This window comes from Aerococcus christensenii, from assembly GCF_001543105.1.
Lineage (GTDB): Bacteria > Bacillota > Bacilli > Lactobacillales > Aerococcaceae > Aerococcus > Aerococcus christensenii.
In genome coordinates, this window is sequence record NZ_CP014159.1 from 691,553 (window position 1) to 922,238 (window position 230,686).

The 230,686-nt window shown below is 38.0% G+C and carries 193 protein-coding genes, 15 tRNA genes, 4 rRNA genes, 1 other RNA gene, 11 pseudogenes, 2 riboswitches and 2 other annotated features (2 of these 228 cut by a window edge); of the genes and pseudogenes, 186 read left to right on the forward strand and 38 right to left on the reverse strand.

The genetic code is table 11. From position 1 onward, the window contains the following. The 8 genes and pseudogenes from AWM71_RS03245 to AWM71_RS03285 all read left to right on the forward strand — a co-directional run. Positions 1–287, forward strand: the 3' portion of a protein-coding gene (locus AWM71_RS03245; RefSeq protein WP_060776641.1) for a G5 domain-containing protein. 40 nt of this gene lie to the left of the window's left edge; only the last 287 of its 327 coding nucleotides appear in the window; its start codon lies off the left edge, out of view; its stop codon occupies positions 285–287. Between the two features lies 1 nt (position 288). Beyond that, positions 289–996 (forward strand): G5 domain-containing protein, encoded by a 708-nt coding sequence (locus tag AWM71_RS03250; protein WP_060776642.1) that lies wholly within the window; start codon positions 289–291, stop codon positions 994–996. A gap of 143 nt (positions 997–1,139) precedes the next feature. Then, positions 1,140–1,403: an LPXTG cell wall anchor domain-containing protein gene (locus AWM71_RS03255; RefSeq protein ID WP_060776643.1), complete on the forward strand. Its 264-nt coding sequence runs from the start codon at positions 1,140–1,142 to the stop codon at positions 1,401–1,403. A 290-nt stretch (positions 1,404–1,693) separates the two neighbouring features. Beyond that, complete coding sequence (yaaA, locus tag AWM71_RS03260) at positions 1,694–1,948, forward strand: S4 domain-containing protein YaaA (protein WP_060776644.1); 255 nt, start codon at positions 1,694–1,696, stop codon at positions 1,946–1,948. Beyond that, positions 1,938–3,056, forward strand: a complete 1,119-nt coding sequence (gene recF, locus AWM71_RS03265) for a DNA replication/repair protein RecF (RefSeq protein WP_060776645.1) — start codon at positions 1,938–1,940, stop codon at positions 3,054–3,056. The genes yaaA and recF overlap by 11 nt, the downstream gene beginning before the upstream one ends. Before the next feature lie 10 nt (positions 3,057–3,066). After that, the gene (gene gyrB, locus AWM71_RS03270; protein ID WP_082632793.1) at positions 3,067–5,052 is read left to right on the forward strand and encodes a DNA topoisomerase (ATP-hydrolyzing) subunit B; all 1,986 of its coding nucleotides are present in this window, start codon (positions 3,067–3,069) and stop codon (positions 5,050–5,052) included. Between the two features lie 17 nt (positions 5,053–5,069). Further along, positions 5,070–7,637, forward strand: coding sequence for a DNA gyrase subunit A (gyrA, locus tag AWM71_RS03275; protein ID WP_060776646.1), 2,568 nt, complete (start codon positions 5,070–5,072; stop codon positions 7,635–7,637). 85 nt (positions 7,638–7,722) lie between these two features. After that, positions 7,723–8,932 (forward strand): annotated as a pseudogene (locus AWM71_RS03285) (IS3 family transposase). Positions 8,933–9,014: 82 nt separating this feature from the next. Here AWM71_RS03285 and AWM71_RS03290 read toward each other — a convergent pair. Further along, positions 9,015–9,095, reverse strand: a tRNA-Leu gene (locus tag AWM71_RS03290). Between the two features lie 269 nt (positions 9,096–9,364). Here AWM71_RS03290 and rpsF point away from each other — a divergent pair. The 7 genes from rpsF to AWM71_RS03325 all read left to right on the forward strand — a co-directional run bounded on the left by rpsF (position 9,365) and on the right by AWM71_RS03325 (position 16,054). Next, the gene (rpsF, locus tag AWM71_RS03295) at positions 9,365–9,670 is read left to right on the forward strand and encodes a 30S ribosomal protein S6 (RefSeq protein WP_060777451.1); all 306 of its coding nucleotides are present in this window, start codon (positions 9,365–9,367) and stop codon (positions 9,668–9,670) included. 36 nt (positions 9,671–9,706) lie between these two features. Then, positions 9,707–10,273, forward strand: coding sequence for a single-stranded DNA-binding protein (ssb, locus tag AWM71_RS03300; RefSeq protein ID WP_060776648.1), 567 nt, complete (start codon positions 9,707–9,709; stop codon positions 10,271–10,273). A gap of 25 nt (positions 10,274–10,298) precedes the next feature. After that, complete coding sequence (rpsR, locus tag AWM71_RS03305; RefSeq protein WP_060776649.1) at positions 10,299–10,538, forward strand: 30S ribosomal protein S18; 240 nt, start codon at positions 10,299–10,301, stop codon at positions 10,536–10,538. 1,298 nt (positions 10,539–11,836) lie between these two features. Beyond that, complete coding sequence (locus tag AWM71_RS03310) at positions 11,837–13,879, forward strand: DHH family phosphoesterase (RefSeq protein ID WP_060776650.1); 2,043 nt, start codon at positions 11,837–11,839, stop codon at positions 13,877–13,879. 81 nt (positions 13,880–13,960) lie between these two features. After that, complete coding sequence (rplI, locus tag AWM71_RS03315; RefSeq protein ID WP_060776651.1) at positions 13,961–14,410, forward strand: 50S ribosomal protein L9; 450 nt, start codon at positions 13,961–13,963, stop codon at positions 14,408–14,410. Positions 14,411–14,506: 96 nt separating this feature from the next. After that, positions 14,507–15,877 (forward strand): replicative DNA helicase, encoded by a 1,371-nt coding sequence (gene dnaB, locus AWM71_RS03320; RefSeq protein ID WP_060776652.1) that lies wholly within the window; start codon positions 14,507–14,509, stop codon positions 15,875–15,877. 104 nt (positions 15,878–15,981) lie between these two features. After that, positions 15,982–16,054: transfer RNA gene (locus AWM71_RS03325), tRNA-Lys, on the forward strand. A 430-nt stretch (positions 16,055–16,484) separates the two neighbouring features. Here the strand turns inward: AWM71_RS03325 and AWM71_RS03330 are convergent. Next, complete coding sequence (locus AWM71_RS03330; protein WP_428839118.1) at positions 16,485–17,711, reverse strand: argininosuccinate synthase; 1,227 nt, start codon at positions 17,709–17,711, stop codon at positions 16,485–16,487. Between the two features lie 431 nt (positions 17,712–18,142). On the opposite strand from AWM71_RS03330, the gene AWM71_RS03335 reads away from it, so the two are divergent. Then, positions 18,143–19,096, forward strand: a complete 954-nt coding sequence (locus AWM71_RS03335) for a DNA/RNA non-specific endonuclease (protein WP_060776653.1) — start codon at positions 18,143–18,145, stop codon at positions 19,094–19,096. Between the two features lie 7 nt (positions 19,097–19,103). Here the strand turns inward: AWM71_RS03335 and AWM71_RS03340 are convergent, their stop codons facing one another. Beyond that, the gene (locus AWM71_RS03340) at positions 19,104–19,793 is read right to left on the reverse strand and encodes a YoaK family protein (RefSeq protein WP_060776654.1); all 690 of its coding nucleotides are present in this window, start codon (positions 19,791–19,793) and stop codon (positions 19,104–19,106) included. A 143-nt stretch (positions 19,794–19,936) separates the two neighbouring features. Here AWM71_RS03340 and AWM71_RS03345 point away from each other — a divergent pair, with 143 nt between their 5' ends. The 3 genes from AWM71_RS03345 (at position 19,937) to AWM71_RS03355 (ending at position 23,076) form a co-directional block, all read left to right on the forward strand. Then, on the forward strand, positions 19,937–20,773 hold the full coding sequence (locus AWM71_RS03345; protein WP_236701146.1) for a threonine/serine exporter family protein: 837 nt from the start codon (positions 19,937–19,939) through the stop codon (positions 20,771–20,773). Further along, positions 20,773–21,249 (forward strand): threonine/serine exporter family protein, encoded by a 477-nt coding sequence (locus AWM71_RS03350; RefSeq protein WP_060776655.1) that lies wholly within the window; start codon positions 20,773–20,775, stop codon positions 21,247–21,249. The genes AWM71_RS03345 and AWM71_RS03350 overlap by 1 nt, the downstream gene beginning before the upstream one ends. A 213-nt stretch (positions 21,250–21,462) precedes the next feature. Next, entirely contained in the window at positions 21,463–23,076 is a 1,614-nt protein-coding gene (locus tag AWM71_RS03355; RefSeq protein WP_060776656.1) for a CTP synthase, read from the forward strand. 190 nt (positions 23,077–23,266) lie between these two features. Here AWM71_RS03355 and AWM71_RS03360 read toward each other — a convergent pair whose 3' ends face one another. Beyond that, positions 23,267–24,475 carry an amidohydrolase gene (locus tag AWM71_RS03360; protein WP_060776657.1) on the reverse strand — a complete coding sequence of 403 codons (1,209 nt, stop codon included), beginning with the start codon at positions 24,473–24,475 and terminating at the stop codon, positions 23,267–23,269. A 140-nt stretch (positions 24,476–24,615) separates the two neighbouring features. Between AWM71_RS03360 and AWM71_RS03365 the strand changes: the two genes are divergently transcribed. The 11 genes from AWM71_RS03365 (at position 24,616) to yidD (ending at position 33,118) form a co-directional block, all read left to right on the forward strand. Further along, on the forward strand, positions 24,616–25,452 hold the full coding sequence (locus AWM71_RS03365) for an immunity protein Imm33 domain-containing protein (protein WP_060776658.1): 837 nt from the start codon (positions 24,616–24,618) through the stop codon (positions 25,450–25,452). Positions 25,453–25,836: 384 nt separating this feature from the next. Beyond that, positions 25,837–27,385, forward strand: a 16S ribosomal RNA gene (locus AWM71_RS03370). A 79-nt stretch (positions 27,386–27,464) separates the two neighbouring features. Then, positions 27,465–27,538 (forward strand) — tRNA-Ile (locus AWM71_RS03375). 26 nt (positions 27,539–27,564) lie between these two features. Continuing rightward, positions 27,565–27,637, forward strand: a tRNA-Ala gene (locus AWM71_RS03380). Between the two features lie 166 nt (positions 27,638–27,803). Next, positions 27,804–30,710, forward strand: a 23S ribosomal RNA gene (locus tag AWM71_RS03385). A 67-nt stretch (positions 30,711–30,777) separates the two neighbouring features. After that, positions 30,778–30,893, forward strand: a 5S ribosomal RNA gene (gene rrf, locus AWM71_RS03390). Together the 16S, 23S and 5S rRNA genes with 4 tRNA genes alongside form the textbook arrangement of a ribosomal RNA operon. A 12-nt stretch (positions 30,894–30,905) precedes the next feature. Then, a tRNA-Asn gene (locus tag AWM71_RS03395) sits at positions 30,906–30,979 on the forward strand. A 12-nt stretch (positions 30,980–30,991) separates the two neighbouring features. Then, positions 30,992–31,064 (forward strand) — tRNA-Thr (locus AWM71_RS03400). Between the two features lie 205 nt (positions 31,065–31,269). After that, positions 31,270–32,178, forward strand: a complete 909-nt coding sequence (locus tag AWM71_RS03405; protein WP_060776659.1) for a LysR family transcriptional regulator — start codon at positions 31,270–31,272, stop codon at positions 32,176–32,178. A gap of 95 nt (positions 32,179–32,273) precedes the next feature. Further along, positions 32,274–32,852, forward strand: coding sequence for a DJ-1 family glyoxalase III (locus tag AWM71_RS03410; RefSeq protein WP_060776660.1), 579 nt, complete (start codon positions 32,274–32,276; stop codon positions 32,850–32,852). Next, positions 32,852–33,118, forward strand: a complete 267-nt coding sequence (gene yidD, locus AWM71_RS03415) for a membrane protein insertion efficiency factor YidD (protein WP_060776661.1) — start codon at positions 32,852–32,854, stop codon at positions 33,116–33,118. The genes AWM71_RS03410 and yidD overlap by 1 nt, the downstream gene beginning before the upstream one ends. Positions 33,119–33,374: 256 nt before the next feature. On the opposite strand, the gene glmM is transcribed toward yidD, so the two are convergent. The 3 genes from glmM to cdaA all read right to left on the reverse strand — a co-directional run bounded on the left by glmM (position 33,375) and on the right by cdaA (position 36,680). Beyond that, positions 33,375–34,742: a phosphoglucosamine mutase gene (glmM, locus tag AWM71_RS03420; protein WP_060776662.1), complete on the reverse strand. Its 1,368-nt coding sequence runs from the start codon at positions 34,740–34,742 to the stop codon at positions 33,375–33,377. Positions 34,743–34,813: 71 nt separating this feature from the next. Continuing rightward, positions 34,814–35,833, reverse strand: a complete 1,020-nt coding sequence (locus AWM71_RS03425) for a CdaR family protein (protein ID WP_060776663.1) — start codon at positions 35,831–35,833, stop codon at positions 34,814–34,816. Then, positions 35,826–36,680: a diadenylate cyclase CdaA gene (gene cdaA / locus AWM71_RS03430; RefSeq protein ID WP_060776664.1), complete on the reverse strand. Its 855-nt coding sequence runs from the start codon at positions 36,678–36,680 to the stop codon at positions 35,826–35,828. The genes AWM71_RS03425 and cdaA overlap by 8 nt, the downstream gene beginning before the upstream one ends. A gap of 192 nt (positions 36,681–36,872) precedes the next feature. Between cdaA and AWM71_RS03435 the strand changes: the two genes are divergently transcribed. The 5 genes from AWM71_RS03435 to carB all read left to right on the forward strand — a co-directional run bounded on the left by AWM71_RS03435 (position 36,873) and on the right by carB (position 42,634). Next, a tRNA-Tyr gene (locus tag AWM71_RS03435) sits at positions 36,873–36,953 on the forward strand. Between the two features lie 8 nt (positions 36,954–36,961). Then, positions 36,962–37,033, forward strand: a tRNA-Gln gene (locus AWM71_RS03440). A 304-nt stretch (positions 37,034–37,337) separates the two neighbouring features. After that, entirely contained in the window at positions 37,338–37,991 is a 654-nt protein-coding gene (gene apf, locus AWM71_RS03445) for an aggregation-promoting factor (RefSeq protein ID WP_060776665.1), read from the forward strand. Positions 37,992–38,337: 346 nt separating this feature from the next. Further along, positions 38,338–39,411, forward strand: a complete 1,074-nt coding sequence (locus AWM71_RS03450) for a carbamoyl phosphate synthase small subunit (protein WP_060776666.1) — start codon at positions 38,338–38,340, stop codon at positions 39,409–39,411. Between the two features lie 43 nt (positions 39,412–39,454). Beyond that, positions 39,455–42,634: a carbamoyl-phosphate synthase large subunit gene (carB, locus tag AWM71_RS03455; protein WP_060776667.1), complete on the forward strand. Its 3,180-nt coding sequence runs from the start codon at positions 39,455–39,457 to the stop codon at positions 42,632–42,634. 48 nt (positions 42,635–42,682) lie between these two features. Beyond that, a riboswitch (TPP riboswitch) is annotated at positions 42,683–42,779 on the forward strand. A 236-nt stretch (positions 42,780–43,015) separates the two neighbouring features. Here carB and AWM71_RS03460 read toward each other — a convergent pair. Together AWM71_RS03460 and pgeF are read right to left on the reverse strand one after the other, a co-directional pair. Continuing rightward, positions 43,016–44,203, reverse strand: a complete 1,188-nt coding sequence (locus AWM71_RS03460) for a cation:dicarboxylate symporter family transporter (RefSeq protein ID WP_060776668.1) — start codon at positions 44,201–44,203, stop codon at positions 43,016–43,018. 328 nt (positions 44,204–44,531) lie between these two features. Further along, positions 44,532–45,290, reverse strand: a complete 759-nt coding sequence (pgeF, locus tag AWM71_RS03465) for a peptidoglycan editing factor PgeF (RefSeq protein ID WP_060776669.1) — start codon at positions 45,288–45,290, stop codon at positions 44,532–44,534. Between the two features lie 102 nt (positions 45,291–45,392). Here pgeF and AWM71_RS03470 point away from each other — a divergent pair, with 102 nt between their 5' ends. Then, complete coding sequence (locus AWM71_RS03470; RefSeq protein WP_060776670.1) at positions 45,393–48,314, forward strand: insulinase family protein; 2,922 nt, start codon at positions 45,393–45,395, stop codon at positions 48,312–48,314. Between the two features lie 235 nt (positions 48,315–48,549). Here AWM71_RS03470 and AWM71_RS03475 read toward each other — a convergent pair whose 3' ends face one another. The 6 genes from AWM71_RS03475 to AWM71_RS03500 form a co-directional block, all read right to left on the reverse strand. Continuing rightward, a complete protein-coding gene (locus AWM71_RS03475; protein ID WP_060776671.1) occupies positions 48,550–49,278 on the reverse strand; it encodes a hypothetical protein in 729 nt (242 codons plus the stop codon). Between the two features lie 170 nt (positions 49,279–49,448). Next, positions 49,449–50,288, reverse strand: a complete 840-nt coding sequence (locus AWM71_RS03480) for a pyruvate, water dikinase regulatory protein (RefSeq protein WP_060776672.1) — start codon at positions 50,286–50,288, stop codon at positions 49,449–49,451. Next, positions 50,285–50,917 carry a CBS domain-containing protein gene (locus AWM71_RS03485; protein ID WP_060776673.1) on the reverse strand — a complete coding sequence of 211 codons (633 nt, stop codon included), beginning with the start codon at positions 50,915–50,917 and terminating at the stop codon, positions 50,285–50,287. Before AWM71_RS03485 ends, AWM71_RS03480 begins: the two co-directional genes overlap by 4 nt. 54 nt (positions 50,918–50,971) lie before the next feature. Beyond that, positions 50,972–53,611 (reverse strand): pyruvate, phosphate dikinase, encoded by a 2,640-nt coding sequence (gene ppdK, locus AWM71_RS03490; protein ID WP_060776674.1) that lies wholly within the window; start codon positions 53,609–53,611, stop codon positions 50,972–50,974. Positions 53,612–53,775: 164 nt separating this feature from the next. Further along, positions 53,776–54,663 (reverse strand): hypothetical protein, encoded by an 888-nt coding sequence (locus AWM71_RS03495; protein WP_060776675.1) that lies wholly within the window; start codon positions 54,661–54,663, stop codon positions 53,776–53,778. Positions 54,664–54,812: 149 nt separating this feature from the next. Next, positions 54,813–55,718: a LysR family transcriptional regulator gene (locus tag AWM71_RS03500; protein WP_060776676.1), complete on the reverse strand. Its 906-nt coding sequence runs from the start codon at positions 55,716–55,718 to the stop codon at positions 54,813–54,815. 185 nt (positions 55,719–55,903) lie between these two features. Between AWM71_RS03500 and AWM71_RS03505 the strand changes: the two genes are divergently transcribed. The 4 genes from AWM71_RS03505 to AWM71_RS03520 all read left to right on the forward strand — a co-directional run bounded on the left by AWM71_RS03505 (position 55,904) and on the right by AWM71_RS03520 (position 59,921). After that, positions 55,904–56,851: an NAD(P)/FAD-dependent oxidoreductase gene (locus AWM71_RS03505; protein WP_060776677.1), complete on the forward strand. Its 948-nt coding sequence runs from the start codon at positions 55,904–55,906 to the stop codon at positions 56,849–56,851. A gap of 29 nt (positions 56,852–56,880) precedes the next feature. Then, the gene (locus AWM71_RS03510) at positions 56,881–57,189 is read left to right on the forward strand and encodes a thioredoxin family protein (protein WP_060776678.1); all 309 of its coding nucleotides are present in this window, start codon (positions 56,881–56,883) and stop codon (positions 57,187–57,189) included. A gap of 2 nt (positions 57,190–57,191) precedes the next feature. Next, entirely contained in the window at positions 57,192–59,063 is a 1,872-nt protein-coding gene (locus AWM71_RS03515) for an aryl-sulfate sulfotransferase (RefSeq protein ID WP_060776679.1), read from the forward strand. A 66-nt stretch (positions 59,064–59,129) separates the two neighbouring features. After that, positions 59,130–59,921 (forward strand): inositol monophosphatase family protein, encoded by a 792-nt coding sequence (locus tag AWM71_RS03520; RefSeq protein ID WP_060776680.1) that lies wholly within the window; start codon positions 59,130–59,132, stop codon positions 59,919–59,921. Between the two features lie 80 nt (positions 59,922–60,001). Here the strand turns inward: AWM71_RS03520 and AWM71_RS03525 are convergent, their stop codons facing one another. Together AWM71_RS03525 and AWM71_RS03530 are read right to left on the reverse strand one after the other, a co-directional pair. Next, on the reverse strand, positions 60,002–60,934 hold the full coding sequence (locus tag AWM71_RS03525) for a sugar-binding transcriptional regulator (RefSeq protein WP_060776681.1): 933 nt from the start codon (positions 60,932–60,934) through the stop codon (positions 60,002–60,004). A 67-nt stretch (positions 60,935–61,001) separates the two neighbouring features. Continuing rightward, positions 61,002–61,850, reverse strand: a complete 849-nt coding sequence (locus AWM71_RS03530) for a DeoR/GlpR family DNA-binding transcription regulator (RefSeq protein ID WP_060776682.1) — start codon at positions 61,848–61,850, stop codon at positions 61,002–61,004. Between the two features lie 214 nt (positions 61,851–62,064). On the opposite strand from AWM71_RS03530, the gene ulaG (AWM71_RS03535) reads away from it, so the two are divergent. The 10 genes and pseudogenes from ulaG (AWM71_RS03535) to uxuA all read left to right on the forward strand — a co-directional run bounded on the left by ulaG (AWM71_RS03535) (position 62,065) and on the right by uxuA (position 70,089). Further along, positions 62,065–63,141, forward strand: a complete 1,077-nt coding sequence (gene ulaG, locus AWM71_RS03535; RefSeq protein ID WP_060776683.1) for an L-ascorbate 6-phosphate lactonase — start codon at positions 62,065–62,067, stop codon at positions 63,139–63,141. A 24-nt stretch (positions 63,142–63,165) separates the two neighbouring features. After that, entirely contained in the window at positions 63,166–63,630 is a 465-nt protein-coding gene (locus AWM71_RS03540; RefSeq protein WP_060776684.1) for a PTS sugar transporter subunit IIA, read from the forward strand. 16 nt (positions 63,631–63,646) lie between these two features. Continuing rightward, complete coding sequence (locus AWM71_RS03545) at positions 63,647–65,125, forward strand: PTS ascorbate transporter subunit IIC (protein WP_060776685.1); 1,479 nt, start codon at positions 63,647–63,649, stop codon at positions 65,123–65,125. Between the two features lie 61 nt (positions 65,126–65,186). Next, positions 65,187–65,483: a PTS sugar transporter subunit IIB gene (locus AWM71_RS03550; protein ID WP_060776686.1), complete on the forward strand. Its 297-nt coding sequence runs from the start codon at positions 65,187–65,189 to the stop codon at positions 65,481–65,483. 47 nt (positions 65,484–65,530) lie between these two features. Then, the gene (locus AWM71_RS03555; protein ID WP_060776160.1) at positions 65,531–66,169 is read left to right on the forward strand and encodes a 3-keto-L-gulonate-6-phosphate decarboxylase UlaD; all 639 of its coding nucleotides are present in this window, start codon (positions 65,531–65,533) and stop codon (positions 66,167–66,169) included. Between the two features lie 97 nt (positions 66,170–66,266). After that, on the forward strand, positions 66,267–67,124 hold the full coding sequence (locus AWM71_RS03560; RefSeq protein WP_060776159.1) for an L-ribulose-5-phosphate 3-epimerase: 858 nt from the start codon (positions 66,267–66,269) through the stop codon (positions 67,122–67,124). Beyond that, complete coding sequence (gene araD / locus AWM71_RS03565) at positions 67,117–67,833, forward strand: L-ribulose-5-phosphate 4-epimerase AraD (RefSeq protein ID WP_060776158.1); 717 nt, start codon at positions 67,117–67,119, stop codon at positions 67,831–67,833. Before AWM71_RS03560 ends, araD (AWM71_RS03565) begins: the two co-directional genes overlap by 8 nt. Positions 67,834–68,125: 292 nt before the next feature. Beyond that, positions 68,126–68,512: pseudogene (locus AWM71_RS03570) on the forward strand (PTS sugar transporter subunit IIB); the annotation flags it as partial. A 43-nt stretch (positions 68,513–68,555) separates the two neighbouring features. Then, positions 68,556–68,897 (forward strand): PTS sugar transporter subunit IIA, encoded by a 342-nt coding sequence (locus AWM71_RS03575; RefSeq protein WP_060776687.1) that lies wholly within the window; start codon positions 68,556–68,558, stop codon positions 68,895–68,897. Between the two features lie 118 nt (positions 68,898–69,015). Further along, positions 69,016–70,089, forward strand: a pseudogene (uxuA, locus tag AWM71_RS03580) (mannonate dehydratase). Positions 70,090–70,491: 402 nt separating this feature from the next. Here the strand turns inward: uxuA and AWM71_RS03585 are convergent. Together AWM71_RS03585 and AWM71_RS03590 are read right to left on the reverse strand one after the other, a co-directional pair. Next, a complete protein-coding gene (locus AWM71_RS03585) occupies positions 70,492–71,211 on the reverse strand; it encodes a sugar-binding transcriptional regulator (protein WP_082632673.1) in 720 nt (239 codons plus the stop codon). Continuing rightward, positions 71,211–71,408, reverse strand: coding sequence for a sigma factor-like helix-turn-helix DNA-binding protein (locus AWM71_RS03590; protein ID WP_060776689.1), 198 nt, complete (start codon positions 71,406–71,408; stop codon positions 71,211–71,213). The genes AWM71_RS03585 and AWM71_RS03590 overlap by 1 nt, the downstream gene beginning before the upstream one ends. 152 nt (positions 71,409–71,560) lie before the next feature. Here AWM71_RS03590 and AWM71_RS03595 point away from each other — a divergent pair, with 152 nt between their 5' ends. From AWM71_RS03595 to AWM71_RS03620, 6 genes are read left to right on the forward strand one after another with little or no spacing between them, the layout of a single operon-like run. Beyond that, on the forward strand, positions 71,561–71,992 hold the full coding sequence (locus AWM71_RS03595) for a PTS sugar transporter subunit IIA (protein ID WP_060776690.1): 432 nt from the start codon (positions 71,561–71,563) through the stop codon (positions 71,990–71,992). Continuing rightward, positions 71,993–72,493, forward strand: coding sequence for a PTS sugar transporter subunit IIB (locus AWM71_RS03600; protein WP_060776691.1), 501 nt, complete (start codon positions 71,993–71,995; stop codon positions 72,491–72,493). A 2-nt stretch (positions 72,494–72,495) separates the two neighbouring features. Then, positions 72,496–73,293: a PTS mannose/fructose/sorbose transporter subunit IIC gene (locus tag AWM71_RS03605; protein ID WP_060776692.1), complete on the forward strand. Its 798-nt coding sequence runs from the start codon at positions 72,496–72,498 to the stop codon at positions 73,291–73,293. Between the two features lie 16 nt (positions 73,294–73,309). Beyond that, positions 73,310–74,158: a mannose/fructose/sorbose PTS transporter subunit IID gene (locus AWM71_RS03610; RefSeq protein ID WP_060776693.1), complete on the forward strand. Its 849-nt coding sequence runs from the start codon at positions 73,310–73,312 to the stop codon at positions 74,156–74,158. A gap of 12 nt (positions 74,159–74,170) precedes the next feature. After that, entirely contained in the window at positions 74,171–75,397 is a 1,227-nt protein-coding gene (locus tag AWM71_RS03615; protein WP_060776694.1) for an alcohol dehydrogenase catalytic domain-containing protein, read from the forward strand. A gap of 16 nt (positions 75,398–75,413) precedes the next feature. Further along, on the forward strand, positions 75,414–76,214 hold the full coding sequence (locus AWM71_RS03620; RefSeq protein ID WP_060776695.1) for an SDR family oxidoreductase: 801 nt from the start codon (positions 75,414–75,416) through the stop codon (positions 76,212–76,214). A 235-nt stretch (positions 76,215–76,449) separates the two neighbouring features. Here the strand turns inward: AWM71_RS03620 and AWM71_RS03625 are convergent, their stop codons facing one another. Continuing rightward, positions 76,450–78,420, reverse strand: coding sequence for a fructose-bisphosphatase class III (locus AWM71_RS03625; RefSeq protein ID WP_060776696.1), 1,971 nt, complete (start codon positions 78,418–78,420; stop codon positions 76,450–76,452). Positions 78,421–78,725: 305 nt separating this feature from the next. Between AWM71_RS03625 and AWM71_RS03630 the strand changes: the two genes are divergently transcribed. From AWM71_RS03630 to adhP, 8 genes and pseudogenes are all read left to right on the forward strand, one after another. Next, positions 78,726–79,544: a hypothetical protein gene (locus AWM71_RS03630; RefSeq protein ID WP_060776697.1), complete on the forward strand. Its 819-nt coding sequence runs from the start codon at positions 78,726–78,728 to the stop codon at positions 79,542–79,544. 29 nt (positions 79,545–79,573) lie between these two features. Next, the gene (locus AWM71_RS03635; RefSeq protein WP_060776698.1) at positions 79,574–80,497 is read left to right on the forward strand and encodes an FAD:protein FMN transferase; all 924 of its coding nucleotides are present in this window, start codon (positions 79,574–79,576) and stop codon (positions 80,495–80,497) included. 36 nt (positions 80,498–80,533) lie between these two features. Next, positions 80,534–81,844 (forward strand): alpha-amylase family glycosyl hydrolase, encoded by a 1,311-nt coding sequence (locus tag AWM71_RS03640; protein WP_060776699.1) that lies wholly within the window; start codon positions 80,534–80,536, stop codon positions 81,842–81,844. Between the two features lie 25 nt (positions 81,845–81,869). Continuing rightward, on the forward strand, positions 81,870–82,685 hold the full coding sequence (locus AWM71_RS03645) for a Cof-type HAD-IIB family hydrolase (protein WP_060776700.1): 816 nt from the start codon (positions 81,870–81,872) through the stop codon (positions 82,683–82,685). Next, positions 82,685–83,254 carry an ECF transporter S component gene (locus AWM71_RS03650; RefSeq protein WP_060776701.1) on the forward strand — a complete coding sequence of 190 codons (570 nt, stop codon included), beginning with the start codon at positions 82,685–82,687 and terminating at the stop codon, positions 83,252–83,254. Before AWM71_RS03645 ends, AWM71_RS03650 begins: the two co-directional genes overlap by 1 nt. 28 nt (positions 83,255–83,282) lie before the next feature. Continuing rightward, entirely contained in the window at positions 83,283–84,011 is a 729-nt protein-coding gene (locus AWM71_RS03655; protein WP_060776702.1) for a pseudouridine synthase, read from the forward strand. 195 nt (positions 84,012–84,206) lie between these two features. Then, positions 84,207–85,535, forward strand: coding sequence for a uracil-xanthine permease family protein (locus AWM71_RS03660; protein ID WP_060776703.1), 1,329 nt, complete (start codon positions 84,207–84,209; stop codon positions 85,533–85,535). A 444-nt stretch (positions 85,536–85,979) separates the two neighbouring features. After that, a pseudogene (gene adhP / locus AWM71_RS03665) lies at positions 85,980–86,790 on the forward strand (alcohol dehydrogenase AdhP); the annotation flags it as partial. 137 nt (positions 86,791–86,927) lie between these two features. Here the strand turns inward: adhP and AWM71_RS03670 are convergent. Together AWM71_RS03670 and AWM71_RS03675 are read right to left on the reverse strand one after the other, a co-directional pair. Then, positions 86,928–87,449: an acyl-CoA thioesterase gene (locus AWM71_RS03670; protein ID WP_060776704.1), complete on the reverse strand. Its 522-nt coding sequence runs from the start codon at positions 87,447–87,449 to the stop codon at positions 86,928–86,930. Between the two features lie 95 nt (positions 87,450–87,544). Next, complete coding sequence (locus AWM71_RS03675; protein ID WP_060776705.1) at positions 87,545–88,537, reverse strand: substrate-binding domain-containing protein; 993 nt, start codon at positions 88,535–88,537, stop codon at positions 87,545–87,547. 519 nt (positions 88,538–89,056) lie between these two features. Between AWM71_RS03675 and proS the strand changes: the two genes are divergently transcribed. From proS to AWM71_RS03700, 5 genes are all read left to right on the forward strand, one after another. Next, positions 89,057–90,502, forward strand: a complete 1,446-nt coding sequence (proS, locus tag AWM71_RS03680) for a proline--tRNA ligase (RefSeq protein ID WP_060776706.1) — start codon at positions 89,057–89,059, stop codon at positions 90,500–90,502. A 76-nt stretch (positions 90,503–90,578) separates the two neighbouring features. Further along, positions 90,579–90,746 carry a 2-hydroxymuconate tautomerase gene (locus AWM71_RS03685; protein WP_060776707.1) on the forward strand — a complete coding sequence of 56 codons (168 nt, stop codon included), beginning with the start codon at positions 90,579–90,581 and terminating at the stop codon, positions 90,744–90,746. 100 nt (positions 90,747–90,846) lie between these two features. After that, positions 90,847–92,247 carry a 23S rRNA (uracil(1939)-C(5))-methyltransferase RlmD gene (rlmD, locus tag AWM71_RS03690; protein WP_060776708.1) on the forward strand — a complete coding sequence of 467 codons (1,401 nt, stop codon included), beginning with the start codon at positions 90,847–90,849 and terminating at the stop codon, positions 92,245–92,247. A gap of 274 nt (positions 92,248–92,521) precedes the next feature. Next, positions 92,522–93,115 (forward strand): DUF4097 family beta strand repeat-containing protein, encoded by a 594-nt coding sequence (locus tag AWM71_RS03695; protein WP_060776709.1) that lies wholly within the window; start codon positions 92,522–92,524, stop codon positions 93,113–93,115. A 91-nt stretch (positions 93,116–93,206) separates the two neighbouring features. Beyond that, positions 93,207–93,491: a hypothetical protein gene (locus AWM71_RS03700; RefSeq protein ID WP_060776710.1), complete on the forward strand. Its 285-nt coding sequence runs from the start codon at positions 93,207–93,209 to the stop codon at positions 93,489–93,491. Between the two features lie 146 nt (positions 93,492–93,637). Here AWM71_RS03700 and AWM71_RS03705 read toward each other — a convergent pair whose 3' ends face one another. After that, on the reverse strand, positions 93,638–96,355 hold the full coding sequence (locus AWM71_RS03705) for a type I restriction endonuclease subunit R (protein WP_082632746.1): 2,718 nt from the start codon (positions 96,353–96,355) through the stop codon (positions 93,638–93,640). 310 nt (positions 96,356–96,665) lie between these two features. Between AWM71_RS03705 and AWM71_RS03710 the strand changes: the two genes are divergently transcribed. The 3 genes from AWM71_RS03710 to AWM71_RS03720 all read left to right on the forward strand — a co-directional run bounded on the left by AWM71_RS03710 (position 96,666) and on the right by AWM71_RS03720 (position 98,543). Further along, the gene (locus tag AWM71_RS03710) at positions 96,666–96,923 is read left to right on the forward strand and encodes a DUF4177 domain-containing protein (RefSeq protein ID WP_060776712.1); all 258 of its coding nucleotides are present in this window, start codon (positions 96,666–96,668) and stop codon (positions 96,921–96,923) included. 88 nt (positions 96,924–97,011) lie between these two features. Then, positions 97,012–98,274 carry a phage tail tape measure protein gene (locus AWM71_RS03715; RefSeq protein WP_060776713.1) on the forward strand — a complete coding sequence of 421 codons (1,263 nt, stop codon included), beginning with the start codon at positions 97,012–97,014 and terminating at the stop codon, positions 98,272–98,274. A gap of 74 nt (positions 98,275–98,348) precedes the next feature. Next, on the forward strand, positions 98,349–98,543 hold the full coding sequence (locus AWM71_RS03720; RefSeq protein WP_060776714.1) for a hypothetical protein: 195 nt from the start codon (positions 98,349–98,351) through the stop codon (positions 98,541–98,543). A gap of 56 nt (positions 98,544–98,599) precedes the next feature. Here the strand turns inward: AWM71_RS03720 and AWM71_RS03725 are convergent, their stop codons facing one another. Next, positions 98,600–100,255: an exonuclease domain-containing protein gene (locus tag AWM71_RS03725; protein WP_060776715.1), complete on the reverse strand. Its 1,656-nt coding sequence runs from the start codon at positions 100,253–100,255 to the stop codon at positions 98,600–98,602. Positions 100,256–100,490: 235 nt separating this feature from the next. Here AWM71_RS03725 and AWM71_RS03730 point away from each other — a divergent pair. From AWM71_RS03730 to AWM71_RS07875, 8 genes and pseudogenes are all read left to right on the forward strand, one after another. Next, positions 100,491–101,093: pseudogene (locus AWM71_RS03730) on the forward strand (N-6 DNA methylase); the annotation flags it as partial. After that, positions 101,086–102,216, forward strand: a complete 1,131-nt coding sequence (locus tag AWM71_RS03735) for a restriction endonuclease subunit S (protein WP_060776717.1) — start codon at positions 101,086–101,088, stop codon at positions 102,214–102,216. The pseudogene AWM71_RS03730 and the gene AWM71_RS03735, both read left to right, overlap by 8 nt. Before the next feature lie 759 nt (positions 102,217–102,975). Next, positions 102,976–103,443, forward strand: a complete 468-nt coding sequence (locus AWM71_RS08335) for an ATP-binding cassette domain-containing protein (RefSeq protein ID WP_256379444.1) — start codon at positions 102,976–102,978, stop codon at positions 103,441–103,443. A gap of 189 nt (positions 103,444–103,632) precedes the next feature. Next, positions 103,633–103,806: a hypothetical protein gene (locus AWM71_RS08435; protein WP_236701148.1), complete on the forward strand. Its 174-nt coding sequence runs from the start codon at positions 103,633–103,635 to the stop codon at positions 103,804–103,806. Further along, a complete protein-coding gene (locus AWM71_RS08545) occupies positions 103,793–103,996 on the forward strand; it encodes a phosphorylase family protein (protein WP_060776718.1) in 204 nt (67 codons plus the stop codon). Before AWM71_RS08435 ends, AWM71_RS08545 begins: the two co-directional genes overlap by 14 nt. After that, complete coding sequence (locus AWM71_RS08440) at positions 103,957–104,256, forward strand: phosphorylase family protein (RefSeq protein WP_250636678.1); 300 nt, start codon at positions 103,957–103,959, stop codon at positions 104,254–104,256. The genes AWM71_RS08545 and AWM71_RS08440 overlap by 40 nt, the downstream gene beginning before the upstream one ends. 17 nt (positions 104,257–104,273) lie before the next feature. Next, entirely contained in the window at positions 104,274–106,439 is a 2,166-nt protein-coding gene (cas3, locus tag AWM71_RS03755) for a CRISPR-associated helicase Cas3' (RefSeq protein WP_236701163.1), read from the forward strand. Next, a pseudogene (locus tag AWM71_RS07875) lies at positions 106,426–106,644 on the forward strand (type I-E CRISPR-associated protein Cse1/CasA); the annotation flags it as partial. The gene cas3 and the pseudogene AWM71_RS07875, both read left to right, overlap by 14 nt. Here AWM71_RS07875 and AWM71_RS03760 read toward each other — a convergent pair. Beyond that, complete coding sequence (locus tag AWM71_RS03760) at positions 106,577–107,044, reverse strand: DeoR family transcriptional regulator (protein ID WP_060776720.1); 468 nt, start codon at positions 107,042–107,044, stop codon at positions 106,577–106,579. The pseudogene AWM71_RS07875 and the gene AWM71_RS03760 overlap by 68 nt on opposite strands. Before the next feature lie 198 nt (positions 107,045–107,242). Between AWM71_RS03760 and ulaG (AWM71_RS03765) the strand changes: the two genes are divergently transcribed. From ulaG (AWM71_RS03765) to thiM, 21 genes and pseudogenes are all read left to right on the forward strand, one after another. Further along, positions 107,243–108,319 (forward strand): L-ascorbate 6-phosphate lactonase, encoded by a 1,077-nt coding sequence (ulaG, locus tag AWM71_RS03765; RefSeq protein ID WP_060776721.1) that lies wholly within the window; start codon positions 107,243–107,245, stop codon positions 108,317–108,319. Between the two features lie 23 nt (positions 108,320–108,342). Then, positions 108,343–108,807: a PTS sugar transporter subunit IIA gene (locus AWM71_RS03770; protein WP_060776722.1), complete on the forward strand. Its 465-nt coding sequence runs from the start codon at positions 108,343–108,345 to the stop codon at positions 108,805–108,807. Between the two features lie 68 nt (positions 108,808–108,875). Continuing rightward, positions 108,876–110,300: pseudogene (locus AWM71_RS03775) on the forward strand (PTS ascorbate transporter subunit IIC). A 42-nt stretch (positions 110,301–110,342) separates the two neighbouring features. Beyond that, on the forward strand, positions 110,343–110,639 hold the full coding sequence (locus AWM71_RS03780) for a PTS sugar transporter subunit IIB (protein WP_060776723.1): 297 nt from the start codon (positions 110,343–110,345) through the stop codon (positions 110,637–110,639). 51 nt (positions 110,640–110,690) lie between these two features. Continuing rightward, positions 110,691–110,837, forward strand: a complete 147-nt coding sequence (locus AWM71_RS08340; RefSeq protein WP_201783969.1) for a hypothetical protein — start codon at positions 110,691–110,693, stop codon at positions 110,835–110,837. Beyond that, positions 110,789–111,031 (forward strand): annotated as a pseudogene (locus tag AWM71_RS03785) (orotidine 5'-phosphate decarboxylase / HUMPS family protein); the annotation flags it as partial. The gene AWM71_RS08340 and the pseudogene AWM71_RS03785, both read left to right, overlap by 49 nt. A 91-nt stretch (positions 111,032–111,122) precedes the next feature. Next, positions 111,123–111,980 carry an L-ribulose-5-phosphate 3-epimerase gene (locus AWM71_RS03790; RefSeq protein WP_060776724.1) on the forward strand — a complete coding sequence of 286 codons (858 nt, stop codon included), beginning with the start codon at positions 111,123–111,125 and terminating at the stop codon, positions 111,978–111,980. After that, complete coding sequence (araD, locus tag AWM71_RS03795; RefSeq protein WP_060776725.1) at positions 111,973–112,689, forward strand: L-ribulose-5-phosphate 4-epimerase AraD; 717 nt, start codon at positions 111,973–111,975, stop codon at positions 112,687–112,689. Before AWM71_RS03790 ends, araD (AWM71_RS03795) begins: the two co-directional genes overlap by 8 nt. A gap of 139 nt (positions 112,690–112,828) precedes the next feature. After that, a complete protein-coding gene (locus tag AWM71_RS03800; protein ID WP_060776726.1) occupies positions 112,829–114,358 on the forward strand; it encodes an FGGY-family carbohydrate kinase in 1,530 nt (509 codons plus the stop codon). Positions 114,359–114,584: 226 nt separating this feature from the next. Beyond that, complete coding sequence (locus AWM71_RS03805) at positions 114,585–115,517, forward strand: phosphotriesterase family protein (protein ID WP_060776727.1); 933 nt, start codon at positions 114,585–114,587, stop codon at positions 115,515–115,517. An 11-nt stretch (positions 115,518–115,528) separates the two neighbouring features. Further along, entirely contained in the window at positions 115,529–116,182 is a 654-nt protein-coding gene (locus AWM71_RS03810) for an orotidine 5'-phosphate decarboxylase / HUMPS family protein (RefSeq protein ID WP_060776728.1), read from the forward strand. 3 nt (positions 116,183–116,185) lie between these two features. Continuing rightward, positions 116,186–116,992, forward strand: a complete 807-nt coding sequence (locus tag AWM71_RS03815) for an L-ribulose-5-phosphate 3-epimerase (protein ID WP_060776729.1) — start codon at positions 116,186–116,188, stop codon at positions 116,990–116,992. Positions 116,993–117,033: 41 nt separating this feature from the next. Beyond that, a complete protein-coding gene (locus tag AWM71_RS03820) occupies positions 117,034–117,711 on the forward strand; it encodes an L-ribulose-5-phosphate 4-epimerase (protein ID WP_236701150.1) in 678 nt (225 codons plus the stop codon). 29 nt (positions 117,712–117,740) lie between these two features. Continuing rightward, on the forward strand, positions 117,741–119,099 hold the full coding sequence (locus AWM71_RS03825) for a PTS sugar transporter subunit IIC (protein ID WP_061096471.1): 1,359 nt from the start codon (positions 117,741–117,743) through the stop codon (positions 119,097–119,099). Between the two features lie 19 nt (positions 119,100–119,118). Further along, positions 119,119–119,400 carry a PTS sugar transporter subunit IIB gene (locus tag AWM71_RS03830; RefSeq protein WP_060776730.1) on the forward strand — a complete coding sequence of 94 codons (282 nt, stop codon included), beginning with the start codon at positions 119,119–119,121 and terminating at the stop codon, positions 119,398–119,400. A gap of 60 nt (positions 119,401–119,460) precedes the next feature. After that, positions 119,461–120,402 (forward strand): sugar-binding transcriptional regulator, encoded by a 942-nt coding sequence (locus tag AWM71_RS03835; protein ID WP_060776731.1) that lies wholly within the window; start codon positions 119,461–119,463, stop codon positions 120,400–120,402. Positions 120,403–120,444: 42 nt separating this feature from the next. Further along, positions 120,445–122,811, forward strand: coding sequence for a phosphoketolase family protein (locus AWM71_RS03840; RefSeq protein WP_060776732.1), 2,367 nt, complete (start codon positions 120,445–120,447; stop codon positions 122,809–122,811). 176 nt (positions 122,812–122,987) lie between these two features. Then, a complete protein-coding gene (hemW, locus tag AWM71_RS03845; RefSeq protein WP_236701151.1) occupies positions 122,988–123,752 on the forward strand; it encodes a radical SAM family heme chaperone HemW in 765 nt (254 codons plus the stop codon). A gap of 9 nt (positions 123,753–123,761) precedes the next feature. Further along, positions 123,762–124,103, forward strand: a complete 342-nt coding sequence (locus AWM71_RS08445) for a hypothetical protein (protein ID WP_236701152.1) — start codon at positions 123,762–123,764, stop codon at positions 124,101–124,103. A 230-nt stretch (positions 124,104–124,333) separates the two neighbouring features. Continuing rightward, a riboswitch (TPP riboswitch) is annotated at positions 124,334–124,440 on the forward strand. A gap of 66 nt (positions 124,441–124,506) precedes the next feature. Continuing rightward, positions 124,507–125,025 carry an energy coupling factor transporter S component ThiW gene (thiW, locus tag AWM71_RS03850; RefSeq protein WP_060776733.1) on the forward strand — a complete coding sequence of 173 codons (519 nt, stop codon included), beginning with the start codon at positions 124,507–124,509 and terminating at the stop codon, positions 125,023–125,025. Between the two features lies 1 nt (position 125,026). Continuing rightward, entirely contained in the window at positions 125,027–125,863 is an 837-nt protein-coding gene (gene thiM, locus AWM71_RS03855) for a hydroxyethylthiazole kinase (protein WP_060776734.1), read from the forward strand. A 167-nt stretch (positions 125,864–126,030) separates the two neighbouring features. Here the strand turns inward: thiM and AWM71_RS03860 are convergent, their stop codons facing one another. After that, on the reverse strand, positions 126,031–126,249 hold the full coding sequence (locus AWM71_RS03860; RefSeq protein ID WP_060776735.1) for a DUF896 domain-containing protein: 219 nt from the start codon (positions 126,247–126,249) through the stop codon (positions 126,031–126,033). A 167-nt stretch (positions 126,250–126,416) separates the two neighbouring features. Here AWM71_RS03860 and tsaB point away from each other — a divergent pair, with 167 nt between their 5' ends. From tsaB to tsaD, 3 genes are read left to right on the forward strand one after another with little or no spacing between them, the layout of a single operon-like run. Then, on the forward strand, positions 126,417–127,145 hold the full coding sequence (gene tsaB / locus AWM71_RS03865) for a tRNA (adenosine(37)-N6)-threonylcarbamoyltransferase complex dimerization subunit type 1 TsaB (protein WP_060776736.1): 729 nt from the start codon (positions 126,417–126,419) through the stop codon (positions 127,143–127,145). After that, entirely contained in the window at positions 127,117–128,205 is a 1,089-nt protein-coding gene (gene rimI / locus AWM71_RS03870; RefSeq protein WP_060776737.1) for a ribosomal protein S18-alanine N-acetyltransferase, read from the forward strand. Before tsaB ends, rimI begins: the two co-directional genes overlap by 29 nt. Further along, on the forward strand, positions 128,184–129,215 hold the full coding sequence (gene tsaD, locus AWM71_RS03875) for a tRNA (adenosine(37)-N6)-threonylcarbamoyltransferase complex transferase subunit TsaD (protein WP_060776738.1): 1,032 nt from the start codon (positions 128,184–128,186) through the stop codon (positions 129,213–129,215). The genes rimI and tsaD overlap by 22 nt, the downstream gene beginning before the upstream one ends. 39 nt (positions 129,216–129,254) lie before the next feature. Here the strand turns inward: tsaD and AWM71_RS03880 are convergent, their stop codons facing one another. Continuing rightward, the gene (locus tag AWM71_RS03880; RefSeq protein WP_060776739.1) at positions 129,255–131,210 is read right to left on the reverse strand and encodes an ABC-F family ATP-binding cassette domain-containing protein; all 1,956 of its coding nucleotides are present in this window, start codon (positions 131,208–131,210) and stop codon (positions 129,255–129,257) included. A 253-nt stretch (positions 131,211–131,463) separates the two neighbouring features. Between AWM71_RS03880 and AWM71_RS03885 the strand changes: the two genes are divergently transcribed. From AWM71_RS03885 to groL, 3 genes are all read left to right on the forward strand, one after another. Beyond that, positions 131,464–132,099 carry a redox-sensing transcriptional repressor Rex gene (locus AWM71_RS03885; RefSeq protein WP_060776740.1) on the forward strand — a complete coding sequence of 212 codons (636 nt, stop codon included), beginning with the start codon at positions 131,464–131,466 and terminating at the stop codon, positions 132,097–132,099. Positions 132,100–132,623: 524 nt separating this feature from the next. Further along, complete coding sequence (locus tag AWM71_RS03895; protein WP_060776742.1) at positions 132,624–132,893, forward strand: co-chaperone GroES; 270 nt, start codon at positions 132,624–132,626, stop codon at positions 132,891–132,893. Between the two features lie 50 nt (positions 132,894–132,943). Next, the gene (gene groL, locus AWM71_RS03900; RefSeq protein ID WP_060776743.1) at positions 132,944–134,569 is read left to right on the forward strand and encodes a chaperonin GroEL; all 1,626 of its coding nucleotides are present in this window, start codon (positions 132,944–132,946) and stop codon (positions 134,567–134,569) included. A 142-nt stretch (positions 134,570–134,711) separates the two neighbouring features. On the opposite strand, the gene AWM71_RS03905 is transcribed toward groL, so the two are convergent. Next, entirely contained in the window at positions 134,712–135,998 is a 1,287-nt protein-coding gene (locus tag AWM71_RS03905; RefSeq protein ID WP_060776744.1) for an adenylosuccinate synthase, read from the reverse strand. A gap of 240 nt (positions 135,999–136,238) precedes the next feature. On the opposite strand from AWM71_RS03905, the gene purB reads away from it, so the two are divergent. The 10 genes from purB to AWM71_RS03950 all read left to right on the forward strand — a co-directional run bounded on the left by purB (position 136,239) and on the right by AWM71_RS03950 (position 152,113). Next, complete coding sequence (gene purB, locus AWM71_RS03910; RefSeq protein WP_060776745.1) at positions 136,239–137,534, forward strand: adenylosuccinate lyase; 1,296 nt, start codon at positions 136,239–136,241, stop codon at positions 137,532–137,534. Positions 137,535–137,797: 263 nt separating this feature from the next. Continuing rightward, positions 137,798–138,205 carry a recombinase family protein gene (locus AWM71_RS03915; protein WP_060776746.1) on the forward strand — a complete coding sequence of 136 codons (408 nt, stop codon included), beginning with the start codon at positions 137,798–137,800 and terminating at the stop codon, positions 138,203–138,205. A 176-nt stretch (positions 138,206–138,381) separates the two neighbouring features. Further along, positions 138,382–138,816 (forward strand): hypothetical protein, encoded by a 435-nt coding sequence (locus tag AWM71_RS03920; protein WP_060776747.1) that lies wholly within the window; start codon positions 138,382–138,384, stop codon positions 138,814–138,816. 260 nt (positions 138,817–139,076) lie between these two features. Further along, positions 139,077–139,457 (forward strand): TetR/AcrR family transcriptional regulator, encoded by a 381-nt coding sequence (locus AWM71_RS03925; RefSeq protein ID WP_158320032.1) that lies wholly within the window; start codon positions 139,077–139,079, stop codon positions 139,455–139,457. 182 nt (positions 139,458–139,639) lie between these two features. Beyond that, the gene (locus tag AWM71_RS03930) at positions 139,640–140,305 is read left to right on the forward strand and encodes a hypothetical protein (RefSeq protein ID WP_060776749.1); all 666 of its coding nucleotides are present in this window, start codon (positions 139,640–139,642) and stop codon (positions 140,303–140,305) included. A 142-nt stretch (positions 140,306–140,447) separates the two neighbouring features. Further along, positions 140,448–140,690: a DUF2871 family protein gene (locus AWM71_RS08655; RefSeq protein WP_082632748.1), complete on the forward strand. Its 243-nt coding sequence runs from the start codon at positions 140,448–140,450 to the stop codon at positions 140,688–140,690. 368 nt (positions 140,691–141,058) lie between these two features. After that, on the forward strand, positions 141,059–142,243 hold the full coding sequence (locus AWM71_RS03935) for a metal-dependent hydrolase family protein (RefSeq protein WP_060776750.1): 1,185 nt from the start codon (positions 141,059–141,061) through the stop codon (positions 142,241–142,243). A gap of 38 nt (positions 142,244–142,281) precedes the next feature. After that, a complete protein-coding gene (locus AWM71_RS03940; protein ID WP_060776751.1) occupies positions 142,282–143,475 on the forward strand; it encodes a hypothetical protein in 1,194 nt (397 codons plus the stop codon). Between the two features lie 348 nt (positions 143,476–143,823). After that, positions 143,824–151,092 carry an InlB B-repeat-containing protein gene (locus AWM71_RS08345; protein WP_144428627.1) on the forward strand — a complete coding sequence of 2,423 codons (7,269 nt, stop codon included), beginning with the start codon at positions 143,824–143,826 and terminating at the stop codon, positions 151,090–151,092. Between the two features lie 562 nt (positions 151,093–151,654). Beyond that, on the forward strand, positions 151,655–152,113 hold the full coding sequence (locus AWM71_RS03950) for a hypothetical protein (RefSeq protein WP_060776752.1): 459 nt from the start codon (positions 151,655–151,657) through the stop codon (positions 152,111–152,113). Positions 152,114–152,192: 79 nt separating this feature from the next. Here AWM71_RS03950 and iadA read toward each other — a convergent pair whose 3' ends face one another. Beyond that, a complete protein-coding gene (gene iadA, locus AWM71_RS03955) occupies positions 152,193–153,374 on the reverse strand; it encodes a beta-aspartyl-peptidase (RefSeq protein WP_060776753.1) in 1,182 nt (393 codons plus the stop codon). A 41-nt stretch (positions 153,375–153,415) separates the two neighbouring features. Then, positions 153,416–155,149, reverse strand: a complete 1,734-nt coding sequence (yfcC, locus tag AWM71_RS03960) for a putative basic amino acid antiporter YfcC (protein ID WP_060776754.1) — start codon at positions 155,147–155,149, stop codon at positions 153,416–153,418. A gap of 205 nt (positions 155,150–155,354) precedes the next feature. Further along, positions 155,355–155,570: a binding site (T-box leader), on the forward strand. Between the two features lie 67 nt (positions 155,571–155,637). Between yfcC and AWM71_RS03965 the strand changes: the two genes are divergently transcribed. The 5 genes from AWM71_RS03965 to AWM71_RS03985 all read left to right on the forward strand — a co-directional run bounded on the left by AWM71_RS03965 (position 155,638) and on the right by AWM71_RS03985 (position 164,634). After that, positions 155,638–157,134, forward strand: a complete 1,497-nt coding sequence (locus tag AWM71_RS03965) for an ABC transporter substrate-binding protein/permease (RefSeq protein ID WP_060776755.1) — start codon at positions 155,638–155,640, stop codon at positions 157,132–157,134. 38 nt (positions 157,135–157,172) lie between these two features. Continuing rightward, positions 157,173–158,564: an argininosuccinate lyase gene (gene argH / locus AWM71_RS03970; RefSeq protein ID WP_060776756.1), complete on the forward strand. Its 1,392-nt coding sequence runs from the start codon at positions 157,173–157,175 to the stop codon at positions 158,562–158,564. A 15-nt stretch (positions 158,565–158,579) separates the two neighbouring features. Then, positions 158,580–160,085, forward strand: coding sequence for an ABC transporter substrate-binding protein/permease (locus AWM71_RS03975; protein WP_060776757.1), 1,506 nt, complete (start codon positions 158,580–158,582; stop codon positions 160,083–160,085). 287 nt (positions 160,086–160,372) lie between these two features. After that, a complete protein-coding gene (locus AWM71_RS03980) occupies positions 160,373–160,807 on the forward strand; it encodes an IS30 family transposase (protein WP_236701164.1) in 435 nt (144 codons plus the stop codon). A gap of 266 nt (positions 160,808–161,073) precedes the next feature. Further along, entirely contained in the window at positions 161,074–164,634 is a 3,561-nt protein-coding gene (locus AWM71_RS03985; protein WP_060776759.1) for a hypothetical protein, read from the forward strand. A gap of 238 nt (positions 164,635–164,872) precedes the next feature. On the opposite strand, the gene AWM71_RS08660 is transcribed toward AWM71_RS03985, so the two are convergent. Then, on the reverse strand, positions 164,873–165,013 hold the full coding sequence (locus AWM71_RS08660; RefSeq protein WP_082632745.1) for a YSIRK-type signal peptide-containing protein: 141 nt from the start codon (positions 165,011–165,013) through the stop codon (positions 164,873–164,875). 248 nt (positions 165,014–165,261) lie between these two features. Between AWM71_RS08660 and AWM71_RS03990 the strand changes: the two genes are divergently transcribed. The 24 genes and pseudogenes from AWM71_RS03990 (at position 165,262) to AWM71_RS04105 (ending at position 192,763) form a co-directional block, all read left to right on the forward strand. After that, positions 165,262–166,524: a hypothetical protein gene (locus AWM71_RS03990; protein WP_060776760.1), complete on the forward strand. Its 1,263-nt coding sequence runs from the start codon at positions 165,262–165,264 to the stop codon at positions 166,522–166,524. A 157-nt stretch (positions 166,525–166,681) separates the two neighbouring features. Next, on the forward strand, positions 166,682–168,154 hold the full coding sequence (locus tag AWM71_RS03995) for a nicotinate phosphoribosyltransferase (RefSeq protein WP_060776761.1): 1,473 nt from the start codon (positions 166,682–166,684) through the stop codon (positions 168,152–168,154). A 17-nt stretch (positions 168,155–168,171) separates the two neighbouring features. Further along, a complete protein-coding gene (gene nadE, locus AWM71_RS04000) occupies positions 168,172–169,002 on the forward strand; it encodes an ammonia-dependent NAD(+) synthetase (RefSeq protein ID WP_060776762.1) in 831 nt (276 codons plus the stop codon). A gap of 93 nt (positions 169,003–169,095) precedes the next feature. Continuing rightward, a complete protein-coding gene (locus AWM71_RS08115) occupies positions 169,096–169,302 on the forward strand; it encodes a helix-turn-helix domain-containing protein (protein ID WP_060776763.1) in 207 nt (68 codons plus the stop codon). A gap of 74 nt (positions 169,303–169,376) precedes the next feature. Beyond that, a pseudogene (locus AWM71_RS08120) lies at positions 169,377–170,027 on the forward strand (IS3 family transposase); the annotation flags it as partial. A 612-nt stretch (positions 170,028–170,639) separates the two neighbouring features. Further along, the gene (cysS, locus tag AWM71_RS04015) at positions 170,640–172,076 is read left to right on the forward strand and encodes a cysteine--tRNA ligase (RefSeq protein WP_060776765.1); all 1,437 of its coding nucleotides are present in this window, start codon (positions 170,640–170,642) and stop codon (positions 172,074–172,076) included. Continuing rightward, complete coding sequence (locus tag AWM71_RS04020) at positions 172,066–172,467, forward strand: Mini-ribonuclease 3 (RefSeq protein WP_060777455.1); 402 nt, start codon at positions 172,066–172,068, stop codon at positions 172,465–172,467. Before cysS ends, AWM71_RS04020 begins: the two co-directional genes overlap by 11 nt. Next, complete coding sequence (gene rlmB, locus AWM71_RS04025; RefSeq protein ID WP_060776766.1) at positions 172,451–173,200, forward strand: 23S rRNA (guanosine(2251)-2'-O)-methyltransferase RlmB; 750 nt, start codon at positions 172,451–172,453, stop codon at positions 173,198–173,200. The genes AWM71_RS04020 and rlmB overlap by 17 nt, the downstream gene beginning before the upstream one ends. Before the next feature lie 40 nt (positions 173,201–173,240). Continuing rightward, positions 173,241–173,771 carry an NYN domain-containing protein gene (locus AWM71_RS04030; RefSeq protein ID WP_060776767.1) on the forward strand — a complete coding sequence of 177 codons (531 nt, stop codon included), beginning with the start codon at positions 173,241–173,243 and terminating at the stop codon, positions 173,769–173,771. A 19-nt stretch (positions 173,772–173,790) separates the two neighbouring features. After that, complete coding sequence (locus AWM71_RS04035) at positions 173,791–174,396, forward strand: hypothetical protein (protein ID WP_060776768.1); 606 nt, start codon at positions 173,791–173,793, stop codon at positions 174,394–174,396. Positions 174,397–174,565: 169 nt separating this feature from the next. Continuing rightward, positions 174,566–174,718: a 50S ribosomal protein L33 gene (rpmG, locus tag AWM71_RS04040; RefSeq protein WP_060776769.1), complete on the forward strand. Its 153-nt coding sequence runs from the start codon at positions 174,566–174,568 to the stop codon at positions 174,716–174,718. Between the two features lie 18 nt (positions 174,719–174,736). Then, positions 174,737–174,901, forward strand: a complete 165-nt coding sequence (gene secE, locus AWM71_RS04045; RefSeq protein WP_060776770.1) for a preprotein translocase subunit SecE — start codon at positions 174,737–174,739, stop codon at positions 174,899–174,901. Positions 174,902–175,042: 141 nt separating this feature from the next. After that, a complete protein-coding gene (nusG, locus tag AWM71_RS04050; protein ID WP_060777456.1) occupies positions 175,043–175,603 on the forward strand; it encodes a transcription termination/antitermination protein NusG in 561 nt (186 codons plus the stop codon). 163 nt (positions 175,604–175,766) lie between these two features. Further along, a pseudogene (locus AWM71_RS08720) lies at positions 175,767–176,822 on the forward strand (IS30 family transposase). A gap of 412 nt (positions 176,823–177,234) precedes the next feature. After that, entirely contained in the window at positions 177,235–177,660 is a 426-nt protein-coding gene (rplK, locus tag AWM71_RS04060; protein WP_060776771.1) for a 50S ribosomal protein L11, read from the forward strand. Between the two features lie 129 nt (positions 177,661–177,789). Next, entirely contained in the window at positions 177,790–178,488 is a 699-nt protein-coding gene (gene rplA / locus AWM71_RS04065; RefSeq protein ID WP_060776772.1) for a 50S ribosomal protein L1, read from the forward strand. A gap of 101 nt (positions 178,489–178,589) precedes the next feature. Next, positions 178,590–178,724 (forward strand) — a sequence feature (ribosomal protein L10 leader region). Positions 178,725–178,756: 32 nt separating this feature from the next. Continuing rightward, positions 178,757–179,260, forward strand: a complete 504-nt coding sequence (gene rplJ, locus AWM71_RS04070) for a 50S ribosomal protein L10 (protein WP_060776773.1) — start codon at positions 178,757–178,759, stop codon at positions 179,258–179,260. A 73-nt stretch (positions 179,261–179,333) separates the two neighbouring features. Continuing rightward, positions 179,334–179,705 (forward strand): 50S ribosomal protein L7/L12, encoded by a 372-nt coding sequence (rplL, locus tag AWM71_RS04075; protein WP_060776774.1) that lies wholly within the window; start codon positions 179,334–179,336, stop codon positions 179,703–179,705. Positions 179,706–179,804: 99 nt separating this feature from the next. Continuing rightward, positions 179,805–180,416 carry a class I SAM-dependent methyltransferase gene (locus tag AWM71_RS04080; RefSeq protein WP_060776775.1) on the forward strand — a complete coding sequence of 204 codons (612 nt, stop codon included), beginning with the start codon at positions 179,805–179,807 and terminating at the stop codon, positions 180,414–180,416. Positions 180,417–180,950: 534 nt separating this feature from the next. Beyond that, positions 180,951–181,214, forward strand: a complete 264-nt coding sequence (locus AWM71_RS04085; protein WP_060776776.1) for an ACT domain-containing protein — start codon at positions 180,951–180,953, stop codon at positions 181,212–181,214. 9 nt (positions 181,215–181,223) lie between these two features. Then, complete coding sequence (locus AWM71_RS04090) at positions 181,224–182,582, forward strand: PFL family protein (RefSeq protein ID WP_060776777.1); 1,359 nt, start codon at positions 181,224–181,226, stop codon at positions 182,580–182,582. A gap of 381 nt (positions 182,583–182,963) precedes the next feature. Next, a complete protein-coding gene (rpoB, locus tag AWM71_RS04095) occupies positions 182,964–186,560 on the forward strand; it encodes a DNA-directed RNA polymerase subunit beta (protein WP_060776778.1) in 3,597 nt (1,198 codons plus the stop codon). Positions 186,561–186,651: 91 nt separating this feature from the next. Beyond that, on the forward strand, positions 186,652–190,344 hold the full coding sequence (rpoC, locus tag AWM71_RS04100; RefSeq protein WP_082632679.1) for a DNA-directed RNA polymerase subunit beta': 3,693 nt from the start codon (positions 186,652–186,654) through the stop codon (positions 190,342–190,344). A gap of 133 nt (positions 190,345–190,477) precedes the next feature. Continuing rightward, a pseudogene (locus AWM71_RS04105) lies at positions 190,478–192,763 on the forward strand (vitamin B12-dependent ribonucleotide reductase). A 104-nt stretch (positions 192,764–192,867) separates the two neighbouring features. Here the strand turns inward: AWM71_RS04105 and AWM71_RS08670 are convergent. Then, a complete protein-coding gene (locus AWM71_RS08670) occupies positions 192,868–193,590 on the reverse strand; it encodes a prepilin peptidase (RefSeq protein ID WP_060776780.1) in 723 nt (240 codons plus the stop codon). A 273-nt stretch (positions 193,591–193,863) separates the two neighbouring features. Here AWM71_RS08670 and AWM71_RS04115 point away from each other — a divergent pair. From AWM71_RS04115 to holB, 18 genes are all read left to right on the forward strand, one after another. Next, positions 193,864–193,936, forward strand: a tRNA-Val gene (locus AWM71_RS04115). A 4-nt stretch (positions 193,937–193,940) separates the two neighbouring features. Beyond that, positions 193,941–194,013: transfer RNA gene (locus AWM71_RS04120), tRNA-Lys, on the forward strand. Between the two features lie 5 nt (positions 194,014–194,018). Further along, positions 194,019–194,090, forward strand: a tRNA-Gly gene (locus tag AWM71_RS04125). A 27-nt stretch (positions 194,091–194,117) separates the two neighbouring features. Further along, positions 194,118–194,203 (forward strand) — tRNA-Leu (locus AWM71_RS04130). A 6-nt stretch (positions 194,204–194,209) separates the two neighbouring features. Next, positions 194,210–194,283 (forward strand) — tRNA-Arg (locus AWM71_RS04135). Between the two features lie 5 nt (positions 194,284–194,288). After that, a tRNA-Pro gene (locus AWM71_RS04140) sits at positions 194,289–194,362 on the forward strand. Between the two features lie 39 nt (positions 194,363–194,401). Beyond that, a tRNA-Pro gene (locus AWM71_RS04145) sits at positions 194,402–194,475 on the forward strand. A 113-nt stretch (positions 194,476–194,588) separates the two neighbouring features. Then, positions 194,589–195,680, forward strand: a complete 1,092-nt coding sequence (locus AWM71_RS04150; RefSeq protein ID WP_060776781.1) for a cation diffusion facilitator family transporter — start codon at positions 194,589–194,591, stop codon at positions 195,678–195,680. Between the two features lie 125 nt (positions 195,681–195,805). Beyond that, positions 195,806–196,264 (forward strand): CtsR family transcriptional regulator, encoded by a 459-nt coding sequence (locus AWM71_RS04155; RefSeq protein ID WP_101660589.1) that lies wholly within the window; start codon positions 195,806–195,808, stop codon positions 196,262–196,264. 23 nt (positions 196,265–196,287) lie between these two features. After that, positions 196,288–198,771, forward strand: coding sequence for an ATP-dependent Clp protease ATP-binding subunit (locus AWM71_RS04160; protein WP_060776783.1), 2,484 nt, complete (start codon positions 196,288–196,290; stop codon positions 198,769–198,771). Positions 198,772–198,796: 25 nt separating this feature from the next. Beyond that, complete coding sequence (locus AWM71_RS04165; protein ID WP_060776784.1) at positions 198,797–199,000, forward strand: hypothetical protein; 204 nt, start codon at positions 198,797–198,799, stop codon at positions 198,998–199,000. A gap of 77 nt (positions 199,001–199,077) precedes the next feature. Beyond that, on the forward strand, positions 199,078–199,563 hold the full coding sequence (gene tadA / locus AWM71_RS04170) for a tRNA adenosine(34) deaminase TadA (RefSeq protein ID WP_082632678.1): 486 nt from the start codon (positions 199,078–199,080) through the stop codon (positions 199,561–199,563). A 105-nt stretch (positions 199,564–199,668) separates the two neighbouring features. After that, positions 199,669–199,757, forward strand: an RNA gene (gene ffs / locus AWM71_RS04175) — signal recognition particle sRNA small type. Positions 199,758–199,904: 147 nt separating this feature from the next. Continuing rightward, entirely contained in the window at positions 199,905–201,659 is a 1,755-nt protein-coding gene (dnaX, locus tag AWM71_RS04180; protein WP_082632677.1) for a DNA polymerase III subunit gamma/tau, read from the forward strand. A gap of 27 nt (positions 201,660–201,686) precedes the next feature. Beyond that, complete coding sequence (locus AWM71_RS04185; RefSeq protein ID WP_060936298.1) at positions 201,687–201,989, forward strand: YbaB/EbfC family nucleoid-associated protein; 303 nt, start codon at positions 201,687–201,689, stop codon at positions 201,987–201,989. 57 nt (positions 201,990–202,046) lie between these two features. Continuing rightward, positions 202,047–202,643: a recombination mediator RecR gene (gene recR, locus AWM71_RS04190; RefSeq protein ID WP_060776787.1), complete on the forward strand. Its 597-nt coding sequence runs from the start codon at positions 202,047–202,049 to the stop codon at positions 202,641–202,643. A 14-nt stretch (positions 202,644–202,657) separates the two neighbouring features. Further along, entirely contained in the window at positions 202,658–203,308 is a 651-nt protein-coding gene (gene tmk / locus AWM71_RS04195; RefSeq protein WP_060776788.1) for a dTMP kinase, read from the forward strand. Positions 203,309–203,313: 5 nt separating this feature from the next. Further along, entirely contained in the window at positions 203,314–204,312 is a 999-nt protein-coding gene (gene holB / locus AWM71_RS04200) for a DNA polymerase III subunit delta' (protein WP_060776789.1), read from the forward strand. 7 nt (positions 204,313–204,319) lie between these two features. Here the strand turns inward: holB and AWM71_RS04205 are convergent, their stop codons facing one another. Further along, positions 204,320–205,123: a GNAT family N-acetyltransferase gene (locus AWM71_RS04205; RefSeq protein ID WP_060776790.1), complete on the reverse strand. Its 804-nt coding sequence runs from the start codon at positions 205,121–205,123 to the stop codon at positions 204,320–204,322. 176 nt (positions 205,124–205,299) lie between these two features. Between AWM71_RS04205 and AWM71_RS04210 the strand changes: the two genes are divergently transcribed. The 5 genes from AWM71_RS04210 (at position 205,300) to mscL (ending at position 208,087) form a co-directional block, all read left to right on the forward strand. Continuing rightward, on the forward strand, positions 205,300–205,659 hold the full coding sequence (locus tag AWM71_RS04210; protein ID WP_060776791.1) for a DNA replication initiation control protein YabA: 360 nt from the start codon (positions 205,300–205,302) through the stop codon (positions 205,657–205,659). Further along, the gene (locus AWM71_RS04215) at positions 205,617–206,423 is read left to right on the forward strand and encodes a tRNA1(Val) (adenine(37)-N6)-methyltransferase (RefSeq protein WP_231723609.1); all 807 of its coding nucleotides are present in this window, start codon (positions 205,617–205,619) and stop codon (positions 206,421–206,423) included. Before AWM71_RS04210 ends, AWM71_RS04215 begins: the two co-directional genes overlap by 43 nt. Then, complete coding sequence (locus tag AWM71_RS04220) at positions 206,420–206,740, forward strand: GIY-YIG nuclease family protein (protein ID WP_060776793.1); 321 nt, start codon at positions 206,420–206,422, stop codon at positions 206,738–206,740. Before AWM71_RS04215 ends, AWM71_RS04220 begins: the two co-directional genes overlap by 4 nt. Before the next feature lie 2 nt (positions 206,741–206,742). Further along, positions 206,743–207,642: a 16S rRNA (cytidine(1402)-2'-O)-methyltransferase gene (gene rsmI, locus AWM71_RS04225; protein ID WP_060776794.1), complete on the forward strand. Its 900-nt coding sequence runs from the start codon at positions 206,743–206,745 to the stop codon at positions 207,640–207,642. 73 nt (positions 207,643–207,715) lie between these two features. Then, entirely contained in the window at positions 207,716–208,087 is a 372-nt protein-coding gene (mscL, locus tag AWM71_RS04230) for a large conductance mechanosensitive channel protein MscL (RefSeq protein WP_060776795.1), read from the forward strand. A 50-nt stretch (positions 208,088–208,137) separates the two neighbouring features. Here mscL and AWM71_RS04235 read toward each other — a convergent pair whose 3' ends face one another. Together AWM71_RS04235 and AWM71_RS04240 are read right to left on the reverse strand one after the other, a co-directional pair. Further along, entirely contained in the window at positions 208,138–209,247 is a 1,110-nt protein-coding gene (locus tag AWM71_RS04235; RefSeq protein ID WP_060776796.1) for an NAD(P)/FAD-dependent oxidoreductase, read from the reverse strand. Continuing rightward, entirely contained in the window at positions 209,247–210,221 is a 975-nt protein-coding gene (locus AWM71_RS04240) for a hypothetical protein (protein ID WP_060776797.1), read from the reverse strand. Before AWM71_RS04240 ends, AWM71_RS04235 begins: the two co-directional genes overlap by 1 nt. A gap of 590 nt (positions 210,222–210,811) precedes the next feature. Between AWM71_RS04240 and AWM71_RS07915 the strand changes: the two genes are divergently transcribed. Together AWM71_RS07915 and AWM71_RS04250 are read left to right on the forward strand one after the other, a co-directional pair. Further along, complete coding sequence (locus AWM71_RS07915) at positions 210,812–211,960, forward strand: InlB B-repeat-containing protein (protein WP_201783949.1); 1,149 nt, start codon at positions 210,812–210,814, stop codon at positions 211,958–211,960. A 230-nt stretch (positions 211,961–212,190) separates the two neighbouring features. After that, positions 212,191–213,342 (forward strand): pyridoxal phosphate-dependent aminotransferase, encoded by a 1,152-nt coding sequence (locus AWM71_RS04250; protein WP_060776798.1) that lies wholly within the window; start codon positions 212,191–212,193, stop codon positions 213,340–213,342. A 94-nt stretch (positions 213,343–213,436) separates the two neighbouring features. Here the strand turns inward: AWM71_RS04250 and AWM71_RS04255 are convergent, their stop codons facing one another. Then, entirely contained in the window at positions 213,437–214,822 is a 1,386-nt protein-coding gene (locus AWM71_RS04255) for an HD domain-containing protein (RefSeq protein ID WP_060776799.1), read from the reverse strand. 4 nt (positions 214,823–214,826) lie between these two features. Next, a complete protein-coding gene (locus tag AWM71_RS04260) occupies positions 214,827–215,684 on the reverse strand; it encodes a lipoate--protein ligase family protein (RefSeq protein WP_060776800.1) in 858 nt (285 codons plus the stop codon). 99 nt (positions 215,685–215,783) lie between these two features. Here AWM71_RS04260 and AWM71_RS04265 point away from each other — a divergent pair, with 99 nt between their 5' ends. The 14 genes from AWM71_RS04265 to AWM71_RS04330 all read left to right on the forward strand — a co-directional run bounded on the left by AWM71_RS04265 (position 215,784) and on the right by AWM71_RS04330 (position 228,703). Beyond that, positions 215,784–216,227 (forward strand): DUF1934 family protein, encoded by a 444-nt coding sequence (locus AWM71_RS04265; protein ID WP_060776801.1) that lies wholly within the window; start codon positions 215,784–215,786, stop codon positions 216,225–216,227. A 55-nt stretch (positions 216,228–216,282) separates the two neighbouring features. Continuing rightward, positions 216,283–216,864 (forward strand): DNA-directed RNA polymerase subunit delta, encoded by a 582-nt coding sequence (gene rpoE, locus AWM71_RS04270; RefSeq protein ID WP_231723607.1) that lies wholly within the window; start codon positions 216,283–216,285, stop codon positions 216,862–216,864. Between the two features lie 303 nt (positions 216,865–217,167). Next, positions 217,168–218,427, forward strand: coding sequence for a UDP-N-acetylglucosamine 1-carboxyvinyltransferase (locus AWM71_RS04275; protein ID WP_060776802.1), 1,260 nt, complete (start codon positions 217,168–217,170; stop codon positions 218,425–218,427). A 25-nt stretch (positions 218,428–218,452) separates the two neighbouring features. Beyond that, positions 218,453–219,748 (forward strand): transcription termination factor Rho, encoded by a 1,296-nt coding sequence (gene rho, locus AWM71_RS04280; protein WP_060776803.1) that lies wholly within the window; start codon positions 218,453–218,455, stop codon positions 219,746–219,748. A gap of 139 nt (positions 219,749–219,887) precedes the next feature. Next, positions 219,888–220,103, forward strand: a complete 216-nt coding sequence (locus AWM71_RS04285; RefSeq protein ID WP_060776804.1) for a LacI family DNA-binding transcriptional regulator — start codon at positions 219,888–219,890, stop codon at positions 220,101–220,103. A gap of 170 nt (positions 220,104–220,273) precedes the next feature. After that, positions 220,274–220,576, forward strand: a complete 303-nt coding sequence (locus tag AWM71_RS04290) for a type 1 periplasmic-binding domain-containing protein (RefSeq protein WP_060776805.1) — start codon at positions 220,274–220,276, stop codon at positions 220,574–220,576. A 124-nt stretch (positions 220,577–220,700) separates the two neighbouring features. Next, the gene (locus AWM71_RS04295) at positions 220,701–220,949 is read left to right on the forward strand and encodes a type B 50S ribosomal protein L31 (RefSeq protein WP_060776806.1); all 249 of its coding nucleotides are present in this window, start codon (positions 220,701–220,703) and stop codon (positions 220,947–220,949) included. Positions 220,950–221,103: 154 nt separating this feature from the next. Then, positions 221,104–221,811 (forward strand): class A sortase, encoded by a 708-nt coding sequence (locus AWM71_RS04300; protein WP_060776807.1) that lies wholly within the window; start codon positions 221,104–221,106, stop codon positions 221,809–221,811. 140 nt (positions 221,812–221,951) lie between these two features. After that, a complete protein-coding gene (locus AWM71_RS04305) occupies positions 221,952–222,737 on the forward strand; it encodes a hypothetical protein (protein ID WP_060776808.1) in 786 nt (261 codons plus the stop codon). 2 nt (positions 222,738–222,739) lie between these two features. Further along, positions 222,740–223,819, forward strand: a complete 1,080-nt coding sequence (locus AWM71_RS04310) for a D-alanine--D-alanine ligase (protein WP_060776809.1) — start codon at positions 222,740–222,742, stop codon at positions 223,817–223,819. Further along, positions 223,785–225,203 (forward strand): UDP-N-acetylmuramoyl-tripeptide--D-alanyl-D-alanine ligase, encoded by a 1,419-nt coding sequence (locus tag AWM71_RS04315; RefSeq protein ID WP_236701105.1) that lies wholly within the window; start codon positions 223,785–223,787, stop codon positions 225,201–225,203. The genes AWM71_RS04310 and AWM71_RS04315 overlap by 35 nt, the downstream gene beginning before the upstream one ends. Before the next feature lie 144 nt (positions 225,204–225,347). Further along, positions 225,348–226,841, forward strand: coding sequence for a degradosome RNA helicase CshA (locus AWM71_RS04320; protein ID WP_060776810.1), 1,494 nt, complete (start codon positions 225,348–225,350; stop codon positions 226,839–226,841). A gap of 10 nt (positions 226,842–226,851) precedes the next feature. Further along, the gene (gene acpS / locus AWM71_RS04325; RefSeq protein ID WP_060776811.1) at positions 226,852–227,220 is read left to right on the forward strand and encodes a holo-ACP synthase; all 369 of its coding nucleotides are present in this window, start codon (positions 226,852–226,854) and stop codon (positions 227,218–227,220) included. A gap of 151 nt (positions 227,221–227,371) precedes the next feature. Next, on the forward strand, positions 227,372–228,703 hold the full coding sequence (locus AWM71_RS04330) for a hemolysin family protein (RefSeq protein WP_060776812.1): 1,332 nt from the start codon (positions 227,372–227,374) through the stop codon (positions 228,701–228,703). Between the two features lie 94 nt (positions 228,704–228,797). Here AWM71_RS04330 and AWM71_RS04335 read toward each other — a convergent pair whose 3' ends face one another. Next, the gene (locus AWM71_RS04335) at positions 228,798–229,160 is read right to left on the reverse strand and encodes a thioesterase family protein (RefSeq protein ID WP_060776813.1); all 363 of its coding nucleotides are present in this window, start codon (positions 229,158–229,160) and stop codon (positions 228,798–228,800) included. A 515-nt stretch (positions 229,161–229,675) separates the two neighbouring features. On the opposite strand from AWM71_RS04335, the gene AWM71_RS04340 reads away from it, so the two are divergent. Continuing rightward, positions 229,676–230,686: ribosomal RNA gene (locus tag AWM71_RS04340) — 16S ribosomal RNA — on the forward strand; it runs 538 nt beyond the window's last position.

Consider the following 230,686-nt stretch of genomic DNA (forward strand, 5'->3'; position numbering starts at 1 on the left):
AGAAACAAATCATCGAAGTTGGGGACAAGGACTTTGAAGGTGAAGTTTCCTATGAAATGGAACAACCTATCCCTTATGAAATTGAAATCCAAGAAGATCCAGAGCTCGACCTCTTTGAAATTAAAGAAGTTCAACTAGGATCTGTCAAGACTTGCCATACTCAAAAACTAAAGAATGGTGAAGCTGTCGGCGATCTAATTGATAAAAAGAAAGAACCTCAAAAACGTATCATCAAGATTGGTACAAAACCTGTAACCAATACGGAAACGCAAGGAAGTCCCTGTTGAAGTGACCTACAAGTATGATGATACGAAGGATAAGGGTACGGTAGAAAAGGGACAATACACACCAGGCAAGGTGGAAACCAAGATTACTAACGTCCTCAATCCAAAGACGGGTAAGATTGAGACCAAGACCGAAGAAGTGGTAACTCCTGGTAAACAAGAAATCATCGTTGGCTCGAAGGACTACACGGGTGTATTCACTCACGATGTCACTGAGGAAGTTCCATATGAAATGGAAGTTATCGAAGACGATACCCTTGAAGCCGGTAAAGAGGTTGTTGATCAAGAAGGTAAAGCGGGTTCTAAGACCACGACTTACACCCAAGCGGTCAAGAATGGTCAAGCTGATGGTGACCTCAAGTCTAAAGTGAAATCTGAAACCAAACCTCAGAAGCGCATCGTAAGAGTAGGGAAGAAGCTCACGCCAAATACCTGTCCACTTATCCCAGCTACTGAAACCAAGGTCAATAAAGACATTCTAGTAGAAATTGAATATGTGAATGACGATAAGCTTGAAAAAGGCAAGGTCGAAACTGGCACATTGACCACAGGCAAGGTGAAAACCAAGGTCGGCACGAAGATCACCGAAGATACCTGCAAGTTGCCAAACGCAGCTGAAAATCCTACAGGTACGCCAGGCGAATCAGAACCTCCTGAAACGCCAGATCAACCTGATGAGGTGACAACAAACTATCTGGAAAATCTAAACTAGATCAAACTCACCCAGAAAATGGCAAGGGCTCTGAAACGGTTACTCCGGATCAAGCGAGTCCAGAAAGTAATAAGACCCCTGAAACAACTACTCCTGATCAACAGAGACCAGAAGAGCCAATAGATCGTGAATCATTACCTTTCTTGGAAGCGAAAGTCCCAAGCCAATCATCAACGGGGACAATCCAACGTTATCTATCAGAAAAGAAAACGACGGATAAGACAATGACGAGTCAGGATAATACAGGAGGAGAGAGAAAAGGCATTCACGCTTCTCAAAAAGTGAAAGCAATGAGTTCTTTACCGAAAACAGGTAGTCAAAATTCTCAATTTTTGTTATTGGCAGCAGGACTTCTTTTAAGTGGAAGTATATTTAGTTTAAAAAGAAATTCGAAATTTAGAAGATAACTAATAGAAAGAAGGCGTTATTAATCGACGCCTTTTTTCATAGGGTTGATTTGACAAATAAAAAGGAATGGATAGACTATCTCTATTTTCGCTTTATTTTTCCATATCAGGCTGTTTTATAAAAATACGTATAATGACTCTAAAGGATCCTATAAGTAAAAATAAGGGGATTATTTTGCTTGAATAAAGAATTTAAGGTATAATATAGAGGAAAATCAGCGACGAGACGTACTCTGTATTGCTAGTCTGAGTGCGCTTTTTTAATTTCAAAAGGAAAGGCAGGTGATACCGTGCTTGATGTGATTGCTATTGATACGCCTTATATTACCCTAGGGCAGCTGTTAAAAGCATTGGGGTATATTCAAACAGGGGGGCAAGCCAAAACTTACTTAATGCAATATCAGGTTGAATTAAACGGACAACCTGAAAATCGACGTGGAAAAAAACTTTATCCAGGAGATAAAATTCATTTCTTAGCAGAAGACAGAGCTTTTGAAATTCAAGGAGCTAGCGAAAATAAGCTAGATGATGGGAATGTATCTTAAAAACTTAAAGGTCAAAGATTTTCGGAACTTTAGAGAGGATAAGGTTGAATTTTCCAATAAAATTAATGTTTTCATTGGGAAGAACGCGCAAGGAAAAACAAGCCTTTTAGAAGCTATCTATATGTTATCTTTAGCCCGATCTCATCGAACATTTAAGGAAAAAGAAGTGATTCGTTTTCAGACGGATTATGCACAAATTTCTGGAGAAGTTTTTAAGAATAATCGCCGAACTTCTCTGAGTTTGACTTTAACGAAACAAGGAAAGATCGCTAAAGTTAATCATCTTCAAAAGAATAAACTCAGTGATTATATAGGAACTTTTAATGTAATTTTATTTGCTCCAGAAGATTTAAATTTAGTGAAAGGTGGGCCTCAAGAGCGGCGCCTTTTTATTGATCGGGAGCTTTCTCAATTGGATCTTATCTATCTTAGAGAATCGAATCTTTATCAGAAGTTATTGAAGCAAAGAAATGCTTATCTGAAATTATTATCTAAAAAAGAAGCCAAAGATCGCTTGTACTTAGAAGTGTTGACCGAACAATTAGCTAGGTCTGCTGCACGTGTTTCTTTAGCAAGATATGATTTTATTCATCGTTTAGAATCCCTTGCTCAGCCTATTCATCAACAATTAGCAAACGATAATGAAACTTTAACATTAATGTATTCAGGTTCAGTTGCTTTACAAGAAGAGATGGATGAAGAGCAAGTGACGGAACTCTTTTTGGACAAATTTAAATCGTATGAAGAACAAGAAATTGCGAATGGGGTTACTGCGATAGGTCCTCAAAGGGATGATATCAAATTAAAAATCAATCAAAAATTAGTCGCTCAATACGGATCCCAAGGTCAGCAACGTACAACAGTATTAGCGATAAAATTGGCTGAGATTGAGTATATAAAGCAATTGTTAAAGGAATATCCGATTTTATTACTGGATGATGTATTAAGTGAATTAGATTATCATCGTCAAACGCAATTGCTACATTTTATTGAAAATAAAGTTCAAACTTTTTTGACCACTACGAGTTTGAAAGAGGTACACGTTGATCAAATTGAAAATCCTAGAGTGTTTCGAATTGAATCGGGACAGGTTAAGGCGAAGGAGTGAAAGATTATAAATGTTAGATAATCAAGAAAAGCAGCATAATGTGGAAGAACCCCAAGATACTCAAAACCATTCAAAAGCTTTAAGTGAGTCCGCCAAGAGTTATGATGCTAGTCAAATTCAAGTGTTAGAAGGATTAGAAGCTGTCCGCAAACGCCCAGGGATGTATATTGGTTCTACTGGAGAACCTGGTTTACATCATCTGGTGTGGGAAATTGTCGATAATTCTATTGATGAAGCCTTAGCAGGTTTTGCAGATAAGATTGATATCAAAATAGAAGCTGATGAATCTATTACAGTTATTGATAATGGACGTGGAATTCCAGTGGATATCCAAGAAAAAACAGGCCGTCCAGCAGTTGAAACTGTTTTTACAGTTCTTCATGCAGGAGGGAAGTTTGGCGGTGGCGGTTATAAAGTGTCTGGAGGACTCCATGGCGTGGGAGCTTCGGTCGTTAATGCCCTTTCTGAATTCCTTCAAGTAGATGTTCATCGAGACGGAAAGATCTATCATCAAGAATATAAACGTGGTCATATTATTACAGAATTAGCGGTTACAGGAACAACTACTCATCATGGAACGGTTGTTAATTTTAAAGCAGATCCAGAAATCTTTAAAGAAACGACGCATTATGATTTTGAAACACTTAATCGTCGAATTCGGGAACTTGCTTTCTTAAATAAAGGTTTGCATATTACTTTAGAAGATTGTCGACCAAATGAAGATAATCAACAAGTTGCTTATCAGTATGAAGGTGGGATCAAAGAATACATCGCCTACCTGAATCGAAATAAAGAGGTTCTTTTTGACGAACCGGTATATTTAGAAGGACAATTAGAAGATATTGAGGTTGAAGTTGCCTTCCAATATACTAATGGCTTCCAATCGACTTTTATGTCTTTTGCGAATAACATTCATACCTTTGAAGGCGGAACCCATGAATCAGGAGTAAAGACAGCTCTAACACGAACAATTAATGACTATGCGCGAAGTCAAAATTTATTAAAAGAAAAAGATGGTAATCTGACAGGGGAAGATGTCAGAGAAGGTTTGACATTAATTGTTTCTGTTCGTCATCCTAATCCGCAGTTTGAAGGTCAAACGAAGATGAAATTAGGAAATTCTGAAGTGAGAACGATTACTGATCGCTTGTTTGGGCAGCACTTGGAAAAATTTTTATTGGAAACGCCATCTGTTGCTCGACAAATTGTTGATAAGGGAATTGTTGCTTCAAAAGCTCGTCAAGCCGCAAAACGAGCTCGTGAAATGACACGGAAGAAATCAGGATTGGAAATTTCCAATTTACCTGGTAAATTGGCGGATTGTTCGAGCAGAGTCCCAGAAGAATGCGAAATTTTTATTGTCGAAGGGAATTCTGCGGGTGGTTCTGCTAAATTAGGAAGAGATCGGCATTTTCAAGCGATTTTACCGATTCGTGGGAAAATTTTAAATGTTGAAAAAGCCTCCATGGATCGTATTTTGGCGAATGAAGAGATTCGTTCTCTCTTTACAGCTATGGGAACCGGATGGGGGAATGACTTTGATGTAAGCAAAGCACGTTACCATAAACTCGTTATTATGACCGATGCCGATGTCGATGGTGCCCATATTCGAACGTTACTCCTAACGTTAATTTATCGTTATATGAAGCCTTTGTTAGATGAAGGTTATATTCATATTGCTGTCCCTCCTCTTTACCAAGTGAAGCAAGGAAAATCTGTGGTCTACTTAGATACAGATGAAGAGTTGGAATCGTATCTTAAAGATTTACCAGAAAAGCCAAAACCTACTATTCAACGGTACAAAGGGCTTGGAGAAATGGATGCTGAGCAGTTATGGGAAACAACAATGGATCCTACGAAGAGGCGTATGTTAAAAGTGACTGTTGATGATGCGAAAGTAGCTGATGAAAATATTTCGATGTTGATGGGAGATTTAGTAGCTCCTCGGCGGCAATTTATCGAAGAGAATGCTACTTATGCTACCATTGATTTGTAGAAAGGAATGTCGCTTGAATGATTGAAGAACATAAACAAGCTGAGGCAAGAGAACTTTCACAGGAAATGCGAACATCATTTTTAGATTATGCTATGTCTGTGATTGTTGCCAGAGCGTTGCCAGATGTCCGTGATGGATTGAAACCTGTTCATCGTCGGATTCTTTATGGAATGAATGAATTAGGTGTTACGCCAGATAAACCTTATAAAAAATCTGCACGTATTGTAGGGGATGTTATGGGGAAATATCATCCTCATGGCGATTCTGCGATTTATGAATCAATGGTTAGAATGGCGCAAGATTTTTCTTATCGCTATATGTTAGTGGATGGACACGGTAACTTTGGATCTGTTGATGGCGACCAAGCAGCTGCCATGCGGTATACGGAAGCTAGACTCTCTAAGATTGCTATGGAAATGGTTCGTGACATTAACAAAAATACTGTTAATTTTATTCCAAACTACGATGGAGAGGAAAGAGAACCTGAAGTTCTTCCATCCCGTTTTCCAAACTTATTGGTCAATGGAGCAACTGGGATTGCGGTGGGGATGACGACCAATATTCCTCCGCATAATTTATCAGAAGTTATCAAAGCCCTCCATATTTTGATGGAGAACCCAGATGCTAGCACGCAAGAATTAATGTCTGTCTTACCGGGACCTGATTTTCCAACAGCAGGAATAGTTATTGGAAAATCGGGGATTAAAAAAGCTTACGAAACTGGAAAAGGAAGAATAACTGTTCGCGCACGAGCAGATATTGAAACCATGTCGAACGGCAAAGAAAGAATTTTAATTACTGAAATTCCATACATGGTGAATAAGGCAACTTTAGTAGAGCGAATTGCTAATTTGGCACGAGAAAAACGAATTGACGGTATTACAGCTGTTCGAGATGAAACTGGTCGAGATGGTATGCGTATTGTTGTAGAGTGTCGAAAAGATTATTCTGCGAGTGTTGTTTTAAATAACCTTTATAAAGAAACGCAGATGCAAACGACCTTTAATTTTAATATGGTGGCTATTGATCGAGGAGTCCCACGAACGCTAAGTTTAAAAGACATACTATCGCGTTATTTGGACCATCAAGAAGAAATTATTCGTCGCCGTTCTATTTTTGAAAAAGAAAAAGCAGAAGCTAGAGCTCATATCTTAGAAGGGTTACAAATTGCTTTAGATCATATCGATGAAATTGTGAATATTCTTCGTTCTTCTAAAACGGGGGATGAAGCCAAACAGACTTTCATGAGTCAATATGGGTTGTCTGATAAACAAGCGCAAGCTATCTTAGATATGCGAATGATTCGTTTGACAGGTTTAGAGCGGGAAAAAATTGATAAAGAATATAATGAATTAATGGCCCAAATTGCCTATTTAAACGAAGTATTAGCGAGTGAAAAGAAACGCTATGAAATCATCTATGAAGAATTATTAGATATTGAGAAACGATTCGGAGATGAGCGTCGGACAGAGATTCGTGTTGGCGAAATCACAAATATTGAAGATGAAGATCTTATCGAAGAAAGCTCTGTTCTAATTACTCTTACGCATAATGGGTATATTAAACGGATAGATGATGAAGCCTTTAGAACGCAAAATAGAGGTGGCCGTGGAGTAAAAGGCATAGCACTTCAAGATGGAGACTATATTGAAAGTATTCTCTCCTCATCTACGCATGATGTCATTCTTTGTTTCACAAATTTAGGTCGAGTATTCCAAATTAAAGGATACGAAATCCCAGAATATGGACGGACAGCTAAGGGATTGCCTATTGTAAACTTGCTGAATTTAGGTGAAGGAGAGCAAGTTCGTTCGGTAATTAACGTTGATCCTGAAACCAAGAAGAATCAATCAGAAGATTATTTCTTGTTTGTAACTAAAAATGGAACCATTAAACGGACGCCAATTTCTGAATACTTTAACATTAGGAATAACGGATTAAAAGCGATTCGTTTGAAAGAAAATGATCAACTCGTAGAAGTTATTGAAACTTCTGGAAAAGATAATATTATTATTGGTTCTTCCCAAGGATACGCTGTATCTTTTCAAGAAACAGATGTTAGATCTATGGGACGTACCGCTGCTGGTGTGCGTGGTATTCGTTTAAATTCTTCAGATTATGTTGTAGGCGCGGATATTCTAAAAGAAGGAGAAGACGTTCTTATTGTCACTGAGAATGGTTATGGCAAACGGACGCCAAAGAGTGAATATGCTATCCGTCATCGGGGCGGAAAAGGTGTCAAAACCCTCAATAAAACCTCTAAAAATGGAGCGATGATAGGGTTAGCAACAGTGGATTCTACTGAAGACATTATGTTAATGACAGATGCAGGGACGGCTATTCGTTGCCATGTAGAAGATGTTTCTCAGACAGGACGAGCAACTCAAGGTGTTCGATTGATGAGATTGGATAAGAATGCTAAAGTCTCAACAATGGCGGTAGTTTTAGCAGAAGAGGAAGATGAAGAAATAACGGAAGAAGTTTACTCTTCTAATCTCCATTCAGATTCTGATTTAGAAAGTCATTTAGCTAAAGACATGCAAGATTTTGCGGAAGAATTGTTACATGAGGATGATCAAATGTAATATTCAGTAATAAAAAGAAGAGCTAGTCGTGTACCGACCTCCAAAGGTTAGACTAAAAATCTAACTTTTGGAGGTCGGTATTTTTATGTCAAAGTATAGTTATCAATTGAAGAAAGAAGTTGTTCAAGCTTACTTAGAAGGTAAAGGTGGCTGCACATTTCTTGCTAAACAATATGGAATAAAAAGTAAAAGTCAAATTCGACGATGGATAAACAAACAAGAGAAAAGAAAGAGAAGAAAGGCAAACGCCCCAATGGGGCAGATTCAGTAGATACGAGTACAGATCGGATTAAACAGTTGGAAGATGAATGATATTGGGCCAAGTTAGAGAATGCTTTTTTAAAAGAGTTGAGGAGGTTGCGTTTAGAGGAAGTAACCAAAACGAAAAAAAGGCTAACATCATACACAGCCTCCGAGGACAATTCAAACTGAAAGATCTTCTCAAATATACAGGTATGCCAAAAGCCACTTTTATGTACTGGCAGAAAAGATTCAATCGAAAAAATCCAGATCAAGAAATCGAAACAAAACTCATAGAAATTTGCCAAGAAAATAAAGATTACGGCTATCGGCGTATGACCGCTGCGCTGAAAAATCAAGGCTTTCTGATCAATAAGAAAAAAATTCAACGACTCATGCAAAAATTAAAGCTTCAAGTTACTTCATACACGAGAAAAAGTCGAAAATATAATTCTTATAAAGGTAAATATGGTCGAATAGCGCCTAATAGAATCCATCGTCGTTTCTGCACCTCGATTCCTCACCAAAAGGTGACAACTGACACGACTGAATTTAAATATTACGAAGTCGATAAAAAGGGGCGTATGACGATGCACAAGCTGTATTTAGATTCCTTTATGGATATGTTTAATAGCGAAATCTTAAATTATAGTATCGATAGAAGCCCTTCTGCTATCAATGTGATGGCAGCTTTAGATCAAGCCATTCAAGTAACATCAGATTGTCCTTATCGTCGTACTTTTCATTCAGATCAGGGTTGAGCTTATCAGATAAAAAGTTATACAGATCACTTAAAGGCAGAACGAATTTTCCAAAGTATGTCCAGGAAAGGCAACTGTCACGATAATTCAGTGATGGAAAACTTTTTTGGCTTACTAAAACAAGAAATTTATTATGGGGTTATCTATTACAGTTACGAAGAATTAAAATCCGACATAGAGAAATATATCAAGTACTATAACGAAAAACGAATCAAAGAACGACTAGGATGGATGAGTCCTGTTCAATATCGGATCAGCCTTACGGCTGCAAAAAAAAAACGTAGCAGTCGATAAAACTACTACGTTTAAAAAAGTCTAACTTTTTTGGGTTACATCATCGTTAGGTACATTAGCACTTCTTTTTTATGAGCTATAATGCAGGAAATGGGAGTCGAACCCACACTTCGTTAGAAACTGCCGCCTGAAGACAGCGCGTCTGCCATTCCGCCATTCCTGCTTAATACATTTATTTTATTACTAGTAGTGAAGATTTGTAAAGAGTAAATGTAAAGAGAATAAATTTATGAAAAGGAAGGAATGATTTAAAGAATAGGTGGTTTGTAAGCTCTTAAAAAATTTAAATTTAGGCTTAAAAGAAAAAATTCTATCAGAAATGACTTGTTATTATGTCTATTTTTTGCTAAAATGTATTATCGTGAGTATGAAATACTCTCCTTGTTCTTATTTAAGTAAGAACCATTAAGACCAAAAGGAGGTGCGACAGTGATGAATGAAAATGCAACAAAATATGAAGTATTATATATCATCCGTCCAAATATTGAAAGTGATGCTAAAGAGGCATTGATCAAACGTTTCGATGATGTTTTAACTTCTAACGGAACAATAATCACCAAATCAGAAGATTGGCAAAAAATTCGTTTTGCATATGAAATCAATGATTTCCGTGAAGGTGTTTACCACATTATTGAATGTGAAGCAACAGATGCAGAAGGTATCAACGAATTTGATCGGCTTGCTAAAATCAACGATGATATCTTACGGCATATGATTACCAAAGTAGAAGCTGAATAATAAAGTAAACAGATTTCGTAAGAGAGGGGTCGTTGTATGATTAACAACGTTGTACTAGTCGGACGATTAACACGAGATGTTGATTTACGTTATACGCAAAGTGGCACAGCAGTGGCTAATTTTACGGTAGCTTGCGATCGAAATTATCGAAATGCTCAAGGTGAAACACAGACAGATTTTATATCTTGTGTGATGTGGAGAAAATCTGCAGAGAATTTTGCGCGTTTCACAAGAAAAGGGTCATTAGTAGGTATTGAAGGAACCATTCAAACAAGAAGTTACGATAATCAACAAGGACAGAAAGTTTATGTTACAGAAGTTTTAGCGAATAATTTTAGTTTGTTAGAATCTAAAAGTGTTACAGAACAAAGACCTAGTTCGAATAATAATGTAATTGCTGGTGGAACAACTAATTTTGATGGAAATAGTTATAATCAGCCGTTTCCAAATTACGATCAACAAGATTCTTCTCCAAATAAAACAAACAGCTTTAATGGAGTAGCGGATCCATTTTCAACAGAGGATACAAATCCGTTTCCTTCTGAGAATCTTTCGGATAATAATGCCTCTATTAATATAGCTGATGATGATCTCCCATTCTAGGGAATGGAAAAAGGAGGATATGAAGATGGTACAAAATCGTCGTCGTGGTGGACGTAGACGTCGCAAAGTTTGCTTTTTCTGCGCAAACCATATGGACTTTGTAGATTACAAAGATATCGATTTATTGACACGTTATGTTTCTGATAAAGGTAAGATTTTACCTCGTCGTGTAACAGGAACATGTGCAAAACATCAACGTACTTTAACATTAGGTATTAAACGTGCGCGGATTATGGCTTTATTACCATTTACCGTTTCTGAATAATAAATTTAAAGTGTTGCTGTAGATGACGTTGATGTCTCTACTTTTGTTTCTATTTTAAAGAATAAATAGAATGGCTACACAATTTAGCATATATAAGTAAATATTTTTTATTTTAACGAAAGTCCCTTTTATAGGGACTTTTTTGTTATCATCAAAATTTGGATGGAAGAGTCACGTATGGGGGATAAGAGTTTTGATATTAAACACATGTGTATAAAAGTTACACGTGAAACTATTAAAATGTGAATTTGTGGATAATTATGTGGATAATACGGCCCCCAAACAGGCGTTTATAGCTTTTCCACAGAATTTTTACTTCAAACGTATCCATATTTTTAGTTGAGCTGTGAATAACTTATAGAGAAACATAAAGCATGAAAAAGAGAATGAATAATAGATAATATTTGACAATGAAATTCTTTTTATTACTATTTTTACTGATTTATTGAATAAGGGTGAGAGTTATCTATATCTATGGAAAGCTTTGATGAAATTTTTAAATATTTTTGAGAGTTAAAAAATAAGATTGAATGAAAAGAAAGAGAAATATGGGGGAAAAGTACTAAAAAAATATTTTATTTTTAATATTAAATATAATAAATTACTTGAAAAATTTGAATAGATTAGTTGTGAGGAAGAAAGAGTATTTACGAAATTTAATTCGTTAAGAATTAAAATTTGGTACCTATAAAATACTGATGGTATATATAGGTGAGTTATAAATTAAATCAAGGCTGACTTTTTTGTAAAGTTAAAGAAATTTTATTTTCATTGAATATTAGGTTTAGGACTTTAGATGGAACTTTTTTTGATGTATTACGGGATGTTGTTATATTTGGATTTTTCACTGAAATTTTGTTTTATGAAGTGAAATTTTTGAAATTTAATAAATATTATTCTCCCATTGTCAAATCTAAAAATATATGAAGTAATTCATATTCCAAACTGCATGCGGTTTTGTTCTGTGATCACGATTCTTTTCCAACTTAACATCCCTTTGAAAAGAAAATGAAAAAAACTTTTTAGGGAGAAATAAGAAAATGCTCAAAAAGAGTTGTTAGGAAGGGGGTGTAAGTGTTGTGATAGTTTGTAATTTTTGAATTTAGAGATAAAATTTGGATGGAAATTTAGATGGAAAATAAAATAATATCTACGTTTTTATTACTTAAATGTTTCACGTGAAACATTTAAGTATAAGTGGATAATACTAAGTAAATAAGTAGAGGAATAATGTTTAGAAAGTCTTAAAAATATGGTAAAATAAAGGCAATCTTACCTTGTAAAGGAAGGAAAGTCACATGGAGGATCATAAAAGAAAAATTAATAAAAATAAAAACAGCCAAGTCTCATTTTTATGGAGTAAATCGGCTGTTTTTGTCCCACTTGTGTTAGCCTTATTATTAGTAATTTCTGCATTTGGAATGTTAATGCACAGTAATCTTATGATTGCAGGGTTATCCTTTCTAATGATTGTAATTGCTGGAATTTTAGTATATGCAGCATTTAAGCAAGCGGAAAAAGCATTTAAAGAAAAGATTTTAACTTTAACAGAGGATATAAATAGTATTGAAAATGAAATTCTATTACAAATTCCTTTAGGAATTATTTTATTTGACGATGATGAAAGTATTCGCTGGATGAATCCATATATGCAAAACTTCTTTAAAAATAGTGAAGCACTAGGAAATAAAATATCTGAAGTTGATGATTCTTTATTTTCAATTTACACGGATTTGAAAAAAGAAAGTCAATTTACGCATAAAGGAATTTCTTGGGAAAATCATTATCTTAATGTAGGACTCTTACAAGACCAACATGCAATGTACTTATTAGATATTACGGAATATGGTGAAATTGCGGAAATTGCTGATAAAAATCGCCTAGTTATTGGTAATATTTTGATTGATAATTATGATGAAAATATTTCTGGATATACAGACAGACGTAAATCTAATGTAGATAATTTTATAACTAAACAATTCGCAGCTTGGGCGAGAAAATTTGGGAGCTTTGTAAAAAGATTAGATGATGATCGTTTCTTATTGGTATCTACATATGGAAAATTACTAAAGATGGAAGAAGATAAATTTTCTATTATTGATAGTATTCGAGAAGCAACTTTAAAAGCTAATTTTCCTATTACGATATCAATAGGGGTTTCTTATCAAGATAAATTAGAAACAACCCCGGACATTGGAAAAATGAATGAATTAGCCCAAACCAATCTTGATTTAGCGCTAAGTCGGGGTGGCGATCAAGTTGTTGTAAAAATTGAAAATGAAAAAGCAAGATATTATGGTGGAAAAACAAATCCAATGGAAAAGCGCACCCACGTTCGTTCTAGACAAATCGCTATGTCGATTGCAAAAATGATGGAAAGAAATGAATCTATTTTTGTTATGGGGCATGACTATCCAGACATGGATGCTATAGGAGCATGCTTGGGCATTCGAAGAATAGCAGAAATGAATCAAAGAAAGTGCTATATCATTTTAAATGAAAGTAGAATTAATCATGATATTGAAAAATTATTAGTCGAATTAAGAAAAGATGAAAACATTCGGAATTCGATTATTTCGCCAGAAATGGCTGATGAGATGATGCAAGCTTCTTCGCTATTATTTATAGTTGATGTACATCGTCCATCAATTACTGTGGCTCCTAAATTAATTGAAAAAGGAAATGGAGTTGTAGTGATTGATCACCATAGAAAAGGTGAAGAATTCCCAGAAAATGTTTTATTAGAATATATTGAACCATATGCTTCTTCAACGTGTGAATTAATCACAGAATTCTTTCAATATCAATCTACCTCTTCACAATCCATTAATCGAATTGAAGCTACTACAATGCTTGTGGGGATTATTATTGATTCACGTAATTTTAGTTTAAGAACGGGATCGAGAACTTTCGATGCGGCTTCATATTTAAAATCTTGTGGGGCAGATTCAATCATGATTCAAGAATTTTTGAAAGAAGATCTATCTGATTATATCAAGAGAAGTCAATTAATAGAAAATGTAGAAATATTTCCTCCGTATTATGGTATTGCTATTGGGGATGATCATACAGTTTATTCTACTGTTGTAGCTGCTCAAGCTGCTGATACTTTACTCTCTATGAATGGAATTGTAGCTTCTTTTGTCATTTATTTAAGAGAGGATAAAAGAGTGGGCATTTCGGCACGCTCAATGGGAAATGTTAATGTTCAGACGATTATGGAAAAATTAGGAGGTGGAGGCCATTTATCTAATGCAGCAACTCAAATTAGTGGAATGTCTGTGACTGAAGCTAAAGATGCGTTGTTAGAAGTGATTAAAGGCGATGATTCAACAGAATAAATCACAAATATCTTTTAAAATGCTATATAATGTTGTGAATCACCTTGAAAACAAAAAAGATAGTAATTAGGAGGAATTAAAATGAAAGTTATTTTTTTAGAAGATGTTAAGGGGCAAGCTAAAAAAGGCGAAGTAAAAGAAGTAAATGCAGGATATGCTCAAAATTTTTTAATAAAAAAAGGATTAGCAAAACAAGCCGATAATGCCGCGTTGGCTGCTTTAAAAGGTAAAAAAAAGGCGGCTGAAAAAGAGGCGGCTGAAGAATTAGATAAAGCTAAACAATTAAAAGAAACATTAGAAGATGAAAAAACAGTGGTTAAGATTATAGCTAAAGGGGGAGAAGATGGTAGATTATTTGGCTCTGTGACTTCTAAACAAATTGCGCAAGCTTTAAACAATCAATATAATATAAACGTAGATCGCCGAAAAATCGATCTTCCAAATCCTATAAGAGCGTTTGGCTACAGAAACGTGCCAATTAAATTGCATCAAAAAGTAGATGCTGTAATCCGTGTACATGTAGGAGAATAAATTAGGTAGTTTAAAAACTCGTTTACGAACAGTGTGCGTAAGCGAGCTTTTTTTAGTATAATAATAAGGATTGAACAAGAAAGGAGAGAAAGCGATATGGCAGATGATCGATTAATAGATCGCATACCTCCACAAAGTATCGAAGCAGAACAAGCAGTTTTGGGATCAGTGTTATTAGATCCGAATGTTTTTGCTAGTGTGAATGAATTTATTGATGCAGCTGATTTTTATAAAAGAGCCCATCAATTGATTTTTAACGTAATGTTATCTTTAAATGAACAACAAGAAGGCATTGATGCTATTACTGTTCAAAACGAACTTCAAAAGAAAAATATGTTGGAAAATATAGGAGGAGCGGACTATATTTATGAATTAGTAGCTAGTACTCCAACAGCAGCTAATGCAGAGTATTATGCGAAAATTGTTGAAGGAAAATCTTTGCTTAGGAAATTGATTCATGCCTCTAACAAAATTGTAGAATCTTCTTATGGAGAGCAGTCAGATGTCACTGAGATATTAGATGAAGCGGAAAAAGAGATTTTAAATGTTTCTCAAAATAGAAATCGAACAGGGTTTCAACACATAGGAGAAATTTTAAATGAATCATTAGACCATATCGAAGAATTGTCTAAACAAGATCAAACAGTAACGGGCCTAGCATCAGGTTATCCTGCTTTAGATAGAATGACAGCTGGATTACATCCCGATGAATTAATTATCATTGCTGCTCGACCGGGCGTTGGTAAGACAGCCTTTGCATTAAATATTGCACAAAATGTTGCTACAAAGCAAAATGCGGTTGTTGCTTTGTTTAGTTTGGAAATGGGAGCTGAATCTCTTGTTAATCGTATGCTTTGCGCAGAAGGTAATATTGATGCAGGCAGATTGAGAACAGGACAATTATTAGATTATGAATGGTCATCGCTTATGGTGGCTATGGGTGCTTTAGGTTCTTCAGAAATCTATATTGATGATACACCTGGAAATCGGATGGCAGAAATTCGTGCAAAAGCAAGACGGTTATATCAAGATAAAGGAAATCATTTAGACCTTATTGTTATTGATTATTTGCAACTTATTGAAGGCGGTCGACGAAATGAGAATCGTCAACAAGAGGTTTCTGATATTTCACGGCAACTAAAGAAGTTAGCTAAAGAACTCCATGTTCCTGTGATTGCTTTGTCTCAATTATCTCGGGGTGTAGAACAAAGGCAGGATAAACGACCGGTTTTAAGTGATATTCGAGAATCTGGTTCGATTGAACAAGATGCTGATATTGTAGCTTTCTTATATCGTGAAGATTATTATGAACGTGAAGACGGGGAAGAAGAGAAGGAAAAAGAAGATAATAATATTATTGAAATTATCATCGAAAAAAATAGATCAGGGGCAAGAGGCACTGTAAAATTGATCTTTACTAAAGAATATAATAAGTTCTCTTCGGTTACTTTCAGAGAAGAAGAATAATCGACGATAGTATTTGAAGAAAAAAGTTGTAAAGAAATTAGATATTTTATATAAAAAGCTTGCAATTTATAGAAAAAGGGTGTAACATGTAGAAGTAGTGTTAGGGATCCTTAGCTCAGTTGGTAGAGCAACGGACTCTTAATCCGTGGGTCCAGGGTTCGAGCCCCTGAGGGTCCATCTTAATGTTTATACTTCTCGATTAGGCTAAGACGTTGATGAATCAAGCTTTAAACTAATAAGTAATTTCAATTCAGTGTTTTGAAGCTATCAACGTTGATGGTGATAGGAGAAGATAAAAAGCAGTTATTATTAACTGCTTTTTATTTTCTACTTATTTTTTGTTGCTTAAAAGTTTATGGCAAGTAATATAGAGAGAAAGATAAAATACTCTTTAAGAAAAATTTTATGTTTTCATATAACAAAAATAGTGCTACCAATCTTGAAATTGACTAGCACTATTAGTTAAAAGTATAAACTTTTACAATAATATAAGATAAAATTCACGTCATTCGAGATGCTTTAGTCATCTCTTTTTTACCTATCACAAGCAATTCTCTTTTTAATTATTTGCACGTTATATCAATCGAGAAGCTAATAATGAAGAATTTTATTTATTTTTATGCTTAGCTAAGACACGGGCAGTTTGTGGAAGACCAAAGAGGTTAATAAAGCCTTCAGCGTCATTTTGATTGTAGATGTTGTCTTCGTCAAAAGTAGCCAATTCTTCATTATATAGAGAGAATGGACTTGTAATACCTGCATCAATAATATTTCCTTTATAAAGTTCAAGTGTAACTTCACCGGTAACAGTTTTTTGTGTATAATCCACGAAAGCTTGCATAGCTTGACGAAGAGGAGAGAACCAAAGACCGTTATAAACTAAATCGCCGTATTTAAGCGCAAGATTTTGTTTGTAGTGTTGTGTATCGCGATCGAGAGTCAGTTGCTCAAGTTTTTCATGGGCGTGATAAAGAATTGTTCCACCAGGGGTTTCATAAACGCCACGTGATTTCATACCAATGAGTCGGTTTTCGACAAGATCAAGAATTCCAATACCATTTTCTCCGCCTAATTTGTTTAATTTAGCAATGATATCAATCGGAGATAATTCCTCGCCGTCAATAGCTACAGGATTTCCTTTTTCAAAACGAATGGTTACTTTTTTAGATTTATCGGGTGCTTGTTTTGGAGAAACACCTAATTCAAGAATTTCTTCATATTTTGGTTGATTAGAAGGATTTTCTAAATCTAACCCTTCATGAGAAAGATGCCAAAGATTTTCGTCTTTAGAATAGTTAGTTTCACGTGTAATTGGAAGAGGAATATTATGAGCTTCTGCATAATCGAATTCTTGATCTCTAGATAAAATATCCCATTCTCTCCATGGTGCAATAATAGTTATAGATGGATCAAATTCACGAATTCCTAATTCAAAACGAACTTGGTCGTTTCCTTTACCGGTACATCCGTGAGCGATAGCATCACAGCCTTCTTTATGAGCGATTTCTACCATTTTTTTAGCTATTAGAGGACGAGCAAAAGCTGTTCCAAGTAAATAACTTCCTTCATATTTAGCACCTGCTCGTAAAGAAGGATATATAAAGTCGGTAATGAATTCTTCACGAAGATCTTCAACATAGAGTTTAGAAGCCCCACAATTGAGAGCTTTTTTATGAATAAAATCGAAGTCTTCAATTTGCCCAATATTGGCAGTCATGCCGATAACTTCACAGTTGTTATAATTTTCTTTTAACCAAGCGATAGTAACAGAGGTATCTAATCCTCCAGAATAAGCTAGTAATACTTTCTTTACATTTTCTTTCATAATCTTCACCTCATTTAATGGTAATTAACATTAAATATTAAAGAAATCTGCTAATAAAAAAGTCCCCCTCTTATTAAGAGGCGGACTTGTCCACGGTACCACTCTATTCATCTTTTTACGCGCGCTAAAAAGACGACTTGATGGGATAACGTGACTAGCGCACTTACCTACTTCTTTCAGTAAGCGGTCCAAGCAATGCGGTTCGTAACAGATATTTGGAAACTTTCCACTAACGTTTCTCACTATTCAAACTTAAGTTACTACTCTTTGCTTCTTTGACAGGTTTCTTAAATTGAATATATTATAGAAAACACTCCGGCGAAAGTCAATCCTATTCTTATTAAAAATAAATATGATGTGAAACAATATGAAAAAACTCATACGTTGAAATGAAAGCATTTATTCGTTATTCTTGTAATTACAGGGGAAGGATTGATGAAATGGCAACAATTATTTTAGCTCTATGCGTGGTATTAGCTATCGCTTTTGTAATTTATGGAATTCCTAAATATACGCCTAAAAGATGGACTAAAAAGATTCAAAAAATACTTTTAGTAGGAATAATAGGTCTAATTGTTGTAACGGCAATTCAGCTCGAAAAATCTACTTCTCAACCAGAAGAAGTGAAGACTTCTCAAGAAAAAAAGAGAAAACAGAAAGTCTCAAGTGGAAAGTGGCAACAAAGTAATCCGATAGCCGGAAAAGCTGGGATAAAGTGGAAATCAGAAGAAGCTCAAAATTTAATTTCTCAAGTGAAGAAAAATAAAATCACTACTCCTCCTAAAGTACCTAAGAATAAACGATTTGTTGTAGTAAATGAAAATGTTCCTTTATTTACAGAAGAGAATTTAAAATTTGAACAGGCTTACGCCAATTATGGAGAGTTAGATTATTTACAAAGAGTAACAGGAGCTGAAGGTATTCTAGGGGTAGAATTAATGCCAACTGATGATCGAGAAGCTATAGATAGCATTACTCCGACTGGTTGGCAACAGATAAGATATGTTAATGTTAAAGGGGGATGGCTTTATAATCGCTCACATTTGATTGGCTATCAGTTGACTGGAGAGAATGCGAATAATAAAAATCTTATGACAGGGACTAGATGGTTTAATACAGAAGGAATGCTTCCCTTTGAAAATTATGTTGTACATTATATGAAAAGTACAGGCAACCATGTTAGATATCGAGTAACTCCGGTATTTGAAGGGAACAATCAGTTAGCCAGTGGGATTTATATGGAAGCTTTATCTATAGAAGATGGTGGAGAATTACAATTTCATATTTTTATCCCTAATCGGCAGCCAGGAGTAAAGATAAACTATTCAACAGGAAAGAGTGTTGGTTCTCAAGGTCCTATTCAAGACGGTGAACTTTCAAAATTCTCCAAATAAGTTAGGATTACGATAATTGGTGAGCATGTATCATTAACCAGAAAAGAGCGGTTCCTGTTAAAGAAATAGGAATAATAATGGTGGCTAATCCCAAAAATTGTTGTAGAAAACTGACAAAAATGGTGCCGGTAATATAACAGACTAGAATAGTTGAAATATAGATAACATTACTTTTAGCTAATTGTTTAACTTCATCATTTGGATAGAATAAATAGTCAAATAAGTTTTCTGTTAATTTTCGAAGGTTTCCTGTCATCATCATAGGTGTGTAGGGAGTTCCTTTTACAGATCGAAACTCTTCAAATTGAGAGGCCGTGGCTAATGTTAAAAGGCAAACTGCTAGAAGATCGTTAATATATTGGGTGGCTATTGCAGATAAGGCCATTAAGAACATAGAATACACCATCACGAAATAGTGGCGCTTAAAATGATTTTCATCATCATAAAACCGATAATGCAAAATACGAGCAAAGGCGGTTCCTAATAAAAAGGATAGGATAGAAACAATAAAGAGAAGTATATTATGAAAATTTCCAGTTCCAATGTGAATGCCTAATTTAATAATATTTCCTGATTGAAAGCCAGCAAAAACCCCGTTATGATTAATGTAAGAATAAGCGGTTTGACAACCTCCTGAAGTTGTTAAAAGCCAAGAATATACAATATTTTCAGTAATTAGCAATTTTTTAGGTGGCATGATTATCTTCTCCTTACAAAACATTTCCTTCATTATACGCTTAACTGCTCTTTCAAGTAACAGGAGTTTGATAAGAAAGAATGAAAAGTTTCATTTTTATACTTTATTTATAATAAATTATACTCTGGTTAAGGAGGTCAATAGTGATAACTAAAGAATCAACAGTTGAAGTTCAACATATAGAAAAAGTGAAAAAAGAAAATATTCAAATTATTCAAAAGAAAATTTTAGAAACGGCCTTACTAGCAGGTCAAATTATGTGTGAATCTAATGCAGAATCTTACCGTGTAGAAGATACAATGAATCATATTTTAACGTATTCTAAAGCGTCATATGCAGTGGCTGTTTCTTTTTCGACGTCTATTTATGCTATTCTAGATGATCTTAAATATAGTAATGGTGGATATGCAGGGATTAAAAGGATTACCTCACGTTCTAATAATTTAAATAAAATTTCTCAAGTGAATGCGGTATCTCGGTTACTCATTAATAGAAAAATAACTATAGAGGAAGCATATAAACGTTTAGTGGTAATTCGTCAGCAACCCAATCAGTATTCAACGTTTTTGTTTTCTTTGAGCATTATAGGTTTAGCACTTTCTTTTTCTGTGATGTTTGGTGGGGGAATACAAGAATTTATTGCTTCTGGTATTGATGGAGTGATACTTTCATTAATTGCTATATTAATGAATAAATACTATGTTAATAAAGCTTTATCTAATCTCGTTCAATCTTTAGTGATTACAGTGGTTGCTTATATGTTATTGTTGTTTCTTTATCCTCAAATGAAAGTATCTGTAGTTATTGTCTCTACTTTGATGCCGATGGTACCAGGAACAGCGATAACAAATTCTTTGCGAGATATTTTTAGAGAAGATTATATTGCAGGAAGTTCACGAGCTCTGGAAGCTTTTTTTGAAGCTTTGATGATTGCGATTGGATCAGTTGTAGGATTAGCTATTTTGAAAGGAATAATTTAATGAAGTATTATTTAATTCAATTATTAGCCGCTTATTTTGTAGGAATTTCTTGTTCTATTTCTGTAGAAGAGCCTCGAAAAATGATTTTAAAAACAGCAATTATTGATACGGCAGGATGGGGACTTTATTTATTTTGTTTAGATTTTTTTCATTGGTCAATTATTTTATCCACTTATATTGCGGGATTATTAATTGCAAGTTTATCGCATGGGTTTGCTCGATTATTTAAAGAACCCGTGACAGTCTTTTTTATTCCTGGATTTTTTACTTTAGTTCCTGGAGGAGGAATGTATCGAACGGCCTTCTATTTGTTTCAAGGAAATACTCCCAGAGGATTATCTGAACTATCAACGACTTTATTTATTGCTTTAGCTATTGCTTTGGCCGTATTTACCTGCGATACGACTGTTCAAATTATTTTTAATCAGAAAATGCCTAAGTTTATTCGAAGAAATCGAAAGCATAAAAATTCATAGGTTTAGTATATAGACTAAAATAAGAGAAATAAAAGGATGAGTAACTTTTACTTGACCCTTTTGTAACTTTGCGCTAGTATAATTTTTGGGCACCTTAAGTGATCAAGTAATAGAAACGGCTCCTGTTCTTTTTGAAAGAATGGGAGTTTTTTAATTGTAAGGTTACTTAGATAAAAACTAATAAATAAAATTCTGGAAAGGTTAGGTTAGAGAATGAGTAAAAACACCAAATATATTTTTGTGACAGGTGGCGTAGTTTCGTCAATCGGTAAGGGCTTAGTTGCTTCTTCTTTAGGCCGGTTACTTAAAAATAAAGGATTGACAGTTACTATGCAAAAATTTGATCCTTATATTAATGTCGATCCAGGGACTATGTCTCCTTACCAACATGGAGAAGTGTATGTATTAGATGATGGTACAGAAACGGACTTAGATTTAGGTCATTATGAACGTTTTGTTGATGTGAAGTTGAATAAATTCTCGAACGTTACCACAGGAAAAATTTATTCCGAAGTTATTGCTAAAGAACGTAGAGGAGATTATTTAGGAGCAACTGTTCAGGTTATACCTCATATCACAAATGCTATTAAAGAAAAGATTCTTCGTGCAGGTGAATCAACAGATGCGGATGTTGTTATTACTGAAATTGGAGGAACTGTTGGAGATATCGAATCTCAACCTTTCATTGAAGCTATTCGTCAATGGCGTAAAGCAGTAGGGACAGAAAATATTTGTTATATTCATACAACACTTCTTCCTTATTTACATGCGGCTGGTGAATTAAAGACTAAACCTACACAACATTCTGTTAAAGAATTGCGTTCTTTAGGTATTCAGCCAGATATTTTAGTGGTACGAACAGAAAAACCTATGCCTGAAGGAATGAGAGAAAAAATATCTACTTTCTGTGATGTAAAACCTGAAAATATTATTGAAAATAGAGATGTAGATACCATTTATTCCTTACCGCTCGCTTTACAAGCACAAGGATTTGATGATAAAGTATGCGAGGCTCTTGAATTGAATGGTCTTGGGCAAGCTAATATGGAATTTTGGTCTGATCTTTCTAAACGTGTTCTAAAATTAAAAAATAAAGTGAAAATTGCTTTAGTTGGAAAATATGTTTCTTTACAAGACGCTTATCTCTCAGTAGCAGAAGCTTTAAAACATGCGGGATATGACTATGATTCAGAAATTGATTTGGATTGGGTGCCAGCAGAAGAGATTACCGCTGAAAATGTAAGTCAACGTTTAGGAGATGCTGATGGTATTTTAGTCCCGGGAGGATTTGGTTCGCGGGGGATCGAAGGGAAAATTCAAGCTATCCGTTATGCGCGTGAAAACAAAGTTCCTTTTATGGGAATTTGTTTAGGTATGCAATTAGCAAGTATCGAATTTGCTCGTGATGTTTGTGGATATACAGATGCTAATTCAACAGAAATAGATCCTGAAACACAAGCTCCAATTATCTCTTTGATGGCTGATCAAGAATCTATTGAAGAAATGGGGGGGACTCAACGTTTGGGAGCTTATCCATGTGTTCTAAAAAAGGGGACGTTAGCCGAAAGTCTTTATCGAGTAGAAGAAATTTCAGAACGTCATCGTCATCGTTATGAATTTAATAATGCTTTCCGTGAAAGCTTGGGAGAAAAAGGATTAGTTTTCTCTGGAACTTCTCCAGATGAAAGATTGGTTGAAATTGTAGAGTTGAAAGATCATCCATTCTTTATTGCAAGTCAATTCCATCCAGAATTTCTTTCACGCCCAAATCATCCACATCCTATTTTCAAGGGATTTGTAAAAGCCTCTTTAGAAAATCATAAATAGTGAATTAAAAATGGTGTTGAGAACCATCCTTAGGTTGCTAACACCATTTTTTATGGAATGAAATTTAAAAAGTGCGCTATTAATTAATAGAAAAAGCAAAGATATTTGTAAGATAAGGTTCTTTGAAAATGAGTTCTTAGGAGCCTTTATTACACTTACTGTATCTTTGCCTTTTTATTTAAATTTCAGGTTATTTGATATTATTTTCTTCTAAATAAGTGGCTACAATAGCAGCCATTCCCTTAGCGGCTACAATTAAGGCGCCTTCATCCATATAGAATTTTGGATGATGGTGAGGGAAAGCAGGATGTTTTTCTTGATCTTCAGATTGGCAGCCAATCCATAAGAAAGTACTTGGAACTTTTTGGGCATAATAAGCAAAATCTTCAGAAGGTGGTTGAGGAGATACGGCATGAATACCCTTAAGTTCATCAAATGGATGCGATTGAATGGCACGAATAGCAAATTCGGTGATATCAGGATCATTATAAAGAACAGGGTAATCATGAATATAATCTAAATCACAGGTTACACCAAAAGTTGCTTCTATTCCTTTTACTTTATTTCGAATTTCTTCTTCTATTTTTTGACTGGTTTCAGGTGCAATAGATCGAACGTCTCCACCTAAGACCACTTTACCATTGATAGCATTATTTGCCCCTACTCCGTTAAAATTGCCTATAGTAATAGATCCAACATCAAAAGGATTTAGCCGTCGACTAATAATAGTTTGTACAGACATTACGAAATAAGATGCGGCGACAATGGCGTCATTAGCCGAGTGAGGAGAAGAAGCGTGCCCTCCTTGTCCGTGGATTGTTAAGTGGAAGTTATCTCGTCCTGTTTGTGCGTTGCCAATGTGATAATTGATGGTCCCCACTGGTATATTACTCATAAAATGCATGCCGATAACGTTATCGACACCTTCCAAACAGCCCGCTTCGATCATTGATTTGGCGCCTCCTGGAGAAGCTTCTTCAGCGTTTTGGTGAAGAATGATAATTTTCCCAGAAAACTGATCTTTTAATTCGATAAGGGTTTCTGCTAAAACAAGGAGATAAGCGGTATGCCCATCATGTCCGCAAGCGTGCATGGCATCTGTTTTTGAAGCAAAAGGAAGATTCGTTTCTTCTTTTATAGGTAAAGCATCAAAATCAGCGCGTAAAGCCAAGGTTTTTCCAGGTTTTAGAGAATCAATGGTTACAACAATTCCGTAACCATTTCCAACTGAAGATTTTACTTCACAATCTAGGTCTTTATAAAAATCTAGAATATATTGAGCAGTCCATTGTTCTTTGAAAGATTCTTCTGCGTGTGCATGAAGTTCTTCACGGATTTTTATTATGCGCTCTTTCTTTTTATCTAGTTGTTCATAAAGTGCGTCAATAAATTGCTTCATAGGGTTTCCTCCTTATTTATTAATATTTAATCAAGTATAAGCCTTATTTGGACTAAAAACAATTAATGTGAATGGATGTTAAATAATAGAGAATTTTGTATAATAATGTAGGAAATAAGACAAAGAAGGAGGAAAATGATGTGCAGCAATGGTTACCAGATGGTAATTTGATTTTAATGTCAAAGAAACTCTACAATAAAGAAGCTAAACTTTTATGGGCTTGGAGAGAAACTCCTTCAATACCTAAAGACAGTGGTTGGCGTCTTTTAAGTACAGAGGATACTACTGAATCTTTACGACAATCTTCAACGGTATTTCTTCCCTATGAGACAGTTCTTACAATTCAACCAGCAATAGCGTTTATCTATTATTATCCGGTAGGTGCTGATTTTCAATTCACAGAACAAGGATACTCACAGCATTTTGCTTATAATGATACTTATGAATATGTGAAACCAGCAAAATCCATTCAGGGCTTGCCATTCAAAGATTACGCTTTTCAATCTCATTTTTCACTTTTTATAGAAGATTTTCAGAAAGCAAGGGAAAAAAAGAAGTTTTGCTTTCATTGGTCGGATGAGGAATTGCGGACTTTAAATGAACTCAATAGACAATTGTTTCATTTCTATAATGTTTTAATGGGAACTAGGAAAACTCCCTTAAAAGTTAAAGAAGACGTGTTATTAATAGGTCTTGGGCTAGGTTTCTTATTTAAAAAATGCCAAATCAAAAATATTGTTTTTCTTGAAGAAGAAATGATGAATGTGGTTGTTCATAGCCTTTTTATACGCTTTAATTGTTCTTTGGATCAAACAAAACAGACGATAATAGCATATTGGCAAGCAACAAAGACAGCGCCTATCGCTAAACAACTTATGCAATATGGGATAATGATGGCAACATGGATAGATAATAAATCTTTTGAAGCTGTTCACAAAGAATATCAGCGATTGTGTACACACTATTTAGAAAATTAAATGCTTAAAAGCTATATAAGACTTAACTAGTTCTATAGGTCTATGAAGTGATGCTATAAAAATTGAGAATATTAAATTATATTTTTAAAAAGAGTTGACAAATTTTGAAAAATGAACTATACTAACAAAGTTGTTTCTGATAGAGAACAGCAAGGAACAACAAATATGGAATAATAAAAACATATTGACATTATGAAGTGCATGTGTTATTATTAAATAGTTGCGGAAATAAGCGACTGAAAGATAGACCTTTGAAAACTGAACAAAGAAGACGAACCAAATGTGTAGGGATAGTTAGAAATAACTAAACCAACAATTCAAGCAATAAGTCTAGACTAGACTCAAACAAGTCAGCAAAATGAGCTAAGAACAGTTCATGAATTCTTTCATGAGAGTTTGATCCTGGCTCAGGACGAACGCTGGCGGCGTGCCTAATACATGCAAGTCGAGCGAACAGAGAAAGTGCTTGCACTTTCAAAGTTAGCGGCGGACGGGTGAGTAACACGTAAGGAACCTACCGATAAGCGGGGGACAACATCCGGAAACGGGTGCTAATACCGCATAGGAAGTTTGTTCGCATGAACAAACTTAGAAAGATGGCTCTGCTATCACTTATCGATGGCCTTGCGGTGCATTAACTAGTTGGCGAGGTAACGGCTCACCAAGGTGATGATGCATAGCCGACCTGAGAGGGTAATCGGCCACATTGGGACTGAGACACGGCCCAAACTCCTACGGGAGGCAGCAGTAGGGAATCTTCCGCAATGGACGCAAGTCTGACGGAGCAACGCCGCGTGAGTGAAGAAGGTTTTCGGATCGTAAAACTCTGTTGTAAGAGAAGAACAAATTGTAGAGTAACTGCTACAGTCTTGACGGTATCTTACCAGAAAGCCACGGCTAACTACGTGCCAGCAGCCGCGGTAATACGTAGGTGGCAAGCGTTGTCCGGATTTATTGGGCGTAAAGGGGGCGCAGGCTGCTTCTTAAGTCTGATGTGAAAGCCCACGGCTTAACCGTGGAAGTGCATTGGAAACTGGGAAGCTTGAGTACAGAAGAGGAAAGTGGAACTCCATGTGTAGCGGTGGAATGCGTAGATATATGGAAGAACACCAGTGGCGAAAGCGACTTTCTGGTCTGTCACTGACGCTGAGGCCCGAAAGCGTGGGTAGCAAACAGGATTAGATACCCTGGTAGTCCACGCCGTAAACGATGAGCGCTAGGTGTTGGAGGGTTTCCACCCTTCAGTGCCGCAGCTAACGCATTAAGCGCTCCGCCTGGGGAGTACGACCGCAAGGTTGAAACTCAAAGGAATTGACGGGGACCCGCACAAGCGGTGGAGCATGTGGTTTAATTCGAAGCAACGCGAAGAACCTTACCAAGTCTTGACATCCTTTGACCACTCTGGAGATAGAGTTTTCCCTTCGGGGACAAAGTGACAGGTGGTGCATGGTTGTCGTCAGCTCGTGTCGTGAGATGTTGGGTTAAGTCCCGCAACGAGCGCAACCCCTATTGTTAGTTGCCAGCATTGAGTTGGGCACTCTAGCAAGACTGCCGGTGACAAACCGGAGGAAGGCGGGGATGACGTCAAATCATCATGCCCCTTATGACTTGGGCTACACACGTGCTACAATGGATGGTACAACGGGCAGCGAGCTCGCGAGAGTCAGCGAATCCCTTAAAGCCATTCTCAGTTCGGATTGTAGTCTGCAACTCGACTACATGAAGCCGGAATCGCTAGTAATCGCGGATCAGCACGCCGCGGTGAATACGTTCCCGGGTCTTGTACACACCGCCCGTCACACCACGAGAGTTTGTAACACCCGAAGTCGGTGAGGTAACCTTTTGGAGCCAGCCGCCGAAGGTGGGACAAGTGATTGGGGTGAAGTCGTAACAAGGTAGCCGTAGGAGAACCTGCGGCTGGATCACCTCCTTTCTAAGGATATTATGGAATACACATTACGTTTTCTTTGTTTAGTTTTGAGAGGCCTATCAAACACATGTAATGGATCACCGGGCCTGTAGCTCAGTTGGTTAGAGCGCACCCCTGATAAGGGTGAGGTCGATGGTTCGAGTCCATTCAGGCCCATTAGAAGAATAAAAGTTATTCTTTTTGGGGGATTAGCTCAGCTGGGAGAGCGCCTGCTTTGCAAGCAGGAGGTCAGCGGTTCGATCCCGCTATTCTCCATAGCAAGGGAAACCTTGCAACTTGTTCTTTGAAAACTGAATACTATAGTAAATTCCACCTTATTATTTCTACCAGGAGATAATAAGGAAACAAACCAATTTTTACCAAGCGTAAAAACCGAAAAAGAGTTTTAAAAAACTTTTCGCAATCATACAACTTAACCAGTGGTTAAGTGAATAAGGGCGTACGGTGAATGCCTTGGCACTAGGAGCCGATGAAGGACGGGACGAACACCGATATGCTTCGGGGAGCTGTAAGTAAGCTTTGATCCGGAGATTTCCGAATGGGGGAACCTCATTGTTTTAATCGACAATGGCAAGTAAGTGAATACATAGCTTATGATGTGGTAGACGTGGTGAACTGAAACATCTCAGTAGCCATAGGAAAAGAAAGAAAAATCGATTTCCTAAGTAGCGGCGAGCGAACGGGAAAGAGGCCAAACCAAAGTGCTTGCACTTTGGGGTTGTAGGACTGAAGGAAGGTATGACAAGATCTAGCCGAATGATTTGGGAAAATCAATCGAAGAAGGTGAAAATCCTGTAGGCGAAAGATCGCGGCAGCCTGTCAGTATCCTGAGTACGGCGGTACACGTGAAATTCCGTCGGAATCCACCGGGACCATCCGGTAAGCCTAAATACTACCTAGTGACCGATAGTGAACCAGTACCGTGAGGGAAAGGTGAAAAGCACCCCGGGAGGGGAGTGAAAGAGTACCTGAAACCGTATGCCTACAAGCAGTCAAAGCCCGTTAAAGGGTGATGGCGTACTTTTTGTAGAACGGACCGGCGAGTGACGATAGCAAGCAAGGTTAAGCGGAAGAAGCGGAGCCTTAGCGAAAGCGAGTCTGAATAGGGCGTCAAGTTTGTTGTCGTCGACCCGAAACCAAGTGATCTACCCATGTGCAGGGTGAAGGTGTGGTAAAACACGCTGGAGGCCCGAACCCACGTCTGTTGAAAAAGGCGGGGATGACGTGTGGGTAGCGGTGAAATTCCAATCGAACTTGGAGATAGCTGGTTCTCTCCGAAATAGCTTTAGGGCTAGCCTTGGATGATGACTATTGGAGGTAGAGCACTGTTTGATCGAGGGGTCCATCTAGGATTACTGACATCTGATAAACTCCGAATGCCAAAAAGTTTTAGTCCAGGAGTCAGACGGCGAGTGATAAGATCCGTCGTCGAAAGGGAAAGAGCCCAGACCACCAGCTAAGGTCCCAAAGTATCAGTTAAGTGGAAAAGGATGTGGGGTTGCACAGACAACTAGGATGTTGGCTTAGAAGCAGCCATCATTTAAAGAGTGCGTAATAGCTCACTAGTCGAGTGACCCTGCGCCGAAAATGTACCGGGGCTAAACTGAACACCGAAGCTGTGGATCCGTGAGGATGGTAGGAGAGCGTTCTATAGGCAGAGAAGCTGGATCGTGAGGACCAGTGGAGCGTATAGAAGTGAGAATGCCGGTATGAGTAGCGAAAGACGGGTGAGAATCCCGTCCACCGAATGACTAAGGTTTCCTGGGGAAGGCTCGTCCTCCCAGGGTAAGTCGGGACCTAAGCCGAGACCGAAAGGGATAGGCGATGGACAACAGGTTGAGATTCCTGTACTTGTTTTATTTGTTTGAGCGAAGGAAGGACACAGGAGGCTAAGCTGAGCGCGGAGATGGAAAGACGCGTCCAAGCAGTAAGTGTGATGGTGAGTGAAAGGCTTGCCACAGAGTACACAAGCTGTGACGGGGAGAGAAATCAAGTATCGAAGCAGCCGATGTCACACTGTCAAGAAAAGTTTCTAGTGAGAATAAAGCAACCCGTACCGCAAACCGACACAGGTAGTCGAGTGGAGAACACTAAGGTGAGCGAGCGAACTCTCGTTAAGGAACTCGGCAAAATGACCCCGTAACTTCGGGAGAAGGGGTGCTGACCGCAAGGTCAGCCGCAGTGAATAGGCCCAAGCGACTGTTTATCAAAAACATAGGTCTCTGCCAAATCGGAAGATGACGTATAGAGGCTGACGCCTGCCCGGTGCTGGAAGGTTAAGAGGAAGGGTAAGCTTTCGAGCGAAGCTCTGAATTGAAGCCCCAGTAAACGGCGGCCGTAACTATAACGGTCCTAAGGTAGCGAAATTCCTTGTCAGGTAAGTTCTGACCCGCACGAAAGGCGTAACGATTTGGGCACTGTCTCAACGAGAGGCTCGGTGAAATTGTAGTACCAGTGAAGATGCTGGTTACCCGCGACAGGACGGAAAGACCCCATGGAGCTTTACTGTAGGTTGATATTGAATGTTTGTGTGACATGTACAGGATAGGTAGGAGCCGAAGAGATCGGGACGCTAGTTTCGAAGGAGGCACCCGTGGGATACTACCCTTGTGACATGACCATTCTAACCCGCGACCATAATCTGGTCGGGAGACAGTGTCAGTCGGGCAGTTTGACTGGGGCGGTCGCCTCCTAAAGAGTAACGGAGGCGCCCAAAGGTTCCCTCAGAATGGTTGGAAATCATTCGAAGAGTGTAAAGGCAGAAGGGAGCTTGACTGCGAGACCTACAAGTCGAGCAGGGACGAAAGTCGGGCTTAGTGATCCGGTGGTTCCGCATGGAAGGGCCATCGCTCAACGGATAAAAGCTACCCTGGGGATAACAGGCTTATCTCCCCCAAGAGTTCACATCGACGGGGAGGTTTGGCACCTCGATGTCGGCTCATCGCATCCTGGGGCTGAAGTCGGTCCCAAGGGTTGGGCTGTTCGCCCATTAAAGCGGTACGCGAGCTGGGTTCAGAACGTCGTGAGACAGTTCGGTCCCTATCCGTCGCGGGCGTTGGAAATTTGAGAGGAGCTATCCTTAGTACGAGAGGACCGGGATGGACACACCGCTGGTGTACCAGTTGTTCCACCAGGAGCACAGCTGGGTAGCTATGTGTGGACGGGATAAGCGCTGAAAGCATCTAAGCGTGAAGCCCCCCTCGAGATGAGATTTCCCATCTCAATAAGAGAGTAAGACCCCTGAAAGACGATCAGGTAGATAGGTTCGGAGTGGAAGCCTAGTAATAGGTGAAGCGGACGAATACTAATCGGTCGAGGACTTATCCAAAGGAAAAGTTGTATGACAAAAAGGAAGAAACTATAGATTCAGTTTTGAGCGAATAAGGCTCATATTGTGCGGTGACGATGGCAAGAAGGATACACCTGTTCCCATACCGAACACAGAAGTTAAGCTTCTTAGCGCCGAATGTAGTTGGGGGTTTCCCCCTGTGAGACTAGGACGTTGCCGTGCAATTCTTTTTATTCCGCAATAGCTCAGTTGGTAGTAGCGCTTGACTGTTAATCAAGATGTCGTAGGTTCGAGTCCTACTTGCGGAGTTTTTTATTTATGCTGCAGTAGCTCAGCTGGTAGAGCGTCGCCTTGGTAAGGCGGAGGTCGTGGGTTCAAGTCCCATCTGTAGCTTTTGTTTAAAAGCGTCAATTTTAATTGGCGCTTTTTTTGCAATATTGAAAAATTCAAAAAAAGTATTTTCATCATTTAACTTAATATTTTTGCTGTTATTTTTGTTGTTATTATTCAATAAATGTGTAAAATAAATTTTAATAGGTTTTACTAATGTTATGTTTTTATTGTTTAAATCATTAATGGTGAATGATGGAGTGGGAAAATGAATTTTCAAAAACTTAAGTATGCAATTGTTGTGGCTAATTCAGGATCTTTTCGTGCGGCGAGTCGTCGTTTATACATGGCCCAGTCGTCTTTGTCGACTGCGATTAAAGAATTAGAAGAAGAATATCAAATTCAAATTTTTGAACGGACAAAACGTGGGATATTTATTACAGAAGAGGGCAGTGAGTTTTTAACTTATGCAGAAGATATCCTATCTCAAGTAAAAACTTTAGAGCAACGCTATTTAGGGGATAATGATCGCCATATGTTTTCGATATCTGGGCAACATTATGATTTTGCTGCAGAAGCATTTGCTCGATTGGTGGATGAAGAGTCTGGTCGAAAAGACTGGAATTTTCGATTTTTAGAAACCTCAACCAGTCGAGTTATTGATGATGTGAGGCATTCTTATAGTGAGTTGGGTATTCTTTATTTAAATGATTCAAATCGTCGAGTCATTGAACAACATTTGGATCATTATGAATTAGTTTTTAAAAAGCTGGGCTTGTTTTATCCGCATGCCTTTTTGGGAAAGAATCACCCATTGGCTAACTTAAAAGAAATTTATTTAGAAGATTTGAAAAAATATCCCATTATAAAATTTGAACAAGCGAAGGGCTCTTCTTTACAATTTAGTGAGGAATCTTTAGAAGGCAATTTTGAAGGGGAACAAGTTATTTATGCCTCAGATCGAGCAACAGTGATTAATTTATTAGCTAAAACAAACGCTTATTTATTAGGATCTGGGATTGTAACCTCGCCTTTTAGTTTACTTGAACGTACGATTCCAATCGTAGATGGTGAAGTAAGTGAAATAGGCTATATTCAAGCCCGATATCGAAAAAACTCTGAATTAGCTGAAAAATACATTGATCATTTAAGAAAAATGGTTAAAAATAAAAAATAATTGGGTTCCTTTTAAAGAGTTTTTGGGGAAAAGGACTTCCCTTTACGAATAGGAAGAGAGCGCGTACAATAAGGATTGAAAAGGAGGATTATTATATGAAAGTAATGATTTTATTAAGTAAACATTATGAAGAAACAGAAGCCTTAACAGTTGTTGATTATTTAAGACGGGCAGATATCACGATTGATATGGTTGCTACAGAAGGCAACTTACAAACTGTAGGGGCGCACAATATTGTTATTTTAGCTGATAAATTAATTCAAGATGTGAACGCCAAAGATTATGAAATGATTATTACTCCAGGTGGCGTTGGCGGAACAGAAGCTTTGATGGCAAATAAAGAAGTTGTTCATTTATTCAAAGAACAGTTTCAATCAGATCGCTATTTAGCAAGTATTTGTGCTTCTCCATTAGTATTAGGGAAAGCAAAAATTTCTGAACATATCCGTGGAACCATTTATCCAGGTTTTGAGAAAAAATTGAGTTTTAAAGAATACATTTCAGATGAGCCTGTTGTTGTGGATAGAGAGCATCAAGTCATTACGTCTCAAGGCCCAGCAACGGCTGTGTATTTTGCATTAACTTTGATTGAAGTATTAAAAGGAAAGGAAGTACGTGATCAAGTGGCTAAGGGGCTATTGCTTCCTCAATTAGAAGATTTTATTAAAGCTTAATGAATAAAGTGTTTATAAAAGGTGTTCTATTTTATCAAAAATGGATTTCTCCTTTGTTTTCGCCTTCTTGTAGATATTTTCCGACGTGTTCGAACTACATGCTTCAATCTTTAGCAAAATATGGAGCTTTTAAGGGAGGACTTATGGGGATATTTCGAATTTTAAGATGTCATCCTCTCGCAAAGGGAGGAGTTGATCCTGTCCCAGATACGTTTTCTTGGAAGAAAAGTTTTAAAAGTAAAGATAATAATCATTTTCTTTTATAATTTAAACATGATATTTTAACTGTATTAGTGTTGGTGACAATCTTAGAATAGCCCAACACTATTTTTATTTTATAGTTGGACATTCTGATCAATAACATTAGGATTTTATGAGATATTTATTGGAATTTTAGCTTGTCATGAGGGATAAAAGAATAATCTTTATGAAAATGATGTGACCCCAAAAAGTTAGACTTTTTGGGGGTCACATCAGCTTTTTTTGAATACTAGATGGTTACTTTCCTTAGAAAGAGGACACTTAGTTATCGATACCGTAAAGTTCTTTGACTTTATCTGCGATGCGGTTAGCATAATTTAAGGCAAGATCATCTGTCGTAGCTTCGACCATCACGCGAAGAAGGTTTTGTGTCCCACTAGGACGTACAAGAATACGTCCGTCTTGGCCAAGTTCTTTTTCAACTTCTTTAGTGAGTGAAAGAATCTCTGGATGATTGGCTGCTTCAATTTTTCCTTCTCTTGTGACACTGACATTAACTAATTTTTGAGGATAGGTGGTCATTTCGTCTGCTAATTGGCTAAGTGTTTTGCCCGATTGCTTGAGGACATAGAGCAGTTGAATAGCTGTTAATAAGCCGTCGCCTGTTGTGTTGTGATCCATGAAGATAATATGACCAGATTGCTCTCCACCTAAGTTGTAGTTTCCTTCACGCATAGCTTCTACGACATAGCGGTCACCGACTTTTGTAGTGATATCTTTCATTCCAGCTATTTTAATTGCTTTATGAAAACCGAGATTAGACATTACAGTAGCAACGATTGTACTATTTTTTAATTTACCATGATCGTTGAGATACTTCCCACAAATATGCATAATATGATCGCCATCTATTAATCTTCCTTTTTCATCTACAGCTAAGCAACGATCAGCATCACCATCAAAGGCTACGCCAGCTTGCGCATTTTTTTCAAGAACAAGTTGTTGAAGTCTTTCTGGGTGAGTAGAACCTACGCCTTTATTAATATTAATGCCGTCTGGATTAGTGGCAATCGTTGTAAAATCGCATTCGAGGTCAGCGAACAAACGATTAACAAGTGGAGCAGAAGCGCCGTTAGCGGCATCTACACAGATATTTAAACCGGAGAGATTTCCAGCAATAGTAGATTGTAAAAATTCTAAATATTTAGCTGCGCCTTCAGGGTATTCACTGACAGTTCCTAAACCTTCTGCAGATGGTCTAGGAAGATTATCTTTTTCTTGTTTAAGATAAGATTCAATTTCTTCTTCTTGAGCGTCGGAGAGTTTGAAACCATCGCTTCCAAAGAACTTAATCCCGTTATCTTCGGCAGGATTATGGCTAGCAGAGATCATGACTCCTGCAACCGCTCCTGTTGTACGGGTGAGATAAGCGACAGCTGGAGTTGTAATGACGCCTAATTGAAGAACTTCGATACCGACCGATAAAAGTCCTGAAATAAGTGCGTGTTCGAGTAATTGACCAGAAATTCTTGTATCTCTTGCTACAAGTACTCGAGGGTGTTCATTGTTATCTGTTATATGTTGTAAAAGAACATAGCCGCCATATCGGCCAAGTTTAAAGGCGAGTTCAGGGGTTAAAATTTTATTAGCTTCTCCACGTACGCCGTCAGTTCCAAAATATGTTAACATAATATTCTCCTTTTTTTATTAACGCTATTTTACGCTTTCATATCTTACCACGATTAAAAAAGTTTGCCAAATTAATGTTGGGGTGGTGAGGTATAGGAAACATTTGGAGAATTAGAGTCTCCTTGCGAATATTCAGTACCAGGGTGCGGAATAACTGTCGCTTCAACCACTTGGGGTTCTATAGACTCTGCACCTTCTGGAAGTTTTAGAGGAATTTCTAGATGCTTGGTTTGTGTGATTCCTCGTAAATCAATAGATCCAATAATGGAAGAAACGGAAGAGAGGACTTGTTCATCGCCGAAGAGTTTAGCTTGTTGAGCGGACAAGTTGGTAAATTCATAAGAAAATCCATCTTCCTTATTGTCTATCTGAATATGAATTGGTTTAAACAAGCCATGTTTGCCAATTGTAACAGAAACCGTAACTTGATTAGGTTTAGAAGTGAGGTTTAAGATATTTCCATGAATATCTTTTACAATAATAGGTGCGGTTGTTTGAAAATCAGTAGAAATATTTTGAGGGAGTGAAACATCAACGGTGACGTGAGCAACTTTATCGAGATTTTCTTTGGAACCGGTTAGAGTCACTTCGTTGGGTTTGACTTGGCTTTTATGAATTTCATAACCTGGAGCAATTTGATCGTTATTAAAGTTAATTTCGACAGGATACGATTTAACTTCTAATTTTGCGATATCTACTTTAACACTGGAAGGCGATATTTTATAAGTAAGCTCTTTTGAAATATTCTCTAAAGTCAATTGAATGTAGTGAGATCCTTCACCTAAGTTTGCTAAATTTTCAGTTACAACTTTAAATTCTTTGGCTTGTAAGGTTTGATCAATCAGAGAGCTAGGTCCGCTAATTTCTACAGAAACAGTTTTAGGGATTCCTGTAATATAGTAATCATCCACATCTCCTGTAGCATAAACAGGGACTTCAGAAATATTTTCTATTTTTGTCTCATTGATATTAGAGAAAAAAGAGACGGGGTTATTATTGTAACGTTCTGCTTTGACGAAAATAAATAAAAAGATGGCTAACACTAAAGAAAATAAGATAACCACTAGTTTATTATCGTAGATTTTATTCATTTAAATCACCGTCATTTCTTTTAGAAAATAAATTTTTTAAAAGATGATTATTTTCTATACTCTGCTGAGTATTATTTTCAATCAAGTGTTCATGCAAGTTTTTCTTTAGATCTTCTGCGGAAAGAGAACGTAAAATTTTACCTTGATAAGTAATGGAAATATCTCCCGTTTCTTCAGATACTACTACGACTAAAGCATCTGTTACTTCTGATAATCCAACAGCTGCTCGGTGTCGAGTCCCTAATTCTTTTGGAATATCTGGGTTTTCAGAGAGGGGCAAAAATGAAGCTGCAGAGATAATTTTTAGATGGCGGATAATGACGGCCCCATCATGAAGAGGGGTATTCGGAATAAAAATATTAATAAGAAGTTGTTCGCTAATTTTAGCGTCTAAGGAAATACCGGTATTGGCATATTCATTCAATTCTTGAGTGGTTTCTAAGACAATTAATGCGCCGATACGACGCTTAGCCATATATTGACAGGCATGAACAATCTCTTCTATCATGTGATCAATAGGATCGGTTTGTGTATTTCGTAATTTAGAAACGCGGATACTTTGGCCTAACTGATCTAACCCATTACGAATTTCTGGTTGAAAAATAACAATGACACCAATCACTGCCCACTGAATAATGCTATTCATTATCCAATCGATAGTTTCTAATTGAAAGATCGTAGAGATCATTTTGAAAAGTAGAAAAATTAGAATACCGTTAAAAATATTGATGGCTTTAGTTCCTCGAATTAATTTTAATAATTGATAGATAATAAACCAGACGATTAAAATATCAATTAAGTCAAATAAATTTTTCCATGTGAAAATGTTTAGCCAAGTAACCCCCATCGCAAAGCCTCCTTAAAAGTCACATTTATTACCTTTTACAGTATACCACATGTTTCTAAAGGGAATTAGGTATCCAACAAGGGAAATGGAGAATTTGGAGCACTTTAAAAGAAACTTAAGCCATGAAAGGAAAAATAAAAAAAGACTTGATTTTAATAGACCGTATCGTGTATAATAATCAAGTGTTGATTTGGAGGGATAGCGAAGCGGCCAAACGCAGCGGACTGTAAATCCGTTCCTTCGGGTTCAGAGGTTCGAATCCTCTTCCCTCCATTTTTCGTTGGGGTATCGCCAAGCGGTAAGGCAACAGACTTTGACTCTGTTATGCGTTGGTTCGAATCCAGCTACCCCAGTATTAAACCAAGCGTGAAGCTTGGTTTTTTTATTTTCCAACGATTTTAGAGAGAATTTTATTACATACATATTACAATGCAACAGACCTGTTTCAATAACAAGGATAAGGTGACAAAGCAATTAAAGCCGATTAACAAGTGGCTCCATACTCTTCTTTTTGTGTTTTGGTCATGCTATGATAGTTTCTGTTGACAGGGAAAGGTCCTGTCGAATAAGAAACAGATCTAAACAAAGGCTATAAAGATCTATTCATTAAAAGATGAAAGAAATTAGCCAACTAAAAAAGAGAGGATTTTTATATCGATGAATTTAAAAAAGATATTAATTGGAACAACTGTTGTCTTATCTACATTTACTTTATTAACAGTAGGTGAAAGCTCACAAGCTCATGCCCAAGAGTGGAAAGCTCGTACAGTGGAAGAAATTAAAGCTGATTTTGAAACCAAAGAAAATGACGAGAAGTTCTACGTTATTAAATCTGGTGATACTTTAAATGCTATTTCAGAAGCAGCTGATGTAAAAATGGAAGATCTTGCTAAGATCAATAAAATTGAAAATGTAGATCTTATTTTCCCAGGAACTGAATTAACCTTTAAAGTGAATAAAGAAGGTAAAGTGGAAGAAGTTAAAGTCGCTCAAGAAGGACGTACTGTACAAACCTATACTGTAAATCAAGCTTCTACACGTACTTATCAAGCTCAAGCAACAGTTTCATCTCAAGCAAGTGCACCTGTTCAATCTTCAAGTGCTAAAGAAATTATTGCTCAACGTGAATCTGGTGGTTCTTATGATGCACGTAATGGTCAGTATATTGGTCGTTACCAACTTTCTGCAAGTTATTTAGGAGGAGATTATTCTCCAGCTAACCAAGAACGTGTGGCAGATCAATACGTAACAAGTCGATATGGTTCTTGGGAAGGCGCTCTTGCTTTCTGGAACTCTAATGGTTGGTATTAATCGCTTATTAAATAATGCATTGAAAAGTACAAGGAATTTCCCTTGTGCTTTTTCTTTTTTACGTAAAAATTTTAACAATTTCTAGAAAGCAGTGTCATAAATTAGCGTTATTTTATAAGAAAAAGAAATTTTCTCTAGCTAAGTTTTCTTTTGTATGGTATAGTGTCTAAAATAAATCCTTTAAAACTGTCCCGTGAGGCAGGCAAGGAGTCACGTGAATAATAGCTGGTGGTCTGTTTTTAGACTATCCGATTGATTATGTCCTAAAGTCTCCTTGTGTAGGAGATTTTTTTTGTGGAATAAATGTTCCTAAAATCGCGACGGTGAGTGCAAAGGAGAGATGAAAATGGACAAGCGTTGGTTAGTATTAGAAAATGGCCGAGTTTTTGAAGGGCAGGCCTTCGGAGCAGGTGGAGAGGTGATTGGTGAATTAGTATTTAATACAGGGATGAGTGGCTATCAAGAATCCATTACTGATCAATCCTATAATGGGCAAATTTTAACTTTTACTTATCCACTTATCGGGAATTATGGGGTCAATCGTGACGATTATGAATCCATTCATCCAACTTGCAAAGGGGTAGTGGTCTATGAATGGGCTAAACGTCCGAATAATTGGCGGTGTCAATTAACAATTGATGAATTCCTAAGAGCTAAGGGAATTCCAGGAATTTCGGAAATTGATACGCGGGCTTTAACAAAAATGATTCGTCAATATGGTACGCTAAAAGCTGTTATAACCAGTGATCCAGAAGTAGTAAAAACTTTTCCAAAGCAGTCACAAGAAATAGATTTAGCCAAAGATGGAGTTCGTCAAGTATCGACAAAGACGGCCTATTCTGCACCGGGATCTGGTCTTCGAGTGGTGTTGGTTGACTTTGGTTTGAAACATTCCATTTTGAGAGAATTAGCAGCTAGAAATTGCCACGTCACAGTAGTTCCTTATGACACAACCGCTCAAGAAATTATTGACTTAGCACCAGATGGCGTCATGCTTTCTAATGGACCAGGAAATCCGGAAGATGTTCCAAGTGCACTCGATATGATTCGAAGAGTTCAAGAAAAATTCCCTGTTTTTGGAATTTGTATGGGTCATCAGCTATTTTGCAAGGCGAATGGTGCCAAAACATACAAGATGAATTTTGGACATCGTGGATTTAATCATGCGGTGCGTTCATTTACAAAGGATACCATTGATTTTACTAGTCAAAACCATGGGTATGCAGTTAGTCGAGAAGATTTTCCTGAATGTTTGGAAATTACACATGAAGAAATTAATGATCATACCATCGAAGGAGTTCGCCATAAATGGCTTCCTGCCTTTTCTGTTCAATTCCATCCGGATGCTGCACCTGGACCACATGATGCCAACCATTTATTTGACGACTTTATTGAATTAATGGAAAAAGCAAAAAAATAACTGTTTAAATCTAATCTGTGAGTTAGAAAATAGGAGGAAAGAAATGCCGAAACGTAAAGATATTAAAAAAATTATGGTGATTGGGTCTGGTCCAATTGTGATTGGACAGGCTGCAGAGTTTGATTATGCAGGGACACAAGCCTGCCTTGCCTTAAAAGAAGAAGGCTATGAAGTGATTTTGGTGAATTCCAACCCTGCTACAATTATGACGGATAAAGAAATTGCGGATCAAGTTTATATTGAACCTATTACGCAAGAATTTGTTACCCGTATTCTCCATAAAGAACGGCCAGATGCTTTGTTACCAACTTTAGGTGGACAAACTGGATTAAATATGGCGATGGAACTTTCACGTTCCGGAGTTTTAGAGGAATTAAATGTTGAATTATTAGGGACTAAATTATCTGCCATTAATCAAGCAGAGGACCGCGAATTATTTAAGAATTTGATGAAAGAATTGGGACAACCTATTCCAGATTCTACAACGATTCATACAGTAGAAGAAGCGTTAGATTTCGCAAAAGAAATCGGCTATCCGTTGATTGTTCGTCCAGCCTTTACTCTAGGTGGTACAGGAGGCGGCCTATGTAACAATGAGGATCAACTTCGAGAAATTGCCTCTAATGGGTTGAAGCTCTCCCCAGTGACAGAATGTTTGCTTGAACGTTCGATTGCAGGCTATAAAGAAATCGAATATGAAGTGATGCGTGATTCAGCGGATAACGCCTTGGTTGTATGTAATATGGAAAATTTTGATCCAGTGGGAATTCATACAGGGGATTCTATTGTGTTTGCACCAACGCAAACCCTATCTGATCAAGAAAATCAATTGTTACGTGATGCAAGTCTTCAAATTATACGTGCTTTGAAGATTGAAGGGGGCTGTAATGTTCAATTAGCTCTCGATCCAAACTCCTTTAACTACTACGTCATTGAAGTGAATCCACGGGTTTCACGGTCTTCAGCGCTTGCTTCTAAAGCTACAGGTTACCCTATTGCAAAATTAGCGGCTAAGATTGCTGTCGGTCTCACTTTGGATGAAGTCATTAATCCAGTTACCGGAACCTCTTACGCGATGTTTGAACCTGCCTTGGATTATGTGGTGGCTAAGATTCCACGCTTCCCGTTTGATAAATTTGCTCAAGGGGACCGTCATTTAGGCACACAAATGAAAGCCACCGGGGAAGTTATGGCTATTGGTCGAAATATTGAAGAAAGCTTATTAAAAGCTTGTCGATCTTTAGAAGTAGGAGCTTGTCATCTTGAAAAAGATTATACAGAAGAAGTTAGTCAAGAAGAGTTAGAAGAACAATTAAAACATCCACAAGATGATCGTCTATTCTATTTAGGAGAAGCCTTAAGAAGAGGTATGTCTATCGACAAATTAGCAGAATTAACTCAAATCGATTCCTTCTTCTTAGAAAAATTAGGAAATATTGTTCATCTAGAAAAAGAATTAGAAGAGCATGTATTAGATGACTCTCTCCTTCATGAAGCTAAAGTGAGAGGATTTTCAGATAAGGAAATTGCTCAACTATGGAAAATGTCTGAAAAAGAAGTTCGAGATATTCGCCAAAAACACCACATAGCGCCTATCTATAAGATGGTGGATACGTGTGCAGCAGAATTTGAATCCAGTACGCCTTACTTCTATTCCACTTATGGGATAGAGAATGAGTCTGTGGTGTCTCAAAAACCTTCTGTTTTAGTCCTAGGTTCTGGTCCAATCCGGATTGGACAAGGAGTAGAATTTGACTATGCGACCGTTCATTCTGTTAAAGCTATTCAAGCAGCGGGCTATGAAGCGATTATTATGAATTCAAATCCAGAAACGGTTTCTACTGACTTCTCTGTCTCTGATAAACTGTATTTTGAACCGTTAACCTTTGAAGATGTGATGAATGTCATTGAATTAGAACGTCCTATTGGAGTAATCGTTCAATTTGGAGGACAAACGGCTATTAATTTAGCAGAATCTCTCGCTCAAGCAGGGGTTCGTATTTTGGGGACACAATTAGAAGATTTAGACCGAGCAGAAGATAGAGATCTATTTGAACAAACGTTGAAGCAACTTAATATTGTTCAACCTGAAGGGCAAACCGCAACGGATGAAGAAGGTGCTATTCAATCCGCTCATCGTATTGGCTTTCCAGTATTGGTACGTCCTTCCTATGTGATTGGTGGACGAGCCATGGAAATTGTGGATAATGAAGCGGATTTGAGAAACTATATGCGAACAGCTGTTAAGGCCAGTCCAGATCATCCGGTTCTTGTAGATTCCTATATTCTTGGGCAAGAATGTGAAGTAGATGCGATATGTGATGGCAAAGACGTCCTGATTCCGGGAATTATGGAACATATTGAACGCGCTGGGGTACACTCTGGTGACTCTATGGCTGTCTACCCTCCACAAAGACTTTCTCAAAAGGTTCAAGATACGATTGTAGATTATACCCAACGTTTAGCTAAAGGGTTAAACTGTTTAGGAATGATGAACATTCAATTTGTAGTTAAAGATGAACAAGTCTATGTGATTGAAGTCAATCCGCGGGCGAGTCGGACGGTACCTTTCTTATCTAAAGTGACAGATATTCCAATGGCTCAAATTGCTACGAAGGTTATCTTAGGAGAAAAATTGAAAGATCTTGGCTATCAGAATGGGCTTTATCCGGTGGCTGATCGGGTCCATATTAAAGCCCCTGTTTTCTCCTTTATGAAGTTAGCACAAGTAGATTCCCTCTTAGGACCAGAAATGAAATCCACTGGGGAAGTAATGGGATCAGACAAGACTTTGGAAAAGGCTTTGTATAAAGCTTTTGAAGCTGCTCATATGCATTTACCAGAATTTGGAAATGTGGTCTTTACGATCGCAGATGAAACTAAAACAGAAGCCTTAGCTCTCGCTAAACGTTTCCAAACGATTGGATATGGAATTGTGGCGACGGAAGGGACAGCAAAATTCTTCTCTGAAAACGGCGTTAAATCTCAAATAGTAGACAAAATTGGAGAAAATAATGCTAATGATATTCCTTCTTACATCCATAAGGGGAAAGTCCAAGCGGTTATTAATACAGTAGGAGCTAAGCGGATGCAGGATCAAGATGGTCGAATGATTCGCCAAGCAGCTATTGAACACAATATCCCTCTCTTTACCGCATTAGATACTTGTGATGCCATGCTGCGTGTTTTAGAAAGTCAAAGTTTTGTAACTGAAGCTTTATAAAAAATAAACGGGTCTTGTGATCACAAGAAATTTTAGTTATAATAGATGTATGCTCACAAGAGGTGCTTTAGCTGAGATAGGGAAACCTGGACTCTTTGAACCTGATAAAGTTAAAACTTGCGTAGGGATGTGAGGAAAGACCATAGCAATAATATCTGTACACGTTCCTTAAATAGCTGTGTCCTTCCTTATACGCAAAAACAAGTGATGACTAAGGCACTTCTTGTAGTTTGTACGTACTTGGATCGACAGATTTTAGCATCATCATTATAAAAAATAAACCATTCAGACCTCAGGTTAATGAGATGTCTGAATGGTTTTTAATTGGGCGATTGAAAGAATTAAAAAAAGCCGTTCCCTAATAGGGGACGGCTTTTGTATTTAAAGTGAGGAATTATGTTGGTAATAGACATCCAGTAATGGAGCAATCCCTTGGTCACTCGTAACGTTAATGGAAGTCCCAAAAGAATCTTGTAAAAGATAGAGAGTGATGAGTAGGGAAGCCATCGTGCCTGATGGATCTATACCTACTAAGCCAAGATAAGGAAGGGCGGTCATGACTGCGCCTCCTGGAACACCTGGTGCTGCTGTCATAGCTAAGGCAAAGGTTAAAATAAAGGGAATCATTACAGATAAAGAATGGTCCATGCCGTTAATCATTAAAATAGCGGTGAGATAGGAAGTGATGGTTAGAACAGATCCTGGCATATGCATAGATCCTGTGATCGGAAACATGAATTCAGATACAGATTTAGAAATTCCGTTCTCTTGAGCGCAGGTGATATTGATTGGAATAGATACTGCTGAAGATTGTGAGCCAAAGGCCGTTAAATAAGCGGGAAGGCTTTTTTTCATAACGGATAGGAAAGGCTGTTTAGAAAAACGCGAACCGAGAAAAATTAACCAAGCCAAATAGGTAAAATGAAGCACTAAAATCGTTAACCAAACAGCTCCGAAAATTTTAAATATGCGGCTAAGTCCACCGGAATAAGAGAGATTAACAAAATTTCCAAAAATGTAGAAAGGCAAGAGAGGAATCACAAATTTTTTAAGGACGAGATGAATCACCTTTTCAAAATCAGAAAAAACGTGAGCTAGATAAGAAGCGGCTTGTTTTCGATTTAAAACAGCTAGAGAAATTCCTACGACAAAAGAAAAAAGAATAGCTTCAGTCACTCCAACGAAAGGTGTAATTTTAATAGCTAGTAAAGATTGAAGAGAGGCTGTCTTTTCGATATCTTGAAGCTGAATATGTCCTGTAAAATAAGGGAATAAGAAAGAGCCTACAGTATAGGCAATAATAGCTGCTGTCACTAAGGAAGTATAGGAAATCCCTACAAGAACGCCCAACATTTTGCCGGAATGAGCGGAGAGTTTCGATAAACCGTCCACCACAAAGGCAATGATCATCATTGGAATGATAAAGGCCAATAATTGACTAAAAATATTAGAAAAAGTGACGGGGATTCTTAGAACAAAGGAAGGTAAAAAAGAAAATTTACCAACTAAGGCGCCTAAAAGAATAGCTACAAACAAACGAGGGATTAATCCCCAATCTTTTTTGAACATAGTGTTCACTCCTTTAAAATAAAAAAATCCGATGACTTCAAAAAGTCATCGGACGACGTATCGTGGTTCCACCAATTTTTGTTTAACCCAAAAATAGGCTAAACCTTTCTTTCTGTAACGTGAATAGTAACGTTGCACCATTACAGTGCAAATCCAATGAGAAGAATTCATGAGAGGATGATGTAATCCTTTCAGCAACCGGATTCTCTCTGTGCATCTTTTCTTATGAACATGGCTCATTTATGGACTGTATTGAGTTTAGAACTATTTAAACATATTTGAGGATAAGAAACAAGAGGAAATTTTGTAAACCTACTTAGGGTGTAAATTATTTTCTCCAAATGAAATGAAGATGTCGGCGGGGAGTATGATTTTCACGATAAGAAAAACCATAGGGGCTTTCATAAGTATCTAAAGGATAGAGCCGAATATTTTCTTCTAAGATGCCTGCTTTTAGGCATTGGTTTTTGACCACTCGACGATTATCGATATGCCATTTCTTGCGGGCAGAATCATAGCTGATGCAATCTGAGGCCTCATTTAACCCTTTAAACTGTTCATAAACATCTTTGTCTACTTCGAAATGAAGTGGGGAGAGGGAAGGCCCTAGTTGGACGTGAAAGGTATCGGGTTTGAGATGAGGATGTCTGTCAAAAATAGTAGAAAAAGTAGCTTGTGTGATATTTTGAACGGTCCCTCGCCAGCCTGAATGAATCGCACCGATGAGGGGACTCTCTTCATCATAGAATAAAAGGGGCACGCAATCTGCTGTGAAAATAGCTAAAAGGAGGTCGGGTTCTAGGGTGTATAAAGCATCCGTTTGATCGAAGGCGGTTGAAGGATCAAAGAATCCCCTTCCCCCGTCTGCTTGGGTGACTTGAACGCAGTGTTTGGAATGTGTTTGATGGGCTTGAACATAATGAGAGGGAGTCAGATTAAGAGCTTTCAAAAAAATGTGGCGGTTTTTTAAAACGTCTGTTCGGGTTTGGGGAGCAACAATTCCCATATTCCCTTGATCGGGGAGAGTTAGATCTCGTAAAGTTATGCCCATTTTCAAAGTGTCGGTATTGTGATAGTAATGAATCATTGATGAGTCTTCCTTTCAAAAGCTTAAAGAAAAGGACCTTCTTTAAGCTTGGAGGTAAAGTTTGTTATAATCATTGTAACATCTTATAAAGGAGTAGAAGGTATGCAGCAAAAAATAGCAGGATTTCAACAAGTGAGATCTTTAAAAATTCCTGAACAGGATATGGAGGTTTTGGAATATCATCATGACAAATCAGGGGGAAGAGTCATTTGGTTGAAAAATGAAGATGAAAATCGGGCGTTTGGCATTGGATTTTTAACGCCGCCTACGGATTCGACAGGTGTAGCCCATATTGTGGAACACGCTGTCTTATCGGGTTCCAGAAAGTATCCGCTCAAAGATCCTTTTATGGGAATGGTTAAGCAATCTATGAATACGTTTTTAAATGCAATGACGTATCAAGATATGACTCTTTTTCCTGTAGCGTCGATGAATGAGGAAGATTTTCATCATTTAATGGATATTTATCTGGATGCTGTTTTCTTTCCGAAGATGTATCAAGAGAAATATGTTTTCCAACAAGAAGGTTATCATAGAGAACTATATGCCCCAGAAGAGGACATCACTTTAAATGGGATTGTTTATAATGAAATGCGAGGGGTGTACTCCTCTCCTGATCGTGAAGTGATGCAGCAAATCGATGAGACTTTTCACCAAGGGTCTACTGTGGCTTATGAGTCTGGAGGATATCCTTATGCAATGTCACAGTTAACTTATGAAGATTTTTTGGCTTTTCACCGGAAGCATTATCGGCCTAATAACGCCATAACAGTTTTATATGGCAAGATTGATATAGATAAAGCCTTAAGTCAAATCGATCAAGATTTTTTCAGCCACTTTCAAGATGAAGGGACACCTATTCGGCTAAATTGTCCTCCTGTTCCTGAAGGAGATCGAAGACAAATACTTTTCTTTGATGGAGACGAAGCCATGACGACTGAAAAAGATTCTTATTTAAGTTATCATATTCCTTTTGCGAAGGGGGATTCTTTAGAAGAAATTTATCTCTATCAATGGTTAATGACTGCTTTAGTAGAGGGAGAATCTTCACCTCTTCATCAAGCTTTGGTGGACGGTGGTTATTGTCAAGAAGTCTCGATTTATGCATCTGAAACTTATTATCAAGATTTTTCGCTATTATTGGAAAAGGTAGACAGTCGACGAGCAGATGATATTATAGCAGTAATTGAGGAGACTTTAAAGCGAGTAGCTCATGAAGGATTAGATCGCGATTTATTGAAAGCTTGCCTTCAACAAATGGAATTTTCTTTAAGAGAAATGGGCGGAGCAGAACGCGGGGTTACTACTTTTATTCAATTAATGTCTGCTTGGAGGTATCAAAAAGATCCGTTGAAGTGTCTACAGTATAATCGGCAGATTGAAAATTTAAAGCAGTACTTAGAAGGTGATAGGATTGAACAAGTGATTTTGGATCGATTAGTTCACTTTAAGAGTCGATTAGTCCTTGTTCATGAACCCAAACAGGACTATCACAAAAACTTAGACTACAAACTTGCTCAACAATTAGCTCAGGAAAAAGAGGCAATGACGTCCTTAGAATTAGAACAATTATTGGAAGAAAATAAGGGACGATTACGGTATCAACAAAGGCCAGATCGAACGGAAGATCTTCAAAAATTGCCCCAGTTAAAAAAATCCGACATCTCTGAGTGGGTGGTAAATCCTACATATGAAGAAATTTCTTTCTCTTCAGGACAAACAGGATTTTTTCATCCAGAAACGTGTGGAGGAATCCATTATTTGACGTTTAGCTTCCCTGTAACCAGTTTATCAGTGAAAGATCTTTCAGCTTTAAAACATTGGAGTATTCTTTTGGCGAGTTTATCGACAGAACAACGTGATTTTTCGGATTTGGAAGTGAATTTAGCCAAAGTGGCGAAAGGGGTTCGATTTGTACCACAAGTTTTTGTTAATCAAAAAGATTCGAATCTCTACACTTTGCAGTTTATGGTTCATTTATCAACATTGACTTCTCAAACCTCCCAAGCTTTAACCCTCATTCGAGAGATTTTAACACAAACGCTTTTTGAGGATAAAGAACGCATTCGAAATATTCTTAAACGTGTGAAAGCAGACTTAGAAGAACGGTTCGACCAATCGGGCCATCAGTTGGCCATTGGAGAATTAGCTAGCCAATATTCCGAAGCTAAAGCGTGCGGAAATTCGCTATCGGGATTGGCTTATTACGATGCTTTGTGTGAATTCTTAGCGAATTTTGAGATGCAGTATGAAGACTTTAAGACTCAATGGCAGAGCTTTTCCAAAACGCTCTGTCAGCCTAATCAGTGCGTAGTGACCTTGTGTTCAGATGAGGAAGGTAAGGAAGAGCTTATTGCGGATGTAGAAGAATTTTTAGAGGGTTTAGGGCAAGTGACTCAAGTGCAAGTGTATCGTCCAATGGAAGTTGAGACGGCTTCTAGAGGAAATGAAGGAATTATATCTAATTCACAAGTTCAATATGTTGTCCAGGGGGGACGCCTTCTGAAGCCAGGAGAACGTTTCAATGGGCATTTGCCAGTTGTTGGAAATATTATTTCTAATGAGATTCTCCATGAACGAATTCGTGTTCAAGGAGGAGCTTATGGAGGAGGCTTATCTCTCCTTCCGACAGGAGAAGTTTTTGCTTATTCTTATCGAGACTCGCATTTGAATCAAACCTTAGAAGCTTACAAGGGAGTCGGCCATGCGGTGAGAGACCTTCACTTGACGCAAGAAGAGGTCGATCAATTTATCTTAGGAGCAGTTACGCGTTATCAATACCCTTATGCAGCTAAAAATGTGAATGAGATAACGTTGAAACGTTACTTTAAAGGGGTGACTGTTGAAGACTGTCATCGAGAATTGAAAGAATTATTAGCGACAACGCCTGAACAGGTTGAAATGATTGCGGAAAGGATTGATCGAATGCTTTCTGAGGCGCAGGTTGTGGTTTATGGGAATCAAGATAAACTAGAAAAGAATCGACAAGTGTTTGACAGAATTCGTCCTTTAAAGAAATATTAAATAAAAACGGTGAGTAGATCCGAAAAGGTCTTTCTCACCGTTTTTATTTTGCCAATTGAGCACAAAGAATAGCCAAAAGGAGGCATATCCAAAAAAGAATTTTTAATTGTCGGTATTTTTGATGTGATAAGGGGGGATTGTGGTGTAATCGATAGAGGGAGTACCCACTTATTAAACAAGCAAATAAGGCAAAAAATAGGCTTAGGGTATAAGGTTTCATAGATGTCCCTTTCTTTTAAAGAGTAGAGGCTTCTTGTCGCTCTATTGGTGTTAGGTTTGCAAAACTATTGGGGAGGTGGAGTTGGTTGATACCCGAAAATTGAAGTTCGAAGTGAGTAGTTAAGGGCTGGTTAGATAATCGTTCCGTTCCTTGAGCTTGCCATGTAATATGTGTCAGGTATCCTGTTTTTCGATTAAAGGAGAAATGAAGGGTATGAATGACATCTGAGATATAATCTTTTTCTGTTAGTGTATTGAGTAGGCTGTGTAGACTTTTATTTTTCCCTTGAAATTGCCAAGTACTCTCAGTCGGAGTGTGTAACCATTGTCCTTGAGAATCTAAAGTCTTAAACAAGTCAATAAATTGCCGATAAGTCAAGGGATAAACTGCTTCAATTTGAGACTGAGGATGGGTAGTAATTTGCCACTTTTGGTCATTTTCTGCAAAAAAAGTGGTGTCAGGGTGACTTTTTACCCGAAGAAGGGTAGAAGGGTGTTCTTCGCTACTTGTTATCCGCTTGCCTTCGAGGCCTTTATCTTGATCGAAACAAATGAGCCAGTGTTGCTGATTATGATTCCATTTTTCGTTTGTAAATTGTTGATTCAGTGATGATCTCTCTTCAAATTGCTGGATGTTTTGACTTTGTTTTTCTATTTTTTCAATAAAAGCCGCATTTGGTGTGGCATGTTGGCATCCAAAGAGTAAACAAAAAAGAGGGAAACTGAGTAAATAGATTGCCTTCATAATAATTCCTCACTTTATTATCTTTTTTAATTGTAAAGGAAATCACAGGGATTGAAAAGCTCTCTTTCCACTTTTTACAGGAGACAACAAAAAAGGCCAAGCAAAAATTTACTTAACCTTTTGGGCGTATTTTGTTCAGTTTTTAGTGAGAAGATGAGCAGAGAATTTTATCAATTAAAAGAGAGATTATCTGCGTGATCTTGTAAAAACTCAATAATTTCAGCGCCCGTTTCTTCAATAGACTTGTATTCAATATCAATAACTTGAGCTTTCAAGGTATGATAAAGTTCTTGAGCATAATGAATTTCTTGTTGGATACGTTCTAATTGGCAATATTTAGCTTCTTGAGTCAAACCAAGATATTTCAAACGGTTGGTACGTATATTTTGAATGTATGCAGGTGAAGCCAATAGGCCAAAAATTTTATGAGCAGGAACGTTGGAAAGAATTTCAGGAAGTTGCACTTCTGGAATCAACGGATAATTAGCTACTAAGTATCCACGATTAGCGAGGTAGAGAGAGAGGGGAGTTTTGGATGAACGAGATACCCCTAGGATAACAATATCTGCTTGAACGAGCCCTTTTTGTGTATTGTTGCCATCGTCACACTTAATCGCAAATTCCACCGCAGACATACGATGCATGTACTGATCATTCACTTGACGAATAGTTCCTGCTTCTCCTCGAGGAGCAAGCTCAGTCACTCGAGTAATAGATTCAAGGATCTTACTGAGATAGTTCACATATTCTAAGTGGATCTTTTGTGCATACGCTTTTGCAAATTGATCTAAATCTTTATTGACAAAAGTAGCTGCAACGATAGCATTTTCATTTTTAGCATCGTTTAAAATTTGTTCTAATTCTTTTGTCGAGTTGACAAACGGAAATCGGCGAATTTTTGCTTTTAAACGGCCAGTATATTGAGCAAGGGCCGCATGGGTGACTTGCCGAGCCGTGTCGCCAACAGCATCAGAAATCAAGAAAAACAGTTGTTCTTTTTCTAAAGTCATAAATTCTCCTCACTCACTAGCGCACGTACAAAGCAATCTACAAGATGGGTTTTGGTTAATTTGCCGAGTACTTGCTGATCTTCTAAATTATTGACAACAGGTAAAGAATCCACACGATGGTCGACTAATAATTGCCCCGCTTCTAGTAAAGGGGTTTGGGGGGTGACCACAATAATATTAGGCATTCGTGTCATAATCAAAGCTACGGCGACTTCATTAGGATTACCATGGGTAGCCACACTTCGCAAAAGATCCTTGCGAGAGATAAGGCCCAGTAAGCGTTGACTGTCGTCTTCTGTCACGTAAAGAGAGCCGTTGTCGTAGAGAAACATAGTGGTAATCGCTTCATAGACAGTTGTTTTTGCAGAGATATTGATAGGACTAGCCATGAGATCAGAAACTGTCATTGACCGAAATTGATCTGCTAGCAGAGGCTGAAAGTCTAATCCTGTATAAAAATAACCAACTTTTGGACGGGCATCAAGGATTCCAGTCATGGTCAGAATAGCTAAGTCACTTCTTAAAGTCGACTTAGTTAAGCCAAAGTGTTTGGCGATCGCATCTCCTGGAATAGGCTCATATTGTTTGACGATCGCAATGATTTCTTTTTGTCTGTCAGTAAAATGCATACATATCCTTCTCTTCTTACTCGTTTATGGCATATCCAATTCCCAGCAAATCGGTTATTGGGCTAAACGAATAGCCGATTGAGCAGCTGCTAATTGTGCAACAGGCACACGGTAAGGGGAACAGGAGACGTAGTCTAGACCGATTTCATCGAAGAAGGCGATAGAATCGGGATCTCCTCCTAGTTCTCCACAGACACCGATTTTAAGGTTTGGATTAGCTGGGCGGGCTTTTTCACAAGCAATCTGAATTAAACGACCGACACCTTCTTTATCTAAGGTTTGGAAAGGATCACGTTTTAACACGCCTTGTTCAAGGTATTGGTTGATAAATTTTCCAGCATCGTCTCGTGAAAAACCAAAAGTCATTTGAGTTAAGTCGTTCGTCCCAAAGCTGAAGAAATCAGCTTCCTTAGCGAGCTGATCGCTGATAAAGCACGCTCTCGGAATCTCTATCATTGTACCAATAATATAAGGAATTGTCACTTGATGCTGTTTTAAAAAGTTTTGAATGAGAAGTTCCAAGCGGGTGCGGATAGGATGAAGTTCTTCTTTGAGTCCTACTAAAGGAATCATGATTTCGACTTGTGGAGTTAATCCCTTTTCTTTCACTACAAGAGCTCCTTTTAAAATAGCTTCGACTTGCATATCGTAAAGGTTAGGGAAGGTGATGGCTAAACGGCAACCCCTATGCCCTAACATAGGGTTAACTTCTTGTAATTGGTGAAGACGAGTGCGGACTTCTTTGGTAGAAATGTTTTGATCCGTAGCAACTTGTTGAATTTCTTCATCGGAGTGAGGAAGAAATTCGTGTAAAGGAGGATCTAATAAACGAATAACGGCTGGAGCATTTTGGCAAAGTTTGAAAATTTGTTCAAAATCTTCGGCTTGATAGTCTCGAATGGTATCCAAAGCTTGTTGCCGTTCTTCATCAGAGGCTGAGAGAATAAACCGACGAATTTCACGAAGACGTTCTGGTTTAAAGAACATATGCTCTGTTCTTACTAATCCAATTCCTTTTGCTTCAAATTTGAAACCTGTTTGAATATCTGTAGGAGTTTCAGCATTCATTCGAACTGTGAGGCGACTTGTTTCTTTAGCCCAGGTCATCAAGGTTTGATAAGATTCATCAGCGATTGCAGGAGTAGTGGCTACTTGTCCGAGATACACCCGTCCGGTAGAGCCATCAACAGAAATAAGATCCCCTTCGTGCAGGATGCCTTGTGGAGTAAGGAGAGTTTTCTCTTTTTCATTGACGCTAAAGTCTGAACAACCACTGACACAGCACTTACCCATACCACGAGCTACGACAGCAGCGTGAGAGGTCATACCTCCATGACAAGTCAAAATAGCGGCAGCTGCGTGCATGCCTTCAATGTCTTCAGGAGAGGTTTCGTTACGAACAAGGATTACTTTTTTGCCTACTTCTGTCCAAGCTTTCGCTTGATCTGCAGTAAAGACAATTTCTCCGCTTGCTGCTCCAGGGCTTGCAGCTAGGCCTGCTGCGCTTAAAAGAGTTGCTTCTCTGAGAGATTGAGGAGCAAAGGTTGGGTGAAGAAGTTGATGAAGCATTTCGGGATCGACTTGAAGAATAGCTTCTTCTTTAGAAATGAGGCCCTCTTGCACCATATCTACAGCGATTTTTACGGCAGCTTTAGCTGTTCGTTTTCCGTTACGCGTTTGGAGGAAAAAGAGTTTTCCTTTTTCGATCGTAAATTCAATATCTTGCATGTTATGGTAGTAACTCTCGAGTTGATGGGCGAGAGTATGGATTTGAGAATAGATTTCAGGCATTTCTGTTTTTAAATCTTCAATCACAGAAGGGGTACGAATTCCTGCGACTACATCTTCGCCTTGTGCATTTTTGAGATATTCTCCAAATAACTTGTTTTCACCAGTTGCAGGATTGCGGGTAAAGAGAACTCCTGTTCCTGAAGTAGTGCCACTATTCCCAAAGACCATTTCTTGAATGTTAACGGCAGTGCCAAGTTGATCAGAGATATGATTGATCCGACGATAAACTTTTGCACGGTGATTATTCCAGGATTTGAAGACGGCTTTAATGGCATCGGTGAGTTGAACTTTCACTTCTTGAGGGAAAGGAAAACCTAATTCTTTGAGGTAAAGCTCTTTAAAGGCTTCAACAATGCGTTTAAGAGCTTGTAGATCGAGTTCATAATCAAATTTAACCTGAGCTTGAGTCTTCTCTTGTTTTAAAATGTCTTCAAAAAGTTGGCTGTCCATTTCATAGACAACATTTCCATACATTTGGAGAAGACGGCGATAGCAGTCGTAAGCAAAACGTTCATCTTGGGTAATTTTAGCTAGAATATTAACGTTTTGATCGTTAAGTCCGGCGTTTAGGATTGTATCCATCATCCCAGGCATAGATTCGGGAGCACCTGAACGAACAGAAACTAATAAAAGATTTTTAGAATCTGAGAATTTTTTGTGACTGGTCTCTTCTAAGTGAGTGATGGCTTTGTCAATTTGTTCTGTTAATTCTGATTTGAGATGATCTTCTCCTGTTTCTTCCAGGTGAGAAAGATAATCTAAACAGGCATGGGTGGTAATGGTGAAACCTTTAGGGACTGGAAAGCCTAGGCGAGTCATTTCTGCCAAATTGGCTCCTTTGCCACCGAGTGTTTCACACATTTTGGCGTTTCCTTCACTGAATGCATAGATAAATGGTTGCATGAAATATCCTCCTTAAAAATAATAGTGCGGCACATAAAGTATATAATGCATCATATTTATTTTGCAAGGAAAATTTTTTAAAAAATGAACATGAAGCAATAGATAGAGACAAAAAAGCCTCAAACAATGAGAGTTTGAGGCTTTCTGTAAGAAAATGAACATTTTTATGAAGCGTTAGAGTTTATTTGACGAGTGACCCACTTCGTAAATAATTTTAATTCAATCATCCCAATAGAACTAATAATAATCACCAGGGATAATAGAGCAGGATCTTTTAAATTAGAGGCTGCAACAATTAAAGCAATGCCAGCATTTCTTTGCCCTGCCATAAAGGCCGCTGTAAATTTTGCAGTGTCATCAGCGTTTTTGATTTCAAAGAGGTAGCCGATGAAAAAGGAAATACCTATAAAAGTAGAGCCTAATAGCAAGGCAAAAAGTGCTCCATTTGTGACCATCTCGAAAATCGTGGGAAGATAAGCAACCATCATTCCATAGATGACAATATTGGTAGTCCATTTTTGAGCTATTTTTAGAAAAGGAAAAAGTGTACTGGTTAAAAAAGATAAAAATTGTTTCATCAGTAAGCCGGCGATCAAAGGAATAATTGCAGTTTTTAAAAGAACGATAAAGATTTGCTGTAAAGTGATACTTGCTCCCTTAGCGATGAAAGTCAGTTGAAAAGGAAAGAGAAGCATGGTGGCCATTAATAGGATAATAAGTCCAGATGTCCCTAAACTCGTTTTAAGATGAGAAGAGTCAATAAGACTGAGAACAAAGGGCCCTCCCGCTGTGAAAAAATAGAGAAGAATACCTAACTTATAGGAAGGATTCATGGGTAACACGGAGAGGATGAGCCAAAATAAAGCCGGAATGAAACAATTATTGACAATAATCATGCGAACAAAGTATTTCCAATTTTGTTTAGCAGTAAACAAGAGGGATTGAGGCGTTTCAATAAGAGCTGCGTTAAACACCATTAAAAATATAAATATAGGCATGGTGAGGTTGGCTATTTTACCAATAAGAATAAGGATTGTGGTTAATAAAGACATGAATAGGCCTTCTTTCTATAACTATGTGGTAACTTGTTCTTTTATTCACATTATAGAAAGAAAAAGTGTATTCACCCAATAACGCTTTGGAAATTAAATATTCAAAAATATAATAAATGAAAATTTCGTGCGCCTGTAAAAAGAATGCGTTAAGCGGGGTTGACAGTGAGAAGATTAAGAAAAGCTTCTACGTGGTTTTCAGGGACAGTGTGAGTAGAGTAGATGAGATAGTAATAAAGAGAACGATTAAAGTGCGTTAAATGAATTTCAGCTAATTCATGATGATTCAGTTCATCATTGATACTTTCTTGATATAAAAAGCCAATGCCTTTATTTTGACGAATAATTTTTTTAATGATTTCAATATCATTCATTACGCGAAAATTACGGCTTTTTTTATAAAAATCAATTTTTTGCGTTTGAAAATAATTATCGATGATTTGTTTCGTCATAGATCCCGTTTCTCGACATAAAAAGCGTTCTTTTTCTAAGATCTCGAAAGAAACCTCTTGATTGGCGCAAGGATGCTTGGGGGAACAAGCAAGAACAAGTTGATCGACAGAAAAAGGAATCGCGCGTAAATTTTCCTCATGCTCATAAGCGTTGTAAGATTGCGCAGTGATTAAAGCCAGATCAATTTGCCCAGATTCTAAGTATTTTAAAATCGTGGAAGTATTGCTTGTGAAGAAATTGATATTGTAGGTAGTTGGCTTTTTAATCATTCCGGTTTGTTTAGGGATATAGTAGTGTCCGATGACTTGACAAGCCCCTACCGTTAAGTCAATTTTTTGAGTATATTCTGCATGAAGTTCGTCTTTTAATTTTTGGCTTTCGAGATTAATTTTAAGTAAACTGTCTAAGAGAATTTGTCCCTGAACGGTAAGTTTTAAGATGCGATTGTGATAATAGAAGAGTTTGACTTGCAGTTCGTCTTCAATAAATTTGATATGTTTTGTGACAGCAGGTTGGGATAAATTAAGCCGTTGTGCAGCTTTGGTATAGTTGAGTTGTTTAGCCACTTCTAAAAATGTGGTGTAGCGATAGTCAATAAGCATGATATTTTCCTTTCTGATAGAGTCAATCACGAGTGATCTTGAGAAATTGCCCACAATAACAATCTGTAATTTAAGTATAACAAATCAAAGGGGGTTCAATCTATATCTATTGTGATACGATGAACATGTTAAAAGAAATCCCTTACAGAATGTGAGTTAGGGACAACGAGGAAAGGAATTTGGCAATGAGACAATATGATTTAGTAGTAATTGGAGCAGGGCCAGCAGGTATGACAGCTGCTATTTATGGCGTAAGAGCAAATCTGTCTGTTTTAATGGTAGATAAATTAGCACCAGGTGGACAAGTGATTAATACGAATGAAGTTGATAACTATCCAGGTCTTCCTAAAATTAATGGGGCAGAGCTTTGTATGCAAATGTTTACACACTGTCAAGATTTGGGTGTTCATTTTGATTATAAAACGGTAAAAGAGATTGAAATCAAAGATGAAGTTCAACGGGTGATTCATTTCAAAGAAGATGACAGTCTGGTAGAAACACCAACAGTAATTATTGCCACAGGTACACGGCCGAGAGAATTAGCCATTTCAGGAGAAGAAGCCTTAAAGGGAACTGCTATTTCTTGGTGCGCCATTTGTGATGGAGCTAAGTACGCAGGGAAAGATGTAGTGATCATTGGAGGGGGCAATTCAGCAGTTGATGAAGGCACTTATTTAGCAGGAATTGTGAATTCTTTGACAATAGTTACAGATTTTGATTTAACGGCGGACCCTACTTCCTGTGATTACCTTCGCTCCTTAGAAAATGTCACAGTTTATCCTTATAAAAAAGTGACAGCTTTTGAGATTAAAGAAGATGGAAGTATGGCGGGCGTTCGTTTCTGTGATAAAGAAACGGGAGAAAACGAACAATTGATTCCGTGTGATGGGGTATTTGAGTATATAGGAGCCGTTCCAAGTACTGAATTTGTTCAAAATTTAGGCATTACGGAATCACATGGCTACATCGAACATAATGATCATATGGAAACGAAATGGCCAGGAATTTATGGAGCAGGAGACAGTAATTCTAAATTCCTTCGTCAAATTGTTACTGCTATATCAGATGGGGCAACGGCTGCTCAAGAAGCAAGTAATTATTTAAAGAAATTATGTGCACAAGGTAAATATTAAGCTACTAAAAAATAAAAGGAGAGAGAAAAATGTTAAAAGATTTTGTTCAAGAAGAATTTGATACAGATATTAAAAAAGGTGTGGTGTTATTAGATTTCTATTCTAAAACATGTGGGCCTTGCAAAATGTTAGCTTTTATTTTACAAGATATTGAAAAAACAATGGGAGATCAGGTAAAAATCATTAAAATTCCTTTTGAAGAAAATGCAAGTTTAGTCTGTGAATATCAAGTAGAAGGATATCCGACTTTAATTGTGCTAAAAAATGGAAAAGAAGTTAATCGGAAATCAGGTTTACAACAAAAACCTGTCATCATTAAAATGATTGAGGAGGCATAACCATGACCGTTACTTATGAATATAAACAACATTTAATCGAACAACAAGCAAAATCTGAAGAATTAATGCTAGAAGAATTTCACCAAGGACACTATACGATGGAGGATCCTTTAATTAAAGTGAATCCCTATCTTATTAATCCTTTAGCTGCTGTGATCTTATTTGAAACAGAAGAAGAAACGGCCATTACCGTTCGGGTTAAAGGAAAAAAGAAAGAACAAGATTTTTATCACAGTTTTGGTCGTGCTAAGGAACATGTGCTACCGATTATTGGTTTGTATAGTGATTATGAAAATCAAATTGAAATTTATCCTTGGCAAAAGTATGATGAAAAAGTAACCGTTACGATTCAGACAGAAGCTGTCAAACAAGATTCTTTAGTTGAATCGATGGAAACCACGCCAGCCTATATGCAAGATAATGTGTTAATGATGGGACCAGCTATTTCTGACTTAGCTATGGCAGTGGATTCTGCTGGAGATGTACGAATGGCTTTAACCGTGCCTATGGCATGGGATATTAAACGTCAAAAGAACGGAAATCTCATTATGGGATCGGAACGTGTTATTCGGATGCCATACTTTGTATCTGGACTTTATGAATTCAGTCCAGTAGGTAAAATTTATCGAGAAGTTCGTGTACCGAGAGGCTATCATCATGATCAAGTACGTTTACCAAACGGAGATTTCTTGGCTTTAAGTTGTGACATTGAAAATGGGACAGTGGAAGATCAATTACTTGTGATTGATGGAGTTACCGGTCATGAAAAACGGCACATTAATTATCGGAATTTCATCCGTCCAGGCGCTTCTAAATCGGGGTCTTGGTCTGATGAAGATTGGTTCCATTGTAATGCGGTTTGGTACGATGAAAATACTCACTCTATCACATTATCTGGACGCCATATCAATGCGATGGTGAATATTGATTTTGATACTGAAAAATTGAATTGGATTATTTCTGATCCAGAAGGATGGCCAGAAGAATATCATCCTTATATTTTCAAACCAAAAGGGGACAAATTCGAATGGCCGTATGAACAACATGCGGTTTCCATTACCCCATTGGGAGATGTAATGTGCTTTGATAACCACCATTATGGAAGTCCCAAGAAAGAAAACTATTTAGCAGCTAAAGATTCTTATAGTCGGGGTGTGAAATATCGCATTGATACCGATAAAATGGAAATTGAGCAAATTTGGCAATACGGAAAAGAACGTGGTTCAGAATTCTTTTCTCCTTACATTTGTAATACGACCTACTATAATGAAGGACATTATTTGATTCACTCGGGTGGGATTGCTTATGATGGAGAAGGAAATCCTTCTGAAGATTTAGGACCATTTGCAGCTTTGGATGATCCAAATGCCAAAATGGAAGCTATTACAGTTGAAGTTGCTAACGGCAAAAAAGAATTGGAATTACGCGTAGCCTCTAATTATTATCGAGCAACGAAGATGCCACTATATGCTAAAGCAGGCAATAATTTATCTTTGGGACGAGGGACCATTCAAGGCAGCCTTGGAATTACGTCACAAATTGATTTAGATATCCCATGTGAGGAAACGGGAGAAGATTTACCAAAGAGTTGTGAAGGAAGAATCGTTGATGAAATGGATATGTTTACTTTCTATGCGAAATTTGAATCTGGGCAAATGGTTCTTCTCGTACTAGAAGGGGAAAAGGAAACACGGCGTTACTTTATTTCAACATCGAAGGGCAAACGCGGAGCAATGTGCACGGGAACTTTCTTACCAGGAGATGATAGAGATACTCGAACAGCAGTTTCTAAAGAAGGTCTAGAAGGAACTTACAAGGTATCTGTTATCGTAGATGATAAGAAGTATCAAACTGGAATTACTATTCATGCGTAAGCATTTATGACTTAGGGAGAACTTTAGTTTGTCTCCCTAAGTTATTTTTTATGAAAAGAGGCGTAGATGGTGGATGCAGAGCAAAGAAATTTAATCGAGCACATGAAAACATGGGTGATTCAAGCCGGTCAGCGTATAGAAAAAGCAAGGGAAAGTGGAATTTCTTATCGAGAAAAAACCTCACTTAGGGATTTAGTGACACCAATTGATTTAGAAATTGAAAATTTTTATCGGGTGGCCATAAAAAAAGTCTATCCTACCCATAAAATTTTAGGAGAAGAAAAACAGGGGGAACAAGCAAAATCTTTACAAGGTTCTGTGTGGATTATGGATCCTATTGATGGCACGCTGAATTATATTAAACAGGCAGATAATTATGTCACGATGTTGTCCTACTTTAAAAATGGAGTGGGACAAGTGGGCATGATTTATGAGGTTAGTGCTAAAAAGTTATTAATTGCTATTAAAGGAAAAGGTGTTTTTGTGAATGGACATTTTATAAAACCTATAGGCAAACAAACCTGTTTAGCACAAAGTTTAATGAGTGTAGAAGCTTTGGATTTGAATGACGCTTTATCTTTGTATGAATTCTCTAAAAAAAGTTTAGGTTTAAGAATAACAGGATGTGCAGGGTTAGATGCTTGGCAATTTGCTTTAGGCCAAACTGGGCTTTATTTGAATCATCTTTTTCCTTGGGATAATGCAGTCAGTGTTATTATGGCTGATTTATTAGGATTTAAGGTAACTAATTTTAAAGGAGAATCGCTTAACTTATTAGATAGAGAATATGTGGTTATGGCCTATCCTAAAATTCATGAAGAGTTTTTAACTTATGTGAAAGAGAAGTTTGAAGATTAAAAAGTTGATATAGTAAAAGAAATCTCTATTTTTAAAGTGGCTTTTGGAAGCAGAAATAAAAATAGAGATTTCTTTTACGTTTATATTTGGGCAATGAGATATTGGGCAGTTTCTAAGTCAGTGACTAGTTCATCAAAATAGCCACCATTTAAAGCAGCAAAAATACTGAGGTGTTTCTTTTTACCACCTGCGATACAGATCTTTTTATCAATACCTTCAAAAGTTTCTCTAGAAACAGAAATACGGCGTTGAGCGAGCTCAGGAAGTATTTCATAGCCCATGGGATCGATGAAAATAATGGAAACGATATCACAAGCGGCTTTTGAGGATTGGATCAAATTAATTTCGTTAGGCGAAAGGTAGCCAGTAGATTGGATTGTTGTATCGCCATCAGTAGGAGTTCCTACGCTAAAAATGGTAATATTAGCTTTTTTTGCCAGACCGAGAGTGTGTTTAATTGTGGGGTCATTTTGATACATATTCGCAGCAGATTGGGTGAGAGCAAAAGCTGGGGCCATCAAGGAAGAGGCAGTAGCCATATAGTTTTCTGCTAAACGGTTAGCAATCGTACTAGCGTGCACGTTAAAATTTGTCACCCCATGCCCGCCTATAAGGGGAGTAAACATAGTATCTTTTCCCAAATTGCCATAACAATATTTAGAGAGTTCTTCAAGTGTACGTCCCCACCCCACAGCAACAATATCTCCTGGTTGAAGAATAGAATTCAGATATCCACCTGCTTTTTGAGCAAGATCAACCCGAACGTCATTGGATACATTATCGCAGATCAAGACTTTTTGTAAATCAAAAGATTCCTCTAATGTCTTTTCTAGTTGTTCGTAGGAGGGAGAATCGTTAATCGTAATGGAGACAATTCCTAAATCACGAGCGCGTTGAAGCATTCTGGAAACTTTGATACGAGAAATTCCGCATTGTTTAGCAATGTCATTTTGCGTCATTTGATGATAATAGTAGAGCTGAGCCACTTCGATGAGCTGTTTACGGTTGTTCATTCTTTCACCTCATGTCAAGTATAAAAATATCATAGCTGAAAACAGACAAATCTTCTAGTGATAAAAATTAGTGGATATCTAGAACAAGAGAAGAGTGGGTATCTTTTTTAGAAATATTAAAGTCAACATTAGCTTGAATAACTTGCATACCTGCTTTCTTCATTTCATTAATTGCTTCACAATCTGAAAATTCGTCCGTTATTAGAATATCCACGCAATCTGCATTTGCTACAAAGAAAGAAGAGTCGTTATTAATTTTTCGATAGTCCGCAACAACGATTACTTTTCCTTGAGTTTGTTCAATCATGATTCGATTAATTTTGGATTCATTAGCGTTACTTGTGGTAATTCCGTTTTTTAAACTAAATCCTGAACAACCAATCACCGCAACATCACTGATGACTCTCCCAACAGCTTCTTCAGCTAAGGAACCGGTTAAGGCTTCTTTAGGTAAACGTAATTCACCGCCTGTTATAAGAACTGTAGAAGAAGGATTTAAAGAATTTTTGTGAATTTGTTCATGAATACGAAGGTTATTTGTAATAATATCTACTGATTTATTAGATAAATGATCTAAGGTATACAACGCAGTAGAACTTGTGTTTATAAAGATAGTATCTCCTGAGTGAATGAAATTAGCTACCATATGGCCAATTGACATTTTAATTTTTTCAATATTGGAATTCATAGGGGAGTTATCTTTGAATTTATAATGATGATTAAGACAAGCAAAGCCGTGAAAACGAGTAACAATGCCCATATTTTCAAGGGTAGATAGATCTCGACGGATTGTCATGAGAGAAACGCCACAAAGAGAAGCGAGCTCGGTGACGGATAATTTGTTTTTATCTGCTTCTTGAAGAAGAGCTTCAATATATTCATGACGCCGATAGATGTTTTTGGCTGAATTTTTCATATGTAATTTCTCCTGATAACAAAAAATGAGACAATTTTTTCTGAATATTATTATATCATTAAATGTTCGAAATGGACAAAATAAGGAACATAGTGAACAAATAAAAATTCGTATCGCTCAAAATGAACATATAAGTTTGTTGAAACCGCTTTTAAATGTTCGTATAATGAAATTATAAAAAAGATTGGTAATAACCAGTAGGAGGAATACAAAAATGGCAAATTTTGCAAAGAATATTAATGAAATCACAAAGGAAATGTGGTTAAAGAATACTTTCCCGGAATGGGGGACTTGGTTGAATGAAGAAATTGCCGCTGCTGAAGTTCCAGAAAAGACCCTCTCTATGTGGTGGCTAGGGAATATGGGAATTTGGATTAAATCTGATCATGGAACAAATGTTGTGATCGATATGTGGAATCAAACAGGAAAGCAAACGATTGGTTCTGGTCAAATGAAGAAAGGCCATCAAATGATGCGGATGTCAGGCGTTCGAAATTTACAACCAAATCGTCGAAACCAACCATTTGTTATTGATCCTTTTGAAGTAAAGGATATTGATGTTCTATGTGTCACCCATTCTCATTCTGATCATTTGGATCAAACAACAGCTGCAGTGGTTACTAAAAACTGCCCAAATGCTATCTTTGTTGGTCCACAAGATGTTGCGGATAAATGGATAAGCTGGGGTGTTCCTGAAGATCGAATTGTTGTGTTACATCCACATGAAAGTGTAAAAGTCAAAGATGTAGAGGTGATTGGATTAGAGTCTTTTGATCGGACGATGTTACTTACAGTGGATGATCCTGAGGAATCTCTCAAAGGAAAACCAGTTCGGGATATGAATGAGCTCGCCTTGAACTACTTGGTGAAAACAGAAGGTGGATCCGTTTATCATGCAGGAGATTCTCATTATTCTAATATGTATGTAAAACATGGGAAAGAATATGATGTTGATATTGCTTGTGTGGCTTATGGTGAAAACCCAATAGGAATTACAGATAAATTGACCTCTTCAGATGTTTTGAAAGTTGGAGAAGCTTTACAAGCTAAAGTTGTGATTCCTACCCACTATGACATCTGGACAAACTTTATGGCAGATCCTAAAGAAATTCTTTATCTTTGGAAATATCGTAAAGATCGGATGAATTATAAATTCCAACCATTTGTTTGGCAAGTAGGGGGGCGTTACGATTATCCAGGAGATACCGATCATTTCGAATACATGTATGATCGCGGCTTCCATGACGCTTTCGATTATGAAAATGATCTTCCTTACGATGCCTTCTTATAAAAATTAAGAAAGTAGGGTAAATTCATGCTCCAGTATTTCTATGACCATCGTCTCATTCATTACTCCCCTAAGACACCTGATACTTGGCAAGAAGCCATTCGAATATCTTGTCAAGCTCTTAAAGAAGCTCATTTAGTAACTGATCAATATGCGGACGCTATTATTCAATGTGTTGAGGATAATGGCCCCTATATTGTAATTGTTCCAGGAATAGCTATGCCTCATGCCATGGCGGATAATCCAGGAGTATTAGGAACAGGGATTAGCTTTACTAAATTTGAAGATCCAGTGACTTTTATGGATGAAAAAACAGGAGAAAAACATCAGGCTACTTTATTCTTCACGTTAGCTGCTAAAAATTCAGATGAACATTTGAAAAATATCCAAAATTTAATGGATTTATTAATGGATGAAGAACTTGTTGAACAACTTAAAGAGACACATTCATTAAAAGATTATCAACAATTATTAGAGAAATCAAAAATTTAAAGGAGGTTATATTGTTATGGATCAAATTGCAACTTGGCTATTTTGGCTGTGGACATTCTTCGCTAAAAATATTTTAACGCAACCTGCTTTTATGATTGGTACCATTGTTTTGATTGGATATATTCTATTAAAACGACCTTGGTATGACTGCTTAGCGGGATTTTTAAAAGCAACTTGTGGGTATTTAATCCTGGCTGTAGGTTCTGGTGGATTAGTTAAAAACTTCCGACCGATCTTAGTAGGATTAAAGGATCGTTTTAATTTATCAGCGATGGTTATTGACCCATATTTTGGACAAAATGCTGTGACTGAAGGGGTAGAACCTACTTTTGGACGTATTTTTGGGGATGTCATGCTCTTATTGTTAATTGCGTTCATTGTTAATATTATCGTAGTACGTTTTAATCGCATTACAAAATTACGTGCTTTATTTACAACAGGTAATGTGCAAGTACAACAAGCTTCTACAGCTTTCTGGTTAATGTTATTTTGCTACCCAATGATGGGACGGTGGCAAGTTTTAGTGATTATGTCCATTATTCTTGGTTTATATTGGGCAGTAGGTTCTAATTTAACGATTGGTATTTGCCAAGACTTAACGGATGGTGGGGGCTTTGCGGTTGCTCACCAACAAATGTTTGGGTTGACTTTCTTTGCTAAATTGGCGGAGAAATTTAAGCCAAAAGATGGTAAAGAAGTGAAACGTATGGAGGATGTTCAACTTCCAGGTTGGCTATCTATTTTCAATGAAAATATGGTGTCAACTTCTATCTTAATGTTACTCTTCTTTGGAATTATTCTTGCTGTGTTAGGAAAACCATATTTGGTGCAGTTAAAAGCTTTGAAACCTGATAAAAACTTTTTCTTCTACATTGTTGAAACGTGTTTGAATTTTGCAGTTTACCTTACTATTTTGCAATTAGGGGTACGAACCTTCGTTGGAGAATTAACAGAATCCTTCCAAGGAATTTCCAATACTATCCTTCCAGGAGCTGTACCAGGAATCGATATTGCAGCAACCTTTGCATTTGGGTCACCAAACGCTTCTACGATTGGATTCTTATCAGGTGCTATCGGGCAATTCTTAGTGATCACCTTATTGATTCTCTTAAAATCTCCAACAATTGTTATTGCCGGATTTATTCCAGTCTTCTTCGACAATGCGGCAATCGGTGTATTTGCTAATAATCGTGGTGGGTATAAGGCTGCTTTGGTCTTACCATTCTTCTCAGGAATTATTCAAGTAGCAGGGTCTGCTGTTTTTGCTACCTGGATTGGCCTCTCTAGATTTGGAGGATATTTAGGAATGCTTGACTGGGCAACCGTATGGCCAGGATTCACCATTATTATGAAGTTGTTAGGCTTTGCAGGTATTGCAGTGGTTATTGCAATTTTACTTGCTATACCGCAATTACAATATCGTCGGAATCCTGAAGGCTACTTCATGCAAGTAGAAGATTATGAACAATACAAAGAAAAATTTCAAAAAAATTAAGAATAAATCGAAGGGCTCAGTCTTTTAAAGATTGAGCCGATCGTTATTAGGAGGGAAAACGATGAGAGTTTTAGTATCTTGCGCGAATGGATCTGGGACAAGTTTAATGTTACAAAGAAGTGCTGAAAAAGCGTTGAAAGAATTAGGCTTTACTATTACTTCCATTCATCATACGTCTATTTCTGAAGGGAAAAGTACAGCTAGAAATTACGACGTGGTGTTTACACCACTTAACTTTGTAAATATGTTTGATCAAGCGGTTAAACAAGGAGTTACCGTTATTGGAGTTCAAAATGTAATGTCCGCTAAAGAAGTGAAAGAAAAAGTAGAACAAAGTGAATTAATGTCTAAAAAATAATCAATGCCATAATACTCACAAAATACAAAATGAAAGGAAATGAACCAATGAGTTTACCAAAATTACAAATAGCGTGTGATCATAATGATTTAGCGAGTGCCCTGGCAGATATTAAAGCCGTAGGAGACGTTGTAGATATTATTGAAGCAGGGACAATTCTTTTGTTACAAGACGGCGCAGAAGTTGTCCGGTGTTTTAGAGCCTTGTATCCAGATAAATTAATTGTAGCGGATCCTAAATGTGCAGATGCCGGGGGAACGGTTGCTAAAAATTTGAAAGAAGCCGGGGCAAACTTTATGACCTGTATTTGTTCAGCCACGATTCCAACCATGAAAGCTGCGGCGAAAGAAGTCGATGAAGTTCAAGTGGAACTTTATGGAGACTGGACCTATGATCAAGCGCAAGCTTGGTTAGATGCAGGCATCCATCAAGCGATTTATCATCAAAGCCGAGACGCACTTCTTGCTGGAGAAACTTGGGGAGAAAAGGATCTCACAAAAGTCAAGAAATTAGTGGATATGGGCTTTAAAGTATCCGTTACTGGCGGATTAAAAGTTGAGATTTTGGATCTCTTTAAAGGGGTAGAGGTTTACACATTTATTGCAGGGCGTGGGATTACCCAAGCAGAAGATCCCAAACAAGCAGCGATAGATTTCCAAAATAAAATTAAAGAGATCTGGGGTTAATAGACTGCAGATAAGTTGAACAGTTCAGCGGTCGGCTCCCCAGAATCGCTGAACTTCTTTTATTAAGAAGGGCACCCAGTAATAAGGAGGAATTATTTTGGTCAGTTTAGGTATTTATGAAAAAGCACTTCCTAAAGGCATTACCTGGTTACAACGGTTACAAATGGCAAAAAAATTAGGCTTTGATTTTGTGGAAATGTCCATTGATGAGACGGATGAACGTCTTGCGCGATTAGAGTGGACGAAAGAAGAACGGCGAGAAGTAGTCGAAGCGATGTATGAAAGTGGTCTTCGCATCTTTTCGATATGTTTGAGTGGCCATCGGCGTTATCCTTTTGGATCCGCAGACCCTAAAAAACGAGAAAAAGCTTTAGATATGATGCAAAAAGCGATTGATTTGGCAGTTGATTTAGGGGTTAGAAATATCCAGTTGGCAGGATACGATGTTTATTATGAAGAAAAAACACTGACTTCACGCGCTTATTTTATGGAAAATCTACAAAAAGCTGTACATATGGCAGCTGAAAAACAAGTGATGTTGTCTATTGAGATTATGGATGATCCCTTTATTAATTCGATTACGAAATTCAATGCCATTAAACGCACCATCCACTCCCCATGGCTGCAAGTCTATCCGGATTTAGGGAATATATCCGCTTGGTCAGGCAATGATGTCGGTGCCGAGCTCGAACTAGGCATTGATGAAATTGTGGCATGTCATGTCAAGGACACTTTAAATGTCACAGAAAACTTCCCAGGTAAATTTAAAGAAGTCCGTTTTGGGGCAGGAGATGTTGACTTTTTAGGCTGTTTTAAGACCTTAAAACGATTGAATTATAACGGAACTTTTATGATTGAGATGTGGTCAGAAACTTCAGAGCATCCAGAAGAAGAAATTCAAAAAGCAAAAGATTATGTCTTACCATTTATGAGAGAGGCGGGCTTCCATGTCTAAAGAAGAAATGATTCGTGAGATGAAAGAAAGAGTCTGTGCAGCTAATTTAAAATTGCCAGAGTATGGCTTAGTCACGCTGACTTGGGGAAATGTCGCAGAAGTAAATCGAGAGATCGGTGTGATTGTGATTAAACCCTCAGGGGTCCCTTATGAAACCATGACGCCTGAAGATATGGTCGTGACAGATTTAGAAGGGAACGTTCTAGAAAAAGAAAGTTTAAGGCCGTCTTCAGATCTCCCTACGGATGTGGTTTTATTTAGAGAATTTCCAGAAATTATAGGAATTACGCATACACATAGTGTTCAAGGGGTAGCATGGGCACAAGCAGGACGTGACGTTCCGGTTTATGGGACCACGCATGCGGATAATTTTTATGGGTGCATTCCCTGTACGCGTGATTTAACACAAGAAGAAGTGGAAGAAGCCTATGAAGAAAACACGGGAAAAGTCATTGTAGAGACATTCCGTGACCGCAAGATTGATCCAATAGCCGTACCGGGCGTTTTGGTTAGAAATCATGGGACTTTTTCTTGGGGAAATAGTGCAATGAAATCTGTAGAAGTTGGGAAAGTCATTGAAACAGTTTGTGAGATGGCAGAACGAACAGAAAATTTAAGGCGACAAGCTGGCGAGCCTATCCCGCAACATTATTTGGATAAACATTATTACCGAAAACATGGTAAAAATGCCTATTATGGGCAAAAATAAAAGAAAGCCTCTTCTAAGAAGAAGAGGTTTTTTTATAGAATTTTGTTTAGCCAATAAAATTTTTGGCATTTTCTTTAGCTGTTCCTATATTTTGTCGAATACAGTCCATAGAGTCGGTATTCCCAGAAACATCGTGGAACATGAGGTTCATATAGAGAATATACATAATGGTTTGGTAACTGATACGAGAAGTTAGGGATTCTGTTCTAAAAATAGTTTCTTCCGTTAAGATATAAATGGCTTCGTCTGATAATTTAACAAGTTCTGATTCACTATTCCCAGTGAGAACTATAAATTTATGCGAGAATTATACAAAAATTCTGGAGCACGTACCGGACAAAAAGCAATTGTGACAACAGTTGAACGGACTAAATTTTATTGGGATGAGTATCAATTAAAAGACTATCATTGTATTTTATTAGCTAAAGCAGTAGGAGTTATCTATGATTTAGTGAAACATGGGGTGCTAATGAAAGAATTAAATATTGGCGGTATTGCTCAAAAAGATCCTGAAAAAGATATTTTTGTGACTAAATCCGTGTATCTCAACAAAGAAGATGCGCTAAAATTAAAGGATATGCATGATAACTATGGAGTTGAGAATATTTATTTCCAAGCAACTCCTTCTTTTCCAATGACTTCTCTTGAAGAAGTATTAGAGAAATTTGATTTAGCATAAAGCGGTTTAAAAAGGAATATTACAAAAAGAGAGCACGATTGTCGTGTTTGGAATTGTCATTGCAACCGATGGAAAATTTGCGGAAGGTTTAAAAGATGCGTCTGAAGTTATTTTTGGGCCTAGCAAACAATTAGAAGCTATGGGTCTTCATCTAGGAGACAATGTAGAAACCTTTGGACAAACAATTCAAAAAGCCGTCCTATCTGTCAATCAAGGCGAAGGTATACTGGTTTTAGTGGATGTTAAAGGCGCGAGTCCTTATAATCAATCTTTGTTGGCACAACACCAGTTACAAGATCAGATTGAAGGGGGAGTATCGTATGATTTCGGGTGTGAATTTGCCGATGCTTTTGGAAGCTTTAAATCAACGATTGATTGGTACTAGTTTAGAAGATGCAGTAGAAAGTATTGTGGCTTCTGGACAAGGAGCGGTTGATGTTTGGATGGAGGAATCAGAAGAGGACTCAGCGGATGATGACTTTTAAAAAGGAAGGACGATGTCAATGAAATGGGGAATACGTTGGTATGGTGCCAAGGATCATATTCCGATTAATCATATTAGACAAATCCCAGGGGTAGATGGGGTTGTTGGAACCTTACTTGGGAAAATGCTTGGAGATTTATGGACGTTGGAAGAGATCAAAGCTTTGAAGGACTCTGTAGAATCCAGTGGTTTAGAGTTACTGGGAATTGAAAGCGTCGCAGTAGCAGATGCTATTAAGGCAGGCACAGAGGATAGAGACCGATGTATTAAAAATTATAAGCAAACGATTCGAAATTTATAATCTTGTGGGATTCATTTAATTTGCTATAGTTTTAAACCTATTTTTGGCTGGACCAAAACGACATTATTCTACAAAAATCCGGATACTTCCTATTCTTTGGTGTATGATGACAAAGTGGTTCAATCTTTAAAACCACAGGATATGTATGAACTCATCAAAAGTCAGTCAAAAGGATTTGAAATGTCTGGCTGGGAAGAAAAGCGGCTAGCAAAGATTGATGAACTTTTAGATATCTATAAAGGCTTTACACGGGAAAAGTTGTTCGATAATTTGGCTTATTTTCTAAAAGAAGTAATTCCTGTCTGTGAGGAATGTGATGTGAAAATGGCTATTCATCCTGATGATCCACCTTATGAAATTTTTGGACTTCCTCGCATTACTAAGAATTTAGAAGATTTGAAGCGGATTATTGAAGTTGTGGACTCTCCTTATAATGGGATTACGTTGTGTACGGGATCTATCGGAAGTAATCCAGATAATGATGTTGTTCAAATTATTAAAGAAGGTGGGCATCGTGTACACTTTGTTCATTTTCGTAATGTGGAATTTTTAGGTGAAAGAAAATTTCGAGAATCTGCTCATATGAGTAAAGATGGGGCATTCGATATGTACAAGATCATGGAAGCTTTAGTTGATGTGGGCTTTGATGGAATTATTCGACCAGACCATGGACGAACGATTTGGGACGAAGAGTGTATGCCGGGTTATGGCTTATATGACCGCGCTTTAGGAATTTGTTATGCGCAAGGTCTCTATGAAGCTATTACCAAATCAAAAGGCATTCAAAAATAAAATATAACCCCCGTTCTATGAGGAACGGGGGCTTTTTATGAAGGTAGATGTTAGAAAGAATTAAGTTTTGTGTTTCTTTTACTTAGATAGATTGATAAGTACTTACTTGTCAATCTATTTTTTATTTATAACGAGAGTCATTATTGATTAGAGTGAAAAATGCGGGAATAGAGGTATTAATTCTAATATAATCTAAACCTGTATTGTAATTAAAATTTCAACAATTAATTATCATTTAATATGTTAGCTCTATATTTTAACCTTTAATTATTAAATTTTTGTAGTTGTTAATTTAATAAATATTTTGAGATAAAAATACTTTCAAAAATTAAGTTTGGATTAAGAGAATAGTACAAAAAATATATGCATGATATTTCTAAGACGATTTATATAGAAATTTTTTTATAAAAGTTGTAAGCCAAGGTCTTCATTAATTATTAAAGCGTCAATAAGATTTCCTTTAATAGCTGCTTGTATGGCTGTTAATTTGTCAGAAGTTGTAGCAATGCAAATTTTCATAGGTATTTTTTTTAATTGTTCCAATTCGATACCGATAATAGAATTGTCTAATGGTGATTTTAGTTGGTGCCCGTTTTTATCAAAGAATCTGGACACGATGTCTCCTGCTACAATATTTGTTTTTATATTATTTAATGTATTATTTTTATAAAATTCTTTCCATCTAGTAGACTTTTGAATCAATGGGCTCCCTATTCCGAATATAGCAATATCCATTTTTTTCCAATAAGTAAATATTTTATTACAAAATGGATCGTCTAATAAAAGCTTTTTAACATTGTCATTATTTGGAAAAGCGGGAGCGTCTAATAGTAAAGAATTTGCATGTAGTGATGAAGCTACGTTATAAACAATTGTATTAACGTGAAAAGAACTGTCCACTATTCCAGAAGGACCACCAATTAATGGAATACAAGTGATATTACTAAAACGGGCAGAAGATAAGTATTTAGGCAAAAGAGCCATAGCTCTCCCCCATGAAAGCCCAACTATCATGTTATCGTGAAGAATAGAAGAAAATAAGTGATTTACTTCTTTATATGAGGCTTGTTTATCAGATTCATCTATAAAAACAACATATTTTAAATTATATTTATTTTTTATTAAATTTTTAAGTCCTTATTTGAGTCGTTTTTGTAATTTATTTTGATTTCTACAATTTTTTTTTCTCTTGCCATACTTAATAATCTACTTATTGTTGAACGGTGAATATGAAGCTCTTTAGAAATTTGGGACTGTGTCAATCCGTTCAAGTAGTACAGTTCAGAAATTTTTATTAACAAATTTGTATCGACGGTCATAAAAAACTCCTTTAACCATTTTGTCACAAATGTGCAATTTTGAAAGCGGTGCCATAATAGCATTGACAACAATGAAACGAGATACTAAACTATCAAGTGAAGGAAGTAACTAAATCAATTGTATCACATATGTGACGAAAGGGGGGTGTATTTTGTTTAACATTATATTAATGGGACACGGAGAATTAGGAATAACAATGAAAAAATCTGCTGAAATGATTGTTGGAAAGCAAAAAGCAGTTAAAACAATACCTTTTTATGAAGGAGAGGGGATAGAGACTCTAGAAGAAAAAATAGAAAAAGCAAATAATAATAAAGAAAATGATTTATTAATAGTGTGTGATTTATACGGAGGGACTCCATTTAATTCTGCATGTTCGTATTGTTTAAAACATAAAGATCAAAATATTATAATTTTGTCCGGTATGTCATTACCTATGGTTATTCAAATTTTATTAGGAAATAATTCAAAGTCAATTATTGATGTTATTAACGATATTGAAAAAGACAAGCAATTATATATAAAAACATATATGTGGAAAGTAGAAAAAACGTTAAACAATTCTGAAGGGGATGATTTATAAATGGAAATACGACTTGCTCGAATAGATGATAGGTTAATTCATGGTCAAGTGGCTTTAGTATGGTCTAAAGAATCAGGAGCCAATAGGATTATAGTTATAAGTGATAAAGTGGCTAATGATGAAATACGATCAACGTTAGTTAAACAGGCGGCTCCTCCAGGAATAAAAGTAAATGTTGTTAGTGTAGAAAAAGCAGGTAGAGTATTTAAAAATCCAAAGTATGAGTCAGAAAAAGTGTTCTTATTGTTTGAAAACCCAGAAGATGTTGTTAGATCGATTAAAGAGGGGATTGATATAACCATATTAAATGTTGGAGGGATGCAGTATAAAGATGGAAAACTTCGTGTAAGTAAAGCGGTATTTGTCAATCATGACGATATAAAAAATTTTGATATTTTGCATGAACAAGGTGTTACATTAGATGGAAGAGTAGTAGCTAGTGACCCTAAGTTAGATTTTTATGATGAATTAACTAAAATAAAAATTAGAGAGGAAATTTGAACATGGAAGTATCGATGACGCAATTAATTTTACTGTTTATATTTTCTTGTATTTCTGGTGCAGGTAGCGTTTTGGATGAATTTCAAACGCACAGACCTTTAATCGCTTGTACAGTAGTCGGATTGATTTTAGGTGACATAACGACGGGAATAATTTTAGGAGGAACGTTAGAGTTAATTGCTCTTGGTTGGATGAATATTGGTGCTGCTCAATCTCCTGATCCCGCTTTAGCTAGCATCATATCAACAATATTAGTTATTTTAGGAAAACAAAGCATTGAATCAGGAATAGCTATTGCTCTTCCGGTAGCAGCTGCTGGACAAGTATTAACGGTGTTAGCCCGTTCTATAACTATAGTTTTCCAACACGCAGCAGATAAAGCAGCTGAAAATGCGGATTTTACAAAAATAAAATTTCTACATTTTTCTGCATTGATTGTTCAAGCTTTGAGGGTAGCTATTCCTGCAACACTTGTTGCTAAATATATTAGTACAGATGTAGTTACAAATTTATTAGACTCTATTCCAGATGTTATAACAGGAGGGTTAACAGTAGCTGGAGGGTTCATTGTTGTAGTTGGATACGCTATGATTTTAAATATGATGAGTGTTAATTATTTAATGCCGTTTTTCTTCTTAGGATTTGTACTAAGCGCATATCTAAAATTTAGTTTATTTTCATATGGAATAATTGGAATAATCCTTGCTGCTATTTATGTTCATTTAAATCCTAGATATTTGAATTATTCAAATGTAACAAATAAACAACTAACAGAAAATGACGATGAGTTGGAAGATTAGTAAGGGAGAACTGATTATGGCTAATAATAATATAAAAGATAATCACACTATTACCAAAAAAGACTTATTTGAAACTTTTGTTTATTCAAACTTTCAACAAGCTTCATTTAACTATGAAAGAATTCATGCGTTGGCTTTTTGTGTAGATATGATACCTACTATTAAGCGAGTATATAAAACTAAAGAAGAACAAGTTAAAGCTTTAAAACGACATTTACCATTTTTTAATGTTACTCCAGGGCTGGTAGGGCCTGTTATAGGGGTTACTATGGCTTTAGAAGAAGCGAGAGCCCAAAATAAAAATGTTGATGAGCAGACTATAAATAGTTTAAAAATAGGATTAATGGGGCCTTTATGTGGGGTTGGAGATCCACTAATGTGGGGTACTTTGAGACCTATTACAGCAGCGTTAGGGGCTTCCATTGCACTATCAGGAAGTGTCTTAGGACCTCTTATGTTCTTTGTTTCTTTTAATGCAGTTAGATTAGCTTTAAAGTGGTATGGATTAGTATATGGCTTTAAACAAGGGATAAATATAGTTAAAGAATTATCTGGTAATTTCTTACAAAAACTAACTGAAGGGGCATCTATATTAGGGTTATTTGTTATGGGGGTATTAGTTAATTCTTGGGCAAAGATAAATATTCCAATAGTAGTTTCTAAAACAACAAATCCTACTACAGGACAAGAAGTTATAACTACTATTCAAAATATATTAGACTCTTTAATCCCTGGATTACTTCCTTTAGGATTAACCTTTTTAATGATGTATTTATTAAAGAAGAAAGTGAATCCTACATTACTTATCTTTTCTTTATTCGGAATTGGAATTTTAGGGTATTGGTTGGGATTTTTAGGAAAATAGGTGTAATGAGTTATGAAAACAAAGGCAGTTAGGTTATATGGGAAAAATGATTTAAGACTAGAAGAAATTGAACTCTCTGTTATAAATGAGTCTGAAATCCTTGTTTCAGTTATTACAGATAGTATATGTATGAGCTCTTGGAAATTAGTTCAAAAAGGAGAAGAACATAAAAAAGCTCCTGATGATTTAAAAAATAATCCTATATTAATAGGTCATGAATTTTGTGGAAAAATTCTTGAAGTGGGTAATAAATGGAAAGATAAATATAAAGTAGGCGACAAATATATTATTCAAGCCAATCTTCAGTTGAAAGATCGTCCTGATTGCCCAGGTTATTCTTATGCTTATACAGGTGGAGATACTCAATACGCTATTTTATCAGAAGACGTAATGAATCAGGATTGTTTATTAATTTATAGAGGAGATAGCTATTTTAAAGGCTCGTTAGTAGAACCGTTGTCTACCGTTATTCGAGCATTTAAAACTAACTATCATAATAAAGATAATAAATTTGAACATATTATGGGTATTAAAGAAGGAGGAAATTTGTTAATTATTGGAGGAACTGGAGCCATGGGCATGTTGGCTGTAGATTATGCACTCCATGGACCTGTTAATCCTAAAACAGTTACAGTTACTGGAATTAATCAAGAAATTATAAATAGATTAGAATCGCTTTATACGAGTACCGAAGACACAAAGTTGAATTATGTTAATGTTAAAGATTGTGAAAATCAAAAAAAGGTGTTAATGGATACGATTGATGGAAAATTTGATGATATTTTCATAATGGTAGCTGATTCTAATTTAGTAGAATTAGCTTCGGATATACTAGCACCTAACGGGTGTATTAATTTCTTTGCTGGACCACAAAATAAATCTTTTAAAGCAACAATTAATTTATATGATATCCACTATTCTAATGCACATTATGTTGGAAATTCTGGAGGAAATGCGCAGGATATGAAAGAAGCTATTTCTTTAATAGAAAATAGTATTATTAATGTTGAAAATATTGTCACTCATATACTTGGTTTAAATGAAGTAGTGAATGTTACTACAAATTTTCCTAAAATTAAAGGATGGAAAAAATTAGTGTATACACATAAAAATATACCTTTGACTAAGCTAAGTGATATTAATCAAAAATCAGATCTTTACAATATTCTAAAAAGTAATAACAACTTATGGAGTAAAGAAGCAGAAAAATATATATTAGAGAATGCTAAAGAAATTTAAAAGGTGGATTTTAATTATGGAAGATTGGTTAGGTATTAAGGACCGTGTAGTCATTGTCACAGGTGCATCATCAGGAATCGGAGCTTCTGTTGTCCAAGAATTGTTGGATGATGGTTGCCGAGTAGCAAATTTTGATATTAAAGATAACGGACTTGTTCATGAAAATTATCTTTTCCTTCAAACCGATGTTTCTTCACGCGAAAATGTTGAAGCTTCTGTTCAAAAAGTAGTAGATAAATGGGAAAGTGTAGATGCCTTAGTCAATAATGCTGGTATTAATGTTCCTCGCTTATTAGTTGATCCTAAAGATCCTAAAGGGAAATATGAATTAGCTGATGACATCTTTGATAAAATGGTAGCTATTAATCAGAAGGGCGTATTCCTTCTTGCTCAAACTGTTGCTCGTATTTTAGTGAATAAACGCCAAGGGGTTATCATCAATATGTGCTCAGAATCTGGTCTTGAAGGTTCTGAAGGGCAAAGTCCTTACGCAGGGTCAAAAGCTGCCGTTTATTCTTATACCCGCTCTTGGGCAAAAGAACTTGGCAAGCATAACGTTCGTGTAGTAGGTGTTGCCCCTGGGATTTTAGAAGAAACCGGCTTGCGAACCCTTGCGTATGAAGAAGCGCTTTCCTACACACGTGGAAAAACAGTGGAACAATTACGAGCAGGCTACGCAAGTACTACCACTACCCCTCTTGGTCGAAGCGGAAAATTAACAGAAGTCAGTGATTTAGTGGCTTACCTAGTTTCCGATCGGTCAAGTTATATTACTGGAACGACTATTAATATTGCTGGAGGGAAAACTAGAGGATAAATCTAAAAGTTTTGTTCTATAATAACTTCAGTTTTGTGATTCATATAGTCTCCAATGTATGTTGACGCATGAATAAATAAAACGACATTAAAATATATTTTTAATATACTATATAATTAAAGCAGTTTTCTTTGAATATCTTTAATAAAGAAAACTGCTGTTTATTTTAAAATATGAATTTTTATATTATAAAGGTATATAGAGAATATTGCCCGATTGTACAGAAACTAAAACCTTACTGTTCACTAATTTCTCCAGACTCATAAGCGGCAATAAGAGCTTTGAGTTCTTGGACTTGGTGAGCGAGAAGATAACCGTTGTCAGTATCTCGAACGTATAAACGATCAACTTCTTTATCGACAATTCGTCGTGTGGATTCTATATCCGTTTCATTCGCAATAGCGGCAGCTTTCCCTTCGAAAGGATGGTGGGCAATGAGCTGCATCCCATAAGAATTGTAAAGGAGGGTAAATCCCCCAAGTCCTGTAGTTGATTGGTAAGCTTTGGCGAATCCTCCATCAATCACGATCATTTTACCATTGGCTTTGATAGCGTCTTCCCCTTCTTTGGCTTTAATTGGGGTATGCCCATTGATGATGTGACCTTTTTCGGGATCAATATGGAATTCCTTTAAGACCTTATTAATGAATTCTTCATTTTCACGCCATTTATAATAAACATTTTTATGTTCTTTATGAGTAGCTTTATCGGCGATGTAATAGCGTTCAAAAGTTGTCATTTGTTTTTTGCCAAAGAGAGCAGATCCTTCTCCTTGCCAGAGATACCAGCAGTAATCGAGATCAGGATTTTCGCTTTCTTTAGGGCCACGGTTGGCATACATACGTCGAACAACTTGATCGAATTTATCAAGAAGTGCTTGACCGGATAAGGTTTCTCCGTCAATGGAAGCTGCCATAAAGGAGCCGTTCGGATTCATCGGAATACAGCCATGGAACATGAGATTGTTATTATAAATTCTGTACATAGATCCTTTATTCAATAAGAAGTTCATATGATTTTGTAATCGGTCACTTAATAAAAAGGCGGTTTGCAAATCATTCATGACTTGTTCTTCTTCTTTAGTGAGCTTATACGGATCTTTAGGATCAACAGTAGGAAAAGTCTTGTTTTCGAGTGGATAGTTTTTTCCGTTAAGGGTAATGGTTCCTTTTTCGTAATTAATTTTGTCCAGTAAAAGTCGGTTATCACATCCAAATTCTGGGTGCCGCTTAATCACTTGGGCTTCGAGTTTGAACTGGATGATGGCAATGGCTTGTTGGAGTTTTGCCAATTGATCGATTTCATCTTGAGGATAGGTACAATCTTTAGGAAGTTTAGGATAGAAGCCTTTTAGACTAGCTGGATCACTGCTGTAAGTTTGTTGGGCAAAGTGAATAAAGGAACGTAGTGGAATCCCGTAGCAGTGTTCTACAACGCTTAGGTTATCATAGCGGGCTTGGATTCTAAGAACGTTAGCGATTAAAACTTTTGAGCCGGACGCAGCTCCCATCCAGATCATATCGTGATTGCCCCATTCGATATCGAGGGCTTTCTTTTTCATTAGCAAGTTGATAATACGATCGGGAGCAGGACCTCTATCATAGATGTCCCCAAGAATATGAAGTCGGTCGACAACAAGCTCCCGAATGAGTTCTGATAAACGAGTAATCAGTTTAGGAGCTTCTCCAAGTGAAATAACGGTTTGGATGATGGAACGATAGTAGTTTTCTTTGTTAGTAAGGATAGAATCTTTAAAAATTAATTCATCCATAATGTAAGCCATGTCTTCCTTCATCGCTTTTCTAACTTTGGAACGGGTATATTTAGAAACCACGAATTGAGTGAGTTCGATTAAGCGCGTGATGGTTAATGTATAGAACTCTTCGACTTCTTGAGTGGTTTTCATAGGTTTTGTCAAAGCAGCAATCTTTTCTTCAGGATAATAGATAATGGTCGCTAATTGATTTTGTCGATTTTGACTCAGACGTTCATTGAAAATTTCATGAATTTTTTCTTTGATATTTCCAGAACCGTTTCGCATGACATGGTTGACAGCGTCGTATTCACCGTGGAGGTCTGTCATAAAGTGTTCAGTGCCTTTTGGAAGAGCCATGATGGCTTCAAGATTAATAATTTCTGTTGTAGCTTGGGCCTTTGTGGGGAACTTTTCTGAAAGTAGAGCGAGAAAATCGCGACTATAGGTCATAACATTTTCCTCCTTAAAATAAGTAAATAGCAAGTGAGTAAGGCTTACACTTGATTTGTTATGTGTAAGCCCTTTCCATACCGCCCTTAGTGTACCTTATTTTAGCAAATTTTTTCCTTAAAGCGAAAGACTTTAAGACTTTTTTAGAATTATCTTGAAAAATACAAGTAGTTTTTACTTTAATGAATAGAAGGATGAAAAGAATATCAAATTTGCTTTATCTTTGATATACTAAAGACATGTATACGTTCTCAATTGGGAATGAAGAGAGAAAGTCAAAGAACCTTTAGAAAGAGGTAGTCACTGTGAAACGATGGATAAAGATAGTAGGCATAGGGCTTGTGATGAGCCTCTTACATCTCTTCCTTTTTAGAATGTTTAAAAGTCCATCTGTTCAAGGCTATTTATTGCCTAGCCGATGGATTCAGACTGGCTCGTACGATAAGGTGGCTTTTGGGATAGGCTGGATAGGTTTTACGGGCATGACGGCAGGCTATGAGTGGTTGGATTTAAGAATGCCTTGGAAAAAAACAGGTAAAACTGTGGCGTATGTTGCATGCGAATGGATGCTTTGGTGTTTATACGCTTGTGAACCCCTCCCTCATCGATTGCCTATCGATAGTTTATTAGAAGTGTTGAAAACGCTATTATTATTTATTACTCAAGGGGTAGGTATTGTACTTCTTTTAGCGAGAGAAGGTAAAGATTATCAACGTAAGCCTTTTATTTATGGGCGAGCAATTGTGGTATATATGGAAGCCTTAGCTATTTTCAGACTCTTTGCTTATCGGGGGTTAGGTATTTATGGCCTAGATCTTGGAATGACTTATCTGAGTTTGATGTGGGCTGTTTTATTGGGAGCGGGAGTTGGACTAGTCTTCTGTTTATTACATCGCTATTTTAAGTATCAAGATAAATGGAAAAAGACACTTGTGATGACGTGGGGAATTTTTGCGCCGGTGGTTGCCACTTTCCATAGCTTATTTGCTCTTATTTTTCAGTTAGCATGGATAGATGTTTTAGGACGAATCGGTTTGGATATTTTGGCAGTCTGGCTCGCTACATGGATTATTGTTCAGTGGCAAGTGGATCAATGGATAGGAGCAGATTCTACGGGCCATTAGAGAAGTTAAAGGTGTAGAGAAGGTGAAAGATGGAAGCGAAGAAACGTGTTGCCTTAATGGGAACGGTTATTGAATTGCAGGTAGCTCATCCTAAGGCTGACTCTCTTTTACAAGAGACGGTGAGGCGTTTAGAGGATTATGAGCACCGCTTTTCAGCGAATAAGAAAGATTCCATGTTAGGACAAGTTAATCAAGCTGCGGGAAAACATCCTGTGCAAGTAGATGAGGATTTATTTGACTTGATTGCTTTGGCAAAAGAAGTCAGTCTATCTACCCATCTTGCTTTTAATTTAGCTATCGGCCCTTTGGTACAACTTTGGCGGATTGGTTTCGAAGATGCTCATGTTCCTGACCCGAAAGACATTCAATGTCAAATACAGAAAGTAGATCCAAAGGCCGTTCTTTTAAGAGAAGAGGAACATCAGGTTTATCTAAAAAAAGAAGGCATGGCGATTGATTTGGGAGCCATTGCGAAGGGGTACTTTGCAGACCAAATTATCGCTTTCTGGAAGGGGCAAGGAGCGATGTATGGTCTGATTAATCTGGGAGGAAATGTTCGGGTGATGGGAGATTCTCCGAAAAGTGAGGATGGCAGCTGGCAAATTGGTATTCAAAAACCAGGGCAGCGACGTGGAGAGCTTATAGGAAAAGTTCGTGTAAAGGATAAATCAGTCGTGACGTCTGGCATCTATGAACGCAAACTTTGCGTTCAGGGACGAACTTATCATCATATTTTTGATTCAAAAACGGGCTATCCGCTGACTTCAGATATGACCAGTTTAACGGTTATTTCCGATCGCTCAGTAAATGGTGAAATTTGGACGACTGCCCTTTTTCACTATTCTGCAAAAGAAGCGATTTTTCGGTTAGATAAGCAGGAGGGATTAGAAGGGCTAGCTATTAATCAAACAGGTGAAATATTTTTTTCAAAAGGATTACGTGGGAATGAATAATGTGAGTTATTTGGTTCATTGAAGAAAGGGAAAAAGATGGCAAAAGTAACAAATCTGACCTTAAGACACAAAACAGCTTATAAAATTTATGTCCGAAATTTTAGTAAGAAAGGAACTTTTTTAGGGATTATTCCGCAACTTGATCGTTTAAAGGACATGGGAATTTCTCTCCTTATTTTGGGGCCTATTTTTCAATCCACTGATATTCATGCAGAAGGAGAATGTGGCAATCCTTATTTTGTAAAAGGGTTTCGAGAGATTGATCCGGATTATGGAACGAAGGAAGACTTTCAAATGTTGATTCAAGCCATACATGATCACAATATGGAGGTCCTATTAGAAATTCCTGTGCCGCAATTGGCCAAAGACTCTCCATTAGTTGACAGCCATCCCGAGTATTTTTTACATGATTATAAGGGAAATGTCTGCTCCCGAGTTCCTGGTTCTTTTTTGGGAGTGGATTTAGATTTTTCAAATCCTAAGATGTGGGACGATTTAATTGAAATATTAAAAGAATGGGCGGCACTAGTAGATGGATTTTTCGTGAGAAATGCGCAGCTGGTTCGAACAGAATTTTGGAATAGTGCGCGGGCAGAAGTAGAAGATGTTCATCCTTATTTTTATTGGTTAAGTAATACTTTAACTGCTGATACTATGTTCCTCCTTAGAATGAATCGGATCCCTTACTATACAGAAGGAGAAATATATACCAATTTTGATGTATTGGATGATCAATCCTTCCTAGGCTTTTATCAAGCTTATCGAGAAGAGAAGATCACCATCGAACAGCTCGCCTATATGTTGAATTATGAAGAAGTGACTTGTCCTTCTACAGGGGTTAGAAATACAGGGTATGAACATGAAGATCAGCCTCGAATTTCAGCTTTGTTGTCGAATAAGGATCTTTTATGGAATTGGACGGCCTTGTCATTTTTCAAAAAGGGTATGGTAGAGCTGTTAATGGGACAAGAAGTGGGGTGCCTATCGCCTGTTCCTGTTACAAAACGGGAGGAGATAGATTGGACAGTTCGAGAAGATTTGACAGAGATGATTTGTCGGCTGAGCGAAATGAAAGAATGGGAAATTTGTAAAAGTGGATATTTTTTCTGCCGGAGTCAAGAACCCAATTTATTGATTTGTTCTTATCATTACTATGCTCAACATTTATTTGGCATTTTTAATTTGAGACCAGATCATCAGCACCATACTTTAGAAATTGAGCTTCCGCAAGGGGCTTATAAAAATTTGATTGGCGAAGAAAGCTATACGATTAAAGAAGGAACGTTGAAGGTAGGAAATCGAGCAGTGATTTTAAATTACGAAGGAGATGTGTCTCTTCCTCACTAAAGAATAATTAGGAAAGGAATAGTGTATGTATAAATTAGCAGTTTTTGATTTAGATGGGACTCTCTTAACCAGTGAACACCAAGTATCATCAGCCACTTATGGAGCGCTCAAAGACTTGAAGAGGAATGATATAGAGGTTGTTATTTCTTCAGGGCGTCCGCTTCCTGGAGTGAAAAAAATTCAAGAGCAAGTTGGAAAAGAATTGGTGCGTTATCTTTCGAGCTTTAATGGTGGAAAAATTGTGGATTCTTGTCAGAATGGTCGTGTACTATTTCAAGCCGCTTTGAGTGACGAAGAAGTTCGTGAGATTACAGAATGGATGCTTGAAAAAGATGTAGATATTAATACTTATGATGACCAAAATGTTTTAGCGCTTCATCAACCGAAATATCCTTATATGCAGTATGAAGCAGATTTGGTAAGTTTGCCGATTCGTGTCTTTGATTTTAGAGGAAGAGTTCTTGCGAATAAGGTAATGATTACCGGAGAACCTGATTATTTGGATCAGTTGCGGTGTGAATTGCCTGCAGATTGGGAAAATAGGTTTAATATTGTCAAAAGTGCCCCTTATTTTTTAGAGTTTAATCCGCTAGAAGCGAATAAGGGAGATAGTTTACGAAATTTGGCTGAAGTTTTGGCAATTAAGCAAGAAGAGATCATGGCCTTTGGTGATCAAGAGAATGACCTCCCTATGATTGAATGGGCGGGAATGGGAGTTGCTATGGGCAATGCCGTATTGTCAGTGAAAGAAGCTGCGAATTATGTAACAGCTACTAACGATGAGGAAGGTATTTGTCAAGCTGTGGATCATTTGGTATTAGGAAAAATGAGGAGAAAGTAATGAAAACGAATTTACAAAAGAAAACACTCACAAGTTTATTTATTGCGATAGTTACTTTACAAAGTTTCATTCCTTGGATTGGCTACATTCCTATTGGACCAGCGAACGTTACGATTATTCATATTACAGTTATCGCAGGAGGAGTTATTCTGGGCCCATCAGTGGGAGCGGGGATAGGTTTTGTATGGGGAGCTTTATCGCTTTATCATAATATGGTTTCTCCAACGATTTTATCCGCTATTTTTTTAAATCCTCTCGTATCTATCCTTCCAAGGGTTTGTGTAGGCTTTTTGTCGGGATTAGTTTACAAGATTTTAGATAAGCATTTGAGTAAATTTGTGAATCGCGTGTTAGTCGGTGTTCTTGGAACGATTACGAATACTTCGCTGGTTATTATAATGACGGCTTTATTTGCTTCTAAAGCTTATGCAGCAGCCTTGGGTATTCAAGAAAGCGCTGTTTTAGAGACCTTTGTAGCTACTTTGGGATTGAACTTTGTATTAGAAGTCATAATAGCGGGGATGGTCGTCCCTGTGATTGGGTCTGTTTTCGATCGATTACAGAGATAAATTATTTTTAAGAAGGAAGTTAGAAAATATGCGTCTACAAACTCTTATCCAACAGACACAAGGACTATCAGCCACTAAAGCGAGAAAATGGATCCATCAAGGAAAGGTTCAAGTAGATGGTCAAGTGGTCTTGGATGGAAATCGAGCAGTCGATCCTTCTCTTCAAACGATTTCTGTTGCGAATGAACGTGTAGGCGAGTCTTTAGGCTACCGATATGTGATGTACCATAAGAAGAAAGGACAAGTTTCTGCGAAAAGTGATCGCCAATGGCCGACGCCTTTTGATGAATTACCAGACGATTATCAGGGATTAACGATTGTTGGAAGATTAGATCGAGATGTTACAGGTCTGCTTTTATTAACGGATAATGGTCAATGGCATTACTTGATGGAAAGTGATCGCTTCCATATTCCTAAAACCTATCTTGTAACGGTTAATGGACGAATAGACGATGAAATGATTCGGAAATTTCAAAAAGGTGTTGTCTGGTCAGATGGCTTTCAATGTCGACCAGCTCAACTCGAGATTCTTGAAACGTGTGAAACGAAAAGTATAGGCCGTTTAACGATTACGGAAGGCAAGCGCCACCAAGTAAAAAAGATATTTTTAGCCTGCGGAGTAAAGGTGATCGCCTTAGAGCGGATTGCTTTAGGACCTTTTACCCTTGATCCTTTTTTAGAAGAAGGAACGTATCGTCCGTTTACTGCAGAAGAATGCCAGGTTGTTCTTGATCTTTTAAAGAATTATCAGCGCTAGAAATTCTGTAAAGCACACTTCACAGTACTTGTAAAAGAATATTTTTACGAGTGGTGTGGGGTGTTTTTAGTAATGTAATATCTTTTTTGAGAGAAATTTTAAAAAGGACTGGAATTTTTAATTAAATAACGTATAATTATGTAATAAAAGGATCCAATGGTTCGGATTTTAATCACTCAAGAGGAGGATTACAGCATGTCACACATGATGAAGGGGTCAAATTTAGAAGTTAAAATGGATGAGAAAGTTCCATTATCAGAGGGACTCACTCTTGGCTTACAGCACGCTTTGTCTATGAATGTTTATGTAGGACCGATGATTATCGCAGGAATGATAGGCTTATCATCAGCTGAAACGACAGGGGTTATCCAATCGACTTTCATTGCGTCAGGATTAGCGATGATCCTTCAAACTTTATTAATGAAACTTCCCGTTGCACAGGGAGCATCGTTCATTCCTATTGCAGCTTTATCTGGAATTTCAATGGTACATGGTGGAGGGATGGCTGGGTGGTCTGTAGCGATGACCGCTTCTTTAATCGGTGCTTTAGTACTGTTACTAGTGGGATTTACTGGATTTGTGGATAAACTTATTCATCACTTTATTCCACATTTTGTAGGTTCTGTTATTGTTTTATGCATTGGATTAAGTTTGATGCCGGCAGCCGTTGGAAATATTTATCATGCTCCAAACGGAAGTGTGGGGCAGAACCTAACGCTTGGAATGTTGACGGTCGCAGTGATGGTGATTTGTTCTCTCCTTGGGGAAAAGGTAACGGGGTTATTTGGAAAAGTGTTACGCATTGGCTCTGTTCTGTTGACGTTTATTGTAGGATGTGTCGTTGCTTATTTTATGGGAATTTTGGATGCTAGCGTAGTTGGACAAGCAGATTGGGTGAGTCTACCTTTATTTTTAGGAAAAGATATTCAATTTACTTTTGACGGTTCATCTGTGTTAACGGTTCTTATTGTCTATCTTTTACTTTTATCTGAATCTGCAGGTACTTGGATTGCCATGGCTAATACGTGTGAAACCTCTTTAACGACAGAGACCATTAATAAAGGGGTCATCGGAGAAGCTCTATCGTGTGTTATTTCTTCTATATTTGGAACGAGTCCTATGACAGGATTTTCTTCTAATGCAGGGATTATCTGTTTAACAAAAGTAGCTAGTCGCCAAGTCTTCGTTTTGGGCGGAGCGCTCCTTTTTGTATTCGGACTTTCAGGTAAATTGTCTGCTCTTATATCTGTTATTCCAGGGGCAGTCATCGGTGGTATTTTCTTGGTGATTTGTGGGACCATCTTCATGGGCGGATTACAGAGTATAGATTATAAAAAGATGTGTACGTCCAAGGGAACTTTTGTAGTCATCTTGCCAGTAGCGACGATTGCCTTGCTTCAGTACATTCCACAAGACTTTTTGAATCAGTTACCAGAAGTTTTAAAATATTTCTTAGGGTCTCCTGTGTCAGTGGCTAGTTTGTTAGCAATTGTTTTGAATAAAGCAATTCCAGAAAAGGAGTAAGATGATCAGACTTTCTGAATGATGAGAAATAGAATATCTTAGAAGTTTAAATGAGCTTCATTTTTTTCATGATAGAAATGGAAAATGAAGCTTATTTTTATTTATTATAGGTTATCCTCTTAATTGTGAATCTTATCCCAATTGAGAGTGCTAATAAATAAAAAATGCAAATTGCAAAATAATAAATTTTTTAGTTTTTAAATAAAATTTTAAAAAATAGAATAGGGACAAAATTTCTTTAAATATTGATAATAAAACATTATTTAGTTGAATATATAAAGTAAGTAAATAATTTTTAATTTAAAATAATTTTGAAAAAATGTCTAAAAAGTCTGGAAATTTTATAAAGTATATAGCATAACATTTATGTAAAAAATTCACAATATCTTGTTAGGAAGAAGATTTATGAAAGCTATTGTTGCAACTAAAGACCATCGAGCAGCCGTTGTCAAAGACGTTGCTCCAGGTGTAACTTCTCTAAAAGTTGGGGACCGTGCAAATGTTGCTTGGTTCTTTGAAGGGGGTGGGCATTGTGAGTATTGTACCTCAGGTCGTGAAACACTTCGTCGAAATGTTAAAAATGAGGGCTATACAGCAGATGATGGGATGTCTCAAGAATGTATCGTAATCGCTGATTACGCAGTTAAAGTTCCTGATGGATTATCTTCTGCAGAAGCTTCTTCAATTACCTGTGCAGGAGTTACAACCTATAAAGCACTTAAAGAATCTAAAGTTTGGCCAGGAGAATGGATTTTATTAGCTGGCTTAGGTAATTTGGCTTTACAATATGCGAAGAATGTTTTCAATATGAAAGTTATGGATATCAATGAAGGTCAATTAGAGTTTGCACGTCAATGTGGTACAGATATCTGTGTCAATCCATTAAAAGAAGACGTTGCTAAGTTAGCTATGGAAAAAAGTAGGCGGAACTCACGGAGCAGTAGTTACAGCTGTTAACAAAGCTGCATTTAATACATCTGTAGAAGCTGTTCGTGCAGGTGGTCGTGTTGTTGCAGTTGGTTTACCAGTAGAAACTATGGATTTATCTATTCCACGTTTAGTTTTAGACGGTATCCAAGTTATTGGTTCTTTAGTAGGAACACGTCAAGACTTGGCAGAAGCTTTCCAATTTGGTGCTGAAGGCAAGGTCAAACCAAGAGTTCAAATGCGTCCAATGGAAGATATTAATGATATCTTTGATGAAATGGCTGCTGGTAAGATTCGTGGCCGTATAGTTATTGACTTGAAAAAATAAAAAATAAAAGTTTCAAAGCTTTCTTTTAAAGCTTGGTGATCTTTACCATTTTCTTCTCAAAGAAGATTGCAAAGACCGCATATGTAAAATGGATCAACACCTGTCAAACGACGGGCGTTGATCCATTTTTGTCTATGTTATTTTTTTAAGGCGTTAGTTAAGTGTTCTTGGAGACGTTTATCTTCTTCACGTTGAGGATGTCGAAGTTGTTGGCGTTTTTTGTAGCCTGAACAAATAATGCGCTCTTCTTCGCTTTCTGGAATGAGGGTAGGCATTATAAAAAGTTCATTGGGTTGAGGGGTAGCTACAAAGGTTAAAAAGGAAGTAGCTCCTACATAGCGATGACCAGTTTGGTAGTTTTCTCCAATAACTTTGACGAATACTTCGCACGATCTGTTTCCTGTTCCACTTAGATAGCATTCGATGCGTAACATATCATTTAAATGGAAAGGCTTGAGGAAATTCATATTGTCCATTGAAGCGGTAACGATTGTTGAACGAGTTGCTTTATGTGCGACTAGACTAGCGGCATTATCGATAAAATATAATAATTGCCCACCATAAAGGTTACCATGAGGGTTAGTATAGGCGGGTAAAATGAGAATTTCTTGTATAATGCGCGTATCTTTACAGGTAACAGAAAGAGAAGTATTTTCCATAACGTAAGCTCCTTTTTAAGTGATATTTTTAGTGTAGCACATTTAAATTTTTGTAGGGAGCATTTCGCTTTTTAAAGAGATAGAAAGCAGCGGGCCTAATTGGTCCCCGCTGTTTGGATTGTGTAAGGAAGATTCATTGACTGAGGTACTTCTTGATTTTCGATTAATTTGGTGAGAATTCGCATAGCTACAGCTCCAATATCATAGATTGGTGGGGCAATGGAAGAAAGCATTGGACGTGCCATTTTGACAATGTCACTGTTATTGGAAGCCATTAAAGAAATATCATCAGGTACAGATAAGCCGTTATCTTGCAAGGCGTTCAAGAGCCCTATGGCCAAGGTGTCGTCTGTTAAAATAGCAGCATCTGCTTTGATAGCAACAATTTGTTCATAGAGGTCGTATCCAGCTTGATAGTTTGCGTGAGGGACTGCAATTAAGAGTTCCTCTTGAACTTCCTGATTAGCTTCTTCAATCGCTTTTCTGTAACCAATCAGTTGACGTCCGAGTTTATTATTGAATGAAGCGTTGTGACCTACCAAAGCAATGCGCTTTTTCCCAGCTTGGATAAATCCCTTCGTTACTTCATAGTAAGCTTCTTCGATGTCGATATTAACGGTTGGCATTTCCCTGATAGGGTCGATTAAGTCGGTAAAGACAATTGGCCGCCCAGAATTTTTAACACGGGTTCTCGCTTCATTGGAGATACTGGAACCGATATAAATAATCCCATCGACCTGTTTCATCAGTAAGGACTCAATGCCTTCATTATCGTGATAAGGATGGGCATTGGCTAAAATAATATTATATTCATACATAGTGGCAATATCATCAATTCCTAAGGCAAGAGAACTGTAGTAAGGATTGGTGATATCTGGAAGTAAAACGCCAATATAGCGCGTTCGCTTAGAAGCTAGTCCACGAGCGATCACATTAGGGTAGTAATTTAATTCTTTGATGACTTTCATCACTTTTTCCCGAGTTTCGGGACGAACGTTGGGATTCCCGTTGACAACACGAGACACTGTTGCCATGGAAACACCAGCAGCGTGTGCCACATCATAAATAGTGGCATTTTTAGATTCCATAAAAGGTCCTCCTTTATAATTGATTGTAACGATTTCAAACTGTTTCTTATACCTAGATGTTTCTGATGACTGTATTTCTTTAAAAGTTAATTACTCTCTTCTTTTAAGGATAGCAAAGCTAGCGGCTAAGAGCAAGCGTTTTCTCCTTGAAAATAATAAGTTTTCATGAAATTTTCATAGAACACTTATTTTTCAAAAAAAGGAAAGTAAAAGAATGAGTTGACAAATGGGGAGAATTTAGAGAAAATAGGAATGATTGTAGATAAGTAGGAGCTTGAAGGGTTAAGAGAGAGTTTGGTTGCTGAAAAAACTTCCCCGCTCAGCTGTGAACCTGCTACAAAAGAAGGCTAATGAAGTCCGGCTAGCGTCGTTATAGCGAGAGAAGAGTTTTTGAACTTAATTAAGGTGGTACCGCGAGTCATGTCGTCCTTTGGAGACACGGGCTCGTTTTTTAATTTCTCTTGTTAAAGGGGAACTACGGGCTTTAAGCATTTGTAAAAAGATAAAGGAGAATTTAGAATGGCACAAGAAAATGAACAAACCAATGATTTTTCCAAATGGTATTTACAAAGCATTCAAAAGGCAGATCTTTTTGCTTATGGACCTGTGAGGGGGACCATGGTTTTTAAACCGAATGGGTATAGTCTTTGGGAAAAAATCCAAGAAGCTTTTAATCAAAAATTTAAGGAATCGGGGGTTAAGAATTGCTATTTTCCAATGTTAATTCCAGAATCTTTCTTTAAAAAAGAAGCGGATCATGTGGAAGGTTTTGCGCCAGAATTACCTTGGGTAACACGAGCAGGGGAAGAAGAATTAGAAGAACCTGTTGCTCTTCGCCCAACCTCTGAAACTTTGTTCGGTAATGCCATGTCTGATTGGATTAATTCCTATCGGGATCTCCCTATGGAATTGAATCAATGGGCGAATGTTTTCCGCTGGGAAAAACGGACCCTTCCTTTCCTCAGAACTTCTGAATTCCTTTGGCAAGAAGGGCATTGTGCGTATGCCAGTGAAGAAGAAGCAAGAGAGCGAACCATGTATTTCCTTAACTTGTACAAGGAAGTCGTTGAAGATCTGCTAGCTCTTCCAGTATATGATGGGCAAAAAACGCCTTCTGAACGTTTTGCAGGAGGGGTAGATACCTATTCCATCGAAGCTATGATGAAGGATACAAAGGCTGTTCAAGCAGGGACTTCTCATTATTTGGGGACGAATTTTGCGGAAGCTTTCGATATTAAATTTTTAAATTCAGACAACCATCATGATTATGTTCACACTTCTTCTTGGGGTGTTTCTACGCGATTGATTGGGTCGATGATTATGGCGCATGGGGACGAAAAGGGAGTGATTTTCCCACCTAAGATGGCACCTATTCAAGTAACCTTAATTCCAGTAGGGAATATCAAGAAAAATCCAGAGGTTCTCACACGGTTACGCGCTATAGAAGACGCCTTAAAAGCAGTGGGCTTGTCGACTTACTTAGATGATTCCAATAACTCTGCAGGATATAAATACAACGAATCGGAAGTGAAGGGGGTCCCTTTACGGATTGAATTTGGACCACGGGATCTTGAGAATAATCAATGTATGATTAAGATGCGTGATTTAGATGAAAAATTCGAAGTTTCTTTAGACGAGCTTGTTGAACGGGTTCAAAGTGAACTAGAGATCATGCAAAAACGTTTATATGACAAAGCAGATGCCTATCGTCACGCTCATGAACACACAGAAATTGACAGCTTTGAAGAATTAAAAGCTCATATTGCACGCTGTGAAGAAAAGGGAGAATACCCTGGATGGATCTTGGCTGGCTGGGATGGTACGGAAGAAACAGAAGCCAAGATTAAAGAAGAAACCGGCTTTACTTCTCGGAATATTCCATTTAATTCACCAATGAAGAAAACGGTAGACTTAGTTTCTGGACGTCCAGCTAAATATACCGTATGGTTCGCTCGTGCTTATTAGAATCTGTAAATAAAATCCGCTAGATCGTTTTTTTAAGATGGGTTATAATGAACAAAAAACATAAAGGAGAATTGTTATGCCATTTATTCATGTAGAACTCGTGGAAGGTCGTAGCGATGAAGCCAAAGCAAATATGGCGAAAGAAATTACAGAAGTTGTCCACAAGTATGCGAATGCCCCTAAAGAACATATTCATGTGATTTTCCAAGACATGAAAAAATCAAACTATTTTAACGAGAAATAGGAAAAGGGTTACCCAAGAGATGGAACAGCTAAAAGGCTGGGAACGATTGGGTAACTTTTTTTATAAGAATGGGGAATGGTAGACAAAGAAGGGTGAGAAGATGAAGAAAAAGATTTATCCCACAGAAGTATTAGAAGTTGAGGTGATGGGATTAGATAGCCAAGGTATGGGAGTCGTGGAATATTGGCATCCGCCTCTAAAAGAAGGATGTCCTAGAAAGAAGTTGAAATTAACGATTCCTCAAGCTCTCCCTGGTGATGTGGTTCGGGTAACCGTCCCTAATGCTAAGGGAAGAAGGCGGGTAACGGTTTCTTATGATGAGATTGTCAAAGCTTCAAAAGATCGCATAGGCTTCCCCCCTACGGATGTCCCGATTGCAGGAGGAACCCCACTTCTTTATATGTCTTATGCAGCACAACTGGACTATAAAGAACGCCTTATTCAATCTTTTCTTGAAGAGAAGGGGTTTGATTCTGGAAAAGTCAGACCTGTTTTAGGGATGGATGATCCCTATCATTACCGGAATAAGATGGAGCTGACCTTTGGAAAAGAGGGAGCCATAGGGATGCATCAAGCTGGAAATTTCCGCTGTGTTATCGATCTTAAAGATTCTCCTTTAGCTCCTCAAGAAGTGATCACTGTCAAAGAAACAGTGAGTGAGTGGCAGAAGGGTCATCAACTTCCATCTTATGATAAAGAAAGTAATACTGGTCTTTTGCGACATTTAATGGTTCGAAAATCGCATGGCACAGGAGAAATCATGGTAGCTATTTTTGCAACGGAAGAAGCCAAGGTCTACCTGGAAGAAACACGCCAATTAGTTGATCAACTTCAAGAAAAACTTTCAGGATTAGCCAGCGTGGTATGGTTAAAAAATACGGATATCGCAGATAGAACGCAGTCTCAAGAAAGTGAAGTTTTATTTGGAAGAGACTATATCCACGATCAACTTCATGGCTATCAGTATCGTCTCTGGTTTGATACTTTCTTCCAACCGAATCCTCTCCAAGCGGAAAAAATGGTGGATTTGGTATTGGAAATGGGTCAAATTGAAAAAAATATGCGGGTGTTAGATCTGTTTTGTGGGGTAGGGACATTTAGTTTGCCACTGGCGGATAGGTGTCAGGAACTTGCTGGAATAGAGATTGTACCGACTTCTATTGAGTCAGCGAAGCGTAACGCCTTGGAGAATGGATTAGAGAATACTTATTTTATATCGCGTGATGCTAGAAAAGGAATGGCTGAGCTAGAGGAAAATTGGGGACATCCTGATTTACTACTTTTGGATCCGCCAAGAAGCGGAGCAGGAGGTAAAGTTATGCGTCGAATTGGGCGATTAGGTTGTCAAAAAGTTATCTATGTGTCCTGTAATCCCAAAACTTTAGCAAATGACCTGGTTTGGCTAAGAGAGTTTGGATATGAATTACAAGTGGTTCAGCCAGTGGACCAATTCCCACATACTCTGCACGTTGAGACTGTCGTATTGATGTCAAAAGCTTAATAGGTGGGTGCAAGTTTGCACTTGTGCAGCAAGGCTTAGCGAGGGTTATCGTTAAAAGGTTTAATGCGAAACGGCTTTAAGCTGGGTTCTCGTGGTTTTTGAGCGCGATTTTGCTGTATGAGGAAACATATCAACGCTCTGGGGTCGAGTGCACAGGATGGATAACGTTAAAAAGTGCACCCACTTTGCACCCACCCTGTGAAGTGGTAAAATATAGCTCAAAAGTTAAAATGAGGTCTGATTATTAGTATGTGCACGGGGAGGTGCTTAAGTAATGGATAATAAGAAGTTTATTGCAGAGACGAAAGATGTTCGTTTAACGGTGAAACGTGCTGATACCTTTGGTGTGAGCTTTGTTAACTGTGAACAAGATATATTGAGGGTTGAGGAAGAGCAAAATGTTATAAGGCTTATTCAAACTAAAAAAGTCTCAGCTTCGAATTGGCTGAGGTGGTTTACTCAGGGTATGCCTGAAATTGTTGTGAGTTTGCCACGTGATGTGGAAGTTTGTGAAGTTGAATCTGATTCTAATCAAGTGCTCATCACAGATATTGAGATTGGTAAGCTTTATGTAGAAGTGAACAATGGCAAGGTAGAAGTTGTTAATTTGAAAGCGGATGATGTTTTTCTTAAATGTTGTAATGGGTCGGTTTCAGCAACAAACGTAGAAGTAACTCATGTTTGTACGCTTGATACGTTAAATGGCATGAGTATTTTAGAAGGAACAATCAGCAAGGATGCAAGCCTTGAAGTAGATTGTGAGAATGGTGTCACCGAGGTTTCAGATAAGAAGAAGGTAAACTGTAAAAACGATGGATTTGCGCATTACATGGTGCACTGCCTTAATGGGAAAGCTATTGCGAAGTAGCATACATATAGATCAAAAAAGAAGCAATAAAACTTGATATAAGTTGGAATTAGAGCGTATATAGACATACCAATAAAGGAGGAAGCTGTATATGCTCTATGTAAAATTTGATGATTTCGAAGATGTTAGCGTCATGGGAAATGAGAAAGACCATGGAATGTTTATTCCAATTAAGGATGGAAATGTGTATGCTGAGTGCGAACGGTGCGGTGTAGTTGAAAGGATCACCTTACCATGCGAGTTCATTGCTAGCACATTTAAGTCGAGAGTGAACTTCAATGAAGGTTATGAACTTTGCGAGAAGTGCTTGCAAGAGGTTGAGTTTGTTACTGTCGCTTTGAGAACTGGAAAATTGCCTAATCGAGAATTGAAATAACTGAAAAAGCAAAGCAGTGATAAGCGTAGTAATACAGGAAAAACTAAACGTTAAAAGGTGCACCCACTTTGCACCCACCCTGTGAAGTGGGAAAATAAGGTTTAGACTAATTATCGAATGAGTTCAACTACAATAATTATGCAAGGCTACAGGTCTGTTCTATCCGTCCACAGCTCACACTGAGTCATTACTGTTTTGACAGCATCCTCCATACCCTCAGGTGGATAGCGGTGCTGTTTGAGAAGCCTTTTAATCATCATGCGCATTTTAGCACGTGCAGAATCACGTTTTTGCCAATCAATCGTACGATTCTTACGAAGTGCTTCAGTAAGTTCTTTAGTGATGGCAATCAGCTCATCATTTTCATAGAAATCCTTAATAGCTTGTGGTTTAGTTAATGCGTCATAAAAGGCTAGCTCATCTTCAGAAAGGCCAAGTTCATCTCCAGCTTTGCGGGCATCTTGAATTTGCTGTGCCATTTTCAAAAGCTCTTCAATAACCTCTTCATTTGTCAGCATCCCATTAAGATATCGATTCATCACGCCTTGAATAATTTCGCTGAACTTCTCGGATTTGACTATATTTGATCGTCTGTAGATCTGTATCTGCTCACCAATCAACTTTTTCAAAAGTTCAACAGCGAGGTTTTTCTCCTTCATCTTTGAAATTTCCTCAAGGAATTTAGGATCAAATAGGGAGAATTCTTCTTTAACATCAGAGAACAAATTGATGACACCCTCGCTCTTGATGCTGGATTTCAGAAGTTCATTGATGCGAGCGTTCATTTCCGGCAGAGATATTTTTTTACCTTCACCCTGATTCATTAAGCGCATAACAAGCACGCGGACAGATTCAAAGAATGCTGCCTCTACTCGAAGGTCTCTTTCTACAAGTGACGAGCAGAGCGACAAAGCCTGATGCAATAGCAGTGCCTCTTTAAGGAAGTCTTCACGTTCTCTTTCCTTGTCAATGCTCACAATAAAGTTAACCGCTCCAGTGATAGTCTTTGAGCGTTCAAGATCGGTACCATTTGTAAACTTGGAATAATCATATCCGTGGAATAGATCACGGCAAATGGAAAGCTTTTCAAGGAATTTGGGATATGCAACTTTAGCAATATCGGTATCACCATAGTTCTTTTTATCGCGAGCTGTATAGTCATTCATTGCTTGCTTCAATGCTGACGCTATGCCCACGTAGTCAACAATCAAACCACCTTCTTTATCTTTAAAGACACGATTGACGCGGGCAATAGCTTGCATCAAGTTATAGCCCTGCATTGGCTTATAGACATACATCGTTGCAAGGGAAGGAACATCAAATCCTGTAAGCCACATATCAACAACTATGGCGATTTTCATCTCGCTATTATTATCTTTGAATTCTTTAGCAAGCTCATCTCTGTGATGCTTATTTCCAATAACAGCACGCCACTCTTCAGGATCTTTATTACTCTCGGTCATTACGACCTTAACCTTTTTCTGCCAGCTTGGGCGGACCTCAAGCATACGCTTGTAAATTTTCATAGCTATCTCGCGAGAGTAGGCAACTATCATTGCTTTTCCAGTTAGCAGATTTTCTCGATAGTTTTCGTAGTGGCTGATAATGTCGTTAGTAAGAGAATCAATAGTAGCGTCATTGCCTAGAACAGCATCCATCTGGCTAAGATCTTTCTTGCTCTTCTCAATCACTTCAGGGTCAGCATTATTTGCCATAATGTCGTATTCCTGATCGATCAGATGGAGCGTAGGCTCATCAAATTTCAGCTTAATAACACGGCTTTCGTAATAGACTGGTCTCGTAGCACCGTCTTCTACAGCTTGCGTCATATCGTAAATATCGATGTAGTCACCGAACACTTCACGAGTATTTCTATCCTTTGCGGCTATAGGCGTTCCAGTAAAGCCAATATATGTAGCATTTGGCAGACTGTCACGTATGATACGTGCCGTTCCCGTTTTTATCTCACCAGTCTTAGCGTCAATTTTTTCTTTCAACCCATACTGGCTACGATGCGCTTCATCAGCCATAACGATGATGTTACGGCGCTTAGAAAGTGGCTCTGATGATTCTTCAAATTTTTGCATCGTTGTAAAAATGATGCCGTTTGCCTGCCTGCCTCCCAGCCAGTCCTTCAATCCGTCATTGGAGAAACAAATAAAGTTTTTTATGATGTCAAGTAAGCGCGCTTTTTCAAACATTCCCTCAAAGAATGTATCAAACTGAGCGTATTGCGTATTCTCATAACTACCGTCTTTTGTTTTCCATTCCATGAAGCGATCCTCACCGGAAGTTATGGTTCCGGCTTTGCTAGTCAGATGATCGCTAATTACACAAATGCAGTTATAGATAAACATCGATGGTATTTCCTGCATGTAATTTCTAATCTGGAGATAGCCCTCTGAAGCATCGGTTTCTTCACGAGATGGCGACTTTAGCTCAACAAGTACAACCGGCATGCCATTTAAGAACAGAATTACATCCGGGCGTTTATTGCTGTTTTCAATAAACGTCCACTGATTTGCTACAACAAAGGAGTTATTATCAGGGTTTTTATAGTCGACAATATATACGAGGCCGAAGCGTTCCTCGCCATCCACGAAGTACCTAACTTCAATTCCGTGTTGAAGATAGTCCATAAAGAGTACATTCTTCTGGACAAGTTCAGCGTTTTCAAAATTCTTCAATTTGAACAGTGCATCAGCGATAGCATCTTCCGGCATTTTTGGATTTAGCCTATGTAATGCTGACAGTAATTCCTCTTCATATAATGGGCTACGAAAGTCACGCTCCAAATCTGGTGCGTAGACATATCTGTATCCCATGTTTTGGAATAATTCTATTATCGAACTTTCATATTCTATTTATCAGATTTTGCCAGAGCTTATCGAACTGTGGGGAGTCAATCTTAAAACGGCTGAAAAGCCTAAAAAAAGTAAGACCTACAGAAAGACTTATAACGACACCTTTGTTTTTACTTCGAGCCGTAGAGTTGGGGCTTTCAATTTCTGATTTAAGTCTACTCACGATAGGACTAGTGAATGATATGTATACCGAAAAAGAAAATGATAGCTTTAATTACAAGGAATTAGCTACGCAAGATGATTTTGATAAGTTTTAATCATATGCTATAATTTAGGTATATATTTTATGTGTTGTGAAGGAGGATATTTTATGGCATGGGATGATAAAGTAGGAAGGTCATCTAAAGGTAATGGCGATAAGTATGTCGTTTTACAGGTAGTTCTTACTGAAAAATTATTAGGTACTGGTTCGGGTACTGCCAGTCTAACGAATTTACAAGCAGCAATAAATAAACAGGCAGCTTTAGGATATAGACTACATACGATTACAACATCTTCTTCTGGATCGAAAGGTTTTTGGGGAGGAGATAAAATCCAAGCTACAATGGTATTTGAAAGAATCAATTAAAATTTTTAAATTTATTTAACGATAAAGAGCATCTATCAAAAGATAGGTGCTTTTCTTATAGCTATTTTTAATAGGGAGGTGAGAGAATTTGGCGAATCGCATTAAAGGAATAACGATTGAAATTGGTGGGGATACCACTAAATTACAAGATGCCCTAAAGCAAGTGAATACGGAGATTAAGCATACGCAGTCCGAACTGAGAGATGTTAATAAGTTGTTGAAACTTGATCCAAGTAATGCTGAATTAATGGCACAAAAACAAAAGCTTCTTTCTCAAGCAGTGGAAGAAACTAAGCAAAAGTTAGATTCTTTCAAGCAAGCCTCTGAACAAGCTAGTGCAGCACTGGCTCGTGGTGATATTTCTAAAGCTCAGTATGATGCTCTTCAACGAGAAATTATTGAAACCGAAAATGCCTTAAAGTCTTTAGAACAGCAAGCTTTCAAAACAGGTCAAGCCTTTAAAAGCATCTCAGACGCTTCGATGAAAATATCGAAGGTGACAGGAGAAGTGGGTAAAGAAATGACTACTAAGCTGACGGCTCCGATTGTTGCAGTGGGAGCTTCAGGGCTAAAAACGACAGCTGATTTTGGAGAAGGCATGTCAAGCGTTAAAGCTATCACAGGAGCAACAGGAGATGAACTGTTACAGCTGAAAGAAAAAGCTCTTCAACTGGGAGAATCAACAGCTTTCTCTGCTTCGGGTGTGACGGAAGCTATGACGGAAATGGCTAAGGCAGGGTGGTCAACCAAAGATATCTTGTCTGGTGTTGGTGGTGTCTTGGATGCTTTCGCTGCATCAGGTGAAAATCTTGGTACGGTGGCAACGATTGTAGCGGACGCTATTTCAGGGTTCAATATGAAAGCTTCCGAGTCAGGGCGAGTGGCAGATGTTTTAACTCAAGCAGCAAATGCAGGAACTATTGGCATTACTGACTTAGGGGAACCTTTTAAATATATAGCACCATTAGCCAATGCCATGCATTTCAATATTGAAGATGTGACGACTGCTATTACAGCCATGTCCATGTCAGGGATTAAAGGGTCACAAGCAGGGACTTTGCTGAAGAACTCGCTAACTAACTTGATCAAGCCCACCAGTCAAATGCAGGTAGCCATGGATGAGTTAGGGATCAAGATCATCAACCAAGATGGGTCTTTCAAGTCCTTGGATGAGATCTTACGTGGCATGCGGGGGTCTTTTGCAGGGCTAACGGATGAACAAAAGGCCTACTATGCGACAGTCATTGCAGGAAAAGAAGGGCAAGCAGGCCTCTTGTCGCTTCTCAATATGACGCAGGGGGAATATGACAAGATCTCGGATTCCATGAAAACGGCAGGTGGTGTTGCCTAGACCAAGAAGCCTATAACCGTCAGTATCAAGAACTCGTCAGTCGGTTTCATCAAGAAGAAGCTGCCTTAGAAAAGGTGACTAACCAACTTGAGGACAAGAAAGCTAGACTCTTGAGATTGAACTTCTTCATCGGTCAACTTGTGGAGATGAATGACAAAATTGAAGCTTTTGATCCGATTTTTTGGAATTTACATTTAGACTGTGTGGAAGTGAGCGAGGAGGGACTGTTGAATTACCACTTCAAGAATGGCACGACCATTACCATTTAAAGCAGAAAGCTACCCTAATTTGAAATGATACTGGGTGGCTTTTTGAGTGGGATAATTTATTTTCTAGATTTCAATAGGAGTGAAGCAGCTTTTTCTCTGCGGCTGTGAAGTCTAGAGTACTGCGATTCCTCAATATTGGGGTCAGGATGTGATTTTGTTAAACGTTTAAGCACTTCATTTAAAATAGCAACCTCGTTTTCGTAATCTTTTAATTTGCGATAAGCCATAGCGTAAGATTCATACAAGCCAGGGGAAACATACCCTCTAAATCTTGCTTCATCAAAAAGGGCAATAGCTTCTTTAATTTTGCCTTGCTTTCTGATTTTATCTCCTTTTTCAAACAAAGGAAAGCCTTCATCAAAACCTTTGTCCCTATTATTTTTGTTTTTAATTTTGTTTAAGGGAACACGATTGTGGATGGGATTCAGTTCGAGTTCATCAATATTAATATTGATGTCTTTGGGGAGGTTTAATTCAAGATTTCGAACGCTTTCTCTGCCTTGTCCTTTGTCGAGTAATTTTATAGTCTCTTCTTCAGTTAATTGACAGCCACCCGAGTAGTAATACTCCATCTGTTCCTTGAAAACATTGCTATCCAGATAAATCTTTTCAAAGTCTTTGTATTGATCGAGACACGAAGCATAAGTAGACATAAAGAGATTTTTTAATAAGTTCAAGTCTTCATAGGAGTTAAAAAATATTCGTTCATATTGACTACCACCTTCAGACATGGTGGCTTTTGTTCTAGGAAGATCTATTTCTTCGCTGAACTGAATAGGAGCAATGAGGTAGCGTCCTTTTTTAGCAAATTTAAATTCGAACATCGTGTATAGGTATGAAACAGCAACATATTTTGAACTGTTTTTATAGAAGCGAAGCAAGTCAGTGGGAAGTCCACTTTTAACAATTACATCTTGAATAAAAGCGCAAACTTCTAATTCTTCTGCAGATGGAATGGATTTAGCCTGCTTTTCCATTTGCTCGTTTTCGTCTTCCTTAAAGGTAGCGATTAGTCTGAGCAACAGTTCGCCACAGGTTTTAGCATCACCAGTCGCCCGATGCGGATCATCATTTACAATGCCAAAATGCTTAGCCAACGTTCCAAGCTTGTAGTTGGATGGCCCCTTAATCAACTTTCTCGATCCTGCCAGTGTATCCACATATTTTATATTAGCAGAGTAGCCATGTCGCTTCAGTGCATTGGTAAGAAAATCAATATCGAAATCAGCGTTATGTGCACTAATGATAACTTTTCCTTCAAGGACAGGCTCTAAAAATGGCCAAACACTACTTAGAGCAGTGGACTCAGTAGGAGCGTCACGAAGCATAGCGTCTGTTATTTTGTTGATTCTTGAAGCGGCTTCTGGTATAGGAAACCTTGGATTAATGAGGGTGTTAAATTCATCAACGACACGTCCGTCTTTATATCGAATAACACCTAATTCAACCATTCGATCTGAGAAGCGGTCGAGTCCAGTTGTTTCAGTATCAAAAACAAAAAACTCTTTTTCGAGCTCTTTAACAGTTCTAGGCGTGAGAGTCAGTTTAGATGTTTTGACGTTACCAGTCGTCTTATTTTGTTGCTTTCTCTGTACTGGAGTAGTCACGACATCAATCTTTGTTAATTCGTCTTTTAAAACATCAGCCTCATTGATTTCTTCTTTGTCCGTTTTGCCAAATAGGATTCCTAAAATTTTGTTAAACAATCCCATGACTTTACCTTCTCAATCTACCTTTTGACCCCATTATACTATAAAAGCCATTTCAAAAGTGACGATCATTCATTTGAAGTGATAATGTGTAGCCTTTTTGGTAGAATAGTTTTGATGAAATGAGTTTATACCGCCATATTCAACCGAATTTTCTTGCACCCATGACCAATCTCCATGCACCCTAAGCATTGATGTTAAAGGCTTTTTGTTGGATTGTATGCAGAGGTTGATACCGATGAATCCGCCTTATTCTGCACCGGATAAAGGGCTTAACTTTGTAGACGAAGCATTATCAAAAATGGAAACAGGTTATGGTGCCGTTTTAATTCAGGAAAATGCCGGTAGCGGTCAGGGGGATGTGTATGCTAAACAAATATTAAAGAAAAATACGTTGCTTGTAAGTATTCACATGCCGACTGATTTATTTAACGGTAAATCTTCTGTGCAAACAGCTATTTATTTGTTTAAAGTAAATTGTCCGCATGAAGTGGACGATATGGTGAAGTTCATTGATTTTAGTGAAGACGGTTACGCAAGACAAAATCGCAAAAAGTCAACACAAAAAGTGAATTTGCGAAACATTGACCATGCTCTGGAGAGGTACGACGAAATTGTGGCAATTTGCCTTGGTAAAGAGCCAAAAACAGAATACTATACCGAAGCCAATGGGCTTGTAATCAAAGATACTATTACCATCAATGGTGATGATTGGACATTTAATCAGCATAAAAAGTTTGACACAACACCAAAGGAAGAAGACTTTAAGAAAACGGTAGCTGATTATTTGGCGTGGAAAGTGAGTGCCATCTTAAAAGGTGAGGTGAAGTGGGATGAATAAGGAGTTTTTGATTGGGGATTTGTTTTCTAGGTATAATGGAAATACTGATATAAAAAAAGAACACATAAATGGAAGGGGCTATCCAGTAGTAAGTTCCGGACTTGAAAATACAGGTATCATAGGGTTTTCAGATATTGATGCACGTATTATTCCATCCAATACAATAACTATAGATATGTTTGAGAATGTATTCTTTCGTGATTTTGAATATAAAATGGTAACACATGCACGAGTGTTTTCACTAGTATTAAAAGATCACCCTCTTACAGCCGAAACAGGCTTATATATTTCATCTATGTTATCGTGGTTGTCAAAAGTGTTTTCGTACAATAATATGTGCAGCTATAATAAAATTGCTCATATAGGTATTTCTCTTCCTGTCATCAAACACTCCGACCCTAACCATGAATACACAGTAGATGACATTGACTGGCAATATATGGAAGAACGCATCAAGGAGCTGGATGCTTATCTAAAAGCAACTAACCTTGATGACTATGAACTGACAGACGAAGATAAGAAAGTACTCTCTCTCTCTAGAAAATCGGCATCTAACGAAAACGGCTCTTTGGAAACTGATTGCGAAAATGGGGCGTTGAGGTTTAAGAAATTTGTTGCATCGGATCTATTTGACATAAAAAAGGGTAAACGGCTTACAAAGGCGGATATGATGGTGAGAGATATTAATTTTGTCGGTTCATCATCAGCTAATAATAGAATTACGGCTAGAGTGGGTAATACGGAATACATTCATCCCGCAAACACTATTTCGGTTAGCTACAACGGTTCAGTCGGCGAAGTATTTTTACAAGAAAAACCATTTTGGGCTTCTGATGATGTAAATGTATGGTATCCCAAATTTGCTTTTAATACGCGAGTAATTGAATATATTATGTCTGTTATAACAAAATGTAGAAGAAAATATAGTTATTCCTCTAAGTGGACATTAGACAAAATGAAAATTGAAGAGCTAGAATTACCAGTTACCCCAGATGGTAAACCTGATTTTGACTATATGGCGCGTTATATTCGAGCCATTGAAAAATTAACTATTGCCAATGTAGTTAAGTATAAAGACCAAGTTATTGACGCAACCAAAACGCTGGTAAATAGTGAAGCTTAAACTTTTTAACGATAGCTCGCTTCTATCGTTAAAAAGTGCACCCACTATCCATAGTGTGCACTCGAAAAAGGACTGACGTACTAGGAGTTCTCTAAATCCACGTGGAGAGTGTTTGCTTGATGTCTAGGGCTTAATAAGTGGGTGCAAGTTTGCCTTTGTGTAGCAGGGGTTTGCAGGGTCTATCGTTAAAAGGTTTAATGAGTGGCGGCTTTAAGCTGACTTGGCGTGGTTTTTGAGCGTGTTTTGGCTGTGTGAGGGAAGATATCGATGGCTTAGGGTCGAGTGTACAGGATGTTAACGTTAAAAGGTGCACCCACTTTGCACCCACCCTGTTAAGTAGGAATTTTATGCAGAAGGGAATGTACTGTATCATATGAGGGAGAGATGTATTTTACAGGAAATGATACAAAATTTGGTTGCTGTTGCTTAGAAGAATGCTGTAAATAAGGGCTTATCGTAGGCTTGCAAATCAGAAGAACGTGAATAAAAGTCTGGCGTGAATTGATGCTAGATTTTTTCTTTTTTAGGGGTGTCTTTTTTGCTTTTAGGGGTGTGTTCTTTTACTTCTTAGGGGTGTTCTTTCAGCTTGAAGTGAAAGATAAACTCTATCAAGAGACTGTAATCAAACTTACTATGGATAAACGAGAAAAAATACATGCGAAAGTGCTCATCAAGGCAGAAAATCTTAATAAAAGTTTTGGGGGCAAGATCATTTTTAAGCATACTAATTTTTAAATAGACAATACAAGCAAAGTTGCTCTGTTGGAAAATAATGGCTCAGGGAAAACCACACTGCTCAATATGATTTTGCACAAGGAAGTTTGGGTACATCCCAACCTACGTATGGGTTACTATAGCCAGTTGGAAGAAACACTCAACTATGAGAAAACAATCCTAGACAATATTTTGCCCGACTCTATTTATGATCAGTCGATGACGAGGATTATTTTAGCTTGTTTAGGCTTCAAAATAAATGATGTGTTTAAGAAAGTTCAAGTGCTCAGTGACGGTGAAAAATCGAAGGTGAAATTAGCAAAATTGTTAACGGATGATTTTAATTATTTGATGATGGATGAGCCAACTAACTTTTTAGATCTTCATGCTATAGAAGTCTTAGAAGGTTTACTTCAAGGCTATGATCGTCCTTTGCTCTTTGTGACACATGATGTGTCTTTTATCAATCATATAGCTGATTCTTTGCTACTTGTCGAATATGACCAGTTTTAAAGGTAACTTGAAACTACTTAATGAAGAAAATAGGTATTGAAAGAGGAGGGGAAAATACACGTTTAATTTTAAAGTGATAACTGTAGTGAGAGTGAGGTCACAAGATGGTAAAAATTGTCCCAAGTAGTTATTCATTTTTTCCTCAAAAAGTGATCACGTGACGTTATGTATAGGAAAGGAGGGAATGAGATGATAGAAAATGAACTGCCGATTTTAGAGTATGATTCTGATCAAACTGCAGTTATTATGCCTGACCATGAAAAAATCCCCGTTAAGTTACCTGCTAAAGCGATTTTTGCTTTTTTTGGGGGGAGATTGATGGCTATGTCTATAGTAAAATGCGACCATTGTGGCACATTTTGAATCGGCTACCAAAATATATCCTATATATCTGTTGGAAGAAAAAGGACAGCAAGTTTGTTTAGTGCAAGCTCCTGTTGGGGCGCCAGCAGCTGTCCAATTTTTAGAGTGGTTAATTGCCTACGGAGTCAAAGAGGTTATTAGTACAGGTTCTTGTGGTGCATTAGTTGCTTATATGGAAAATGTTTTTTAGTTCCATATCAAGCATTAAGAGATGAGGGAACATCGTATCATTATCTACCACCGAGTCGCTATGTGACTACTTCACAACGAGCACGGCGAGCGATCTTTCAAACTTTGCAGGCACACCACTTATCCTATAACGCGGTTAAAACTTGGACGACGGATGGCTTTTATTGGAAAATTAAGATGAAAGTTACTCGCCACAAGGCAGAAGGGTGCGCGATTGTGGAAATGGAGTGCGCTGCTTTAGCCGCTTGTGCGCAAATGTGAGAGATTGGTTGGGGGCAATGGCTGCTTGTCATTTTGCTTGCGTAGATGACTTACCTCTAATTTCACAACCAGGTCAAGTTATTCTATCTGGATTGCTGATTATGGCGGATTGGATAGCTAGCAATGAAAAATATTTTCCACTTATAGCAATGGATACAGATAAAGTAGAGTCTAATCGTGTAGAAAAAGGATTTACAAAATGGTATAGAGATAGAGCTGAAACTTGGGAGCCGGAAAGTTATTGTAATGACAGTTATCAAAAACGATTTGGCTTTGAACCTAGAGAAGTGCAAAAAAAGGTTTCTGATATACTTAGCAAAATGGATAATCCAGGAATAGTTATTATGGAAGCCCCCATGGGCATTGGGAAAACAGAAACGGCACTTGTTGCCGTAGAAGAGTTCGCTCAAAAAACTAATAGAACGGGAATATTTTTTGGCCTACCTACTCAGGCGACATCTAACGGTATTTTTTCTAGGGTGGAAGACTGGTTAAAACATGGTGAGGGAGAAAAATCTATTCGATTAATTCATGGTAAGGCTCAACTAAATGATCAATTTGCAAATTTGCCGAAAAGTAGAAATATTCATAGTGAAGACAGTGTTGGTGTCAATGAATGGTTTGCTGGTAGAAAGGTAGCCATTTTAGATGATTTTACAGTGGGAACTGTTGATCAAATTTTACTTGCCGCATTAAAGCAAAAACATTTAATGCTACGACATTTAGGATTTGCCAATAAAGTTGTTGTTATCGATGAAGTTCATGCTTATGATGCTTATATGAGCGTTTATTTATATCAAGCTTTGATGTGGCTTGGAGCATATGGTGTGCCAGTTATTTTATTGTCTGCAACGTTGCCAATTTCTAAGCGAAATGAGCTTTTAAAGCAGTATATGGTTGGAGCAGGTTATGGATTTAAAAAATTAGATAAGCCTCAAGATTTTGATAAAAACGAAAATTATCCTCTTTTAACCTACAATGATGGAGAAACAATTAATCAATTTTCTCAATTTAATAATGTGCAGGGCATTGATTATGAAATAGTCAAAAAAACGAAAGAGGATAGTCAAGATATTATTGGCTTTATAAGAAATCTTACTCCACACGGGGGCGTTGTAGGCATTATTTTAAATACTGTTAAACAATCACAAAATTTTGCAGAAAAATGTGTGAATGAATTTGGAGAAGAAAATATTGAACTTTTACATTCGGCGTTTATTGCAACAGACAGATATAAAAAAGAAAGGCAACTAATAGATAGCATTGGTAAGGGTGGAAAAAGACCACAATTCAAAATAATTATAGGAACGCAGGTTATAGAACAATCATTAGATATTGATTTTGATGTTTTAATTACGGATCTTGCACCTATGGACCTTTTATTGCAGAGAATGGGTAGGCTTCATAGGCATAGCGACACCAAGCGGCCAGAAAATTTAAGAAAGTCCCAAGTATATGTATTAAATTGTGGTAATTATGATTTTAATGAAGCAAGTACTTATGTGTATGCAAAGTACTTACTATTCAGAACAGAATATTTTTTGCCAGATAAAGTCAATTTGCCAAATGATATTTCTCATTTGGTGCAGTTAGTTTATTCTGGCAAAACTTTAAATTTAAGTGATGATTCATTGAATAAGGACTACAATACGTATCAAAGAAAGTATAATGCGGATACTGATAAAAAAGAACAGCAGGCAAAAGTATATAGGCTTGTTAATCCACGTAAAAAGATATCTCAAGAAAAAAATTTATCAGATTGGATTAAAAATTCTGATCATAGTGCAGAATTATCAGACGTTAATGCTTATGCTCAAGTGCGAGATAGTGCTGATCGTGTGGAGGTTATCGCTCTCAAAAAATGTGAAGGTGGTTATGAGTTTTTTGATAAATCAGGGAAACTTGATCCTATTGATAATAAAACTGCCATGGAAATTGCTAAGCGTACCATTCAATTATCTTTTGCTACTTACTACGGCATAGGAATTGATGAAGTAATTAAGGCGCTTGAAAAATATTATTTAGAACATTTTCAAGATTGGAATCAGCAAAGTTGGCTTAAGGGTAGTTTAGCCATTATTTTCGATCAAAATGATGAATTTAGACTATTTAATAAAATATTAAGATATAATAATAAATATGGATTGAAAGTGATAACGGAGGATATAAATGAGCGATTATAATTTGGTTGATGAGCCTTGGATATCTGTTGTAGTAGATTATAAAGGTACAACTAAACTTGTAAGTCTGAAAGAATTTTTTGAACATGCTCACGAATACATAGCTCTTGCGGGTGATATGCCTACTCAAGATTTTGCTGTTATGAGATTTTTGTTAGCAATTTTGCATACGGTTTTTTCACGATATGATGCTCATGGAGAAGAATTTGTTCATGAATACGTAAATTATTGGTAATAATATTAACTGGCTTATTGAAAAGAGCAGTGAGCGTGTAGAGGGCAGTTGAACTGGTATTAATAAAAACGGTATCGTTAGACTTGATGAAATTAGCCGCCATATTAGCAATAGACGTCTTTATTTTTTCGATAGCAGAGTTCATAGAAGCGTTATCGTTAAACTTATAGTTGTTGTTTAAACGAACAAAGCCATGAAAGCGGGTGACGATGCCCATTGTTTCTAATGTGGATAAATCTCTGCGAATAGTCATTAAGGAAACTTGGCACAAATTCGCTAAGTCATGAACGGATAATTTGCTTTCTGTAGCTTCTTGTAGAAGTCTTTCAATATATTGATGGCGTTGATAGATTTTTTGAGCGGAATTTTTCATTGGATGGCTCCTCTAGTATTTGACATAGCAAATCGCATATTCTTCACTTTTTATCATAGTATAAAAAATAGAGAAGGAAACAAAGGAATGTTCGATTGAAATATAAAAAGAACAGATACAGTTATTGAAAGCGTTTAAAGATGTTCGTATAATGAAACTGTAAGAAAAGGAATACCAACCGATAGGAGGAATACAAAAATGGCAAATTTTGCAAAAAGTATTGATGAAATTACGAAAGATATGTGGTTGAAAAATATTTTCCCAGAATGGGGAACTTGGCTAAATGAGGAAATCGCGGCAGCCAAAGTACCTGAGAAAACTTTATCAATGTGGTGGTTAGGAAACATGGGAATTTGGATTAAATCTGACCATGGAACTAATGTTGTGATTGATATGTGGAATCAAACTGGGAAACAAACGATTGGGTCTGGGCAAATGAAAAAAGGACATCAAATGATGCGGATGTCAGGTGTTCGTAATTTGCAACCTAATCGGCGCAATCAACCTTTTGTTATTGATCCGTTTGAAGTTAAAGATATTGATGTGCTTTGTGTAACCCATTCACATTCAGATCACTTAGATCAAACAACAGCTGCAGTAGTTACTCGTAATTGTCCAAATGCTATTTTTGTGGGTCCGCAAGACGTTGCTGATAAGTGGATTAGCTGGGGTGTCCCAGCAGATCGTGTGGTAGTATTACATCCACATGAAAGTGTGAAAGTGAAAGATGTAGAAGTAATTGGGTTAGAATCGTTTGACCGAACGATGTTATTGACAGTAGATGATCCAGAAGAATCATTAAAAGGAAAGCCAGTTCGGGATATGAATGAATTGGCCTTGAATTATTTAGTTAAAACCGAAGGCGGTTCTGTTTATCACGCTGGAGATTCTCATTATTCTAATATGTATGTTAAACATGGAAAAGAATATGATATTGATATTGCTTGTGTAGCTTATGGAGAAAATCCAATTGGTATTACAGATAAATTAACTTCATCTGATGTCTTAAAAGTTGGTGAAGCTCTACAAGCTAAAGTTGTTATTCCAACTCATTATGACATTTGGACGAACTTTATGGCAGATCCGAAAGAAATTCTCTATCTATGGAAATATCGTAAAGATCGTATGAATTATCAATTCCAACCGTTTGTATGGCAAGTAGGTGGACGGTATGATTTCCCAGGAGACTTAGATCATTTTGAATATATGTATGATCGTGGATTCCACGATGCATTCGATTATGAAAATGATTTGCCATATGATGCCTTCTTATAATAAGAGAAAGTAGGATAATAACCATGCTACATTATTTTTATGAAAATCATCTTGTTCATTATGCCAAGCAAACACCTGCAACATGGGAAGAAGCCATTCGCATTTCTTGTGAAGTGTTGAAGGCTCAACAGTATATTACTGATCAATATGTAGATGCCATTATCCAATCCGTTAAGGATAATGGCCCCTATATTGTAATTGTTCCAGGTATTGCTATGCCACATGCTATGGCTGATAATCCTGGTGTATTAGGGACAGGTATTAGTTTTACAAAATTTGAACAGCCAATTAATTTTTTAGATCAAAAAACAGGAGAAGAACATTCTGCCTCTTTATTTTTTACCTTAGCTGCTAAAAATTCAGAAGAACATTTGAAAAACATTCAAAATTTAATGGATTTATTAATGAACGAAGACATTGTCGAAAAATTAAAGGCAACGCATTCTTTAGCAGATTATAAACAGTTACTAGAAGATTTAAATAAATAAAGGAAGTTATTACTATGAATCAAATTGCAGATGTTTTATTTATAGCTTGAACATTTTTTGCTAAAAATATTCTGACGCAACCAGCTTTTATGATCGGTACTATTGTTTTGATTGGTTATATTTTGCTCAAGCGGCCTTGGTATGATTGTTTAGCAGGATTTTTAAAAGCAACGTGTGGCTATCTAATTCTTGCTGTTGGATCAGGTGGTTTGGTTAAGAATTTCCGCCCAATTTTGGTAGGATTAAAAGATCGTTTTAATTTATCAGCGATGGTTATTGATCCTTACTTTGGATAAAATGCTGTTACAGAAGGGGTAGAACCGATGTTTGGACGCACTTTTGGTGACGTTATGCTCTTATTGTTAATTGCCTTTATTGTTAATATTATCCTCGTTCGGTTCAATAAATGGACGAAATTACGTGCTTTATTTACAACAGGTAATGTGCAGGTACAACAGGCTTCTACTGCATTTTGGATTATGCTCTTTTGCTATCCAATGATGGGCAGATGGTCTGTGCTTATTATTATGTCAATTATTCTTGGCTTATATTGGGCAGTTGGTTCTAATTTAACAATTGGTATTTGTCAAGATTTAACAGATGGGGGCGGCTTTGCTGTTGCGCACCAACAAATGTTTGGATTAACCTTCTTTGCTAAATTAGCTGAAAAATTCAAACAAAAAGACGGCAAAGAAGTAAAACGGATGGAAGATGTGAGTTTTCCAGGGTGGTTATCCATCTTTAACGAGAATATGGTTTCCACTTCTATTTTGATGTTACTTTTCTTTGGAATTATTTTAGCTGTATTAGGGAAACCATATTTAGTAGGATTAAAAGCGTTAAAACCTGATAAAAACTTTTTGTTCTATATTGTTGAAACTTGCTTGAATTTTGCAGTTTACTTAACTATTTTACAATTAGGAGTACGTACATTCGTTGGAGAATTAACAGAATCTTTCCAAGGAATTTCCAATACGATTTTACCTGGAGCTGTTCCTGGGATTGATATTGCAGCAACATTTGCCTTTGGATCACCGAATGCTTCTACTATTGGTTTCTTATCTGGTGCCATTGGGCAGTTTTTAATGATTACTTTGTTAATTGTTTTAAAATCACCTACTATTGTTATTGCAGGATTTATTCCAGTCTTCTTTGATAACGCAGCGATTGGTGTGTTTGCAAATAACCGGGGAGGGTATAAGGCTGCTTTAGTCTTACCATTCTTCTCAGGTATTATTCAAGTATTGGGGTCAGCAGTGTTTGCTACCTGCATTGGACTATCACAGTATGGCGGTTATTTGGGAATGTTAGACTGGGCGACAGTATGGCCAGGATTCACTATCATTATGAAATTGTTAGGCTATGCAGGAATTGCTGTTGTAATTGCGATTTTATTAGTCATTCCACAATTACAATATAGGAAGAATCCAGAAGGATACTTTATGCAAGTAGAAGATTACGAACAATATAAAGAAAAATTTGCTAAAAACTAGTTAGTTAAATAAAGCATTTCAAAAAAATGAGGAGGAATAACAATGCGGGTTTTAGTATCATGTGCAAATGGATCAGGAACCAGTTTAATGTTACAAAGAAGCGCTGAAAAAGCTTTGAAAGAATTAGGCTTTAAAATTACAGCGATTAATCATACTTCAATCGCTGAAGGAAAAAGCACAGCGCGTAATTTTGATGTAGTTTTTACACCACTTAACTTTGTGAATATGTTTGATCAAGCGATCAAGCAAGGAGTGACAGTTATTGGCATTCAAAATGTTATGTCTGCAAAAGAAGTTAAAGAAAAAGTAGAAAAAAGCGATTTAATGAATAAAAAATAAAAATAACTTTTTCAATATAAACCAATTAATTGAAAAGGAAGGACTAACAAAATGACTTTACCAAAATTACAAATAGCCTGTGACCATAATGATTTATCAAGTGCTTTAGCGGATATAAAAGCGGTTGGAGATGTAGTAGATATTATTGAAGCCGGGACGCTTTGTTGGCAGGAGAAACATGGGGAGAAAAAGACCTGAATAAAGTAAATAAATTGATAGATATGGGCTTTAGAGTGTCTGTAACAGGAGGATTAAAAGTAGAAATATTGGATCTATTTAAAGGCGTTGATGTGTATACCTTTATAGCTGGGCGAGGCATAACGCAAGCAAAAGATCCCAAACAAGCAGCGATTGATTTCCAAAATAAAATAAAAGAAATCTGGGGGAAATAGCCCACAGGGCGAAAAAATAAGTTCAGCGAGCATCCCTAGGGGGTTGTGCTGAACTTATTTTTATCCCATAAAAGGATAAGGAGGAAGTATAGTGGTCAGTTTAGGAATATATGAAAAAGCACTTCCGAAAGGGATAAGTTGGATACAACGATTGAAAATGGCTAAAGAGTTAGGCTTTGATTTCGTAGAAATGTCAATTGATGAAACCGATGAACGGTTGGGGCGGCTAGATTGGACAAAAGAAGAAAGACATGAAGTAGTCAATGCGATGTACGCAACAGACATGAGAATTTTTTCAATTTGTTTAAGTGGCCATCGACGATTTCCATTTGGATCGTCTGATCCAAAGAAACGGCAAATAGCGCTAGAAATGATGCAAAAAGCAGTGGACCTAGCAGTGGATCTAGGAGTTAGAAATATCCAATTAGCAGGATATGATGTGTACTATGAAGAGAAAACAGATACTTCACGCGCGTACTTTATGGAAAATTTACAAAAAGCGGTGCATATGGCAGCAGAAAAGCAAGTGATGTTATCCATAGAAATTATGGATGATCCATTTATTAATTCGATAACAAAATTTAATCAAATTAAGCGAACGATTCACTCTCCATGGCTACAAGTTTATCCAGATTTAGGGAATCTAAGTGCATGGTCAAGTAATGAGGTAGGTGCAGAATTAGAATTAGGTATAGATGAAATTGTAGCGTGTCATGTCAAAGATACCCGGAATGTGACAGAGGATTTCCCAGGACAATTCAAAGAGGTTCCATGGGGAGAAGGGGATGTAGACTTTTTGGGCTGCTTTAAAACTTTAAAACGATTGAACTATAATGGCACCTTTATGATAGAAATGTGGTCAGAAACGGCAGATGATCCAGCGGAAGAGATAAGGAAAGCAAAAGCATATGTATTACCATATATGAGAGAGGCGGGATATCATGTCTAGAGAAGCAATCATTCAAGCAATGAAAGAGCGGGTATGTTTAGCAAATTTAAAATTACCAGAATATGGATTAGTGACTTTAACATGGGGGAATGTCGCAGAAGTGAATCGGGAGTTGGGAGTAATTGTGATCAAACCATCAGGAGTACCGTATGAAAAAATGAATCCAGAGGATATGGTAGTGACTGATCTAGAAGGGCATTTACTTGAAAAAGACAGTTTACGACCTTCATCAGATTTACCGACAGATGTTGTTTTGTTCAAAGCGTTTCCTGAAATTGTAGGAATCACTCATACGCATAGTGTACAGGGAGTGTCTTGGGCACAAGCTGGTCGGGACGTTCCAGTATATGGGACAACACATGCGGATAATTTTTATGGACCAATTCCGTGTACGCGTGATCTCACGCAAGCAGAAGTAGAAGAAGCGTATGAAAAGAATACAGGGAAAGTAATTGTAGAAACATTTAGAGAACGACAAATTGATCCCATGGTAGTTCCAGGAGTATTAGTGCGTAATCATGGGACTTTTTCGTGGGGAAATAGTGCGATGAAATCAGTAGAGGTAGGGAAAGTCATTGAAACAGTATGTGATATGGCAGAACGTACAGAGCAATTGAAAAAACAAGCAGCCTGCCCTATTCCACAATATTACCTAGATAAGCATTATTATCGTAAGCATGGTAAAAATGCTTACTATGGTCAAAAGTGATCATAAAAACACAAATAGTCTTCAAGGCATAGAGTTCTTGAAGGCTATTTTTTATGGGGGGGTAAGCGTTGTTTTGAGTGAATGCGATTGAGTATAATTAAAAGAAATAGAGCACTATAAATTAGAAGGAGCTGGATACATGAAGAAAAAATATTTACTAGGGATTGATGGTGGAACAGGTGGAATGCGAGTAGGTATTTTTGATTTTAAAGGATATGAAAAAGGTTTTGCATCTGTTCCTTATCCGACCTATTATCCGCATTCGGGATGGGCAGAACAAAAACCACTAGATTGGTGGAGAGCTTTAAGAAAGGCTATTCAAGAGGCTTTACAGACAAGTCAAGTTAAAAAGGAAGAAATTCTTGCCCTGTCTTATGATGTGACGTGTTGTAGTGTGGTTTTATCGAAGAATGATGGGACGGCGTTACGGAATTCTCTTATTTGGATGGATGTTCGCGCAACGGAAGAAGCACATGAAATTGCTCAATGTGATCATCCTGTTTTAAAATTCAACGGATATGGAAATGTATCGGCTGAATGGATGCCATGTAAGGTGCTTTGGTTAAAACGCTATGAACCTAAAATTTATGAACAGTCTGAAAAGATTTGCGAATATGCGGATTGGTTGACTTATCAATTAACAGGAAAATGGACAATGAATTTATCTAATAGTGCCACTCGGTGGTACTATGACAGTCAATCTGGAGGCATCCCAGATGATTTTTATCAAAAGATTGGATTAGGAGATGTTTTAGCTAAATTTCCTCAGCGGGTGACTACTTTAGGTGAACAATTGGGAAAGTTACGTCTAGAAGCAGCGGAATTTTTAGGGTTAACAACGGACACAATCGTTGGTCAAGGAGGAGCAGATGCCTTTGTAGGTATTTTGGGCTTAGGATTAAATTATCCTGGCGAGGTTGCGTTGATGACGGGATCTTCGCACTTGGTGATGGGATTAACTGATCAGTATACTTATCAAGGGCAGGGGGTATTTGGACCATTTCCAGATGCTATTCAGCCTGGCTTAGGATTTGTAGAGGGAGGGCAAACATCCAGTGGGTCTATTTTAACTTGGTTTATAAAAAATTTTTGCAGAGATCTTGAACAGTGTAGCGAAAATCCTTATGATGTATTGGATCAAGAAGCTAGAACAATAGCACCTGGATCGAATGGATTATTAGTATTAGATTGGTGGCAAGGAAACCGTACGCCTTATACGGATCCTGATGTGCGTGGGATGATTTATGGTTTATCGCTAGCTTCTACACGATCTGAGATTTATCGTGCTATTTTGGAAGGAGTAGCTTATGGTACAGAAAACGTATTAGAGCGATTTAGGCAATTAGGATTTCAAGTGAATGAATTAGTGATGGGAGGAGGGACTTTACGGAGTGATTTGTGGATACAAATTCACGCTGATGTAAGTAATTTACCAGTAAAAATTCCTGAAAATGGGCAGGCGCCCACACTAGGATCAGCAATTTTAGCAAGTGTAGCAGCAGGGGTTTATGAAACCAATGCTTTAGCGATTGAATCAATGGTAAGGTATCGAAAAGTGGTATTACCTCATTCAGAAAGTCATAAAAGATATCAGCAATTATTTAAAAAGTATCAACTGGCCTACCCTATTTGTGGTGAGTGGATGAAAAGTAGAGGAGAGGATGAGTAAGTATAAAGAATCAAGTCCTATTGTGTTTTTTATAAAGCACTCTATAATTGTGAATTCGACAATTATAGAGTGCTTTAATTTAAAGTGAGTAAATTTATATAAATTAATAAGTAGCAGCACCTTTTTTTACGTTTGTAAAACATCAATGCAATAGTAAAAAAACAGTTGAAAGCGAATACATGAATGTGATATTATTAACGTGTAAAATAAAGAAAGGAAGATTATTATGACAATTGGGAAAATTCGTACAGTTTTAGGAGATATAGATTCTAGCAAGATGGGATATACAATGTCTCATGAACATATTTTATCTCATCCACAGGGGCATGGTTCGAAAGTGGAAGAAGACCATTTATTAAATAGTGTGCCTAAAGCAATTGAAATGTTGAAATTATATAAAGAGGCTGGGGGTGGAACTATTATAGAAGCAACTCCTCAAAGCTGGGGGCGTAATACGGCAGGAATGTGTATTGCATCTAAAGAATCTGGAGTAAATGTGATCGCTACTACAGGATATATTTGCGAAGAACATGGTATGGAACCAGAAGTATCAGATTGGTCTGTTGATTTTTTAGCAGAAAGAATGATACATGATATTGAAGTAGGGATGGATGATACAACAGTGAAGGCTGGCTGGATTAAGTGTGGAACAGCTTATTTGCATATTACTAATAATGAAGAAAAAGTAATTCGGGCAGGTGCTATTGCTGCAACAGAAACAGGGGTGTGTCTTCATGCGCATACGACAGCAGGAACCATGGGAATAGAAATTTTAGAGATATTAGAAGAAGAAAATTTTGATTTAAGTAGGATGATAGTATCGCATGTTGATCGATTCCCTGATTTGTGGTACCACCGTAAAATGTTAGAGAAGGGAGCTTATTTACTTTATGATGGACCAGGTAAAGCAAAATATTATCCAGATCAAATGCGTGTGGATTTATTGAAACAATTAGTTAAGGATGGATTTGAAGATCGGTTGTTGTTATCGAATGATATGGGAAGAAGATCCCATCATACGGTGTATGGGTATGGACCTGGATTTAATTGGATTAAACAAAGATTTATACCAAGATTGATAGAAGAAGGTATTCCTGAAAATGTAGTTCATAAATTTATGTATGAAAATCCGCAAAAAATTTATACGATGATCAAATAGGAGAATAAATCGTGAGACCTAAATTACAAGTAGCTATGGACATTACAGATTTAAATAAAGCTATAGATATTGCTAAAAAAGTTGATCAATACGTTGATATTGTAGAAATTGGAACGATTTTAGCTATTCAATGTGGCATGGAAGTTGTTAAAGCGTTAAATGAACTTCCTCATAAGGCAAAGATTTTGGCAGATATTCGGATTATAAAAGCCGGTAAATCAATTTCTAAATTGGTTTATCAAACAGGAGCAGATATTATCACTGTAATAAGTGATGCGACAGAAGAAACCTTACAGGCAGTAGTAAATGAAAAAAATAAATATTCTGATAAAGAAATCTTATTAGAAATTAATGAGAATTATACAGATAAACAATTACATTATTGGTTAGATTTAGGAATAAAAAATATTATTTTTCATCGCTCTAGTGAGTATGTTTTAAAAGAAAGAGATTGGGGGCATCAAGATTTTATTGAGATTGAAAGGCTTCATAAAATGGGGTTTAAAGTAGGAGTAACTGGTGGAATAAGTTTTAATGATTTACATCAATTTAAAGGGGTTCCTGTAGATTGTTTTATTATTGGTAGAAGTATCTCAAAAGCCGATCATCCAGATTTAGAAGCTAAAAAGTATATGGATGAAATTAAACGAATTTTTGGAGAATAGTTTATGTTTAAATTTGGAATATATGAAAAAGCGTTGCCAAAAAATAATTTTCAAGAACAACTCAAGCGCGCAAGACAGATAGGGTATGATTTTTGGGAAATGTCTGTAGATCCATCAAAAATTGATAGATTATTTTGGGATAAAGAAAGTATTTATAAAATGAAAGCGATGTGCGATTATGCAGAATTACCTATTTATAATATGGTGTTGAGTGCACATAGGGATACACCTTTGGGAAGCATAGATGAAGGAGACTACAGTCAAGCAAGAAATTATTTAATGAAAGCGACAGATTTAGCGGTTAAGCTGGGAATACGAACTATTCAAATTGCAGGTTACTATAATTCGAATAAAAATAAGGTTGATGGTAGTAGAGAACGATATGTGCGTAATTTAAAACAATGTGTAGACTATGCCCAACGAAACGGAGTGATGTTAGGTATAGAAAATGTTGATTATGACATTGTAGATGGGATAACAATTAGTCAAATAATAAGTGAAGTAAATAGTCCGTATTTAAAAGCTTATCCAGATGTTGGAAATTTTGCAGCAAATGGACTAGATGAAGTAAATGAGCTAGAAGTATTAAAAAATAACATTGTAGGGATTCACTTTAAAGATACAAAAATTAACACATTTCGAAGAATTGATTTTAATTGTGGAATAGTCAACTTTGATAAAATTTTATCATATCTCTTAAGCATTAAATATGAAGGATATATTGGAATAGAGATGTGGGAAGATGATAAAGCAGATAGTTTGTCAAAAGTTTCAAATGCAATAAAATTTATAAAAAATAAGTTTAATTAGGTGATCAAAAAATTAGTTTATAGCATTGAAAAGAGGATAATATGATTTTAAAAGAATTAAGAGAAAAAGTTTGTTATCAGAATAAAGAATTAAAAAATAATAATTTAGTGCTTTGGACAAGTGGTAATGTTAGCGCTCGTGATAAAAAGACAGGTTACATGGTTATCAAACCGAGTGGAGTATTGTTTGATGACTTGACCCCTGAAGATATTGTTGTTTTAGATATGAAGGGCAGTATCGTAGAGGGAAAGTGTAAACCATCTGTAGATACCAGATCACACTTATATATATATAATCATATGCCAGAGGTAAACGGGATTGTTCATACCCATTCGCCTTATGCTACAAGTTTTGCTATTACTGGAGAGCCACTTGATGTTTATACTACTACTGCAGCTGCTGTGTTTGGATGTCAGGTGCCAATTCCTGATTTTGTGACAATAGGGGAAGAAGAAATTGGTAAAGAAGTAGTAAACAAGATAGGAGCTTGTTCTGCAATATTAATTAGAAACCATGGCGTATTTACAATAGGAAATTCATCAGAAGCGGCTCTTAAAAGTGCAGTAGTTTTAGAAGAAAATGCACAGTATGTGCATTATGCAATGTGTCGTCAAAATGTTACGCCATTATCAGCTGATAATGTTAAAAGAGGGTATAACACTTACCATACAACTTATGGACAGAATGCAGTGATTGATTTACTTGAAGAAAAGAGTTAGATAAAAACAAATGATAGTGAGGAATTATTATGAATACTTTTATAGATATTTTAATAAATCAAGTCCTTGGGCAAGCACCATTTATTATGGGAATAATCTGTTTTATTGGTTATATTTGTTTAGGAAAAGGTTTTTCTAGAGCAATTACGGGTTTTATAAAAGCATTTGTAGGGTTTAATATTTTACAAGTTGGAACGGGAGGACTAACTAAAACTTTTAGCCCAATTTTGAAAGCGCTTCAGTCTAGATTTGGAGTAGAAGGAGCTGTGATGGATTCCTATGTTCCATTGGGAAATGCGCTAGATAAATTAGGAGAAAATGCGGCATTAGTAGGCTATACTTTGTTAATAGGATTTGCTTGGAATATTTTATTGGTTTTGTTTTCTAAATATACAAAAATACGAGCGTTACAGGTAACAGGACATGTCATGTATGTGCAATCAACAATATTGTTATGGATGGTTTATTATAATTTAGGATCTGTTTCTTGGGTCAATGTAGTAATAGCAGGTATATTAGTGGGAACCTATTGGTCGGTATTTGCTAACTTAACGTTAGATATTACTAATCAAGTAACGGGCAATGCTAATTTTGCAATTGGACATCAACAGATGCTAGCGTTATGGTTATCCAGTAAATTAGCTAAGAAATTTGGGAAAACGGATACACGTATTGAAGATCTAACTTTTCCAAAGACATTAGAAATGTTTAATGATAATATTGTATCTTCCACTATTTTGATGACTATATTTTTTGGAATGATAATGGTGATTATTGGATCAGAAGCGTTTAAAACAAAATTAGTATTCCCATTGTTTATATTTACAACTACAGCTAAATTTGCGGTATATCTTTCAATTATACTTTATGGTGTACGGATGTTTTCTGCAGAATTAGTAGAATCATTTAATGGAATTTCAGCTAAGATTTTACCTGGCTCTGCACCAGCTGTAGATATTGCAACGATATATGGATTTGGACATCCGAATGCAACACTGTTAGGATTTGTTGCAGGTGCAGTTGGTCAAATTGTAGGATTAATTTTATTATTCCTTACAGGGTCTCCGGTTGTTTTAATTCCAGGATTTATTCCTATGTTTTTCGATAATGCAGGTATCGCTGTATATGCTAATTATTTTGGAGGAGTTAGAGCGGCAGCTATTTTACCCTTTTTATCTGGAGTGATACAAGTTAGTTTAGGGGCTATTACCTATATGCTTTCAGGGTTATCAGGAGGTATTATGGCTAATTTTGATTGGGTCACGCTTGTCCCTGGATTTATGTTAATAATGAGATATGGTCAAATTATTGGAGTAGTTATTTTAATTTTAGTTTTATTAGCAATTCCTCAAATTCAATATAAAAAAAATAAGGAAAGCTATATTTAAAGTAGGAGGCGAGATATTTATGTTGAAAATTGTGGCAGCTTGTGGAAATGGAATGGGCTCAAGTTTAATGGTAAAATTAAAAAATGAAAGTGTTTGCCAAGAAATGGGGATTGATGCACATATAGATCACATGAGCATAGGAGATGCTAAAAATGTATATAGAAATTACGATATAATTATTTGCTCTCAAGCTTTATTACATAATTTTAGTCAATTAGAAAATATTAAAGTAATAGGACTTAGAAATTTATTATCCACAGAGGAAATTAAAGAAAAATTTATAGAAAATGATATAAAGTAGGATAAATTAAGTGTTTAAAAATTGTGAGCATAATTAACGATATTAGAAAAGGATTAAAAAATGTATGATCGAGACAAAATATTAGTAAAAATTTCTATCCTTTTTTACAAAGAAAATATGAGTAAAACAGATATTGCCAGTTCTTTGGGTATTTCGCGCCCTACAGTTTCTGCATTATTGGAAGAAGCTAAAGCAAATGGAATTGTAAAAATAACAATAAATCATCCTGAAGCAATTATTATCAATCAACAAGAACAATTAAAAAAGAAATTTAATTTAGAGACTGTTTTAATTGCTCCAGATTCAGATTCTTTAGAAATGGTAAAATCAGAAGTTGGTTATTTATGCTCGCATTTTATTGAAAATAAAATAGATGATACTTATACATCTATAGGCATTGGCTGGGGGTCTACAGTCTATAATTTTGTGAGAAAGGCATCGTTTCAAGATTTCTCTCAATTAAGTATAGTGCCATTAATAGGTGGAGTAGATGTAAAGAATACTGAATATCAATCGAATCAATTAGTGTTTGAATTGGGAAGAAAATACCATGCAAGGACCAGTTATTTTTATGCACCTGCAGTAGCTGAGACAGAAAATATCAAATTTAATTTTACTGAATCGAAATTTGTTCAAGAAATATATATGCAAGCAAAATCTGTAGATATTGCTATAGTGAGTGTAGGAAGACCAATTGAACAGTCTACTTTTTATAAGTTAGGTTATATATCGGATGAAGAAAAAAAGGAATTAATTCGTAAAAAAGCGATCGGTGATATTTTAATTTCTCAAATTGATGAAAATGGTAATGAAATTGATTCACAATTAACGAAAAGAATGATTGGATTAACACTAGCAGATATTAAACAAATAAAAGAAATTGTACTACTAGCAGCTGGTGTTGAAAAATCAGAAGTACTTTTTAAATTGCTTAAACAAGGTATTATACAACATTTAGTGATTGATAGTAGCATAGCTGAACGTTTATTAGAAATGAAATAGCATATTTAATAATGTTCAAATATTAGGAAGAGGAGACAAGGTATGAATTTTGATTCGGAAGATTATTTGAAAAAGGTTGATGCTTGGTGGCGAGCCGCTAATTATATTTGTGTTGGTCAATTGTATATGAAAGATAATCCTTTATTAAGTCGACCAATAAGAAAAGAGGATATTAAAGTAAAGCCTATAGGACATTGGGGGACGATTCCTGCTGGTAATTTTATCTATGCGCATTTAAATCGATTGATTAATAAATATGATTTAAATATGATGTATATCGTAGGGCCGGGACATGGGGGTCCTGTCATGAATACAAATGCGTATTTGGATGGAAGTTATACGGAGATTTATCCAGATGTCACTCAAGATATTCAAGGAATGAGAAAGTTTTTTAAGGAATTTTCATTTCCAGGAGGGGTAGGGTCCCATGCTGCTCCTGAAACACCAGGTTCAATACATGAGGGAGGCGAGTTAGGTTACTCTATTTCCCATGCAGTAGGTGCAATTTTAGATAATCCTAATTTAATAGCAGTTCCCTTTATTGGTGATGGAGAAGCAGAAACGGGTCCATTAATGACCAGTTGGTTATCTAATGCTTTTATCAATCCTGTTAATGATGGAGCGGTTTTGCCTATTATTAATCTTAATGGGGCAAAAATTTCAAACCCAACATTACTATCAAGAAAAACAGATGAAGAATTAACTTTATTGTTTAAAGGCTTTGGTTGGGATCCTATTTTTATTGAAGGCGATGATCCTGTTTTAATGCATCACCTTGCTGCTAGCAAGTTGGATGAGGCTATTGAAAAAATAAAAGTTATTCAGAATCAGTCGCGCATGAAAAAAGCGGATGAAGTGAGTTTACAACATTGGCCAATGATTATTTTAAGAACACCCAAAGGGTGGACTGGGATTCATAAGCTAGAAAATAAGGTTGTAGAAGGAAGTTTTAGAGCACATCAAATTCCGTTGCCAGTAAGCCAAAATGATTTAAGTTATGTTGAAGAGCTAGAAAAATGGTTGAAATCGTATAAACCGAATGAATTATTTACTAAAGAAGGGAAATTAATTCCAGAATTAAAAGAAATTGCACCAAAAGGCAATAAGAGAATGGCAAAAAATCCTGCAACTAATGGAGGAATAGACCCTAAGGTGATTAAGTTACCTAATTGGGAAAAATTTGGATTAACAATTCAAAAGCCGGGAGAAATGGTTTCTCAAGATATGATTAATTTAGGCAGTTATGTAGCGGAAATTATAAAGGAAAATCCAACTAATTTTAGAGTGTTTGGGCCAGATGAAACTGCCTCAAATAGATTACAAAATATCTTTAATGTGACTAATAGGCAATGGTTAGAATCGATTAATAATGAAACTGACGAATTTATTTCCCCTGCGGGAAGAGTAATTGACAGTCAGTTATCAGAACATCAAGCTCAAGGATTTTTAGAGGGGTATGTGCTTACAGGAAGATATGGATTTTATGCAAGCTATGAGTCCTTTTTGAGAATTACAGATTCGATGATGACTCAATTCTTTAAATGGATTCGAAAAGCCAATAAATTTTCATGGAGAAAGCATCCAAAAGCTTTAAACATTATTTCAGCATCAACTGTATTTCAACAAGATCATAATGGTTATACGCATCAAGATCCAGGTGTATTAACGCATCTGGCAGATAAAAAAGGAGAGTTTATCAGAGAATATTTACCTGCAGATACTAATTCTCTGTTAGCCGTTATGAGAAAAACTTTAGCTAGTGAGAACTGTATTAATTTAATTGTTGCCTCCAAACATCCAAGGCCTCAATTTTATACTATAGAAGAGGCTAAGGAATTAGTAGAAGTGGGTTATAAGGTAATTCCTTGGGCATCTTCTATAAAAAATAACGAAAGTCCAGATATAGTGATTGCGACATGTGGAACGGAACCTAATTTAGAAGGACTAGCGACTGTTTCTATTTTGAATAAGGCATTTCCTAAATTAAAAATTAAATTTATCAATATTGTCGATTTATTAAAATTAAGGCATCCAGATATAGATACACGGGGGATTTCGAACCAAGTATTTAATGAGTTGTTTACAGTAAATAAACCTATTATATTCACTTTTCATGGATATGAAGGATTGATTAGGGATATTTTTTATAATAGAGAAAATAGGAACTTACATATTCATGGGTACAGAGAAGAAGGAGATATCACTACACCGTTTGATATGCGGGTATTTAGTGAAATGGATAGATTTCATTTAGCTAAAGAAGCGGCACAATTAGTTTATGGAGAAAAAGCAGAGTCATTTATTCAAACAATGGATGATTACTTGGCCTATCATTATAATTATATTAGAGAAAATGGAGCAGATATTCCTGAAGTCGAAAATTGGAAATGGGAAGCTATCAGTCAATAAAAAATATAACCATAGAGTTTAAACGGGTTAAGAGGGAATTTATTTCTTGCTCATTAAATGTTTAAAATCTTGAAAGCCATGCATACCACAATTGATTATGCATGGTTTTTATTTTGCAAAAGACTAAAGCAATGGAATATGATAAAATGAAAGAAATAGAATCAGGAGGAAAGTTTGTGCAAAAAATTGGTTTATATATTCATATTCCTTTTTGCGAAAAGCGATGTAATTATTGTGCTTTTTTGACTTTTGATAATCAAGGAGCGATGATTGCACGCTACGTCACTTATTTAGCCAAAGAAATGCTATTGTGTCGCCACTCAAACTATGAAGTAGATACCGTTTATTTTGGAGGCGGCACACCATCTTATTTAAGCGCAGAACAGATGACTTATTTGATGGTTCAGTTAAAGAAAGTGTTTTCTATTGCTCCAAAGGCTGAAATCACGATTGAAATGAACCCAGAGTCTGTTACTGCAGAACGATTGCAAGCCTACTTGTCTTCGGGCATTAATCGCTTTTCAATGGGAGTACAATCATTTGATGATAGGGTCTTAGCTGTAGTGGGAAGGTTACACCATAAAAAAGAGGTCTTTGAAAAAGTAGCTTTAATGAAAGAAATGGAATGTCAGGATTTTAATTTAGATTTGATGTTTTCTAATCCTTATCAAAGTAGGAAGATTTGGCAATCAGATATTGCTTTAGCGCTCGCCTTAGATCCGCCACATTTATCGTGTTATTCTTTAATTTATAAACCACACACCAAATTTTATCAATGGCGAGAGAAGGGTATTATTGATGGAGTAGAGGATGAAGAGGATCGTGCAATGTACCATTATCTACAAGACACATTGCAATCATCGGGCTACCATCAATATGAAATTTCTTCTTTTGCTAAGCCGAATCATGAAAGTCGACATAATAAAAAATATTGGACATAACAAGATTATTTGGGATTGGGGTTAGGTGCTTCGTCTAATATAGGCAATCGACGGTTTGATAATGTGCAAAGTTTTCTTACTTATTTTAAAATGATTGATGTAGGAATGCCACCAGTAGACAAGGATACGATTCAGGTATTGTCACAAGAAGAGTGGGAAAAAGACTATATTATGTTGACGATGCGGTTGATAGAGGGACTTTCGATTGCAGAAGTGAATCAAAAGTTTGGTATTGATTTTTTAACAAAATATGAAGCGGCTATTCAAAAGAATTTAAACAATGGCATAGTATGTCTGCAAGAGGGAAGGCTACGTTTACTCAAAGGAAAATTTACCTCAAACAGGTTTTGAAGAAACAATTACCCCAGAATTAGTTGTTGGTGTACTTTCCGTTTTAAGTGGTATGGGCTATGTGATTCAAAAGGAAAAAATTAATAAAGCAGACTAATTGTTAAATTTGCACTCAAGCAAAAGAGCTAGTTTTTAAGAAGCTAGCTTTTTTGTCGTTGAAAATTTTAAATCTAAAAGAAAAATCCCTTAACTCTGGGCTTTCTTGAATGAAGAAAACAATTATGATACAATAGTGATTACAGGGGAGCTTGTGTTGACAGGCTGAGAGGAAGTTTTTAACTTCGACCCTTTACCTGATGCGGATAATGCCGCCGTAGGAAGCTATGATAAAGATATTTAACAGGAGCTTCTATGAGGAGCTCCCTTTTTGTAGACAAAATTTTTCGTTGACTAGGAGGATATTATGAAACAAACAAATAGTAAAAAATTAGCTTTAGCGGCTATGTTGACAGCAGTCGCTGTCGCAGGATCTACTTTATCCTTTCCTATTTTCGGAAGTCGGTGTGCGCCTGTTCAGCACATGGTCAATGTTTTATGTGCCGTCTTATTAGGACCAGGGTATGGTTTGTTAGCAGGCTTTTTAGCATCTTTACTTCGGAATTTATGGGGATTAGGGACTTTACTTGCCTATCCAGGGACTTTGTGCGGGGCCTTGTTATGCGGGCTTACCTATAAATATAGCAAAAAATTGAGTTTAACGTGTTTAGCAGAAGTGGTTGGAACAGGGATTTTAGGCGGACTTTTGGCTTACCCCATTGCCATAGCCTTTATGGGAAAAAGTACAGCGAATTTAGCAGTCTATGTTTATGTGGGACCTTTCTTGATCTCGACAGCTGTAGGATCAGTGATTTCCTTTATGTTCCTCACCTACTTGAAGAAGGTCGGGCTGCTCGACCGTCTTCAGAAAAATTTGGAGAGATAAGATGGAAAAATGCATACAAAATCTTAGAAGCCAGTCACCGCTCATTCATTGTTTGACCAATTATGTGACGGCTAATGATTGTGCAAATTTACTTTTGGCTTGTGGAGCATCTCCTATTATGGGTGATGCGGAGGAAGAAGTAGAAGAAATCACGCAGCTCAGTGATGGACTCTTGCTGAATATGGGAACGCCGAAAAATCGAACCTTGCCAGTGATGTTAAAAGCGGGCAAGCGAGCGAATGAACTGGGGCATCCGGTGGTGTTTGATCCTGTTGGTGTGGGCGTATCTGCCTTTCGTAGGAACATTGCGAATGGACTGATGAATGGTGTTCATTTTCAAGTGATTCGTGGGAATTTGTCAGAAATTAAATTCTTAGCAGGTTTATGCGCGAGCTTTAAGGGGGTGGATGCGGGTCAAGAAGAACGGCTCACATCTGATAAAATAGAAGACCTTCTTCCGTTTTTGCAAAGTTTTGCTGAAAATCGGCAAGCCATTATTGTGGTAAGTGGGGAAGTGGATCTGGTTTGTGATGGGGGAAAAGCGTATGCAATTCGAGCAGGCCATCCGTTGATGGCAAAAGTGACCGGAACGGGATGCATGTTGTCAGCTTTAATTACTGCTTATGTGACTGCGAATTCGTCGCATTCCCTACTTGCTACTGTGGCAGCGGTTTGTGCCATGGGGTTAGCCGGAGAAAAAGCGGCTCTCAGAATGTCCAATCAAGAGGGAAGTAATTCTTTCCGTTGTTATTTAATAGATGCTATTTCTCAGATGACTCCTAAAGATTTTGCATTGGGAAGTGAGACGGAACGCTTATTGAGCCGTATTAGAATCTAAAAAACGTCCAAAATTATTTTCGGACGGAGAGAATAGGGCTTGATGTGAGAAGCGCAACTCTCAAAAGTCTTATCTATTGTTTATTTCTATGAGACAGTGAGGGAAAAATAAAAAGGTGTTGGAGGGCAACTTTGCTTAACAACACCTTTTTATTAAGGATATAAATTTTAGCGCTTCTTCTTTGCTTTTTTTAGACGAGAGGGTGTAATATCTTTTCCTTTGGGATCGACGACTTTGGTGTTCATGAGAACTTGTTTGAAATTCCCGCGGAAAATTTTGAGATATTCTTGACGCAATTGGGCTTGTTCGACTTTTTCTTCTGGGGAAAGTTCGCCAGCTTTTTGCTTAGCGGCGAGGGCATTGATACGTTGAATGAGTGTGTCCATGGAGAGTCCTCCTTTCTAAACGTTGTCTTGAAATAAGGGTTCGCTTAGTATTATAACAGAAGGATAGAAGAATGCGAGAGATTGCAGGAGAAATGAGAGTAAAATTTCCCTATTGTTGGGGGAATTTGATACAATAGAGAAGAAATTAATGTAAAGAGGGAAGATTTATGCGGGTATTAGCGATGGATACATCGACTGAAGCAATGAGTATTGCTTTAATCGAAGAGAATGATGTCAAAATGGAATTGAATACATATACAAAAATCAAACATTCTAAGCAGCTCTTGCCTTTGATCCAAGTAGCATGTCGAGCAATCAATTGGTCGATTTCGTCTGTGGAAGCCATAGCAGTGACGAGAGGGCCGGGATCTTATACAGGCTTAAGAATTGGCGTGACAACGGCAAAGGTTTTAGCGAAAGAACTAAGGGTCCCTTTGTATTCTGTAGGCTCTTTGGAAGCTTTAGCGGTAAACGTCAAGGAAGACGGTCCTGTTTTTCCTTTTTTAAATGCGAGACGTCAGACAGTTTTTTTAGCAGGTTACCAAAAAGGAGAAGCGTGGCAAACTTTGCTTCCAGTGGGGCACTATACGCTAGAAGATTGGTTGGATACGATTGATGAGGCTTTTCCCACCGGGCCCCTTTACTTTGTGAGTCCAGATGCCTCTCTTTTTGAAGCGGCTATTCAGGAAAAATGGGGAGAGCGGGCTAAGATTTTAGCCAAAGAGGATAGTCACTTGGCTGCTCATCGCTTGTTGGAAGCCCCATTTAGAGAAGAAGATGCAGACATTTTTGTCCCAGAGTATGCTAAATTAGCGGAAGCGGAGGAAAAGTGGCAAGCTAGCCATCCTGACCAAGTGGCAGCCCACCATGGAAGCTATGTGGAAAGAGCAGATTAAGACATGGGCGAAGACCTTTGCCTATAGGGGAAAGCGCCTTTTTTCGTCTAATGTGTGGGTGAGTTTGCATGAACAGTTAGATTTACCAGTAACACAAGTCACCTTAGAAGACGGATTGGAAGTCAGTATTGCTCTGTCGGATGCAGTTTGGCTGGATCAAATGGTTGAGATGGAGAAAGTGTGTTATCCAAAGGCTGTTCTTTGGGACTTAAGTGATTTTTATGTAGATTTGGTGTATCATCCATCTACTTTCTATTTACAGGCTTTCTTAGAAGATGAGCTATTAGCTTTTATGGGTTGTCGTAAAGATCGTCGTGCAGTTCATATTTCGAATATTATGGTTTTGCCTTCTTATCAAAGAAGGGGAATCGGGGGAATGTTAATGCAGTTGTTAAAGACTTTGTTGCCTTCCTTGGACAGGGAACGAATCGACTTAGAAGTAAGAGTTTCAAATCAGTCTGCTCAACGCTTTTATGAGAAGGAAGGTTTCAAGAACGTGACCTGCCAGAAAAATTACTACCTTGATAATCAAGAAGATGCTTTTATTTTTTTGTGGGAGAGGGCAAAAAGCAGTCAGGCAGCTCAGCCCGTTATTGACTTTCAGACTTATCATTTGTGCGAGGACAATGAAAAGACCGCTCAGCAATTGTCCGCTTTCTTTGAAAAATCTCTTCAAGGAACACCTAAACTTCCTATTTCTTCTTTGGAACGGCAATTAAGTAATCCTTACTTTTACTTTTTTGTGTTGAAGGATGAAGAAGAGAATTGGTTAGGAGCGGCTTCTTTCCAGAAGATTGACCAAGAGGGGGAACTTTTTTATATTGCTATTCATCCCGAGGCTCGAAAGCAAGGGTTAGGGCGACGCCTTTTACAAGAAGCTTTGCAGACTTTGCAGAGTGAAGGAATGAAGACCTGTTATTTAGAGGTCAGAGCCTCTAATGTACCCGCTCAAAAGTTGTATGAGAATTTTCACTTTGTTAAGGTGGACTGCAGAAAAAATTATTATCAAAATAATCAAGAAGATGCCAAAATTTATAAATGGGAGAAGGATACGGATTGACTACGATATTAGGAATTGAATCAAGTTGTGATGAGACAGGGGTAGCGATTGTTGTCGATGGACATGATATGCGCTCCAACATAGTAGCTACTCAAATCAAAAGCCATATGCGCTTTGGAGGGGTGGTCCCTGAAATTGCCAGCCGGCATCATGTGGAACAGATTACCCAACTTATTAACTTGGCTCTCGAAAAAGCAGACATGACCTTTGAGGATATTGATGCGATTGCGGTAACAAAGGGACCTGGCTTAGTGGGATCTCTGTTAATTGGGATTACTGCTGCTAAAACGTTAGCTTTTGTTCATGAGAAGCCGTTAATTGGAGTGAATCATATGGCGGGGCATATTTATGCTAATCAAATTGTCCATCCAATTCATTTTCCAGCTTTAGCTTTGGTTGTGAGTGGGGGTCATACGGAATTGGTCTATATGTCTCAAGATGGTCAGTATCAAAAGATTGGGGATACAAGAGATGACGCAGTAGGAGAAGCTTTCGATAAGGTAGGGAGATTACTTGGCATTCCTTATCCTGGGGGCAAAAAAATGGATGAAATGGCTCAGAAAGGGCAAGATATTTACGCTTATCCTCGCCCAATGATTGCAGAAGATAATTTTGATTTTTCATTTTCAGGCTTAAAGTCAGCCGTGATTAACCATCTTCATCAAGCGGAGCAAAAGGGCGAAAGTTTGGATCCAAACGGCGTAGCAGCGAGTTTCCAAGCGGCGGCTGTTGAAGTTTTAGTGGAAAAAACAAAGCGTGCACTTATCCAATATCCTGTAAAGCAACTCTTGCTGGCAGGAGGAGTTGCGGCTAATTCTGGTTTAAGAAAAGGCCTGACGGAGGCTCTAGCGACTTTGAAAGATGAAGTTGAATTGGTTTGCCCTCCTTTGAAATTGTGCGGGGATAATGGAGCAATGATTGCGGCAGCGGCTTATACCTTGTATAAAGCCAAAGATTTTTCAGATTTAGACTTGGATGCTCAGCCAAGTATTGATCTAGGAGAAGAGTAAAAAAATCACTTACCCACATTTTGGTGGGTAAGTGATTTTTTATTCGTTTTGAAAACTTTCTAAAGTGACTTGGGCTTCTTCCCATTCCTGCATACAGTCTTCTTGTTGCTGCTTTGAAAGTGATAATTGCTCATTGAGTTGGTTCAAACGCTCATAATCTTCTAAGACTTCAGGTTGGACCATTTCTTCTTGAATGGTTTGGATCGTTTGGTCGAGATGTTCGATTTCTTGCTCAAGACTTTCAATTTGCCGTTCAATTTTACGCTTTTGTCGTTGCAAATCTTTTGATTTTTGATAGGAATTCTCTTCAGAAGCTGAAGGGTTGGGTTGAGTCTTTTCTTCTAATTCTAATTTTTCGAGAGCTAAGCGTTCTTCTTGTTCAGATTTTTTGTGGATGTAGTAATCGTAATCGCCAAGATATATTGTCGAGCCTTCTTCGCCAATTTCAATGACCTGGGTGGCGATACGATTAATAAAATAACGGTCATGGCTGACAAAGAGCAGGGTGCCGTCATATTCAATTAAGGCATTTTCCAAGACTTCTTTGGAGTCGATGTCTAAATGGTTAGTTGGTTCGTCAAGAATAAGGAAGTTGTCTTTTTCAAAACTTAGTTTTGCCAAAGCTAGGCGGGCTTTTTCTCCTCCGCTGAGCATGTCTATAGATTTTTCAACGTCAGTGCCTGTAAATAAGAAGCTACCTAAGACACTTCTTATGGCACCTTCATTCATTGTAGGATGATCGTCCCATAGTTCATGGAGAATGTCTTTGCCTTTATGTAAGCGGGCAAGTGCTTGGTCATAGTAGCCAATGGTGACATTTTTCCCATACGTGAATTGCCCACGCAGCGGTTCAAGCTGACCAATAAGGGTTTTTAAAAGGGTAGATTTTCCAATACCATTAGGTCCTACAATGGCGATGGCATCTTGCTTTCGAATTTGGAAGTCGATAGGGTAGGAGAGAGTCGAATCATCATAACCAATGCCTAATTGATCAGCCGTGAGAACCACATTTCCACTTTCTTTATCACATGAAAAATGGATGCGAGGATTTTTATCGTCCACTTGAGGCTTTTGAATTTTGGTCATGCGCTCTAATTGTTTGCGCCTACTTTGGGCCATTTTGGTTGTTGAAGCGCGTACTAAGTTTCTCGCTACATAGTCTTCTAATTTAGCAATTTTCTTTTGCTGCTTTTCATAGGCTTTTGTTTGTGTCATTAATCGAGTAGTTTTTTCTTTAAGATAAAAAGAGTAGTTGCCCTTATAATATTGGATGGTGTGATTAGTCATATCATAGGTTTCCTTAGTCACAGCATCTAGGAAATAACGGTCATGGCTAACGATTAAAAGGGCGCCTGGATAACTTGGTAGGTAACCCTCTAACCAAGAGAGAGTTTCGATATCTAAATGGTTGGTTGGTTCGTCAAGAATGAGAATGTCTTTCTTCTCTAGTAAGACTTTACAGAGAGCAAGACGTGTGCGTTGGCCTCCTGATAATTGGGCAAGTGGTTTGTCATAATCGGCTTCTGGGAAATGAAAACCGTGAAGAACGGTTCGAATTTCAGAATCAATACTATAGGCATTGCTGGTATGGATAAGTTCTTGTACGCGATCATATTGCTTGAGAATTTGTTCATATTTTTCTTGGTCGCCGCTTTGACTAACTTGCGCAATTTGCTCTGTTAATTGTTCAGCTTGTTTGAGGAGTTCAAGTTCTTTAGCAAATACAGAAAGCATTTCTTCATAAATAGTCAGTGAGCTGGCAGAAATGGCAGCGTGTTGATCCATATAAGCAATAGAAACTTCTTTTTGACGGGATAAGGTTCCTTGATCAGGCTTTTCTAATCCTGTGAGCATTTTTAAGAGGGTAGATTTTCCGGCCCCGTTTCTTCCAACTAGGCCAATTCGACTATTATTTTGAATGGTCAAATTGACCGATTCGAATAAAGTATCTGATCCGAAATATCGTGCTAGGTTAGAAGCTTGTAAGATAATCATTACTGAGTTCCTTTCTGGTTATTTAGCGTTCCCTTTAGTTTATCATATTTGTTCAAGAGATGTATCGAATACTTAGAAGAGATAGGGGAAACTACTAAAATTGCATCCTTTTTAAGCTAAACTCTAAACTAAAAGAACAAAGAACAGTGCACGAAATACATGTTTTAACTCATGACTTACTTCACAAACTGCTTTATTTTCCTTTGTGACAATGCTACAATTAAACTAACGACTTGTGAAAGGAAGTGGAAAGATGGCAAAGGTTCCACGTGCTACTGCTAAGCGTCTTCCTTTGTACTATCGCTATCTTAGTCGATTTAAGAATATGGGAAAAAAACGAATTTCTTCTAGTGAATTAAGTGAAGCTATTAAGGTAGATTCGGCAACGATTCGTCGTGATTTTTCTCACTTTGGAGCGTTAGGGAAGCGCGGATACGGGTATGATGTTGATGAATTATTAGATTTCTTTAGTTTACAATTGTATCAAGATCGCTTAACAACTGTTGCCTTAATAGGTGTGGGCAATTTAGGGAATGCCTTATTGAATTATAATTTTAAACGGACGAATAACATTCGCATAGGCGCAGCCTTCGATGTTAATCCAGAAATTGTTGGTCGTGTGCATAGTGGAGTTCCTGTTTATCCATTAAGTGAATTAAAGACGATTATGCAAGATATGGATATTACGATTGCTATTTTAGCAGTGCCAGATAGTGTTGCACAGGAAACAACCAATAATTTATGTGATGCTGGAATTAAAGGAATTTTGAATTTTACACCAATTGTTTTGGATGTGGGTAACCGTGTTCATGTTCAAAATGTAGACTTGGCGAATGAATTACAAACATTGATCTATTTTATTGGAACGAACGATAAAAATAATCGATAAAAAAATGATTTAAAAAGCAGTTGAATTTCATTTCTATCTGAAATTCGACTGCTTTTTGTTGTTAATAGATAGGTTTCCTCTTCTTAATAGAAAGGGAAATTTTTATAGTTTATTTTTCTGAATACGATCGAGGTATAGGCTAGCGATTTGCCAAGCTGAATAAAGTTGAGTAGCTGCGATAAATAACAAAAAGACTAGGCTAATCCCCCATCCTGTATGGGTAACAGAGTATACCGCCCAGACTAATGTAAATGCAACAAAAACTAATCGTATGATGATATTGTGAATAATAATTTTATTTGACACATGATCCCTCCATTTAGATTTAGATTAGCTAAACTTTTGAAAAAATGCAAGACTCTAAGTGCTTTTTGAGGGAAAAAGAAAAGTTTTTCTTAAGAACGTCAAAAAAAGTCAACATATAACTTGCAATATTTATTTAATTGAGATACTATAAGAAATGTAGGTTAGCACTTGAAATGATAGAGTGCTAATTAAAGAATAAATGTAATGGAGGGGTACGAATGTTAAAACCATTAAATGAACGTGTCATTATCCAAGTGAAGGAAGAAGAAGAGAAAACGGCTTCAGGAATTGTTCTCCCATCAACAGCTAAAGAAAAACCTCAGATTGGAGAAGTAGTTGCAGTTAGTGAAGCTACTGAAGACTATACGCCACAAGTTAAAGTGGGCGATCACGTTATTTTTGAAAAATATGCGACGAGTGAAGTGAAGTATGAGGGTCAAAAATATCTCATCGTTAAAGAAAAAGATTTAACAGCGATTGTAGAATAATAGATCTTAGAAAATTTCAGTTATTTCATTGAGATAAGGAGATTGATAAAATGGCTAAAGATATTAAATATTCAAGTGATGCAAGACAAGCTTTGGTAAACGGTATTGATAAGTTGGCGAATACGGTTAAAGTAACGCTTGGACCTAAGGGACGTAATGTAGTTCTTGAACGGAGCTTTGGTTCTCCATTAATTACCAATGATGGAGTAACTATTGCGAAAGATGTTGAATTAGAAGATCATTTTGAAAATATGGGAGCAAAATTAGTCGCAGAAGTCGCCTCTAAGACCAATGATGTTGCTGGGGACGGAACGACAACCGCTACTATTATGACTCAAGCACTTGTTCATGAAGGCTTTAAGAATGTTACTGCTGGGGCTAATCCTGTAGGTATTCGTCGTGGGATTGACCAAGCTATTCGGGAAGCAGTTAATGGCTTAAAAGAAATTTCTGTTCCTGTAGAATCTAAAGAATCCATTGCGAATGTTGCAGCTATCTCATCTGGCGATAAAGAAATCGGTAAATTAATTGCAGATGCTATGGAAAAAGTAGGTCAAGATGGTGTTATCACCGTTGAAGAATCTCAATCTATGGATACCACTTTGGAAGTTGTAGAAGGGATGCAATTTGATCGCGGTTACCTTTCCCAATATTTTGTAACAGATAATGACAAGATGGAAGCTGCCTTAGACGATCCTTATATCTTGTTAACAGATAAAAAGATTACCAATATTCAAGATATTTTACCTTTACTTGAAAAAATTGTTCAAAAGGGCAAAGCTTTATTAATTGTTGCTGATGATATTGAAGGGGAAGCTCTTCCAACTTTAGTTTTGAATAAGATTCGTGGAACTTTTAATGTGGTTGCTGTGAAAGCTCCTGGTTTTGGTGACCGTCGGAAAGCTCAATTAGAAGACTTAGCTATCTTAACAGGTGGTACAGTTATTACAGATGACCTTGGATTAGAATTGAAAGACACCACTCTTGAACAATTAGGTCAAGCTGGTCGTGTAACGATCACCAAAGATGACACTACTGTTGTAGAAGGTAAAGGAAACAAAGAACAACTCGAACAACGTGTCGCACATATTAAGAAACAAATCGAAGACAGCACTTCTGATTATGACCGTGAAAAATTACAAGAACGTTTAGCTAAATTAGCAGGCGGCGTGGCTGTTGTCCGTGTCGGTGGCGCAACGGAATCTGAACAAAAAGAACGTAAGTTACGTATTGAAGACGCTTTGAACGCTACACGTGCAGCGGTTGAAGAAGGTATTGTTGCTGGTGGTGGAACTGCTTATATGAACGTTCAACCTCGTGTAGCTGCTTTAGTAGATCAATTAAGCGGAGATGAAGCAACTGGTGCTGATATCGTTCGTCGTGCCTTAGAAATGCCTCTTCGCCAAATTGCTGAAAATGCTGGCTTAGAAGGTTCTGTTATTGTTGAACATATTCATGAAAAAGAACTTGGTGTAGGTTACAACGCAGCAAGTGGTCAATGGGTAGATATGATTAAAGATGGTGTCGTTGATCCTACAAAAGTTTCAAGATCTGCTTTACAAAATGCAGGTTCTGTTGCTGGCTTAATCTTAACGACTGAAGCTGTTGTGGCAGATCAACCAAAACCTGAAAAAGATGATGCAGGTATGGCCCCACAAGCTCCAGGCATGTATTAATAAATAACTCTAAAAAATCTCTCTCTTAATGAGGGAGATTTTTTATCAAATTTGGCAGAGAAAAAACCTCCCCAGTCATCCTGGAGAGGTTTTCTTTTTATTGGAAATCTCTAATATTAGGTGAACCCATTGAAAGAATGAATTACCAAATGTGATCTAAAATTAAAGTTTGTTCGCGATCTGGGCCAACGGATACGGTAGCAACGGGTGCGCCAACTACTTCACAGATACGATGAACGTAAGCTTTGGCATTTTCTGGAAGATCATCGAAATGTGTGCATCCTGTGATATCTTCTTGCCAACCTGGTAAGGATTCGTAAACAGGTGTGCATTGGTTAAGAAGACGAAGGTTAGCTGGGTAGGAGCGGCTGATTGTGCCATCTGGAAGTTTGTAACCTACACAGATTTTAATTTCGTCTAATCCGGTTAAAACATCTAAGCAGTTTAAGGCGAGTTTGGTTACTCCGGATACGCGGCGAGCGTGAGCAACTACCACACCATCGAACCAGCCGATACGACGTGGACGACCAGTAGTTGTTCCATATTCATGACCAATTTCACGGATACGGTTTCCAATTTCGTCAAAGAGTTCAGTAGGGAATGGACCGTCACCTACGCGAGAAGTGTAAGCCTTGCATACGCCGATAACTGTATCGAGACGTGTAGGTCCAATGCCAGCGCCTGTTGCTGCGCCACCTGCGACAGGATTCGAAGAAGTAACGAATGGATAGGTTCCATGGTCGATATCTAGGAGGATACCTTGTGCTCCTTCAAATAATAAGTTCTTGCCTTCTTCGTAAGCGTCATTTAGCAATAAGGAAGTATCTGTTACATAAGCTTTTAATTGTTGACCATAAGCAGTGTATTCTTCTAACATACTTTCGTAATCAAGAGGTTCTACACCGTAGAATTTGGTGAGCAATTCGTTTTTAACGTCTAAGTGAGCTTTGAGTTGTTCACGGAAGGTTTCAGGGTCGATTAAATCTCCCATACGAATACCGATTCGTGCGTATTTATCGACGTAAGCTGGCCCAATTCCTTTTTGGGTGGTTCCGATTTTATTATCCCCTTTACGTTCTTCGTCTAAACGATCAATTAAACGGTGGTAAGGCATAATCACTTGTGTTCTTTCTGAAATACGTAGATTATCTGTGGAAATACCTGCTTTATGAAGATAATCTAATTCTTCGAGTAAAGATTTTGGATTTAAAACGACGCCGTTTCCGATCACACTTAATTTATCAGAGGCGAAAATTCCAGAAGGAACCAGATGTAATTTAAAGGTCTGATTATTGAACTGAACAGTATGTCCTGCATTATCCCCACCTTGATAACGTGAAATAATATTAGCGTTTTTGCTGAGGTAGTCAGTAATTTTCCCTTTACCTTCGTCCCCCCATTGTGTTCCTACAACAACAACCGATGTCATAATTTATTCTCCTTTTTTTACAGTCTACGTTAAGACGCAATACTAAAGATTAGAATCCCACAAGGGGACCACTACATTATTATACCGCAAGTTCTTAGTACTTTACTTATTTTTTTAAGAGAAAGTAACTTTTAAGGAGAAAGATAAGGAAAAACTTGAATAAAAAATAAAATTAGCATACATTTATAAAGAAGATCTGAGTGAAAACTTAGATAAAATATGGTTAATGGAGGATGAGAGATGATAAGTCGTTACACCCGACCAGAAATGGCGGCTTTGTGGTCAGATCAAAATAAATATCAAAGTTGGCTAGAAGTAGAAATTTTAGCGGTTGAAGCTTGGGCAGAATTAGGGGAAATTCCGAAAGAAGACGCACAAGCTGTACGGGATCATGCAAAATTTGACGTTCATCGTATCCTAGAGATTGAAAAAGAGACGAAACATGATGTTGTAGCTTTTACCCGGTGTTTGTCTGAATCAATGGGAGAAGAAAAGAAGTGGGTGCATTACGGGTTAACCTCTACAGATGTTGTAGATACGGCATACGGTTATCAATTAAAACAGGTCAATGACGTGTTACGTCAAGACCTTGACCGTTTTTTGGATATTTTGAAAGAGGGCGCTTTGAAATATAAAACCACTCTCTGTATGGGAAGAACACATGGGGTACATGCAGAACCTACGACGTTTGGTTTAAAATTTGCACGTTGGTATAGTGAATTTAAACGTCATCGCGAACGCTTTGAACACGCTGCTAAGGGGGTAGAAGCGGGTAAAATTTCTGGGGCAGTTGGCACTTTTGCAAATGTTCCTACTCAGGTAGAAGCTTATGTATGCCAACATTTAGGGATTCGCCCACAAGAAATTTCAACCCAAGTTTTACCGAGAGATTTGCATGCTGAATATATTGCTACGATGGCGCTTATTGCCACAGGTATTGAAAATATTGCGACTGAAATTCGTCACTTGCAAAAGTCAGAAGTCAGAGAAGCTGAAGAATACTTTGCAAGTGGTCAAAAAGGCTCCAGTGCGATGCCTCATAAACGCAATCCTATCGGTAGTGAAAATGTTACCGGCCTTGCACGGGTTATTCGGGGTCATATGATCACTGCTTATGAAGATGTTTCCCTCTGGCATGAGCGTGATATTTCGCATTCCTCTGCTGAACGAATCATTCTGCCAGATACAACGATTTTATTGAACTATATCTTAAATCGATTTGGCCGTATTTTGAAGAATTTAACAGTCTTCCCAGAGAATATGACTCGTAATATGCATGCTACGCATGATTTAATTTTTAGTCAGCGCGTATTACTGAAATTGATTGACTCAGGAATGTCCAGGGAAGCAGCATACGATTTGGTTCAACCGTTAACCGCTCAATCTTGGAATGAATCTTCCTCTTTCAAAGAGTTAGTAGAGAATTGTCCAGCGATTACAGAACAACTCTCTAAAGAAGAGTTAGAAGACGCCTTCGACCCTATGTATCATTTACGTCGAATTGATGAAATTTATCATCGTGTAGGTTTAGATTAATTGGGCTAGAACGACTCCTCTTTTACTGAAGATAGTAAAAGGGGAGTTTTTAGATTTTTTGAAGGAAAAGAGGCCAGGAAATCTTTTAAAAGAGAGAGTGAAGTCATTATTTAATATTTTGTTACCGGGGATAACAAAGAACTAAAAAAGTTTACATAAAGCACTTTTTTAGTTTATGCTTACTACGAAGTTAGTAATTTTTATAGTTAAACTAATGTTGTCTTCTTTGAATTACCATTTATATTCATGTAGGAGGAAACATTATGCGTTATGGATATGTTCGTGTGTCAACGAAAGAGCAGTGTATTGATAGACAAACTTGTTGCTTTAAAAATGCTGGAGTAGAAGCAAAGAATATTTATGCGGATAAGGCGTCAGGTAAGGATTTTCATAGGGAAAGTTATGTAAAGCTTATGCGCAGGCTTAAAAGTGAGGATGAGCTGTTTGTGAAGTCGGCTGAGGAAATTCGAATTGCCAGACAAAAAGGTGTAGTGTTTGGTAGGACAAAGATTGATATGCCTGATAATTTTTATGCTGTGGCGATTAAGTGGCAGCGTGGACAGGTAAACTTGCGTGAGGGGGCAGAAATGCTTTCTGTTTCGCATAGTACGTTTGCTAAGTGGCTACATGCAAGAAGAATCCAAAAATTTGTAAATAAATCTAGGGGTTAATATACGCTTCTATTTTTCTATTTTGGCAAGATAATCCCTCTAGTGCTCAATTTTTCTAAGATCTATTTTGGAACAAAAGGACTTTATATACAATATAACGTGTATATTAAACCCTACCTTATAAGACATCATAACCTTCTATATACTCTAAATTTAATAGTAGAGGAGCAGCTTTTATGACTCGAAAAGAAAAAATTGCTGGTCAGACCGGCTATAAGATAGATATAATCACGTATAAAGTGAATAAATCTACGGGGCTTACAACAGATGTTGATAGCAGAAAAGAAGAAAAGGTTGATCCAACAGATCGTGTAATAAGAGTGGGCAATAAGCAAGTGACGCATGAGGGAAAAAAGACTATTACTACAACGTATGATGTTGATAAAGATACGGGTAAGTTAACTAATCCGAAAAAGCATACGTCTGTGCCGATAGGTATTTTGACACCGTCTAAGCATTCTCCAAAGACAGTGACTTTCAAGAATGGTGATAGTAAGATTGGAAGTGTGAAGGTTGAAGCGGGTAAGGCAATTGCAACTGATGGCTTAATTGACCAGTCTATGCCGAATAATCCGTCGAAAGAAGAATTAATTAGAGCTATAAAATCGTAGTTAATCACTTAAAGATGACCTTGGTTTGAAAACTGGGTCATCTTTTTTATAGGGTGAAGTAGATGATAGGGGACAGGTGTGCTGGAAAATGGCAGAAATTTTTTTATCAGATAAGGTTTGTATGAGTGTTACAATTGAGCTTATTTTATACTGCTGGTAATGAGTGTTGAGAAAGGGGGACGCATGAGAATTGACAGCGTGGATTGAAAGGACTACAATCTAAAATGAACAATGTTCAACATGAGAATGGAGGGGATGACGTGAAGAAATTAGCGACTTCGAGTGAAAATATTCTGAAAATGTGTAGACAAATTGTTCCTGAGAAAGGACTACTAGCAGTTAATATGAGAACAGTGGCTAAGCGATGTGACGTTGCATTAGGTTCAATTTATTACCATTTTCCTTCGAAAGAAGAGTTAATCATTGCAACAATTGAGAGCGTCTGGGAGGATATCTTTAGATGGTGTGAGCAAGAATCAAAGGAAGGGGAGTTCTCTGTATGTATTGAGAGTTGTTTTGAACGCATTAAGCAGGGAATTCAGCGCTATCCTCATTTTTTTACCATCCCTTCCCTCAGCTTGTCATCGAAAGAGAAACAGAAGGGACACACGGACAATGCAGCGGTATTTTTCGTTGACTAGACAAAGGCTGTTGAAGGCGTTAAGAGCAGATAAGCATGTAAGAGTAGGGACATTTAGTGAGAAATTTTCTGAAGAGGACTTTATTGAATTTATTTTAATAAGCCTTCTCTCTCTTGGTACAAAGAAAGAGTGTTCTCTATTTCTATTATTATAAAAGTTCAAAGAAAGAAGGGAAAATAGCAATGCAAGCCATTTTTGAGACAGTGTTTGATGTGTGTTATTTGTCAATGGTGATTTTTTTAGGCATTAAGATGATCAAAAAGAGTAAAAGCAATAGACAGTTCTTTTTATATGGAGTGATGGCAGTTGTGCTTGGTATAGGGGATGCTTTTCATCTTCTCCCAAGAGCGGTTGCTCTTAATACTACGGGATTAGCGTATTATTCTTCAGCGTTGGGAATAGGGAAGTGTGTGACATCAGTGACGATGACCCTCTTTTATTTATTGTTTTATTATGTCTGGCGTGAACGTTATCAGATGAGGGGAAGACATGTACTTACAGGGATGGTGTGGGGGATTTCTCTAATAAGAATACTATTAGTTGTATTGCCTCAAAATGAATGGCTAAGTGCCCATCCACCTCTAGTATGGGGGATTTACAGAAATATTCCCTTTGTTTTGTTAGGGGGGTGCATAATGACTTTATTCTATAAATCTGTTAAAGCCAATAAGGATGACCATTTTAAATGGATTTGGCTGACCATATTGCTTAGTTTTATTTTTTATCTGCCGGTGGTGCTTTTTTCAGAGCAGTTACCTCCTATAGGGGCTTTAATGATCCCCAAGACGTGCGCATATGTATGGGCAGTGTGGATTGGCTATAAAACCATGAACAAGGAGTTAGATTAAATGAAAAAATATTTAAATTGAGTAGTAAGAGATGCCATAGCGGCGATGATTTCTGGCGCTTTTTATCAAGAATTGACGGAATGGTTTTATAAGACCAACCAGTTTGAAAAAGGGACATTCGTATCTTTTTATTTGAGGGTCGATAGTATTCCTTCTTGTTGCTTTATGTGATGTCAATACTGATTGGGAGCAGAAAAGGATTTTTCCTATCTTTATCAAACTCTATAACATGGGTTTATCCCTTCTTTCTGTCACTATGTTAGTACGTGGAGTGGTACAGGCATTAGGGGTTGAAATCTTAAAAGAAGTCCATTCAACGCTATCTGATGTTGCAGGGATAGGACATATATATATAGAAGGAATCGGAATTGTGTGCTTTTACTAGTACTTAGAAAAAGCACACATGAAGATGTATAAAATAAAAAAGCAAATGTTTAGCCTTCTTTCCCTCAGTTTATGGTTTTTAATCGAATGATTAGGGATAAAAACTGTTTTTTCTTTGTAAAACGATGTGGTTATAAGAACTTTTTGATTACTTGATAGGGGAAGCGTGACAATCATCTGTAAAGAAATAGTTTTGTTTCAAAGAAGAGAGTGGGATGCTTAAGCACAAGGAAGACTTGTCAAAATTGCTAATTTATTTAAAATAATCTGGCAATTCTATCTTAAGTTGTGCTAAAATAGCTCTAACTAACACAAAGTGTTAGCTGTTGAATGAAACGTAGAAATAAAAGGAATAAAGGAGAGAGAAGCATGACAACATTGTATCAACGAGCTAATATTTTTAATGGAAAAGAAGAAGCACTCATTACAGACGGGTGGTTTGTCGTAGATAACACCAGTGGGCGAATTACAGCGATGGGAAGTGGCAAAGCCCCTCAAGCGGATGTTGTCGTGGACTTAAAGGGCAAGTATGTGATGCCAGGATTGATTAATGCCCACACGCATATGACGATGGATCCTGATGCTTTGGATTCAGGCTTAGCTGTCAATGAAATAGAAGCCAGTGTGTTAGCACTCAAAAATCTTCATACCTGCTTAAAATCTGGTGTGACTTATATTCGTGAATGTGGTGCCACTTATGATATTGATATTACGATGGCGCGATTGGAACGTGAAGGGAAAATCAGCCAAGTACCAGAGATTATGCCGTCAGGACGGGCTTACTCTATGACAGGTGGACATGGCGATATGCCCAACTTTTCTTGCTTAGTAGATTCTCCAGACGAAATGAGACATGCTATTCGGCAAGGCATGAAGAACGGCGCACAAACCATTAAGTTGATGGCGACAGGTGGGGTGATGACAGAAGACGATCATATGTTTCAACCTCAGTTATCAATAGAAGAGATGCGGGTAGCAGTTGCAGAAGCTCATCATAAGGGACGGACAGTATCTGCACACGCGGAAGGTCCTCAAGGAATCAAAAATGCAATTGCAGCAGGAGTAGATGGGGTTGAACATTGCTTCTATTGTGATGATGAAGATATTGAAAAGATGATTGAACAAGGCACACATGTCAATCCAACTGTTGTGGCAGACTGGATTATTGCCACGAAAGGGAAAGCCACTTTACCTACTTTTCAAGTTGTGAAAGCAGCCAATGCTTTAGACGATTTATTAGCTAATTTGAAAAAAGCTTGGGACGCAGGCGTTAAGATGGGCTTAGGAACGGATGCAGGCACACCTTTTAATGGGTTTGAGATGACGCCAGTAGAATTGGAATTGATGGTAGAATTACTTGATCGGACGCCCTACCAAGCTTTGATGACATCTTATGCCTCAGCTGAATTTATGCGTATTGATAAAGACTATGGCTCATTAGAAACAGGGAAATATGCGGACTTTTTAGTCTTAAAACATAATCCTTTAGTTGATATTAAGGCTGTTCAAGAAATAGATAAAGCCGTTTATAAAAAAGGGGTTCGCCAATTTTAAAGGCGAAGAGAAGGCTAGTTTAAGAGGGAAGTGATGTTATGAAACCTATTTATGCTTTTACTGTAATTATGATTGTAATTGCGATTGGCAATATGATCGCTGTGAAGACCAAAAGTATTGTTTCTATGCTTTTTTCCGTATCTGCAATTTTTGTGATTGGTTTTTCTTTTGGATTGCCTCGCTCTATATTTGCGGATTCGACCCTGTTAGCTTTTGGAGCGATGCTGATTCCTCCACTTTTAGTTCATTTGGGGACTTCTATGAATATTCGACAGTTACTAGACCAATGGCGTGTGGTGATTGTTGCTTTGACGGCGATTGTGGGTATTGTTGTGTTTGTTGTGGGCATAGGGCAATTGATTGTGGGCCCTAAGGCTGCCTTTACTGCTGCGCCTCCTATTGCTGGGGGAGTCATTGCTGGCATACAGATGGGGCAAACAGCAGCAAGTATTGGACAACCTGAATTACAAATTTTGGCTTCACTTTTAGTTGTCGTTCAAGGATTTGTAGGGTATCCTATTGCTTCTTATGTCTTAAAAAGAGAAGGACAAAATATTTTGACTGCTTACCGTCAAGGTACCTTGCCGCCTCTTCCTTCTGATAATGGATTACAATCCCAAAAACACATGATTGGGGATATTTATGAAGAATTGAAATCTGATGAATGGTATTTAGCTAAGCTGGGCTTTGTTGCTGCTTTAGCAGTGTTACTCTCTCAAAGCATCAAAGCCATGGTGGGATATAACTTACTCGATCAAAATATTCTTGCTCTTATTTTTGGGGTGATCGCCCATCAAGTAGGTTTATTGGAAGCTAAGCCAATCAATAAGGCCAACTCTTATGGTATTTCTATGGCGGCTTTAACGGTGGTTGTGATCAGTGGATTATCTCGTGCGACAGTAGATGTTCTTTTAAAATTATTGCCAATTATTTTAGTGACGTTAGTATTGGGAACGATTGGCATTATCATTTTTGCAAGTTTAGCAGGGAAGCGACTAAATGTGTCTCCTTGGTTAGCTATGGGAATTGGAATTTCCGCTCTTTTTGGTTTCCCAGGGACTTATATTGTTCCTATTGAAGTGTCTAATGCTTTATCCACTAACCACGAAGAACGACAGGTCATCTTAGAGCGCATACAACCGCAAATGTTAGTAGCTGGGTTTATTACTGTTTCTATTGCCTCTGTTGTGTTGGCGGGAATCTTATCACCAATGCTGGGTGCATTAGGCTAAGGGATGTTTTTGCATACAAGGAAAAGGGAGATGAGCCGTTTAGTCGGACATCTCCTTTTTTGATAGAGAATTCCACCAAAAGGGCCGCCCCCCTATTGGAAAGGTTATTACGCTTTTTACGTCCAGAAGGGATTTGCTCAGCTTTTGAAGGCGAAGCAGCAGTTTCTTTTTTCTACTGACTCACTAGAAGAGAAAGAAAGGCGAATGGATTTTATGGCCGATCTGTTATACAATAACACTGGAGTAGTTTTCACTTTATTTCTTGAAAGAGAAAATATATTTGACTAAAGTCGGAAAGCCCATCAGCCAAACCCAAACATAAAAAAGAGTAAAGGACGAGAAGGACATATGGTAGGTAAAAATAATCAACAAAACCAATTCAAACAGAGAAGTGAACACATGAAGCGCTATGGTATTCGCAAACTAAAAGTAGGCGTGGCTTCTGTTGCAATAGCTAGCTGTTTTTTGTTGCCTTCAGCAATGTCAGTGTCCGCTGCTGAAACAAAACCAGTGTCAACTGATCAAGTTAGGGAAACGAATCAAGGAGCTAAGGAAAATAAACAAATCAAGTCGAAGATTCAAGCATATTCTTCTGGTCAAGCGGCAGCTAATCTGAAGCAATCTGCTCCTGCAGATAACCTTCAAACAAAGGGCAATTCAGTGGTGGCAACGGATCATCAGGATCCTAAGAAAAAAGATCAACAAGCTGTAACTAGTGAGATTAAGGACAAGAAACCTGAGCAAAAGACAAAACAAGATACGCCGGTTGATGAAACAAGTCATTCTAATAAAGTACCTGTTAATCAAACTCATCTAGAAGCAAAAGATCAATCAACTGCTAATGATCAAGTAACTAATGAAAAAAGTGGCAAAGTTTATAACTTACGTTTTGTTTATACATTAGCAGATAATGTCGTTTCGCAACTCTATCAGCCATATGAACTAACACTTACTGAAAGAGAACTTGACAAAAAAGACTTTGTTAAATATTTGGAAGTGCCCCATTTGGTGGGATATCGTACGGATAGCGGCACTTATGTCAAAAAGAATAATCAGTATGTTCTAGCAGGCGATTTAGATGAAAAAGAAACACACTATATCAAAATTGATGCCGCTTATATCAAAGTGCATGCTCAAATTGACGCAAATGATAAAAGTGGATTGCATTATAAAGGAATAGTCAACGTACCGTATACTCCAGAACAAAAAGTTTATTACGTTCGTCATTTAGTGCAAAAATTTGATAAGCCGAATGAATTTGAAGATGTCCAGTTACCTGATTCTGTTTATAAAGTTACTAAGACAATTACCGAAAATGGTAAACAAAAACAGGTTGCATTAACTCGTAATTATGGAGCTGTAGGTGAAGTGGCATATGCTCAGCCAATCTTCATTCCAGGTTATCGCCCGGAAACTAACCTGCTTCGTTCTGCTTTACCAGATAGCGATCAGCCAGTAATATTTACTTTGCGTTATTATCGTGATAGTTATGAAGTCAAATATGACACGGATAATGGTACTAGCATACGTACTAAGCGAGTATACTACCAGCAACCGGTGACAGAGGTTCAGGATCCTACACGTCGCGGTTATGTATTTCAAGGTTGGACAGTGAGTGGATTGTCAGATAGTGAACATTCGGATTCCAAAGTAAACAAGGATCAAAAGTTTACAAGTATTAAATCGATGCCCGCTAATGGAGTCACCTTTAAAGCACACTGGAAAGCAAATGCAACAGCTGAGTATACAGTTAACGTTTGGGCTCAAAAAGCAGATCTTGTCGATTATGATCACCCAGACAATATTGTGAACTATGATTTTGTCGGACGTTTTAAGCGAACTGTTGATACATTTGCTAAAAAAGGTGATGGTTCAGTAGATGAATCTAAACCGACTACAATTGATGATCCTCACATCAAACAAGAAGAAATAGAAAAGATGGCTTTCCCTGATACAGTAGAAAGCGATCGTAAGACTGCTGCTGAGTTTGGAAAGTACTACGTCTTAAATGACAGATTTACTAAAGTAATGAACCACTTAATGGTGGATAAGAAAACAGGAAAAACAACACTTAAGTTTACTAAGCCAGATGCACGACACCAGAGTCGTGCGATCATTCGCCCAGAAGGCGACACAGTGCTAGATCTGATTTATGATCGCAAACCTTATGATCTGATTTTTGCTAAAGGGGATGTTGTAGCGGGTGTTGATACTTCTACTAGTGGTGTTGATAGTGGTTACAATACACCAATTGTCAAACCGGATGCTGAAGGAAAATGGGTAACTTATTGGTATGATAATACTGCTCAGCCAGATTTTGATCAGAATGGTGATTTTCAATTTGACGAGCGAAATATTGTCAAAATGAAGCCTAGAACAGATGGCAAGCCGCTTTATTCGCCTTATGTCGTCAGAGCACGCTATGGTGCGTCATTACAATATCGCTGGCCAATAGAATCAGAAGTCAGAATGCAACGACATGAAGGTGTTGATCTTGATACACATGGTGATCCTACTAGAGGGTCAGATGATGCCATTGGATTTTTGGGCTTTGTATTGAAAAACAAAGCTGAAAAGGGTAAAAGTGAATATGCTGAATATGGTGCATATAGGGATACGCCACCTTATCGAGTAACCAAGGCCTTTTTGGGAGGAACAGATTCTTTACCTAATCCACATCTGACTTTGTATGGAAAACCATTGAAATCCAATTGGCGGTTGCTGACGACAGATTTAACTGATTTAAGGCTAAACAGAGGTAAAGTTGAACCACAAAAAGTGATTATCAGGTTGGAAACTGATCAGTCAGCTAAGAAAAATGATGATAAGGATCGTCATTATGTATTCTCATTGGAATCCTATTCCAAAAATGACACAAGCAATGGTGACTATACGTATAATTGCCCGCTAATTAAAGGTTATCAGGTAGTTCCAGAAGATGCTCATAAAAAAGCTGAACAAATGGATGCTGATGATATGAGTGAAAAGCTTGATGATATTATGGAAGAAGATTATGAGAACTATAAAAAAGATCAGCCTGATTATAAGGGAACTTTAGAGGATTACAAGTTGCTAGTTCTTTCAGCTAATCAACGCTGGCAATATGAGTTTTATTTACGCCATCATCCTGAATATCTTCCTGAATTAAATCCGATGGCAGCAGATTATGTAGCTAAGCATCCGGGGCGTCAAAAGAATGATTTCTTTAATCTATTAATTAGTGGTCGTTTAACTGGAGATAAGGACCAAGTCCAAAAAGCTTATGAACAATTAGAAGCTGGTTTTACCCGATATAAGCAATTAAGTGAAGATATTAATAATTATGTTAAAGAGTCTTATGAACAATATAAGAAAGATTGGGTAGCAAAAGGTGGTGACGAATCTGATATTGAGCCGGCTGATCCAGATGATCCAGATCATCTTTCATCAGGAAGCCCTGTTTTGGAGTTACCTGAATATAAGCGTTGGGTTTTAGGTAATCGTAAGTTACTTGATAAAGAGCATCCTTTAGACGAGATGTATGAGGATTATAAAACTAAGCATCCTGATTTTTTAGGAAGTCCGACAGATTTTACTTTTCTATTTGAGCAACATGCATCACCTATTTATTATACTAAGTATAATTCTACTGATAAGTTGGATGGTCCAGATAATATGGATACTGAACCTTATGAAAAGAATACGTTATTAGTTTATAGGTATAAGCGTTGTCACTATAAGCTGCAATTCTTTGGTAATAGGGATGCTGATAAGGCACTTGCTGAAGAAGACCATCCTTATAGCGAAAATATTAGAAATGCTTCATATAATGATGAAGTGAAGGTTGTTCCACTTAAGGCCAATGATCCTAAGCATCATCTACCTTATCAATGGGAATTTAGAGGTCAAACAATTACTCGACCAACTTATTTACCAGAAGATTACGTCTTTAAAGGTTGGGCACTGGATGCTGGTGGTACGCAGCCTTTAATTCCTAGTGGCTTTACGAAAGAAGAACAAAAGAATCTATCACCAATTGGGATGCCTGAAGGAGGCTTAGCTCTTTATCCGATATGGGGACCTTCTGAAGTTAAACATAAAGTGACCATCAATTATTGGAACAATAAGTCCTATGATATGGAGTTAGTTCATGATCAGATTTTACATGAGCATGAGAAACCAGAAGGAACGGATGACCCCTTCGTGAAAGATCCGCCTCATCAGAAGGGTTATGCCTTTACTGGTTGGGTAATTGAGGTTAAAGATAAAGATGGCAAGGTGCAAGAGCATCCATATGCTTTTGATAATCCAGTGGTTGAAGATATGACATTGAAGGCAAAATATGTGCCAGATGTGCGTGTGACAGCAACTATCCATCATTATTTACTCAAGCCCGGTGAAACAATCAAAGCTTACTATGACCTCTTTAAGCAAGAACAAGACCTAGATAAGCAAATAACTGCTTGCACTGATGCAAACAAGGTTAATGAATTGCGTGCTACAAAATCAGAATTGACCAAGAAACGGATGGCGATGGTTGATAAAGATGCTGTGCAGACAATAGATAATTTACGACCTGACGCAACTTATTCTGCTCAGGCAGTTTATGAAGGACCACAATATTTCCCAGATACACAATTTGATCAGATTACTGTTAACAAAGATGCAAAGAAGAATGTCGCTTGGTTTGTTTACCAAGTATTCGGACAAAACATGTATAAAGTTCAATATCATGATGCTCATGGGAAGGATATTTTACCACCGCAGACGATTAGAACAGGTAATCTTGATTGGGATGTTGCTACAGCACCGCAAATTCCAGGTTATCGCTTTAACAAAGTAAGCGTACCTGACCGAGATGCCAAAGATAAGCAAAAAGATGACACACATCCACAAGGGCAAATGACATTTGAAGTGACTCCAGAAGGTAACGGAGTTAATAAAGTATATAATGTTATTTTCACCTATGATGATGTACGGATATTGAAGCGAAAAGATAAATCACAAGCAACTCCAGCAGGTTATCAGCGGATTTACTACAACACTGATGGCAACGGAAAATTAGTAACTACTGATGATAAAGACAAACAACCTGTAGCTAATTTGACTTATGATGTTGTTGACGGTCTGCAGAATGGGTTGTTGCCAGATATAAAGCCACAGGCAAATCCAGGTTATCGCTTTGTCCGTTGGGATCCAGCTGTACCAGATACATTGGCTTCAGTTAAATCACGAACCTACACTGCAATTTTTGAACCAGATATTAGCACCAGAAAAGATAATCCATATATCATTAGCGTTGGTGATAAATTACCAGATGCTAAAGAGTTATTAGCAGGTGCAAAAAATCTGCCAAAAGATGTAACAGTAGCTTATGCTGAGGATCCAGGAAAGCTTAATGGAGACTTTATTGTACCAAACGGTGCCAAAGTACCTGATCGAACTTATGTTGATCGTCCAGTTAAGTTATTGATTAACTATGATGCAGTCGATGAAGCAGGAAAAACTAGTCACAGGACAATCGAGTTAAATACCACTTTAACTGTGGTGAACCCTGTAGTCGCTCAATCTAGAATCTTGTCTGCTGATTTGAGTGATCAAGATCAAAAGAAGAGCGGAATTGATAAGCATACGCTAGCTGTCGATCGTTATATTCGCACGCACTATAAGCTCGTTACTTTTGATGCTAAACAAAATGGTGATTTTGCTAGTCCTGACGTGGAGCGTAGTTACTATGTGAAACCAGATGTCGAAGTTACTATTCCAAGACCTGGAGTGATAGCTAAAGCTGGTTATGATTTCAGCGGTTGGAAACAAGGAAATACGCCTTATTCCAAGGGAGTTAAGGGTAAATTCAGTGATAAGACGACCATTGAAGCGGACTATCAGGCACATGCGATGACGCTTAAGCCAATGATTCTGAGTGTTGGTGATCAGGCACCAGAAGCTAAGGCATTGGTAACTAATAGTGATAAGTTGTCTGATGCTGCTAAGTTTAGTTATAGTGGGTCTGCCCCAACTACACAAAAAGCAGGTAACCAACAAGTTACAGTTGTTAATACAGATGGTGTTAAGCAGTCAACAACCATTCAAGTGATTGATAATATCGTTTCTAATAATCAATTCCAAGGTTTGAGTGAAGCAGAAAAGGCTTATATTAAAGCACATTATAAGCGAATTGCCTTTTCAGCTGGTCAACATGGTCAATTTGATCCTAAAGATGAAACTATCTATTATGTAAATCCTGATCGTGTACATGATCTTAGCAAGTTAGCTCCGCATGTAACAGCTAAGAGGGGATATAAGCAAGGAAATGGTTTAGCTAATACAGGATTTAGTTGCAAGTTGAAGGATGTTCGTTTCGATTATGATACAGACATTGTAGCTACTTATCAGGAAGTTGATCCGACGACCAAGAATTTGATTATTAGACAAGGGATGTCTTTGCCGAAGGCGAGTGAATTCATTGAGTCTCTACCTCAAGGTACAGAGGTTGCTTACGACTTTGGATCAGAATCTGCTCAAAAATATGCTCAAGAAGAAGTAGGACATACTAAAGTGATTCCGTTGACATTAACTTATAAACAAGCAGATAAAATTACAAGAACAGCTCATTGTGTAGCATATCTTACTATTTTACCGTCTGTGATTGCTCAAGGTTCTGAAACTGCACCAGATTATGTAGACTACATTAAGAAGAATTATCGCACAATTACCTTTGATGCAGGTAAAGATGGGCAATTGAATGGTGCATCAACATATTTTGTTGATCCTGATCGTGAAGTAGATTTGACTTCTATTCAACCAGGGGTGACAGCCAATACTGGTCAGCAGTTTATCGGTTGGAATAAGGAACTTAAGGGTAAATTTACTCAGAATACGACCATTGAAGCTACTTATCGTCAAGCTCCGAAACCAGAACCGTGTCCAGTATGTCCAACGCCTAAGCCACAGCCGAAGAGGGGAACCTTCAAGGAAATTCACATTTATGTCACTAAGGATGAAGATGGAAAGATTATTAGTACAATCCAAAGTGAAAATAGAGTGATTGGTTATGACGGCGATGAGTACACAACCAGGAAGAATGAAAAAGATGGATTTGAATTTAAAGGAATAAAAGATCTACAAGATAATCCAACTTATTCAACAGACGGCAAGAGTACGACAGGTAAGATAGTAGGAGATAAGAATCAATCGATAACTTACGTCTATGAAAAAGTCGTTAAGAAAGAACAACCAGCTCCAATTCCAACACCTAAGCCAGAACCAACGCCAGTTCCAGTTCCAACGCCGCAGCCCGAACCAAGGCCAGAGCCGCAGCCGCAGCCAGAGCCGCAGCCGCAGCCCGAACCAAGGCCAGAGCCGCAGCCGCAGCCAGAGCCTAAGCCAGAGCCTAAGCCAGAGCCGCAGCCAGAGTCGCAGCCAGAATGTAGATGGAAGGAAGAGGCTAAGGGAGTAGAACCAGTTGTGTTTAAAACAGCAGATAGGCAAGCGACAACAAGACATGCAGCTTTTTCTCACTGTTGTTTGCCGAAAACGGGAATTGTGGATAATCAAGTAGGATTATTGAGTGTCGGCTTATTGATAGGAAGCGGTATTTTCTTTCTTCCTAAACGGTCCCGCCGTTCAACCAATTGAGCGAGTGGATCTACTTCAATAAAAAAGTAATCAGGAGCCAACTTTGATGACAGCAGTGTAAGGCGTCATTAAGGTTGGCTTTTTATTCTTAAGATAGCTCCAAAATAATGGGGAACATTATCGTTTATAGGTTCGTTTTAAAAATAAGGAGAAGTATGGCAGAATAAAAACGATTGAATTTTAAATACAATGAGGAGATGTCAGTTTATGTCAGATGGTTAATGACAAAGATAAAACGATACTTCCGAAAACAGGACTTATGTTGAACGAGCTGTTACCGATAATGGCAATTCTTTTGATTGGGGTAGGTTATGTATTTAAACACAAGGAAAGCTAAGCAGGATTTAAATAAAAGAATGAGAAATTTGTCAAAAATATAAAAAGATTAGTGAATAATGAAAAATAAGCGTAGACACAGAAAGTCTACGCTTATTTTGATATTTATTTTGGAGGATAGGGATTTAGAAGATAAGGAAAATATTTTTATCGAAAATGTTTCAAAAAAAATTACAATTGTGTTACAATCTAAGTGAAGAAAGATGAAAGTAAAGGAGGAGCATTTATGAAAAAAGTATTTTTATCAGGAATGATTGTTATGGCTTCTTTAGTTGCTTTTTCTCAATTAGATGCTTTAACGAGTCAAGCCCAAAAAGAAGAGAGACCACTGGTTCAGCAAGAGCTTACTCAATCTCCAAAGACAGAAGTAGGCTTAAGAGAGCAATCACTTTATCGTATTCAGTTAAAAGATCAAGTCCTTCCTAAGAGGGAAGAGCGCCCCTCATCTCAAGTGGCAGCTACTAAGACAAAAGAAGTAGCCAAAGATATGAAAGTAAGTCCTCGACAAAACAAATCTAACCTTTTAGTCACGCCAATCAATGAAAAGATTACTCAATATGAATATCGAAGAGACAATTCGGATGGAACGAGATCGTCTCTAGAAGCTATCTATCGGGTAAATACAGAGACGAAAGAAGTCTATCAGTTAAATCAAGTAACAGGAGATTGGCAAAAAGTTAAATAATAAATCATCAAAAAAGAGTGAACCGTGTATGTTATCGTACGCGGTTCACTCTTTTTTATAGACAGATGAAGAGAACTCATTAAGCTCTTTCGAAGGTTCCATAGACTTTTACTTCGCCATTTTGTACCATCGTTTGGCCTCTGGCAATAACGGTGTCAATCGAAAGATCGGTAGGATCTAATAAGAGAATATCTGCATCCTTTCCTATTTCCAATGCGCCTTTGTGTGGGAAGTTTAAGATTCTAGCTACGTTAGAAGTTAAGGTAGGAAGGACTTGCTCAAGCGGAATTCCTTCTTTGAGGACGGCTTCTTGTAAGCCAATTAATAAGGATTTAGCGGAGCCTATTCCTATGCCTAGGAATTTTCCGCTTTCATCAAAACGAGGCAAGCTGCCTTGTCCATCAGAAGACAGGGTGACGCATTCAGTCGTCAGACCTTCGTCTAAGACTTGACGTAAAATTCTTCTGAAAGGAATTTCCCCAGTTAATTTTTCTGCCATTTCGGGATCTTCACTCGCTGTGATATCGAAGGTCCCACCTTGTTTTGCAAAAGCGATCGCTTGATCTACTAATCCTTGACTTCTGCCACAGTGGGTTGGGAGGAAGTTGGTAATTGGAATATCTGTCTCTTTGATAGCTCTAAAGAGGAATTCTAACTTGCCTTCATTTGGACCAACGTGACAATTTACAAGACCGGCTTTTCCTGAAAGTAAGCCTCCTGTACGAGCATCTGCAGCGGCATGAGCAAATTGTTCGAATGTAGGCGCTCCGTTTCGATGATCAGAGATAGCAATTTCACCAATGCCAATGACTTTATCGATGGCCATGAGATCTTGAATGATGGAGGAAGTAATGGTTTTAACAGGTAAACGATAATTTCCAACATAAATGTAAGTAGCTATCCCTTCGATATCTAAGGCACGAGCTTTGGCTAAAAGCGCCATATCGTCTCGGCACACGCCATCTGTTCCTAATAACCCACAGACAGTAGTAACACCGGCTGTTGTTAGTTGGCTGAGTTGAACTTCAGGGGTACGATTTTGATACCCGTTTTCTCCACCGCCTCCTAAAATATGGAAGTGACTGTCGATAAAGCCAGGACAGGCGATTTTTCCTTTGGCATCGATAATTTCTATGTCTAAAGCAGAGCAGTTTATATCGATTGAGGAATCGATCGCGAGAATACGTTGACTGTCGATTAAAAGATCACAGACTCCAGAATAAGCGGGACGATAGAGAGTCACATTTTTTAGTAATTTCATAGCATATTTCCTCCTAACTTAAGATAAAGTGAAGGGCTGCATTAATGGTAGCCGATCATGATGGCAATAACAATGAAAATGGTTCCTAATCCGAATAAGAAAGCTTGCATCTTCAGTTGGAATTTGGCCCAGTTTGACCAATCGATGCGTGCTGCAGCTAGGCAGCCGATTAAAGAAGCTGAAACAGGAGTAAAGGCATCCACAAATCCTGACCCGAGTTGGAAGGCCAAAACGGCCACTTGACGGGTAATCCCTAAGATATCTGCTAAAGGTGCCATGATAGGCATAGTTAGAGCAGCTTGACCGGAGTTTGAAGTCACGACTAAGTTAAATAAACTTTGGAAGATGTACATAAACCAAGCTCCGATAATACTTGGAAGACCTTGAAGGGCATTTCCTACGTGATAGAGAATAGTATTTAAAGTAGAGAAAGTTCCAGCATCAGATCCCCCTAAAACTAAGAGAATCCCCTTAGCCATCCCTACAACAACAGCGGTAGGGGCTAAGTCTGAGACGCCATCTCTAAAAGCATAAGCGAGATCGTTAAAGGTGAGTTGTTTGTTGCTGGTCAAGACACCTGTAAAACCTGCTGCAAGTCCCATAACGAAGAATTGAGAAGCAAGTTCAGGAATAGAATAGCCCTGACGCATAACACCCCAAACAATCCAAATTAATCCGAATAGCATTTCAATGAGGATAATTTTATGACCGAAAATAAAGTTCTTCTGGTGGTTGTCTTCATTGTTGAGGTTATTTCTAAAATAAGCATCAGATTCGTAACTTGGAGAAAGTTCAGGATTGGCATGGATTTTCTTTGCATAAACCATGGTAAAGGCACAAGATAAGGCGGTTAAAATGAACCACATGATAATTCTGAAACCAGCCCCAGAAAGAGCAGGAAGTCCAGAAATCCCTTGAGCAATGGCAATCGAGAAAGGACTCATCCAAGAACCCGCATTTCCAATTTGAGAAGCGGCGAAAGTGACGGTAACAGCAACGATAGAGTCATAACCAATAGCTACCATGAAAGGAGCAATGATCATAACGAAAGGAATTACTTGTTCAGACGCCCCGAAGGTTGCTCCGGCAAAGGAGAATAAGAAAAAGAGAAGCGGAATCGCTAATTTTTCCATACCTCTGGCACTATTAACAAAAGCATAAATTCCAGCGTCAATGGCGCCTGTACGCATGATCATCCCAAAAGAGCCACCGACGACTAAGAGGAGAGCAACAATCCCGATGGCTGAGCCATAGCGGTCACCGGTCACGATTCCTTCAAAAATATAATTTAAAACCCCGAAGCCGTGATGATCTTTGGTTCCCCAAAGGACAGCTGTTTTATGTTGCTTTTGGCTTGTATCATAGATACTATCCCCATAAAGTTTGTAAAGTTCACTCTCTTCCAATCCTGCTTTTTCAAGCTTTTCTAAATTAAGTTCTTCAGGAGAGTCGATTAACTTTTTCAAAAGAGGTTCTTTGACCTTTAGCTTGTTGAGTTGGTCGGGGTGTTTAATGAGTTCGTTTAAATCAGACCGTAAGACCTCTTGTTTTAATGGATGAGCATAGCGGAAAGAATTATCTTGTAAGACTATCCGTGATTTTTCTTGTCCATCCGGTGTTTGATACACTATTTTTTCTGTAGTATATTTTCCTGCTGGAATCATAATAGTAAGTAACCAAGCAACAAGAACGATACCAAAAATAATGACGTAAGTATGTGGGGTACGAAAAGCGGGTTGATTATTTGCTTTTTCTTGCGTTTGTGTAGAATCCAATAAAATAGCCTCCTTAGACTCAGTAAAAATAGTTAACGCATTTATTTTATCAGAAAAGGCGAGCTGTCAACAATTTTATTTAAAATTGTTTCTTAAAAAGAAGGTTTATTAAAAATAAAATATCTAGTCAGAGGGGGAAAATACAAAAAATGAAAATAAAAAACTATTGACTTTCATTTTTTGTCATTTATAATAGGATTAATTTAAAGATTCGATGAAGCAAAGAGTAGTTGGTGATTCTCCAGTTGAGCGAGGGACGTAGGATGGAAGGTCCTCTGGAGGCTATCGATGAACCGCATTGCGGAGATGACTGGTCGAAAGTTGAGATTAGTCCGCAGATGTCTGCGTTAACAAACAGAGTGTTATTAGGAAGCTAATGACAAATTAGAGTGGTACCGTGGAAAAAAAGTCCGCCTCTTCAGAGAGGCGGACTTTTTTTGTTTTGGATTTGTTTTATCGATTAAGAATTTATAAAGGAGGCTATAGCTATGGCTAAAAAGTGGAAATGGATGTTACGAATAAGTGTATTCATGAGTCTTATGTTAGGCTTAGTAGGTTTCAAGCAGGAAGTTTGGGCTGAAGTATCTCAAACAAGTCCGCAAGTGGCTGAAAATGATCGATTGTTAGAAGAAATTAAGGAACGTGGCGTTTTACGCTTTGGAACAGCGAGTGGCTATGCGCCTTTTGAATTTACGGTTTTAGAAAATGGGAAAAATAAAGTAGTGGGATCTGATATTTTTCTGGCCCAAGCTATTGCAGATGCGATTGGCGTTCGTTTAGAGATTGTGGATATGGAGTTTGGAAGTTTAATTCCAGCCATGGAAAGTGGATCGATTGATATTATTATTGCGGGAATGTCTTATACGCCTGAACGTGATAAAACGGTAGATTTTTCTCATTATTACAATCAAGATAATCAATTCTTTGTGATTAAGAAGAAAGATCAAGACAGAATTACAGGAGCGGATGCTTTTAAAGAAGGTGGAAAAATAGGCGTGAGCGATAATACCTTACAAGCCACTCTTGTGAGTGAAAAAATTCCCACAGCTAATAAAGTCACCATGAGAAAATCGGCGGATGCTATTTCTGCTCTACTTTCTGGTCAAGTAGAAGCCGTGTTACTGGATGAATCAGTGGCTAAGGCTTTTGCAGCAGAACATGAGGATTTATTAGCGATTCCTTCTGGTTTAGATGTTTCTGCTGATGGAAAATCTGTAGCTGTTCCCAATAATCAACCTCAATTGTTAGCGGTGGTGAATGATACAGTTGATCGCTTAGTAGAAAATGGTAAGATGGATGAATTTTTAGAGCAGTCTTATACTCTCATTAGAGAAAATCAAAAAGATTCCTGGCTTAAGTATTGGCCTTATTTCTGGGATGGCATTAAAGTAACTGTGATTATTGCTACTTTTGCTGTGGCTGTAGGGGTAGTCCTCGGTTTCTTCTTAGCCCTTATGCGGCTATCTGATATTAAAATTCTACAAGTCGTGGCTGCTTCTTATGTGGAATTTGTTCGGGGCACGCCGATGATGGTGCAAGTCCTCTTTATCTTTTTGAGTCTTGGAGCTACCTTTAGTCTTTCTTCATTGTGGTCAGGAATGATTGCTGTGGCTTTGAATTCTGGAGCCTATGTTTGCGAGATCTTCCGTGGAGGTATTAAAGCAGTGGATAAAGGGCAAATGGAAGCTGCACGGTCCCTAGGATTATCTTATTGGACGACGATGCGCAAGGTTATTTTTCCGCAGTCTTTACGGTCAATATGGCCGTCCTTAGGAAATGAATTTATTACTTTGTTGAAAGATTCTTCTATTGTTTCTACGATAGGAGTAGCGGAATTAACCTTCCAAACTCGGGCGGTAACCTCTCTTACCTATAAAGGGATTGTGCCTTTGGTAATTGCGATGTTGTGTTACTTTATAATGACCTTCCTCTTATCCAGAGGACTTTCGTGGTATGAAAAGAAAATCGAGAAAAAATTTGCTTAGAATATAGGAATGGTTGCGTAGAAAAAGGAGTGAAAGTAATGGCGATTTGGTCAAATAAATTTCATCAGGCAATGAATACGTCAGCGTATGACTTTAATCAATCCATTCAGGTCGATGCAAGATTATTGGATGCCGATTTACGAGGAAGTATTGGACACGCCAAGATGTTAGGAAATCAGGAAGTACTTACCCCAATCGAGGCAGATCAACTCTGCCAAACCTTGCAAGTAATGCGTGAAGAATATGCAGCAGGTAAGTTGGTCATCGATTATAGTTGTGAAGATATCCATAGTTTTATTGAAGAAGAATTAACCAAACGACTGGGTGCGATCGGCAAAAAAATTCATACCGGAAGAAGTCGGAATGATCAAGTAGCGACTGCTATGAAAATTTATGCGAAAGACGCTGCTCAATCTCTTCAAGAAGGCTTAAAAAAAGCAGTGCTGACTTTCTGTGATCAGGCGGAGATTTACAAAGAAACGATTATGCCAGGCTATACCCATCTTCAAAGAGCTCAACCGATTACCTATGGGCATTATTTGATGGCTTATGTCGAAATGTTTCGTCGGGATTATGGTCGGTTAGGAGATGTGATTAAACGGATTGATCAAACCCTTCCTTTGGGAGCAGGGGCCCTTGCAACTACCACTTTCCCTTTAGATCGTTTTCAAACAGCTGAATTTCTTGGCTTTGAGTCGCCATCCTTAAACAGTTTAGATGCTGTGGCTGATAGAGATTATAGTTTAGAGTTTTTAAGTGCTTTAGCAGTTATGGCTATGCATCTCAGTCGATATGCAGAAGAAACCATTTTATGGGCAAGTCAGGAGTTTCATTTTGTTCATATAGAAGATACTTTTTCAACTGGGTCTTCGATCATGCCTCAGAAGAAGAATGCAGATATTCATGAATTGATGCGTGGGAAAACGGGACGTGTGTATGGCGATTTGATGGCTGTTTTAACCTTGATGAAAGGATTGCCTCTGACTTATAATAAGGACTTGCAAGAGGAAAAAGAACGCTTTTTTGATGCGATTGATACCATGACGATGATGGTCAGTCTTTTACCTGAGATGCTAAAAGCGACGCAACCAAATACAGAAGCGATGTATAAGGCTGCTGGCAAAGGCTTCTTGAATGCGACAGATTGTGCAGATTACTTGACAGCTAAGGGTATTCCATTTAGAGAAGCCTATCAAACGACAGGGGATCTCTTACAGTATTGTCAAAGTCATCAAAAGACTTTAGAAACTTTGACCTTGGAGGAATATCAACAGTTTGATCCGCATTTTGATGAAGGAATCTATCAAGCCATTGATTTGAAGACGTGTGTTTATAAGCGCCAAGTTCTTGGAGGACCCGCCCCACAATGTGTTGCCGATCATATTCAAAGAGTTCGTGCATTTTTCTTAGATGATAAAAAAGTAAATTAGAGAGAGGGAAGATAGATGTCAGTGATGAAAAGATTAACAGTAGGGTTAATCACACTTTTTATGATGCTTAGTATTTTGTTAGCAGGGGTGAAACCTGTTGTTCATGCAGAGGAAACCCAAGCAGGAGAAGGAAGTAATCTCCTAGAGCAAGTGAAGGCTCGCGGAGAAATTCGAATTGGTGTGAGTCCAGACTATCCTCCATTTGAATTTATTGCTATGAAAAATGGTAAACAAACGGTGAGTGGTGTCGATATTTCCTTAGGGAATAAGATCGCAAAAGACTTGGGCGTAAAGGCTACTTTTGTGACGATGGAATTTTCGAGCTTACTCTCTTCTTTGGAAGCAGGAAATATTGATGCTATTATTTCTGGGATGGCACGTACCGAAGAAAGAGCAAAATCTGTGGACTTTTCTACAGGTTATCAAGAAGACGAACAAGCGATTATTATTCGGAAAAGTGATGCAGATAAAATTAAAGATAAAAACTCCTTTACGCCAGACATGACGGTTGGTTACCAACAAGGAGCCCTTCAAGAAACCTTGGCCAAAGAACAAATGGCTAATGTTAAGCAGCACACCATGCAACAAATTCCAGATTTGATCAGTGCTCTTCAAACCAAACAAATTGACGGAGTTTTGGTGGACTCTTCTGTTGGAGGATCCCATGTTAAAGCTCACCCAGAAAGTTTAGAGATGGTTATCGGAAAATTTAAGATGACGGACGATAACGCGAAGTACGTGGCTATTCCTAAGAATCAACCCGCCCTTCAAGCAGCGATTAATCAATCCATTGCAGAAGTGAAGGAGCAAGGATTGATTGATCAATGGATGGATGAAGCCTATGATCTCTTAATTAAAAAGGATGAAGGAGAAAAGAAGATTAATTGGTTGGATTACACCCCTTATTATTGGAATGGGGTGAAAATGACCTTACTCATTTCCTTTGTGTCGGTTGTGTGTGGTTTAGTTTTAGGGTCTATTTTAGCCGTGATGCGATTAACAGATAATATTGTATTGTCTGGACTTGCTATGGCTTATGTTGAATTTGTGAGAGGGACACCGTTAATGATTCAAGTCCTCTTTATGTTTTTAGGGATTGGCGGTTTGTTCAATGTTTCGCCGCTAGTGGCAGGAATGATTGCTGTGTCTTTAAACTCCGGTGCTTATGTTTGTGAAGTCATTCGTGGAGGCCTTCAAGCGGTTGATAAAGGACAGAGCGAAGCTGCACGGTCTCTTGGACTCAGTCGACTTAAGACTTTGCGCTTAGTTATTTTCCCTCAATCTCTACGTTCGATTTGGCCTGCTTTAGGGAATGAATTTGTAACCTTGATTAAGGAATCTTCCATTGTTTCGACGATCGGAATTGCTGAATTAACTTTCCAAACACGTGCAGTGACCAGCATTACTTATCAAGGAATTATTCCTTTGGTAATTTCTATGGTAATTTATTTCATTTTGACCTTCTCTTTAACCAGAGGATTAAACGCATTCGAAAAACGGTTAAATGCGAAGTATGCCTAAAAGTAAGGGTAAAGCTATTTTTTAGAACAAGATACATTCAAAAACATTTAGCGCAGGAGTTTTAATAACTTCTGTGCTTTTTATATCGATTTTAATTTCGAAAAAGAAAAGACCGCTTGCAAAAGAAAAATTCTTTGCGAGCGGTCAATAATTAATCAAAGCATCATTTATCTTTTTATTTAATTTAAGGCCTAATGCAAGAATAGAAAGAGCGAAGGAGGGAAATGAAGTTTGAAATCTGGTTTTAGGGAGCTTGATCTCGTGATAGGAAAGAAGAGCCGTGTATTATTACTCTAGTTGAACGGAAAACGCGAAAACTTCTCACCCAGAAGACTTGGAAGTGGGATGCCGCTTCAATTGTAAAGTCCGTAAAAAAGATGATTCTCAAAGAGGAGCAAGAGTATTTAAAAACCTTAACGACCGATAACGGAAGTGAATTTTCTAATCTGTCACAACTTGAAAACGGACTAAAAGATATAAAGGTCTTTTTCACTCACGCTTATTCTGCCTGGGAAAAAGGAACTAACGAAAGGCATAATCGCATGTTAAGAGAATTCTTGCCTAAAGGGACCAGCTTTAAAAATTTGACATACCAAGAGTTGGCGCACTACACGAATACTATAAACAATCGCTTCAGAAAGATCTTAGATTATCAAACGCCCAATGACTGTTACATCATGGAAGTTGCGAAACTTCAGGATACCCTTAGAGAAGTAGGTTAAAGTGCTTAACAAAGTTTAGAGATTCAGAGAGATTCAGAGAGATTCAGGGTGGGCCAGTCAAGGTCCGCTACGCATTCCCCCTTGAATCTCTAAATAGTAATCAAGCGCTCTAAGCTTGAGAAAATGGGCCAAGAAATGATATAATTTTAATGTACCTGTTGAAATGGAGAGTTTTGTGACCAGTGTTGGCAAAATTTGTCATAGAATTCGTCTATTTATTTGTTTAAAAAATTCATTACAGATTAGAGAAAATTAAGGAGATTGTTATGAAAAAATTTAACCCTTCAAGGCATACACCATCAAAAGGTTCTAGGAAGCGTTCTTCACACAAGGTGTACACGCTTCCGTTAGCAACAATGGCTGCTTCACTGACCGCAGCAACCTACTTAGGCGGCCAGCCTGTCAAGGCTGTTCAAGCGACCACAATTTCTACACCAACATACACTGAAACAGCTAAAGAACTTACGAATAGCACAAGCACTGCAACAGCTAAAGGACTTACGAATAGCACAAGCACTGCAACAGCTAAAGGACTTACGAATAGCACAAGCACTGCACCAGCTAATAAGCCTACGAATGGCACGGCTACTAAGTATCAAGATCGTGAAGCTGATGTGGTTGTTAACAATCCAGAATGGCTCAAAACTCCTAGTATTCTTGAGTTCCAGCGTTATCGTGCTACTAATGATGAAAATAAAGATAAAAAGACAATGAATTCCGACGATTATGGTAGCGATGAGCACAATACTCTGATTAAAAAAACGGATATGTATGCACATATCGAAACAATAGATGGTGCTAAATATCTTGTATTCGACGTGTTCTTCAACAATGATGCTCAGTCGATGATAAAGCTTTCAAACAGGCAGTGGTATATATGGCAAGTACCGTACCAAATTGCTAAGTTAAAGTCCGATGGTTTGTTCGAAAACGACACAATTCGCGACTTACGTTTTGACGCTTACAAACTTAAAGATGCATCACAAAATGACAAATTAAAACGCAAGATGAACTTTACTCTTTCGCGCGATTTTGCCAAGTTTGAAAAAGTAGACAATCAGTCAACAACTATAAACTTCCCATATGATAGTGAAAAAAGTTTCGGCGGCAATAGTAATAAGTCCTCAAGTTTCCATTATAGTTTAGGACCGAATCAGACAAAATATGAAAGAGATATGAAAGATCTATTCCGTGAGAATCACAATGATTACGCTCTTGGTAAAGCAACTTGGCTAGATTACCCATATAATGGTAAGAATTATGGAATAGGTATTCAAACTTCAGAAGTAAATCTTGCATTCCATATGCATGCCGCAGTAAAGCTTAACGATACAGCAATTAACGAAAACGCTAAGACGTATGATGAAAAGTACGCTAATATACATAATGCTTGGACTTGGGCAGATTCTGCATCATATGCACGCACAACAAGCTCGTCCTACGTGTGGATTTCTGGACGAGATCCAGAATCTGACCAAGATAAAAACTTAAAGCGCCACAAGGATGACAGCACAGCGCCAAAAATTTATCACAAAGACACTGAAATAACCGACGACAAACAGACCATTCAACTTCATACAGGCGATAAACTAAGCTTCACTACCAGCGATAACAAGGGTTATATTGAGAAGTTTAGCATTTCTGGTTTAACAAAAGATCCTACAATCACGCATGGTGCTGGAAGCGAAGACAAACCGCTTTTATCAGATAGCATCACTGTTACTAAAGAAATGAACGGCAAGAGAGTAACTATTACTTCCGAGGATGGCTCTGGCAACGTTACCACACGCAAAGTTAAAGTCAAAGTTACTACACTTGCTAAAGAACATCCTCTTAGCGGTAAAACCATTGATATTACCGTTGGTGATAAATTACCGGAATTGACAGAACTTGTTGAGATTAAAGACGGAGACAAGCTTAAAGATAATAAGCCAACCTTAGTGTGGAACGGCACTCCTCCAAAAACTGATACAGTTGGCGTATTTACCCATGGTATTAAGGGAACATACTCCGATAATTCCACGAGTATAACAAAACCAGAGACAGGGGTAATCATCAGAGTTAAACCAAAGAAGCCAGTTATCGACACTGTTCTGACTAATCTTGCTGGAAAGAAAGGGCAGAAAGTAACAGTATCTGTTGGAAATGGTATTCCTACTGACGCTAAAGTTACTACAACAGTTAAACTGTTTGATAAAAATAACAACGAAATCGGCTCTACTACAACGATTAACAATGGTAAAGCGGAGATTACTGTTAAGGATGGAATTCCTGAAGGCGACGTGTATGCAACAACGACTGTCACGAAGCCTGAAGAAAAGACTCTTAAAACAACAATTCCAGGATTTGACCTAACTTCAGAAAACAGTGATAAAAAACAAGCTACTGCGCCTAAGGATAATGAAAAACCAACAATTATTGCTACTTCATCGCCTGTAACAGTTGGGCAAGATCTGAAGATTCACATTATCGCTAAAGATGATGTGAAGGTTAAAGAAGTCGACACGTTACAGGCGCTAATGAAAGCCAATCTGCTTCAACAAGCTGATATCCTTAGTGGTCGTGCAAGTGTTTCAAAAACCACTGACACTGATCAGGAACAAGTGTTGGATCTCACTGTTACGAAGATGCAGCCGAAGGAAGTCGGTACACATACTCTAACTCTCACGGTAACCGACTCGGCAGGAAAAACCGGCACCGTAACTCTAACCATAACCGTGAAGCCAGCTGCTCCAACCATCACTACCCCAGCAAACGGAGACGGTCAAGGCTCAGCCACGATCACTCCAGCAACGGATACTGATAGTCTGGAAATCACGTATACGCCAGAAGGCAAAGACAAAGAGAAGACCATCACTGTCAAGAAAGGCGCTGACAACAAGTGGAAGAAGGGTGACGACACTCCAGCAGGCATAATCGTTGATGAAGCCACTGGTAAAGTCACTATTCCAGCAGACAAAGTCAAAGACGATAGTGATGTAAAAGCTAAAGATAAGAAGGGTGACAAAGCTTCCAGCGAAGCCACTGGTAAAGCCAAAAAGAACCCAACTACTCCAGCAACTACACCAGATGCTCCAAAAGTCGAGCCTCAAGATAATGGTTCTGTTGAGGTAACACCAGCAAAGGATACTGATAGTCTGGAAATCACTTATACGCCAGAAGATGGAACCAAAGAGAAGACCTTCACTGTCGAGAAAGACAATGATGGAAACTGGACTGGTAAAGACATTCCAGAAGGCGTAACCGTTGATAAAGCCACTGGTAAAGTCACTATTCCAGCAAACAAAGTCAAAGACGGTAGTGATGTAAAAGCTAAAGATAAGAAGGGGAACAACACTTCCGACGAAGCCACTGGTAAAGCCGGAAACAACGACGGAAATTCTGGTTCTGGAACAGGTTCTGATTCCGGTTCTGGTTCTGATACTGGAAACAGCGAATCTGGAAACAGCAATGGTTCTGGATCTGATTCGGGTAACGACTCCACGTCTAACAATGGTGGTCCAGCTAGCGGATCTACTACTGGTGGTAGCAGCTCTACAGATTCCGGCGCTCAGAATAGCACCAACGAATCAAGTAGCGCTGATAATGCTAACAACGCTGGTAACGCTGAAACCGCTAATGCCGGCAACAGCAACGCTGGTAACGCATCCACTGATGCTTCAGGTTCCAACGCATCTACTAAGTCCGGCAACAAGGTCCCTGCAAAGCATTCGTCCCAATTAGTAAAGACTGGTGCTAAAGGGGAACGAGTAGGATTGATCGGCACAATGATTGGTGCACTGGGAGCTGCAGTAGCATTCTTCTCTCGCAAGAAGAATCGCGAGTAAAAAGTTCACCTACAAAATTAAACAAAAGTAAACTAATAATTGAAAATAATTAGAAAAAGGAGCTGAGCCACAAACCCAGCTCCTTTTCTATATCACTGCTCACTTACACATGCAAACTCTTGTATTGTGATTCAAAACACATCTTATTTAAGAAGCATCACCTTTGAATATATTCAAATAAACGATAATAAAATCAATAAAAACAATTTTTGACAGAACTGCAATATAAAAATTGCTCTTAAACTACATTTGGGAAAATTATGATATATCTTAAGGCACAAGAAACTAATCCAACCGATAGTTTTCTCAGACCATAACGTCTCTTTCTGTGCATGCTTCTTTGGCCCTTTTTGTTGACTGATTTGTTTACTTTTTCCATAAAATCATCTCTTTTAAGTGAATGTATGAATCTTAATCCAGTAAATAATTGGGTTAAGGCTACATAAGTGTATCTAAAAAAGCACAACTCTTTTTTACGAGCGATCGCTCAAATAAGCATTTTGGAATACTATTTATATTATTTTAGAGAGACGGAGACACGATCGAAGGACTTCCTTCACAAAATAGGTGCATTTTATTGGGGATCATAGTACAATAAAACTAACTATTGAAAAAGGAGAGGAAAACATGAAAAAGAAACGGTTGAATTGGAAAGCTATTTTAATTACCGTTATTTCAATCGGCATTGTGATTAGCAGCGGCGTATATGCCATCGTGCAAAAACAAGAAATTAACCAAGAAAAAACAGATGGTACTTTTGAACGGGTACAAGCTCAAATTGATGGTTTGTACTATGATCAAGGGAAGGTCTTTCTTAAAGAAAATTTGCAATCTTCAGAAATTGAAGACTGTGAAAAATCCATAGAAGGACTAAATAAGTATGCCTCTGCACGTAAAGAAATGAAAAAACAATTAAAACAAGTAAAAGACCGCTTCGATATTCAAAAAGTGGTGAATGATTGCTTTGAAAAAGATGAAGGGAAAAACCCTCTGAACGGGATTACCTTACAAAAATATGTTTTGGTTACAAAGGCTTTGAAAACTTCTGATGTAGAGAAAATCACAAAAGATTTTGAAAAGGATCTTAAAACGGATGACGGCTTCTATCAAACGATGAATAAATTATTAGATGAAGCAAAACGGCAATTAAAAATTTATGCCGAATTAGAGGATAAAATTCAAGCCCTAAAAAAGAATACTTCATTAAATTATGATGATGTGAATGATAAGGTGGAAGATTTAAAGGCAGAAGTGGAAGAGGAAGAAAATCCATTCTTTAAATCTCGCTTATTGGAGCGTTTAAGTGAAGCGCCTGAAGAAATTGTGAACGCTATTACTGCCCGCAAAGAAGAAGAAGCACGCAAGAAACATGCGTCTGAACAAGAATTAGAACGTATTCGCAAACGTGGTGAAGAAGAACGTCGTCGTGCGGATGAAGAACGTCGTCGTTTACAAGAAGAACAAAAACGTTTAGCTGCGGAAGCGCGCCGTCAAAACGAAATCAATGAAGCGGAGCAACGGAGAGCAGAACAAGAAAGAAAAGAGCGGGAAGAAAGAGAACGCCAAGAAAAAGAACAGCAAGAAAAACAACGTCAAGAAGAAAGCATAAAGCAAGAGGAAAGTAAAAAACTAGAAGAAAGCCAGAAGCAAGAAGAAAGTAAACGACTAAAAGCAAGTCAAGAACAAGCAAGTTCTCAAGCAGCTTCTTCTCAAGCGTCATCTTCTCAATCCTCTAAAGCCAATAGCCAAGGAGGAAACTCGCAATCTGGAAGCACTTCAGGTCCACAATCCACTAACAATATCACCAATACAGTAACCGGTGGAACAGGAACAGCTACAGTAACGCCTTCAACTACAGGAAATGTAGGGCCTAAAACAAATGGTAAATAAAAGACTTGACTAAAGATGTCCACTTGCAATAGAGTAGGCATCTTTTTTATCAACGAATGAACTTTGAAGGCGGAGAGAAAAATTAAAACGTGGTATAATAGCAACAGTTTGTGTAATGTCGGATGTGGAATAATTGAATGAATATGGAGTGTGAAAAATGAGTATCTATCCAGACGACAGCTTTGCCTTGCATACAGATTTGTATGAAATTAATATGATGAAAACGTATTGGGACTCAGGAATAGATGACCGGAGATGTGTATTTGAAGTCTATTTCAGAAATAATCCTTTTGAAAATGGTTATGCCCTCTTCGTTGGATTGGAAAGAGTAATTAATTATTTAGATAATTTACACTTCACGCAAACAGATATTGATTATTTACGTGAAACTCAAGATTATCCTGAGGAATTTTTAGATTATTTAAAAAATTATCATTTTTCTGGAATTGTTCGATCAATGGTAGAAGGAGAAGTTTGTTTTGCCAATGAACCTTTGATGCAAATTGAAGGAACTTTAGCAGAATGTCAATTAATTGAAACAGCCATTTTGAACATTATTAATTTCCAAACGCTGATCGCAACTAAAGCTTCTCGTGTACGTTCTGTTTGTGGGCAAGATGGTTTGGCCGAATTTGGAGCACGCCGGGCCCAAGAAATGGATGCTTCGATCTGGGGAGCGAGAGCAAGCTATATTGGAGGGTTTGATTCGACCTCCAATGTTCGTGCAGGTAAGATTTTAGGCTTGCCTATTTCAGGAACGCATGCCCATTCGATGGCTCAATCTTATCAAAGTGATTATGAAGCCTTTAAGCACTATGCACAATCCCACAAAAATTGTGTGTTCTTGATTGATACTTATGATGCTTTAAATTCTGGACTTCCAAATGCTATTCGTGTCGCTGATGAAATGGGAGATAAGATTAATTTTATCGGGGTACGTATTGATTCAGGCGATATTACCTATTTATCTAAACGCGTACGTAAGATGTTAGATGAAGCTGGCTATCCAGAAGCGATTATTGTGGCTTCTAACGACCTAGATGAGAAGACAATTTTAAACCTTAAGATGCAAGGGGCAAAAGTAAATTCTTGGGGAGTAGGAACTAAGATTATTACAGCTTTTGATCAGGCAGCTTTAGGAGCAGTGTATAAACTCTGCATGATTGAAAATGATGAAGGCAAGCTTGTGCCAACTATGAAAGTTTCTGCTTCACCAGAAAAGACAACAACACCAGGTCGCAAACAAATTTGGCGGATTACGCGTCAAAGAGATGGTAAGTCAGAAGGAGATTATATTTCCCTTTATGAAGAAGAAATGGATAATTCAAAAGAATTATTTATGTTCCATCCGACTTATACTTATATCAATAAAACGATCTCTGATTATGATGCGCGACCATTACTTCAGACGATTTATCAAAAAGGCAAGCGGGTGTATGAGATTCCTTCTTTAGATGAAGTGAAAGCTTATGCCGAACATAGTTTAGGTGATTTATGGGATGAGTATAAACGTATCTTGAATCCAGAAGCATATCCGGTAGACCTTTCACAAGCTTTGTATGATTTAAAGATGGATTCTATTCATAAGATTCGTAAACGTGTTAAAGAAAATTTAAAAAGAAAGAATTAGGAAGAAAGGTTGGAAAAATGAGAGATAAACAAGCAGCGATTATTGATGAACTCAAGGTTCATTCCAAGATTGATAGTCAAGAAGAAATTCGACGGAGTATAGATTTTATTAAGTCCTATTTGAAAAAATACTCTTTTTTTAAAAGTTTAGTTTTGGGAATTTCGGGTGGGCAAGATTCTACCTTAACCGGTAAGCTTTGCCAGCTCGCTATGGAAGAATTACGTCAAGAAACTGGCGAGACGGCTTATCAATTTATTGCTGTATCTCTTCCTTATGGGAAACAAGCGGATATGGAAGACGTGAAAGACGCCTTATCCTTTATTCAGCCTGATCAAACTTTTGTGGTTAATATTCGCCCAGCTGTGGATGCTCAAATGCAAACGTTACGTGATCAGGGCGTAGAAATTTCTGATTTTAATAAAGGTAACATCAAAGCGCGGCAGAGAATGATTGTTCAGTATGCATTGGCAGGACAAAACGCTGGAGCAGTTGTAGGAACAGATCATGCGGCAGAAGCCGTTAGTGGCTTTTATACTAAGTTTGGAGATGGAGCAGCTGATATTGTGCCGATCTGGCGGTTAGATAAACGGCAAGGGAAGCAATTATTAAAGGCCTTAGCTTGTCCAGAACATTTGTATCTTAAGGTCCCTACTGCGGATTTAGAAGATGATCGCCCACAATTAGCTGATGAAGCGGCTTTGGGAGTGACTTATCAAGCGATTGATGATTACTTAGAAGGAAAAGAAGTCAGTGAAGGCGACACTGAAAAAATTGAAGCGTTATACGATCGCTCGATGCATAAACGGCATTTGCCGATAACTGTTTATGATAATTGGTGGAAAGATTAAGAGATTATAAAAAAATAACTTTATTTTCGAAAGAGACTGTACCGACCTCCAAAAGTTAGGCCAAAAATCTAACCTTTGGAGGTCGGTATTTTTATGTCAAAGTATAGTTATCAATTGAAGAAAGAAGTTGTTCAAGCTTACTTAGAAGGTAAAGGTGGCTGCGCATTCCTTGCTAAACAATATGGAATAAAAAGTAAAAGTCAAATTCGACGATGGATAAACAAACAAGAGAAAAGAAAGAGAAGAAAGGCAAACGCCCAATGGGGCAGATTCAGTAGATACGAGTACAGATCGGATTAAACAGTTGGAAGATGAATGATATTGGGCCAAGTTAGAGAATGCTTTTTTAAAAGAGTTGAGGAGGTTGCGTTTAGAGGAAGAACATCATACACAGCCTCCGAGGACAATTCAAACTGAAAGGTCTTCTCAAATATACAGGTATGCCAAAAGCCACTTTTATGTACTGGCAGAAAAGATTCAATCGAAAAAATCCAGATCAAGAAATTGAAACAAAAATCATAGAAATTCGTCAAGAAAATAGAGATTACGGCTATCGGCGTATGACCGCTGCGATGAAAAATCAAGGCTTTCTGATCAATAAGAAAAAAATTCAACGACTCATGCAAAAATTAAAGCTTCAAGTTACTTCATATACGAGAAAAAGTCGAAAATATAATTCCTATAAAGGTAAATATGGTCGAATAGCGCCTAATAGAATCCATCGTCGTACTTTTCATTCAGATCAGGGTTGGGCTTATCAGATGAAAAGTTATACAGATCGCTTAAAGGCAGAACGAATTTTCCAAAGTATGTCCAGGAAAGGCAACTGTCACGATAATTCAGTGATGGAAAACTTTTTGGGCTTACTAAAACGAGAAATTTATTATGGGGTTATCTATTACAGTTATGAAGAATTAAAATCCGCCATAGAGGAATATATCAAGTACTATAACGAAAAACGAATCAAAGAACGACTAGGATGGATGAGTCCTGTTCAATATCGAATCAGCTTTACGGCTGCATAGAAAAACGTAGCAGTCGATAAAACTACTACGTTTAAAAAAGTCTAACTTTTTGGGGTCACATTAGACCCTAAAAAGGGCTCTTTTTTGGTGTGCATTTTTAAAGAAATTTGAAAATAAGAAAAATCAAAAAAGAACATATGAGGGCGATTTCAATTGAGTTGAAGACATTCTTTGTTAGAAATTTTTTCTACGTTAAAGACTAAAAGCACTTGTTGCAAACTAAAGTGCCTAAAAAAACGCATGGTTCGAAAAAGAAAAGTAAGACAATATTTCCTTAAATGAAATTTAAAGTTTCCATGCAAAAATAATAAAAATAAAGCAGAAATAAGCAAATGTATAATTAATAACAAAAATGGGATTGAAGAATAAGTGCAAAAAAGAGAAAATAAATCAAAAGTTAGCAGACTAGCCTAAAAATAAAGAGAAGGATGAATTTGACAAATAAATTTCGCTCTTTTTTAATAAAGATGGTGGATCTGTTTCCTTAAAAATTTTTTGAATAGGAAAGGGGGATTAAAGAAAGACGAGATGGTTTAAATGTGACGTTCATATGGTAGAATAGGGATACTGAGTAAAGCGCTAGAAGATGGCGTTGATGAAGGGATTTTTCATATGTTAAAACTTTATAATACATTGACGAATCAAAAGGAAGTCTTTTATCCCAATTCGGATCATATCGTGAATATGTATGTGTGTGGACCAACTGTATATAATTATATTCATATAGGAAACGCTAGGAGTGTGGTAGCTTTTGATGTTATTAGACGTTTTCTCGAATATTGCGGCTATCAAGTGAATTTTGTTTCTAATTTTACAGATGTGGATGATAAAATTATTAAACGAGCGAATGAAGAAAGCTTGACTAGTCAAGAGGTAGCTGATAAATATATTTTAGCTTTTTATAAAGATATTGATCGCCTTCATGTGAAGCGAGCAACTGCTAATCCGAGAGTTATGGAAAATATGGAAGCCATTATTGCTTTTGTGAGTGATTTAGTGGATAAAGGGTATGCTTATGAAAGTGAAGGAGATGTGTATTATCGGACACGCCAATTTTCAACGTATGGGCAACTTAGCGATCAATCTATTGATGATTTAAGGACTGGCGCAAGTGAGCGGTTGAATGATAGTGAGCAGACTAAGAAAGAAGATAGTTTAGATTTTGCCTTATGGAAGAAAGCTAAAGCTGGAGAACCTGCTTGGAAGTCTCCTTGGGGGATGGGGCGCCCGGGATGGCATATTGAATGTTCTGTTATGGCTACTAAGTATTTGGGCGATCAATTAGATATTCATGGTGGGGGAGCAGATCTTATCTTCCCTCATCACGAAAATGAAATTGCTCAATCTGAAGCGAAAACAGGAAAGAAGTTTGCAAATTATTGGCTTCATAACGGCTTTGTAACTATGGGAGATAAAGGCGAAAAAATGAGTAAATCGTTAGGGAATTTTGTTCTAGTTCATGATTTATTAGAACAAGAGGAACCTCAAGTTGTTCGCTTTTTCTTATCCAGTGCGCATTACCGTGCCCCACTTAAATTTAGTGAGAAAAATATCGATGAAGCCCGTCGTAATGTGAGTCGATTATTGAATTTGGACCATAATTTCAAACATCGTTTGCAGTTGGCTGTTGATCATTTAGAAGATGACCAATCTTTGTTGGATCAATTGAACCAATTTGATCACCATTTCATTCAAGCCATGGAAGATGATTTTAATGTTCCGAATGCTTTGACAGTGATTTATGAATTTATGAAGTTCAGTAATATATATCTAGAAAGAGACCATGTTTCTCAGAAGGTTTTGAAGAATTATCGTCAGCAGTTTAAGACATGGTTAGAGATTATAGGCTTGTCATTTAACGAGGAAGAGTTATTGGATGACGACATTCAAAATTTGATTGAAGAACGGAATCAAGCGCGCCAAGCCAAAGACTATGCAAAAAGTGACGAAATTCGTGATCGCCTAAAGGCCCAAGGGATTATCTTAGAAGACACGGCACAAGGAACGCGATGGAAAAGGAATGGAAGTTTTGACAAAAATGAAGAATAATCAATTAAGTGGGCTAACACTCGCTTATTTAGGGGATGCCGCTTGGGAAATAGCCGTACGCCGTTATCTAATTGAGTCAGGATTAAGAAGGCCCAATGATCTTCATCAAGCAGCCACCCATTTTGTGAGCGCTTATGGACAAGCACAATTGGCAGGCGCTTTAATTGAAGAAGGATTTTTTACAGAAACAGAATTGACTATCTTTAAGCGCGGAAGAAATAGTCAAAGCCACAGTTCTGCTAAGCATACCGATATTCATACCTATCGTGTAGCTACGGGATTTGAAGCGGTATGCGGCTATCTGTTCTTAGAAAATCTTGAACGATTTGAAGAGCTGTGCACTAAAGGTATTGATTATTTGAAAGAGGTTCATCATGCAAAGCAAGACTAATCAAACAGAATTTGTGTTGGGCTTTCACGCTGCTAAAGAAGTGTTAGAAGCTAAGCAAGTTGTTTACCAAGCGTACTTGCAAAAGGGATTAACATCTAAGCGGATGCAGAACTTCATTGAGCAGTTGAATCGAGCGAGAATCCCGATAAGTGAGCAAAGCAAAAAAGAGCTAGATCACTATGCGATGGGGATGAACCACCAAGGTGTTATTCTGGAGGTAGAACCTTATGTTTATCAAAGTGTAGATTTTATCTTAAATAAGGCTAAGGAAAAGCAAGAAGATCCTTTTTTAATCATTTTGAATAATATTGAGGATCCTCATAATTTAGGTTCTATACTTCGGACAGCTGATGCGAGCGGCGTTCATGGTGTTATTATTCCTAAACATCGCTCGGCTTCTGTGACTGCTTCTGTTTTAAAGACTTCCACAGGCGCTGCCTACCATGTCCCTATTGCTCGTGTAACCAATCTTACGCAGACTATCGATGATCTAAAGAAAAAGGGAGTATGGGTGTTTGGAACGGATATGAAGGGACAGTCTTTATGGGAAATGGATGCTACTTTGCCATTAGCGATTGTGATAGGAAATGAAGGGAAAGGCCTTTCTCGGCGAGTGAAGCAGCATTTGGATGGCATGTTGACGATTCCTATGCGGGGACATGTTCAAAGTTTAAATGCCAGTGTGGCTGCTGCTTTAATGATGTATGAAGTTTACCATAGGCGCTCCCTTTAGTCTGTAAAAAATCCCTAGAAGAGAAAGGAGGGAACATGGCATGAAAGAGGTATTACTAGTAGATGGCTACAATATGATTGGCGCTTGGCCGGACCTCTCGCAATTAAAAGAAAGTAATCAAATGGAAGAAGCGAGAGATCGCCTCTTACAAAGATTATCTAATTATTCAGCTTATCAAGGATTAATTACTTGGGTGATTTTTGATGCGATGTTTGTTCCTGGACTATCTAAATCTTATCAAAAGTATCGTTTGAAAGTTGTTTTTACAGCGGAGGGACAGACAGCAGATTCTTATATTGAAGCTATGATTGATAAGCATACAGATCTACTAACTCAAGTAACCGTTGCGACAAGTGATTTAGCTGAACAGCGCTTAGTTTTTCAAAAAGGAGCTGTTCGTAAATCTGCGATGGAGTTACTTGGAGATGTTGAAAAAACAGAAAAACTTATTCGTTACGGGGAAAAAACGTTTGATAGGGGAACACAAGTATCCTATCAGAGACATAATCCGTGGAATTATCATCAAATTCAGGCGCTGAGATGTTTGTTGCATGATTTAGAAAAACATTAATAAGCAGGTGAGGCTAGTGATGAATAACTTTAAAGAGTATGATCATATAGAAGATAGAGAGTTAATGATTGCTTTTTTTGAAAATAATGACCAGATAGCTTTTGAAGCTTTACTACATCGTTATCAGCCAACTATTTATTATTTTTTTAACAAGTATCGTTTTTGGATTGAAGATTTTCAGGAATATTTTCAATTGGCGTCGCTATGTTTTTTTCAAGTCATAGTGGAGAAATATAAAAAACAGGAGGAATATAGTTTAAAAGCTGCTTTAGGTAAGCGGATTGAGAGCAGGCTTATTGATATGAAAAGACAGCAAGGGAGAATGAAAAGAATCCCTAAAGATAAGGTTGTCTATTATGAAGGAATGGTGGATGAGGATACAGGAACGAATATTTTCTTTAATTCTATGCCTCAATCTACCTACCCTACGCCAGAATCTGCGCTCTTTGTTAAGGAAAAATACAAAGCTTATCTGATGAGACTTTCCCCTTTAGAAAAACAAGTCTTGGAAAAATATATTCAGAAAAAAACAGATCAAGAGATTGCTGAAGAATTGTCAACTTCCAGTGATGTGGTAAAAAGGGCGTACTATCGACTTTGTCACAAATGGCATAAACATGATTAATAGGAGCTTAGTGAACGATGATTATTCAGTTGAATCTAAATAAAAAGGGTCTCTTTTCGATGAAAGGCGATAAGGGGCCTTTCTCTTAGCGTTTGACTAAAGATGAATTTGACAAGGCTGATGAAAGTCGGTACTATTAAATACGATGGAAGGCAAAGGAGATGTGTTCATGGCATCAAAGAAAATGATTTTAGCTTGTTCGCAGTGCGGATCACGAAATTATACGGTCAAAACGAATAATACGCAGCGAACAGAACGTTTGGAAGTAAAAAAGTATTGTCGATTTTGTAATGCACACACCTTGCATAAAGAAACCAAATAAAAGGAGAAGGTAAACTTTATGATTAAAGCATTTAAAGAATTAAAAAAAGTTACTTGGCCGACAGCGAGTGAATTAAGAAGAGATTCTGTGGTTGTTATTTTTACGATTATTATTACTGCTATTTTTCTAGGGGTAACAGATGAATTAGTAAATCTCGCTTTCAACTGGTTTATTCGTCTATAATTGATAGCCGTTCATTGAAAGATGAGTCGGCTAAAGGCACTTAAAATAATACTTGTACTTACTGATAGATATGGTACAATGAGGGCAGAAAGCAGGACCTTTCGTCAAGCGGAAGGTTTTTTAATTTGGAAAGGAGAAATTATGGTTACTGAAGTCGAGCCGCAAAAACAATGGTATGTATTACATACTTATTCTGGATACGAAAATAAAGTCAAAGAAAATTTGGAGAGTCGGATTACTTCTATGGATATGGAAGAATTCATTTTTCGCGTCATTGTTCCAGAAGAAGAAAGATTACAAAAGGCCAAAAATGGAGAAGATAAAATTGTTAAGGTTAACAATTTCCCAGGATATGTATTTGTAGAAATGATTATGAGCGATGAGGCTTGGTTTGTTGTTCGGAACACGCCAAATGTTACAGGCTTCTTAGGGTCACACGGTCAAGGATCTAAACCTGTTCCTCTTTTACCTGATGAAGTTCATCGTCTCCTCTTATCTCAAGGAATTTCTGCTCCTAAACGGGATATTAATTTTGAAGTGGGCGAGTATGTCGAAGTTATCGATGGCGCATTTTTAGGTTTAGAAGGACGAGTAGAAGAAGTAGATGACGAACACGGTAAATTGAAATTAGTCATTGAAATGTTTGGTCGTGAAACTGTCGCAGAAGTTGATTTTGATCAAGTAGATAAACAAAACGTGTAAATTTTTTCTATTAGAAGAAGAGATTCATTCGATTGAATTCGTCTGATGAAAAAATTGATCGGTAAGTTGTAAAATGAAGTGCATAAAGAAAAGGGCGACAAAAAACCAGTGAGGCTCTATACTTAAAAGCGTCTAAACCCAAGTAAAGAAGCACTCACCGGCTATGAAACATTCTAACACGATATGCACACCTTTCTGCAGAAAAACGCAGAATCATCCAAGCAATGCACCATGAAGGACATAAACAGAAAGAGATTGCTGTCGCCATCGGAGTTAATCAAAGTCCCATATCGCGTGAATTAAAACGCGTCAAATGACCTACGATCATCAATATGTTGATGTCTATCTAGCAGAGACTGGCGCGCGTGTTTATAAAGAAAATCGGTCAAATTCAAAGGCAAAAGGTGCTTTGTTCGGAAAGTCTACTTTCATAAAAGCTTTTGAAGAAGCTTTACTGACGCATAAAAAAGATCGTGTCTTCAGTGTTGATACTTTCACTCATAAGTACCGTAGAGAGCATCCTTTAGAAAGTGTCCCTTGCCCCAAAACGATGTATAAATATATCAACCTTGGGATATTAAGAGTGAAAAATATTGATCTTCCTATGAAACCACGGATTCGCCCAAGAAAGCAATCAAGTGAACCACGAGGAATGGATAAAAAGTTATTCGGAAAAAGTATTGATCAACGATGCCCAGCCACTCTTTCCAGAGAAGAATTTGGTCATTGGGAGCTTGATCTTGTGATAGGAAAGAAGACTAAGGGGGAGCCTTGTATTATTTATTACTCTAGTTGAACGGAAAACGCGAAAACTTCTCACCAAGAAGACTTGGAAGTGGGATGCCGCTTCAATTGTAAAGTCCGTAAAAAAGATGATTCTCAAAGAGGACCAAGAGTATTTTAAAACCTTAACGACCGATAACGAAAGTGAATTTTCTAATCTGTCACAACTTGAAAACGGACTAAAAGATATAGAAGTCTTTTTCACTCACGCTTATTCTGCTTGGGAAAAAGGAACTAACGAAAGGTATAATCGCATGTTAAGAGAATTCTTGCCTAAAGGGACCAGCTTAAAAAAAATCTGATATACCAAGAGTTGGCACACTACACGAATACTATAAACAATCGCTTCAGAAAGATCTTAGATTATCAAACGCCCAATGACTGTTACATCATGGAAGTTGCGAAACTTCAGGATACCCTTAGAGAAGTAGGTTAAAGTGCTTAACCAAGTTTAGAGATTCAGGGTGGGCCAGTCAAGGTCCGCTACGCTTTCCCCTTGAATCTCTAAATAGTAATCAAGCGCTTTAAGCTTGAGAAAATGGGCCAAGAATGATTGATTTTATCAGCCTTTTAGCTATTTTGCATGAAACTGAAATTTTTGAATTTAAATATGCATTTGATATTGCAATTTACCGAAAAAATAATTCAATCAATAAACGAGAAAAAAACTTGCTAATTTATAAAAAGTGTGGTTAAATAAGTTGTTGTGCATGCAATGTTTTTAGAATAAATGAGGCATGTACAAGTGTAGTTAGCTCTCTGTTAAAGAGAAAAGACTACATGTGGGAGGAGAAATCTGTCAACTCCACTAAACCACAACACGGACAATAACTAAGGAGGAATGTTTCGTGGCTAAAAAAGTAGACTCAGTCGTAAAATTACAAATTCCTGCTGGTCAAGCAAGTCCAGCTCCACCAGTTGGTCCTGCGCTAGGTCAAGCAGGTATCAATATTATGGGATTCTGTAAGGAATTTAACGCAAAAACACAAGATCAACAAGGTTATATTATTCCTGTTGTGATCACAGTTTATGAAGATCGTTCATTTACTTTTGTGACCAAAACTCCACCAGCTGCTGATTTATTAAAGAAAGCTGCTAAAGTGGCTAAGGGTTCTGGTGAACCTAACAAAACAAAAGTTGCGACCATTACAAGTGATCAAGTACGTGAAATTGCAGAAACTAAAATGCAAGACCTTAACGCAGCTGACATTGAAGCTGCTATGCGTTTGATTGAAGGTACTGCACGTTCAATGGGTATCGTTGTTGAAGGATAATTCGACTCTCTAGATATCCAAATCTAAAAGATTCTGAACGCTACAAGTATCCCAACAAAGGCCACAGTACGTTTGTTGTATTGTGAGTGGGAGGACTATCCGTTAAAACCACATAGGAGGAATAATTAAATGGCAAAACAATCCAAAAATTTAAAAGCAGCATATGAAAAGATCGATCGTTCTAAAGCTTACTCTGCTAAAGAAGCGATTGACTTATTAAAAGAAGTAGACTTCACTAAATTCGATGGTTCTGTTGAAGTATCTTATCGATTAGGAATTGAAGTTAAGAAAAATGATCAACAAATTCGTGGGGCAATGGTTTTACCAAAAGGTACTGGTAAGACACAAACAGTTTTAGTGTTTGCACAAGGCGAAAAAGCTCAAGAAGCACGTGACGCAGGGGCTGATTTTGTTGGAGACGACGATTTAGTTGCTAAAATCAACGGCGGCTGGATGGAATTTGACGTCGTTGTGGCTACCCCAGATATGATGGGGAAAATTGGTCGTTTAGGACGCGTCCTTGGGCCAAAAGGCTTAATGCCAAACCCTAAGACTGGTACTGTTACCCAAGATGTAACAAAAGCTGTTAAAGATATTAAATCTGGTCAAATTGAATACCGTGCAGATAGCACTGGAAATTTACATGCACCAATTGGTAAAGTTTCTTTCAGTACAGAAGATTTATTAGAAAACTTCCGTGCTTTACATGAAACAGTTCTTCGTGAAAAACCAGCTGCTTCCAAAGGCCGCTACATTAAGAACTTAGTAGTAAGCTCAACCATGGGCCCTGGTGTTAAAGTAGACCCTGCTTCTATCGAAGTTGAATAATTTAATTTGTAAAGGAATACCTAGCTGAAGAAAAATCTGAGGCTAGGTATTAAAAAAAGCTTGACAGCGATAAATAGATCCTGTATTCTAATAAATGTTGGTATTTATATCAAATCGAACCGAAGACAGCTAGTGAGCAAAATCTTAATTTCTAGCCGAGGGAGATCATGAGCTAGTAATAGCAGTAAACATTTTCTCTGTGTCTTTTGGGGACATGGAGTTTTTTATTTATAAAAAACTCTGAGTAATTTGTTGGAGGTGAAATTGAGTGAGTGAACAAGCTATTGCTAAAAAGCAAGAAGAAGTCAACGCAATTATTGAAAAAATTCAAAATTCAAAGTCTATCGTTGTAGTTGATTACTTAGGACTTACTGTTGATGAAGTAACAGATTTACGCAAACAATTACGTGATGAAAAAGTTCAATTGAAAGTTATCAAGAATACAATGATGCGTCGTGCTTTGGATCAATTAGAAGTTGATTATCATAAAGAAGTTTTCCAAGGCCCTACAGCAGTTGCTTTCAGTGAAGAAGATGCTGTTGCCCCTGCTCGTATTTTAGCTAAATTTGCTAAAACAGCAGAAGCTTTGGAATTAAAAGGCGGCGTGATTGACGGTACCGTCATGACTAAGGAAGAAATTAAGAAGATTGCTTCCTTACCAAATCGCGAAGGCTTACTATCCATGTTACTTTCTGTCTTACAAGCACCTGTCCGCAATGTGGCTTATGCTGTTAAGGCAGTTCAAGAACAACGTGAAGAAGCTGCAGAATAATTTAAGTAACTTTTTGATCCCTCTTATGAGGAGCATCTAAACGATTAATAATAAAAAACGGAGGAATTTAAAGATGGCTTTAAATATTGAAGACATTGTTGCAAGCTTAAAAGATGCAACTGTATTAGAATTAGCTGACTTAGTTTCAGCAATCGAAGAAGAATTTGGTGTTAGTGCTGCTGCTCCAGTTGCTGTTGCAGGTGCAGGTGCAGGTGAAGCTGCTGCTGAAGAAAAAACAGAATTTGATGTTGAATTAGTAGAAGCAGGTTCAGGTAAGATCAAAGTAATCAAGGCTGTTCGTGAAGCTACAGGTTTAGGCTTGAAAGAAGCTAAAGACTTAGTAGATGGCGCTCCTACAGTTATTAAAGAAGGTCTTCCTAAAGAAGAAGCAGAAGCTCTTAAAGCTGCTATTGAAGAAGCTGGCGGAAAAGCTGAACTTAAATAGTTTTTCAAGCCTAAAAAAACAGACAAGGCTCTATGCCTTGTCTGTTTTTTCTTATTTATTTAAAAGTAGACGTGCGTAGAAAAACAAAGGAGTGATTAGATGGCTCACCAATATTTTGAAGATAACACGATGTTATCTCATCAGTGTCAAGAGTGGGAAACAGTAGTGAATGAAACTGGCTATCGATTTAAAACGGATAGTGGTGTATTTTCGCGGCAACGCCTTGATTTTGGAACACGTGTCTTACTGGAAACAGTTATTCAAGCTGAGTTTCATCCCAAAAAGATTTTAGACTTAGGATGTGGTTATGGACCAGTTGGAACAGTCATGGGGACAGAATATCCTGAAGCAACTTTGCATATGGTAGATGTCAGTGAGCGTGCAATGGAGTTGGCTAGATACAATGTAAGTGCTAATCAGGTGGCACATGCGAAAATCTATTCTTCAAATATTTATCAAGAGGTAAAAGCGAAAGATTTTGACTTGATTTTGACAAATCCTCCTATACGTGCAGGAAAAGAAGTTGTTCATACTTTTATTAGTGGAGCGTATTTACATTTGGCAATGGGCGGACGCTTAGTTTTAGTTATTCAAAAGAAACAAGGCGCTCCCAGTGCACGAAAAAAACTGTTGGAAGTCTTTGGCAATGTGGAAGAATTAGAACGCAAAAAAGGCTATTGGATTTTGTGCGCTCAAAAGAATGAAAGCTGATCATGCTTGTTTTAAAAATTTTATGATTTTAGAAATTCTGATTTCCTTAGGGAAAGTCAGAATTTTTCTTTTAAAGGAATCTATTAATGCTAATACTCACATACTAGGATCTAAAAAAGGCGCTTGCTAGAGAAAAATTTTTATAAAGGGTTGATTTTTAATTAAAACGTTATTATACTTATTATGTGAATTTTGCCACTAAAGGCAAACAGCAAAAATGAAAGGCTGTTATTGTAGCTAGAGAATTTTCATCATTTGTCTGCCTCTTTTTATAAGGGAAGGATCTGGAAAAACGTGTGTGAAAGACTTGAACCAGAAGGATGATTTTATCCAATCACAAGCAAGAACATATTTTCTACGGTTATTGACGAGATTGAGGATGAATTACTTACAAAGATTAGACAAAATTCGCAATAAAACTCCTTAGACGCGTTTTTAATTAGTCAGACGCGTCTTTTTTTATTTATTTTGGACTTGCTTAAAAGTTATTTATGGAGATAATTAAAAGAAATGGAGAATGAGGAGGCTAGCTATATGCAAGCGATGATTACGGTAGTTGGAAAAGATAGAGTAGGAATTTTGGCTAAAGTCAGCCAAGAATGCGCAAATGCTAATGTAAATATTGTAGATGTTGCTCAGACCGTCATGAGCGGATATTTCACGATGTCAATGTTAGTCAATATTGATGAGATGAAAATGGCTTTTGATAGTTTTCGAAAAGAGCTGGAAACTGTACTTCCCGATATGCGTGTTGCTGTGATGCATGAAGATATTTTTCGCTCAATGCACCGAATTTAGGAGGACACTATGCTTGAATTAGAAAATATTGTAGAAACTGTCAACATGATTGAGGAAGAACATTTAGATGTTCGGACGATTACTATGGGAATTTCTTTGATGGATTGTATGGACAGTGATATTGAAAAATCATGTCAAAAAATTTATCAAAAGATTACGCAAAAGGCGGCTCGCCTAGTTGAGGTTGCGGATGAGTTGGCAAAGACTTATGGAATTCCCATTATTAATAAACGAATTTCGGTGACACCTATTTCTCAATTATTAGCGGCTTCAGGAGGAGATCCTGTTAGGTATGCTAAAACTTTGGATGAAGCTTGCAAAACGATTGGTATTGACTTAGTAGGAGGATATACGGCTTTAGTTCATAAAGGTTTTTCGAAGGGCGATCGCGAATTAATTGCTTCTATTCCTCAAGCTCTAAAAGAAACTGATCGGGTATGTTCATCCGTAAATATTGGTTCTACACGCGCAGGAATTAATATGGATGCAGTAGCACTCATGGGGCGTATTATTCGAGAATGTGCGGAATTAACTCAAGACAAGGAATGTGTAGGGGCTACCAAATTAGTCGTTTTCTGTAATGCGGTAGAAGATAATCCTTTTATGGCGGGAGCCTTCCATGGTGCAGGTGAAGCAGACTGCGTGATTAATGTAGGAGTCTCTGGACCTGGCGTGGTTCGATCAGCACTAGCCAAACTATCTGCCCGAGCTCCTATAGATCAAGTGTGTGAAACCATTAAGCAGACAGCTTTTAAAGTTACACGGATGGGACAATTAGTAGGACGTGAAGCGTCCAAACGCCTAGAGGTGCCGTTTGGAATTGTCGACTTATCTTTAGCTCCAACGCCAGCTATTGGAGATTCTGTGGGACGAATTCTTGAAGAGATTGGCTTAGAAACAGTGGGTGGACACGGGACAGTTGCAACACTAGCTTTATTGAATGATGCGGTAAAAAAAGGCGGTATTATGGCCGCAGAACGTGTGGGCGGTTTGTCGGGGGCCTTTATTCCAGTATCTGAAGATGAAGGGATGATTGCTGGGGCGGAATCGGGTGTATTAGATTTACCTACCTTAACGGCTATGACCGCTGTTTGCTCGGTGGGATTGGATATGATCGCTGTTCCAGGAGACACGACAGCTGAAGTTTTATCTGCTATTATTGCGGATGAAGCAGCTATTGGGATGATTAATTGTAAAACGACAGCTGTTCGTTTGATTCCGGCTATAGGTAAGAAATCTGGAGAAAAATTAGAATGGGGAGGATTATTTGGTTCTTCACCTATTATGCCTCTCAAAACCAGCCGACCTGATCAGTTTATTCATCGGGGAGGTCATATTCCAGCCCCGCTTCAAAGCTTAAAAAATTAGAGTAAAAATTTTTAATCGGCAAGAAAGGTTAGTTGAATACGTTCCTTTGAACGATTATGAAACCATCTATTTTTGAATGTTAATATAGATGGTTTTTCTTTGGAGAGGAAATTGTAAATAAACTAAAAAAGAGTTGACAAAAAATAAAAAGAAAGATATCATGGAAAATGAACTGATTATTAAATGGAGATCTTGCGAAATATTGTCCGTGAGGTCAGAGTATTAAAACAAAAGAATTTAGCGCGGCCTGAATCTTTTGTCTTTTTTTTGTCTTCAAAAGGGTATTAAAAGATTATCTTAATAATTTCTTAATATTTTAGCGTTTAATATCGGTGGGAATCATTTCTTGATGGAATTTATAGGAGAGGTGGCTACTCATTCATGACAGGACATAATGTTCAATATGGAAAACATCGCGTGCGTCGTAGCTATTCACGCATTAATGAAGTGCTTGAGTTACCTAATTTGATTGAGATTCAAACAAAATCTTATCAGTGGTTACTCGAAAAAGGTATCGGGGAAATGTTTAAAGATATTTCACCGATTGAGGATCATAGTGGGAAACTCGCATTGGAATTTGTGGATTATGTTTTCCAAGACCCTAAATATGATGTGAGTGAATCACGTCAGCAGGATACCAACTTTGCAGCTCCTATGTATGTGAAGTTGCGATTGATTAATAATGAAACGGGTGAAATTAAAGATCAGGAAGTATTCTTCGGAGACTTCCCATTGATGACGGCAAGCGGAACCTTCATTATTAATGGATCTGAACGGGTTATTGTTTCTCAATTGGTTCGTTCACCTGGGGTTTACTACAATGATAAAGTAGATAAGAATGGGAAGACTTCCTATGGAGCAACGGTCATTCCTAACCGAGGGGCTTGGTTAGAAATGGAAACAGATGCGAAAGATGTTTCCTATGTAAGAATTGATAGAACCCGTAAAATTTTAATGACGGTGTTGATGCGGGCTTTAGGATTTGGATCCGATGATCAAATTCGGGAATTATTTGGCGATAGCGAAACACTTAATCTCACCTTAGAAAAAGATATTCATAAAAACTTATCAGATTCTCGGACAGAAGAAGCTTTGAAAGATATTTATGAACGCTTACGTCCTGGAGAACCTAAAACTGCAGATTCTTCAAGAAATCTTTTAAATACTCGTTTCTTTGATCCACGTCGTTATGATTTAGCTGCTGTTGGACGTTATAAGATTAATAAGAAATTAGATTTGAAAATTCGCTTATTAAACCAAGTGTTAGCAGAATCTTTGGTGGATGCAGAGACTGGTGAAATCGTTGTAGAAGCTGGAACGAAGTTAACGCGTGATGTGATAGAAGAAATTGGTGAAAAATTAGATAATGGATTGGGAACTGTTACCATCTATCCCAATAGTGATGCGGTTGTCACAGATCCAGTAGATATTCAAATTATTAAAGTGTACTCACCAAAAGATCCAGAGCGTATCATTCATGTGATCGGAAATGCTAACCAAAAATCAGATAACAAATCTTTGATGGTTGCAGATATGATTGCTGCTTTGAATTATTTCTTAAATCTTTATGAAGGCATGGGTTCTGTTGATGATATCGACCACTTGGGTAACCGTCGTATTCGTTCTGTGGGTGAATTATTACAAAATCAATTGCGAATCGGTTTATCTCGGATGGAACGTGTGGTTCGTGAAAGAATGTCTATTCAGGATATCGATACCGTAACTCCTCAACAATTAGTGAATATTCGTCCAGTAGTTGCGGCTGTTCGCGAATTCTTTGGGTCCTCACAACTGTCTCAATTCATGGACCAGTCCAATCCACTTTCTGAGTTAACGCATAAGCGCCGGTTATCTGCTTTAGGACCTGGTGGTTTGACCCGGGATCGCGCAGGGTATGAAGTACGTGACGTTCACTACTCTCATTATGGCCGTATGTGTCCAATCGAAACGCCTGAAGGGCCAAACATTGGGTTGATTAACTCTTTAGCAACTTTTGCCAAGATTAATTCTTTTGGCTTTATTGAAACCCCATATCGGCGTGTTGATTGGAAGACCCATAAAGTTACAGATCGCATTGACTATTTAACTGCGGATGAAGAAGACCGCTATGTTATCGCTCAAGGGAATACCCCTTTGAATGAAGATGGTTCCTTTGCTACAGATACCATCATGGCTCGGAAAATCGAGGAAAATATTGAAGTACGTCCAGATGAAGTAGACTATATGGACGTTTCGCCAAAACAGGTTGTTTCTGTAGCGTCAGCATGTATTCCATTCTTGGAAAATGATGACTCCAACCGTGCTTTGATGGGGGCCAACATGCAACGTCAAGCGGTGCCATTGCTTAATCCACATGCCCCACTTGTGGGAACTGGTATGGAATATAAAGCGGCTCACGATTCAGGAGCTGCTGTTACTTGCGATCGTGCAGGAGTCGTGGAATATGTAGATGCTCGTGAAGTACGCGTACGTACGGAAGATGGAGCTCTTGATAAATATCCGTTAGTGAAGTTCCAACGTTCCAATGCGTCTACTTGTTATAATCAAACACCATTAGCTAAAAAGGGAGACCATGTGGATAAAGGAGAAATCCTTGCTAATGGTCCATCTATGGAAGGTGGAGAATTAGCACTTGGTCAAAACCCAATTATCGCCTTTATGACATGGGATGGTTATAACTACGAAGATGCGGTTGTTTTATCTGAACGTTTAGTGAAAGATGATGTGTATACTTCTATTCATATTGATGAATTAGAATCTGAAGCCCGCGATACCAAATTAGGACCTGAAGAAATTACGCGCGAGATTCCAAATGTCGGGGAAGATGCCTTAAAGAATTTGGATGAACGTGGGATTATTCGTATCGGTGCAGAAGTACATGATGGCGATATTCTAGTTGGTAAAGTAACGCCTAAAGGGGTTACGGAATTAAGCCCTGAAGAATATTTGTTACATGCTATCTTTGGAGAAAAAGCACGTGAAGTTCGGGATACTTCTCTCCGTGTGCCTCACGGCGGCGGCGGAATCGTGAATGACGTCAAAGTCTTCCATAGAGAAGCTGGAGATGAATTAAAACCTGGCGTTTCAATGATGGTTCGTGTGTACATTATTCAAAAACGTAAGATTCAAGTAGGGGACAAGATGGCTGGTCGTCACGGTAACAAAGGGGTTGTATCCATTGTTATGCCAGAAGAAGATATGCCATTCTTACCAGATGGAACTCCTGTTGATATTTGCTTGAACCCATTAGGGGTGCCTTCACGTATGAACATCGGGCAAGTGCTTGAATTACACCTTGGGATGGCTGCTCGAAGCTTAGGTATTCACGTAGCGACACCAGTATTTGACGGGGCTCAAGATCAAGATATTTGGAAGACTGTTAAAGAAGCTGGAATGTCTGCGGATGCCAAGACGATTTTATACGATGGACGTACAGGAGAACCTTTCGATAACCGAGTTTCTGTGGGTGTCATGTATTACTTAAAACTTTCTCACATGGTTGATGATAAATTACATGCACGTTCTATAGGACCTTATTCTTTAGTCACACAACAACCTCTAGGTGGGAAAGCACAATTTGGTGGACAAAGATTTGGTGAAATGGAAGTTTGGGCTCTAGAAGCTTATGGAGCTGCCTATACTTTACAAGAAATTTTGACCTACAAGTCTGATGATGTTGTAGGACGGGTAGAATGTTATGAAGCTATTGTAAAGGGACAACCTATTCCTAAGCCAAGTGTTCCAGAATCCTTCCGAGTATTGGTAAAAGAATTACAATCTTTAGGATTAGATATTCAAGTCCTTGATGAAAATGATGAGCCAATTGATTTACGAGATAAAGGATTACCAAACGCAGCTTTGCAACACATTGTAGCTGAAGAAGTTGAAAAATCTGATGAAAAATTAGATGAAACGCAAGAATCAACAACAGATAATGAAGAAGTAACAGAAGACACAATTGATACTGAAGTTGAGTAAAAATTTGAAAATCTAGTAAAGAGCTATAAAGTGCAATAGGTTTTACAGATGCTTATTTGCCTGAATGTGAAGAATAAGGGAGGTTGACCCCTTGGTCGATGTAAATAAATTTGAAAGTATAAAAATTGGTCTAGCTTCACCTGATCGCGTACGCTCTTGGTCGTATGGGGAAGTCAAAAAACCAGAGACGATTAATTACCGGACGCTTAAACCTGAAAAAGATGGTTTGTTCTGTGAACGTATTTTCGGCCCAACAAAAGATTATGAATGTACCTGTGGGAAATATAAACGCGTTCGTTATGCGGGTGTTGTGTGTGATCGGTGTGGTGTAGAAGTAACCAAAGCCATCGTACGTCGGGAACGTATGGGGCATATTGAACTGGCGTCACCCGTTACCCACATTTGGTATTTCAAAGGAATTCCAAGTCGAGTGGGCTTGATTTTGGATATGAGTCCACGTTCTTTGGAAGAAGTTATTTATTTTGCTTCTTATGTTGTTACCGATGCTGGTGATACAGCCTTAGAAGAAAAGCAACTTCTAACAGAACGTGAATATCGTGATTACAAGAAAGAATATGGGAATCGTTTCCAAGCTTCTATTGGGGCAGAAGCGATCAAAGAACTGCTCATGAAAGTGGATTTGGAAACAGAATGCGCAGAACTTAAAGAAGAATTACGGACCGCTAAAGGACAAAAACGGACGCGTGCTATTCGTCGGTTAGACATTATGGATGCTTTCCGTAAGTCTGGTAACCGCCCAGAATGGATGGTTCTAGATGTTATCCCTGTTATCCCACCTGAGTTACGCCCAATGGTTCAATTGGATGGTGGTCGGTTCGCAACGAGTGATTTGAACGATTTATATCGTCGTGTGATTAATCGAAATAACAGATTAAAGCGGTTATTAGATTTAAATGCGCCTGTGATTATTGTTCAAAATGAAAAACGGATGCTTCAAGAAGCAGTGGATGCTTTAATTGACAATGGACGTCGTGGCCGTCCAGTAGCAGGTCCAGGAAATCGTCCTCTTAAATCTCTTTCTCATATGTTGAAAGGGAAACAAGGACGTTTCCGTCAAAACTTATTAGGAAAACGTGTTGACTACTCTGGGCGTTCCGTTATTGCCATTGGACCACATTTGAATTTCTATCAATGTGGTTTGCCTAAAGAAATGGCATTGGAATTATTTAAACCATTTTTAACACGGGAATTGGTATCACGGGAAATTGCAACGAATGCTAAACATGCTAAACGTTTAATTGATCGCAATGATGATCAAGTTTGGGAACCTTTAGCAGATATCATGCGTGAGCATCCTGTTCTCTTGAACCGCGCTCCTACCTTACACCGGTTAGGGATCCAAGCTTTCGAACCTGTTTTGGTAGAAGGAAAAGCTATGCGTTTACATCCATTAGCGTGTGAAGCTTATAATGCGGACTTCGATGGAGACCAAATGGCGATTCACTTACCATTAGGTGAAGAAGCTCAAGCAGAAGCTCGAATTTTAATGTTAGCCGCTTCCCATATTTTGAATCCTAAAGACGGCCAACCAGTTGTTACCCCATCTCAAGATATGGTGTTAGGGAACTATTATTTAACCCAAGAAGAAAATGGAGCAAATGGAGAAGGTATGGTCATTTCTTCTCCTAGTGAAGCCCACATTGCTTATGAAAATGGTGCGGTTCAATTACATACGAGAATTGTGATTAGTCCTCATCACTTTACAAAATTCAAGTGGACAGAAAAACAAAAGGATCAATTGTTAGTAACCTCTATTGGAAAGTTATTCTTTAATGAAATTATGCCGGATAACTTCCCGTTCATTAATGAACCAACGAAGGAAAACTTACACAAACAAACAGATGATCGTTTCTTTGTTGATCCTGGAAAAGATTATCGGGCCTTTATGGATCAACTTGAACTTACAAAACCGTTCAAGAAAGGTTACTTAGAAGATATCATTGCGGCAATTTTTGAGAAGTTGAAAGTTACAGAAACGTCTCAATTTCTTGACCGTTTGAAGAGCTTAGGTTATTATTTCTCAACCAAGTCAGGGATCACAGTAGGGATCTCAGATATTACGGTCTTAGATACTAAAGATAGTTGGGTAGAAAAAGGTCATAAACAAGTTGAAAATATTACCAAACAATATCGTCGTGGGTTAATCACAGATGATGAACGGTATGATGAAGTTATTAAGACATGGAATGCTGTTAAAGATAAAATTGAAGGCGAATTAACTCACAGTTTGTCTGCCGACAACCCATTCTTTATCATGATGGACTCTGGAGCTCGTGGTAATATTTCTAACTTTACGCAATTAGCTGGGATGCGTGGCTTGATGGCTGGTCCGAGTGGGAAGATTATCGAACTCCCTGTTACTTCGAACTTCCGTGAAGGGTTATCCGTTCAAGAAATGTTTATCTCGACTCACGGGGCACGTAAAGGGATGACCGATACGGCTTTGAAGACTGCCGACTCAGGTTACCTTACTCGTCGGTTAGTAGATGTCGCTCAAGATGTTATTATCCGTGAAACAGATTGCGGAACAGATAGAGGGTTGGAAATTTCTGCCATTAAAGAAGGCAAAGAAATGATTGAAGACCTCGCAGAACGTTTAACCGGTCGTTACATTCAAAAGACCGTTTATAATCCGAAGACGGGAGAAGTCTTAGCCCATCATAATCAATTAATAACCCCAGAAAAGGCCCAACAAATTCAAGAAGCAGGGGTAACTTCTGTAACGATTCGCTCGGCATTTACTTGTCGGACACGTCATGGCGTATGTAAATGTTGCTACGGGTCAGATCTAGCAACTAATGGAGAAGTAGAAGTAGGGGAAGCAGTTGGTATTGTGGCTGCTCAATCGATTGGCGAACCTGGTACTCAATTGACAATGCGTACTTTCCATACCGGTGGGGTTGCCGGGGATGATATCACCCAAGGGCTTCCTCGTGTTCAAGAAATTGTTGAAGCTCGTCATCCTAAAGGACAAGCGGTTATTACAGAAGTTACAGGTGAAGTTGTTTCCGTTCATTCTGAAGAAGAAACACGAACCAAGACGGTAACTGTGAAAGGACAAACGGACGAAAGAGAATACAAGGTGCCATTTACTTCTCGTATGAAAGTGGCAGAAGGCGACTTTGTATATAGAGGACAACAATTGACAGAAGGGTCTATCGATCCAAAAGAACTTTTACGTATAACCAATTCGTTGACTGTGTTAACCTATATGTTGGCTGAAATTCAACGGGTTTACCGCCAACAAGGGGTAGACATTAATGATAAGCACGTGGAAGTGTTACTCCGTCAAATGATGCGTAAAGTTCGTGTCCTAGACCCTGGGGCAAGTGACCTCTTGCCAGGAAACTTGATGGATATTGGTGATTTTGAAGATGCTAATGCTGAAATCATTAGGACAGGTCAACAACCAGCAACTTGTCAACCCGTACTCTTAGGGATTACAAAAGCTGCTCTTGAAACGAAGAGCTTCTTATCAGCAGCTTCCTTCCAAGAAACCACCAAGGTATTGACAGATGCAGCGATTAGCGGTAAGAAAGACCAATTACTTGGTTTGAAGGAAAATGTTATTATCGGTAAGATTATTCCTGCCGGTACAGGAGTTCCACGTTATCGGAAGATGGAACCAGATAAGTTAACACCATCGAAAGTCACAGAAATTCCAATGGATATGGATTTAGATTTTGAAAGTGATTTAGGATCAGGACATCATCTTCAAACTGTTTCTGCACCAATCCAATCAGACTATCATGGTATGCCTTAACAAGTTAAATTAAAAAGCACAATATGTTGTGCTTGAAGAGAAGAAAAGCTCTAGACATTGATTTATCTAGAGCTTTTTATTTATAATAGCAATGCAACTTTTTAGAAGTTATGTTGATTAAAGGAGAGTCATTATGCAAAAAATTGTGGAATGGAAAAAAGAAGCGCTTAATCGTGCTATTCAATTATTCCCTCAAGTCAGTCCAATCACTGATGAGATGACTAAGACTTTTGATAGAATTAGCCGGATGGTTATGTTAGACCGGTATTCTTTTAAAGATACGATGAAAGAAACTTTGGAAATTGGGGATTTAGTCAACTGTTCGATCTGATCCACAGTATCCCAGACGCGGTGTCGGTGTTGTTCAAGCAATAGAAGAAGCATTTTATTATGAAGAATCGAGCCAACACTTTGTTCCAGCAGGCCATGCTTTGTATGGTGCAGGTTCTGGTACAGAAGTGACTTATTTCAATTGCTATGTGATGCCTTTTGTGCCAGATTCACGTGGAGGGATTGCAGACCATCGTAAAGAAGTGACGGAAATTATGTCAAGAGGTGGAGGAGTTGGGACTAATGGCTCTACCTTACGTCCACGACATGCTTTAGTTCGGGGAGTCAACGGCAAATCTTCTGGAGCTGTTTCTTGGCTAGATGACATTGCTCAATTAACGCATTTAGTTGAACAAAGCGGTAGTCGACGTGGCGCTCAAATGATTATGTTGCTCAAATGATTATGTTGGCAGATTGGCATCCTGATATTTTAGAGTTCATTATTTCAAAGATGCAAAATCCTCGCATTTTACAATTTATCAAAGAGAAATCCACAAATGACTACATTAAACAATTAGTAGAAGAAAAACTTAAATTTGTTTTTTCTACGCCAAGTCAAATAGAGATGTACCAAGCAACTGTTGAGTTGAGAGAGTTATCTCCGAATAAGGTATCCGACCAAGCTTACCAAGAGGCCAAAGAATTTTTGAATTTGGGAGGACATTATGAAGTGAATAGCCCTGATTTCTTAACAGGGGCTAATATCTCAGTGGCTATCTCCAATGATTTTATGAAAGCCGTTAAAAATAATCGCTCTTGGAATTTACGATTTCCAGCTGTTGAAGAATATGACGCTGAAGAAATGAAAGCCTATGATGAAGAATGGGCTAAAATTGGAGATGTTAGAGAATGGAAAAAGATGGGTCATGCAGTAACGACTTATCGGACCATTCCTGCCCGTGAGTTGTGGCAATTGATTAATATTTGTGCAACTTATGCAGCAGAGCCCGGTATTTTCTTTATTGATCGTGCTAATGATGCTACTAATGCGGTTGCTTATGGACAAAAAAGTAGTTGCTACTAACCCATGTGGGGAACAACCTTTTGCCCCTTATTCCGTATGTAATCTCGGGGCTATTAATCTTGCTCAAATGGCGAATAAGAAAGAACATACCGTGAATTTTGAGAGATTGAAACAGACTGTCCGGACCGCTATTCGTATGTAAGATAATGTCATTGATTCTACGCCTTACTTCTTAGAAGCAAATAAAAAGCAAGCAATAGGAGAACGTCGAATTGGATTAGGCGTGATGGGACTAGCGGACTTATTGATTTATTGCGAAAAAAGGTATGGTTCGCCTGAAGGCAATCAATTAATTGATCAGGTATTCCAAACGATTGTTATTACTGCTTATGAAGTTCCCATTGAATTAGCGAAGGAAAGAGGATCATTTCCTTTCTTAGTAGGAAAAACAGAGAAAGAAACCCAAGCGTTAAGAGAAGCTTTTATTCAATCTGGATTCATGAAAAAAATGCTGGAAAACATTCGTCAAGACATTTTGAAGTATGGCATTCGCAATTCTCATCTTTTAACTGTCGAACCAACAGGATCAACAGGGACTATGATGAATGTGTCTACTGGCTTAGAACCTTATTTTGCCTTTAAGTACTATCGAACAGGACGTTTAGGTAAATTTATCGAAGTCAATGCAGATATCGTTCAAGAATATTTACAAGAGCATCTGGAGTGTGATAGCGATCATCTTCCTGATTTCTTTGTTTCTGCTATGGAATTAACGCCAAATGAACATGTAACAGTTCAAACAACGATTCAACGGTGGATCGATTCCTCTATTTCTAAGACAGTGAACGCGCCTAAGGGTTATACTGTCAATCAAGTGGCAGAAGTATACGAAAAGTTGTATCAAGGTGGCGCTAAAGGCGGGACCGCCTATGTTGATGGCTCTCGTGATACGCAAGTGTTGACATTAGGAACTGAAGAATCTGATCAAGAAGAAATTTTAGAAGAGAACACAGAAGAAGTAATTTAGGAGATACCTGTCCTCTTTGTCGAAAAGGAATAGTGGAAGAAATTGGTGGTTGCCATACATGTTCTAATTGTTTGGCACAGTTGCAATGCGGTCTTTAAGAAATAACAAGTCGATCAAAATGGAATGATTGCGTCTGCTGATCGGCGTCAAGGGATTGTCCTTACAAGGGCAATCCTTTTTTGTAAAGAACTTTAAGGAGAGGTTAAAATACAAAGGGCATGCAAAGAACAACATCAAACCCTAGCCAGATAGCGGGTAAAAAAGGTAACTTGAGGGTAGAAAGTTTGTAACCTAATCCCCACATTCCGAAGAAAACAGCGACCATCAGTCCGCTACTTACTAACAAAAGCAGCGAAAATTGCATCGGGGACAGAATAAAGCTTAAGATCAAGAGACATTTTATATCTGCTCCTCCGATTTTTGAATGATTTCCTTTAGAGAGAAAGAAAAAAAGAAGCGTTAAGCCTCCCGCTAACAACAGGTGACTATAGATTTTTTCAGAAGAAATAGTTTGAAAAAAAGAAAAGAGAGCTAGAATAGCTAGTAAAACTTGCCATCTGTCGGGCACTATAAGGGTTGTGAGATCACTGATAGCCATGATAAATAAAAGAATATGTATCAGGGTAATAAGAAAGAAATTGGGAAAGTTCAAAAGAATAAGAAAAGGGGTTATCAAGGCAAAGGTGATTTCTGCGAGGGGATAAATTGGAGAGAGAGGATGGTGACAAAAAGCACACCGCCCTTTTTGGAAATAATAGGAAAGTATGGGAATGAGGTGCCTGAATTTGAGAGGAGTATGACAATAGTCACAGTGAGACCTCCCTAAGATAAAAGAGGTGTTATTGAGCGTGCGTTGGGCGACAACGACAAAAAATGAAGCCAAAATACTAGAGAAAATAAAAAGTCGAAGGGCTGTGAAAAGCATAAGAAGAACCTCCTGTTGGCAAAGTTGGGTGGCGTCATTAAATAGATCCGTTGAAAAAGTCTTATTTTTCTACTTTGAAGATATGTAAAAGGAGGTAGTGAATCTTTTGGAGAAAGGAATGAGTATTTTATAAGAATGAAATTTTAGAAAAAACTTGCTATTTTCTAAAGCAGAGTGATATAATAACTTAGTCGTTGAATGTTATCGGAAATGTTACTTGACTAAGGACTAAATAAGTGATAAAATAAAACAGTTGTCTGATAAGTATGAAACGGAGAATTAGCTCAGCTGGGAGAGCATCTGCCTTACAAGCAGAGGGTCGGGGGTTCGAGCCCCTCATTCTCCATCATGATTCGTTAGCTCAGTCGGTAGAGCATCTGACTTTTAATCAGAGGGTCGGGAGTTCGAGCCTCCCACGGATCATATTTGCGGAAGTAGTTCAGTGGTAGAACATCACCTTGCCAAGGTGGGGGTCGCGGGTTCGAATCCCGTCTTCCGCTTTACCGAAAGGTATCTTATTTTTATATGCCGGGGTGGCGGAACTGGCAGACGCACGGGACTTAAAATCCCGCGGTGGTTAAACACCGTACCGGTTCGATTCCGGTCCTCGGCATATTAAGCACCCATGGCTCAACTGGATAGAGTACTTGACTACGAATCAAGCGGTTGCAGGTTCGAATCCTGCTGGGTGCATTGTTCGGGAAATAGCTCAGCTTGGTAGAGCACTTGGTTTGGGACCAAGGGGTCGCAGGTTCGAATCCTGTTTTCCCGATTGAGAAAGCGCCGTAAGTGAGCGCTTTTTGTTTTATAGCGGGAAGTAGCTCAGCTTGGTAGAGCACTACGTTCGGGACGTAGGGGTCGTCGGTTCGAATCCGGTCTTCCCGATTCAAAAGCAAGGCATAGTAGGCCTTGCTTTTTTTAGACTTAGGCATTCTTTGATTTGAACTTAGAATATAAATATAAATATGGTACGATAAGAGTACAAGGAGTGGGAAAATATGGATTATCGAATTATAGGACTACAAAATGAGCAGCAGTACCGATGGGTAAAGCAGCAAATAGAACGTTTAAATACCACCTATCATTTAGCTATTAAGATAAATGAAGATGTTGTTTCTGTCGAAGATGAAGCAAGGGAAGAATTATTGCAACGTATTTTAAGTTTTGAGCAGTTAACGATGATTCCTAATAAAGAAACAAAGTTGAAAAAAGTTTTTTCACTTCGTGCAGATACCCATCAAGGGACCTTAAAACGTATGCGGTTAGTGCTACTAGTTAATGCATTTTTTACTGTTTTTGAAGCGATATTTGGGTTAGCTTTGAATAGTGCGGCTATTTTCTCAGATGCTATTCATGATTCTGGAGATGTCCTCTCTATAGGGATTGCTTGGTTCTTTGAAAAACTATCCACTAAAAAAGCGAATGACATGTATTCCTACGGCTATTGGAGATTTTCTCTGTTAGGGGGCTTAGTGACAGCCATTGTATTATTAGTGGGCTCTTTGATTATTATAGTAACCTCACTTCCTAAGGTGATTCATCCAGAAGTTGTGAATGTCACAGGAATGTTTTGGGTTTCTATTTTTGCAATTCTTGTAAATGGCTATTGTACCTACCTATTAATGCGTGGGGAATCCTCCAATGAAAATTTATTAAATATTCATTCTTGGGAAGATGTTTTAGGATGGCTGGCTATTTTGATAATGAGTATTGTTTTGAAATTTAGTAATTGGTATTTTTTAGATCCCTTACTTTCCATTGGAATCGCGGTGTGGATTATCAAGCATACTTTGCCTGAAATATTAAAAATTTCGAAAATCTTCCTTCAGGCAGTCCCTGATGATATTGATATTAAAGAATTACGTTATGCCTTACTGGATTTGCCAGAAGTCGATGGCATTTCACATTTACATATTTGGTCTATCGATGGGCAGAGACACATGGCTTCTGTGATGGTAGCCACTTGTCGGTTAAGTGTAGAAGCTCAGAGCCAATTAAAACAAGAAATTCGAGATATTGTAGTGGCTTATCATATTGTACACATTACCATTGATGTGGTGGTTGATCCTGATCATATGATTCAAGTCTAAAAAAGAAAACGGTAGTAGGGAAAATGATTGACCTCACGCCGTTTTTTTCGTATTATAAAGTTATAATAGTCAAAGAAAGTCAACTTGAAAATGGAGTAGAGTTGATTAATAAGTAAAGGGGTGTCATAATGAATCGAAACATGTCTGATATCATTGAGGAATATTTAAAAAATGTTTTAAAAGATACGGAACATATTGAAATTCGGCGAAGTGAGATTGCGGACCAATTTGAGTGTGTTCCTTCTCAAATTAACTATGTCATTAATACGCGCTTTACACCTAAACAAGGGTACCACGTAGAAAGTAAGCGTGGAGGCGGCGGATATATTCGTATTATGAAGCTAAATATGGTAGACGAAGCAGATTATATTGATCGAATGATTCGCTTAGTGGATGATCGAGTTTCTTTGAGAGATGCGACAGCTATTTTAAATAATTTAGTGAAGAATGAGATCTTATTGGAGAGTGAAGCACATATTATGCATTCCGCCATTGACAAAGTGGTGATGGATAATTTTCAAGAACCGGATCGTGTGCGGGCAATTATTTTGAAAAATATGCTTGATCGGTTAAAATATACGTAAAATAATTTTTGGAGGACTTGGGGATGAGTGAAAATTATACAGAAAAGGCAAAACAAGCTTTAGAACTAGCGGCTAATGAGGCTCAATATTTTAAACAAAATGCTGTAGGGACAGAGCATCTCTTGCTTGGCCTTTACCAAGAATCAGAAGGCGTTGCCCATGCGGTTCTCAAAAATTATTTATCGAGTTATGAAGAAGTTCGTGAGGAAGTAGAATGTGTAGCTGGAAGAGGGACAAGTGATTCCATTAGAGATGCTGGTGGTAAAATACGGTATACGCCCCGCTTAAATAAGGTGCTTTATCAGGCGATGACTTTCTCTGAAGAATTAAAAAGTTCATTAATTGGAACAGAACATTTACTACTTGCCTTGTTAGATGAGGATTTACTGGCTAATCGCATTCTAAAGAATATGAATGTTGAACGGGAAACTTTGCGTAAAGAAATCTATAGGATGCTTAGACGTAAGGAACCTGTTCACGTGAGAGACGGACAATCTGCGACTAAAGCGGCTCAAAAGCCATCTATTTTAGAAAGCCTAACGAAAGATATGACCAAAGCTTGCTCTGAAGGAAAGATAGATCCCGTAATCGGACGGCAGAATGAAATCCGACGGGTGATGCAGTGTTTAAGCCGGCGTACTCAAAATAACCCTGTTTTAGTAGGAGAACCTGGCGTAGGAAAGACAGCTATTGTGGAAGGAGTAGCCCAATCTATTAGTCAAGGTACGGCTCCGGATAAGCTGTCAACCAAGCGAATTTTATGGCTAGATATGGGCGCTTTGGTGGCAGGAACAAAATACCGTGGGGAATTCGAAGACCGTATGAAAAATATGATCTATGAATTGGAAGAAAATAAGGATATTATTTTATTCATTGATGAACTGCATACCATTATTGGTGCGGGAGGTGCAGAGGGGTCAATTGATGCTTCGAACCTTTTAAAACCTGCTTTAAGCCGGGGACAAGTGCAATTGATTGGAGCGACTACACTGAATGAATATCAAAAATATATCGAAAAAGATACGGCTTTAGAGCGACGCTTTGGGAAAATTTTAGTAGAGGAACCTAGCCAAGATGAAAGTATTTCGATTTTGAAGGGGATTCGACCAGCCTACGAAAAATTTCACCGTGTAAATATTACAGATGAAGCGGTTGAAGCCTCGGTTCGCTTATCTAGTCGCTATCTTCAAGACCGCTTCTTACCTGATAAGGCTATTGATGTGATGGATGAAGCGGCTGCAACGAAACGCCTCAATACTAAAGGAAAGAAAAAAGGAAATGACCTTTATCAGTTACAAAAAGATATTGAACGCTTAAAGCAAGCCAAAGAAGCAGCGGTAATTGAGCAAAAATTTCAAAAAGCATCCAAACTTTATCATCAGCAACTGGAATTAGAGCAAAAGTTTGCGAAGGCTAAAGAAGGAACGGATGAATCCTCAGAACCATTTGCTATCAGTATCGGTCGAAAAGAAATAGAAGCTTTATTATCAACGTGGACTGGTATTCCGCTAGAGCAACTGAGTCAAAAAGAAAATGAAAAATTAAAACACCTTGAGGAAAATTTACATCGTCGGGTGAAGGGACAGGAAGATGCAGTGAATGCGGTCAGTCGAGCAGTTAAGCGTGTGAGAAGTGGACTCACACAAGGCAACCGTCCGATTGGATCCTTCATGTTCTTAGGCCCTACAGGAGTAGGGAAAACAGAATTAGCTAAAGCCCTTGCTGAGAATTTATTTGGATCTGAACGGGCCTTGATTCGCTTAGATATGTCTGAATACATGGAAAAATATTCTTCAAGTCGTATGATCGGCTCTGCGCCTGGCTATGTAGGATTTGAAGAAGGGGGACAACTGACGGAAAAAATTCGTCAGCATCCTTATGCAGTTGTTTTGTTTGATGAAATAGAAAAGGCACATCCGGATGTGTTTGATCTTCTTTTACAAGTCTTGGATGATGGCTATATTACAGATAGTAAGGGAAGAAAGGTCGACTTTAAAAATACGATTATTATCATGACTTCTAATGTGGGTGTGAGAGAACTTCAAGATCAAAAGACAGTCGGTTTTACGCAAGAGCAAGTGCACTCGGACTACAAAGCCATGAAATCTCAGGTGATGAATTCTTTGAAGAAACGCTTTCGCCCAGAATTTTTGAATCGTGTGGATGAAATTTTAGTTTTCCACGCTTTAACTGAGAACCACTTAAAAGAAATTGTGCATAAATTTACGCAAGCTCTGGTTGCTCAATGTGAGCACCAAGGCATTCGTCTTCGTTTAACGCCAAAGGTAATAGAAAAATTAGCTAAAGAGGGCTATCAACCAGATCTAGGGGCACGTCCGCTTCGTCGGTTGATTCAACGGAAGATTGAAGATCCGATAAGTGAGGGAATTATAGACCAAGTGATTAGCAGAGGAGATCATGTCCAAATTGGAAGTCAAAAGGGAGAGTTTTACCTTCGGGTGAGTCATCCAGATGGGACTAAGTCTGTCATTAAAATAGATCAATAAAAAGTAGGTTGAAGGAGAGGATAAAATGAAAACAGCAACTAAAATTGGGCTACTGGCTTTAGGAAGTGCAGCAGCGATGGTAGCCATCGTAGCGATGACGCTCCATGAAGAAGATAACCAAGAGAGATTGAGTCAAGCTTTAGAAGATTTATCAGATCGTATGCAAAAAGAAAAGAAACGATTGACTGAGAAAGTTGAACGATTAGATTTGCCAAATTTCTTTGAGTAAGAATAGGGAGAATAAAAGGGTAACGGATGTTTACCCTTTTATTCTGCGAGGATTAATGTTGGAGAGGAGGGGGAAGGTTGAAAAAAGAAGAGTATTTTATGCGCTTGGCGATAGAAGAGGCGAAGAAAGCTGCTGATCAAGAGGAAGTCCCGATAGGAGCCATTGCGGTGTATCAAGATCAAGTGATTGGGAGGGGTTATAATTTAAGAGAGCGGACGAATGATGCCACGAGTCATGCAGAAATGCAAGCTATTCGTGGAGCCAATCAATTTTTGAATAATTGGCGGTTAAGGGATGTGGACCTTTATGTGACCTTAGAACCTTGCAGTATGTGTGCAGGAGCTATTGTCTTAAGTCGAATACGCTGTGTTTATTATGGAGCGAGTGATCCCAAAGCAGGCGCCGCAGGAAGCTTGATGAATTTGCTGCAAGATGATCGTTTAAATCACGCGTGCGAAGTGGTAAGTGGTGTTTTAAAAGAAGAAAATCAAAAACTTCTCAAAGATTTTTTTAAAGACTTGCGTAAAAAAAGAAAAATAAATTCCAGAAAACATCTTCGATAGCTCGATGAGACAAGAGAGAAAGGCGTTAAGAGAAAGACCTTTTCTGGAAGAATAGCTTTGATCTTGCTTTTTAAGCAAAGTCTGCTATAATTATTGATGTCGAAAGACCATATGACAAGGGTAGCTGTGTGAACCGAGTCAGATCCGGAAGGAAGCAGCTATAAGCATTAGCTGCCTTGTGTTGTATGTTAATAGGAAGTTGAGTCGGGACTTGAAACTCGGCTTTTTTTATTGCCTTTTGATTTCAGCAAGTTTACTGAAAGAAGACGAAGCTGGAGCTAGGATATCTGATAAAATTTGGTATAATAATAAGGATGAATAAAAGGAGAGGGGGAAGACCTTTGACTTACCAAGCTTTATATCGAAAGTGGCGCCCTCAGCGTTTTGAAGAAATTGTGGGTCAAGAAGCGGTCTCTAAAACTTTAAGTCATGCGATTGCCCAAGGAAGGCCTAGTCACGCTTATTTATTTTGTGGGCCTAGGGGGACTGGGAAGACAAGCGCTGCTAAAATTTTTTCGAAAGCTATTAATTGTCCGCATTCGACTGCAGGGGAGCCCTGTAACCAATGCGTTATTTGTAAGGCTATTACAGAAGGCAGTCTAAGTGATGTGATTGAAATCGATGCGGCCTCCAATAATGGGGTAGAAGAAATTCGAGATATTCGTGACAAAGTCAGGTATACTCCGACAGAAGCTCTTTATAAAGTTTATATTATTGATGAAGTTCATATGTTATCTACCGGAGCTTTTAATGCTTTACTCAAAACATTAGAAGAGCCTCCTCAAAATGTGATTTTTATTCTAGCGACCACAGAAGCGCATAAAATCCCTGCTACCGTTATTTCTAGAACGCAACGTTTTGACTTTAAACGATTGAGTAAGTCGGCTTTAGTGGGACGAATGGCTTATATTTTGGATCAAGAGAAAGTTTCTTACGAAGAAGAAGCTTTAACCATTATTGCGCAAGAAGCGAATGGGGGAATGAGAGATGCCTTAAGTTTGCTAGATCAAGTCCTCTCATTTTCTCAAGGACAGTTAACAGTAGAACTGACGAGACAAGTGACAGGGGTATTAAGTGATGAAATGAAAATTACCTATGTGGAAGCCTTAGCCAATGGTGAAGTAGATCGGTCGCTTGGATTACTTCGGGAGATTTTGGCTTCAGGAAGAGAAGCCGGTCGGTTCATTGAAGAAATGTTGGTTTTTATTCGCGACCTCTTGTTAGCACAGCAACTTTCCCATACAGGAGAAAGTGAATTATTGAGACACTATCCAGAAGCCTTTCATCAATGTGCTCAGGCTATTTCGGGAGACAATTTGTATCAAATGATGCAAGTCTTTAATGACGTCAAGCAAGATCTGCGCTATACCCTTCAACCGGATATTTATCTTGAAGTCGCTACGATTAAACTGGGACAAGGCCTTCAGCTGTCTTCTTCAAGCAGCTCACAAGAATGGGAGCAATTGCAAGAAGAAGTCGTTCAATTAAAACAAATGGTTCATAGCCTTCAAGCTTCTTTGCAAGCCACTGGCGAAGAGAGAAGAGAAGAGACTCATCCTGTGCAGGAAAAGGCAACAGGTGCGAATAAATTATCGACTGGAAAAACCTTTGAGCCGGATTATGCGCTTATCTATCAGACCCTTTCTCAAGCAACGAAAATGAATCGTAATCGAATTTTGAGTGTTTGGCCAGAAGTGATCTCCGCTCTCCCTACTGTTCAACAGGCACTTCTCCATCAAACAGAACCTGTTGCAGCAAGCCCGGATGCATTTGTGGTCACCTTTGATTATGCTATTTTTTGTCAGAGGGTTCATGAAGACAAGAGCTTGCTTCAAGAAGTGAGTCGATTAATCCAACAATTTTTAGGACGTCCAGGGTGGCTATTAGTAGTGACTAAAGAGCAATGGCAAGAAGTTCGACAAACTTATGTGTCTGCTTTAAAAGAAGGACGCCAAGAAGAGTTAGTTGGGGTTGTGAAGACAGAAACGCCTCCCAAAGAAGAATCAGAAGAACTTCCAGAATCAGTAGAAGATACAGTGAGTCAGCCTTTAATTGATTTGTTTGGGGAAGACCAAGTGACGATTATGGATGATTAAAAAGAAAGAGGAATACAAATGAATAACATGATGAATATGCAAAAGATGCTAAAAGAAGCAAAAAAAATGCAAGCTAAGTTAGAAGAAAGTCAAAAAGAATTAGAAAAACAAACTTTCGAAGGGCACGAACCTTCTGGCATGATCCAAGTGACTGTTGGGGGAGATCGAACCCTCAAAGCGATGACCATTAAACCTGAAGTGGTTGATCCAGAAGATATTGATATGTTGGTTGATTTAGTGATTACAGCAGTGAATGATGGTTTGAGTCAAGTGGAAAGGGCGCAAGAACAAAAAATGGGGAACTTAACCAAAGGCTTCCCTGGCTTCTAAAGCAACCAATAAAGGGGGACTTGAAGTCGCCCTTTTCTTTTAGGAAGGAGGAATTCTATGCAATATCCTGAACCGATTGCGCGGTTAATTGAGAGCTTTAAATATTTACCAGGGATAGGAGCTAAGACGGCAGCTCGGTTAGCCTTTTATGTTCTAACAATGCCAGATGAACAAGTGAAAGATTTCGCCCAGGCTTTGAAGGCAGTGAAAGAAAAAATGAGGTATTGTTCTCAATGTGGCAATGTCACGGATGAAGATCCTTGTTGGATTTGCCAAGATACAAGTCGAAACGCCAGTGAGATTATGGTAGTAGAAGATACTCAAGACGTGATGGCCATGGAGAGAATGCGTAATTATCACGGCCGATATCATGTCTTACATGGTGTCCTTTCCCCTATTGAAGGAACAGGACCTGAGGATTTAAACATTCGTTCTTTGTTGACGCGTTTACAGGATTCGACGATTCAAGAAGTAATTCTAGCCACAAATGCTACGGCTGAAGGCGAGGCTACAGCGACTTATCTTGCTCGCCTCATTAAACCGGCGGGGATTAAAGTGACGCGGTTAGCCTATGGGTTATCTGTGGGGAGCGATATTGAATATGCTGACGAGATGACCTTACAACGGGCGATTGATGGGAGACGGCAAGTGTAGGAAGGAAGAATCGTATGCGAGGAGTATTTATTACAGTAGAAGGGCCAGATGGAGCAGGGAAAACCACACTTATTGAAGGACTTATGGAAAAACTTCAAGGAAATTTACGGTGCCCCTTAGTTTTTAGTCGGGAACCCGGTGGGGAAGCGATTGCTGAACAGATTCGATCAATTATTTTAGATACAGCGAATACGGCGATGGATAAACGAGCAGAAGCTTTGTTGTATGCCGCTAGTCGTAGACAGCATTTGGTGGGGAAAATTTTACCCGCTTTAGAGGCTGGCTCTTTTGTTCTCTGTGATCGTTTCGTTGACTCTTCTTTTGCTTATCAAGGCTATGGCAGGCAAATTGGAGGAGATGAGGTTTTAGAATTGAATCAATTTGCAACTGAAGGCTTACAAGCTGATCTGACCTTGTACTGTGATTTACCAGCAGAAGAGGGAATTCGCCGGATTACTGAATACAGGAGTCAGGAAAATAACCGTTTAGATCGAGAATCCATGGCTTTCCATCACCGAGTGGTAGAAGGTTATCAAGAACTTTTGCGACGGTATCCTGATCGAATAATAGCTATTGATGCCCAAAAAAGCCCGCAAGAAATGCTTCAGCAGGCTTTAGAAGCTCTTTATCAGCGGTACCCTACGTATTTTAAATTAAAGGATTAGAGAGTATGAATGAGCAGTTTTCTATTTTAAAAAAGCAACCCTTCCTTGCTCACGCCATGCGGAGAGTTCTTCAAGCGGATAAATTAGCACATGCCTATCTTTTAGAAGGCGCTAAAGAAGCTGGACAGGAAGAGATGGCTCTGTTTTTGGCTGCAGGTGTTTTTTGCATGAGCGAGCAAAGCCCTTGTGGAGAGTGTCCGATTTGTCAGCGTATTCTCCAGAGAGATTATGGGGATTTGGAGTGGATGACCAGTGAAGAGAGTACCATTAAGATCGATCAGATCCGTGATTTGAAACGAGATCTAAGTTTAACGGGGATGGAAGGCAATCAACGCGTATTTGTGATTGAGCAAGCGGAAAAAATGACGGTTCAAGCCGCTAATAGTTTACTAAAATTTTTAGAAGAGCCGCATGCCTCCGTATATATTTTCCTTTTGACCTGTCAAAGAGAAGCGATTTTGCCAACGATCCAGTCACGTTGTCAGATCTTACATTTCGTGCCCTTGTCTTTGGAAAAGCAGGTACAAGTTTTGATGGAAGAGGGAATAGGTCAGGAAAGAGCTTTGATTTTAAGTCATATGAGTTATGACGTTGAAAAAGCAAAAGCTTTGAATGAAGACGAAATCTTCAATAAAAGCTTGCAATTGCTTCAAACTTGGCTCCCCCTTATTTTACGGAAGGATCCTCGAGCCTTTATTATGGTGACTACAGATTGGATGAAATTGACAAAGAAACGTGAAGAGATCAGTCAGTTACTTCAATTGATGGGACTTTTTTTAAGAGATATGCTGTTAGTTGCAGCTCAAGGAGAAGACGCACAAGCCCATTTAATTCAAGCGAATCACTATGATAACTACCTTCAAACTATTCAAAGGTATCGAGAAGAAAATATCCTTCAGCTCATTCAATTGCTTCCCAAAGCTCAGCGGATGTTAAAGAGTCATGTGAGTCCACAAGCCGTTTTAGAAAATTTAGTTTTGAAAGCTTTTGCGATTAAAAACTAAAAGCTCTTTATTCTTCTTCTAGAAGAAATTGTTGGGTGAAATCTGGAGTCAGAGCTCGAGAAAATTCCAAATGGAAACCGACAGAATGAAAGCCTAAAGAAAGGTAAAGTTTTTCAGCGATGCTGTCGGTATCGGTCACTAGGATGAGTTGTTTATTTTGAGTATTTGCTTGTTGAAAGAGCTGATGGAGGATCGTTTTAGCTAATCCTTTTCTTCGATAAGCAGGTGCAACGGTCAGATGATCAATTTCTAAGTAATCTTTGGATTGAATAATTTGAACCGTCGCTAAGATTTGTTTGGAGCGGGAGTCTCTACAAAAATAAGAAATAATAGTTTTCTTTTGAAAACGTTCCTTATAGATAGCTTGCATTTCTTGGGTATACGCGCTCCCTTGCGTGCGATCGAAGAGAACTTGGAAATCTAGAAAGTCCTGTTGGTCTTGTGTGTTGGATACCCTTGAAAGCTGGATGGGAGTATAAAAAGTAGACGGCTGTTGATAATCTTTGGGGCGTAAGATCATCAAAGAAGAGATGGCTAAAACGTAATGGGCTTCTTCTAAGTAATCAAGAAGGTCTTGATCAATGCCGGTCGACATAGGAAGATGAATAGCTATATTTTTAAGATGCAGTTCTTCTGCGTAATCCATAAACTGTTCTTCTAATAAGAACCACTCCTCACAAGTAGGGGTAAAGTGTAATTGAAAAAAATTCTGATTGATCACATGTGGGGTATGTTGGTTCCCTAGAAATTCGTAAAGGTCATTATCTTCGTAATGACTTAAATCATGATGGATCATTGAAAAATCTATCATTAAAAATTCACTCCTATCTTTCTTGTTATAGAATAAGCTTCTTTGGAAGTGGGAACAAGACATTTTTTAATAGGAAAATAAAGTTTTAATAGGAAGCTACTCGTTCAAATTGAAATATGTTAGAATAAGATTTGAGTTTAAGATGCGGTGCATATAATTTTTTAAGGAATGATAAGATGGATACCAAGGATTTGGCAAAGCGATTAAGTCTTTTGAGTGAGCAACTCGATCATATGCGTCAAGAAATGGATGAATTAATTGATATCTGGGGACAAGTGCTAGTCAAAAATCAAGACTTACAGATGGAAAATCACTATTTACGCGAGCGTGTGAATCAGTTAAACAATGAAGAAGGGGAAGAAAAGGGGGAAGGATCTTCTTCCCAATTACGGTCTCCTGCTTTACAAAATTTACTCAATATTTATGAAGATGGCTATCATATCTGTAATATTTCTTACGGACAAAGGCGTGAAAATGCTGAGCAGTGTATGTTTTGCTTAGACATTTTGTATGGTATGGAGGAGAAAAGATCATAGAAAAAGAAAGTTCATTATTAAAACGAGAAAATGAGCGGATTGACCAAATGATTCAATTTGACCGCCAAATTATTCAAAGTGATGATACATTTGCTTTATCTACGGATACTTTGTTTCTGGCTTATTTTGCACGGGTGAGACGAAGGTCCAAACAGAAAATTGTCGATTTTTGTTCTGGAAACGGAGCACTTCCACTGTTGTTGTCTTCGTGGACAGCAGCGCCTATTTTTGGAGTCGAAATTCAAGAAGATTTAGCAGATATGTCTAGGAGGTCCGTTCAGCTCAATGGATTAGGCGAACAAATTCAGATAATAACGGCAAACATCCGTGTTATTGAAAACTATTTTCAAAGAGAAAGTATGGATTTGATTACTTGTAATCCCCCCTATTTTAAGGTCTATCCTGATTCTTGGATTAATCCGAATGACAAGAAAGCGTTGGCACGTCATGAACTGACCATGACATTGGAAGATATTTTTGCCAAGGCTTTTTATTTGTTAAAAGATAGGGGAAGATTATGCGTTGTCCATCGACCGGAACGTTTGACAGAATTAATTGTGAATGGAAGTAAGTATCATTTAGTGCCTAAGCGGATTCGGTTGGTTTATCCTAAGCCCAACAAGTCATCGAATATGGTCTTAATAGATTTTATTAAAAATGGAAAAGAAAAAGGATTAGATATTCTCCCGCCTTTGTATGTTTATCAAGAAGACGGCAGTTATAGTCTAGAAGTTCAGGGTTATTTAGATGGGACTTGTCGATGAAACGATATTATATGTATGTTTTAGTGTGCGCAGATGGCACTTTATATACAGGCTATACGAGTGACCTTGAACGACGTGAGCGAGAGCATCAAACAGGAAACGGAGCAAAATATACGCGCCCAGCTTATCGAAGACCTTGTCGAATGATTTATTCTGCTTCATATGCCACGAAGACCTTAGCTATGAAAGCAGAATATCGCTTTAAGCAACTTTCTAGAAAAGAAAAAGAAGCGCGTTTAAAAGCAGAAGGAGTCCAAGGATTTGGGGTTACTCCTAAATATAAAAGAGTGGATACCTGGAAAGATGAGGAGGAGTAAGGGTGTATCAGCAAAAAAGTTATCAGCAACTATCAGATGAAGGGAGACTCTATCTAGTGCCTACCCCTATTGGCAATTTAGAGGATATGACCTTCCGCGCGGTGCAATGTTTAAAAGATTGCGACCTGATTTTAGCAGAAGATACGCGCCACACTCAGAAGTTATTGAATCATTTTCAAATTAAGACTCCCCAAAAGAGCTTTCATAAATATAATACAGAAGAACGGATTCCTGAAATTTTAGCTCTGATATCTGAAGGCAAGAAAATTGCACAAGTGAGTGATGCGGGGATGCCTGTTATTTCAGATCCAGGGAGTGAATTAGTGGCTAGGTGTTGTCAAGAAGGAATGACAGTGATTCCTTTGCCTGGAGCTAATGCTAGCTTAACAGGACTAATCGCAAGTGGCCTGAAAGCAGACTGTTTTACTTTTATAGGCTTCCTACCGAGAAAACAAAAAGAGCGGTTGGAACGATTAGAGACTTTTCAAAATTCAGAAGCTACAATGATGTTTTATGAATCTCCTTTTCGTTTACTCCAAACTTTAAAAGATTGTCAAACAGTGTATGGCTCTGAGCGACAAGCGGTGGTAGTTAGAGAGTTGACCAAACAATACGAGGAATTTAATCGTGGAAGTTTAGAGGAATTGGTAGCATATTTTGAAGAACAGTCTCAAATTAAAGGCGAAATTTCTTTCTATGTGGCAGGAAATCCTCACCCAACGACAAAGGATAAGATGATTCAATCTTCCTTGGATCATCTCTCTTTAAAAGAACAAGTAGATTGGTGGATGAAAAAAGAAGACTTAACGACTAAAGAAGCCATAAAAAAAGTCGCTAAACAGACTCAGCTAAAAAAACAAGAAGTCTATTGCGCCTATCATGAATTGAATAAATCAAATTAGATAATGTTAAGATATAAGGGGGTTCCCTTTATCTAATGGTAATACATGGAAAATAATAGAATGGGGGAATATAATGTTAAAAGAATTTAAGGAGTTTATGGCACGTGGCAACGTGGTCGATTTAGCTATCGGTGTTGTTATGGGGACTGCTTTTACAGCAATTGTCAATTCAATTGTTAAAGATTTAATCACGCCCCTCATTGGCGTTATTATGGGAAATATTGATTTGTCAGGCTATAAGCTAGTTTTAGCTGGGGCGACTTTTGGAATTGGAAATTTTATCAATGCAGTGATCTCTTTCTTAGTAATTTCTTTAGTCTTATTTCTTATTATCAAAGTGACGAGTCGCTTTAAGAAACTTGAAGAATCCACAGTGGAAGCGCTTAAACCGAGTCAAGAAGAAGTTTTACTGACTGAAATTCGGGATTTATTAAAAAATAAATAATTTGAGCACAAAAAAGCAGGTAATGATTAAGGACTACCTGCTTTTTTGTATTATTCTAAAATTTTTTGAATATAATTTTTAGGATCATAATCTGTCCAGTCCATAGAAAGAGTGTTTTGAGTAATTAAGTGCGCTAACTCATGACCAATAAGTGGGCCTGTAGTGAGGCCGCTTGAACCTAAACCAGAGGCGACGAAGAGATGAGGAAATTCGGGAACAGGACCATAGAATGGAGAAAAATCGCGAGTATAAGCACGCGTCCCTACTTTTATTTCCACATAGTTGTTTAAGAGAAAGTGAGGAAAAAGGTGAGACATTGTGTTAAAAATTTCAGATAAGGCTTCAGGCTGAACGTGTTGATCAAAATCTTGGTCATTTTCATGCGTGGCACCCAGATAAAGCAGATTATTTTGATGAGGAATGATATCTGTTTCCCCTTCTGGCATAATTAAAGGCCAAGAATGGGAAGTTGTGGTTCGATATACAGCTAACTGCCCTTTTTGTGGGTGAACATCTACTTTGAAGTGGTGAGGGGTTAGCAAGTCTCCCAACCAAGCCCCAGCCGCTAATAGGACACGATCAAAAGACTCTCCTTGAACAGTGATCGATTGAGCAGATATTTTGTCGATGACAGCTTTTGTAGGATGGTAGATTAAACCGTTGGAGAAGCTGGCGCGAAGAAGATCTTGACAGAGCATTTCACCATCAATAACAGCAGCACCTGATTCAATAGCAATAATATCATGGGGGTAGTGCCAGTCAGATAGAATAGCGGTTTGTTGAGTAGGAGATAATTTCTTTATTTTACCGATAAGAGGAGCGTTTGCTTTTCGTTGGGTTGCTAAAGCGATAAGATCATCAATGAGTTGGGGACGCCTTTTGAGAAGCCAAGTTGGGCGTGATTGATAGGCTTTACTGGTAGTGCCAGTCTTTTGAAGATCTTTCATTAATTGCGGGTAGAAGTGAGCTCCCGCATTCGCCAATCGGTACCATGCTTTATTTCGACGTTTAGAGAACCACGGACAAATAATTCCTGCTGAAGCTTTGGTTGCTTGTCCATGACCATCATCATAGAGGGTGACTGTATATTGTTGATTTTGAGTGAGATAGAAAGCGGCGACAGAGCCGACAATTCCTCCTCCGATAACAGCGATTTTCATCAGTGTTTCTCCTTCTTTTGAACGATTTGTTGGGATGTTTTTTCTTTTTTAGCCGTTTTCCGGTAATTTTTACGATTAATAAGGGGCATGTGGAGGATTGTTTGCCGCAGAGAGGTTTTTGGGTGAGAAAATAGAGGATTTTTTGCATAAGTAGAGTTCTCTTCTCTAAGAGATAGTTTATTAGGTGAAGAAACTTGAGTGAGCCATCGATCTAAGTGCGTGTCAATCCCTAAATAAGGGAGAATCCGATGAGGCAAAAGACCAGTTAAGAGCATCGCCCAAACAAGCCAAACAGGGAAACGGATAATGAAAATATTATAATACAAAGAAAAGTAAGGGACGATCGCGATCAGAAACAATAAGAGACCTATTAGCAGTAAATAGCACCAGTTAAATCGTTTGTACCAGTGCAACCCATAATAGCTTTGACGCGTGAATTGAAAAACAAAAAAAACAAGTATGATGACCAATAAGAGTTCCAAAATTAAACCCAGTAAGCTAATAGCTACAGGCATATTTAATCCTGCTGTAAAGGAAGAATAATTTAGCCATCCCATAGTGAAGAGATAGATAGAGTCAATACTAAAAACAGTCACTAAGAAGAGAATAAGATAATCGCGATAAAGAGTAGGGGTGTCGTGGATCCTAGGAATTTGGCAATGCTGCAAAATTTGACGACCGTACGAGGAAGCGTCTGCATGGAACATGTATTTAGGTAGCAAATTCTGCACTTGTCCTTCAGATAGGCGATGAAGGAGTTTTTGAAGTTCTTGTTCGATCAGCAATTGAGGCCCAGCTTCTGTATAAAGATAAGCTTGGCAGGCGAAAAAATATTCTTGCCAAGGGGACTCTAATTTTTTAGCGATCGTTTGATTTTCCTGATAGAGTTGTTTTTCTTTAGAAAAGTTTTTTTCTGAGGGTGTGGATAATTCAGTAGAAACTCCTTTTTTTAATCGGTTCCAAAAATTTGACATAATGATACTCCTTTTGAATACTAAGTCTATTTTACTGGATTTTTGTTCAAATATCTACTTTGTAGAAACATAATGTCTATCATTCAGAGACCATAGCTGTTTATTGGTTGTTTGCAAAAACGAGCCGTATAAAAGCATGGGAATGAGCGGTTTTCTTGTGAGGTGATAGCAAAGGATGATTTGAGGAACACGTATGGCCATTGATTAATTCAAGAACAGGCTAAAAAAGTAAGTCGTATCGCTTGAATTTAATTTTTTTCAAATAGATGGATAGTAAACAAAAAGGATGGCATGGTGTTACATAGTCGCTTTACCCAAGAGGGACGTATAAACAATCAAAAAGAAGATCGCTAGTCGCTTAAGATAATTGAGTATGGCGCATTTGGTTGGAATAAGATCAAAGGAACAGTGACGATTCCAAAGAGTGTAATCTCGGTGCATACAGGCGATTTTCTCGCTAACGAAATTGAAAAAGTGGTTTTTGAAGGCGTGATTGACATCAACGGCAAAGAACATGAGAACGATGATAAGCCGTATTACCTTGCGGCATTGGAAGTGTTGCGTTCCAAGGCAATAAGATCAAGGAAATTGTGCTCAAGGACAGTCTAGCGAAGTACAACTTTGCCCCATCCAATAATCCCAAAAAAGGCGATTCTGTATTTGACAATCAGAATCCTGGAACGTTCACTATCGAAGTTGGAGAAGAGTACAAAAGGCCTATTAAAATTAAGAACGGCAGCAAGAATCAGAGTATTAGTGTAGCGGAAGGATTCAAAGAAAATGACACTCCTGTACCAATTGATCAGTCATCTTACTTTAAGAAGAATAAAGAAGGAAAATATATAGCAATAAAATCTGACACACTTGAAGGTCAGTGCCTGTTTTACGATATGATTGACAACAAGTTTAGAATACTTGGTATTTCAAATTTTACCTACAAGATTGTTCCAAAAACTAAGGTATTCAAGGTTACCTTTGTAAATGGCGATGATAACAATTATGCTTCTGCGCGGGTAAAAGAGGGTAAAAGCATTGCGGATAAGAGTGTTGCAGGTCAGGCTATGCCAACTGATCCTACGAAAAAAGGCTATACGTTCAAAGCGTGGAGTACGGATCAGACGGGTAAAGATAAGAATAAAATATTTACGAATGCGACCGAAGTTAAAAGCGATATGACCGTTTATGCTATATACAGTTTAAACGCAATGGTTCTGAATCAAGCACCGACTCTTACACTGCAGAATAAAACTATTACAGAGGGTGATACTTTGGATTTGAAGAGCCTTGTCGTTTCTGCCGCAGATGCGGAGGATCATGACTTAAAAGACAAGGTTCAAGTTGTTAATACGAGTGGGTTTGATACGACAAAACCTGGTGTCTATACAGTAACGTTTAAGGTAACCGATAGCGGGATGGCGAGTGTAACGAAGTCTGTCACCGTGGATGTTAAGAAAAAGCAACCACCAAAGCCGAAACCTGAGCCAACACCCGCTCCAATCCCAACACCGAAGCCACAACAAGAGCCGAAAACGTTGCGGAGAAAGACACCTGTAGAGCAAGAGAAAACGGAAAATAGAGAGCAACCGCTTCTTCAATCTAAGCCGTTACATGAAAAATTACCGAACACGGGAGCATCTAGCATGGGGGTGCTCTTACTGTCTGCGTTAGGATTTTTCATGGCAGGATTTGTCAGCGTAGGAGATCGCCAAAAGAAGAACGAATCGAAATTGCCGAAGTGATTGTCAGTATTAAAAGAAGAAGTCAATTAGCTAAAGATGATCTCAGTTGAATAGGGAGTCATCTTTTTCGTTGGGAGAAAGCTATAGCACACAGAAATTTGTTATCTTATCTTTCACGAGTTAGGAGCTCTGTATTTCTTATTTACAAAATAATATTGAAAAAAGAAAAGGAATATGCTAAAATTTTGCATTAAATACCTTAACAGTTAAAGAATAGGAGGAGTCAGAGAATGAATGGAAATCAACGTTATACCGCTATTGAACCATCGGCGATTAGAGAGTACGCAGAAGCTTTTGCTAAAGTAGAAGGTTTGTTGCCTTTTACGATTGGAGAACCCGATTTGAATGTTCCCCAAGCGGTAAAAGTTGCTGTTAAAGACGCGATGGATAGGAATCAAACGCACTATGCCCCTTCTCAAGGACTTCTGGCTTTAAGAGAAGTTATTTCTGAGTATTTTCAACGAAATCAAGCGTTAAATTTAAAACCTGAAAATATTATTATTACCAATGGAGTTACGGAAGCCTTAAATGTGGGGATGGATATTTTCTTGAATCATGGAGATAAGGTGCTGGTTCCTGCGCCCTTTTTTGGATTGTATGAAACGATTATCTCTCTAAGAGGAGGAATCCCTGTTAGGATAGATACAAGTCAAACCCATTATCAGTTGACCCCTGAATTGCTAGAAAAAAATTTAAAAAAACATCCAGAAACAAAGCTGGTCTTATTAAATTATCCTAACAATCCCATTGGTAACACTTATACAGAAGAAGAAATAAAAGCCCTAGCTGCCGTGATTAAGCGGCATAAAATTTATGTGGTAAGCGATGAAATTTATTCTAGCCTTTCTTATGACTCGCCTCATTATTCCATTTTTAATGAAATTCCAGAGCAAACGCTTTATCTTAATGGCCCGTCTAAGTCTTATGCGATGACAGGCGCTCGGATTGGGTTTATTCATTTGCCAGATGATTATGTAGGTAAGGGAATTGTGGGGCATCAGGCTTTAGTGACCTGTGTGTCTACTCCTGAACAGTATGGGGCGATCGCTGCTTACGAAAGATGCGATGATGTTGTTTTGGCTTATAGGGATGAATTTAGCCGAAGAAGAGAGCTTTTACTTCGGGAACTGCCAGCAATGGGGATAGAATTTATTCGCCCTTCTGGTGCTTTTTATCTTTTTATGAAAGTTCCTGAACTGTATCAAGATGATGATCACCAATTCGCTCTTGATTTAGCGAACAAGGCTAAAATAGGGGTGATTCCTGGAAGAGCATTTGGAGGCGATTACGGAAAAGGATATGTTCGCTTTTCATATGCTTCTTCCTATGCTTCCATTCAAGAAGGCTTAGAACGTTTAAGAAAATTCATAAAAAATTTGTAAAATAGAAAAAGCTCTCTAAGGACTTGAAGTATCCCTTCTATTTAGGAATGAACTACTTTTTGGAAGGAATTCAAGAACTTTGAGAGTTTTTTTGTTAAGAAGGAGAGTCCTTTTTGGGACTGTCCACTAATTTCCCGGTTTTGGTCATGGCGTGAATGGCGTCGAGAGTGGGAGCAAATAAGTTGATATGGTCATGATTTTTTCCGTAATAAAGTTCATTAGGGAAGTAAAGGCGTTCATCGCCAAGTTCTTGACCAGTCAACGCTCGAATCAGTTGGCTAGCTTTTGAAAGTTCAACGATATGTCCATCTCTTTCCAATAATTCAATTTGAGTGCGAGGGTTCTTTTTGTTAGGATCATACAAGTCGTAGGGAAGATCGTAAGAAGAATTCGTGAGAATGTAGTATTTACTATCGTAACCGAGGGATTCAATTTCTTGCGTAATTTCTTGTAAAGCTTCCACTTGATCCTTAGAAGAATAGGTAACGGATTTAAAAGGTTTCCGATTAATAAAGCGATTAGCGAGATCAGTGAGGATTGCGTCGTCACTTGTCGCTAACCACTGTTGGAAGTAAGTGCGCATAACGCCATCATCTAATCTTAAGTAATCTTCTAAGCCCCATTCGTCTTTGAGAAAAGGTATAAGGAAAGGAGACGACATTTGGAAATAAGAGGGATTTTTTTCATAGAGATCCTTGGCTCTTTTAAGCAGAGAGTGGAGGATCATTTCCATGGCGCGAGAAACGGGATGGAAGTAAACTTGCATGTACATTTGATACCGACTAACGAGATAGTCTTCAATGGCATGCATGCCTGCATAGTCGAAAATGATGCCGCCTTGATAAGGACGCATGACCCGAAGAATCCGGTTAATATCGAAGTTCCCGTAATGGACACCTGTAAAATAGGAATCTCTTAAGAGGTAGTCCATTCGATCTGCATCACATTGACTGGAAATCAATTGAACGACTTGTGGATTGGAGTAAGTATGATTAATCACTGCAGCGACTTTATTGGGAAAATCGGGCGATACTTGGAGTAAAATTCGGTTAATTTCAGTATCTGGAGAAGTGATCAGTTGACGCGTGATGGCTTCATGGTCTGTGTCGAATAACTTTTCAAAGGTATGGGAAAAAGCCCCGTGACCGACATCGTGAAGGAGGGCGGAGCAGATAAGGACGAGACGTTCTTTATTGTCCCATAAACCATCTCCAGGCATTTGATTTGGGTAAGAATAATTGAACATATCCGCGATCCGCCGAGCGATTTCATAGACGCCTAAACAATGCGCAAAACGATTATGGACGGCTCCGTGGAAAGTAAAGCTCGTTGTTCCAAGTTGATTAATTCGACGCAAACGTTGAAATTCGCGAGTATTAATGAGGTCGAGAATAATGGAATCTTGGATATGAATATGTCCGTGCACCGGGTCTCGAAAAACTTTTTCGCGATCACGAGGGATAGGAGTTACTAATGTCATAAAATCACAACCTTTCAGGGAAGAGACGTTCATTTCTCTTATTCATGCGAGATAACTGAGTTTGGATGCCCTCTTTACTCAAGCTGTTTAAATCAATACTCGTAATGGTGTGGTTCACTTCTTTATCAAGAATAGAGAGGAGTCCTTCTGTCACTGCGTCACTTTGGGCAAGAGAAGGAATAGTGTCTCCTAGATTGGACATGGAGTCCGGGAAAATTTGTGGATAAGGAGAGTTTTCTACCTGGTCGCTTCGACCGAGCTTATAAAAGGTTTGAACAGTTTGCCCGCGAAAGGTTTGATCGCCGTTTAGAGAGAGATAAATATAGATACCGATTGCTTGTCCGATTCGTCTTTGTGCAATGCCGGCAATTTTTTTGCCGTTGAGAGATACATCAAATTTCCCTGGGCAATAAGAATGGGTGACTTCACCTGGAGTAAGAATTTGACCGAAAGGCTTGAGGAGTGTTTGAAAGAGATCTACCATAAGTTGATAAGCCTCATCTATAGTTGGCCGTTTTTTGCCTGGAAGCATTAATAAGGTATAGTTCACTACGCCTGGCTCACTAATAACAGCTAATCCGCCAGCCGGTCTAACAACTACTTGATAGGGGGTATTTTGTTTTAGCCACTCTAAGGCGATAGGGAGAGAAGGTAAGCGGGTATCTTGCATGCCTAAAATAATTTCTGGATCTGTAGGCCAAGTGTGAAGAATGAGGCGATAAGGAATGTCTCTTTTATTCATAGCGGTTAATAGGTAATCATCAATGGCAAAAGGAAGATGGGGTGTTAAGTGGGAATAATGGGCAGTAATTTCTCCCACCTCTAGCGTTTTAAAGGGTGTAAAATAATCTTGAAAAAGCATGAGCAACCTCCTTATAATATTCGTACATAAGTATAGCATAAAGTGAGAAGAAACACGTGTAGAAAGGGAAGGATTTTGCCATGAGACAAGGAGGAAAGAATGGAAGTTATTAAAGAACGTGTTAAAATAGTAGGGAAAAATCAGATTCGTCAAGATGAGGAACAAGAAGTGATTCCTTTTTCAAGCCTTGGAACGATTTATATCCATGAGCAAGCTATTTTTTTGACTTTTGAAATGGAAGATGCGAGTGGGAAACATGACATTCGGATGAAATTAGCTAAAGACAAGCAATCTGCAGAAATTGTTCGAAGTAATAATATGGGGAAATTAAAATTACCATTGGTTTTAGGGAAAGATCAGACCTTTACTTACGCTTTAGCTGGGGTTGGACAATTAGCCTTGCAAAGTCGATTAAATGCTTTGGAAGTAGAGGGGGACGAAGGACAAGGAAGGGTAGTTTGCCAATATGATTTATCGGATCCCTATAAGAAAGCCATTGGGAAGTATCAATTAGAATTGCAATATTGGCGTGAAGTAGTGTAGAATAGGTAGAGTACCTTTATAGAGAATAAAGATTTTTTGAAAGGATGACGGTGGAGTGAATTTAGCACGTCTAGATCATCAAAATAAAAATGAGTTATCAATGATTGAAGTCGCTTATGAAATTTTGGCAGAAAGTAATCAAGTATATGATTTTAATGACTTATTAGCTGAAATTCAAAATTATTTAAGTTTAAGTGATGATCAAATTGCTGAGCAGATGGTAACTTTTTATACAGAATTGAATACAGATGGAAGTTTTATTTCGTTAGGTGAAAATAGATGGGGACTCAGAGCTTGGTATGCGATTGATGCGATTAACGAAGCTATCGTAGCCTCTATCGATGATGATGATTTAAAAGCTCAACATAAGGCGAAACGTCGTAAGAAAGCAAATGCGTTTAACGAGGACATGATTGATTACAACGATGATGACTACGACGAAGATTATAACGAAGGTAGAGAAGCTATGGATGAGGATAGCGATGATGAAGAAGATAATGAATTAAAAGATTACAAAATGGATCTTGAAGAATTAGGCGATGACGCTCCTGAAGAAGCTTTAGAGGATGGCTTAGAAGGAGATCTTACTATTATTAGTGAAGACGACTTAGAAGAATCCAGTGAAGACGACTTCTAAAAGAGAACATAAGGATGTCTATGTTTCCTGTGTAAGTATTCAAAGAAGCGAGCTGCATCATTAAGATGTAGCTTTTTCGTTTTTGGTGGGAAGAAAGTTGTCCTAATTCTTAAGGAGATTGTAATAATTCTTCCTTACTATGCAAGTCTAGTGGTTATCTCTTCTTTTTTTAGGTATAATAAGCTGATTAATTGATTGAAAGTAGGACAAAAAAAGGCCTTATGTTATAATATTGAATGACATTCGGTAAGTCATACTCGGCAATCTTGGGAGTAAGTATTTTGAAAGGAACCTAATCGTTACATGAAAAACTTTATTATTGAGGGCAATCATCCATTAAGAGGAGAAGTTGTTGTTAGTGGTGCAAAAAACAGTACAGTAGCTTTGATTCCGGCAGCTGTACTGGCTGATTCTCCTCTTACTTTGGAAGGAGTTCCTGCTATTGATGATGTCGATGCTTTAATTGCTATTTTGCAAGACTTCAATGTGAAGACAGAGTTCGAAGGAAATCTTCTAAAAATTGACCCATCCAACATGGAGAATATTCCTATGCCTGAAGGGAAAATTCATAGTTTACGCGCTTCTTATTATTTTATGGGCGCTTTGTTGGCTAAATATGGAGAAGGCGTTGTGGGACTCCCTGGAGGATGTTCTTTGGGCCCACGTCCAATTGACCTACATATTAAAGGCTTTGAAGCTTTAGGCGCAAAAGTAGAAACAAAGGATGGAGCTATTCATCTCTCTACCCCTAACGGACTTCATGGGGCAGAAATTTATTTGGATATTGTGAGTGTAGGCGCTACCATTAATATCATGTTAGCTGCAGTGAAAGCCAAGGGAACGACTATTATTGAAAATGCAGCAAGAGAACCAGAAATTATCGATGTTGCGAGCTTTTTAAATAAAATGGGAGCGAACATAAAAGGCGTGGGAACTTCTACTATTCGAATTGAAGGCGTAGAACATTTACATGGGGTTAGCCATCAAATTATTCCTGATCGTATTGAAGCAGGAACTTATTTAGCGGCAGCAGCTTTGATTGGTGAAGGGGTTTGTGTTAAAAATGTTATTTTTGAACATATCGAAGGCCTAGTCGCTAAAATGGGCGAAATGAGTGTCAAGATGGATATCTTTGAAGACAAAATTTATGTTCATCCTCGGCAAGGAGATCTTAAGATGGTAAACATAAAGACAATGGCCTATCCTGGTTTTGCAACAGATCTCCAACAACCTATAACCCCTCTCCTCATCTCTTCGGTAGGAAGTGGAAGTATTGAAGATACTATTTATCCTAAACGTGTCAAACATGTCCCAGAATTGAGACGCATGGGTGCAGATATTGAAGTGATTGATGATACGATCTATATTAAGGGAGCTAAGAAGTTAACGGGCGCGAGAGTAAAGGCCTCTGATCTAAGAGCAGGCGCTTGTTTGATTAATGCGGCACTTTATGCAGAAGGCACGACGGAACTTTATGGAGCAGAACATATTCTAAGAGGTTATGATAACATTTGTGGAAAATTACAAAAGCTAGGAGCTAAAATTCAATTAGTAGAAGAATAATTAAACGAGCGAAAGGATAGAGAGAATGGCAAAAAAAGAAGGTAAAACTTATGAAAAGGATGAAGTTGTCACCTTAGCCAGCTTATCAGAACAAACGCTAAAACAAATTTATACCTACGCCCGTCAGTACAAAATTCCCAATTATTCTAAAATGACTAAAAAGGAACTTTCTTTAGCGGTTGTTCGTGCGCAAGGGGAAAGCAAGGGTTATTTTCCAGTGGAAGGGGTATTAGATATCACAGGTCCAGAATTTGGGTTCTTGTACCCTATTAATTATTCTGCGAGTCAAGAAGATATTTATATTTCTTCGACACAGATTAACCGATTTGGACTTCGGAATGGAGATTTGATAAAAGGCTTAGCTCGTCCACCAAAAGAGCGGGAGAGAAGAAATGGCTTATTACAGATTGCTACGGTCAATGGCAAAGATCCTGAATTAGCCAAAGAAAGGGACCATTTTCCAGCTTTAACGCCTATTTATCCTGATCGCTTAATGAAATTAGAAACGGATGCGGATAAGCTTTCTCTTCGTATGATTGATTTGTTATCTCCTATCGGTTTTGGTCAAAGAGGCTTAATTGCCGCTCCACCTAAAGCAGGGAAAACTGTATTATTGAAGCAAGTAGCCAATGCGATTGCAACTAACTATCCGGAAGTAGTGCTCATTGTTCTCCTCATTGATGAGCGCCCAGAAGAAGTTACTGATTTTGAACGGAATGTGCAGGCAGAAGTTGTGGCTTCGACTTTTGATCAACATCCTAGGAATCACATTCAGGTTGCAGAGTTAGTGATCGAACGGGCTAAAAGATTGGTTGAAGATAAGCAAGATGTTGTAGTTTTGATAGATTCCTTGACGCGATTGGTTCGTGCTTACAATAATGTAGAGCCTCCATCTGGACGTACTATGTCTGGCGGGCTGGATCCTGTGGCTTTAAATGGACCTAAAAAGATTTTTGGCTCTGCACGGAATATTGAAGGAGGAGGGAGTCTAACGATTTTAGCGACTGCGCTGATTCAAACCGATTCAAAAGCAGATGAAGTTATTTATGAAGAATTTAAAGGAACGGGTAATATGGAACTTCATTTAGACCGATCTCTTGCTCAAAGTCGTATTTTTCCAGCTATTGATGTTAATAAGTCCGGAACGCGAAAAGAAGATCTTTTGTTAGATACTCAAACTTTGGAAGCTGCATATAATTTGCGCCAATTAATGACAGGAAATTTGAAAGAAGACACACGACAACTTTTGATGACTTTTGAGAGTATAGTCTCTAATCAAGAATTGATAGAAAAGATTTTAGTCAAGAAGGGAAAAAAATAAGCGCATTCGGCGAGTGTATAGTTTTTTAGTTAAAATTTTCAAAAAATAGAGTTGAGCACGTATCAACTCTATTTTTTTGGAAAAATTTGAGCAAAAAGGAATTATTTTTAAAAATAAAATCAAAAAATAGGATAACTGGTTGACTGCTTTTTTGGAAGCGCCTACAGCGAAACCATCGACAGAAAGGTGTGATGTCGTGGGAAAGACAGTCACTATAAAAGATGTAGCACAAGTTGTAGGAGTCTCTAAAACTATTATTTCTCGTTATATTAATGGAAACTATGGGAAAATGAGTACAGAGACGAAGTCAAAAATTCAAAAGGCTATTATCCGAATAGACAAGCTCAATTATTAAAATCTGATCGCTCAAACTTAATAGGAGTGGTTGTAGCAGATATTGGAACTCTCTATACCGCTTATGTTATTCAAGCGATGTTTGATGAATTGAAGGAAACTGATTATCAATTACTCTTTTTGAATTATTAGAATTTAAAAAGAGAGGAAAGAAGGGCTATTCAAAGCCTTTTGAAGTATAACATTGATGCTTTAATTTTACAGCCTGTCTTATCGGACATTTCAGATTATGATCTTTTAATTAATCGTTCTTTTCCTGTTACTCTTTTAGATCGATCATTAAAACAAAGTTCTTGGCTGGTTGTTCAATCAGACAATTTAATGCGAACAGAAGAGTTAGCTCAATTGATTGTTGAAAAAGGTTATCAGCAAGTGATTCATTTTACGGGGTCTATTCAAGCGGTCAGCCCTAGATATGAACGCTATATGGCGATGAAGTTTATAAATCGAATCATGAAGAGGACCTTTTTTTAAGGACTTTTAGAAAATAAAATAAAAAATCTTGAAGTCTAAAAAAATGTGTGCTAAAATAGCTCCGTTATGTAAAAATAATCTCTGGGAATTTAAAACTCAGGGCGCAAAGGAGAGTATATACGCTATGAAACAAGGCATTCATCCAGATTACCAAAAAGTTGTGTTTATGGATACTTCAACTGGCTATAAGTTCTTATCAGGGTCAACTAAGACTTCTGCTGAGACTATTGAATGGGAAGACGGAAACACCTACCCACTTATCCGTGTAGAAATTTCTTCAGATTCTCATCCTTTCTATACAGGCCGTCAAAAATTCACGCAAGCCGACGGACGTGTGGATCGTTTCAACAAGAAATATGGCTTTGCCAAATAATTGGCTTGGTAAAACGATTTATTGTATACAAGCAATCAAAGCACTTTTCCTTTGGAAAAGTGCTTTTTATAAATTCTTATAGTGTAATACTCTTGATAAATGAGTAGGGGTAGGCAATAATAAAATAAAAATGAAGTAATAACGGAGGAAAACCATGAAAAAAATAGATTGGAGACGTCTTTTTGGAATAGCTTTAATTGTTGTTGGTTTAGCTTGCGTAATTTGGCATTATGTACCGGCTATTCAAGTCTATTTGAACCAAAGAGAATTTTCGATTACGAGGTTAAGACGTGAAGATATTGAAGCTAATCAGGCGGATAAATCTGCTAACTATGATCCTAATCAGGTAACGATGGTGACACCGGAAATGGTTGATGCTGCGCGCAAACGAATTCGGGAGGGGCACGATAATGTTCAAGTTATTGGAGCTTTAGCGATGCCTGAACAAAAGATCTCGGTTTCTGTGATGAATGGATTAAGCGAAGCTGTTCTATTGAGTGGAGCGGGGACTTTTTATCCAGATCAGCAAATGGGAAAGAATAACTATCCTTTAGCCAGCCACAATATGGACGCTATCGCTCCTGGCCTTTTACTGTCTCCGATGGTTGGCAATACGAAAAAGGGGGACATGATCTATCTTACGGACTTGGATACGATCTATGTATATGAAACGTATTTTGCAGAGTATACAGATCCTTCACGAGTGGATTTAGTAGAGATGAAATGGAAAGAACCTATAGTGACTTTAGTGACGTGTGGGGAGTCCACATCTACTGCTCAACGTTATATTGTACAAGGACGATTGGTCGATAAGATGCCAATTGGGGAAGCACCTAAAGAAATATTAGATTATTTTAAATAAGAAGGAGACTCTCTTCATTCTTTGAGAAGAAAGTTTTTTTATGGAAAAGGTAAAGAATCTAAAAACCTTTTATAAAAAGATTTTCGTTTAGACTTAAAGTTTGGTAGAATAGTAAAGTATATGAAGGAGGGAGCTTTTTGATGTCAAACTATCTGTATGTCTTGCTTGATCCAACAAGTAATCATGTGACAACGCGAGGGGTGGGTCTTAAATTCTTAACCAAAGCCATGAAAAAGCTGCCTAGAAATATTGTGTTGTTGTCAGGAGCTAAAGCACAAGGATCTTTTGATGATTACACACGTTTTGAAGTTATTCGAGGCGAAAAAAGTGTGGGTGATTTCATTAATAGTCAAGAATTTTTACCGCTCCCAACGGTGAAGTGGGTGGATTATGATTCGCAAGAATTATTTCATCAATTGACGCCTGGTGAAATTGCAGAGATGCTTTATTTGGCACATGCTAATCGGCATTGGCATTCCCCTTTCTTTTATAAATTGCAAAATAATTATGTTTGCTTACCAATGGAAAACCAATTGGTAAAAATTTACTATCGTTATATTAATGAGTTTTATTATCAGCTTGCTTTATCGTTTAAGCGGTGTCTTCAGTTACAACGACGTCCCGAGAAAAGATCCATTTTTTTCTTGAATCAAGTGGCGATGCCTAAGCAGAAGATTCAAGAGCCGAGTGTGGATTTTATAAAATCTCTCTTGCATCTTTTGTACGAAGGCGTTATTTTTGATTTTTCGCAGGCCTATGCAACCGATAAAACGGGGATGCATATTCCTGTTTATTTAGCGGAAGATCAAGTGGATGAAACAATGCGTCAATTAACGCATGCAAAATTAATGGCTACCATTACTTACTCTCGTCAAGGAGAGTGGGTTTTAAGCGATCACTCTAGCAATGCTATTTTTGGAGGTTAATTATGGAAATTGTCTTACTCTATGGCGGACAAAGTGCTGAGCATGAAGTATCCATTCTAACTGCACAATCAATTATTCGACATATTAATTATGAAAAATATCAAGTGACACCTGTATATATTACCCATGAAGGGAAATGGTTCTGTGGTGCGTCTATTACGGCAGCTCCTCAAGAAGATATTCGTTTGGATTTTGATGGCACGAGAGCAACGCATTCTGAAGAAGTTAATCCAAGTCAAGTGTTATGTGAAGGCAAGATAGCTTTTCCAGCTTTACATGGACCAAATGGGGAAGATGGGAAGATTCAAGGCTTATTTGAAAGCTTACATATTCCTTATATCGGAGCAGGCGTTTTAGCTAGCGCTGTTGGAATGGACAAAATTATTTCAAAACATCTTTTCCAAGAAGCTCAGATTCCGCAGGTTCCTTTTACCCCGTTAACGATTTTTGATTGGAAACAGGAACGTGCAAAAACATTAACACGAATTGAAGGGAAAATCGTGTATCCTATGTTTGTTAAACCAGCAAATTTAGGATCAAGCGTTGGAATTAATCGGGCAGAAAATCAAGAAGAATTAATTGCTGCGATTGAAGAAGCCTTTCGCTATGACCGTCGTGTCTTAGTAGAACAAGGAGTAGATGCAAGAGAAGTAGAAGTAGCCGTATTAGGAAATGATAAGGTAGAAACTTCTGTTCCGGGAGAGATCCTTAAATCTCAAAAATTCTATGATTACAAAGAAAAATATATCAACAATACAGTTCAATTAGGCATTCCAGCTGACTTACCTGGTGAAATTACAGATAAAATTCGAGAATATGCAAAGAAGGCCTATCTGGCGATCGATTCTTCCGGATTGACTCGGGTAGATTTCTTTGTGACTTATAATAATGATATTTATATCAATGAAGTAAATACTATGCCAGGCTTTACTCAATGGAGTATGTATCCTTTATTGTGGGAAGCAACAGGAAAACCTTATGATCAACTTTTAGAAGAATTGATTACTTTAGCTTTGGAACGTTATGAAACCTATCGAGGATTAAAAAATGATCAAACAGAAAATGAAACCGTTAGCTATTAAGGAAATTGTTCGCGCGGTTGGCGCTTTGGATTATACTTCAACGGCGAGAGATGAGAAGATCTCTTCCGTAGCTTTTAATTCAAAGGATGTTGAACCGGGCGCCTTGTTTATTCCATTAAAGGCACAGCGTGATGGGCATGACTTTGTTGAAGATGCTATTCAAAGAGGAGCTGCGGCAACTTTTTGGGCCAATGCTCCAGAGGATGCCCCTACCACTATTCCTGTTATTCAAGTTGAAGATACCTATCAGGCTTTTTGCAATCTAGCTAAATATTATCTTCAATTGATTCATCCTAAAGTAGTGGGAATTACAGGAAGCGCTGGAAAGACGACCACAAAAGATATGACGGCTGCGGGATTAAGCGCTGCTTTTAATGTGCACAAGACAAAAGAAAATTTCAACAATGAAATCGGTGTGCCTTACACGATTTTAACCATGCCAGAAGATACCGATTATCTAGTGGTTGAAATGGGAATGCAAGGCTTTGGCGAGATTCGTCACTTAGTTTCTATTTGTCCTTTAGATGTGGCTATTATTACTTTAATTGGAGAAAGTCACATTGAATTTTTAGGCTCTCGCGAAAATATTGCAAAGGCGAAGTTAGAAATTTTAGAGGGGTTAAAACCTGAAGGTACTTTTATCTATCCAGGAGATGAACCGCTTATTGAGGAAAGAGTGAAAGAAAGAACGGACTTCCATAAAATTCGAGTAGGGTTAGACGATTCGTTTGACCTCTATGCCCAAAATATTACTCGAGAAGTTTTATCGACTTCTTTTACTACCAATCTTTCCCCCCAATTAATGTTAACGATTCCTGTTATTGGAGATTATAATGTGAAAAATGCTTTGATGGCCTGTGGAGTAGCCTATAGTCAAGGAGTTGCCGTTGAACAAGTTAAAGATACTATTTGTCATTTTGAAATGTCTTCTCAACGTAATCAATGGCTAAAGGGAATAAAGAATTGTCAGCTCTTTAACGACACTTACAATGCGAATCCGAGTGCGATGCGAGCAGTCGTTCATAATTTTGTTCGTTTGCCGAAAGAGGGAGCTGATAGTCGAAAAATCTTGGTTTTGGGTGACATGCTTGAACTAGGAGAATATAGTGCAGAAATGCATGCCTCTATCAGCCAAGAAATTACTAAAGAGCAAGTGGCGGAAGTCTACTTATTAGGCCAAGAAATTCGACCATTAAAGGACGCCTTGCTTAAACAAGGTTATCCCGAAGAAAATCTTTATTATTTTGAAGAGGATAAACAGGCCTTGATAACGACTTTGAAAGAGCATATTCAAGAGCAAGATCAAATTTTACTCAAGGCTAGTCATAGTGTAGGACTACAAGAAGTCGTCGATGATTTAAGTCAAGAAAGCCATACACTCTAAAGAAGTGAATGCGTTAGAGTCGCTTTTAGAAGGCTTTTAGTGTTATACTGAGTACGGAATCATAGAAAAGGATAAACGATCTAGAGTTCGCCTTATGAGGGGGACTCTTTTTTAATAAGAGTATGAGGAGGAATAATATTATTCATGAAGTTTGAATCATTCCATTTACAAAAAGAATTACTCCAAGGAGTGTGTGAAATGGGCTTTGAGGAAGCGAGCCCTATTCAAGAACAAACCATTCCTTATGGACTAGAAGGGAGAGATGTTCTAGGTCAAGCCCAAACAGGGACAGGAAAAACAGCAGCATTCGGTCTCCCTCTGTTACAAAAATTAGATTTAGCAAAAGAAGGCGTTCAGGCTTTAGTTTTATCGCCTACTAGAGAATTAGCTATTCAAACGGGACGTGAGCTTTATCGATTAGGACACTTAAAGGGAATTCGAGTGGTCACTGTTTATGGAGGCGCAGATATTCGCCGCCAAATTTTTCAATTGAAGAAAGGAACGCAAGTGGTCGTAGGGACGCCGGGACGCCTTCTTGATTTAATGAGTCGTAAAGTTTTAAAATTAGGCCGCGTTGAAACGCTGGTTCTAGATGAAGCAGATGAAATGTTAAACATGGGCTTTATCGCGGATATCGAAAAAATTATTGCAGCTACGCCAACAGAACGTCAGACCCTTCTTTTTTCTGCTACTATGCCCAAAGCTATTCAATCGATTGGAAAACACTTTATGAAGGAGCCTGTAACAGTAAAAATAGCTGCTAAAGAAGTGACCGCAACAACCATTGATCAGTATTTTACCAAATGCAAAGAAAGCGAAAAATTTGATGTCCTGACACGCTTTATTGATGTTAATCGTGCCAAACGTGCTATTATATTTGCACGAACTAAGCGAAGAGTGGACGAAATTGCTCACGGCTTATTGGAATGTGGATATCAAGCAGCGGGTATTCACGGAGATCTTAGTCAGGAAAAACGTTCAGATGTCATTAAAATGTTTAAAGAAGGGACTTTGGAACTTTTAGTTGCAACAGACGTAGCTGCTAGAGGTTTAGACATATCAGATGTGACCCATGTCTATAATTATGATATCCCTCAAGATCCAGAATCTTATGTTCACCGGATCGGTCGAACTGGACGCGCAGGGAATGAAGGAATGTCCATTACCTTTGTTACTTCTTATGAAATGGGCTTCTTGAGAACTATTGAAAATTTAACCCGGAAAAAAATGTCGCCTTTACGTCCACCTACGGCTCAAGAAGCGTTTAGCGGACAAATGAAACAATCGATTGATAAAATTAAAACATTGATGGAACGAAATGACGAAGAAGATTGTCAAGAAGTGGTTGATTATCTAACGGGTAATTACACGGCTGGACAATTAGCTTTTGCTTTAGTAAGAAGCCAGATGAAACCAATGCGGAAGCGGAAGAATCCAGTCAGTGTAGAACGTGGGCAAAGAGGAAGTGAGCATTCACGATCAGGGGAAAAACGGAAACGTCTAGAGAATAAAAAAGGCCATTCTTCTCGAAGACATGGAGAACGTGGATCTAAGCGGACGGGCCGTAATGAACGTCCTCACCAACGTAAAACACACTCCAAAAAAGAAAAAGTGAATACTTCGTTCACTATTCGCTAAGGAGAAGCCGATGATTCAAGGAATTGGAACGGATTTAGTAGAGATTGCTCGACTGAAAGAAGCCTGCTTAAAACACGCTGATTTTCCAGAAAGAGTATTGACAGAATCCGAATTAAAGCTTCTAAAAAAACGGAAAACAAAAAAAGGACAATTGGAATTTTTAGCAGGTCGATGGGCTGCAAAAGAAGCTTTTACGAAAGCAACGGGGACAGGGATCGGCTTGAAAGTAGGCTTTCATGATATAGAGATTTTATCAGATGAAAAAGATCGTCCGTATATCTGTACTGATCTCTGGGAGGGGGCGGCCTTTGTATCGATTACGCATACGGCCGCTTATGCGGCAGCTTTTGTCATCTTAGAGGACCAGGAAAATCCTTAATATTATTTTTAAAGCGGAATGACTAGTATATAAAGCTTGGAAGACGACTTTCTTGTTAAAAATATTTAGGGCTTCTTGCCAAGAATTCTGTTAACCTGGTATACTGGAAGACAAATATATAAATATTAAAGATTGAAGGAGAAATGTATATATGGAAGACCCGGGAGCCTCGTCGGTTTACGGACAAATTGTTTTGATACTTGTTTTGACATTAATTAACGCTTTTTTAGCAGGAGCAGAAATGGCTTTTGTTTCTGTAAACCAAGCGAAGATTAATCAATTAGCAGAAGAAGGTAATCGTCGTGCCCAAAAAGTGGTAGTACTGTTAAAGCAGTCTGATGCGCTTTTATCTACGATTCAAGTGGGAATTACCTTTGCAGGATTCTTATCTTCCGCTTCAGCGGCGAATACTTTTGTGGGGTATTTGACCCCTTATTTGACCAATATTCCTGCGGGTGAGATGGTAGCGACTGCTATTGTTACTTTGGTACTTTCTTATATTTCTTTAGTTTATGGTGAATTATTTCCAAAACAAATAGCTATTCAATTTCCAGAAAAGTATTGCTTGATGTCTGCTGGTTTGATTACTTTTTTGAATAAGTTGTTCGCTCCTTTTGTTTGGTTATTGACTAAGTCAACGGACTTATTAAAAGCCTTAGCGCCGATGGATTTTACAAAAAAAGAAGAGCGCTTAACGCGGGCTGAAATGCGCACGCTTATTGAAAGCGGAAGAAATGACGGAATTATCGATATGGATGAATTTCGCATGATGCAAGGGGTTCTCTCTTTAGATTCTAAGTTGGCTAAGGGAGTGATGGTCCCCCGAACAGATACCTTTATGATTGATATTGAAGATGATCGAAAAGAAAATCTTGAACAACTTCTAACTTCTCAATATTCTAGAATACCTGTCTACAAAGGAGACAAAGATGAGATTCTAGGGGTCATTCATTCAAAGGATGTTTTGAGAGAAGCTGATCGAGTAGGTTTCGAAAATATTTGTATGGAGAATATTATGAGAGATCCCTATTTTGCGCCAGAAACGGTCTATACAGATGACCTCTTGCTCCAATTCAAACGCCACCATCAACACATGGCAATTTTAAAGGACGAGTATGGTGGAGTTGTAGGGATTGTTACTTTAGAGGACCTTATCGAGGTTATTGTTGGTGATATTGAAGATGAATATGATGAATTATCTGTTAATTATCAAAAAATAAATGATGAGACTTATATTGTCGATGGCTCGATGCCAATTGACAAGTTTAATGAACTCTTTAATACGGGAATTACATCGGATGATTCAGACACCATTGCGGGTGTGATGATTGAGATCTTGACCCATTTTCCAGATGATGACAGTCAGGAAAGCGTGCAGATTGATAATTATCGGTTGACGACTACCTTAGTAGAAGGTGGACGAATTCGAGAAATTCAAGTGCATTATGAGCCAATAGAGGCCCCAGCAGATTTGGACGATTAGAAAAATACTGAATATGCTAAAAAGCAGCAATTTCTAAAAGAGAATTGCTGCTTTTTTTATTTTTAGATTAAGAGAGAATTTAGCCCTTTGCCAATTAGCTTTTGCTTTTTGCGTGAGTCATAAATGATTGACTGTCTACTTTAACCCGGCAATGACGCCCTTTACCGATTAACTTGCCCTGACAGGTAGCTTCGAAACTAAATTCATAAAACCGCTTTTTATGTTGGACCAATTCAATGTTAACGATAATATCTTCTCCTTCCAAACTAGGAGCCAGATGATCTAATTCGACATGCGCCCCCACTGTCGTTTCGTTATCTTCTAATTGATCGCGCAGAAAACGAACCGCAGCGTTTTCTACAAATGCTACTAGCCACGGTGTAGATAAGACAGGTAAAGAACCTGATCCTACATAATTAGCGAGTTGATGGGATAATACTGTAAACTGAACTTGCATAATTTCAACCTCCTTGTTAGCCTTCTTTTATATTATAACATAGCGCACTGCCTGTGCTCGAACTTGTCAAAAGGCTGCTCGTAAATAAAGTTGACAAATGTTTAGTTAACTGGTATTCTATTAAAGTTGTTTTTGCAAACAACCTTATCAATATTTGTTCCTTTTGAAAAGAAATTTGAAAATTTTTGAAAATTATCAAAAAGTATTTGACAAAACAGGATAAAACGTGATAAAATGTTTCTTGCTGATTAATCGTTTCAAGTGACTCAAAGCCACTTGCTTCTGATAAGCAGCAAAAAAGTTTCAAAAATATGTTGACATCTAAAATGAGATGTGATAACATAATTGGGTCGCTGTTAAACAGCAACTGAAAGATAGACCTTTGAAAACTGAACAAAGAAGACGAACCAAATGTGTAGGGATAGTTAGAAATAACTAAATCAACAATTCAAGCAATAAGTCTAGACTAGACTCAAACAAGTCAGCAAAATGAGCTAAGAACAGTTCATGAATTCTTTCATGAGAGTTTGATCCTGGCTCAGGACGAACGCTGGCGGCGTGCCTAATACATGCAAGTCGAGCGAACAGAGAAAGTGCTTGCACTTTCAAAGTTAGCGGCGGACGGGTGAGTAACACGTAAGGAACCTACCGATAAGCGGGGGACAACATCCGGAAACGGGTGCTAATACCGCATAGGAAGTTTGTTCGCATGAACAAACTTAGAAAGATGGCTCTGCTATCACTTATCGATGGCCTTGCGGTGCATTAACTAGTTGGCGAGGTAACGGCTCACCAAGGTGATGATGCATAGCCGACCTGAGAGGGTAATCGGCCACATTGGGACTGAGACACGGCCCAAACTCCTACGGGAGGCAGCAGTAGGGAATCTTCCGCAATGGACGCAAGTCTGACGGAGCAACGCCGCGTGAGTGAAGAAGGTTTTCGGATCGTAAAACTCTGTTGTAAGAGAAGAACAAATTGTAGAGTAACTGCTACAGTCTTGACGGTATCTTACCAGAAAGCCACGGCTAACTACGTGCCAGCAGCCGCGGTAATACGTAGGTGGCAAGCGTTGTCCGGATTTATTGGGCGTAAAGGGGGCGCAGGCTGCTTCTTAAGTCTGATGTGAAAGCCCACGGCTTAACCGTGGAAGTGCATTGGAAACTGGGAAGCTTGAGTACAGAAGAGGAAAGTGGAACTCCATGTGTAGCGGTGGAATGCGTAGATATATGGAAGAACACCAGTGGCGAAAGCGACTTTCTGGTCTGTCACTGACGCTGAGGCCCGAAAGCGTGGGTAGCAAACAGGATTAGATACCCTGGTAGTCCACGCCGTAAACGATGAGCGCTAGGTGTTGGAGGGTTTCCACCCTTCAGTGCCGCAGCTAACGCATTAAGCGCTCCGCCTGGGGAGTACGACCGCAAGGTTGAAACTCAAAGGAATTGACGGGGACCCGCACAAGCGGTGGAGCATGTGGTTTAATTCGAAGCAACGCGAAGAACCTTACCAAGTCTTGACATCCTTTG

What these genes read in the sequence shown, in the direction of transcription:
- recF (WP_060776645.1), top strand. Translation starts at nt 1,938, where the DNA reads ATGTATCTTAAAAACTTAAAGGTCAAAGATTTTCGGAACTTTAGAGAG.
- gyrB (WP_082632793.1), top strand. Translation starts at nt 3,067, where the DNA reads ATGTTAGATAATCAAGAAAAGCAGCATAATGTGGAAGAACCCCAAGAT.
- gyrA (WP_060776646.1), top strand. Translation starts at nt 5,070, where the DNA reads ATGATTGAAGAACATAAACAAGCTGAGGCAAGAGAACTTTCACAGGAA.
- rpsF (WP_060777451.1), top strand. Translation starts at nt 9,365, where the DNA reads ATGAATGAAAATGCAACAAAATATGAAGTATTATATATCATCCGTCCA.
- ssb (WP_060776648.1), top strand. Translation starts at nt 9,707, where the DNA reads ATGATTAACAACGTTGTACTAGTCGGACGATTAACACGAGATGTTGAT.
- rpsR (WP_060776649.1), top strand. Translation starts at nt 10,299, where the DNA reads ATGGTACAAAATCGTCGTCGTGGTGGACGTAGACGTCGCAAAGTTTGC.
- AWM71_RS03310 (WP_060776650.1), top strand. Translation starts at nt 11,837, where the DNA reads ATGGAGGATCATAAAAGAAAAATTAATAAAAATAAAAACAGCCAAGTC.
- rplI (WP_060776651.1), top strand. Translation starts at nt 13,961, where the DNA reads ATGAAAGTTATTTTTTTAGAAGATGTTAAGGGGCAAGCTAAAAAAGGC.
- dnaB (WP_060776652.1), top strand. Translation starts at nt 14,507, where the DNA reads ATGGCAGATGATCGATTAATAGATCGCATACCTCCACAAAGTATCGAA.
- AWM71_RS03335 (WP_060776653.1), top strand. Translation starts at nt 18,143, where the DNA reads ATGGCAACAATTATTTTAGCTCTATGCGTGGTATTAGCTATCGCTTTT.
- AWM71_RS03340 (WP_060776654.1), bottom strand. Translation starts at nt 19,793, where the DNA reads ATGCCACCTAAAAAATTGCTAATTACTGAAAATATTGTATATTCTTGG.
- AWM71_RS03350 (WP_060776655.1), top strand. Translation starts at nt 20,773, where the DNA reads ATGAAGTATTATTTAATTCAATTATTAGCCGCTTATTTTGTAGGAATT.
- AWM71_RS03355 (WP_060776656.1), top strand. Translation starts at nt 21,463, where the DNA reads ATGAGTAAAAACACCAAATATATTTTTGTGACAGGTGGCGTAGTTTCG.
- AWM71_RS03360 (WP_060776657.1), bottom strand. Translation starts at nt 24,475, where the DNA reads ATGAAGCAATTTATTGACGCACTTTATGAACAACTAGATAAAAAGAAA.
- AWM71_RS03405 (WP_060776659.1), top strand. Translation starts at nt 31,270, where the DNA reads ATGAATTTTCAAAAACTTAAGTATGCAATTGTTGTGGCTAATTCAGGA.
- AWM71_RS03410 (WP_060776660.1), top strand. Translation starts at nt 32,274, where the DNA reads ATGAAAGTAATGATTTTATTAAGTAAACATTATGAAGAAACAGAAGCC.
- yidD (WP_060776661.1), top strand. Translation starts at nt 32,852, where the DNA reads ATGAATAAAGTGTTTATAAAAGGTGTTCTATTTTATCAAAAATGGATT.
- glmM (WP_060776662.1), bottom strand. Translation starts at nt 34,742, where the DNA reads ATGTTAACATATTTTGGAACTGACGGCGTACGTGGAGAAGCTAATAAA.
- AWM71_RS03425 (WP_060776663.1), bottom strand. Translation starts at nt 35,833, where the DNA reads ATGAATAAAATCTACGATAATAAACTAGTGGTTATCTTATTTTCTTTA.
- cdaA (WP_060776664.1), bottom strand. Translation starts at nt 36,680, where the DNA reads ATGGGGGTTACTTGGCTAAACATTTTCACATGGAAAAATTTATTTGAC.
- apf (WP_060776665.1), top strand. Translation starts at nt 37,338, where the DNA reads ATGAATTTAAAAAAGATATTAATTGGAACAACTGTTGTCTTATCTACA.
- AWM71_RS03450 (WP_060776666.1), top strand. Translation starts at nt 38,338, where the DNA reads ATGGACAAGCGTTGGTTAGTATTAGAAAATGGCCGAGTTTTTGAAGGG.
- carB (WP_060776667.1), top strand. Translation starts at nt 39,455, where the DNA reads ATGCCGAAACGTAAAGATATTAAAAAAATTATGGTGATTGGGTCTGGT.
- AWM71_RS03460 (WP_060776668.1), bottom strand. Translation starts at nt 44,203, where the DNA reads ATGTTCAAAAAAGATTGGGGATTAATCCCTCGTTTGTTTGTAGCTATT.
- pgeF (WP_060776669.1), bottom strand. Translation starts at nt 45,290, where the DNA reads ATGATTCATTACTATCACAATACCGACACTTTGAAAATGGGCATAACT.
- AWM71_RS03470 (WP_060776670.1), top strand. Translation starts at nt 45,393, where the DNA reads ATGCAGCAAAAAATAGCAGGATTTCAACAAGTGAGATCTTTAAAAATT.
- AWM71_RS03475 (WP_060776671.1), bottom strand. Translation starts at nt 49,278, where the DNA reads ATGAAGGCAATCTATTTACTCAGTTTCCCTCTTTTTTGTTTACTCTTT.
- AWM71_RS03480 (WP_060776672.1), bottom strand. Translation starts at nt 50,288, where the DNA reads ATGACTTTAGAAAAAGAACAACTGTTTTTCTTGATTTCTGATGCTGTT.
- AWM71_RS03485 (WP_060776673.1), bottom strand. Translation starts at nt 50,917, where the DNA reads ATGCATTTTACTGACAGACAAAAAGAAATCATTGCGATCGTCAAACAA.
- ppdK (WP_060776674.1), bottom strand. Translation starts at nt 53,611, where the DNA reads ATGCAACCATTTATCTATGCATTCAGTGAAGGAAACGCCAAAATGTGT.
- AWM71_RS03495 (WP_060776675.1), bottom strand. Translation starts at nt 54,663, where the DNA reads ATGTCTTTATTAACCACAATCCTTATTCTTATTGGTAAAATAGCCAAC.
- AWM71_RS03500 (WP_060776676.1), bottom strand. Translation starts at nt 55,718, where the DNA reads ATGCTTATTGACTATCGCTACACCACATTTTTAGAAGTGGCTAAACAA.
- AWM71_RS03505 (WP_060776677.1), top strand. Translation starts at nt 55,904, where the DNA reads ATGAGACAATATGATTTAGTAGTAATTGGAGCAGGGCCAGCAGGTATG.
- AWM71_RS03510 (WP_060776678.1), top strand. Translation starts at nt 56,881, where the DNA reads ATGTTAAAAGATTTTGTTCAAGAAGAATTTGATACAGATATTAAAAAA.
- AWM71_RS03515 (WP_060776679.1), top strand. Translation starts at nt 57,192, where the DNA reads ATGACCGTTACTTATGAATATAAACAACATTTAATCGAACAACAAGCA.
- AWM71_RS03520 (WP_060776680.1), top strand. Translation starts at nt 59,130, where the DNA reads ATGGTGGATGCAGAGCAAAGAAATTTAATCGAGCACATGAAAACATGG.
- AWM71_RS03525 (WP_060776681.1), bottom strand. Translation starts at nt 60,934, where the DNA reads ATGAACAACCGTAAACAGCTCATCGAAGTGGCTCAGCTCTACTATTAT.
- AWM71_RS03530 (WP_060776682.1), bottom strand. Translation starts at nt 61,850, where the DNA reads ATGAAAAATTCAGCCAAAAACATCTATCGGCGTCATGAATATATTGAA.
- ulaG (WP_060776683.1), top strand. Translation starts at nt 62,065, where the DNA reads ATGGCAAATTTTGCAAAGAATATTAATGAAATCACAAAGGAAATGTGG.
- AWM71_RS03540 (WP_060776684.1), top strand. Translation starts at nt 63,166, where the DNA reads ATGCTCCAGTATTTCTATGACCATCGTCTCATTCATTACTCCCCTAAG.
- AWM71_RS03545 (WP_060776685.1), top strand. Translation starts at nt 63,647, where the DNA reads ATGGATCAAATTGCAACTTGGCTATTTTGGCTGTGGACATTCTTCGCT.
- AWM71_RS03550 (WP_060776686.1), top strand. Translation starts at nt 65,187, where the DNA reads ATGAGAGTTTTAGTATCTTGCGCGAATGGATCTGGGACAAGTTTAATG.
- AWM71_RS03555 (WP_060776160.1), top strand. Translation starts at nt 65,531, where the DNA reads ATGAGTTTACCAAAATTACAAATAGCGTGTGATCATAATGATTTAGCG.
- araD (WP_060776158.1), top strand. Translation starts at nt 67,117, where the DNA reads ATGTCTAAAGAAGAAATGATTCGTGAGATGAAAGAAAGAGTCTGTGCA.
- AWM71_RS03590 (WP_060776689.1), bottom strand. Translation starts at nt 71,408, where the DNA reads ATGACCGTCGATACAAATTTGTTAATAAAAATTTCTGAACTGTACTAC.
- AWM71_RS03600 (WP_060776691.1), top strand. Translation starts at nt 71,993, where the DNA reads ATGGAAATACGACTTGCTCGAATAGATGATAGGTTAATTCATGGTCAA.
- AWM71_RS03605 (WP_060776692.1), top strand. Translation starts at nt 72,496, where the DNA reads ATGGAAGTATCGATGACGCAATTAATTTTACTGTTTATATTTTCTTGT.
- AWM71_RS03610 (WP_060776693.1), top strand. Translation starts at nt 73,310, where the DNA reads ATGGCTAATAATAATATAAAAGATAATCACACTATTACCAAAAAAGAC.
- AWM71_RS03615 (WP_060776694.1), top strand. Translation starts at nt 74,171, where the DNA reads ATGAAAACAAAGGCAGTTAGGTTATATGGGAAAAATGATTTAAGACTA.
- AWM71_RS03620 (WP_060776695.1), top strand. Translation starts at nt 75,414, where the DNA reads ATGGAAGATTGGTTAGGTATTAAGGACCGTGTAGTCATTGTCACAGGT.
- AWM71_RS03625 (WP_060776696.1), bottom strand. Translation starts at nt 78,420, where the DNA reads ATGACCTATAGTCGCGATTTTCTCGCTCTACTTTCAGAAAAGTTCCCC.
- AWM71_RS03635 (WP_060776698.1), top strand. Translation starts at nt 79,574, where the DNA reads ATGGAAGCGAAGAAACGTGTTGCCTTAATGGGAACGGTTATTGAATTG.
- AWM71_RS03640 (WP_060776699.1), top strand. Translation starts at nt 80,534, where the DNA reads ATGGCAAAAGTAACAAATCTGACCTTAAGACACAAAACAGCTTATAAA.
- AWM71_RS03645 (WP_060776700.1), top strand. Translation starts at nt 81,870, where the DNA reads ATGTATAAATTAGCAGTTTTTGATTTAGATGGGACTCTCTTAACCAGT.
- AWM71_RS03650 (WP_060776701.1), top strand. Translation starts at nt 82,685, where the DNA reads ATGAAAACGAATTTACAAAAGAAAACACTCACAAGTTTATTTATTGCG.
- AWM71_RS03655 (WP_060776702.1), top strand. Translation starts at nt 83,283, where the DNA reads ATGCGTCTACAAACTCTTATCCAACAGACACAAGGACTATCAGCCACT.
- AWM71_RS03660 (WP_060776703.1), top strand. Translation starts at nt 84,207, where the DNA reads ATGTCACACATGATGAAGGGGTCAAATTTAGAAGTTAAAATGGATGAG.
- AWM71_RS03670 (WP_060776704.1), bottom strand. Translation starts at nt 87,449, where the DNA reads ATGGAAAATACTTCTCTTTCTGTTACCTGTAAAGATACGCGCATTATA.
- AWM71_RS03675 (WP_060776705.1), bottom strand. Translation starts at nt 88,537, where the DNA reads ATGGAATCTAAAAATGCCACTATTTATGATGTGGCACACGCTGCTGGT.
- proS (WP_060776706.1), top strand. Translation starts at nt 89,057, where the DNA reads ATGGCACAAGAAAATGAACAAACCAATGATTTTTCCAAATGGTATTTA.
- AWM71_RS03685 (WP_060776707.1), top strand. Translation starts at nt 90,579, where the DNA reads ATGCCATTTATTCATGTAGAACTCGTGGAAGGTCGTAGCGATGAAGCC.
- rlmD (WP_060776708.1), top strand. Translation starts at nt 90,847, where the DNA reads ATGAAGAAAAAGATTTATCCCACAGAAGTATTAGAAGTTGAGGTGATG.
- AWM71_RS03695 (WP_060776709.1), top strand. Translation starts at nt 92,522, where the DNA reads ATGGATAATAAGAAGTTTATTGCAGAGACGAAAGATGTTCGTTTAACG.
- AWM71_RS03700 (WP_060776710.1), top strand. Translation starts at nt 93,207, where the DNA reads ATGCTCTATGTAAAATTTGATGATTTCGAAGATGTTAGCGTCATGGGA.
- AWM71_RS03710 (WP_060776712.1), top strand. Translation starts at nt 96,666, where the DNA reads ATGGCATGGGATGATAAAGTAGGAAGGTCATCTAAAGGTAATGGCGAT.
- AWM71_RS03725 (WP_060776715.1), bottom strand. Translation starts at nt 100,255, where the DNA reads ATGGGATTGTTTAACAAAATTTTAGGAATCCTATTTGGCAAAACGGAC.
- AWM71_RS03735 (WP_060776717.1), top strand. Translation starts at nt 101,086, where the DNA reads ATGAATAAGGAGTTTTTGATTGGGGATTTGTTTTCTAGGTATAATGGA.
- AWM71_RS08435 (WP_236701148.1), top strand. Translation starts at nt 103,633, where the DNA reads ATGATAGAAAATGAACTGCCGATTTTAGAGTATGATTCTGATCAAACT.
- cas3 (WP_236701163.1), top strand. Translation starts at nt 104,274, where the DNA reads ATGGCTGCTTGTCATTTTGCTTGCGTAGATGACTTACCTCTAATTTCA.
- AWM71_RS03760 (WP_060776720.1), bottom strand. Translation starts at nt 107,044, where the DNA reads ATGAAAAATTCCGCTCAAAAAATCTATCAACGCCATCAATATATTGAA.
- ulaG (WP_060776721.1), top strand. Translation starts at nt 107,243, where the DNA reads ATGGCAAATTTTGCAAAAAGTATTGATGAAATTACGAAAGATATGTGG.
- AWM71_RS03770 (WP_060776722.1), top strand. Translation starts at nt 108,343, where the DNA reads ATGCTACATTATTTTTATGAAAATCATCTTGTTCATTATGCCAAGCAA.
- AWM71_RS03780 (WP_060776723.1), top strand. Translation starts at nt 110,343, where the DNA reads ATGCGGGTTTTAGTATCATGTGCAAATGGATCAGGAACCAGTTTAATG.
- AWM71_RS08340 (WP_201783969.1), top strand. Translation starts at nt 110,691, where the DNA reads ATGACTTTACCAAAATTACAAATAGCCTGTGACCATAATGATTTATCA.
- araD (WP_060776725.1), top strand. Translation starts at nt 111,973, where the DNA reads ATGTCTAGAGAAGCAATCATTCAAGCAATGAAAGAGCGGGTATGTTTA.
- AWM71_RS03800 (WP_060776726.1), top strand. Translation starts at nt 112,829, where the DNA reads ATGAAGAAAAAATATTTACTAGGGATTGATGGTGGAACAGGTGGAATG.
- AWM71_RS03805 (WP_060776727.1), top strand. Translation starts at nt 114,585, where the DNA reads ATGACAATTGGGAAAATTCGTACAGTTTTAGGAGATATAGATTCTAGC.
- AWM71_RS03815 (WP_060776729.1), top strand. Translation starts at nt 116,186, where the DNA reads ATGTTTAAATTTGGAATATATGAAAAAGCGTTGCCAAAAAATAATTTT.
- AWM71_RS03820 (WP_236701150.1), top strand. Translation starts at nt 117,034, where the DNA reads ATGATTTTAAAAGAATTAAGAGAAAAAGTTTGTTATCAGAATAAAGAA.
- AWM71_RS03825 (WP_061096471.1), top strand. Translation starts at nt 117,741, where the DNA reads ATGAATACTTTTATAGATATTTTAATAAATCAAGTCCTTGGGCAAGCA.
- AWM71_RS03830 (WP_060776730.1), top strand. Translation starts at nt 119,119, where the DNA reads ATGTTGAAAATTGTGGCAGCTTGTGGAAATGGAATGGGCTCAAGTTTA.
- AWM71_RS03835 (WP_060776731.1), top strand. Translation starts at nt 119,461, where the DNA reads ATGTATGATCGAGACAAAATATTAGTAAAAATTTCTATCCTTTTTTAC.
- AWM71_RS03840 (WP_060776732.1), top strand. Translation starts at nt 120,445, where the DNA reads ATGAATTTTGATTCGGAAGATTATTTGAAAAAGGTTGATGCTTGGTGG.
- thiW (WP_060776733.1), top strand. Translation starts at nt 124,507, where the DNA reads ATGAAACAAACAAATAGTAAAAAATTAGCTTTAGCGGCTATGTTGACA.
- thiM (WP_060776734.1), top strand. Translation starts at nt 125,027, where the DNA reads ATGGAAAAATGCATACAAAATCTTAGAAGCCAGTCACCGCTCATTCAT.
- AWM71_RS03860 (WP_060776735.1), bottom strand. Translation starts at nt 126,249, where the DNA reads ATGGACACACTCATTCAACGTATCAATGCCCTCGCCGCTAAGCAAAAA.
- tsaB (WP_060776736.1), top strand. Translation starts at nt 126,417, where the DNA reads ATGCGGGTATTAGCGATGGATACATCGACTGAAGCAATGAGTATTGCT.
- rimI (WP_060776737.1), top strand. Translation starts at nt 127,117, where the DNA reads ATGGAAGCTATGTGGAAAGAGCAGATTAAGACATGGGCGAAGACCTTT.
- tsaD (WP_060776738.1), top strand. Translation starts at nt 128,184, where the DNA reads ATGGGAGAAGGATACGGATTGACTACGATATTAGGAATTGAATCAAGT.
- AWM71_RS03880 (WP_060776739.1), bottom strand. Translation starts at nt 131,210, where the DNA reads ATGATTATCTTACAAGCTTCTAACCTAGCACGATATTTCGGATCAGAT.
- AWM71_RS03885 (WP_060776740.1), top strand. Translation starts at nt 131,464, where the DNA reads ATGGCAAAGGTTCCACGTGCTACTGCTAAGCGTCTTCCTTTGTACTAT.
- AWM71_RS03895 (WP_060776742.1), top strand. Translation starts at nt 132,624, where the DNA reads ATGTTAAAACCATTAAATGAACGTGTCATTATCCAAGTGAAGGAAGAA.
- groL (WP_060776743.1), top strand. Translation starts at nt 132,944, where the DNA reads ATGGCTAAAGATATTAAATATTCAAGTGATGCAAGACAAGCTTTGGTA.
- AWM71_RS03905 (WP_060776744.1), bottom strand. Translation starts at nt 135,998, where the DNA reads ATGACATCGGTTGTTGTTGTAGGAACACAATGGGGGGACGAAGGTAAA.
- purB (WP_060776745.1), top strand. Translation starts at nt 136,239, where the DNA reads ATGATAAGTCGTTACACCCGACCAGAAATGGCGGCTTTGTGGTCAGAT.
- AWM71_RS03915 (WP_060776746.1), top strand. Translation starts at nt 137,798, where the DNA reads ATGCGTTATGGATATGTTCGTGTGTCAACGAAAGAGCAGTGTATTGAT.
- AWM71_RS03920 (WP_060776747.1), top strand. Translation starts at nt 138,382, where the DNA reads ATGACTCGAAAAGAAAAAATTGCTGGTCAGACCGGCTATAAGATAGAT.
- AWM71_RS03930 (WP_060776749.1), top strand. Translation starts at nt 139,640, where the DNA reads ATGCAAGCCATTTTTGAGACAGTGTTTGATGTGTGTTATTTGTCAATG.
- AWM71_RS03935 (WP_060776750.1), top strand. Translation starts at nt 141,059, where the DNA reads ATGACAACATTGTATCAACGAGCTAATATTTTTAATGGAAAAGAAGAA.
- AWM71_RS03940 (WP_060776751.1), top strand. Translation starts at nt 142,282, where the DNA reads ATGAAACCTATTTATGCTTTTACTGTAATTATGATTGTAATTGCGATT.
- AWM71_RS08345 (WP_144428627.1), top strand. Translation starts at nt 143,824, where the DNA reads ATGGTAGGTAAAAATAATCAACAAAACCAATTCAAACAGAGAAGTGAA.
- AWM71_RS03950 (WP_060776752.1), top strand. Translation starts at nt 151,655, where the DNA reads ATGAAAAAAGTATTTTTATCAGGAATGATTGTTATGGCTTCTTTAGTT.
- iadA (WP_060776753.1), bottom strand. Translation starts at nt 153,374, where the DNA reads ATGAAATTACTAAAAAATGTGACTCTCTATCGTCCCGCTTATTCTGGA.
- AWM71_RS03965 (WP_060776755.1), top strand. Translation starts at nt 155,638, where the DNA reads ATGGCTAAAAAGTGGAAATGGATGTTACGAATAAGTGTATTCATGAGT.
- argH (WP_060776756.1), top strand. Translation starts at nt 157,173, where the DNA reads ATGGCGATTTGGTCAAATAAATTTCATCAGGCAATGAATACGTCAGCG.
- AWM71_RS03975 (WP_060776757.1), top strand. Translation starts at nt 158,580, where the DNA reads ATGTCAGTGATGAAAAGATTAACAGTAGGGTTAATCACACTTTTTATG.
- AWM71_RS03985 (WP_060776759.1), top strand. Translation starts at nt 161,074, where the DNA reads ATGAAAAAATTTAACCCTTCAAGGCATACACCATCAAAAGGTTCTAGG.
- AWM71_RS08660 (WP_082632745.1), bottom strand. Translation starts at nt 165,013, where the DNA reads ATGGAAAAAGTAAACAAATCAGTCAACAAAAAGGGCCAAAGAAGCATG.
- AWM71_RS03990 (WP_060776760.1), top strand. Translation starts at nt 165,262, where the DNA reads ATGAAAAAGAAACGGTTGAATTGGAAAGCTATTTTAATTACCGTTATT.
- AWM71_RS03995 (WP_060776761.1), top strand. Translation starts at nt 166,682, where the DNA reads ATGAGTATCTATCCAGACGACAGCTTTGCCTTGCATACAGATTTGTAT.
- nadE (WP_060776762.1), top strand. Translation starts at nt 168,172, where the DNA reads ATGAGAGATAAACAAGCAGCGATTATTGATGAACTCAAGGTTCATTCC.
- AWM71_RS08115 (WP_060776763.1), top strand. Translation starts at nt 169,096, where the DNA reads ATGTCAAAGTATAGTTATCAATTGAAGAAAGAAGTTGTTCAAGCTTAC.
- cysS (WP_060776765.1), top strand. Translation starts at nt 170,640, where the DNA reads ATGTTAAAACTTTATAATACATTGACGAATCAAAAGGAAGTCTTTTAT.
- AWM71_RS04020 (WP_060777455.1), top strand. Translation starts at nt 172,066, where the DNA reads ATGAAGAATAATCAATTAAGTGGGCTAACACTCGCTTATTTAGGGGAT.
- rlmB (WP_060776766.1), top strand. Translation starts at nt 172,451, where the DNA reads ATGCAAAGCAAGACTAATCAAACAGAATTTGTGTTGGGCTTTCACGCT.
- AWM71_RS04030 (WP_060776767.1), top strand. Translation starts at nt 173,241, where the DNA reads ATGAAAGAGGTATTACTAGTAGATGGCTACAATATGATTGGCGCTTGG.
- AWM71_RS04035 (WP_060776768.1), top strand. Translation starts at nt 173,791, where the DNA reads ATGAATAACTTTAAAGAGTATGATCATATAGAAGATAGAGAGTTAATG.
- rpmG (WP_060776769.1), top strand. Translation starts at nt 174,566, where the DNA reads ATGGCATCAAAGAAAATGATTTTAGCTTGTTCGCAGTGCGGATCACGA.
- secE (WP_060776770.1), top strand. Translation starts at nt 174,737, where the DNA reads ATGATTAAAGCATTTAAAGAATTAAAAAAAGTTACTTGGCCGACAGCG.
- nusG (WP_060777456.1), top strand. Translation starts at nt 175,043, where the DNA reads ATGGTTACTGAAGTCGAGCCGCAAAAACAATGGTATGTATTACATACT.
- rplA (WP_060776772.1), top strand. Translation starts at nt 177,790, where the DNA reads ATGGCAAAACAATCCAAAAATTTAAAAGCAGCATATGAAAAGATCGAT.
- rplL (WP_060776774.1), top strand. Translation starts at nt 179,334, where the DNA reads ATGGCTTTAAATATTGAAGACATTGTTGCAAGCTTAAAAGATGCAACT.
- AWM71_RS04080 (WP_060776775.1), top strand. Translation starts at nt 179,805, where the DNA reads ATGGCTCACCAATATTTTGAAGATAACACGATGTTATCTCATCAGTGT.
- AWM71_RS04085 (WP_060776776.1), top strand. Translation starts at nt 180,951, where the DNA reads ATGCAAGCGATGATTACGGTAGTTGGAAAAGATAGAGTAGGAATTTTG.
- AWM71_RS04090 (WP_060776777.1), top strand. Translation starts at nt 181,224, where the DNA reads ATGCTTGAATTAGAAAATATTGTAGAAACTGTCAACATGATTGAGGAA.
- rpoB (WP_060776778.1), top strand. Translation starts at nt 182,964, where the DNA reads ATGACAGGACATAATGTTCAATATGGAAAACATCGCGTGCGTCGTAGC.
- AWM71_RS08670 (WP_060776780.1), bottom strand. Translation starts at nt 193,590, where the DNA reads ATGCTTTTCACAGCCCTTCGACTTTTTATTTTCTCTAGTATTTTGGCT.
- AWM71_RS04150 (WP_060776781.1), top strand. Translation starts at nt 194,589, where the DNA reads ATGGATTATCGAATTATAGGACTACAAAATGAGCAGCAGTACCGATGG.
- AWM71_RS04160 (WP_060776783.1), top strand. Translation starts at nt 196,288, where the DNA reads ATGAGTGAAAATTATACAGAAAAGGCAAAACAAGCTTTAGAACTAGCG.
- AWM71_RS04165 (WP_060776784.1), top strand. Translation starts at nt 198,797, where the DNA reads ATGAAAACAGCAACTAAAATTGGGCTACTGGCTTTAGGAAGTGCAGCA.
- AWM71_RS04185 (WP_060936298.1), top strand. Translation starts at nt 201,687, where the DNA reads ATGATGAATATGCAAAAGATGCTAAAAGAAGCAAAAAAAATGCAAGCT.
- recR (WP_060776787.1), top strand. Translation starts at nt 202,047, where the DNA reads ATGCAATATCCTGAACCGATTGCGCGGTTAATTGAGAGCTTTAAATAT.
- tmk (WP_060776788.1), top strand. Translation starts at nt 202,658, where the DNA reads ATGCGAGGAGTATTTATTACAGTAGAAGGGCCAGATGGAGCAGGGAAA.
- holB (WP_060776789.1), top strand. Translation starts at nt 203,314, where the DNA reads ATGAATGAGCAGTTTTCTATTTTAAAAAAGCAACCCTTCCTTGCTCAC.
- AWM71_RS04205 (WP_060776790.1), bottom strand. Translation starts at nt 205,123, where the DNA reads ATGATAGATTTTTCAATGATCCATCATGATTTAAGTCATTACGAAGAT.
- AWM71_RS04210 (WP_060776791.1), top strand. Translation starts at nt 205,300, where the DNA reads ATGGATACCAAGGATTTGGCAAAGCGATTAAGTCTTTTGAGTGAGCAA.
- AWM71_RS04220 (WP_060776793.1), top strand. Translation starts at nt 206,420, where the DNA reads ATGAAACGATATTATATGTATGTTTTAGTGTGCGCAGATGGCACTTTA.
- mscL (WP_060776795.1), top strand. Translation starts at nt 207,716, where the DNA reads ATGTTAAAAGAATTTAAGGAGTTTATGGCACGTGGCAACGTGGTCGAT.
- AWM71_RS04235 (WP_060776796.1), bottom strand. Translation starts at nt 209,247, where the DNA reads ATGAAAATCGCTGTTATCGGAGGAGGAATTGTCGGCTCTGTCGCCGCT.
- AWM71_RS04240 (WP_060776797.1), bottom strand. Translation starts at nt 210,221, where the DNA reads ATGTCAAATTTTTGGAACCGATTAAAAAAAGGAGTTTCTACTGAATTA.
- AWM71_RS04250 (WP_060776798.1), top strand. Translation starts at nt 212,191, where the DNA reads ATGAATGGAAATCAACGTTATACCGCTATTGAACCATCGGCGATTAGA.
- AWM71_RS04255 (WP_060776799.1), bottom strand. Translation starts at nt 214,822, where the DNA reads ATGACATTAGTAACTCCTATCCCTCGTGATCGCGAAAAAGTTTTTCGA.
- AWM71_RS04260 (WP_060776800.1), bottom strand. Translation starts at nt 215,684, where the DNA reads ATGCTTTTTCAAGATTATTTTACACCCTTTAAAACGCTAGAGGTGGGA.
- AWM71_RS04265 (WP_060776801.1), top strand. Translation starts at nt 215,784, where the DNA reads ATGGAAGTTATTAAAGAACGTGTTAAAATAGTAGGGAAAAATCAGATT.
- AWM71_RS04275 (WP_060776802.1), top strand. Translation starts at nt 217,168, where the DNA reads ATGAAAAACTTTATTATTGAGGGCAATCATCCATTAAGAGGAGAAGTT.
- rho (WP_060776803.1), top strand. Translation starts at nt 218,453, where the DNA reads ATGGCAAAAAAAGAAGGTAAAACTTATGAAAAGGATGAAGTTGTCACC.
- AWM71_RS04295 (WP_060776806.1), top strand. Translation starts at nt 220,701, where the DNA reads ATGAAACAAGGCATTCATCCAGATTACCAAAAAGTTGTGTTTATGGAT.
- AWM71_RS04300 (WP_060776807.1), top strand. Translation starts at nt 221,104, where the DNA reads ATGAAAAAAATAGATTGGAGACGTCTTTTTGGAATAGCTTTAATTGTT.
- AWM71_RS04305 (WP_060776808.1), top strand. Translation starts at nt 221,952, where the DNA reads ATGTCAAACTATCTGTATGTCTTGCTTGATCCAACAAGTAATCATGTG.
- AWM71_RS04310 (WP_060776809.1), top strand. Translation starts at nt 222,740, where the DNA reads ATGGAAATTGTCTTACTCTATGGCGGACAAAGTGCTGAGCATGAAGTA.
- AWM71_RS04315 (WP_236701105.1), top strand. Translation starts at nt 223,785, where the DNA reads ATGATCAAACAGAAAATGAAACCGTTAGCTATTAAGGAAATTGTTCGC.
- AWM71_RS04320 (WP_060776810.1), top strand. Translation starts at nt 225,348, where the DNA reads ATGAAGTTTGAATCATTCCATTTACAAAAAGAATTACTCCAAGGAGTG.
- acpS (WP_060776811.1), top strand. Translation starts at nt 226,852, where the DNA reads ATGATTCAAGGAATTGGAACGGATTTAGTAGAGATTGCTCGACTGAAA.
- AWM71_RS04330 (WP_060776812.1), top strand. Translation starts at nt 227,372, where the DNA reads ATGGAAGACCCGGGAGCCTCGTCGGTTTACGGACAAATTGTTTTGATA.
- AWM71_RS04335 (WP_060776813.1), bottom strand. Translation starts at nt 229,160, where the DNA reads ATGCAAGTTCAGTTTACAGTATTATCCCATCAACTCGCTAATTATGTA.